At 58.1% G+C, this 230,686-nt stretch carries 205 protein-coding genes and 1 pseudogene (1 of these 206 cut by a window edge); 91 read left to right on the forward strand and 115 right to left on the reverse strand.

Features of this window, described 5'->3' with window-relative positions; genetic code table 11:
* Positions 1-137: 137 nt before the first annotated feature.
* Positions 138-1,193 (forward strand): small ribosomal subunit biogenesis GTPase RsgA, encoded by a 1,056-nt coding sequence (gene rsgA / locus ACJO3M_RS01785; protein ID WP_406999174.1) that lies wholly within the window; start codon positions 138-140, stop codon positions 1,191-1,193.
* Between the two features lie 14 nt (positions 1,194-1,207).
* On the opposite strand, the gene motB is transcribed toward rsgA, so the two are convergent.
* A complete protein-coding gene (gene motB / locus ACJO3M_RS01790) occupies positions 1,208-2,167 on the reverse strand; it encodes a flagellar motor protein MotB (protein ID WP_406999176.1) in 960 nt (319 codons plus the stop codon).
* Positions 2,168-2,196: 29 nt separating this feature from the next.
* Entirely contained in the window at positions 2,197-3,048 is an 852-nt protein-coding gene (gene motA / locus ACJO3M_RS01795; protein WP_406999178.1) for a flagellar motor stator protein MotA, read from the reverse strand.
* Positions 3,049-3,224: 176 nt separating this feature from the next.
* Here motA and asd point away from each other — a divergent pair, with 176 nt between their 5' ends.
* Complete coding sequence (gene asd, locus ACJO3M_RS01800; RefSeq protein ID WP_406999180.1) at positions 3,225-4,082, forward strand: archaetidylserine decarboxylase; 858 nt, start codon at positions 3,225-3,227, stop codon at positions 4,080-4,082.
* Between the two features lie 41 nt (positions 4,083-4,123).
* On the opposite strand, the gene epmA is transcribed toward asd, so the two are convergent.
* Both epmA and efp read right to left on the reverse strand, forming a co-directional pair.
* The gene (epmA, locus tag ACJO3M_RS01805) at positions 4,124-5,098 is read right to left on the reverse strand and encodes an EF-P lysine aminoacylase EpmA (RefSeq protein ID WP_406999182.1); all 975 of its coding nucleotides are present in this window, start codon (positions 5,096-5,098) and stop codon (positions 4,124-4,126) included.
* An 11-nt stretch (positions 5,099-5,109) separates the two neighbouring features.
* Positions 5,110-5,685: an elongation factor P gene (gene efp, locus ACJO3M_RS01810; RefSeq protein WP_406988829.1), complete on the reverse strand. Its 576-nt coding sequence runs from the start codon at positions 5,683-5,685 to the stop codon at positions 5,110-5,112.
* A 45-nt stretch (positions 5,686-5,730) separates the two neighbouring features.
* Between efp and epmB the strand changes: the two genes are divergently transcribed.
* From epmB to ACJO3M_RS01825, 3 genes are all read left to right on the forward strand, one after another.
* Positions 5,731-6,771: an EF-P beta-lysylation protein EpmB gene (gene epmB / locus ACJO3M_RS01815; RefSeq protein WP_406999184.1), complete on the forward strand. Its 1,041-nt coding sequence runs from the start codon at positions 5,731-5,733 to the stop codon at positions 6,769-6,771.
* Positions 6,772-6,882: 111 nt separating this feature from the next.
* On the forward strand, positions 6,883-8,688 hold the full coding sequence (locus ACJO3M_RS01820; protein ID WP_406999186.1) for a cyclic-di-GMP receptor FimW-related protein: 1,806 nt from the start codon (positions 6,883-6,885) through the stop codon (positions 8,686-8,688).
* A 63-nt stretch (positions 8,689-8,751) separates the two neighbouring features.
* Positions 8,752-10,836, forward strand: coding sequence for an EAL domain-containing response regulator (locus tag ACJO3M_RS01825; protein ID WP_406999188.1), 2,085 nt, complete (start codon positions 8,752-8,754; stop codon positions 10,834-10,836).
* 33 nt (positions 10,837-10,869) lie between these two features.
* Here ACJO3M_RS01825 and ACJO3M_RS01830 read toward each other — a convergent pair whose 3' ends face one another.
* The 6 genes from ACJO3M_RS01830 to parC form a co-directional block, all read right to left on the reverse strand.
* Positions 10,870-12,222: a sigma-54-dependent transcriptional regulator gene (locus ACJO3M_RS01830; RefSeq protein ID WP_406999190.1), complete on the reverse strand. Its 1,353-nt coding sequence runs from the start codon at positions 12,220-12,222 to the stop codon at positions 10,870-10,872.
* Positions 12,219-14,033 (reverse strand): sensor histidine kinase, encoded by a 1,815-nt coding sequence (locus ACJO3M_RS01835; protein WP_406999192.1) that lies wholly within the window; start codon positions 14,031-14,033, stop codon positions 12,219-12,221. The genes ACJO3M_RS01830 and ACJO3M_RS01835 overlap by 4 nt, the downstream gene beginning before the upstream one ends.
* A 91-nt stretch (positions 14,034-14,124) precedes the next feature.
* Positions 14,125-16,311 carry a TRAP transporter permease gene (locus ACJO3M_RS01840; RefSeq protein WP_406999194.1) on the reverse strand — a complete coding sequence of 729 codons (2,187 nt, stop codon included), beginning with the start codon at positions 16,309-16,311 and terminating at the stop codon, positions 14,125-14,127.
* Positions 16,312-16,401: 90 nt separating this feature from the next.
* Positions 16,402-17,379: a TAXI family TRAP transporter solute-binding subunit gene (locus ACJO3M_RS01845; protein ID WP_406999195.1), complete on the reverse strand. Its 978-nt coding sequence runs from the start codon at positions 17,377-17,379 to the stop codon at positions 16,402-16,404.
* A 281-nt stretch (positions 17,380-17,660) separates the two neighbouring features.
* Positions 17,661-18,869: a phosphoserine phosphatase SerB gene (gene serB, locus ACJO3M_RS01850; RefSeq protein ID WP_406999197.1), complete on the reverse strand. Its 1,209-nt coding sequence runs from the start codon at positions 18,867-18,869 to the stop codon at positions 17,661-17,663.
* Positions 18,862-21,156 (reverse strand): DNA topoisomerase IV subunit A, encoded by a 2,295-nt coding sequence (gene parC / locus ACJO3M_RS01855; protein ID WP_406999199.1) that lies wholly within the window; start codon positions 21,154-21,156, stop codon positions 18,862-18,864. The genes serB and parC overlap by 8 nt, the downstream gene beginning before the upstream one ends.
* Positions 21,157-21,422: 266 nt before the next feature.
* Between parC and ACJO3M_RS01860 the strand changes: the two genes are divergently transcribed.
* Complete coding sequence (locus ACJO3M_RS01860; RefSeq protein WP_406988815.1) at positions 21,423-21,650, forward strand: hypothetical protein; 228 nt, start codon at positions 21,423-21,425, stop codon at positions 21,648-21,650.
* Between the two features lie 29 nt (positions 21,651-21,679).
* On the opposite strand, the gene ACJO3M_RS01865 is transcribed toward ACJO3M_RS01860, so the two are convergent.
* Both ACJO3M_RS01865 and ACJO3M_RS01870 read right to left on the reverse strand, forming a co-directional pair.
* Positions 21,680-22,264: a YceI family protein gene (locus ACJO3M_RS01865; RefSeq protein WP_406999201.1), complete on the reverse strand. Its 585-nt coding sequence runs from the start codon at positions 22,262-22,264 to the stop codon at positions 21,680-21,682.
* A gap of 64 nt (positions 22,265-22,328) precedes the next feature.
* Positions 22,329-22,880 carry a cytochrome b gene (locus ACJO3M_RS01870; protein WP_406999202.1) on the reverse strand — a complete coding sequence of 184 codons (552 nt, stop codon included), beginning with the start codon at positions 22,878-22,880 and terminating at the stop codon, positions 22,329-22,331.
* A gap of 600 nt (positions 22,881-23,480) precedes the next feature.
* On the opposite strand from ACJO3M_RS01870, the gene ACJO3M_RS01875 reads away from it, so the two are divergent.
* Positions 23,481-24,776 carry an EAL domain-containing protein gene (locus tag ACJO3M_RS01875; protein ID WP_406999204.1) on the forward strand — a complete coding sequence of 432 codons (1,296 nt, stop codon included), beginning with the start codon at positions 23,481-23,483 and terminating at the stop codon, positions 24,774-24,776.
* Here ACJO3M_RS01875 and ACJO3M_RS01880 read toward each other — a convergent pair.
* From ACJO3M_RS01880 to ACJO3M_RS01915, 8 genes are all read right to left on the reverse strand, one after another.
* Complete coding sequence (locus ACJO3M_RS01880) at positions 24,760-26,538, reverse strand: SLC13 family permease (protein WP_406999206.1); 1,779 nt, start codon at positions 26,536-26,538, stop codon at positions 24,760-24,762. The two genes, ACJO3M_RS01875 and ACJO3M_RS01880, sit on opposite strands and share 17 nt — an antisense overlap.
* A gap of 95 nt (positions 26,539-26,633) precedes the next feature.
* Positions 26,634-28,529 (reverse strand): DNA topoisomerase IV subunit B, encoded by a 1,896-nt coding sequence (parE, locus tag ACJO3M_RS01885; RefSeq protein ID WP_406999208.1) that lies wholly within the window; start codon positions 28,527-28,529, stop codon positions 26,634-26,636.
* 144 nt (positions 28,530-28,673) lie between these two features.
* On the reverse strand, positions 28,674-29,168 hold the full coding sequence (locus ACJO3M_RS01890) for a protease complex subunit PrcB family protein (RefSeq protein ID WP_406999210.1): 495 nt from the start codon (positions 29,166-29,168) through the stop codon (positions 28,674-28,676).
* Positions 29,165-31,834, reverse strand: coding sequence for a S8 family serine peptidase (locus ACJO3M_RS01895; protein ID WP_406999212.1), 2,670 nt, complete (start codon positions 31,832-31,834; stop codon positions 29,165-29,167). The genes ACJO3M_RS01890 and ACJO3M_RS01895 overlap by 4 nt, the downstream gene beginning before the upstream one ends.
* 175 nt (positions 31,835-32,009) lie before the next feature.
* Entirely contained in the window at positions 32,010-34,061 is a 2,052-nt protein-coding gene (locus tag ACJO3M_RS01900) for a TRAP transporter large permease subunit (protein ID WP_406999214.1), read from the reverse strand.
* 21 nt (positions 34,062-34,082) lie between these two features.
* On the reverse strand, positions 34,083-35,093 hold the full coding sequence (locus tag ACJO3M_RS01905) for a putative solute-binding protein (protein WP_406999216.1): 1,011 nt from the start codon (positions 35,091-35,093) through the stop codon (positions 34,083-34,085).
* A gap of 63 nt (positions 35,094-35,156) precedes the next feature.
* Entirely contained in the window at positions 35,157-36,218 is a 1,062-nt protein-coding gene (locus ACJO3M_RS01910; RefSeq protein ID WP_406999218.1) for a hypothetical protein, read from the reverse strand.
* A gap of 285 nt (positions 36,219-36,503) precedes the next feature.
* The gene (locus ACJO3M_RS01915; protein WP_406999220.1) at positions 36,504-37,118 is read right to left on the reverse strand and encodes a TetR/AcrR family transcriptional regulator; all 615 of its coding nucleotides are present in this window, start codon (positions 37,116-37,118) and stop codon (positions 36,504-36,506) included.
* Positions 37,119-37,269: 151 nt separating this feature from the next.
* Between ACJO3M_RS01915 and ACJO3M_RS01920 the strand changes: the two genes are divergently transcribed.
* The 8 genes from ACJO3M_RS01920 to ACJO3M_RS01955 all read left to right on the forward strand — a co-directional run bounded on the left by ACJO3M_RS01920 (position 37,270) and on the right by ACJO3M_RS01955 (position 49,045).
* On the forward strand, positions 37,270-39,078 hold the full coding sequence (locus ACJO3M_RS01920; RefSeq protein WP_406999222.1) for an acyclic terpene utilization AtuA family protein: 1,809 nt from the start codon (positions 37,270-37,272) through the stop codon (positions 39,076-39,078).
* Positions 39,075-39,941: an SDR family oxidoreductase gene (locus tag ACJO3M_RS01925; RefSeq protein ID WP_406999224.1), complete on the forward strand. Its 867-nt coding sequence runs from the start codon at positions 39,075-39,077 to the stop codon at positions 39,939-39,941. The genes ACJO3M_RS01920 and ACJO3M_RS01925 overlap by 4 nt, the downstream gene beginning before the upstream one ends.
* A 10-nt stretch (positions 39,942-39,951) precedes the next feature.
* Positions 39,952-41,568, forward strand: a complete 1,617-nt coding sequence (locus ACJO3M_RS01930; protein ID WP_406999226.1) for an acyl-CoA carboxylase subunit beta — start codon at positions 39,952-39,954, stop codon at positions 41,566-41,568.
* 533 nt (positions 41,569-42,101) lie between these two features.
* Entirely contained in the window at positions 42,102-43,262 is a 1,161-nt protein-coding gene (locus ACJO3M_RS01935) for an acyl-CoA dehydrogenase family protein (protein WP_406999228.1), read from the forward strand.
* 55 nt (positions 43,263-43,317) lie between these two features.
* On the forward strand, positions 43,318-44,139 hold the full coding sequence (locus ACJO3M_RS01940) for an enoyl-CoA hydratase/isomerase family protein (RefSeq protein WP_406999230.1): 822 nt from the start codon (positions 43,318-43,320) through the stop codon (positions 44,137-44,139).
* Between the two features lie 199 nt (positions 44,140-44,338).
* On the forward strand, positions 44,339-46,321 hold the full coding sequence (locus tag ACJO3M_RS01945) for an acetyl/propionyl/methylcrotonyl-CoA carboxylase subunit alpha (protein WP_406999232.1): 1,983 nt from the start codon (positions 44,339-44,341) through the stop codon (positions 46,319-46,321).
* Entirely contained in the window at positions 46,318-47,145 is an 828-nt protein-coding gene (locus ACJO3M_RS01950; protein ID WP_406999234.1) for an SDR family oxidoreductase, read from the forward strand. The genes ACJO3M_RS01945 and ACJO3M_RS01950 overlap by 4 nt, the downstream gene beginning before the upstream one ends.
* Positions 47,146-47,215: 70 nt before the next feature.
* On the forward strand, positions 47,216-49,045 hold the full coding sequence (locus tag ACJO3M_RS01955; protein WP_406999236.1) for a long-chain-acyl-CoA synthetase: 1,830 nt from the start codon (positions 47,216-47,218) through the stop codon (positions 49,043-49,045).
* A gap of 398 nt (positions 49,046-49,443) precedes the next feature.
* Here the strand turns inward: ACJO3M_RS01955 and ACJO3M_RS01960 are convergent, their stop codons facing one another.
* The gene (locus ACJO3M_RS01960) at positions 49,444-50,421 is read right to left on the reverse strand and encodes an NADPH:quinone oxidoreductase family protein (RefSeq protein WP_406999238.1); all 978 of its coding nucleotides are present in this window, start codon (positions 50,419-50,421) and stop codon (positions 49,444-49,446) included.
* Between the two features lie 221 nt (positions 50,422-50,642).
* On the opposite strand from ACJO3M_RS01960, the gene ACJO3M_RS01965 reads away from it, so the two are divergent.
* The 5 genes from ACJO3M_RS01965 to ACJO3M_RS01985 all read left to right on the forward strand — a co-directional run bounded on the left by ACJO3M_RS01965 (position 50,643) and on the right by ACJO3M_RS01985 (position 55,316).
* A complete protein-coding gene (locus tag ACJO3M_RS01965) occupies positions 50,643-51,257 on the forward strand; it encodes a trimeric intracellular cation channel family protein (RefSeq protein WP_406999239.1) in 615 nt (204 codons plus the stop codon).
* A 147-nt stretch (positions 51,258-51,404) separates the two neighbouring features.
* Positions 51,405-52,703 (forward strand): NCS2 family permease, encoded by a 1,299-nt coding sequence (locus ACJO3M_RS01970; protein ID WP_406999241.1) that lies wholly within the window; start codon positions 51,405-51,407, stop codon positions 52,701-52,703.
* Between the two features lie 29 nt (positions 52,704-52,732).
* A complete protein-coding gene (locus ACJO3M_RS01975) occupies positions 52,733-53,275 on the forward strand; it encodes an adenine phosphoribosyltransferase (protein ID WP_406999243.1) in 543 nt (180 codons plus the stop codon).
* A gap of 16 nt (positions 53,276-53,291) precedes the next feature.
* Positions 53,292-53,954, forward strand: coding sequence for a fumarylacetoacetate hydrolase family protein (locus ACJO3M_RS01980; RefSeq protein ID WP_406999245.1), 663 nt, complete (start codon positions 53,292-53,294; stop codon positions 53,952-53,954).
* 48 nt (positions 53,955-54,002) lie between these two features.
* A complete protein-coding gene (locus ACJO3M_RS01985) occupies positions 54,003-55,316 on the forward strand; it encodes an ABC1 kinase family protein (RefSeq protein ID WP_406999247.1) in 1,314 nt (437 codons plus the stop codon).
* A 13-nt stretch (positions 55,317-55,329) separates the two neighbouring features.
* Here the strand turns inward: ACJO3M_RS01985 and ACJO3M_RS01990 are convergent, their stop codons facing one another.
* The 4 genes from ACJO3M_RS01990 to ACJO3M_RS02005 all read right to left on the reverse strand — a co-directional run bounded on the left by ACJO3M_RS01990 (position 55,330) and on the right by ACJO3M_RS02005 (position 58,359).
* A complete protein-coding gene (locus ACJO3M_RS01990; protein ID WP_406999248.1) occupies positions 55,330-55,800 on the reverse strand; it encodes a hypothetical protein in 471 nt (156 codons plus the stop codon).
* Between the two features lie 15 nt (positions 55,801-55,815).
* Positions 55,816-56,196: a DUF6152 family protein gene (locus ACJO3M_RS01995; RefSeq protein ID WP_406999250.1), complete on the reverse strand. Its 381-nt coding sequence runs from the start codon at positions 56,194-56,196 to the stop codon at positions 55,816-55,818.
* 82 nt (positions 56,197-56,278) lie between these two features.
* A complete protein-coding gene (locus ACJO3M_RS02000) occupies positions 56,279-56,956 on the reverse strand; it encodes an SIR2 family NAD-dependent protein deacylase (protein WP_406999252.1) in 678 nt (225 codons plus the stop codon).
* Positions 56,956-58,359: a D-2-hydroxyglutarate dehydrogenase gene (locus ACJO3M_RS02005; protein WP_406999254.1), complete on the reverse strand. Its 1,404-nt coding sequence runs from the start codon at positions 58,357-58,359 to the stop codon at positions 56,956-56,958. Before ACJO3M_RS02005 ends, ACJO3M_RS02000 begins: the two co-directional genes overlap by 1 nt.
* Positions 58,360-58,548: 189 nt before the next feature.
* Here ACJO3M_RS02005 and serA point away from each other — a divergent pair, with 189 nt between their 5' ends.
* Complete coding sequence (gene serA / locus ACJO3M_RS02010) at positions 58,549-59,778, forward strand: phosphoglycerate dehydrogenase (protein WP_406999256.1); 1,230 nt, start codon at positions 58,549-58,551, stop codon at positions 59,776-59,778.
* Between the two features lie 81 nt (positions 59,779-59,859).
* Here the strand turns inward: serA and ACJO3M_RS02015 are convergent, their stop codons facing one another.
* Complete coding sequence (locus ACJO3M_RS02015; RefSeq protein WP_406999258.1) at positions 59,860-61,161, reverse strand: S8 family peptidase; 1,302 nt, start codon at positions 61,159-61,161, stop codon at positions 59,860-59,862.
* Between the two features lie 223 nt (positions 61,162-61,384).
* Between ACJO3M_RS02015 and ACJO3M_RS02020 the strand changes: the two genes are divergently transcribed.
* Positions 61,385-61,669 carry a sll1863 family stress response protein gene (locus ACJO3M_RS02020; protein ID WP_406999260.1) on the forward strand — a complete coding sequence of 95 codons (285 nt, stop codon included), beginning with the start codon at positions 61,385-61,387 and terminating at the stop codon, positions 61,667-61,669.
* A gap of 58 nt (positions 61,670-61,727) precedes the next feature.
* On the opposite strand, the gene ACJO3M_RS02025 is transcribed toward ACJO3M_RS02020, so the two are convergent.
* Both ACJO3M_RS02025 and ACJO3M_RS02030 read right to left on the reverse strand, forming a co-directional pair.
* Entirely contained in the window at positions 61,728-62,384 is a 657-nt protein-coding gene (locus ACJO3M_RS02025; RefSeq protein ID WP_406999261.1) for a YiaD family glycine zipper/OmpA-like lipoprotein, read from the reverse strand.
* Positions 62,385-62,408: 24 nt separating this feature from the next.
* Complete coding sequence (locus ACJO3M_RS02030) at positions 62,409-63,428, reverse strand: alpha/beta hydrolase (RefSeq protein ID WP_406999263.1); 1,020 nt, start codon at positions 63,426-63,428, stop codon at positions 62,409-62,411.
* Positions 63,429-63,564: 136 nt separating this feature from the next.
* Here ACJO3M_RS02030 and ACJO3M_RS02035 point away from each other — a divergent pair, with 136 nt between their 5' ends.
* Entirely contained in the window at positions 63,565-64,458 is an 894-nt protein-coding gene (locus ACJO3M_RS02035) for an alpha/beta hydrolase (RefSeq protein ID WP_406999265.1), read from the forward strand.
* On the opposite strand, the gene ACJO3M_RS02040 is transcribed toward ACJO3M_RS02035, so the two are convergent.
* Genes ACJO3M_RS02040 through ACJO3M_RS02055 form a run of 4 tightly spaced genes read right to left on the reverse strand, consistent with a single transcriptional unit; the run spans position 64,436 to position 68,430 of the window.
* Complete coding sequence (locus ACJO3M_RS02040; protein ID WP_406999267.1) at positions 64,436-64,711, reverse strand: GIY-YIG nuclease family protein; 276 nt, start codon at positions 64,709-64,711, stop codon at positions 64,436-64,438. The two genes, ACJO3M_RS02035 and ACJO3M_RS02040, sit on opposite strands and share 23 nt — an antisense overlap.
* Complete coding sequence (locus tag ACJO3M_RS02045) at positions 64,708-65,613, reverse strand: DMT family transporter (protein WP_406999269.1); 906 nt, start codon at positions 65,611-65,613, stop codon at positions 64,708-64,710. Before ACJO3M_RS02045 ends, ACJO3M_RS02040 begins: the two co-directional genes overlap by 4 nt.
* A complete protein-coding gene (locus tag ACJO3M_RS02050) occupies positions 65,610-66,992 on the reverse strand; it encodes a sigma-54-dependent transcriptional regulator (protein WP_406999271.1) in 1,383 nt (460 codons plus the stop codon). Before ACJO3M_RS02050 ends, ACJO3M_RS02045 begins: the two co-directional genes overlap by 4 nt.
* Positions 66,985-68,430 (reverse strand): ATP-binding protein, encoded by a 1,446-nt coding sequence (locus tag ACJO3M_RS02055; protein ID WP_406999273.1) that lies wholly within the window; start codon positions 68,428-68,430, stop codon positions 66,985-66,987. The genes ACJO3M_RS02050 and ACJO3M_RS02055 overlap by 8 nt, the downstream gene beginning before the upstream one ends.
* A gap of 279 nt (positions 68,431-68,709) precedes the next feature.
* Here ACJO3M_RS02055 and ACJO3M_RS02060 point away from each other — a divergent pair, with 279 nt between their 5' ends.
* Together ACJO3M_RS02060 and ACJO3M_RS02065 are read left to right on the forward strand one after the other, a co-directional pair.
* Positions 68,710-69,108 carry a DUF4168 domain-containing protein gene (locus ACJO3M_RS02060; RefSeq protein WP_406999275.1) on the forward strand — a complete coding sequence of 133 codons (399 nt, stop codon included), beginning with the start codon at positions 68,710-68,712 and terminating at the stop codon, positions 69,106-69,108.
* A 150-nt stretch (positions 69,109-69,258) separates the two neighbouring features.
* The gene (locus tag ACJO3M_RS02065) at positions 69,259-70,362 is read left to right on the forward strand and encodes a TRAP transporter substrate-binding protein (RefSeq protein WP_406999277.1); all 1,104 of its coding nucleotides are present in this window, start codon (positions 69,259-69,261) and stop codon (positions 70,360-70,362) included.
* 24 nt (positions 70,363-70,386) lie between these two features.
* Here the strand turns inward: ACJO3M_RS02065 and ACJO3M_RS02070 are convergent, their stop codons facing one another.
* Complete coding sequence (locus ACJO3M_RS02070) at positions 70,387-71,226, reverse strand: 23S rRNA (adenine(2030)-N(6))-methyltransferase RlmJ (RefSeq protein WP_406999279.1); 840 nt, start codon at positions 71,224-71,226, stop codon at positions 70,387-70,389.
* Positions 71,227-71,360: 134 nt separating this feature from the next.
* On the opposite strand from ACJO3M_RS02070, the gene ACJO3M_RS02075 reads away from it, so the two are divergent.
* Together ACJO3M_RS02075 and ACJO3M_RS02080 are read left to right on the forward strand one after the other, a co-directional pair.
* Positions 71,361-72,674 carry an MFS transporter gene (locus tag ACJO3M_RS02075; protein ID WP_406999281.1) on the forward strand — a complete coding sequence of 438 codons (1,314 nt, stop codon included), beginning with the start codon at positions 71,361-71,363 and terminating at the stop codon, positions 72,672-72,674.
* Between the two features lie 163 nt (positions 72,675-72,837).
* Positions 72,838-73,131, forward strand: coding sequence for a DUF6316 family protein (locus tag ACJO3M_RS02080; protein ID WP_406999283.1), 294 nt, complete (start codon positions 72,838-72,840; stop codon positions 73,129-73,131).
* Between the two features lie 208 nt (positions 73,132-73,339).
* On the opposite strand, the gene ACJO3M_RS19245 is transcribed toward ACJO3M_RS02080, so the two are convergent.
* The 7 genes from ACJO3M_RS19245 to ACJO3M_RS02125 all read right to left on the reverse strand — a co-directional run bounded on the left by ACJO3M_RS19245 (position 73,340) and on the right by ACJO3M_RS02125 (position 81,117).
* Entirely contained in the window at positions 73,340-74,410 is a 1,071-nt protein-coding gene (locus tag ACJO3M_RS19245) for a thrombospondin type 3 repeat-containing protein (protein WP_504362673.1), read from the reverse strand.
* A 20-nt stretch (positions 74,411-74,430) separates the two neighbouring features.
* The gene (locus ACJO3M_RS02100) at positions 74,431-75,381 is read right to left on the reverse strand and encodes an OmpA family protein (protein ID WP_406999284.1); all 951 of its coding nucleotides are present in this window, start codon (positions 75,379-75,381) and stop codon (positions 74,431-74,433) included.
* A 527-nt stretch (positions 75,382-75,908) separates the two neighbouring features.
* A complete protein-coding gene (locus ACJO3M_RS02105; RefSeq protein WP_406999286.1) occupies positions 75,909-76,268 on the reverse strand; it encodes a DUF4870 family protein in 360 nt (119 codons plus the stop codon).
* 67 nt (positions 76,269-76,335) lie between these two features.
* Positions 76,336-77,976, reverse strand: coding sequence for a methyl-accepting chemotaxis protein (locus tag ACJO3M_RS02110; RefSeq protein WP_406999288.1), 1,641 nt, complete (start codon positions 77,974-77,976; stop codon positions 76,336-76,338).
* A gap of 217 nt (positions 77,977-78,193) precedes the next feature.
* A complete protein-coding gene (locus ACJO3M_RS02115; RefSeq protein WP_406999290.1) occupies positions 78,194-80,230 on the reverse strand; it encodes a PhoX family protein in 2,037 nt (678 codons plus the stop codon).
* Positions 80,231-80,424: 194 nt separating this feature from the next.
* The gene (locus tag ACJO3M_RS02120) at positions 80,425-80,724 is read right to left on the reverse strand and encodes a hypothetical protein (protein ID WP_406999292.1); all 300 of its coding nucleotides are present in this window, start codon (positions 80,722-80,724) and stop codon (positions 80,425-80,427) included.
* Positions 80,725-80,853: 129 nt separating this feature from the next.
* A complete protein-coding gene (locus tag ACJO3M_RS02125; protein WP_406999293.1) occupies positions 80,854-81,117 on the reverse strand; it encodes a hypothetical protein in 264 nt (87 codons plus the stop codon).
* Between the two features lie 249 nt (positions 81,118-81,366).
* Between ACJO3M_RS02125 and ACJO3M_RS02130 the strand changes: the two genes are divergently transcribed.
* The gene (locus tag ACJO3M_RS02130; RefSeq protein ID WP_406999696.1) at positions 81,367-82,593 is read left to right on the forward strand and encodes an alkane 1-monooxygenase; all 1,227 of its coding nucleotides are present in this window, start codon (positions 81,367-81,369) and stop codon (positions 82,591-82,593) included.
* 171 nt (positions 82,594-82,764) lie between these two features.
* On the opposite strand, the gene ACJO3M_RS02135 is transcribed toward ACJO3M_RS02130, so the two are convergent.
* Positions 82,765-83,544, reverse strand: a complete 780-nt coding sequence (locus ACJO3M_RS02135) for a crotonase/enoyl-CoA hydratase family protein (RefSeq protein ID WP_406999295.1) — start codon at positions 83,542-83,544, stop codon at positions 82,765-82,767.
* A gap of 300 nt (positions 83,545-83,844) precedes the next feature.
* Positions 83,845-85,647 carry an acyl-CoA dehydrogenase gene (locus tag ACJO3M_RS02140; protein WP_406999296.1) on the reverse strand — a complete coding sequence of 601 codons (1,803 nt, stop codon included), beginning with the start codon at positions 85,645-85,647 and terminating at the stop codon, positions 83,845-83,847.
* A gap of 258 nt (positions 85,648-85,905) precedes the next feature.
* On the opposite strand from ACJO3M_RS02140, the gene ACJO3M_RS02145 reads away from it, so the two are divergent.
* Together ACJO3M_RS02145 and ACJO3M_RS02150 are read left to right on the forward strand one after the other, a co-directional pair.
* Positions 85,906-86,901, forward strand: coding sequence for a GlxA family transcriptional regulator (locus ACJO3M_RS02145; protein WP_406999298.1), 996 nt, complete (start codon positions 85,906-85,908; stop codon positions 86,899-86,901).
* A 111-nt stretch (positions 86,902-87,012) separates the two neighbouring features.
* Positions 87,013-87,177 carry a hypothetical protein gene (locus tag ACJO3M_RS02150; RefSeq protein ID WP_406999300.1) on the forward strand — a complete coding sequence of 55 codons (165 nt, stop codon included), beginning with the start codon at positions 87,013-87,015 and terminating at the stop codon, positions 87,175-87,177.
* A 20-nt stretch (positions 87,178-87,197) separates the two neighbouring features.
* Here the strand turns inward: ACJO3M_RS02150 and ACJO3M_RS02155 are convergent, their stop codons facing one another.
* Both ACJO3M_RS02155 and ACJO3M_RS02160 read right to left on the reverse strand, forming a co-directional pair.
* Positions 87,198-88,217, reverse strand: coding sequence for a CNNM domain-containing protein (locus ACJO3M_RS02155; RefSeq protein ID WP_406999302.1), 1,020 nt, complete (start codon positions 88,215-88,217; stop codon positions 87,198-87,200).
* A gap of 7 nt (positions 88,218-88,224) precedes the next feature.
* A complete protein-coding gene (locus ACJO3M_RS02160; RefSeq protein ID WP_406999304.1) occupies positions 88,225-90,279 on the reverse strand; it encodes an FAD-dependent oxidoreductase in 2,055 nt (684 codons plus the stop codon).
* A 454-nt stretch (positions 90,280-90,733) separates the two neighbouring features.
* On the opposite strand from ACJO3M_RS02160, the gene ACJO3M_RS02165 reads away from it, so the two are divergent.
* The 8 genes from ACJO3M_RS02165 (at position 90,734) to ACJO3M_RS02200 (ending at position 98,715) form a co-directional block, all read left to right on the forward strand.
* Positions 90,734-93,535 carry a monovalent cation/H+ antiporter subunit A gene (locus ACJO3M_RS02165; RefSeq protein WP_406999306.1) on the forward strand — a complete coding sequence of 934 codons (2,802 nt, stop codon included), beginning with the start codon at positions 90,734-90,736 and terminating at the stop codon, positions 93,533-93,535.
* Positions 93,535-93,903 carry a Na+/H+ antiporter subunit C gene (locus ACJO3M_RS02170; protein ID WP_406999308.1) on the forward strand — a complete coding sequence of 123 codons (369 nt, stop codon included), beginning with the start codon at positions 93,535-93,537 and terminating at the stop codon, positions 93,901-93,903. The genes ACJO3M_RS02165 and ACJO3M_RS02170 overlap by 1 nt, the downstream gene beginning before the upstream one ends.
* Positions 93,900-95,417, forward strand: coding sequence for a monovalent cation/H+ antiporter subunit D (locus ACJO3M_RS02175; RefSeq protein ID WP_406999310.1), 1,518 nt, complete (start codon positions 93,900-93,902; stop codon positions 95,415-95,417). The genes ACJO3M_RS02170 and ACJO3M_RS02175 overlap by 4 nt, the downstream gene beginning before the upstream one ends.
* Complete coding sequence (locus tag ACJO3M_RS02180; RefSeq protein ID WP_406999312.1) at positions 95,417-95,905, forward strand: Na+/H+ antiporter subunit E; 489 nt, start codon at positions 95,417-95,419, stop codon at positions 95,903-95,905. The genes ACJO3M_RS02175 and ACJO3M_RS02180 overlap by 1 nt, the downstream gene beginning before the upstream one ends.
* Positions 95,902-96,171 carry a K+/H+ antiporter subunit F gene (locus ACJO3M_RS02185; RefSeq protein WP_406999314.1) on the forward strand — a complete coding sequence of 90 codons (270 nt, stop codon included), beginning with the start codon at positions 95,902-95,904 and terminating at the stop codon, positions 96,169-96,171. Before ACJO3M_RS02180 ends, ACJO3M_RS02185 begins: the two co-directional genes overlap by 4 nt.
* A gap of 39 nt (positions 96,172-96,210) precedes the next feature.
* Positions 96,211-96,543, forward strand: coding sequence for a Na+/H+ antiporter subunit G (locus ACJO3M_RS02190; RefSeq protein ID WP_406999316.1), 333 nt, complete (start codon positions 96,211-96,213; stop codon positions 96,541-96,543).
* An 82-nt stretch (positions 96,544-96,625) separates the two neighbouring features.
* Positions 96,626-96,907 carry a pyrimidine/purine nucleoside phosphorylase gene (gene ppnP, locus ACJO3M_RS02195; protein WP_012136445.1) on the forward strand — a complete coding sequence of 94 codons (282 nt, stop codon included), beginning with the start codon at positions 96,626-96,628 and terminating at the stop codon, positions 96,905-96,907.
* 164 nt (positions 96,908-97,071) lie between these two features.
* Positions 97,072-98,715 carry a fatty acid--CoA ligase gene (locus tag ACJO3M_RS02200; RefSeq protein WP_406999318.1) on the forward strand — a complete coding sequence of 548 codons (1,644 nt, stop codon included), beginning with the start codon at positions 97,072-97,074 and terminating at the stop codon, positions 98,713-98,715.
* 54 nt (positions 98,716-98,769) lie between these two features.
* On the opposite strand, the gene ACJO3M_RS02205 is transcribed toward ACJO3M_RS02200, so the two are convergent.
* The 6 genes from ACJO3M_RS02205 to ACJO3M_RS02230 form a co-directional block, all read right to left on the reverse strand.
* Entirely contained in the window at positions 98,770-100,023 is a 1,254-nt protein-coding gene (locus ACJO3M_RS02205; protein ID WP_406999320.1) for a D-amino acid dehydrogenase, read from the reverse strand.
* A gap of 90 nt (positions 100,024-100,113) precedes the next feature.
* Positions 100,114-100,470, reverse strand: coding sequence for a translation initiation factor Sui1 (locus ACJO3M_RS02210; RefSeq protein WP_406986915.1), 357 nt, complete (start codon positions 100,468-100,470; stop codon positions 100,114-100,116).
* A gap of 34 nt (positions 100,471-100,504) precedes the next feature.
* On the reverse strand, positions 100,505-101,041 hold the full coding sequence (locus ACJO3M_RS02215; RefSeq protein ID WP_406999322.1) for a DUF4136 domain-containing protein: 537 nt from the start codon (positions 101,039-101,041) through the stop codon (positions 100,505-100,507).
* A gap of 72 nt (positions 101,042-101,113) precedes the next feature.
* Positions 101,114-101,719, reverse strand: a complete 606-nt coding sequence (locus tag ACJO3M_RS02220) for a YigZ family protein (protein ID WP_406999324.1) — start codon at positions 101,717-101,719, stop codon at positions 101,114-101,116.
* Complete coding sequence (locus ACJO3M_RS02225) at positions 101,719-103,041, reverse strand: sensor histidine kinase (RefSeq protein WP_406999326.1); 1,323 nt, start codon at positions 103,039-103,041, stop codon at positions 101,719-101,721. The genes ACJO3M_RS02220 and ACJO3M_RS02225 overlap by 1 nt, the downstream gene beginning before the upstream one ends.
* Entirely contained in the window at positions 103,038-103,724 is a 687-nt protein-coding gene (locus ACJO3M_RS02230) for a response regulator transcription factor (protein ID WP_406986925.1), read from the reverse strand. Before ACJO3M_RS02230 ends, ACJO3M_RS02225 begins: the two co-directional genes overlap by 4 nt.
* A 188-nt stretch (positions 103,725-103,912) precedes the next feature.
* Here ACJO3M_RS02230 and ACJO3M_RS02235 point away from each other — a divergent pair, with 188 nt between their 5' ends.
* From ACJO3M_RS02235 to ACJO3M_RS02245, 3 genes are all read left to right on the forward strand, one after another.
* Positions 103,913-104,308, forward strand: coding sequence for a hypothetical protein (locus tag ACJO3M_RS02235; RefSeq protein WP_406999328.1), 396 nt, complete (start codon positions 103,913-103,915; stop codon positions 104,306-104,308).
* Positions 104,309-104,364: 56 nt separating this feature from the next.
* A complete protein-coding gene (locus ACJO3M_RS02240; RefSeq protein WP_406999330.1) occupies positions 104,365-105,522 on the forward strand; it encodes a GNAT family N-acetyltransferase in 1,158 nt (385 codons plus the stop codon).
* Positions 105,523-105,608: 86 nt separating this feature from the next.
* A complete protein-coding gene (locus ACJO3M_RS02245; RefSeq protein ID WP_406999332.1) occupies positions 105,609-106,274 on the forward strand; it encodes a DUF485 domain-containing protein in 666 nt (221 codons plus the stop codon).
* Here ACJO3M_RS02245 and ACJO3M_RS02250 read toward each other — a convergent pair.
* The 3 genes from ACJO3M_RS02250 to ACJO3M_RS02260 are packed head-to-tail and all read right to left on the reverse strand — an operon-like array spanning position 106,261 to position 108,450.
* Positions 106,261-107,613, reverse strand: a complete 1,353-nt coding sequence (locus ACJO3M_RS02250) for a nicotinate phosphoribosyltransferase (protein ID WP_406999333.1) — start codon at positions 107,611-107,613, stop codon at positions 106,261-106,263. The genes ACJO3M_RS02245 and ACJO3M_RS02250 overlap by 14 nt on opposite strands.
* Positions 107,614-107,635: 22 nt before the next feature.
* Entirely contained in the window at positions 107,636-108,187 is a 552-nt protein-coding gene (locus ACJO3M_RS02255) for an isochorismatase family protein (protein WP_406999335.1), read from the reverse strand.
* Positions 108,188-108,234: 47 nt separating this feature from the next.
* Positions 108,235-108,450 carry a dodecin gene (locus ACJO3M_RS02260; RefSeq protein ID WP_406999337.1) on the reverse strand — a complete coding sequence of 72 codons (216 nt, stop codon included), beginning with the start codon at positions 108,448-108,450 and terminating at the stop codon, positions 108,235-108,237.
* 112 nt (positions 108,451-108,562) lie between these two features.
* On the opposite strand from ACJO3M_RS02260, the gene ACJO3M_RS02265 reads away from it, so the two are divergent.
* Entirely contained in the window at positions 108,563-109,333 is a 771-nt protein-coding gene (locus tag ACJO3M_RS02265; RefSeq protein ID WP_406999339.1) for a DUF3750 domain-containing protein, read from the forward strand.
* 27 nt (positions 109,334-109,360) lie between these two features.
* Here ACJO3M_RS02265 and ACJO3M_RS02270 read toward each other — a convergent pair whose 3' ends face one another.
* Genes ACJO3M_RS02270 through ACJO3M_RS02280 form a run of 3 tightly spaced genes read right to left on the reverse strand, consistent with a single transcriptional unit; the run spans position 109,361 to position 111,013 of the window.
* The gene (locus tag ACJO3M_RS02270; RefSeq protein ID WP_406986944.1) at positions 109,361-109,672 is read right to left on the reverse strand and encodes an AzlD family protein; all 312 of its coding nucleotides are present in this window, start codon (positions 109,670-109,672) and stop codon (positions 109,361-109,363) included.
* Positions 109,669-110,412 (reverse strand): AzlC family ABC transporter permease, encoded by a 744-nt coding sequence (locus ACJO3M_RS02275; RefSeq protein WP_406999340.1) that lies wholly within the window; start codon positions 110,410-110,412, stop codon positions 109,669-109,671. Before ACJO3M_RS02275 ends, ACJO3M_RS02270 begins: the two co-directional genes overlap by 4 nt.
* A 58-nt stretch (positions 110,413-110,470) precedes the next feature.
* Positions 110,471-111,013 carry a hypothetical protein gene (locus ACJO3M_RS02280; protein WP_406999342.1) on the reverse strand — a complete coding sequence of 181 codons (543 nt, stop codon included), beginning with the start codon at positions 111,011-111,013 and terminating at the stop codon, positions 110,471-110,473.
* Between the two features lie 603 nt (positions 111,014-111,616).
* Between ACJO3M_RS02280 and ACJO3M_RS02285 the strand changes: the two genes are divergently transcribed.
* From ACJO3M_RS02285 to ACJO3M_RS02295, 3 genes are all read left to right on the forward strand, one after another.
* Positions 111,617-112,717, forward strand: a complete 1,101-nt coding sequence (locus ACJO3M_RS02285) for a Glu/Leu/Phe/Val family dehydrogenase (protein ID WP_406999344.1) — start codon at positions 111,617-111,619, stop codon at positions 112,715-112,717.
* Between the two features lie 85 nt (positions 112,718-112,802).
* Positions 112,803-114,215 carry a sodium-dependent transporter gene (locus ACJO3M_RS02290; RefSeq protein WP_406999346.1) on the forward strand — a complete coding sequence of 471 codons (1,413 nt, stop codon included), beginning with the start codon at positions 112,803-112,805 and terminating at the stop codon, positions 114,213-114,215.
* Positions 114,216-114,378: 163 nt separating this feature from the next.
* Entirely contained in the window at positions 114,379-115,206 is an 828-nt protein-coding gene (locus ACJO3M_RS02295) for a metal-dependent hydrolase (protein WP_406999348.1), read from the forward strand.
* 9 nt (positions 115,207-115,215) lie between these two features.
* On the opposite strand, the gene ACJO3M_RS02300 is transcribed toward ACJO3M_RS02295, so the two are convergent.
* The 3 genes from ACJO3M_RS02300 to ACJO3M_RS02310 all read right to left on the reverse strand — a co-directional run bounded on the left by ACJO3M_RS02300 (position 115,216) and on the right by ACJO3M_RS02310 (position 118,363).
* The gene (locus tag ACJO3M_RS02300) at positions 115,216-116,046 is read right to left on the reverse strand and encodes an NAD-dependent protein deacetylase (RefSeq protein ID WP_406999350.1); all 831 of its coding nucleotides are present in this window, start codon (positions 116,044-116,046) and stop codon (positions 115,216-115,218) included.
* Positions 116,006-116,596 carry a DUF1415 domain-containing protein gene (locus ACJO3M_RS02305; protein WP_406999352.1) on the reverse strand — a complete coding sequence of 197 codons (591 nt, stop codon included), beginning with the start codon at positions 116,594-116,596 and terminating at the stop codon, positions 116,006-116,008. Before ACJO3M_RS02305 ends, ACJO3M_RS02300 begins: the two co-directional genes overlap by 41 nt.
* 180 nt (positions 116,597-116,776) lie before the next feature.
* Positions 116,777-118,363 (reverse strand): ABC-F family ATPase, encoded by a 1,587-nt coding sequence (locus ACJO3M_RS02310; RefSeq protein WP_406999353.1) that lies wholly within the window; start codon positions 118,361-118,363, stop codon positions 116,777-116,779.
* Positions 118,364-118,546: 183 nt separating this feature from the next.
* Between ACJO3M_RS02310 and ACJO3M_RS02315 the strand changes: the two genes are divergently transcribed.
* Together ACJO3M_RS02315 and ACJO3M_RS02320 are read left to right on the forward strand one after the other, a co-directional pair.
* Positions 118,547-118,825, forward strand: a complete 279-nt coding sequence (locus ACJO3M_RS02315; RefSeq protein ID WP_012136473.1) for a peptidylprolyl isomerase — start codon at positions 118,547-118,549, stop codon at positions 118,823-118,825.
* Positions 118,825-119,775 (forward strand): VanZ family protein, encoded by a 951-nt coding sequence (locus ACJO3M_RS02320; RefSeq protein WP_406999355.1) that lies wholly within the window; start codon positions 118,825-118,827, stop codon positions 119,773-119,775. The genes ACJO3M_RS02315 and ACJO3M_RS02320 overlap by 1 nt, the downstream gene beginning before the upstream one ends.
* On the opposite strand, the gene ACJO3M_RS02325 is transcribed toward ACJO3M_RS02320, so the two are convergent.
* Both ACJO3M_RS02325 and ACJO3M_RS02330 read right to left on the reverse strand, forming a co-directional pair.
* Positions 119,748-120,950, reverse strand: coding sequence for a M24 family metallopeptidase (locus tag ACJO3M_RS02325; protein WP_406999357.1), 1,203 nt, complete (start codon positions 120,948-120,950; stop codon positions 119,748-119,750). The two genes, ACJO3M_RS02320 and ACJO3M_RS02325, sit on opposite strands and share 28 nt — an antisense overlap.
* A 76-nt stretch (positions 120,951-121,026) precedes the next feature.
* Positions 121,027-121,761 carry a DUF2059 domain-containing protein gene (locus tag ACJO3M_RS02330; protein WP_406999698.1) on the reverse strand — a complete coding sequence of 245 codons (735 nt, stop codon included), beginning with the start codon at positions 121,759-121,761 and terminating at the stop codon, positions 121,027-121,029.
* 214 nt (positions 121,762-121,975) lie between these two features.
* On the opposite strand from ACJO3M_RS02330, the gene ACJO3M_RS02335 reads away from it, so the two are divergent.
* The gene (locus tag ACJO3M_RS02335; RefSeq protein ID WP_406999359.1) at positions 121,976-122,659 is read left to right on the forward strand and encodes a transglycosylase SLT domain-containing protein; all 684 of its coding nucleotides are present in this window, start codon (positions 121,976-121,978) and stop codon (positions 122,657-122,659) included.
* A 96-nt stretch (positions 122,660-122,755) separates the two neighbouring features.
* Here ACJO3M_RS02335 and ACJO3M_RS02340 read toward each other — a convergent pair whose 3' ends face one another.
* Both ACJO3M_RS02340 and ACJO3M_RS02345 read right to left on the reverse strand, forming a co-directional pair.
* Positions 122,756-123,655: a LysR family transcriptional regulator gene (locus tag ACJO3M_RS02340; protein ID WP_406999361.1), complete on the reverse strand. Its 900-nt coding sequence runs from the start codon at positions 123,653-123,655 to the stop codon at positions 122,756-122,758.
* Between the two features lie 444 nt (positions 123,656-124,099).
* On the reverse strand, positions 124,100-125,782 hold the full coding sequence (locus ACJO3M_RS02345) for an AMP-binding protein (protein WP_406999362.1): 1,683 nt from the start codon (positions 125,780-125,782) through the stop codon (positions 124,100-124,102).
* Positions 125,783-126,104: 322 nt separating this feature from the next.
* On the opposite strand from ACJO3M_RS02345, the gene ACJO3M_RS02350 reads away from it, so the two are divergent.
* Together ACJO3M_RS02350 and ACJO3M_RS02355 are read left to right on the forward strand one after the other, a co-directional pair.
* Positions 126,105-127,019: a glutathione S-transferase family protein gene (locus tag ACJO3M_RS02350; RefSeq protein WP_406999364.1), complete on the forward strand. Its 915-nt coding sequence runs from the start codon at positions 126,105-126,107 to the stop codon at positions 127,017-127,019.
* A 127-nt stretch (positions 127,020-127,146) separates the two neighbouring features.
* On the forward strand, positions 127,147-127,425 hold the full coding sequence (locus ACJO3M_RS02355) for a YebG family protein (RefSeq protein WP_406986968.1): 279 nt from the start codon (positions 127,147-127,149) through the stop codon (positions 127,423-127,425).
* Between the two features lie 35 nt (positions 127,426-127,460).
* Here the strand turns inward: ACJO3M_RS02355 and ACJO3M_RS02360 are convergent, their stop codons facing one another.
* On the reverse strand, positions 127,461-127,889 hold the full coding sequence (locus tag ACJO3M_RS02360; RefSeq protein ID WP_406999366.1) for an Lrp/AsnC family transcriptional regulator: 429 nt from the start codon (positions 127,887-127,889) through the stop codon (positions 127,461-127,463).
* A gap of 141 nt (positions 127,890-128,030) precedes the next feature.
* On the opposite strand from ACJO3M_RS02360, the gene astA reads away from it, so the two are divergent.
* Together astA and ACJO3M_RS02370 are read left to right on the forward strand one after the other, a co-directional pair.
* On the forward strand, positions 128,031-129,098 hold the full coding sequence (gene astA / locus ACJO3M_RS02365; RefSeq protein WP_406999368.1) for an arginine N-succinyltransferase: 1,068 nt from the start codon (positions 128,031-128,033) through the stop codon (positions 129,096-129,098).
* Positions 129,088-129,891, forward strand: coding sequence for a DUF1338 domain-containing protein (locus ACJO3M_RS02370; protein WP_406999370.1), 804 nt, complete (start codon positions 129,088-129,090; stop codon positions 129,889-129,891). Before astA ends, ACJO3M_RS02370 begins: the two co-directional genes overlap by 11 nt.
* Positions 129,892-129,897: 6 nt before the next feature.
* Here ACJO3M_RS02370 and ACJO3M_RS02375 read toward each other — a convergent pair whose 3' ends face one another.
* Positions 129,898-130,563, reverse strand: a complete 666-nt coding sequence (locus tag ACJO3M_RS02375) for a protein-L-isoaspartate(D-aspartate) O-methyltransferase (RefSeq protein ID WP_406999372.1) — start codon at positions 130,561-130,563, stop codon at positions 129,898-129,900.
* A 190-nt stretch (positions 130,564-130,753) separates the two neighbouring features.
* Here ACJO3M_RS02375 and ACJO3M_RS02380 point away from each other — a divergent pair, with 190 nt between their 5' ends.
* A complete protein-coding gene (locus tag ACJO3M_RS02380; RefSeq protein WP_406999374.1) occupies positions 130,754-131,419 on the forward strand; it encodes an AbiTii domain-containing protein in 666 nt (221 codons plus the stop codon).
* A 50-nt stretch (positions 131,420-131,469) separates the two neighbouring features.
* On the opposite strand, the gene ACJO3M_RS02385 is transcribed toward ACJO3M_RS02380, so the two are convergent.
* Positions 131,470-131,664: a hypothetical protein gene (locus tag ACJO3M_RS02385; RefSeq protein WP_406999376.1), complete on the reverse strand. Its 195-nt coding sequence runs from the start codon at positions 131,662-131,664 to the stop codon at positions 131,470-131,472.
* 86 nt (positions 131,665-131,750) lie between these two features.
* On the opposite strand from ACJO3M_RS02385, the gene ACJO3M_RS02390 reads away from it, so the two are divergent.
* A complete protein-coding gene (locus tag ACJO3M_RS02390; RefSeq protein ID WP_406999378.1) occupies positions 131,751-133,409 on the forward strand; it encodes a L,D-transpeptidase family protein in 1,659 nt (552 codons plus the stop codon).
* Here ACJO3M_RS02390 and ACJO3M_RS02395 read toward each other — a convergent pair.
* Both ACJO3M_RS02395 and mtgA read right to left on the reverse strand, forming a co-directional pair.
* Positions 133,406-134,287 (reverse strand): chemotaxis protein, encoded by an 882-nt coding sequence (locus tag ACJO3M_RS02395; RefSeq protein ID WP_406999380.1) that lies wholly within the window; start codon positions 134,285-134,287, stop codon positions 133,406-133,408. The genes ACJO3M_RS02390 and ACJO3M_RS02395 overlap by 4 nt on opposite strands.
* A 189-nt stretch (positions 134,288-134,476) precedes the next feature.
* Positions 134,477-135,172, reverse strand: a complete 696-nt coding sequence (gene mtgA, locus ACJO3M_RS02400; protein WP_406999382.1) for a monofunctional biosynthetic peptidoglycan transglycosylase — start codon at positions 135,170-135,172, stop codon at positions 134,477-134,479.
* Between the two features lie 142 nt (positions 135,173-135,314).
* Between mtgA and ACJO3M_RS02405 the strand changes: the two genes are divergently transcribed.
* The gene (locus ACJO3M_RS02405) at positions 135,315-135,827 is read left to right on the forward strand and encodes a DUF2244 domain-containing protein (protein WP_406999384.1); all 513 of its coding nucleotides are present in this window, start codon (positions 135,315-135,317) and stop codon (positions 135,825-135,827) included.
* A gap of 18 nt (positions 135,828-135,845) precedes the next feature.
* On the opposite strand, the gene ACJO3M_RS02410 is transcribed toward ACJO3M_RS02405, so the two are convergent.
* Both ACJO3M_RS02410 and ACJO3M_RS02415 read right to left on the reverse strand, forming a co-directional pair.
* Positions 135,846-136,085, reverse strand: coding sequence for a TIGR02647 family protein (locus ACJO3M_RS02410; protein ID WP_406999386.1), 240 nt, complete (start codon positions 136,083-136,085; stop codon positions 135,846-135,848).
* A gap of 117 nt (positions 136,086-136,202) precedes the next feature.
* Entirely contained in the window at positions 136,203-136,997 is a 795-nt protein-coding gene (locus tag ACJO3M_RS02415; protein WP_406999388.1) for a substrate-binding periplasmic protein, read from the reverse strand.
* A gap of 142 nt (positions 136,998-137,139) precedes the next feature.
* Between ACJO3M_RS02415 and ACJO3M_RS02420 the strand changes: the two genes are divergently transcribed.
* Both ACJO3M_RS02420 and ACJO3M_RS02425 read left to right on the forward strand, forming a co-directional pair.
* Positions 137,140-137,418 carry an Rdx family protein gene (locus tag ACJO3M_RS02420; protein WP_406999389.1) on the forward strand — a complete coding sequence of 93 codons (279 nt, stop codon included), beginning with the start codon at positions 137,140-137,142 and terminating at the stop codon, positions 137,416-137,418.
* Positions 137,419-137,506: 88 nt separating this feature from the next.
* Positions 137,507-139,177 (forward strand): GMC family oxidoreductase, encoded by a 1,671-nt coding sequence (locus tag ACJO3M_RS02425; protein WP_406999391.1) that lies wholly within the window; start codon positions 137,507-137,509, stop codon positions 139,175-139,177.
* 34 nt (positions 139,178-139,211) lie between these two features.
* Here the strand turns inward: ACJO3M_RS02425 and ACJO3M_RS02430 are convergent, their stop codons facing one another.
* The gene (locus tag ACJO3M_RS02430; RefSeq protein ID WP_406999393.1) at positions 139,212-139,892 is read right to left on the reverse strand and encodes an NAD-dependent epimerase/dehydratase family protein; all 681 of its coding nucleotides are present in this window, start codon (positions 139,890-139,892) and stop codon (positions 139,212-139,214) included.
* An 85-nt stretch (positions 139,893-139,977) separates the two neighbouring features.
* On the opposite strand from ACJO3M_RS02430, the gene ACJO3M_RS02435 reads away from it, so the two are divergent.
* Complete coding sequence (locus ACJO3M_RS02435) at positions 139,978-140,460, forward strand: DUF4112 domain-containing protein (RefSeq protein ID WP_406986989.1); 483 nt, start codon at positions 139,978-139,980, stop codon at positions 140,458-140,460.
* Here ACJO3M_RS02435 and ACJO3M_RS02440 read toward each other — a convergent pair.
* Both ACJO3M_RS02440 and ACJO3M_RS02445 read right to left on the reverse strand, forming a co-directional pair.
* The gene (locus ACJO3M_RS02440) at positions 140,452-141,333 is read right to left on the reverse strand and encodes a diacylglycerol/lipid kinase family protein (protein WP_406999395.1); all 882 of its coding nucleotides are present in this window, start codon (positions 141,331-141,333) and stop codon (positions 140,452-140,454) included. The genes ACJO3M_RS02435 and ACJO3M_RS02440 overlap by 9 nt on opposite strands.
* Positions 141,334-141,455: 122 nt before the next feature.
* Positions 141,456-142,358: a DMT family transporter gene (locus ACJO3M_RS02445; protein ID WP_406999397.1), complete on the reverse strand. Its 903-nt coding sequence runs from the start codon at positions 142,356-142,358 to the stop codon at positions 141,456-141,458.
* Between the two features lie 151 nt (positions 142,359-142,509).
* Here ACJO3M_RS02445 and ACJO3M_RS02450 point away from each other — a divergent pair, with 151 nt between their 5' ends.
* The 3 genes from ACJO3M_RS02450 to ACJO3M_RS02460 all read left to right on the forward strand — a co-directional run bounded on the left by ACJO3M_RS02450 (position 142,510) and on the right by ACJO3M_RS02460 (position 144,614).
* Complete coding sequence (locus tag ACJO3M_RS02450) at positions 142,510-143,211, forward strand: pseudouridine synthase (protein WP_406999399.1); 702 nt, start codon at positions 142,510-142,512, stop codon at positions 143,209-143,211.
* A gap of 142 nt (positions 143,212-143,353) precedes the next feature.
* A complete protein-coding gene (locus ACJO3M_RS02455; protein ID WP_406999401.1) occupies positions 143,354-144,058 on the forward strand; it encodes a lytic transglycosylase domain-containing protein in 705 nt (234 codons plus the stop codon).
* A complete protein-coding gene (locus ACJO3M_RS02460) occupies positions 144,036-144,614 on the forward strand; it encodes a DUF2845 domain-containing protein (protein ID WP_406999402.1) in 579 nt (192 codons plus the stop codon). The genes ACJO3M_RS02455 and ACJO3M_RS02460 overlap by 23 nt, the downstream gene beginning before the upstream one ends.
* A 36-nt stretch (positions 144,615-144,650) precedes the next feature.
* On the opposite strand, the gene ACJO3M_RS02465 is transcribed toward ACJO3M_RS02460, so the two are convergent.
* On the reverse strand, positions 144,651-145,142 hold the full coding sequence (locus ACJO3M_RS02465; RefSeq protein ID WP_406986997.1) for an acyl-CoA thioesterase: 492 nt from the start codon (positions 145,140-145,142) through the stop codon (positions 144,651-144,653).
* 197 nt (positions 145,143-145,339) lie between these two features.
* Here ACJO3M_RS02465 and ACJO3M_RS02470 point away from each other — a divergent pair, with 197 nt between their 5' ends.
* Positions 145,340-145,765, forward strand: coding sequence for a GFA family protein (locus ACJO3M_RS02470; protein ID WP_406999404.1), 426 nt, complete (start codon positions 145,340-145,342; stop codon positions 145,763-145,765).
* Between the two features lie 77 nt (positions 145,766-145,842).
* On the opposite strand, the gene ACJO3M_RS02475 is transcribed toward ACJO3M_RS02470, so the two are convergent.
* From ACJO3M_RS02475 to ACJO3M_RS02490, 4 genes are all read right to left on the reverse strand, one after another.
* Positions 145,843-146,208: a thiol-disulfide oxidoreductase DCC family protein gene (locus ACJO3M_RS02475; protein ID WP_406999406.1), complete on the reverse strand. Its 366-nt coding sequence runs from the start codon at positions 146,206-146,208 to the stop codon at positions 145,843-145,845.
* A gap of 70 nt (positions 146,209-146,278) precedes the next feature.
* Positions 146,279-146,845, reverse strand: coding sequence for an elongation factor P-like protein EfpL (gene efpL / locus ACJO3M_RS02480; protein ID WP_406987000.1), 567 nt, complete (start codon positions 146,843-146,845; stop codon positions 146,279-146,281).
* 145 nt (positions 146,846-146,990) lie between these two features.
* The gene (gene putA, locus ACJO3M_RS02485; RefSeq protein WP_406999408.1) at positions 146,991-150,620 is read right to left on the reverse strand and encodes a bifunctional proline dehydrogenase/L-glutamate gamma-semialdehyde dehydrogenase PutA; all 3,630 of its coding nucleotides are present in this window, start codon (positions 150,618-150,620) and stop codon (positions 146,991-146,993) included.
* Between the two features lie 174 nt (positions 150,621-150,794).
* Complete coding sequence (locus ACJO3M_RS02490) at positions 150,795-154,358, reverse strand: NAD-glutamate dehydrogenase (RefSeq protein WP_406999410.1); 3,564 nt, start codon at positions 154,356-154,358, stop codon at positions 150,795-150,797.
* A gap of 159 nt (positions 154,359-154,517) precedes the next feature.
* Between ACJO3M_RS02490 and ACJO3M_RS02495 the strand changes: the two genes are divergently transcribed.
* Positions 154,518-154,970 carry an Lrp/AsnC family transcriptional regulator gene (locus ACJO3M_RS02495; protein WP_406999411.1) on the forward strand — a complete coding sequence of 151 codons (453 nt, stop codon included), beginning with the start codon at positions 154,518-154,520 and terminating at the stop codon, positions 154,968-154,970.
* 23 nt (positions 154,971-154,993) lie between these two features.
* On the opposite strand, the gene ACJO3M_RS02500 is transcribed toward ACJO3M_RS02495, so the two are convergent.
* Entirely contained in the window at positions 154,994-155,629 is a 636-nt protein-coding gene (locus ACJO3M_RS02500; RefSeq protein ID WP_406999413.1) for a DUF1326 domain-containing protein, read from the reverse strand.
* 231 nt (positions 155,630-155,860) lie between these two features.
* On the opposite strand from ACJO3M_RS02500, the gene ACJO3M_RS02505 reads away from it, so the two are divergent.
* Positions 155,861-156,448 (forward strand): LysE family translocator, encoded by a 588-nt coding sequence (locus ACJO3M_RS02505; protein ID WP_406999700.1) that lies wholly within the window; start codon positions 155,861-155,863, stop codon positions 156,446-156,448.
* Positions 156,449-156,466: 18 nt separating this feature from the next.
* Here ACJO3M_RS02505 and ACJO3M_RS02510 read toward each other — a convergent pair.
* From ACJO3M_RS02510 to ACJO3M_RS02525, 4 genes and pseudogenes are all read right to left on the reverse strand, one after another.
* A pseudogene (locus ACJO3M_RS02510) lies at positions 156,467-157,282 on the reverse strand (AraC family transcriptional regulator); the annotation flags it as partial.
* A gap of 52 nt (positions 157,283-157,334) precedes the next feature.
* Complete coding sequence (locus tag ACJO3M_RS02515; protein WP_406999415.1) at positions 157,335-157,643, reverse strand: hypothetical protein; 309 nt, start codon at positions 157,641-157,643, stop codon at positions 157,335-157,337.
* A gap of 139 nt (positions 157,644-157,782) precedes the next feature.
* Complete coding sequence (locus ACJO3M_RS02520; RefSeq protein ID WP_406999417.1) at positions 157,783-158,901, reverse strand: ABC transporter substrate-binding protein; 1,119 nt, start codon at positions 158,899-158,901, stop codon at positions 157,783-157,785.
* Positions 158,888-160,618, reverse strand: a complete 1,731-nt coding sequence (locus tag ACJO3M_RS02525) for a chloride channel protein (RefSeq protein WP_406987025.1) — start codon at positions 160,616-160,618, stop codon at positions 158,888-158,890. Before ACJO3M_RS02525 ends, ACJO3M_RS02520 begins: the two co-directional genes overlap by 14 nt.
* A gap of 70 nt (positions 160,619-160,688) precedes the next feature.
* Here ACJO3M_RS02525 and ACJO3M_RS02530 point away from each other — a divergent pair, with 70 nt between their 5' ends.
* Positions 160,689-163,328 carry a GcvT family protein gene (locus ACJO3M_RS02530; RefSeq protein ID WP_406999418.1) on the forward strand — a complete coding sequence of 880 codons (2,640 nt, stop codon included), beginning with the start codon at positions 160,689-160,691 and terminating at the stop codon, positions 163,326-163,328.
* Positions 163,329-163,355: 27 nt separating this feature from the next.
* Here the strand turns inward: ACJO3M_RS02530 and ACJO3M_RS02535 are convergent, their stop codons facing one another.
* Positions 163,356-164,738 carry an L-serine ammonia-lyase gene (locus ACJO3M_RS02535; protein ID WP_406999420.1) on the reverse strand — a complete coding sequence of 461 codons (1,383 nt, stop codon included), beginning with the start codon at positions 164,736-164,738 and terminating at the stop codon, positions 163,356-163,358.
* 249 nt (positions 164,739-164,987) lie between these two features.
* On the opposite strand from ACJO3M_RS02535, the gene gbdR reads away from it, so the two are divergent.
* The 6 genes from gbdR to ACJO3M_RS02565 are packed head-to-tail and all read left to right on the forward strand — an operon-like array spanning position 164,988 to position 172,247.
* Positions 164,988-166,154: a choline metabolism transcriptional regulator GbdR gene (gbdR, locus tag ACJO3M_RS02540; RefSeq protein ID WP_406999422.1), complete on the forward strand. Its 1,167-nt coding sequence runs from the start codon at positions 164,988-164,990 to the stop codon at positions 166,152-166,154.
* Positions 166,155-166,194: 40 nt separating this feature from the next.
* Complete coding sequence (locus tag ACJO3M_RS02545) at positions 166,195-166,731, forward strand: formate dehydrogenase subunit gamma (RefSeq protein WP_406999424.1); 537 nt, start codon at positions 166,195-166,197, stop codon at positions 166,729-166,731.
* The gene (locus ACJO3M_RS02550) at positions 166,728-168,305 is read left to right on the forward strand and encodes a formate dehydrogenase beta subunit (RefSeq protein ID WP_406999426.1); all 1,578 of its coding nucleotides are present in this window, start codon (positions 166,728-166,730) and stop codon (positions 168,303-168,305) included. The genes ACJO3M_RS02545 and ACJO3M_RS02550 overlap by 4 nt, the downstream gene beginning before the upstream one ends.
* Before the next feature lie 2 nt (positions 168,306-168,307).
* The gene (fdhF, locus tag ACJO3M_RS02555) at positions 168,308-171,178 is read left to right on the forward strand and encodes a formate dehydrogenase subunit alpha (RefSeq protein WP_406999428.1); all 2,871 of its coding nucleotides are present in this window, start codon (positions 168,308-168,310) and stop codon (positions 171,176-171,178) included.
* Positions 171,178-172,011 (forward strand): formate dehydrogenase accessory sulfurtransferase FdhD, encoded by an 834-nt coding sequence (fdhD, locus tag ACJO3M_RS02560; protein WP_406999430.1) that lies wholly within the window; start codon positions 171,178-171,180, stop codon positions 172,009-172,011. Before fdhF ends, fdhD begins: the two co-directional genes overlap by 1 nt.
* On the forward strand, positions 172,008-172,247 hold the full coding sequence (locus tag ACJO3M_RS02565) for a formate dehydrogenase subunit delta (RefSeq protein ID WP_406999432.1): 240 nt from the start codon (positions 172,008-172,010) through the stop codon (positions 172,245-172,247). Before fdhD ends, ACJO3M_RS02565 begins: the two co-directional genes overlap by 4 nt.
* Here ACJO3M_RS02565 and ACJO3M_RS02570 read toward each other — a convergent pair.
* The 4 genes from ACJO3M_RS02570 to ACJO3M_RS02585 all read right to left on the reverse strand — a co-directional run bounded on the left by ACJO3M_RS02570 (position 172,231) and on the right by ACJO3M_RS02585 (position 178,780).
* Complete coding sequence (locus ACJO3M_RS02570; RefSeq protein WP_504362674.1) at positions 172,231-173,964, reverse strand: formate--tetrahydrofolate ligase; 1,734 nt, start codon at positions 173,962-173,964, stop codon at positions 172,231-172,233. The two genes, ACJO3M_RS02565 and ACJO3M_RS02570, sit on opposite strands and share 17 nt — an antisense overlap.
* Before the next feature lie 77 nt (positions 173,965-174,041).
* The gene (locus ACJO3M_RS02575) at positions 174,042-174,992 is read right to left on the reverse strand and encodes a methylenetetrahydrofolate reductase (RefSeq protein WP_406999434.1); all 951 of its coding nucleotides are present in this window, start codon (positions 174,990-174,992) and stop codon (positions 174,042-174,044) included.
* Between the two features lie 37 nt (positions 174,993-175,029).
* Complete coding sequence (locus ACJO3M_RS02580; RefSeq protein WP_406999436.1) at positions 175,030-176,391, reverse strand: glycine cleavage T C-terminal barrel domain-containing protein; 1,362 nt, start codon at positions 176,389-176,391, stop codon at positions 175,030-175,032.
* Positions 176,392-176,584: 193 nt separating this feature from the next.
* On the reverse strand, positions 176,585-178,780 hold the full coding sequence (locus ACJO3M_RS02585) for a LamG-like jellyroll fold domain-containing protein (RefSeq protein WP_406999438.1): 2,196 nt from the start codon (positions 178,778-178,780) through the stop codon (positions 176,585-176,587).
* Positions 178,781-179,058: 278 nt separating this feature from the next.
* Here ACJO3M_RS02585 and ACJO3M_RS02590 point away from each other — a divergent pair, with 278 nt between their 5' ends.
* From ACJO3M_RS02590 to ACJO3M_RS02600, 3 genes are all read left to right on the forward strand, one after another.
* Complete coding sequence (locus tag ACJO3M_RS02590; RefSeq protein WP_406999440.1) at positions 179,059-180,846, forward strand: DUF4153 domain-containing protein; 1,788 nt, start codon at positions 179,059-179,061, stop codon at positions 180,844-180,846.
* A 94-nt stretch (positions 180,847-180,940) separates the two neighbouring features.
* Positions 180,941-181,396, forward strand: coding sequence for an aminoacyl-tRNA deacylase (locus tag ACJO3M_RS02595; protein WP_406999442.1), 456 nt, complete (start codon positions 180,941-180,943; stop codon positions 181,394-181,396).
* A gap of 208 nt (positions 181,397-181,604) precedes the next feature.
* On the forward strand, positions 181,605-182,204 hold the full coding sequence (locus tag ACJO3M_RS02600) for a hypothetical protein (RefSeq protein ID WP_406999444.1): 600 nt from the start codon (positions 181,605-181,607) through the stop codon (positions 182,202-182,204).
* Positions 182,205-182,274: 70 nt separating this feature from the next.
* On the opposite strand, the gene ACJO3M_RS02605 is transcribed toward ACJO3M_RS02600, so the two are convergent.
* Entirely contained in the window at positions 182,275-182,802 is a 528-nt protein-coding gene (locus ACJO3M_RS02605) for a shikimate kinase (protein WP_406999446.1), read from the reverse strand.
* A 69-nt stretch (positions 182,803-182,871) separates the two neighbouring features.
* Between ACJO3M_RS02605 and ACJO3M_RS02610 the strand changes: the two genes are divergently transcribed.
* Positions 182,872-184,350: a hypothetical protein gene (locus ACJO3M_RS02610; RefSeq protein WP_406999448.1), complete on the forward strand. Its 1,479-nt coding sequence runs from the start codon at positions 182,872-182,874 to the stop codon at positions 184,348-184,350.
* Positions 184,351-184,470: 120 nt separating this feature from the next.
* Here the strand turns inward: ACJO3M_RS02610 and ACJO3M_RS02615 are convergent, their stop codons facing one another.
* From ACJO3M_RS02615 to ACJO3M_RS02625, 3 genes are read right to left on the reverse strand one after another with little or no spacing between them, the layout of a single operon-like run.
* Complete coding sequence (locus tag ACJO3M_RS02615; protein WP_406999450.1) at positions 184,471-187,050, reverse strand: DUF2339 domain-containing protein; 2,580 nt, start codon at positions 187,048-187,050, stop codon at positions 184,471-184,473.
* Between the two features lie 14 nt (positions 187,051-187,064).
* Positions 187,065-187,448 (reverse strand): DUF2750 domain-containing protein, encoded by a 384-nt coding sequence (locus tag ACJO3M_RS02620; protein WP_406999452.1) that lies wholly within the window; start codon positions 187,446-187,448, stop codon positions 187,065-187,067.
* On the reverse strand, positions 187,438-188,028 hold the full coding sequence (locus tag ACJO3M_RS02625) for a TetR/AcrR family transcriptional regulator (protein ID WP_406999454.1): 591 nt from the start codon (positions 188,026-188,028) through the stop codon (positions 187,438-187,440). The genes ACJO3M_RS02620 and ACJO3M_RS02625 overlap by 11 nt, the downstream gene beginning before the upstream one ends.
* 109 nt (positions 188,029-188,137) lie before the next feature.
* On the opposite strand from ACJO3M_RS02625, the gene ACJO3M_RS02630 reads away from it, so the two are divergent.
* Positions 188,138-188,641 (forward strand): HPP family protein, encoded by a 504-nt coding sequence (locus ACJO3M_RS02630; RefSeq protein ID WP_406999455.1) that lies wholly within the window; start codon positions 188,138-188,140, stop codon positions 188,639-188,641.
* A gap of 10 nt (positions 188,642-188,651) precedes the next feature.
* Here ACJO3M_RS02630 and ACJO3M_RS02635 read toward each other — a convergent pair whose 3' ends face one another.
* The 4 genes from ACJO3M_RS02635 to ACJO3M_RS02650 all read right to left on the reverse strand — a co-directional run bounded on the left by ACJO3M_RS02635 (position 188,652) and on the right by ACJO3M_RS02650 (position 191,183).
* Complete coding sequence (locus ACJO3M_RS02635; RefSeq protein ID WP_406999457.1) at positions 188,652-188,984, reverse strand: TfoX/Sxy family protein; 333 nt, start codon at positions 188,982-188,984, stop codon at positions 188,652-188,654.
* Entirely contained in the window at positions 188,981-189,787 is an 807-nt protein-coding gene (locus ACJO3M_RS02640) for an SDR family oxidoreductase (RefSeq protein WP_406999459.1), read from the reverse strand. Before ACJO3M_RS02640 ends, ACJO3M_RS02635 begins: the two co-directional genes overlap by 4 nt.
* A 19-nt stretch (positions 189,788-189,806) precedes the next feature.
* Entirely contained in the window at positions 189,807-190,190 is a 384-nt protein-coding gene (locus ACJO3M_RS02645) for a hypothetical protein (RefSeq protein ID WP_406999461.1), read from the reverse strand.
* 93 nt (positions 190,191-190,283) lie between these two features.
* Entirely contained in the window at positions 190,284-191,183 is a 900-nt protein-coding gene (locus ACJO3M_RS02650) for a fatty acid desaturase family protein (RefSeq protein ID WP_406999463.1), read from the reverse strand.
* Positions 191,184-191,333: 150 nt separating this feature from the next.
* On the opposite strand from ACJO3M_RS02650, the gene ACJO3M_RS02655 reads away from it, so the two are divergent.
* On the forward strand, positions 191,334-192,359 hold the full coding sequence (locus tag ACJO3M_RS02655) for an AraC family transcriptional regulator (protein WP_406999465.1): 1,026 nt from the start codon (positions 191,334-191,336) through the stop codon (positions 192,357-192,359).
* Positions 192,360-192,398: 39 nt separating this feature from the next.
* Complete coding sequence (locus ACJO3M_RS02660) at positions 192,399-193,262, forward strand: DUF72 domain-containing protein (protein ID WP_406999467.1); 864 nt, start codon at positions 192,399-192,401, stop codon at positions 193,260-193,262.
* Between the two features lie 25 nt (positions 193,263-193,287).
* On the opposite strand, the gene ACJO3M_RS02665 is transcribed toward ACJO3M_RS02660, so the two are convergent.
* Genes ACJO3M_RS02665 through ACJO3M_RS02675 form a run of 3 tightly spaced genes read right to left on the reverse strand, consistent with a single transcriptional unit; the run spans position 193,288 to position 199,442 of the window.
* Positions 193,288-195,387 carry a WD40/YVTN/BNR-like repeat-containing protein gene (locus tag ACJO3M_RS02665; protein ID WP_406999468.1) on the reverse strand — a complete coding sequence of 700 codons (2,100 nt, stop codon included), beginning with the start codon at positions 195,385-195,387 and terminating at the stop codon, positions 193,288-193,290.
* Positions 195,388-195,410: 23 nt separating this feature from the next.
* Positions 195,411-197,042 (reverse strand): toxin-antitoxin system YwqK family antitoxin, encoded by a 1,632-nt coding sequence (locus ACJO3M_RS02670; protein WP_406999470.1) that lies wholly within the window; start codon positions 197,040-197,042, stop codon positions 195,411-195,413.
* 30 nt (positions 197,043-197,072) lie between these two features.
* Entirely contained in the window at positions 197,073-199,442 is a 2,370-nt protein-coding gene (locus ACJO3M_RS02675) for a hypothetical protein (RefSeq protein WP_406999472.1), read from the reverse strand.
* A gap of 201 nt (positions 199,443-199,643) precedes the next feature.
* Here ACJO3M_RS02675 and ACJO3M_RS02680 point away from each other — a divergent pair, with 201 nt between their 5' ends.
* Positions 199,644-200,387 carry a substrate-binding periplasmic protein gene (locus tag ACJO3M_RS02680; protein ID WP_406999474.1) on the forward strand — a complete coding sequence of 248 codons (744 nt, stop codon included), beginning with the start codon at positions 199,644-199,646 and terminating at the stop codon, positions 200,385-200,387.
* Here the strand turns inward: ACJO3M_RS02680 and ACJO3M_RS02685 are convergent.
* Complete coding sequence (locus ACJO3M_RS02685; RefSeq protein WP_406999476.1) at positions 200,362-200,904, reverse strand: Crp/Fnr family transcriptional regulator; 543 nt, start codon at positions 200,902-200,904, stop codon at positions 200,362-200,364. The genes ACJO3M_RS02680 and ACJO3M_RS02685 overlap by 26 nt on opposite strands.
* A 287-nt stretch (positions 200,905-201,191) precedes the next feature.
* On the opposite strand from ACJO3M_RS02685, the gene ACJO3M_RS02690 reads away from it, so the two are divergent.
* On the forward strand, positions 201,192-203,243 hold the full coding sequence (locus tag ACJO3M_RS02690; protein ID WP_406999478.1) for a M60 family metallopeptidase: 2,052 nt from the start codon (positions 201,192-201,194) through the stop codon (positions 203,241-203,243).
* A 13-nt stretch (positions 203,244-203,256) separates the two neighbouring features.
* On the opposite strand, the gene ACJO3M_RS02695 is transcribed toward ACJO3M_RS02690, so the two are convergent.
* On the reverse strand, positions 203,257-203,580 hold the full coding sequence (locus tag ACJO3M_RS02695) for a hypothetical protein (RefSeq protein ID WP_406999480.1): 324 nt from the start codon (positions 203,578-203,580) through the stop codon (positions 203,257-203,259).
* A 49-nt stretch (positions 203,581-203,629) separates the two neighbouring features.
* Positions 203,630-205,336 (reverse strand): BamA/TamA family outer membrane protein, encoded by a 1,707-nt coding sequence (locus ACJO3M_RS02700; RefSeq protein ID WP_406999482.1) that lies wholly within the window; start codon positions 205,334-205,336, stop codon positions 203,630-203,632.
* A 125-nt stretch (positions 205,337-205,461) separates the two neighbouring features.
* On the opposite strand from ACJO3M_RS02700, the gene ACJO3M_RS02705 reads away from it, so the two are divergent.
* Positions 205,462-206,121 (forward strand): DUF2238 domain-containing protein, encoded by a 660-nt coding sequence (locus tag ACJO3M_RS02705; protein WP_406999484.1) that lies wholly within the window; start codon positions 205,462-205,464, stop codon positions 206,119-206,121.
* A 45-nt stretch (positions 206,122-206,166) separates the two neighbouring features.
* Positions 206,167-206,736: an NnrU family protein gene (locus tag ACJO3M_RS02710; protein ID WP_406999485.1), complete on the forward strand. Its 570-nt coding sequence runs from the start codon at positions 206,167-206,169 to the stop codon at positions 206,734-206,736.
* Positions 206,737-206,788: 52 nt separating this feature from the next.
* Here the strand turns inward: ACJO3M_RS02710 and glsB are convergent, their stop codons facing one another.
* The 6 genes from glsB to ACJO3M_RS02740 form a co-directional block, all read right to left on the reverse strand.
* The gene (glsB, locus tag ACJO3M_RS02715; RefSeq protein ID WP_406999704.1) at positions 206,789-207,682 is read right to left on the reverse strand and encodes a glutaminase B; all 894 of its coding nucleotides are present in this window, start codon (positions 207,680-207,682) and stop codon (positions 206,789-206,791) included.
* A 77-nt stretch (positions 207,683-207,759) separates the two neighbouring features.
* Positions 207,760-209,229, reverse strand: a complete 1,470-nt coding sequence (locus ACJO3M_RS02720) for an alanine/glycine:cation symporter family protein (RefSeq protein ID WP_406999487.1) — start codon at positions 209,227-209,229, stop codon at positions 207,760-207,762.
* Positions 209,230-209,516: 287 nt separating this feature from the next.
* On the reverse strand, positions 209,517-210,926 hold the full coding sequence (locus ACJO3M_RS02725) for a sigma-54-dependent transcriptional regulator (protein ID WP_406999489.1): 1,410 nt from the start codon (positions 210,924-210,926) through the stop codon (positions 209,517-209,519).
* Between the two features lie 31 nt (positions 210,927-210,957).
* Positions 210,958-212,697: a transporter substrate-binding domain-containing protein gene (locus ACJO3M_RS02730; protein WP_406999491.1), complete on the reverse strand. Its 1,740-nt coding sequence runs from the start codon at positions 212,695-212,697 to the stop codon at positions 210,958-210,960.
* 223 nt (positions 212,698-212,920) lie between these two features.
* Positions 212,921-213,355, reverse strand: coding sequence for a PaaI family thioesterase (locus ACJO3M_RS02735; protein WP_406987089.1), 435 nt, complete (start codon positions 213,353-213,355; stop codon positions 212,921-212,923).
* 41 nt (positions 213,356-213,396) lie between these two features.
* Complete coding sequence (locus ACJO3M_RS02740; protein ID WP_406999493.1) at positions 213,397-214,245, reverse strand: metal-dependent hydrolase; 849 nt, start codon at positions 214,243-214,245, stop codon at positions 213,397-213,399.
* A 163-nt stretch (positions 214,246-214,408) separates the two neighbouring features.
* Between ACJO3M_RS02740 and ACJO3M_RS02745 the strand changes: the two genes are divergently transcribed.
* Entirely contained in the window at positions 214,409-214,906 is a 498-nt protein-coding gene (locus ACJO3M_RS02745; RefSeq protein ID WP_406999495.1) for a winged helix-turn-helix transcriptional regulator, read from the forward strand.
* Between the two features lie 47 nt (positions 214,907-214,953).
* Here the strand turns inward: ACJO3M_RS02745 and ACJO3M_RS02750 are convergent, their stop codons facing one another.
* Both ACJO3M_RS02750 and ACJO3M_RS02755 read right to left on the reverse strand, forming a co-directional pair.
* Positions 214,954-215,580 (reverse strand): NAD(P)H-dependent oxidoreductase, encoded by a 627-nt coding sequence (locus ACJO3M_RS02750; RefSeq protein ID WP_406999497.1) that lies wholly within the window; start codon positions 215,578-215,580, stop codon positions 214,954-214,956.
* 131 nt (positions 215,581-215,711) lie between these two features.
* A complete protein-coding gene (locus ACJO3M_RS02755) occupies positions 215,712-216,608 on the reverse strand; it encodes a LysR family transcriptional regulator (protein ID WP_406999499.1) in 897 nt (298 codons plus the stop codon).
* Positions 216,609-216,730: 122 nt separating this feature from the next.
* Between ACJO3M_RS02755 and ACJO3M_RS02760 the strand changes: the two genes are divergently transcribed.
* Complete coding sequence (locus ACJO3M_RS02760; protein WP_406999501.1) at positions 216,731-217,639, forward strand: DMT family transporter; 909 nt, start codon at positions 216,731-216,733, stop codon at positions 217,637-217,639.
* Between the two features lie 41 nt (positions 217,640-217,680).
* Here the strand turns inward: ACJO3M_RS02760 and ACJO3M_RS02765 are convergent, their stop codons facing one another.
* The 3 genes from ACJO3M_RS02765 to ACJO3M_RS02775 all read right to left on the reverse strand — a co-directional run bounded on the left by ACJO3M_RS02765 (position 217,681) and on the right by ACJO3M_RS02775 (position 220,082).
* Positions 217,681-218,574 (reverse strand): sigma-70 family RNA polymerase sigma factor, encoded by an 894-nt coding sequence (locus tag ACJO3M_RS02765; protein WP_406999503.1) that lies wholly within the window; start codon positions 218,572-218,574, stop codon positions 217,681-217,683.
* A 25-nt stretch (positions 218,575-218,599) separates the two neighbouring features.
* Positions 218,600-219,052 carry a carboxymuconolactone decarboxylase family protein gene (locus ACJO3M_RS02770; protein WP_406999504.1) on the reverse strand — a complete coding sequence of 151 codons (453 nt, stop codon included), beginning with the start codon at positions 219,050-219,052 and terminating at the stop codon, positions 218,600-218,602.
* Positions 219,053-219,176: 124 nt separating this feature from the next.
* Positions 219,177-220,082 (reverse strand): hypothetical protein, encoded by a 906-nt coding sequence (locus tag ACJO3M_RS02775; RefSeq protein WP_406999506.1) that lies wholly within the window; start codon positions 220,080-220,082, stop codon positions 219,177-219,179.
* Positions 220,083-220,415: 333 nt separating this feature from the next.
* Here ACJO3M_RS02775 and ACJO3M_RS02780 point away from each other — a divergent pair, with 333 nt between their 5' ends.
* From ACJO3M_RS02780 to ACJO3M_RS02795, 4 genes are all read left to right on the forward strand, one after another.
* The gene (locus ACJO3M_RS02780) at positions 220,416-221,765 is read left to right on the forward strand and encodes a hypothetical protein (RefSeq protein WP_406999508.1); all 1,350 of its coding nucleotides are present in this window, start codon (positions 220,416-220,418) and stop codon (positions 221,763-221,765) included.
* 257 nt (positions 221,766-222,022) lie between these two features.
* Positions 222,023-222,886, forward strand: a complete 864-nt coding sequence (locus tag ACJO3M_RS02785) for a transporter (RefSeq protein WP_406999510.1) — start codon at positions 222,023-222,025, stop codon at positions 222,884-222,886.
* Between the two features lie 60 nt (positions 222,887-222,946).
* Positions 222,947-224,659, forward strand: coding sequence for a long-chain fatty acid--CoA ligase (locus ACJO3M_RS02790; protein WP_406999706.1), 1,713 nt, complete (start codon positions 222,947-222,949; stop codon positions 224,657-224,659).
* Positions 224,656-226,473 carry an alpha/beta hydrolase family protein gene (locus ACJO3M_RS02795; protein ID WP_406999511.1) on the forward strand — a complete coding sequence of 606 codons (1,818 nt, stop codon included), beginning with the start codon at positions 224,656-224,658 and terminating at the stop codon, positions 226,471-226,473. The genes ACJO3M_RS02790 and ACJO3M_RS02795 overlap by 4 nt, the downstream gene beginning before the upstream one ends.
* A gap of 85 nt (positions 226,474-226,558) precedes the next feature.
* Here ACJO3M_RS02795 and ACJO3M_RS02800 read toward each other — a convergent pair whose 3' ends face one another.
* On the reverse strand, positions 226,559-227,122 hold the full coding sequence (locus ACJO3M_RS02800; protein WP_406999513.1) for a TetR/AcrR family transcriptional regulator: 564 nt from the start codon (positions 227,120-227,122) through the stop codon (positions 226,559-226,561).
* 245 nt (positions 227,123-227,367) lie between these two features.
* Between ACJO3M_RS02800 and ACJO3M_RS02805 the strand changes: the two genes are divergently transcribed.
* The 3 genes from ACJO3M_RS02805 (at position 227,368) to ACJO3M_RS02815 (ending at position 229,929) form a co-directional block, all read left to right on the forward strand.
* Positions 227,368-228,195, forward strand: coding sequence for a helix-turn-helix transcriptional regulator (locus ACJO3M_RS02805; protein ID WP_406999515.1), 828 nt, complete (start codon positions 227,368-227,370; stop codon positions 228,193-228,195).
* A gap of 79 nt (positions 228,196-228,274) precedes the next feature.
* Entirely contained in the window at positions 228,275-229,018 is a 744-nt protein-coding gene (locus tag ACJO3M_RS02810) for a maleate cis-trans isomerase family protein (RefSeq protein ID WP_406999517.1), read from the forward strand.
* A gap of 20 nt (positions 229,019-229,038) precedes the next feature.
* Entirely contained in the window at positions 229,039-229,929 is an 891-nt protein-coding gene (locus ACJO3M_RS02815) for a haloalkane dehalogenase (protein WP_406999708.1), read from the forward strand.
* 8 nt (positions 229,930-229,937) lie between these two features.
* Here ACJO3M_RS02815 and ACJO3M_RS02820 read toward each other — a convergent pair whose 3' ends face one another.
* On the reverse strand, positions 229,938-230,686 hold the 3' portion of the coding sequence (locus ACJO3M_RS02820; protein ID WP_406999519.1) for a mechanosensitive ion channel family protein. The gene runs 364 nt beyond the window's last position; the window shows 749 of its 1,113 coding nt (coding positions 365-1,113); the start codon falls outside the window, past its right edge; the stop codon is at positions 229,938-229,940.

The raw sequence follows: 230,686 nt of genomic DNA on the forward strand, positions 1-230,686 counted from the left end.
AGCGTGGCACCCGCCAGTGCCCGTAAAGTCAGATAAATTCTCAGAGGTTGATGCCAATCGTGCGGGCTGCGATCCTCAGGTTAGCGTATGATGTCACAGCAAATACCACCCTTCATCAAGAATCCAGAAATTACTTCATGGCAAAACGGCGACTGAACAAACAGCAGCAATGGCGCATCAAGAAAATCCAGGCGGAACGGACGGCGCGGGTTTCCCGTAAGGAGAAAGCCATTGAGGAGCTGACCGAAGCCGGCGAGCTGGGTGCAGAACAACAGGGGCTAATCATTGCCCACTACGGTCAGCAGCTGGATGTGGAAGCGCTGGAAGGCGAACACCAGGGTCAGGTGGTGCGCTGCTTTGTGCGCGCCAACATCGACAGCCTGGTGACCGGCGACAAAGTTATCTGGCGACCGGGCAAGAGCGAAACCGGTGTCATTGTCGCCCGCTGTGATCGCACCAATCTGCTGCAACGCCCGGACAACTTCGGGGCGTTGAAGCCGGTGGCGGCGAATATCGATCATATTATTCTGGTGATCGCGTCGGAGCCAGAACCCCATGACAACCTGATTGACCGGTATCTGGTGGCTGCCGAGAGCACCGACATCCCGGTGGTTATCCTGCTGAACAAGACTGACCTGCTGACCGATCAGAATCGACAGGGTGTTGATGAATTGTTGGGTCGCTACGAAGCGCTGGGTTACCAGGTGGTGCGCACTTCCGCCACGGCGTCCGGCAGTACGCCGTCACCGCAGGTGGAAGACCTGGTCAGGAACCAGACCAGCGTGTTTGTGGGCCAGTCTGGTGTAGGCAAGTCATCGATTATCCAGACTTTGCTACCGGAGGAATCACTGAGGGTCGGGGCACTGTCGGAGAGTACTGGCAAGGGCACCCATACCACCACTACCGCCAAGCTGTTCCACCTTGCCATCGGAGGGGATCTGATTGATTCTCCGGGCATCCGGGAATTCGGGCTGTGGCATATGACGCCCCAGGAAATCGAATACGGATTCCGGGAAATCCGCGACCTGATCGGCCACTGCCGTTTTCGCAACTGCCGTCATCTGGGGGATCCCGGTTGCGCCATTGATGCAGCTGCAGAAGAAGGACGCATCAGCTATCCGCGACTGAAGAGTTTCCATCGCATCCTCAAGGACATGGCGGAGCAGCAGTCGCGGGGCCTCAAGCTCGACTGAGCAAGGCCGGGCAGTTACCAGTTGAGCTCGCCCTCGGCGGGCTCTTCCTGCTCTCGCATCCAGTCGCCCTGCTCCAGGTTTTCCATTGCCTCTTCCTGCTCCGCCTCTGTCGGTCGGGTCAGATCAATCAACGGTTCATCGCCGCGCCCAGCATTGCTCTGGATACCTGCTGCGGCTTTCTTGTTGAGGACGATGATCGATATGCGGCGATTCACCGGCGCCGTGGCGTCATCTTTGTCGAAAAGGACCGAGTCACTCAGGCCGACGACCCTGGCAATCTGGCGGGCGCCTACACCGCCGGCAACCAACGCCCGACGTGCGGTATTGGCGCGATCGGCGGACAGCTCCCAGTTGGTATAGCCCGGACGTCCGTTGAAGGGCGTGGCATCGGTATGACCGGTGATGCTCAGCTTGTTACTCACCGCACCCAACGGTTTGGCCAGTTCAAACAGAATATCCTGGGAATAGTACTTCAGCTCCGCCCGGCCACTGTCGAACATCGGGCGCTGGGAACGATCCACGATCTGGATCCGCAGCCCTTCGCTGGTAATATCGATCAGCAACTGGTCCTTGAACTCCTGCAGCGTCTCGCTCTCCTCGATGCGCTCCTGGAGTTCCTGGAACAGCTCTTCCATTTGTCGCTGTTCAAGGGTTTCCGCCAGCTCTTCCACCACCTGGTCTTCGATCTGGATATCACTCCTTTCGATATCCCGGGTACTCTCATTAACGACCGAAGCACTGCCTTCCAGGTCGACCGGGTTCGGTGAGCCACCCTCGGTAAAACCAACCGGGTCCTTGAAGTAACCTTCTACCGCCCGTTTTTGCTCGGGAGAGGCGGTGGCCGTTAGCCATAACACGAGGAAAAACGCCATCATCGCAGTCGCAAAGTCTGCGAAGGCAACTTTCCAGGAACCACCATGGTGGCCGCCCGCTACCTTTTTCTTGCGTTTTACGATGATCGGTTGTTCTTCCACAAACCTGCTCCAACAGCCCCTGAATAACCTTACTTCGACCGGACGTGGTCGTTAAGCTCCTGAAACTCGGGGCGCTTGTCCGTTGGCAGCGCCTTGCGGCCAAATTCGATGGCCATCTGCGGTGCCTGGCCGGAAACCGTTGCCACCACCGAGGCCTTTACGCACTCATAGGCCTTCAGCTCGTACTTGGCGGCGTGCTCCAGGGCGATGGAGGTGGGGCCAACAAAGCCGTAACCCATCCAGATGCCAAGAAAGGTGCCCACCAGCGCGGCGGCCACACTCAGGCCGATTTTTTCGGGGCCTTCGGTGAGGAAATTCATGGTAATAACAATACCGAGCACCGCAGCAACAATCCCCAGCCCGGGCAACGCATCGGCAATCTTGTTCAACGCGTGGGCCGGTTCTTCCAGTTCGTGCTGACGGCTGTCGATCTCGTTTTCCATCATGCCTTCGAGTTCGTGGGTCGCCATGTTGCCGGAACTGATGATGCGCAGGTAATCGGTGATGAACGCCAGCAATTGCTTCGACTTCATAATGGCCGGGTAGCGGGAGAAAATCTGGCTGGATTCGGGATTATCGATGTCTTCCTCGATGGCCATCACCCCCTGCTTCCGTGACTTGTCAAAGATGTCGTACAACAGGCTCAACAGGTCGACGTAGAACGCCTTGTTGTATGGCGAACCGGTCAACAGCCGCATTATCCCCTGAAACACTTCTTTCACAGTGTGCATCGGGTTGGCGATGACAAAGGAGCCGACCGCTGCGCCACCAATGATCAATACCTCGGTGGGCTGCCACAGCACCATCAGGTTACCGCCGTGCAGGACATACCCGCCGAGAACACTCGCAATTACAATGACCGCACCGATAATGAGCAACATGGGAAGAAAAAACGCCTTATGTAATAGTTATCGGAAATTTGTGTTCGCAATCGCACTGCCAGAACAGAGGTGATAATAGCAAGGGCCGATGCGAACCGCGAAGCTGTGAAACAATTTCTATACACGCCGCCGTATTTGGTAAACTTCGCGCCTTCGAGCGCAAAGGATCCCGTTTAATGTTCAACAAGTTCTTCGTTTTGAGCCAGTACATAACTCCCCAGTTGGCTATTTCCAGGCTGGCAGGTCGTTTGGCGGACAATGACCGCACCCCGGCGCTCAAGAACCGCGTTGTTCGCTGGTTTATCGGCCGCTATGGCGTAAACATGAGCGAAGCAGTGGAATCGGACCCGGAAGCCTATCCAAGCTTTAACGCCTTTTTCACCCGCGCCCTGAAGCCCGGGTTACGCCCGGTCGACAGCCGGGACTCCGCGCTGATCAGTCCGGTGGACGGCGCCATCAGCCAGCTCGGACACGTCACCGGTGACCGCGTATTTCAGGCCAAAGGCCAGTCTTTCAGCCTGACGGAATTGCTCGGAGGCGATGAACAACGGGCGGCAGACTTCGCGGAAGGTGAATTCGCCACCATCTACCTAGCCCCCAAGGACTACCACCGGATACACATGCCCCTGGCGGGCAAGCTGCGGGAAATGGTGTACGTCCCAGGCAAGCTGTTTTCCGTTAACCCGGTCACCGCCGAGAACGTGCCTAACCTGTTTGCCCGGAACGAGCGCGTTGCCTGCATTTTCGATACCGACGCGGGCCCGATGGCGATGGTGCTGGTGGGGGCCATGATTGTTGGCAGCGTTGAAACCATCTGGGGCGGCGTTGTTGCGCCCGGCACCGGCCAGGTTACGTCCACCCGTTACGACGATGGCCAGACGGACATCCGCTTTGAAAAAGGCGAGGAGATGGGCCGTTTCCGCCTGGGATCCACGGTTGTGCTGGTGATGCCGAAAGGTTCCGTAGCATGGAATGAGGACGAAGTTCCCGGAAAAACAGTCAGGATGGGGCAAGCCTTCGGTACCCTGGCCTGAAGGCGCGACCATTCAGCGCCCCTGCAAGCGGTCTGGGGCGCTCAGGCACGTTCGGATGGAAAGGCAAGCACATCAGCAATATCACTGGTTCCCAGCTTCAGCATAAGCAATCGGTCGAGCCCCAGGGCGACGCCGGCACACTCGGGGATCCCCGCCTCCATGGCATGCAGCAGGGCTGAATCCACTGCCATTTCAGGCTTTCCGGACTGACGCCGGATCCGGTTGTCGGCCGCAAATCGCCTGCTCTGTTCGGCCGGATCGGTCAGCTCCCAGTAACCATTACACAACTCGACGCCCTGGACATACAGTTCAAAGCGGTGGGCCTGCCGGACTCCATCGCGCTCGCTGACCCTGGCCAGCGCCGCCTGAGATTCGGGATAGCCAGTGATGAATACCGGTCCGTAGTCCGCCAGGGCCGGCTCCACCAGATAGCTCATCATCAGATCGAGGCAACCATCACGCCCCAGAGCCATCGCCTGTTCCGACTCCAGCCATTGCTCGCAGCAACCCGCCAACTCCCGGTCAGACGCCAGGAAAGGGTCCAGGCCGGCAAACCGGCGAAACGCTTCACCATAATCCATCATCTCCGGCGGCTTGCACTCCAGCCAGCCGGCCACCAGGTCACTGACTTCCGCCATCAGGTCACCGTCGGTAAACCCGGGCCGGTACCACTCCAGCATGGAAAATTCCGGATTATGACGGCGCCCGCGCTCCCCGTCCCTGAACACTCTGGAAACCTGAAAAATGGGGCCAGAACCGGCTGCCAGCAGGCGCTTCATGTGATATTCCGGGGAGGTCTGAAGCCAGCCACCGGCAACACCGCCGGCCACGGCCGTGGTATTGGCGGAAATACCGTCCAGATTGGGATCCGTTACTCCACAACGACCCAGTACCGGTGTTTCCACTTCCAGCACCCCCCTTTGCGCAAAAAAGCCGCGCACCCAGGCTAGCTGGTCTGCGCGGCTTTTCAGGGCGCTTAGTGAAGCCGAAGGCTGCCACTCTAACGCTCGGCTCATAACAATGGCCTTCAGCTGCTCTTGACGCGGCTGACGTACTCGCCGGAGCGGGTATCCACTTTCAACACCTCACCAATGGTGATGAACAACGGCACGTTGACCACGGCGCCGGTGGACAGGGTAGCCGGCTTGGACCCACCCTGGGCGGTATCGCCTTTCATGCCGGGGTCGGTGTCTACCACTTCCAGCTCGACAAAGTTGGGTGGCGAAACGGAGAGCGGTGCGCCGTTATAAAGGGTGACCGTATACACATCCTGCTCTTTCAGCCATTTCACCGTATCCCCGACCGCCTTGGCATCGGCAGGATACTGCTCAAAGGAACCGTCGGTGAGCATGAAATGCCAGAATTCGCCGTCGGTGTACAGGTACTCCATGTCCTGGTCCATGACATCAGCCGATTCCAGGCTTTCGCCGGACTTGAAGGTACGTTCCCACACCCGGTTGCTCATCAGATTACGGAGTTTTACCCGGTTAAAGGCCTGGCCTTTACCCGGCTTTACGAATTCGTTCTCAAGAATCACGCAGGGGTCGCCATCCAGCAAAACCTTAAGACCGCCGCGAAATTCATTGGTAGAATATGAAGCCATGAAATGTTCACCCGAAAAGATGCGATTAAAAATTCAAGGGTCGCTATGATACAGCGAACCCCCACCCGTATAGAAGCCCGCCTGGCCGATAACGACTCCCGCAGCTGGCAACAGCTGCTGTCGGAGTCCGTGACCACGCCGGATCAGTTGCTCCGGCGCCTGGATCTGGACCCCGGGCAATGGCTGGCCGGCGCTGAGCGTGGCCACCGGCTGTTCCCCGTCAGAGTGCCGGAACCCTACCTGAACAGGATGGCACGGGGAAATCCCCGGGATCCGCTGCTACGCCAGGTACTGCCGCTGGCGATGGAAGACGAGCCCGCTGACGGTTATGTATCCGATCCGCTGCAGGAGTCCGACGCGCAAGAAACCACCGGGCTGATCCGCAAGTACCGCAGCAGGGCTCTGCTGATGGTGACCGGCCAATGCGCTATTAACTGCCGTTACTGTTTCCGTCGGCATTTCCCCTATGATGAACATCGTATGTCAGCGGCCGACCGGGACCATGTCATTGACACGCTGGCGCGAGACTCGCAACTCAACGAAGTCATTTTCAGTGGCGGTGATCCTCTGGCCGTCAATGACCGGCTGCTGTCCGCCTGGGTGGAGGCGATCAGCACCATACCCCACATCCGGCGGTTACGGATCCACACCCGGTTACCGGTGGTGATCCCGCAGCGGGTTTGTGACTCACTGCTGTCCTGGCTGTCAAAGACCCGCCTGCAAACGGTCATGGTACTTCACGTAAACCACCCGGCGGAGCTGGACAATCAGACTCGCCAGGCCCTTGGCTACCTGCGGGCGGCGGGCGTCACGCTGCTCAACCAGAGCGTCATTCTCAGAGGCGTCAACGACAGCGCGGACACCCTGGCAGAACTCAGCGAACGGCTTTTTGATGCAGGCGTGCTACCCTACTACCTTCACGCTTTTGATCCCGTGGCTGGCGCCCATCATTTTGACGTCAGTGACGAGCAGGCAAGAGAGATTGTGCGTACCCTGCTGGCGACACTGCCTGGTTTCCTGGTGCCCAGACTGGTGCGTGAGATTCCGGGCAAAGCGGGAAAAACGCCGATTGACCTGTTCGCGTGATCTGTTTGGCAAAGTTGGCCTGAATTCACTTGTGAAAGTTTGTCAACTCGTGAATTTCTCGCTTTTTGTTAAGCCTTTGCTATTTTACAGTTCAAAAAACGGCACTAACTAATGGAAGGCATAATCCTGAAACCCGATCTCCGTGTTCCCGAGCAGAAAACGGCGAGCCTCTCGTTCTGCGAGACGTCGCCGAAAGCTTTCCGGGACTGGGCGAACCAGTTGCCGATGGCCAATATTGGTGAAGCTTCGCGTCAGCTTTACCACGCCATCATCGAACTGAACCACCTTTTCATCGCACCTCAGCAGCGCTTGCAGTTCCTTGAAATGATCCGCCCGAAAATTCATTTCGTGTGCACGGAACTGTCACGCCACTACCTCGGGCTGTCTGTTGCACTGCCCGAAAAACAACGCAAGATCGCCAACCTGTCCCAGGCCCTGCAATTACACTCCGCCAGCGGTTACAAACTGTGCGTACTGGAGTTCCTCGACAACGGAAGCCTGGACAAGAATCGCAAAGCGGTTGCCACGTCGGTTCACCGCGCAATATCCGAACTGTCTGCCACCATCGTGCGCGCCCACCAGCTGTACTGCCCGAGCCCTGCACACAGCTGGCTGGAATGCCATCGCCTGTTCCGCTTCGCCTATCGCAACAGGCTTGCTGGCATCAGCATTGACGATGACACCCTGAGCCATCGCCTCAACAGCACCGTTGAGGATTGCTATAAGCGCATCCTTCTGCTCGGGTGTGCACGCCCAAACCAGCTGCGACAGAATGAGTTGCAGCACACATACGAACTGTTCGAAACCTGGACCCGGCACGTCGTCTGCGATCCTCACCCCGGCGAGGAAAGTCTGTTCGCGGTCAACATGGAGAAGGATACGCCTCCGGTCTATCGCAGCCTTCTGGAGCACGGCCCCGATGGGGACACCTTTGGGTTCGACACCCGCGAGTTATCGCGAATGCTGTCAGAAACATTAGGCGCGAGAGGGTCCCGCGGTCAGGGCAACAATGACCTCCAGCTTCCCCCCAGAGTCAATGAAACACTGCTGCAGCATCTGAGCCAGGCGCTGGGCATCCTCGCCAAACGCAACTTCAATCGCATCTCCAGCCAGGGCAAGCTGGAGGTCTGCGTCGGGCTGACTGCCGCGCATTACTTTGTCTCGGGCGAAAAACCGTTTAACGAGTTCATCAAGGGCAATGACAACGGCCAGCACGATGAGGAAAACCTGTTCATCCGCTCTGCCCGCCAGAAACAGGATGTCTGGGCCAGCGCCCACGATGCCGGCCCCGTGGACGATGTCCCCCGCTCGGCGGACACCCCCATCAACTACCGTGGCGCTTCCGCCAGGGCACCGCTGGCGGAAACCGGCAAGAATCGGCCTCAATCCCACCAGGCGCTGCTGGTCAATGCCAGTCCCGGCGGATATTGCATTGCCTGGGAAAGCAACGTTCCCCCTGCCCTGCAAACCGGTGAGGTTCTCGGGGTACGGGAACATTCCAGCCATCCCTGGAGCATTGCGGTGGTCCGCTGGATTCGCCAGGTCAAGCACAAAGGCACCCAGATCGGTATTGAACTACTGGCGCCCAGCGCCGCTCCCTGCGGTGTCCGGCTCATCCAGAAAGTGGGAGCCAGCAGTGAATACCTGCGGGGACTGCTGCTGCCAGAGATCAGTGTCGTCAATCAGGCCGCAACGCTGATCATTCCCAGGCTGCCGTTCCAGTCCGGCAGCCGTATCACACTGCTCCACGACGGCCGTGAAGACCCTGGCCAGCTGTCGCGGAAACTGTCTGCCACCGGCAGCATCAGTCAGTTTGAGCTCAAACTCCAGAATTCCGAGGCTCTCAGCGTCGGCACGCCCACTCCCACGTCGGGCACCAATGAGGATGAATTTGACTCTCTGTGGCCCTCCCTGTAGCTTCAGCATCGGTGCCGACCACGGGGGAGGCAATGCCCATGCGTATCACGAGACGTCTGACGAATGCAGAAAAAGAACGCCACCGTACACCTTCTGATTCTTGATCCCTCACAGAACGATGCAGAATCTCTGGTCAGCCTGCTGAGGAACTCCGGAAAAGCCACCAGGGCTCACCGCATCACTTCCGAGGAAGACCTCGAAGAAGCCCTTAAAAATGGCAACTGGGACCTGTTACTGGCCCGGGATATCGAACAGGAATTCGGCGCTGACGACGCACTGGCGATGATTCGTCGTATGGACAAGGATATTCCATTTATCCTGTTAAGCGGCGAGTATGACCGGGACCGGACCGTATCAGTCATGCGTGCGGGCGCTCAGGACACTGTGCCGTTTCAGTACACCGATCAACTGGTTCTCGTGGTGAACCGGGAACTGGCAGCCCTGGATGATCGTAGACGCCGTCGCGTCCTGGAGTCACACCTGCGGGAAGCCGAACAGCGGTGCCAGTTATTGCTGGAGAGCTCAAAGGATGCCATCGCCTATATCAACGATGGCATGCACATCTACGCCAATCAGTCCTATATGGAATTTCTCGGCTACGACGACATCGACGAGCTGATCTGCATACCCGTGCTCGACACCCTGATCCCCGAAAGCCAGGACCGGTACAAGGAATTCATGAAATCTTTCGCCGAGAGCGGTAAAGATGGCATGACCATGACCTGCGTCGCCCGTCGCAGCGATGACAACGAGCTCAACGTGGTCATGTCGGTGTCAGCCGCCACATACGATGGCGAAGCCTGCACCCAGATCGTATTGCAGCCAGAACACAGTGACGCTGAGCTTGAGGAGAAACTGCGTCAGATCAGCAGCCAGGATCTGCTGACCGGACTCTATAACCGGCAATACCTGATGGACGCACTCGGTCAGGCGGTTGCCAACGCCGGCAAGAACAACGAAACCGGCGCCCTGGCCTACATTGCCCTGGATAATTTCATGAGCCTGAAGAGCCAGGTTGGTATTGCGGGCGCTGACCTGCTACTGGGCGACCTTGCCAACATGCTCCGCGAACACGCTCCCGAGAAGGCAACTCTGGCCCGTATGAGCGACGATGCCTTCTGTTTCCTGTGTCAACCCGGCGATGAAAAAGCACTGGCAAACCAATGTGAAGCACTGTGCAAAACCATCGAAGACCACCTGTTCGACATCAATGGCCGCACCGTCCAGCTGACGCTCAGCATTGGCGTGGCAGCGATCACCGAGAATTCGCCGAAAGCGCCGGACGTTCTTGGCCGGGCCCACACGGCCTCTGCCGAGCTCAGGAAAAAGGAGGGCCACGCCCACGGCAACGGTGTATTGGTATACAACCCGGCTGATTACGAGGCCCTTGATGACAACAACTCGGCGGAAGCCATCCAGAAAGCCCTGGACGAAAACCGCTTCCGTCTGCTGTTCCAGCCCATCATCAACCTCCGGGGTGATGGCGAAGAACACTACGAAGCCTTTGTACGGATGCTGGACAAGGACGGCGAGGAAGTCTCCCCGTATGGTTTCCTGCCACCGGTCGGCCCTACCGACATGTCCATCAAGATTGACCGATGGGTCATCCTGCAGACCATCAAGCAACTGGCCAGTCATCGCTCCCGGGGTCATGATACCCGCCTGTTCCTGAACATCACGGCGGAAACCCTGGAAGACAAGACTTTCACCTCCTGGCTGAGCGTTGCCCTCAAGGCTGCCAGGCTGCCGGGCGACTCGCTGATTTTCCAGATTCGCGAAGGGGACGCCAACAATTACATGAAACAGGCCAAGGAATTCTCCAGGGCCATTCATGAACTGCACTGCAAGATTTCCATTTGCCAGTTCGGCTGCGCCCTCAATCCGTTCAATACACTGAAGCACATCAATGTGGATTACGTGAAAATTGACGGCTCTTTCACCGAGGAAATCCAGAAAAGCGATGAAGCCAAGGAAAAGGTCAAGGAAATGGTCAAGAGCCTGCAAAGCTCCGGCAAACTGACGATTATTCCACTGGTGGAAAATGCCGGGGTTCTGGCAACGCTCTGGCAGGCCGGAGTGAACTATATCCAGGGCTACTACCTGCAGGCGCCGGTGCCGGAAATGAACTATGACTTCGGGGATCACTGATCCCCACCGGAACCCTTTTTCATGGCAGCAAGGTCAGTCCTTGAACTGCGCCTTGTCCAGCCCATGTTTTCTCATCTTGTCGTAAAGCGTTTTACGGGCAATGCCAAGCTGAACCATGGTGTCCTTTATACTGCCCTGGCAGGCATTCAGCGCACTAATAATGGCCGAGCGCTCGAACCCCTCCATCATCTCAGACAGGGTCTGGCGGCCTGGCACATTCGCGGTCGCGGATGGGTCGTTTTCCTCCAGCGCCATCGGCCCCAGCAGCACATAGCGTTCCGCCAGATTCCGTAACTCCCGGACATTGCCCGGCCAGGAGTGCTGCATCAGCCGCGCTGCCTGGCTGGCATCCAGGGGGATGCTCTCACGGTCATAGCGGGCTGCTGCGATTAATACGAAGTGATGAAACAGCAGCGGGATATCTTCCTTGCGCTCACGCAATGGCGGAATATCCACCTTCACCACGTTTAACCGGTAATACAGATCGGCACGAAATTCCCCCTCGTCGCTGAGGGCCTTCAGGTCGGCCTTGGTGGCTGCGATGATTCGAACATCCACCTCCTGCACCTGGTTGCTGCCCAGACGTTCAACGCGTTGTTCCTCGAGCACTCGCAGCAACTTCACCTGAAGCGCCATGGGCATGCTTTCCAGCTCGTCCAGAAACAGGGTGCCCTTGTGGGCGTATTCAATTTTGCCAATGCGGCGTTTGTCCGCACCGGTAAAAGCCCCGGCCTCGTGGCCGAAAAGCTCGCTTTCGATCAGGTGCTCCGGCACCGCGCCACAGTTGATAGCCACGAAATTGTGGGTGCTGCGAGGGCTGCTCTCGTGGATGTACCGTGCCAGCGCGTCCTTACCGGAACCGGTTTCGCCGTGCAGGAGAATATTGGCGGAGATATCCAGGATCGGATCAATGGTCGCCACCACCTTTTGCATACTCGGAGAGTCCCCCAGAATCCGGGGCCCGGGCCGTGCCAGGTGCTTTAACTGGGCTTTCAGACGGCGGTTTTCCAGAGCCAGGTGACGCTTCTCCAGCGCATGGCGGAGCAGCTCAACAAGCTCGTCATGGTCAAACGGCTTCTCGATGAAGTCATAGGCGCCGCGCTGCATGGCGGTTACCGCTGTGCTGATGTCGCCCTGTCCTGTGAGGATGATCACCGGAATCGCCTCATCCACAGCCCTTACCCGATCAAGCATTTCCAGGCCATCCATGCCCGGCATGTTGTAGTCACACAGCACAATGCCGTCATACTCGGGTGTTATTTTCTCAAGACCTGATGGAGCATCCTCAAAACAGGCCACCGGCAAGTCTTCCAGCGTCAGGGTCTGAGCGATGGCCTGGCGTATATGCGGGTCGTCGTCCACAAAGATTACTGATGCGTCTGTCATTCCGTGGTCTCCCGCTTCTTCAGGGTTAACACAAATTCCGCACCCAGGCCGTCAATCCGGTTACGTCCTGTCAGGCTTCCGCCCAGCGCATCCACGATCTGGCGTGATATCGACAGCCCAAGTCCAAGGCCCTGCTTCACCGATTTGGTGGTAAAAAAGGGTTCGAACACCTGCTCGGTATTACCCGGCAGGCCGGAGCCATTATCACGCACGATGCAGCACCAGTTCTGGTCGCTCTCCGTGATATAGACGGTGATTTCCGGAGTCTCCCGCCCCTCCGCGGCCTGAACCGCGTTGGCCAGCAGGTTCACCATCACCTGTTCGATCCGGATCAGGTCACCGTGGCACTGTACCGGTTCCGGCGGCCGCTGCCAGCGAATCCGGGTGCTTGAACTGTTTTGCTGCGCAGCAATAATCTTAAGGGCCGCATCCACGGCCAGCCGGAAATCAACTATCGCCGGCGGCCCTTCCGACTTACGGGCAAACACCTTGAACTGCCGGGTGAGCTCCGCCATTTTGTCACACAGGCAGACAATTTCGCGCAGATTGGCGTCCACCATCTCGCCAGCGCCCATCTCGAGGAAGCGGCGACTGTTGCGGGCATACGTCTGAATAGCTGTCAGCGGCTGGTTCATCTCGTGGTTAAGTCCGGCCGACATCTGCCCCAGAACGGCCAGCTTGGCCGCCTGAATCAGCTCCTGCTGAGTCTCTCGAAGCTCATTCTGGGTGCGTTCACGTTCGCGGACCTCTTCCAGCAATTGCTGATTCGAACGCTCCAGATCCGCCGTTCGCTCCGCAACACTGCGCTCCAGTTGCTCGCCACGAAACGCCAGTTCCGCCTCACGGCGATATCGCTCGCGCACGTACAGCCAGGTCAGCAGACCTCCAAGAAACAGGCCCATCCCGGCTGCAACAAACCCGAGACGGGTCCAGAGCACGGGCCGGGTACTCACCATCACTTGCAAGGTCCAGTCGAGCCTCGGCAGCGGCGTCCTGACACTCAGGTACTCCCGTGCATCGCCGTCTTCCATAATCCGGATTTTGCCAGACCGTTCGGACAATCCCGAGGGCTTTTCCAGCACTTTAAAATTGATAGGCCTCAATTCCCGCCCCGGATAACGCCGGCGGGAGGCCTCGCCGGGCGCGGCCGATTCCGGGCTGTTGAAATCGCGGTACAACCACTTGGACTTGCTGGCCAGAAAACTGATACCGGCCTGATCCAGCACTACCATCTCGGTTTCCCGTAACGAAGCAGGCCGGTGCCACTGGGACTCCAACTCCTGCACCAGCACCTTGACTGCAATAACCCCCAGCATGTTGCCACGATCATTACGAACGGGATGGGAAAAGTACAGGCCGCGAACACCAGACATGGAACCCAGCGCAAAGTAGATCGCCGACTCCCCGGTTTCCATAGCATCAGTGAAGTAGGGCCGAAAATGATAGCTCTGGCCCACAAAACTGTCTTCCTGACGGTAGTTGCTGGCCGCGATGGTCAGCCCGGCTGTATCCATCAAATACACGTCGGAGCTGCCGACAATGGTGGCCATCCTCTGCATTTCTTCATTGGCCTGAAGAATGATCCGTGCGTCCTCGGGAGAGCTCAGGGCTTCTTCCATCAACGGATGCTCAGCCATCAACTCGGGGATGGGCAGATAGCGATTCAGCTCGTTGGCAACAAGCTGACGGTAGCGAAAGGATTCTTCCAGGCTTTCCTGTTCCACCTGTCGATAACCGAACCAGCCACCCAGCGTCCAGGAGACCAGAAGCGTGAGGCCGAAAGTGAGGACAACGCCAATCCGGTAGGACATACAACCCGGTTCCTGAGAAAACTGCTAGCGTAGCGTTCGGAATCGGGCAGGACAACCGCGCATTCGCACAATCGCCCTACCCTGCACCGGATCAGACCGCCACGGGCGTCATACGTTGCCGGCGTTGGCGCTGAACCAGGAACGATATCACCGCCAGGGCAACGCCAGCCATATCTGTCCACAGACCGCCTTCAATCATCAGCAGCGCCGACACAATCAGCATGATGCGAACCATCCATGGGGCACCGACCTTGCCGAACCAGCCCAGCACGCCACCAGACAACAGGTACACCCCAAAGGTTGCGGTCACCAGGGCACGGGCGATATCGAACCACGGCGCATCCATCAACAACGCACCGTTGTAGAAGAACATGAACGGGACAATGAACGCTGCAATACCGATCCGGAACGAGGCTACCGAGGTTTCCATGGCATTGGCCCCGGAAATACCGGCCGCTGCATAGGATGCCAGGGCAACCGGCGGCGTTATGGCCGACACCACGGCAAAGTAGAACACAAAGAAGTGCGCCGTCAGCGGTTCAATCCCCAACTGCACGAGGCCCGGCGCCACCACCGATGCGGCCACCGCATAGGCGGCCGTGGTCGGCATCCCCATACCCAGCAGGATGGAAATGAACATGGCGAAAATCAGCGCCAGCAGCTGACTGGCCTCGGCCACATCCAGCAGCAGTACCGAGAAACGCGCCCCGACACCGGTGAGTGAGATGACACCCACAATGATACCGGCAGCCGCACACACCACGATAATCTGGATAGCCATCATTGAGGCGATATCCAGGGCCCGCAGAACCGCACGAATCCCCATCTTGTGCGGAGAGAACCAGCTCACTACCGCCGCCGAGACGGTCGCCAGCGTGCCGGCACGAATCACCGAATAACCCTGGAACAGGGCATAGATCAGAATAATGATGGGAATGAACAGGTACACCTGCTTGATCAGCTTGCGAAGCTTGGGCAGCTCATCCTCACGCATACCACGCATACCCAGTTTCGCCGCCTCGAAATCCACCATAAAGTAGACCGATGCGAAATACAGGACCGCGGGTATGATCGCCGCAATAGCGATTTCGGTATAGGGAATACCGGTGATTTCCGCCATGATGAAGGCGCCCGCCCCCATGATCGGTGGCATGATCTGCCCCCCGGTGGACGCCGCAGCCTCAACCGCGCCAGCGGATTTCTTGGAGTAGCCCACCTTTTTCATCAGCGGAATGGTCAGCGAACCGGTGGAGACCACGTTACCGGCACTGGTGCCGTTAATCATGCCCATCAGGCCGGAGGCAAAGATTGCCACCTTGGCCGGCCCGCCGCGGGAACGACCGGCCGCCGCGAAGGCGAAGTTGACAAAGTAATCCCCTACCTTCGACGCCTGCAGGAAGGCAGCAAAGACGATGAACAAAATAATGTACGTTGAAGAGACCGCCGTGGTGGGCCCCAGAATACCGGCATCGGTATACACCTGGCTGAAGAACCGCTGCACCGATAACCCGGGATAGCCGAGGAAGCCAGGCAGGTAAGGACCAACGAAGACATACACCAGGAAAACCAGGCCAATAACCACCAGCGCCATGCCGGCGACCCGGCGGGTCAGTTCCATGATCAGCGCGGTGCCCGCTACGGCGGCGAAGGAAATGCCTACAGGCGCAAACGACGTGCCGGTGGTCATGCGCATGGTGGAGTTGTAAACCACCAGGAAATAGGCCGCGACGGCAACCGAGCAGACAATCAGCACCAGATCAGGCACGCTGAAACGCGACCGTTCACGCTGATGGAACCAGCTCAGTACAATACCAATGCCTGAGGCCGCCAGCAGTGGCCAGCCAAAATGCCAGGCCTCCAGATCGGGCGGAATCCGCATAGTGCCGCTGGCCATCATTTGGCTGAAGGAAAACGTCTGGTAAAGCGCATACAGCGCCGGCAACAGCGCAACGCCACCAAACCAGGTGGTCCATTTGTTCCGCGCGCCGCCCTCTTCACGGGACACAAACCGGGCACCAGCGTACAGTATAAAGCCCAACACAAGGGCGCCGGCCACGTGAACAATGCGGTAACTCCAAGTTTCCAGAGGGGCAATGTTCAGGGAGTAGAGATGGAATGACGAATAGGCGATCGTCAGCAAGGTAACGAATTTCAGCAACCCGCCTTCAAACAACCGGCGATTGGCCTCAACCGGTTCCTCGTCAACATCGTGGGCAAGAATATGGTCGTCGTCCGGCAGCGCCGGGGTCGGATCTTTGTGGGAGTGTTCGGTGGTCATGATAAACCCTGCCTACAGGAAAACTGGGCCGGCATTAAGCCGGCCGGCCGACGGGGGGCCCAACCGGGGCCCCCTGACACACAACGAGCGTTACTTGATCTGGCTTTCAGGAATCTCGTAACCGTTTTCGTTGAACCAGCGAGCTGCGCCCGGATGCCAGGGCAGAACGGTGTTCTTGGTGTAGTTTTTCGGGACAGACGTACGGGCCGCCTTGTGGATGGACATCATCTTGTCGTTGTTCGCCATGGTCAGCTTGGTGATCTCATACACCATGCTTTCGGGAACGTCACAGCTGGCAATGGCAAAGTTCCACATGGATACCACACGGGAATCTTCTTCCAGTGACTGGTAAGTACTAGCCGGAATAATGAACTCGGATACCGGGTAGTTTTCGGTGATCTTCTCGGCTTCCGAATCAGTCATGCCGATGATGTTCACGTCGGTCTGAACCTCCAACTGGCTGACAGCCGGGATTGGAATACCCGCAGCGAAGGCAACGACATCGATCAGGCCATCCTGCAACTGGGTGCCCAGATCCGACCAGCTACCGTTGCGGCGCTCGAAATCCACGCCCAGGGTTTCCATCATGCGCGGGAAATAGGTATCAGACGTGGAGCCTGCAGGCCCGAAACCGATGGTAGCGCCATCTGGAATGTCGGCAATCGAGGTAATGCCAGAGTCAGAAAGGGCAGTAACAGAGAACGGCGTCTCGTACATCGGGAAAATGGCGCACACGTTGTCCATCTTCACACCCGGTGCCAGGGGGCTGTTGCCATCCAGGGACTCCTGGGCGGGGCCCATGGTGGTCAAACCAAACTGCAGGTTGCCGGTGTGCACCAGCGCCATGTTCTGCATCGGGCCTCCGGTGATCTCGGCACCACCGGAAATACCCAGGTTCTCGGCGACAAAGTTGGCCCATCCAGAACCGTACGCAAAGTAGGTTCCTCCCTGGCTTGCGGTACCAACCGTGAAGTTGTCGGGCCACTCGGACCGGTCCTGGGCAATAACTGGACTGGTGACAGTGAAAGTGGAGGCGAATGCCAACGCAATTACGGCTTGGGTTTTCATAGAGGTTACTCCCGTCTCATTGTGTTTGTTGTGTGCTTATTGAAGCGCGACAGGCTTCGGTGAAGGGAGTAGAGAGCAAGGAGCAGACCAGTTTCTAAAATTGCTTTTAAAACAGGGGCTTTTTCAATGAAATCGAATTGCAGAGCCTGGAAATGGGTCAACTTCCACCCAAAAAAATAATGGCAATGGGTGGGAATCGGCCAACCAATCGAGGAAGTTTTGGTGGTTACCCGTACACAGCGGAGAGACCGATGGATGGAAGTCCACCCATCGGTCCGCGATCAATGCTCTTCGTTTTCCCGATAGCCAATCAGGTAGAGAATGGCATCTAGTCCCAGGGTGGAAATGGAATGCCGGGCCGACTCCTTGACCACAGGTTTGGCGCGGAAGGCGACGCCCAGGCCGGCCTGACTGAGCATGGGCAGATCGTTGGCGCCATCACCCACGGCGATCACCTGCTCACGGGAAATGTGCTCCCGCTCGGCAATCTCCAGCAGCAGTTCAGCCTTGCGCTTACCGTCGACGATCTGACCGGACACACGACCGGTTACCTTGCCGTTCTCGATTTCCAGCTCATTGGCATGGATATAATCGATACCCAGCTTGCTCTGCAAATGACGGGCAAAGTAGGTGAAGCCGCCGGACAGGATCGCGGTGCGATAGCCCAGGGACTTGAGACGACTGATCAGGTGCTCCGCGCCCTCGGTCAGCCGCAGGCGGCTGGCAATACCCTCAAGCACCGATTCGTCCAGTCCCTTGAGCAACGCCAGGCGCTCGGCAAAACTCTGACTGAAGTCCAGTTCACCCTGCATCGCGCGCTCTGTGATCTCCGCCACCTGATCGCCGACGCCGGCTTCAAGGGCCAGCTCGTCAATGACCTCGGCCTCAATCAGTGTGGAGTCCATATCGAACACCACCAGACGCCGGTTGCGGCGGAAAATCGAATCCTCCTGGAACGCGATATCCACATTCATTTCACCGGCAATATGCAGGAAGTCTGCCCGCAGCTGCTCCAGGTCCGACGGTGTTCCCCGCACGGAGAATTCCACGCAGGCAATCCGGTTCTCGGTCGGATTCAGGGAAGGCCGCGCCGACAGGCGGGTGATATTGTCAATGTTCAGGCCATGCCGGGCGGTGATGGCCGATACCCGGGCAATCTGCTCAGCCTTGATATCCCGGGACAGCAACGTGACGATGTAGCAGGCCCGGTTCCTGGCCGCCGCCCAGGTCTGGTAGTCCTCCTCCGTGATCGGCGCGAAACGCACCTGCAGGTCCAGGGCATGCAGGCGGAACAACAGATCACGAATCACCGGAGACGACTTGGAGGCATCGGGAATCTCAATGAGAATCCCCCACGTCAGGTGATCGTGGATCACCGCCTGGCCGATATCCAGGATACGAACATCATACTGCCCCATAATCCCGGTGATTTCCGAGGTGAGACCAGGCTTGTCACGCCCGGAGACATTAATCAGGACCAGTTCACTCACTGTCGGAGAACTCCTCTTCCACGCCATTGCCATCGGCCGACGTCACTTCAATGGAATCCACACGCTGCAGACCCCGCGGTAATTTGTGGCCACGACGGCCGCGCTCACCGAAGTAATGCTCGAGATCGCTGAACTGTAGCCCCATCTTGCGCTTTCCGGCCCGGATCTCGAGAGTATCATCCTCCGCGAACACCGCCACCGCAACGACGTACTCCTCGCGGTTCTGCACCCTCGCGGACGGAATACTGATGATCTTGTTACCCTTGCCCTTGGCGAGCTCCGGCAGTTCGTTCAGCGGGAAGACCAGCATCCGCCCTTCATTGGAAATCGCACCGAGAAACAGTGGCTTGTCGGTCGCGGGCACCACTACCGGAGGCATGATCTTCGCGCCCTTGGGAACGGTAACCACCGCCTTGCCATTGCGGTTCTTGCTGATCATGTCTTCCAGGGAGGTCACAAACCCGTAACCTCCGTCGGTGACCAGCAGGACCTTGCGGGCCGGCTCGCCCATCAGCAGTCCGGAAAAAGTCGCCCCGGATGGCGGGTTGATGCGCCCGGTCAGGGGTTCACCCTGGCCGCGAGCGGAAGGCAGGTTGTGAGCCATCAGGGCATAGGCCCGCCCGGTGGAGTCCAGGAACAACGCCTGCTGGTTCTGCCGGCCCTTGGCCGCCATGGCAAACCGGTCACCGGATTTGTAGTTCAGCCCCTCCGGCTCAATGTCGTGACCCTTGGCAGCCCTTACCCAGCCTTTTTCGGAGAGCACCACAGTGACCGGATCGTTGGAAACCAGATCGACCTCGCTGAAGGCTTTCGCCTCCTCACGCTCGACAATGGGCGACCGCCGGTCATCGCCATAGGTTTCGGCATCCGCCTGCAACTCGGCCTTGATCAGTTCACGCAGACGATCCTCGGAGCCCAGGATAGCCTGCAGCTCATCCCGTTCCGCGGACAGCTCGTCCTGCTCACCGCGGATCTTCATTTCCTCGAGCTTGGCCAGATGCCGCAGTTTCAGTTCGAGGATGGCTTCCGCCTGCTCCGCCGACAGCCCGAACCGGGACATCAGCTCAGCCTTGGGCTTGTCTTCGGTGCGGATAATTTCAATGACTTCGTCGATGTTCAGGTAAGCGATCAACAGGCCTTCAAGGAGGTGCAGTCGCGCCAGAACCTTGTCGAGGCGATGCTGGAGGCGACGGGTGACCGTGGTGCGGCGGAAACTCAGCCACTCGGTCAGCATGGTCTTCAGGCCCTTGACTGCGGGACGGCCGTCGTTGCCAATGACATTGATGTTTACCCGGTAGGTTTTTTCCAGGTCGGTGCTGGCGAACAGGTGGGCCATCAGCCCTTCCAGGTCAACCCGGTTGGAGCGCGGTACAATCACCAGGCGAGTCGGGTTTTCATGGTCCGATTCATCCCGCAGGTCCGCCACCATAGGCAGTTTTTTCGTCTGCATCTGCTGGGCAATCTGTTCCAGCACCCGCGACCCGGACACGTGGTGGGGCAGATCGGTCACCACGATCTCACCACTTTCGCGGATCCAGCGTGCCCGCATCCGCAAGGAACCGCGACCGGTCTCGTACATCTGGCGGATGTCTTTTCTCGGGGTAATGATCTCGGCCTCGGTCGGGAAATCCGGCCCCTTGACGTGTTCACACAGGTCATCAACCGTGGACTCGGGCTGATCCAGCAAGCGAATACAGGCCGCTGTCACTTCCCTGACGTTGTGGGGCGGGATGTCGGTGGCCATACCCACCGCAATCCCGGTGGTGCCGTTAAGCAACACATGAGGCAGCCGCGCCGGCAGCACCGAGGGTTCTTCCATGGTGCCGTCGAAATTGGGCACCCAGTCAACTGTGCCCTGCCCCAGCTCACTCAGCAGTACATCAGCAAACGGCGCCAGGCGGGATTCGGTGTAACGCATGGCGGCGAAGGACTTGGGGTCATCCGGGGAACCCCAGTTGCCCTGACCATCCACCAACGGGTAACGGTAGGAGAATGGCTGGGCCATCAATACCATCGCCTCATAACAGGCGCTGTCGCCGTGGGGATGGAATTTACCCAGCACATCACCCACGGTGCGGGCAGACTTTTTATACTTGGAGGTGGATTTGAGACCGAGCTCGGACATGGCGTATACGATTCGCCGCTGAACCGGTTTTAGACCGTCCCCGACGTTTGGAAGCGCACGATCAAGAATGACGTACATGGAATAGTCGAGATAGGCCTTTTCCGTGTAGTCCCTCAGTGAAACCCGCTCAAAGCCTTCATCCGTTGTCTGGAACTCTGGCATGGATGCCTCTTTTACCTGTTGTGAATTCTACTGACTCGTCTGCCCTTGACCGGATCTGTCCGGTTCGAGTTTGAGGGCACATTATATGGACGCGGGCAGCGATACACCAACAACCACAACGCAATATATCCACGGCCACAGGATCGGGAAGGTATGAACGCCGGTTTCCAATAGCGGAATTCCCGCATGGAGACTGTGTAATGGTGGCCGTATGCTCGCCTGCAGTGAGTAGATGACCGTTTTCACCTTTGAGCAAGCGGAACACTATGAAACCGAATATGAAAGCCTGTGGGCAGGCCATGGTGACCGCCATGGTCAATGCGGTGCTCGCCCTGGCACTGATGTTACTGGTCGAGTTTGCCATCAGCGGCACGCTTCACATGGCAGAGCCCTATCTGTGGGCAGGGCTGTTGATCTGGCTGGTTATCTTTGTTGCCCAGTTCTGGAGGCAGCGCCATCTGTGCCGCTGCGGGGAAGAGAGGAACGCGGGCTGACGCAACGCCAGCCCTCGCAGATACCACGATTACTGACGGATACCTTCCACCGAAATTTCGATTTCAACCGTTTCAGACGCTTTACCAAGATCCATGGGAATACCGAAATCGGACAGCTTCAGCTCGGTTTCAGCCTCAAAGCCCATGCGATAACCACCCCAGGGGTCTTCACCATGGCCCAGCAGTTCCGTATCCAGGGTAATTTCCTTTGTCACGCCGCGCAGGGTCAGGTCACCGATAATATCGGCCTCATTGCCATCATCGTCCATAACCACACGCTTGCTCTTGAAGGTAGCCTGCGGATACTCATCCACGTAGAGGAAATCCTCGCTGCGCAGGTGCTTGTCACGTTCTGCATGATTGGAATCGACGCTGGCAGGGTCGATGGTCACCTCAACAGAGCTGTTCTCGGGGTTCTCGGCATCAAAGACAAACTGCCCGTCAAAATCGTTAAAGCGGCCATACAGCCAGCTGTAGCCAAGGTGCGAAATCTTGAACGTTACGAACTGGTGGTTCCCCTTGGTGTCAAAGGCGTATGTGCCACTGTGCTCTGACGCTTGGGCGCCTGCAATCATGGACATGGAAACGGCTGAAGCCAGCAATACTTTTCTCATAGTGATCTCCTGTGTGAAAAAGCCCGATAGAGGCCAAAGATAATTTACATACCGGAGGCGGCACTCAGTGGCCAACCCCCAACATACGGCGCAAGGTATTGTCCTTGTCCATAATGTGATGCTTGATCGCGGCCAGGGCGTGGACACCCGCCAGGACTACGATGGCCCATGTACTCCAGTAGTGGACATCGCCGGCTACATCTTCCATTCCCTTTACCTGGCCAGTCACGGAAGGCACTTCAAACCAGTTGAACACACTGATCGACGACCCATCGGCGGTGGAAATGAGATAACCGCTCACCATGGCTACAAACAACAGGATGTAGAGCAGTCCGTGGGCAAGGTGGGCAGATATGACTTCCCAGCGGGTATGGCTGGGCAATGGGCGGGGAACCGGATTAGCGAGCCGCCAGACGACCCGGAACAGGACAACGATAAACAACAGGATCCCGATACTCCGGTGAATATCCGGCGCCTGGCGATACCACTCATCGTAGTAGGACAGACCGACCATGTAATAGCCCAACCCAAACAGCCCGAACACGGCAAGGGCTACCAGCCAATGCACAATAATACTGACAACGCCAAACTGGCTGGACGAATTGCGGACTTGCATGGTCTGGATATACCCCACTCCCTGATGAATCGAAATTCCTGAACACAGTCTAAGAACCAGCCACTTTAAAGCCAACCCAAATGTTTTGTACGCCAACGTCAGATTTTCTGACCGAGATCCAGGCTCAAAGTTTCCGGCCACCCCGAATTAGCCAGACGGGACACCACGAGCGGGCAGTCAGAACTATGCCTTTGGTCTGATACGGGTTTTACGGATTGTTGATAACCTGAACTAAGATAGACTCAGTACATACTTAACCACCCCCCTGGCATACCCGCCGGGTGACTGACTGAACAAGAGGCATGAACATGGAACTTGAATTCGACGAAAACGTAGTCGTACCGAGCAATAACTGATCCCCTGGCGGTCCACCCATGGCCGCCGGATCCCCCTTTTTTCCAGAATGACAAAACGCCCGATCAGGCCCGATTTTCCGTTTTTTCCATTAATCAGTGGCAAAACCACGGTGTTTTTGGCAACCTTCCCGTCATCACAGGGCCAACCTCTCAGTTTGTGACCAGGCACCTGTAATCTGTATTTACAGTTCGGTCAGCTGATGTACAGCGACCGATGCATTCGTCTATAGATTCAGTACAGCCTATGTCGCGATCCCTTCCTGAAAAGCTGGCAGCGCCGGATGTAGATTTGCTGTCCCCCATGCTCAACAAGGAAGGTGACTCATGGACAGCGGACTATCAGGGACTGACCCTGAAAACCGCACTGCAGCCTATTTACAGTATTTCCCATAAACGGGTGGTGGGTTATGAAGCCCTGATCCGGGCCTTTGATACGGACAACGCCGCCGTACTGCCAACACACCTGTTCCAGCTGCCCACGTCCAACGCCGAAAACCTGTTACTCGACAGGCTCTGCCGATATCTCCATATCCGCAACTACACCGGCTTTCATGACCAGCTCAACTGGCTGTTCCTGAATGTTTCACCACAGGTGGTCACCAGCGGCACTCAGGCTGATTCCTTCTTCGGGCAGTTACTGAAAAAAACCGGCCTGCCCCCGCACCGCATCGTGATTGAAATTGTGGAACAGCCAACGGACGATGCCGACAGGCTCCGGGAAACGGTGGCGTACTACAAAAAACTTGGTTGCCTCACCGCCATTGATGACTTTGGCGCCGGCCATTCAAACTTTGAGCGTATCTGGAACCTGTCTCCGGACATCGTGAAACTGGATCGCAAACTGCTGACACGGGCCACCGAAGACGACAAGGCGCGGCAAATCCTCAACGGTATTGTTTCCCTTTTGCACCAGTCCGGCTGCCTGGTACTGCTGGAGGGCGTGGAAACAAGAGATCAGGCTCTGATGGCCATTGATGCCGGCGTGGATTTTGTGCAGGGTTACTACTTCAGGAGGCCGAGCATTCTGCTGGAGGAGATTTCAACCAGAGCAGCGGACATTGACCGACTGCTCAGCGAGTACAAAAGCCAGAGCCTGGTCACCAGTGACCCTACCCACCAGTTGATTCACTACTTCTCCGACGACTTCCGCGAGGCCATCGCCAGGCTGAACAAGGGTGTCGGAATGCAACAAGCCTGCCTGCGGCTGCTTGATCACCCGGCCGTTTCCCGGTGCTACCTGGTGGATGACAAGGGCGTCCAGATCGAGGACACCCTGATATCCGAAACCACGGCACGCAGCCTGGATCCACGGTTCCGCCCGCTGGAAAGCACCACCAGTGCAGACTGGTATCGCCAGCAGTATTTGCGACAGGCTCTGGCGCAACCGGAGAACCTCCAGGCAACCACCCCCTATCTCTGCATCACGGGTGCCTATATGTGCGTCACGCTGTCTCTGGGCTATTACTACCGGGGGGAATTGAGGGTACTGTGCTGCGACCTGATCGCCAATTCAACCCGCGGCATCAGCCAATCGGACTGATGCCGTATACCAGGCCGATGACCGCTACGGTCAGCAGGCCGATGAATACATTCATCGGCAGCCCAACTTTCACGAAGTCCATAAAACGGTAACCACCGGGGCCAAACACCATCATGTTGGTCTGATACCCCAGGGGCGTGGCAAAACTGGCCGACGCCGCCATCATCACAGCAATCACAAACGGTTCTGCGGGAACGCCCAGTACGCCGGTCATCGACAGGACCACCGGAATCACCAGAACCGCTGCAGCATTATTGGTAATAACCTCGGTCAGCACCGACACGGTGAAATACACCAGGAAGATGGTCAGCAAGGGATGGCCATTGCTCAGCCCGAGGATACCCTCGGCCATATATCCGGCCGCTCCGGTCTGTTCCAGTGCCGCGCCGAGGGCGAAGGCTGCCGCAATGGTCAGCACCACCGGAACGTCCACGGCTTTCTGGGCCTGACCAACAGAACAGCAACCGCTGAGAATCATCAGGGCGGCGCCCATCAGGGCGGCATTCAACATACTCAACACACCAAAGGCCGCAGATCCGACCAGCACCAGCAGGATGCCCCAGGACAGCCAGGCCCGGTCATGTCTTGGGGTCTCGGTTTCAAGGTCATTGATCAGCAGGAAGTCCTTGTTGTAGCGCTGCCGGGTCACAAAGGCCGGGCGGGCTTCAAGCAACAGCACGTCTCCGGGTTTCAGGCGGATGTTGCCCAGGTTCCCCGATACCCGCTCACCGCCCCGGGCAACCGCCAGCACCACCGCACCGTAACGGTCACGGAAGCGGGCGTCGCGGATGGTCAGGCCCAGCACCTCGGACTGCGGTGACAGCGCCGCTTCCACCAGACGACGCTCTGCCCGGTCCTTGCTCAGGCTCGGCTCATCATCGTGTACCGAGGGCACAATACCGTTAATTCGCAACAGGTCTGAAATCGCCTGGGTATCCCCGGCAAACACCAGCCGGTCCCCGCCCTGAAGCCGCTCCTCGGACGGCACGGCGGTCACCACGCTGCCATCGCGCTCGATCTCGACCAGGTACAACCGCTCCAGCTCCCGTAGGCCTGCCTCGCCGACACTCTTGCCCACCAGGGGCCCGTCGAAAGCCACCGCCACCTCCAGGGTAAACTCCCGCATGGAACCAAACTTCTGCTGGTCCTTGCGATCCGGCAACACGCGGGGCAATACCAGGAGCATCACCGCCACACCGATCGCCGCGACCGGCAGGCCGACGGCGGTGATGGAGAAAATCGAGAAGCCCTCTTCTCCCGTCAGCTGCTGGTACTGGCCGTTCACCACCAGGTTGGTGCTGGTGCCGATGAGTGTCAGGGTGCCGCCGAGAATCGCCGAATAGCTCAGGGGAATCATCAGCTTGGATGGGGAGATTCCAATCTTGCGGGACCAGGCGTGAACCGCCGGGATCATCGTCGCCACAACCGGCGTGTTGTTGAGGAAGCCACTGAGAAGGGATACCGGCAATGCGATGCGCGCCTGTGCGGAGCGGACGCTTTTGGGGGAACGCAGAAGGTAATGGACCACCAGGTCCACACCGCCGGAATGATGAATGCCGGCGGCCACCACAAACATGGCAACCACCGTAATAAGGCCGCTGTTACTGAACCCTGCCAGAGCCTGGTCGGCTGTCACCACGCCACTGGCACTCAGCACGACAAGCACTCCCATCATCACCAGATGGGGGCCGAACCGTCCTACACTCATGAGCACCAGCGCCACGCCCGCCAGGCTCAACGCAAACCAGCCCTGCCAGTCCATAGATCCTGCTTCCCAAAGTTAAAGGGAGCAGGATAACGACTTTATGGAAGACTGAGAAAGAATAAAGGATGCTGTTTAAAGCACTATTAGCAATATCAGACCGCAATGTCCGCCATGTTGCCGTAGGTTTCCAGCCAGGAACGCCTGTCCGACGCGCGCTTCTTGCCCAGCAGCATATCCATGCGGGAGTCGGTATCGTCACCGTCTTCAATGGTAAGCATCACCAAGCGACGGGTGTCCGGCGCCATGGTGGTTTCCCTGAGCTGGAGCGGGTTCATCTCACCCAGACCCTTGAAGCGGGTGACCGAGATTTTGCCTCGACGGTTCTCCGCTGCCAGCCGGTCGAGGATGCCCTGCTTCTCGTGCTCGTCCAGGGCATAAAAAGTTTCCTTGCCCAGATCCACCCGGTACAACGGAGGCATGGCCACAAACACGTGCCCCGCGCTTACCAGCGGGCGGAAGTGTTTGACGAACAGGGCGCACAGCAAGGTCGCGATATGCAGCCCATCGGAATCCGCGTCAGCAAGGATACAGATCTTGTTGTACCGCAGGCCCGCCAGATCGTCGGAACCGGGATCCACGCCGATGGCCACGGCAATGTCATGGACTTCCTGGGACGCCAGGATTTCACCTGAGTCCACTTCCCAGGTATTCAGGATTTTACCCCGCAGCGGCATCACCGCCTGGAATTCCCGGTCACGGGCCTGCTTGGCGGAACCACCTGCGGAATCACCCTCAACCAGGAACAGCTCTGACCGGTTGGTATCACTGCCGGAACAGTCCGCGAGCTTGCCCGGCAAGGCCGGACCCGAAGTCACTTTTTTACGGGCAACCTTTTTCGAGGCCCGCAGGCGACGCTGGGCGTTGTTGATAAACAGTTCGGCCAGGATCTCCGCCACATCGGTATGCTGGTTCAGCCACAGGCTGAACGCGTCCTTGACCACCCCGGAAATGAATGCGGCCGCTTCCCTGGAAGACAGGCGCTCCTTGGTCTGCCCGGAGAACTGCGGCTCCTGCATCTTGAATGACAATACATAGGCGCAACGCTCCCAGATATCCTCCGGAGACAGTTTGACGCCACGGGGCAACAAGTTGCGGAACTCACAGAACTCCCGCATGGCTTCCAGCAGGCCGGTACGCAACCCATTGACATGGGTACCGCCCTGGGCGGTCGGAATCAGGTTCACGTAGCTTTCCATCACGGCTTCGCCACCTTCCGGCAACCACTGGATCGCCCAGTCCACGGCTTCCTTGTTACCGGAAAAACTGCCGGTAAACGGCTCCAGCGGAACCGCTTCGATGTCCGCAAGGGCGGTGCGCAGATAGTCCCGCAGCCCTTCCTCATAACACCATTCGTCTTTCTCGCCGGTCTTTTCCTGTACGAACGTCACCGTCAGACCCGGGCACAACACCGCCTTGGCCCTGAGGTTATGACGCAGGCGACTGACCGAGAAGTTGGGGCTGTCGAAATAGCTGGCATCCGGAGTGAACTTGAGACGCGTGCCAGTGTTGCGCTTGCCGACCGTATCAATGACTTCCAGCTCGGAGACCTTGTCACCGTTGGCAAAGCTCATACGGTGTAATTGGCCGCCACGCTTGATCGTCACTTCCAGGTGGGTAGAGAGGGCATTCACCACGGACACCCCTACCCCGTGCAGACCACCGGAAAAGTTGTAGTTGCCCTGGGAAAACTTGCCGCCAGCATGCAGCCGCGTGAGGATCAGCTCAACCCCCGACAACCCCTCTTCCTTGTGGAGGTCCACCGGCATGCCACGACCATCATCCTCGACGCTCAGGGAGCCATCGGCGTACAGCACCACATCAATCCGGCGGGCGTGACCGGCCAGCGCCTCGTCCACACTGTTGTCGATCACTTCCTGCGCCAGATGGTTGGGACGACTGGTGTCGGTGTACATTCCCGGGCGCTTGCGGACGGGATCCAGACCACTCAGGACTTCAATAGCGTCGGCGTTATACTGTTGCTGGCTCATAGGCAGGAAGAGACTCCGCGGATTTGTTATCAAACTGGCCCATAGCTTAGGGATTCACGGAGAAAGATCAACGGTTGTTTTGTGCCCCGATGACAAACCCGGCGCAGGCGTACTCCGGGCAGCATCGTCAGGGGCGACGGGGAACTAGCGTTTGCGGGTCAACGTCTCCATCCCCCTCCCAGACACCTGCAAACGGTCCCAGGCATCCGGAGTGACGGCGATGACCGCACAAGGCGTTGTCAGTGCCTGGGTCACCATGGCTCCAGCGGAAGGCTGCCGGACGTTAACTGCAAGCTCCAGGACATCATCGTTGATAGCAGACGAATCAAGGGTAACCCCGTAACCGCCCGTCGGCTTCTGCCCCAGCCCAACCAGCACCAGATGCTCCCGTTCAAAGTCCACATTGGCCAGGGCATCCAGCGCCAGATTCTGGGCAGGCAAACGGGATAACCGCTCCAACTGGTCGTAACGTTCTACATAGACCACCCCGGGCGCGGTCAATCCGCAATGGTCTGACTGGGTCACCTGTCGGGCCAGAGGCGCCCCTTCTGATGTTTCAGAACGACTGACAGTAGCGGCACACCCCGCAAACAGCAGGACGCTTACCACGAAACCAACTCTGGCATAACGTAACTTCAACGATCTGTCTCCACTTGACGTACGGGCTCATCCTGATCACCTGAATCAGTTTTCAGGCGGTACCCCTCGAAACCGTATCGGGGCATGCCCATGGCGGCAATGGTGGGGCGCCTGAAACTGGTAGTCAGTGTGACACCGGCGAGGGGCTCACCGCCAATGACGATTTTTTCAGGCAGACCGTTGACCGGATACTCGGCGCAGGCTTCGCCGTTTTCGCAGATCAGTCCGTTGTTGTCCATGTCGGTGCCCGCCACCAGGAAGTACTCTCCGGGCGCCACATCATCGAATGCAAACTGATACTGACCTTCTGCCACGTTAACGACGGTCTGTGCAATGGTTTCCCGATCGTCATCGGTGCTGACCAGCAGGACATAGTGGCGCCCTGCGTCCAGATCTTCCGGTGAACCGCCAAACTGCAGGGTCACCGGGATGGTCAGGGGCCTCTCAGCGGCCCCTTCGGAGCTGCTGTAATCAATCACAATCTCAGCACTGTATGACTGAGACTGATCCAGTCCTGCGGTATCTACCGACACGATGACCGGCTCGGATGCATTCACTGGCACGGGTGGCTCTTCCAGGCCCACACTCAGCCAGGACGCTGACTCAGTCACGTTATCTATTGTGATATTCGCATCGGAGGGGTACTTGGCGAAGGTAAATTCCTGCTGATTGATCACTCCATTAAACTGCAGGCTTGAGGGCCTTGCCGCCAGGATGGTTGAAGTGTTCCCGTCGAGAGCAGCGTCCACCGATTTCAGGGCATCAATCATACCTGCGCCATATTCCGTCTGATTGGGCGGGGGATTGGTCAGTTGGCCGCCGACCAGGAACGTAAAGAAACGATCCGGTGTCATGGTCGCATCCACGGACTTCATCAGGGCATAGACTCCGGCCACATGGGGAGCCGCCATGGAAGTACCCTGAAGGCCGGCGTACCCGGGCACAAAGTTCCCCCCGTCATCCGTACCCCAGGTACTGATAATGACATCCGCCACACCATCCTGATTGGCATCCCGGCTGGCATCACCGCCAGGAGCCACCAGATCCACGGAGGGGCCAATGTTGGAATAGGACGAGCGCTCACCGGCGCCATCGACCGCCCCGACACCGACAACATTGTCAAAAGCCGCCGGATAGGTGGCCTCATCCGTGCCCTGGTTTCCGGCCGCCGCAACCACCAGTTTACCGGCGTCCGTCGCGCTATTGATCGCCGCCTCCAGGCTCTGGCTCGGCCCCAGCCCCCCAAGGCTGAGGTTAATCACATCGATTTCGCTGCGGGTTGCTGCCCAGTTGATGGCATCGATCAGATCCGCCCCATTACCTTCGCCACCTTCACCAAGTACCCGAACCGGCAAAATACGCGACAGGGGGGCCACGCCAATCACACCATCGATGTTATCCACGGCACCGGCGATACCGGCCACATGAGTGCCATGAAAGCTGCTGCTCTGAGCTTTGCCGTCGCCGGGATCGGCCGGATTGGTATCCCGACCGTCGGGATCCCCCCACCGACTATCGATATCCAGTTCGGCGGACACGTAATCCATAATCTGGCCCGTGACAATATCCACATTGGCGTCAATATCAGGATGCCAGTCACCGCTGGCTGACGGTGTGTCTCGAAACAGGCCGGTATCCATGACCGCAATGCCGACGCCCTGCCCTCCTTCGGGGGCCGCCTGCCAGGCCAGGGGCAACTGGATCAACGGATAGTTCCATTGCCGGGGATACAGATCGTCATCATCCGGATTGATCTGTTGTGCCGTGTAGATGTAATTGGGCTCGGCAACCTCCACATCCGCGCGCTCACCCAATTGCCGAATCCAGCTCAGGGTTTCCCTCCGCTTGCTGCCAGGAGTTTGAGCCGACAGCGCGGCAACCGCTTGCCCCTCGTTCCGGCGAACCCGCCATGAATGCCCCCCCAGATGACGCGCCTCGTTCGCAGACATCGCCTGGGCTATGGCAAGTCCACCCTGCCCCGACACGGCTTCGGGCTTGAAGGTAACAATCGCTTCATCTACCAGAAAATCCGGTTCGGCATAACGGGTATTCATCACACTGGTGGAACTCCCACTCGCCAGGGTCAGTACATACCGGAACGGAGCACCGCCAGACGTGCTCAACTCGATGAAATAAGCGCCCTCTTCAAAACCAGCACCCAGCACTGTGGATATCGGGAGAGAACCCGTAGATTCACTGAGGGTAAAAACCGTCTGGCCACTATCCGCATCAATTACCTTCATCGAACGTTGAGGTGGCAAGGTGCCGAGAGGGAAATACGAGGCTGGTGACTCGAAGACCTGAAAATTGATTCGATCCCCTTCAGAGAGTTCAGCAGCGTAAATATCGTTACGATCTGAAAAATACTCAAAATCATCCGCGGTATTGGTGTTATAGGTTCCACGAGACGAGCTCAGGTAACCGCCCACCACGGCGGTATTGGGAAGCGCCTGGGATGTATTTCTGGAACCGTTATCCCCGGCCAGGCCCACCCGGATATCGTCTGCGGTATCCAGATCAACCCTTGTGCGGCTCTCCAGTGATATCACACCAGATATATCGGGTGCCGCCTCGTCGGAGGAACTACCGCCGCCACCGCCACCGCCACAACCGGATAACAGTCCAGCCAGGAGTAAACCACCGATTCCCAAACGCTCTGTCGCCATCTGCACCCACCAGACTCCTGTCATTGATACGTGTTTCGTATTAAAGCATACAACACAGTGTCGCCAGTTATCTGACGATTTCTGTTGCCATTACGTTCCCAAGCGAAACCCGGATGCAAAAAAACCGCCGGCAGGTTACCCCACCGGCGGTTTCTGATGCATAACTACACCCACTTTACAGGGCGTAGAACAACATCGGCACGAAGGCTGAAATCAGCAGCGTCGGCACCATGACCGCCAGGGGCAGCAACAGGCGCTCGTAACGGTGCCAGAACGAGCCTGTACGTTCCGCAGCCAACACTTCCGTTTCACCCACCACCTGACGGGTCAACAGATGGTTCAGTGCTACCGGCGGACTGAGATAACCCAGCTCGAACGCCACCAGGCAGACAATCCAGAAGTGCAGCGGATCAATACCCAACTGAATGGCTGGCTGAGCAATGGTTGCCGACACCAGGACGACCGCGCCGAATGGATCCATCACCATACCAATGACCGTAAGCATGATCACAATCACCAGCATGGCTATCCACGGACTTGTGAGGTCTTCCGGGAACAGGGCGTGAACAATGTCAGACCGTTCCAGAATCCCCCCCAGACAGATGGAGAAACCGATCAGTGCCAACAGCGCACCAATATGAACCGCGGCATCACTGGCCGCTGCGGTGCTACGGCTCCAGAACGCCTGGGATCGACTTTCTCCATCGTTCCGGCTGTCCTTGCCGGCGTCCAGATAGACCAGAGCCAGGATCACCAGCGGCATGATCATTGGGGCACTGTACTCATTGAAGCCCAGTCCCAGAATGATCCAGATGGCCAGAATCACGCCGATAGCCACTGCGGCATAAGGTACCAGTGGCCGGAATTGCTTCAGCGCTTCCCGGAAGGCACCCGGTGCAGGACGTGGTTTCCAGTTGCCCTGAGTCTTGCACACAATGATAGAGAACAGCGTGGCTGACATCATGAACACCCAGAAGCCCCAGCCATACATCTCGGTCGTTGTGACTTCCTTGTTCAGGGCAGCGACCACAACAATCAGCAGGCAAGGGTTCAACACCACACCCAGGCTTCCTGACATGGCAGTCGTTGCCAGAGACAGCTGACGACCGGCGCCGGCGCGCCGCAGTTCATCGTAGACCACACCACCAACAGCGAGAATGAAGATACCGGACGCCCCGGTAAACGCTGTGGGGAATGCCGTGGCAAAGATCATCACAGACGCCAGCATGGGCGCAGGCAACTGGAACGGCTTGATGATGTTCAGCAACAACTCAGGTATGCGCGTCTGCTTCAGCGCCATACCCACCAACACGTACAGACCGATGTTGATGAACATGGACGACAGATTGGTCATCATGCCGAAGTAGATGGCAAGACCCGAAGAATAACCGTCCACGAAGAAGAAGTAGCTCATCGCGATCAGGGCCATGGCGCAATACAACGGCAGCACCAGGCCAGAGGACGCTTTCAGGCTCCCCGCTTTCATTCGCTCCGGGACATTGATAAAGCGCGCCAGGTTAATCACCATGAACAGCCCGAATACAGCGGCCCAGGCATTCTGAAGCAAGATATTGTCTTCCGTCCCCGGCGAGGTTTCCAAGTTCCCGACGTAAGAGAGCAGGGAGAAAACCATGAGGCCATTAACGACCAGCTGCACACCCTGACTCAAACGCCATTCCGCCCGGTTGCGAGGCAGCCTCAACGCAATGTGATCGGCATCCAGAGCGGATATCGCGGCCGCCATCGCAAACATTGCGATAAACAGGAACTTGGTCAGCTCAATGTTTTCCAGCAGGAATGAGGCGAAGCCCTGCTCCACGGTTTTAAACACCGACAAAGCCGCCGTAGCATGTTTCTGGTTCTCCGCGTACATCTCGTACTTCTCTTCGCAGAGCGCCAGATTCCGCTCCAGGGACTCCCGGATGGAGGCTGCGTTCGGCGGGGAACTGAACAAGTCGTCCGGATCAGGCTCGTAGGCATCAATCCGCTTCTGGACTTCGGCCTCAACATCCATCGTTCTGTTACACGTGGGTTCGGTCGCGTCCGGATTCAGCAGATAGTAGTTCGGCCAGGTCTGTTCCCCTACCCAGAGCATTCTGGAGTGGAGGGAATTGCCCATGCCGAGGAGTAGTGTGAAAAGCAGGAGCAGCAAGAGGATGACCCCGTGCAAACGATGCACGGGGTAAAGGGTCTTGACGCCTGCTGTCGAAAGCGCTTGCCAGTTCATGAAGGATCTGCCTTGAAGTTATTATTCGCGATCGCTTGCGGTGCATTCGGACGCAGACGGGTTGCTAGAGCAGCGAATCTTGCTGAGCAGGCTCATCATCTTGGGATGGTAAACCTTCTCTGCGCCATGGCTGCCGTCACGAAGCTGGAGACGGTTTTCGCGGAACATTTCCTGGTAACCCTGGATGTCTTTTTCAGGGATGCGAATCCACTTCTCCTCGGGAATGGCTTGTTCCTGGCTGCGAATCAGGTCCATGGCCTGACCGTACATACCCCAGGCCACTTCACGGGATTTTTGGGCTGTTTCATCATCCAGAACACCGTCACGGGCAATGATCTGAATGGTTAGCTGGGCCAGCGGGTAGTCAACGATGCCGCCGTTTTCCCCAATACCTTTGTACAGTTCAAGCGCCTCATACGCGAAGGCGGGTGCGTATGCAGTATCAACGGAACCGTTATTGAACTTGCCGGCAAAGTTGGTGATGTCAGAAGGAACAACGGTCGCTTTAACGTGGTTAACCATGTGGATGGCGTCTTTCTGGTAATCCAGGGTCGCCATACGCTTGCCCGCCAGCTCACCTGCGGTATCAATGCTGCGATCATTCACAAACAGGTACCCGGCACCGGCAGGCACAATGCCCAGCACTTCATAGCCCTTCGACTCCATCAGTGGGGCGGCCTTGGGGGTTGCCAGGGTTGCCAGCGCGGTCTTCAGATCACCGTAATCCGGAATGGCGCCAACAGCACTGATACTACCGGTAAACCTGTTGAATGGGCGGGTACGGAGGTCCGTGGCCGCAACTGCATCGCACTGGCCGGAGTTAAAGTCACCTACCGCGACGCCTTCATCGGTGTAGGGACGAAGTTCGAAATCCACGCCGTGGGCTTTCATCTCGAGGGCGTAGTCCTCGACCATGTTATACATGTCACCGTTGGCGCCGATAACATCAAACACGCACATCTCGATCGGTTCGGCTGCGGCAAACGGTGAAGCAGCGACGAGTGACAAGGCAGCAAGGGATTTACGGATCATAACTGACCTCCGGGTCATTCTTGTGTTTGTAAGGGTCTTCGTTGGCTGAAGCTGGATGCCGGCTTACAGCAGGTCATCCAGGTTCATGGTTTCAACTTCTTCATCTCTTTCCGGACTCATCTTGCCGAAGTGGCGACGGGGGGTCCGGTAACCGTACTCGGCTGTCCAGTGCTTGTCGGAAGAGAACTGGATAACGTCACGGGCGACTTCATCCAACAACCGATAGTCATCGCTGACCTCAATGGTGTTGTCTGCCTCTGCGAAACGTGCGATCAGATCTTCCAGAACTTCCGGCTTACCAAAAGTTTCCGCGGCCACGGCTTCCAGCGCCATGGAGATCCGGAAACCAGCTTCGACGGAAAGCCTGGAGCTGTTTTCCAGAACTTCCCACGGGTCCGGAGACAGCGCCGGCCGGGTATCCGGCAGCAGCAGCCAAACCAGACTGCGAATGGCGTTCGGCGTTCCACCCCACTTTTCATTATCCAGGCAGGTTGCAGCGCGTTCAGCCTGGGGCGCAATATTGCGGGGCACACCCGCCATGGCGCCAGAGTTGGCATCGTTGACAATCGCCTGCAGACCGGTCAGAAGTCCAACCATGAATGTCAGTTCGTCCTGGTCTTCAAACAGGAACGGACACTCCAGCTCTTCCGCAGCGGGATCAAAATCATAGGCGGCCATGGCACGCTGGAACGCGATGTAACGGCGCTTTGCGGTTTCCGCGTTCAGGCGTTTCGCCCGCTCACGGGCATCCTTCGCCGCAGGCACATTGCCGGCGTAATCCTCACGCAGGTATTCCAGCTCGGCTTCCCATGCCTGGTATTCCGAACAGTTACCCGCCAGCAGCATCAGCAGGGAACCGGTACTGTCCGGTGCGGACGTGACCCGGGAAAACGAATACAACAAGGGATCAATGCCTTCACCCAGGGCGCAGGCCATTTCCGGGTCAGACATCTGCAGTACGTAAGGAGTTGCTTCTCCTTCCGAGTAGCTGGAGAGCACCACGCCTGTGGTGGAATAGATCGGGTTCGCCGAGCAGCCGGCCAGTAAGGCCAGAGCGGCCAGAATCATCAGCTTGTTGCGCATGGCGACCATGCGCCCAAGGGATTTAACCAGTGAAGAGATCATAATTCGCCCTGTGTTCTACGTTGTTTTTATAAGTCCGGGGTGACTCGTAACCACCCCGTGTATCTTCATCGATATGAAGAATGCGGTGAATCTTGTCAGACAAAAATGGCTCGAATGCCGATTTGGTTATGCCGATCAGGCCAATGGCCCGCACTGAAAGAAAGAATATGAAATTATTTTGATAAAAAACAAGGAGTTTGAAAAACACCCTGTTCGAGTACATTTGTACCACCGACAGAAGTTCTGCTGAAAGTTCTACAGAGAGTTCTGGCGAACGGTTCGTTTTTATTCCGCCAACCCCATCATCGCGACGACCTGATCGGTCAATCCATCCAGGCTCATGCCACCATCCGGCCGATACCAGGTCACCGTCCAGCTTAGAGCGCCGGTCAGCATCCGGCGCACCACAAACGGATCGGCCTTCAGCTGCCCTTCACCGTTTATGGCCCCCAGTACATCGAGCCATAACTGTTCATAGATGTCCCGGAGCTCCAACACTTCCGCCCGGGCCCCTTCGGAGAGGCTGCGCCACTCAAATACCAACACGGCCATGGCCTCGCCAGTCTGGCCATTGATGGACTCCAGTTCGGCGCGAATAAGGGCGCGAAGTTTGCCGCGATGGGTTCTCTCTGCCTCCATGGCGGCCTGCATCAGCGCGGTATTGAGACGAATGGTTTCCACCATCACCGCTTTGAGAATGTCCTCTTTGGTGCGGAAATGATGAAACAGACTGCCAGACTGGATACCGACCGCGGCCGCCAGGTCCCTCACTGTCGTGCGCTCATAGCCTTTGTCACGGAACAGCCGGGCGGCCTCCCGCAAAAGCCGGCCGCGGGCCCCAGCAGGGTCAGAAACCAGGTTTTCAGCAATAAGGGAACGGAGGATGGCGTCTTGGGTCACAGGCTTTTCCAGCTACAGAAACAATTTCGTCATTCTACCCGCAATTCTCCTGTTTACAAACCAAGCGCTTGCTTGGTATTGTCATTTTTATCATTGGAGAACCCCGTCGGGTCTCGTCACCCGAACGGCCACAAAGAACAAGGCAAACACCATGGCAGATTCCCCGAAAGCCGTTCGCATCGGCTGCTCCGCCGCCTTCTGGGGCGACACTGAGACTGCAGCGGCCCAACTGGTCCGAAAAGGCAACATCGATTACCTGGTGGCGGACTACCTGGCCGAAATCACCATGTCCATCATGGCCGGCCAGAAGATGAAGGATCCCTCCCAGGGCTATGCGCGGGACTTCGTCCAGACGGTCATGGCGCCACTTCTGGGTGATATCAAAGAGAAAGGCATCCGGGTGCTGGCCAACGCCGGCGGCGTCAATCCCGTGGCCTGCCGCGATGCCCTGCAGGCGTTGTGCGAAAAAGCCGGCGTGGAACTGAGGATTGCGCTGGTGCTGGGCGATGACCTGCTGATGAAGAAGAAACAGCTGGCGGAGACCGGCATCACCGAAATGACCACCGGCCAGCCCATGCCGCCAATGATGGTCAGCCTCAACGCCTATCTGGGCGCACCCGGGTTGGTGGCGGCCCTGGAACAGGGAGCCGACATTGTAATCACTGGACGCGTGGCGGACAGCGCTCTGGTACTGGCACCGCTGGTACACGAATTCGGCTGGAACTGGAGCGACTACGACAAACTTGCCCAGGGCAGCCTCGCCGGCCACCTGCTTGAATGCGGAGCACAGTCCACCGGTGGCAACTTTACCGACTGGCACGAAGTGGCCGACGGTTACGCCGACATGGGCTTCCCCATTGCCGAAGTCAGCGCCAATAGCGATTTCCTGATCACCAAGCCCGAAGGCACCGGAGGCAAAGTCAGCCGTGGTACCGTGGCTGAACAGCTGGTGTATGAAATTGGCGATCCCCGCGCTTACCTGCTCCCGGATGTGACCTGCGACTTCACCGGTGTGGAACTGACCGAGACCGGCACCGATCAGGTCACGGTACGCGGCGCCCGTGGGTTGCCACCTACGGACAGCTACAAGGTATCGGGAACCTGGCCGGATGGCTTCAAATGCACGGTGACCTTCCTGCTCGCCGGCATTGACGCAAAAGCCAAGGCGCAGACTGTCGCCGATGCCATTCTGGCCAAAACCTCCCGCATGTTCAGCGAACGCGGTCTGCCGGATTACACCGAAACCAGCGTTGAATTGCTGGGCACGGAAGCCACCTATGGCGCCCACGGCCAGCGACAGGATTGCCGGGAAGTGGTGGTCAAAATCAGTACCGCTCACCCCAAGAAAGAAGCACTGGTGCTCTTCTCCCGCGAAATCGCCCAGGCGGCCACGGGCATGGCACCCGGCATTACCGGCATTGTCGGCGGCCGTCCGACTGTGTGGCCAAAGATCCGCCTTTACTCCTGCCTGGCGCCAAAATCCGAACTGGCAGTAACCGTTGATCTGGCGGGTGACAACCACACGGTAGACGTCAACACCGAAGGCGGCTTCGACCCGGCCCAGCTCACCGAATCGTCCGCACATCCTGATCTGCCGGACACCGACACCACTGTACCCCTGATCGACCTGGCCTGGGCCCGCAGCGGTGACAAGGGCGACCACAGCAATATCGGCGTGATAGCCCGCCACCCGGACTTCGTGCCCTTTATCGAAGCGGCGCTGAGCGAATCCGCCGTGGCCGACTGGATGGCCCATACTCTGAATCCCGAAACCGGCAAAGTGACCCGCTGGGCCCTGCCCGGTTTTCATGCTTTCAACTTCCTGCTGGAACACAGCCTTGGCGGCGGCGGCGTCGCCAGCCTGCGTATTGACCCGCAAGGCAAGGCCTTCGCACAGCAATTACTGGAATTCCCTGTGCCCGTTACCCGGGCCGTTCTGGAAAAAGGACAACGCTCATGAGTTATCAATCCATCTTTCACCCGGACCTGTTCAAGGGCCAGACCTATATTGTGACTGGCGGTGGCTCCGGCATCGGTCGCTGCACCGCCCATGAGCTGGCCGCCCTTGGCGCCCGTGTCGCGCTGGTAGGCCGCAAGGCCGAAAAGGTTGAAGCGGTGAAAGGCGAGATTACCGAGGACGGCGGCATCGCCACCGCCCACGTCTGCGATATCCGCGAGGAAGAGTCCGTTAAAACCACGGTGGCCGAGATTCTCGAAGAACACGGCGGACTCAATGGCGTGGTCAACAACGCAGGCGGCCAGTTCCCCTCCCCGCTCGCCGGCATTAACCAGAAAGGCTGGGAAACCGTGGTACGCACAAACCTCACCGGCGGCTTCCTGATGGCCCGCGAGGCCTACACCCAGGCGCTGTCCAAAACCGGTGGCGCCATCGTCAACATCGTTGCCGACATGTGGGGCGGCATGCCCGGCATGGGCCACTCCGGCGCCGCCCGGGCCGGCATGGTGAACTTCACCCAGACCGCCGCAGTGGAATGGGGCACCTCCGGGGTGCGTGTGAACGCTGTCGCCCCGGGCTGGATTGCCTCCAGCGGCATGGACAACTACCCGGAACACATGAAGCAGTGGATTCGCAGCCTGGGCGATAACGTGCCCCTCAAGCGCATGGGCACCGAGGCCGAAGTAAGCGCCGCTATCTGCTTCCTGCTGAGCCCCGGCGCGGCTTTCGTCAGCGGCGATTGCCTGCGAATCGACGGCGCCGCGTCCCAGGGTGGCCGGGTATGGCCGTTCCCGAAGGCGAAGAACAACGAACCGTTTAACGGCTTCCATCGGGCCACCACCCCCAAAGTGCTGGGCGAAGACTGAGGAGTAAGCAATGCAGGTCATTGAATCCACCGTCAGCCCGCAATCGGACGACTTCCGTGCTAACAGCGAAGCCATGGAAGCCCACATCACTACGTTCCGGGATGTGGAACAAAAGGTTCTGGATCTGGCGGAAGCGGCTCGGGAAAAATTCACCAAACGGGGCAAACTGCTGCCCCGGGATCGCATCAACCGGTTACTGGACCGGGGCACGCCGTTTCTGGAACTGTGCTCCCTGGCCGGCTACAAGATGCACGATGACAAAGACGGCAGCCTGTCCGGCGGCGGCATCATTGCCGGCATCGGCACCGTCAGCGGCATTCGCTGCCTGGTGGTCGCCAGCAACAGCGCCATCAAGGGCGGTACGATCACCCCAGCGGGTCTGGACAAGACCCTGCGCCTGCAGCAGATCGCCATGGAGAACAAACTGCCGGTGGTGTCCATGTCTGAAAGCGGCGGCGCCAACCTGAACTACGCCACGGACATTTTCGTGCTCGGCGCCCGCGGCTTCGCCAACCAGGCCCGCATGTCCGCCGCCGGCATTCCCCAGGTAACCGTGGTCCATGGCAACGCTACCGCCGGCGGTGCTTATCAGCCGGGCCTGTCTGATTACGTCATCGCCGTGCGCGACCAGGCCAAGATGTTCCTCGCCGGTCCGCCGCTGCTGAAAGCCGCTACCGGTGAAGTGGCCACCGACGAAGAACTGGGCGGTGCGGAAATGCACGCCCAGGTAGCCGGCACCGCCGAATACCTGGCCGAAGACGACGCCGACGGCATCCGCCAAGCCAGAAACATCCTGGAAGCCCTGCCCTGGAACGAACAGTTGCCGCCGCAGCGGGAATTGCAGTGGGAAGACCCGCTGTACCCGGCGGAAGAACTGCTGGGCGTGATCCCGGCGGATTCCAAGAAGCCCTACGATGTTCGCGAAATTCTGGCGCGCATTGCCGATGGCTCGAAGTTCATGGACTTCAAGAATGAGTTCGACGATCAGACGGTCTGCGGCACCATCCGCATCGAAGGTCACTCCGTCGGCATCATCGGCAACAACGGCCCGATTACCCCGGCCGGTTCCGCCAAGGCAGCCCAGTTTATCCAGCTCTGCGATCAGGCGGGCACGCCGTTGCTGTTCTTGCACAACACCACCGGTTTCATGGTGGGCACGCATTCGGAACAGAACGGCATCATCAAACACGGCTCGAAAATGATTCAGGCGGTGGCCAATTGCCGGGTGCCAAAGGTCGCCATTGTGATCGGCGGTTCCTATGGTGCCGGTAACTATGCAATGTGTGGTCGCGGTCTGGACCCGCGTTTCATCTTCGCCTGGCCCAACAGCCGCACAGCCGTCATGGGCCCAGCCCAGGCCGGCAAGGTGATGCGCATCGTGGCGGAGGACAAGCAGCGCCGGGGCGGCATGGAGCCGGATCCGAAGACGCTGGATTTTCTGGAGCAGGCCACGGCCAAGAAACTGGAAGACGGCTCCACTGCCCTGTTCGGCACGGCCCGGCTGTGGGACGACGGCCTGATCGACCCCCGGGATACACGGCGGGTGGTGGCCCTGGTTCTGGATGTGTGCCGGGAGGCTGAGGCAAGGCAGTTGCGGCCTAATACCTTTGGTGTGGCTCGCCTGTGATGGGGGGAGCCCGCCTCTAGGAGATTTAAGTTTGGAGGTGGAACCGGTTGGAAGTGAGTGTCCAAAAACCGCTACGAGCACATCCATGTGCGCTTCTCTCGGGCCATCCTTGGCCCTCGAAATTTTTGGACACTCACTTCCAACCGGTTCTTCTGAGCCAAGCGTTATCGCCGTATTGGAGCATGCTTTTCCAAAGGGCACGACAGAAAAACAAACGTAGGTCGGATTAGCCGCAGGCGTAATCCGACAACCAAAGCCCAACACAATCCGCCGATCTGTCGGATTACGCCTGCGGCTAATCCGACCTACAAAGGCACAAAACTTTCAGCATGCAGCACAGAACTTGAAGACAACGCGGGTGTGTGAAACGCCTTCCAGAAAATTTCGAAGGCCAAGGATGGCCTGAGAGAAGCGCACATGGATGTGCTCGTAGCGGTTTTCTGGAAGGCGTTTCACACACCCGCCACCCAAGCTAACGAACCTGCACCAAAACAAGCAGGCACGAACTCGATCATCAGTAGGAGAACAAAAACATGAAATTCACACCCGAACACAAGGCCCTGAGGAAAACCGTCCGCGATTTCGTCGAGAAAGAGCTCAATCCTCACATCGAAGAATGGGAAGAAGCGGGTGAATACCCCATCCATGAAGTCTTCAAGAAGCTGGGCAACCTTGGCCTGCTGGGCATTCAGAAGCCTGAAGAATATGGCGGCATGGGACTGGATTACAGCTATAACCTGGTGGCGGCGGAAGAGTTCGGTCGCACCCTCTGCGGCGGTGTGCCGCTGTCCATCGGGGTGCAGACTGATATGTGCACCCCCGCTATAGCCCGATTTGGCTCCGATGAGTTGAAACGGGATTTCCTGGCTCCAGCCATCGCGGGGGACATGGTGGGCTGTATCGGCGTCAGCGAGGTGGGTGCCGGCTCAGACGTCGCGGGGCTCAAGACCACCGCGAAGAAAGATGGGGACGATTACATCATCAACGGCTCCAAGATGTGGATCACCAACTCACCCAAGGCCGACTTTATCTGCCTGCTGGCCAACACATCCGACGACAAACCACACAAGAACAAGTCCCTGATTGTGGTTCCCATGAATTCCCCGGGCATCAGTTTCAGCAATCACCTTAACAAGCTGGGGATGCGTTCCACGGAAACGGCCCAGGTGTTCTTCGACGATGTTCGAGTGCCACAACGCAACCGCATTGGCGCGGAAGGCACCGGTTTTATGATGCAGATGATGCAATTCCAGGAAGAGCGCATGTGGGCCGCCGCCAACATGATTCTGGCTCTGGAAGGTTGCATCGATAAAACGATCGAATACTGCCGCGAGCGCAAGACCTTTGGTCAGCCACTGATCGACAACCAGGTGATCCACTTCCGCTTCGCCGAGTTGCAGACTGAGATCGAGGCCCTTCGCGCCCTCACCTATGAAGCCTGCGAACTCCACATCAACGGCAAAGACGCAACGCGCCTGGCTTCCATGGCCAAACTCAAGGCTGGCCGTCTCGGTCGCGAGGTAACCGACAGTTGCCTACAGTACTGGGGCGGCATGGGTTACATGTGGGACAACCCGCTGTCCCGCGCTTACCGGGATGTTCGCCTGGCGTCCATCGGCGGCGGTGCCGACGAAATCATGCTGGGCATCATCTGCAAGATGATGGGAACCCTGCCGGGTAAACGCAAAGACTGACATTTGGTGCCATACCGCGCTGCCGCGCCCCAGACAATATACGTGGAGTCATTTGATGGACCAGCTACCACATTGCGAAACGCTGCTACTGGAAATCCAGGGCCCGACCCTACACGTCACCATCAACCGCCCGGACGTGCGCAACGCCATGAGCCTGCAAATGGTGGCAGAACTGTCGGCGGTATTCGCACAAATCGAAACCGACCTCAGCATACGCGCTGTGGTCATCCGGGGAGCCGGCGGCCACTTCTGCGCCGGCGGTGACATCAAAGACATGGCCGGCGCCCGTGGACAGGACGCCGGTGACGGCGAAGCCGATCCGTTCTACCGCCTGAACCGGGCCTTCGGCCAGATGATCCAGCAGGTGAACGAATCCTCAAAGGTCGTCATCGCCATCACCGAAGGCGCGGTGATGGGCGGCGGATTCGGGCTGGCCTGTGTATCAGACGTAGCCATCGCCGGGCCGACCGCCAAGTTCGGTATGCCGGAAACCTCCCTCGGCGTTATCCCCGCACAGATCGCACCGTTTGTGGTCGAGCGCATCGGCCTGACTCAGGCCCGTCGATTGGCGTTGTTGGGCCTGAGAATTGATGCGGAAGAGGCGTGCACGCTCGGGATTGTTCACCAGGTTGCTGCTTCAGAGGAGCTGATCGACGAATTACTCGGCCAGGCCCTTGAGCGCGTTCGTCACTGCGCACCAAAGGCAACGGCAGAAACGAAGGCGTTGCTCCACCGTGTTGGCCACGAATCCATGAGCGGGTTGCTGGACAGCGCCGCAGAGAAATTTGCCGCAGCCATTCGTGGCGATGAGGGCGCTGAGGGAACAATGGCCTTTATGCAAAAGCGCCCCCCGAAATGGGCAGGCGACGCCGAATGATTCAGCAAACGAAACAAATGTGCTTACTAAGCAAACACGAACAAGGTTAGCGGGAGCGCCTGCGGGCGGGTGGCTTTCCAGAAAATTTCGGAGGCCATGGATGGCCGGAGAGAAGCGCACACGGACGTGCTTGTAGCGGTTTTCTGGAAAGCCACCCGCACGTAGGCGCGGACAGGCACCCAAACAAGAGTACAGTACGATGCTAAAAAAGCTCCTAATAGCCAACCGAGGCGAAATAGCCGTCCGGGTCATCCGCACCACCAAGGCCCTGGGGTACCGGACCGTCGCCATTTACTCCGAGGCCGATGCCCGCGCCCTTCACGTACATGAGGCCGATGAAGCCGTGTGCGTTGGGGCCGCCCAAGTTAGCGCGTCTTACCTGAATGTGGACGCCATCCTCGAAGCCGCCAGGAAAACCGGCGCCGACTGCATCCACCCCGGCTACGGCTTCCTCTCCGAGAACGCCGCCTTCGCCAACGCCTGCAAAGACGGCGGCCTGATCTTCGTTGGGCCGCCAGCGAACGCCATCGAACTCATGGGCAGCAAACGGCGCTCCAAAATCGCCATGCAGGAAGCCGGCGTGCCCGTGGTCCCCGGCTACGAAGGCCCTGTCGAAGGTAACACCGCCAGCGATGACGAACTCATCGGCGCCGCAGGCGACATCGGCTACCCGCTGATGATCAAAGCCTCCGCCGGCGGCGGTGGCCGGGGCATGCGCCTGGTGCAGGAAGAAGCGGAACTGGCGGACAACATCAAACGCGCCCGATCCGAAGCCAAACAGGCCTTCGGCGACGACGAACTCATCCTCGAAAAAGCCGTCATCGAACCCCGCCACGTGGAAATCCAGGTCTTCGCCGACCGCCACGGCAACGCCGTCTACCTCGGCGAACGGGACTGCTCCGTGCAGCGTCGCCACCAGAAAGTCGTGGAAGAAGCCCCCTCACCGTTCGTCACCCCGGAACTGCGCCAGGCCATGGGTGAAGCCGCGGTAAAGGCCGCCCTCGCCTGCGGCTACGAAGGCGCCGGCACCGTCGAATTCCTGGTCGACAAGGACCGAAACTTCTACTTCCTGGAAATGAACACCCGCCTGCAGGTGGAACACCCGGTTACCGAATTGATCACCGGACAGGATCTGGTGGCCTGGCAACTGGCCGTGGCCGAAGGTCAGCCCCTGCCCCTGCAGCAGGACGAAATCCAGCTCAATGGCCACGCCATCGAAGTGCGACTGTACGCGGAAGACCCCGCCCACGATTTCACCCCGCAAACCGGGCCACTGTACGCCTTCGAACCCGCCGAGGGCGAAGGCCTGCGTTTCGACACCGGCGTGCGCTCCGGCGACACCATCACGCCCCACTACGATCCCATGCTGGCCAAAGTCATTGCCTGGGGCCAGAACCGGGACGAAGCACGCCGCCGGCTGATTCGTGCCCTGGAAGACACCACTGTGTTCGGGGTCACCACCAACCGCTACTTCCTCAGCCGCATCATCGCCAACGAGACTTTCGGAGCGGGAGAAGCCACCACCGCCTTCCTGCAACAGGCCTTCCGCGATGATCCGTCACTGGCACCATTTGCCCCGGGTGTCCGCGAACTGGCCCTGGCCGCCTGCGTACTCGACCATGGCATTTCGGGCCAGAGCACCTGGAGCAATGCACCGGCGACCATGACGCCAATGAAGCTGGACACCGGCGAGAAAACCATCGAGCTTCTGGTGCGAAAGGCCGGAAACACAGTGTCTGTCAGCCATGGCGACAGTCATTACCAACTCGTCCTGGAAAGCCTCGGCGATGGCCTGTTATGCATCATCGACAACGGCATACGTCAACGTTGCCAATATCACCGCGAAGGGGATTCCCTATATTTGCAGGCGTTCGGGCAAGCCTGGTCGGTGCGGGACGTTACCCACCAGCCTGCAGCGGGCGCCAACGGCGTTGGCAGCGGCAAGGTCCAGGCCTCCATGGATGGTGCCATCATTGATGTGCTGGTAACGGCGGGTCAGACCGTCCAACAGGGCGAAACTCTGGTTATACTGGAAGCCATGAAGATGGAACATCCGGTCAAGGCGGATCGGGATGGTGTGGTCGGCGAGGTGCTTGTCAGCAACGGCGACCAGGTCAAGCGTAGCCAGCTGCTGGTGAATATTAGCGCTGGCGAGGCGACAGAACAGGAGGCCAGCGCATGAACAGCCTGAACAACCGAACGGTTTTTATCACCGGTGGTAGCCGGGGGATCGGCCGGGCCATTGCCCTGGCCTGCGCCAGACAGGGTGCGAACGTGGTGATCGGGGCCAAGTCCGACACGCCACACCCGAAACTGCCCGGCACCATTCACAGTGTGGCGGAGGAAATTCGTGCCGCCGGCGGACAGGCGCTGCCACTGGTGCTGGATGTGCGGGACGAGAAACTGGTACGCCAGCGTGTGGATGAAGCCGGCGAACATTTTGGCGGCATTGATGTGCTGGTGAACAACGCCGGCGCCATCCGGCTGACCGGGGTGGAAAACCTCAAGGCCAGCCGCTACGACCTGATGCATCAGGTCAACGCCCGCGCGGTGTTCGCCTGCAGCCAGGCGGCATTGCCCTGGCTGAAGGCGTCGGACAACGCTCATATCCTGAGCCTGTCGCCGCCATTGAATCTGGACACCAAATGGTTCGCCCAGTACGGACCCTACACGACAACAAAGTACGCCATGACCATGCTCAGCATGGGGATGGCAGAGGAATTCAACCGTTACGACATTGCCGTCAACTGTCTGTGGCCCAAGACCCTGATTGCCACGGCGGCCATCGAGTATGAAGTGGGTGGCCCCGAGATGATGGCACAGGGCCGCAAACCGGAGATCATGGCCGATGCCGCGGTCAGCATTCTGAACCGCCCGGGCACCAGCATGACCGGCCAGGCGCTGATCGACGAAGACGTCCTCAGGGGCGATGGCGTAACCGATTTCGAACAGTACCGATACGCCGCAGGTGACAAGCCGCTGCTACCGGACCTGTTCCTGGATTAGCCCCGGCGGCGAATGGTGTCCCGGGGCATGAATGACAAAATGACAACTCAAAACCCTTACGGATAACACCATGAGTCAAGACAACGTTTCAGCCCGTGACATCGTCCGCAGCATTCCGGGCATCGTCCGCCGCTTCCCTTCCATCGCCAAGGGCTACTATTACTACTCAGTCAAGAACGAAAATAAAGAACTGACGCTTGGCACCCTGGTGGAGCGGAACGCGGAAAAATACCCGTCCCGCACTGCCATCGCCTACGAAGATCGCAGCGTCACCTGGTCCGAGTTCAACGCCTGGGCGAACCGCATCGCCAACTTCCTGCTGGCCCAGGGACTGGTCAAAGGTGAGTCCATCGCCGTCTTCCTGGAAAATCGCCCGGAAATTCTGGCTGTGGTGGCCGGTGCCGCCAAGATCGGCGTGTCCTGTGCCATGCTCAATACCTCCCAGAAAGGCAAGGTGCTGGAACACAGCGTGAACCTGATCAAGCCGCGCATGGTGGTGGTTGGCGAAGAGCTGGTAGAGCCGTTCGATGCTGTAAAGGATGACCTGCTAACCCGGCATCGTACGCCGTTCCTGTTCCTGGCCGACACCAACACCCTGAACATCTTCGGCGACGCCCCGGAAGGCTACGTCAACATGGCGGAAAAAGTGAGCGCCCACGGCGGCACCAATCCGGTGCTGAGCAACCCGCCGAAAATGGGTGACACAGCGATTTATCTGTTCACCTCCGGCACCACCGGTCTGCCCAAGGCCGCACCCGGTAGCCATCGCAAGTTTGTGAAAGCCTACGGCGGCTTCGGCCTGATGTCCCTGGCCATGGAACCGGACGATGTTCTCTACTGCACGCTGCCGCTGTATCACGGCACCGCATTGCTGGTGTGCTGGGGCTCCGTACTGGCTGGCGGTTCCTCCATCGCCCTGCGCCGCAAATTCTCCGCCAGCGCGTTCTGGGACGATGTGCGGCGATACAACGCCACCACCTTTGGCTATGTCGGTGAACTCTGCCGCTACCTGCTGAACCAGCCCGCCAGCGAGCAGGACCGCAACCACAATCTGACCAAAATGATCGGCAATGGTCTGCGCCCATCAATCTGGAAAGAGTTCAAGCAGCGCTTCGGCATTGAAACCGTGGCGGAACTTTATGCCTCCAGCGAAGGTAACATCGGTTTCTCCAACTTCTTCAACATGGATAACACCGTGGGCTTCTCCACTGCCCCGTACAAACTGGTGAAATTCCACGAAGGCACCCGCGACCCGATCCGCAACGAGAAGGGCTACATGAAGGAGGTTCGCAAGGGCGAGCCGGGCCTGCTGATCGGTGAGATTACCAAGAAATGGTCCTTCGAGGGTTACACCCAGAAAGAAGCCACGGAAAAATCCATCCTCCGCGATGCGTTCAAGAAAGGCGATGCCTGGTTCAACACCGGCGACGTTCTGAAGGAAATTGGCTGCGGCCACCTGCAGTTCGTAGACCGCATGGGCGATACCTTCCGTTGGAAGGGCGAGAACGTGTCCACCACGGAAGTGGAGAACATCATCGACGGCTCCGGCATGGTAGAAGAAGCCATTGTCTACGGTGTGGAAATCCCCAAAACCAACGGCAAGGCCGGTATGGTCACTCTGGTTCCCCACAGCAACGGCAGCGAATTTGATATCAATAAGCTATTCGCATACCTGAAGGAAAACCTGCCCGCTTACGCGATTCCGGTGTTCGTGCGCGTGACCCACGCCATCGAGAAAACCGGTACCTTCAAGTACCGCAAGGTGGACATCCAGAAAGCCGGCTATTCCCTCGGCAAGTCTGGCGAGGAGGTTTATGCCTGGCTGCCTCGTACAGATGGGTATACCAAGCTTGATGAGAAGCTGGTTTCCGAGATTGATGCTGGGAAGGTTAGTTTCTGACTTTGGAGGGGCCTGCTTCTTTGGGCCCTAGCCTGTTTTTTCTGGGGGGGACTGCGCTGGTGGGCGCCCCCTCCCAAAAACCGCTACAAGCACGTCCGTGTGCGCTTCTCTCCGGCCATCCATGGCCTCCGAAATTTTTGGGAGGGGGCGCCCACCAGCGCGTTCGGACATTTCAGTTATGTCCGATAAAATTCAAAAGCGTAGGTACGTAGGCCTGATATATCCGAGAAGTTTACAAGCCGTGTCGGGCAGGCCTTCCCAAAAATCTTGGAGGCNAGGGATGGCCGGAACGAAGCGCACAGGGATGTGCTTGTAGCGGTTTTTGGGAAGGCCTGCCCGACACGGCGTCACCACCACATCAAGCAGGCTACAATAACCGAACTCCCAAGCTGCCGACCCTAGCCGACCTTAAGCACCACCTTCCCGGTAGCACGCCGTTCGGTCAGGGCACCCAGGGCCTTGGCGTAGTCCTCAAACTCGAACACTTCGCTGATCTTCGGATCAATCTTGCCTTCGGCGTAGAGTTTCATCAGCTCCATCATGTTCTGGGCGCTGGCCTCTGGTTCGCGTTGGGTGAAGCTACCCCAGAACACGCCGACCACGGAACAGCCCTTCAGCAACGTCAGGTTCGCCGGGATCTTGGGGATATCGCCGGCGGCGAAGCCGATGATCAGGTGGCGGCCGTTCCAGGCCATGGCACGCAGGGCCTGTTCGGTGAAGTCGCCGCCGACCGGGTCGTAGATTACATCCACGCCTTTGCTATTGGTGAGCTTCTTGACTGCTTCTTTCAGGGGCTCTTCGGTGTAGTTGATCAGCTCATCGGCACCGGCTGCTTTGGCCACCGCCAACTTCTCAGCGGAGCTGGCCGCGGCAATGACGCGGGCGCCCATGGCCTTGCCCAGCTCCACAGTGGCCAGGCCTACACCGCCGCTGGCACCCAGCACCAGCAGGGTTTCACCCGGCTGCAGGTTGGCGCGTTGCTTCAGGGCGTAGTAGGAAGTGCCGTAAACCATGGAGAAGGCGGCAGCCTTTTCGTCGGGCATGGCATCAGGTACCGGCAGCAGGTTCTGTTCCGGCGCCACGATTTCCTCGGCGAAGGCGCCGTAACCGGTCAGGCCGGCGACCCGGTCGCCCGGTTTGAAACGGGTAACCTTCTCGCCCACCTCAATCACTTCACCGGCCATTTCACCACCCGGTGAAAATGGCAGCGACGGTTTTAGCTGGTACTTGTTTTCGATAATGAGGGTATCGGGAAAGTTCAGGCCCGCCGCTTTCACGCGGATTTTCACGCCGTGGCCTTTAACCTCGGGACTCGCGACATCTTCGATCACCAGCTTTTCTGCTGGGCCGTATTCTTTACAGAGGATGGCTTTCATAGTGACTCCATTGTTATTGGGAAAACATCAATGCCGTTTTTAATTCCCATCAAGCTAAACAGAGTCACTCCATGAAGCAAATAAAGATATCTTATCCATCCGCATTAGGGTTATTTATATCCTGTGATTAGCCAGGGATGAATCCAGCATGAATTTAGGCTATCCTTCGCGCACTCAAACCCGGCTGGTTCGCCGCTGTTTCCTGTCTTTCACGGTCTGTTATGTTCGATATCATCTATTTTCTTGAAATGATTGGCGTTGTTGCCTTCGCCATTTCAGGAATGATTGTTGCGCGATCCAAAAATATGGATCCCGTGGGGGTGTTCACCATCGGGTTCATCACGGCACTGGGCGGCGGAACCCTGCGGGATCTGATGATGGATAACCATCCGCTGTACTGGATCAAGCACCAGGAGCAGCCCATCCTCATTCTCGCCATGGCCATTGTGTTCAGTTACTGGCGGCGGGCGGAAAAAATCCGTGAATCACGAATCGTGTTTCCCGACGCCATCGGCCTGGGCATTTTCTCCATTCTTGGCGCCCAGTTGGCGCTTGATCTCGGGCATTCGTGGTTTATTGCGTCCCTGCTCGGCGTGATGACCGGCACCTTCGGTGGCGCACTGCGGGATACCCTGTGTAACGAGGTTCCGTTCATTTTCCGCAAGGATCAGATCTACGCTTCGATCTCATTCGCCGGTTGCTGGCTTTATTTTGTGTGCCAATGGTTCATGGAAAGCGAAACCATTGCCCTGAGTGTGGGCCTGTTGTTTATCGTTATTGTGCGGATGCTGGCTGTTCGGTTTGATATCCGGCTTCAACGCGATCCCCATGGCTGAGGGTAATCCGTAATGATGAACCTCCAATCATCCCTTGGCCTGAGACCTCTCAGCCGGTAAGATTGCCGTTTTTTCACACAATTCAGTGTCATCGACTCTTTTCAAAACCGAAACCCTACCCAGCACTCAGTGAGGCAGACCTCCGTCATGCTTGAGCGATTATTTCAATTAAAGGCCCACGGCACCGATGTCCGTAAAGAGGTGGTGGCCGGCATTACTACCTTCCTGACCATGGCGTACATTATTGTGGTCAACCCGAGCATGCTGGAAGCCGCTGGCATGGATTACGGCGCAGTGTTTGTGGCTACATGCCTGGCTGCGGTGATAGGCACACTGATCATGGGTCTGTGGGCCAACTACCCAATTGCCCTCGCACCGGGTATGGGGCTGAACGCCTTCTTCTCGTTTACCGTGGTGGGCAGCATGGGCTACAGCTGGCAGGTGGCTCTGGGTGCCGTGTTCATTTCCGGTTTCCTGTTTTTCCTGCTGAGCATTCTCAAGGTCCGGGAATGGATCATTAACAGCATTCCGCTCTCCCTGCGCTTCGGCATTTCCGCCGGCATCGGTTTCTTCCTTGCTTTGATCGCCCTCAAGAACGCCGGCATTGTGGTGGATAACCCGGCCACACTGGTGGGTATGGGCGACGTCAAAGGTCCCGAAGCCCTGCTGTTCTTTGGCGGTTTTGCACTGATCTGCGCCCTGGCGTTCCGTCAGGTCACCGGCGCGGTGATGATCGGCATCATCGCAGTCACCGTGATCGCCATGATGCTGGGCATGGTGGAATACAATGGCTTTGCCTCCGCGCCGCCGAGCATGGCGCCCACCTTCATGCAGCTGGACCTTGCCGGTGCCCTCAACGTGGGCATGATCAGCATCATCTTTGCATTCCTGTTCGTGGACCTGTTCGATACATCCGGCACTCTGATTGGCGCAGCCCAACGCGGCGGCCTCCTGGACCAGGACGGCAAGCTGCCCCGCCTTGGCCGTGCACTGATGTCCGACTCCGTCGCGACCATGTCGGGTGCGGCGATGGGCACCTCCACCACGACCAGCTACATCGAATCGACCGCGGGCATCTCCGCCGGCGGTCGCACCGGGCTGACCGCCGTGGTGGTCGCCGCCCTGTTCCTGGCCTGCCTGTTCCTGTCACCCATTGCCAGCGTCATTCCACCCTACGCCACCGCTCCGGCGCTGCTGTTTGTAGCGGTATTGATGACCTCCGGCCTGAAGCTCATTGACTGGGACGATGTCACCGATGCCGCGCCAGCCGTGGTGACCGCGCTGATGATGCCGCTGACCTTTTCCATTGCCAACGGCATTGCACTCGGCTTCATCACCTATGCTGTACTGAAAGCCCTCAGCGGCCGCTGGTCTCACCTGAACGCCAGCGTGGTCATCATCGCTGTTGTTTTTGTACTGAAATTCATGTTCCTGGACGTAGCGTAAGCCGCCTCCAGCGTTTTCCCGGACAATTTATGGATTACTTTTCAGAGAACATCAAAAAAGCCATCCGCACGGTGCCTGACTGGCCCAAGCCTGGCGTGGCCTTCCGTGACATCACCACGGTTCTTCAGGATCGCACGGCCTTTCGCAAGCTGATTGACGCCTTTGTCCATCGTTACCATGGGCAGAACATCGACGCCGTCGCCGCCGTGGATGCCCGCGGCTTCATCATCGGCTCGGCACTGGCCTACGAACTGAACGCCTCACTGGTACTGATTCGCAAGAAAGGCAAACTGCCCTTCGATACCCTGGTGGAAGATTACGAACTGGAATACGGCACCGCGTCCGTGGAACTCCACAAGGATGCCTTCAAGCCCGGCGATAACGTGGTTCTGGTGGACGACCTGATTGCTACTGGCGGCACAATGCTGGCCGCCGCCCGGCTGATTCGCCGTATCGGTGCGGAAATTGTCGAAGTGGCGGCAATGATTGATCTGCCGGATCTTGGCGGCTCCCGCAAGCTGCAGGAAGAGGGATTGCAGGTATATACTGTTTGCTCCTTTGAAGGCGACTAGTAAACAGGAGACGGCCATGCCCGACTATCAACACCACTGGAAGGACGGCACCCCGGTTCACCTACCCCTTGGCAAGATTGTCTGCATTGGCCGCAATTACACGGAACACGCCCGGGAACTGAACAACCCGGTACCCGACGAGCCGCTGCTGTTTATCAAGCCCTCCACGGCTGCGGTCCACATGACCCGCCCACTGGACTTCCCCCGGGACCGGGGGGAAGTTCATTTCGAGACGGAATTGGCGGTCCTTATTGGCCGCCCCCTCACCAACGCCTCCCCCAGCGAGGCAGAAGCCGCGATTCTGGGCTTCGGGCTGGCACTGGATCTGACCCTGCGGGATGTCCAGACCCTGCTGAAAGAGAAGCGCCACCCGTGGGAGCGGGCCAAGGCCTTTGACGGCGCCTGCCCCCTGTCACCCTTCATTGCAGCGGATAAACTCAGGAAAGACCACCTGACGTTTACCCTCGACATTGACGGACAGCGCCAGCAGACTGGCAACACCCGTGACATGCTCAACCCGGTCATCCCCCTGATTGCCCATATGAGCAGCCAGTTCACCCTGATGCCGGGAGACGTGGTGCTGACAGGAACGCCGAGTGGCGTGGGGGCTCTCGCATCCGGACAGATCCTGTCCCTTGAGCTGGAAGACGTGCTGTTTGTCGAAACCCGGGTGATTTAGCGTAAGATTGGTACCAAACTTTTCCGCCGCTCAGGACGTACTCAGTACATGGCTAAAAAACCGGTGACCTCCCGTAGTGGACGATTCTTCAGACTCGCAGGCATGACCGCATCCGTCGCCGGGCAATACGCCGGCCAACGGGCCCGCCGCCTGTTCCGCACCGAGAACGACGAAGGCGCCCAAAGCGAAAGCTACACTCGCATGGCCGACCAGATTGCCGATACGCTGGGAGAGCTGAAAGGCGCGGTAATGAAGGTGGGGCAGATTGCGTCCCAGACCCAGGATTTTCTGCCCAAGGAATTCTCCGACGCCCTCGAACGACTGCAGAAAGAAGCGCCGCCGATGCCATTCGATGTGATCGTCGCGCAAGTGGAATCCGAACTCGGAAAACCGGTGCCGGAGCTGTTTGAATACCTGCAGGAGACTCCCTACGCAGCCGCCTCCATCGGCCAGGTCCACCGGGCTCGCTTGCACGATGGCACCGATGTGATTGTTAAAGTCCAGTACCCCGGCGTGGACGAATCCTGCGACAGCGACCTGAAGCAGTTGCGCCTGGCCCTGAAACTCGGTGGCCTGCTGAAGATGCCGAAAGAACACGTAGACCAGCTGTTCGGTGAAATCCGTGTCCGCCTGAAGGAAGAACTGGACTACGAGAACGAAGCCCGCAACCTGGAAGAGTTCCGCGAGTTTCACGCCAAGGATGACTGGATCATTATTCCCCGGGTGTTTGCAAGCCACTCCTCAAGACGTGTGCTGACCATGGAGCTGGTGGAGGGCGATCATATCAACGCCATCACCCCCGTGAAGTACAGCCAAGAGACCATCAACCTGATCGGCCACCGCATCTTCACCATGATGGCGGACCAGCTGTTCCGCTTTCAGTGTATCCATGGTGACCCCCACGCGGGCAATTTTGCCTACCGACCCGACGGCTCCATCATCCTGTATGACTTTGGCTGTGTGAAGAAACTGAAGCCGGAGATTGTCGAGGCCTACCGCAAGGCACTGGTGTCTGCACTGGACGAAGATTACGCGGCACTGGACCACCACCTGATCGCCCTGGGCGCACGGGTGGAATCACAACCGGCGGTGGACGAGGCCTACTACGCCATGTGGCGGGACATTCTCATCGTGCCCTTCAATCAGAGCGAGCCCTACGATTTTGCGGAATCCGACATCCACAAGCAGGTAGCCGCCAAGACCACCACGGTGTTCAAGTATCTGGATTATTTCAAACCGCCGGTGGAAAGCATCTTCATCGACCGGATGATCGCCGGGCATTACTGGATGCTGAAGAGGTTAGGGGTGCAGGCGGCGTTTCGCGACGAACTGGAGAAGTATCTGCAGCAGACCTCGGGCTGACAAGCCATAGCGATCAGAAGTACCCCACAAGACGGCCAAGCAGCAGCACAAGGCACCAGCCAACCAGCGAAATCAGGGCGCAGACTTTCAGTCCGCCAGGCGGCGGCCGATCAGCCGCCTCCGGCAGCGGATACCGGGCCATAACCAATGCAACGTTGGCCAGAGACAGCAGGAGAACAGTCAGTTTACCCAGGAACCAGCTGGAAGCGAGGTATTCAGGAGCGCGGGTCAGGAACAGCAGAAATCCGGTGACTACCGCCAAGGCCAGCCCGGCGGCAACAGTTGTTCTCAGAACACGCCAGAACGGCAGCAGTGGCAGCTTCGGCCACAGACCAAGTATCCTCAGATCCAGGGGAACGACGCCGCCCACCACCAGGGCGATACCCAGCACGTGCCCGGCATTGACCAGCGGGTACAGCCATACGGAATCCCGTAATCCCTCGGCCAGAGCGGTCTGCTCCAGGAATAGCGCGACCTCCTGCATACCCTGCCCTGGCGCTCAGGAGGGACGACCGGGATAGAGGTTGTACTCCTTGCCATCAATGACAATGCGTTCGGCCTTGACCAACCGCTCCCCTTCCCGTGCGGACCGATGGCCGTGAACCGTCAGCACCTGGCCGTCAGACAACAACTCATCCGTGAGGCCGACTCGTTCATTGCGCCAGGGCTGCCCCACTTCAATCACCCACTCCTGGCCTTCAACATCCAGTGTGACTTCGCCATGAGGATTACCCAGGCGCTTCCCGGTCACTGTACCGGTAATTTCAAACTCTTCATCGGTCGCCCAGCCCCAGCCGTGATGGGCAGCGGCCATGGCCGAACCAAGAACAAGAAGTGCGAACAGCGGGATCGAAACAATAGCGCGGTAGTTGTGCAACATGACCTGCCTCCTGCATCGGACTTTTACTTGAGACTAGCTCAAGACCCGAAACTGAGACAGGCCGTCAATCCGGAGGTTCAGTCTACCGCAGGCCGGCAACCCATTCGGCCATCCCCTCACACGCCCCCTTGCGGATTACCCGGGCCCTGGAGACGGAAGCCGGCTCACCCGGATCGATGACGGTGATGGGTACATCAAAATCGGTTTCGTAAACCAGGCCAGCGGCAGGATAGACCTGCAGGGAGGTGCCGACAATCAACAGGTGATCGGCGGTGCGAACCACCTCGGCCGCCTTCTCCAGCATCGGTACTTCCTCGCCAAACCAGACGATATGGGGTCTGAGCTGGGCGCCCTCGTCACAGGTATCACCGGGGCTGATATCCCGGTAACCGATGTCATACACCAGCTCCGGAAAGCGGGAGCTGCGGGCCTTGGTTAATTCACCGTGCAGGTGGATCACACTGGAGGAGCCACCGCGTTCGTGAAGATCGTCCACATTCTGCGTGACCACCGTGACGCGGTAGCGCTCTTCAAGCTCCGCCAACAGCCGGTGCGCTTCATTAGGCTCGGCTGACTGAAGCTGGCGACGGCGCTCATTGTAGAACCGCAGCACCAGCTCCTGGTTGCGTTCAAAGGCTTCCGGGGTGGCCACATCGTACACACTGTGCTGCTCCCACAGCCCACCGTTGTCACGGAAGGTGGAGAGTCCGCTTTCGGCGCTGATGCCAGCGCCGGTCAGTACGACGATATGATCCTGCATCAGTCGAAAATCTTGCCCGGGTTGATGATGCCGTTGGGGTCGAAGACCTGCTTGATACCCTTGAGGTAGGCGATCTCCGCTTCACTGCGGGTGTAATGCAGGTAGGGTTTCTTGGTCATGCCCACACCGTGCTCGGCGGAGACACTGCCCTGGTATCGCTCGACAATCTCGAATACCCACTTGTTGACCTGCTGGCATTTCTCGAAGAAATCCTCCTTTGCCATGTCTTCCGGCTTAAGGATATTCAGGTGCAGGTTGCCATCGCCGATGTGGCCGAACCAGATGATTTCGAAGTCCGGGTAATGCTCGTTCACCACGGCGTCGATTTCCTGCAGGAAGCCAGGCACTTTGGACACCACCACGGAAATGTCGTTCTTGTAGGGCGTGCGCGGCGCGATGGATTCGGAGATGCGCTCCCGCAGCTGCCACAGGTTGTTGGCCTGGGTTTCGCTCTGGCTGATCACGCCATCCAGTACCCAGCCGTTTTCCACGCACTGCTCGAACAGGGTCATGGCGTCATCCATCACCTGGTCGGATACCGCTTCGAACTCCAGCAAGGCGTAATACGGGGCTTCGGTTTCGAACGGCGCCTGCACCTGGCCGTGGGCCAGCACGTGCCCCATGGCTTCGTGGGAGAAGAACTCGTAGGCGGTCAGGTCGATCTGCTTCTGGAAGGTCTGCAGCACATCCATGGTGTTGGTCAGGTCGTTCAGACCCAACACCAGAACCGTCAGATTATCCGGCTTTCGGGAGAGCTTCATGGTGGCTTCGGTGATAAAGCCCAGTGTGCCCTCGGCACCGATAAACAGATGACGCAAGTCGTAACCGGTGTTGTTCTTTGCCAGGTCCTTGTTCAGGTCCAGGATATCCCCCTTGCCGGTCACGACCTTGAGGCCGGCCACCCAGTCCCGGCTCATACCGTAGCGGATCACCTTGATGCCACCGGCGTTGGTGGACAGGTTGCCACCCAGCTGGCTGGAGCCGGCGGAGGCGAAGTCCACCGGGTAATACAGGCCATTTTCTTCCGCGAATGTCTGCAGCTGCTCGGTCACAACACCCGCCTGACAGCGCACAGTGCGGTCACTGGCACTGAAATCCAGAATCTGGTTCATGTTATCGAACGCCACCACCACTTCACCGTTGGCGGCAACCGCGCCCGCGCTCAGGCCGGTACGGCCACCGGACGGCACCAGTGCCACCTGGTTGTCATTGGCGAAGGTCACCAGTGCCTGCACCTGCTCCGTTGTTTTTGGCAGCACGATGGCCAGCGGCTTGGGCGGATAGATTTTGGTCCAGTCCTTGCCGTAGTTTTCCAGGTCTGCCGGATCGGTCAACACTTTACCGGGGGCATCCCCTGCGGCAATCAGCTCTCTCAGCGAAGCGATAATCTGTTCGGAATTCATGAAGCTATCAGTCTCGTAAGGGTTGGACGGCGGGCCTGTATTCAGCGAATCACGGGGCAATTGATTCAGGCGATCCGACGCGCTGTGAAAATCTGCGTTTATGGTATCATACCGCCCCTGTTCTGTGAGCCAGCCCGACGATCCTGGCTCCAGGTCATTTCACGTGACGAAAGGTTCGGAAGCAAGCCCATGTCAAATACGTCTCTCGAAAAGAGCAAAATCCGGATCCTGCTGCTGGAAGGCGTGCATCAATCTGCTATTGATACCCTGAATGCCGCAGGCTACACCAACATCGAGTACCTGACTCACTCGCTGGCCGAGGAAGACCTGATTGAGAAGATTGCCGACGCGCACTTCGTCGGGATTCGCTCGCGCACCCAGCTGACCGAGAAAGTATTTGATGCCGCCCAAAAACTGGTGGCAGTGGGTTGTTTCTGTATCGGCACTAACCAGGTGAACCTGCAGGCGGCTACCCGCCGGGGTATCGCCGTATTCAACGCCCCCTTCTCCAACACCCGCAGCGTGGCCGAGCTGGTGCTGGCCCAGGCTATCCTGCTGCTGCGTGGCGTGCCCGAGAAAAGCGCCAAGGCTCATCGTGGTGAATGGCTGAAATCCGCCAAGAACAGCTACGAGATTCGTGGCAAGAAGCTGGGCATCATCGGCTATGGCAACATCGGCACCCAGTTCAGTGTGCTGGCCGAAGGCCTGGGCATGGACGTGTACTTCTACGATGTGGTCTCCAAGCTGTCGATCGGTAACGCCACTCAGGTAGGTACGCTGCAAGAGCTGCTGAACATCTCTGATGTGGTCAGCCTGCACGTGCCGGAAACCCAATCAACCAGGTACATGTTCAAAGCTGAGCAGTTCGCCCAGATGAAGCCGGGCTCGATCCTGATGAATGCCTCACGGGGTACCGTGGTGGATATTGACGCTCTGGCCGATGCCCTCGGAAGCGGCAAACTCCTTGGCGCCGCCATTGACGTTTTCCCGGTTGAGCCCAAGTCCAACGACGAGGAATTTGTCTCTCCGCTGAGGGAATTCGATAACGTGATCCTGACGCCGCACGTTGGTGGCTCCACCATCGAGGCCCAGGAAAACATCGGTCGCGAAGTGGCGGAAAAACTGGCCATGTACAGCGACAACGGCACGTCTGTGTCTTCCGTGAACTTCCCGGAAGTGGCCCTGCCCTCACACCCGAACCAGCACCGTCTGCTGCACATTCACGAGAACGTGCCGGGCGTGATGTCCGAAATCAACCAGGTGTTTTCGGAGAACGGCATCAACGTCTGCGGCCAGTATCTGCAAACCAAGGAAGACATTGGCTACGTAGTGATCGATGTCGACAAGGAGTACGGTGAGCTGGCGCTGGAGAAGCTGATCCACGTCAAAGGCACCATTCGCTGCCGCGTTCTGTTCTGATCAGATCGGCAGAAAGCCTACAAAAAACGGGAGCCCCAGGGCTCCCGTTTTTTATTCCGCCAGCATAAAGCTCAATAGCAATTATTGAGGTACGCGCAGCAGCAAGTTGGGCGAACTCGCCTTGATACCACTCAGCACATTTGCCGTCGTCATCTCCAGAATGGCGGCCCCCACCTGATCCGGGCTCAAGCCACCCTGATCACCCAGAACCAGCGCCGCCACACCGGCGACATGGGGCGAAGCCATTGACGTGCCGCTGATGGTGTTGGTCTCGGTATCGGTCTGGTACCAGGCCGCCGTGATGTCGGATCCAGGGGCAAACAGATCTACGCACTCACCGTGGTTGGAGAAGGACGAACGCTGATCCTCACGGGTAGTGCTGCCCACCGTAAGGGCGGCCTCCACACGGTTGGGGGAACCGGAGCAGGCATCGGCATCGCTGTTACCGGCGGCAACAACAAAGGTCACACCTTTGGCGATGGCGCCTTTCACCGCAAAGTCCAGAGCGTCTGAATCGCCACCTCCGAGAGACATATTGGCAATCGCAGGCGCCTGATGGTTTTCAGCGACCCAGTCCACACCTGCAATCACATCGGCATTCGAACCGGCGCCGGAGCAATCCAGCACCCGTACCGCTGCAACTGAGGCGGCCTTGGCGACCCCATATTGAGACCCCGCTGCGGTGCTGGCCACATGGGTGCCATGGCCGTTACAGTCGGTGGTATCAGTTGGATCGGTTTCTCCGCCAAGATTCAGCAGGGGGCCAAGCAACGGCAAACCTCCCACGCCCAGTAGGCCAGCGTCATTGACCGCGAAATTACGCCCCTCAATCACACGCCCGGTAAATTCCACATGGCTGTCCCGCAGGCCGGTATCGATAATATACACATTGGCGCCCGCCCCGGCAGACGCGGGGTAACGGTAGAGTTCATCCAGCGGCAGTACCTGCTGATCAATCCTGTCCAGCCCCCAGGTTGCGCCTTGCTGAACGTCGGTGTTGGCGGCAACAATACGATCCGGCTCCACGGCCAGCACTCCCGGCAGGGATGACAGCAGGCCGGCCTGCCCATCGGTCAGCGTTACCGCGGCCCCGGTCATGGCGGTGCTATACAGATGAAGGATCTCTCCGCCTCCTACAGCCAGCAACAGGGACTCGACCCCCGCCTGCAGATCCGCCAACCCGAGAAGGTCGGGCAAATCCGGATTGAGGGTGACGATGTAGCGACCTGGCAATACGTCGCCGGGCTGCAATGCCTGTTGCCCGGTTTCATCGCTGGATTCGCCAGTGAACCCGAGGCCGCCCAGCAGGCTCCCGTGGATTGCGGGTGCGGTAGCGGCCAGGGCGACACCAAGACAGGCGGCAGGCAATATTCGGCTGATCATAGGGTTCGTTCCTTCACTTATCATTATTAATGTTTTTGAGCGTGACAATCTGTCACAACCCACACCCTGACCAACATGGCATCGAGGGCCAAAACGTGACGAAGTTAACGTTATTTAACCGGCTATTTTTTGATTAACACTTGAGAAACGGCCAATAACGTCCATGGTTAATAGGGAAAGCGTTTGTTCAAGCCGCACGCACAACCATAGACAGGAGTAAACCATGTCACTGAAGGATTCTCTGCTGACCAAGCTGGAAACCCAGACAGAGCGTTGGAGCAAACAGATCGACAGTCTCAGGGCAGACGCCGAACACAAGATGGCAAAAGCCAAAGACGACCAGGCAGAGGCTGAGATTCAGAAGGAGTTCTCCGAGAAGGTACAGCAACTGGAAGACCGCATTGAGGATGCCCGCAAGAAACTGGGTGAGGTACGGGATTCCGGCGAAGACCGGCTTCAGGATCTCAAAGACCGCATTGATGAATGGCTACCCAGCAATACCAACTAACCACAAAAAAGCCCCGGAGCAATAAAGCGCCGGGGCTTTTTTATAACCGCACCAAACCTTACTGCATTGGCACCAGTGTCAGCTCGACCCGACGGTTCTGCTCCCGCCCGGAAGCGGTGTCATTGGACGCAATGGGATAACGCGGGCCATAGCCCACTGCCCGGGTACGCCTGGGCTCAATACCCTGGTTGAGCAGAAAGTCCCGCACGGAGCCGGCACGGCGCTCACTCAACAGCTGGTTGTAGTTCTGTGCACCGGTGCTGTCAGTATGGCCGTCGATCTGGATGATGGTTTTGTCGAACTCCTTCAGAACCAGGCCAACGGACTCCAGAGTGTTGCTGAAGGAGGGCTTGATGGTGGATTGGTCGGTATCGAAAGTAATGTTGCCTGGCATAACCAGCTCAATCTCATCACCATTACGTACGACCCGAACACCGGACCCTTCCAGCTTGCGGCGAAGCTCGGCTTCCTGCTTGTCCATGTAGTAACCGATACCGCCTCCAACGGCAGCGCCACTGGCGGCGCCAATCAAAGCCCCCTTGCCACGGTCACTGCTGCTTGACGTTGCAGCGCCCACAGCGGCGCCACCGATGGCGCCAATAATGCTTCCCTTGGTTGCACTGGAGGTTTTTTCTTCCCCGGTATACGGGTCATAGGTCATACAGCCACCCAAACCAACGGTGGCAACGGCAAAAGCGAGAACAGTTTTCTTCACAGCTTACTCCTGGCTTTTTTATCCCTAGCAGGCCTCAGACAGAGTACCCGCACGGTCGTTTGAGAAGGTATCAATAATAGTATTGAATACCGTCGATTGCAGATCCTGAGCTTCGTTCACCAAATGATGACGACCATCCGGGATACGAAGTTCCTCCACTGGGGAAAATTTATTACGGATAATCCGCAAATTATGCTGCCAATCGACGGTCAGGTCTTTTTCACCCTGAACCACCGTAACCGGAAAATTCACCGGCCTGGCAGACTCAATGTGGGGCACCCAGCTCCTAAGAGCCGATACCCAGTCCACATGAACCGCCCGCGCCTGGAGCGGATCGTGCTCTTTCAGGAATTGCAGGAATCGCGTATTACCGCTGTTCTCCGCAAACACCCGCCGCCAACGGGTCAGGAACGGCTTTGCCAGACTGTGCAGCACCTTTGCACCGAGCCACCCCACGGGCCTGATCAGCGGCGCCAGCAACACAACCTGACGAAAATCCGACGTTTGCTGGCTGTGCCGGCCGGACAACAGGTAGTCGATCAGAATGGCTCCGCCGGTGCTTTGCCCGACCGCATACCACGGCTCCCTCACTTTACCTTTAACATCGGCAATCACTTCCGACAGCACGGCCTGGTATTCCAGGAAACTGCCGATCGCCGCCGGGGTCCCGCTGGACAAACCGTGCCCGGGCTGATCATAGGTCAGGACATCGAACCCTGCCCCCAGGCAACGGTCGATCAGCTGGCTATACAACCCGACATGGTCAAAGTACCCATGAAGGATAAACACCGTCCCTTTGGACCGACCACTGTCCGGTAGCCGGAAATAATGCACCATAACCTGGTGCTTGCCGGCGCTCACATAACCTTGATGGTAGCTGACCTCCGGATGCTCTACCCAGAGATCCAGGCCATAAAAGCGGCAATAGGCCACCATCTCATCCCCCAGTTCCCGGGGGGCAGACGGGTCAAACGGCTCAAGCCTGTCCAGCAGTGAGCCGCGATTCCAGTCAGGAATTTCTATGGTATCTGTTTTCCAGTACACGTAGAGTTACACGCTTGTCATTTGAAATGAGTGAAGATGGCCCAGGTGACCCTTGTTCGTTTCAGCTTCCGTCACTAGGTTAGCACACCACCGTAACATCACGGACAGAACCTGTTTCTTTTCCACGGAGTCAGCCATGCTGCAGAACCTGCTTGAATCCGGCCTGAGGCAAACCATGCAACGCATGATTCGCCCCCTGCTACACCCGGCAGTGCCGATCCCTCTCCAGCGCAAGGTTATTGCCCAGGCTTATCGCAGTTCCATACCGCCCAGAGGGTGTAAGTTCGACTCAATCACCGTTAACGGCATCCGGGCGGTCAGAACCCGGCATGGCGCCACCAAGGAGGGGGTTATCCTGTATCTCCATGGCGGCGGCTATATCATCGGCTCCCCTGACACTCACCGGGGCATCACCGGCCACCTGGCCAGGGCCAGCGGCCAAACCATCATTGCCCCGGATTACCGGCTGGCGCCGGAGCATCCGTTCCCGGCCGCCCTGGATGATGCCGAGGCAGTGTATGACGGTTTGTTAAAGGAAGGCCATGCCCCTGCGTCCATCGCCATAGCCGGCGACTCTGCCGGAGGCGGCCTGACCATCGCCCTCGCCATGCGGCTCCGCGACAAGGGCCGCCCGCTACCAGCGTCACTGACGGTTTTCTCGCCCTGGGTCGACCTGACACACCAGCAGTTGTATTCACCGGAGCGCGAGCCGGTCCTGCAACCGCGCTGGATTGAGAAGGCTGCCACCGCCTATTGTGGGCAGCAACCAAGAACCACCCCCCTGATTTCTCCCATACACGGTGACCTTGATGGCTTGCCGCCGTTGCTGATTCAGGTCGGAAGCGAGGAAATTCTGCTGAACGATGCCCGGCAGTTATCAGAGCTGGCGAGCAGACAGGGCGTCGAAACCACGCTGGAAATCTATAACAGCCTCTGGCATGTGTTTCAGGTCCACGCCGGTCAACTGGAACGTGCAACCAACGCTTTGACGACTGCGGCGGCGCACATCAATCGCTACCGGGCAGACTGATCTCGCCCCGCACCAGCGCCTCCTTGCGGGTACGGGGCCACTGCTTGAGATGCCACTCCAGCCGGGAGGCGACACTGCGATCCTCCGCCTCGGCGGTAAACACCAGCTCAAGCGGTCCCTTTCCCCGAAGGCTCCTCGCGCCTTTCGGCGCCCCGGCCTGATGCTCGGCGAAACGCCGCCCGACATCCGTGGTTATACCGGTATAAAGCGCTCCCCTGGCGGTCCTCACCATATAAATGTACCAACGGCTCATCCGCTCGCCACCTGTGACATGCGCTTTCTGACCTTGCGTTGCTGAACCCAGAGCCCGGCCACAATCAGTACCAGTCCGACATAGGTGGAAGGCAGGATCACTTCGCCCAGGATCAGGGAGATGAACACCAGGGACAGGAAGGGTGAAATAAAGATCAGGTTGCTGACCCGCGATGTGTTCTCCGCCTTCTTCATGGCGTAGGACCACAACACAAAGGCAATTCCCATCTCGAACACCCCGACGTACACCGCTGCCACAACCGCCGTTCCCGGCACGATGTCGTAGCCGTCGGTGAAGCCGCAGATCACCGCGATCACCGGCAGCCCGCACAGGAAGTTGAGAAACAGCCCCACCACCGGGTCACGGGTATCACGGGTGGCAATAATCCAGTACGACGCCCAGATCACAGTACTGGCAATGGCCAGCCCGACGCCGAGTGGATCTGAGAAAGTCAGTGACAACACATCGCCGCGGGTGGCGATGACCACCACCCCGGCATAACAGATGAGGCCGGCAATAATATCCTGCCGGCGCAGTCGCTGGCCCAGAAAAGGCACCGACATGTAGGCCAGCACCAGGGCCCAGGTGTAGTTCAGCGGCTGGGCTTCCTGGGCGGGTAAACGGTCAAAGGCGCCGAACAAGACAAAATAATAAATGCACGGGTTGATCAGCCCCATGCCCATGGATTGCAGGTATTGCTTACGGCTCAGTGAAAACACCAGATGCCAGCGCTTCTGCACCAACAGGATAATGGCCATCACCACCACCGATGCGGAGCAGGCAATCACCAGCATCTGTACCGGAGACAACTCACGCAGGGACAACTTGAACGCGGTCGCCACAGTGGACCAGAGCAGGACCGTCGCCAAGCCGTACAACATTGCCTGTTTCTGACTGGTCATTCTTTTTCCCCTGTGCCGGCATCCAGCCAGCGATAAAGAGTCCTTCGATTCACTCCCAGGATCTGGGCGGCCCGGCGCTTGTTACCGCCCACGGCACGGATGACGTCGCTGACGTAATTCTGCTGGAGGGTTTCAAGGGTCGGCCAATCTGCCAGATTATCCCGATTGAGTCGAGCAGGCGTGGCAGGAGATTCAGCCTGGCGCTTGCGTATTCTGGCAGGCAGGTGTTCCGGCTGGATCACATCACCGTCGCAAAAGGTCACCGCACGCTCAATGGCGCTGCCTAGCTCTCTTACGTTACCGGGGAACGGGTAGTCCATCAGGGTGCGGGACGTCACCTCGCTGAGGCGCATGAACCCGCGTTCATGACGCAGCGCCGCTTCCCGGAGAAAATGCATGGCCAGGATGTCGACGTCATCCCCTCTGTCCCGCAGTGGCGGAACCACCAACGCCAGGGTCTCCAGCCGGTAATACAGATCCTCACGGAAAGAGCCTTCCTCGACCGCTTTCAGAAGGTCCACATGGGTCGCGGCAATAATGCGTACATCCACCGTTTCTTCCTGATCGGCACCCACCGGCTTGATGGTCCCTTCCTGCAACACCCGTAATAGCTTTGCCTGCAATGCCAGAGGCATTTCCCCGATTTCGTCCAGCAACAGGGTGCCCCCGTCTGCTTCCGCAAACAGTCCTTTGCGGGCCTGCCTTGCCCCGGTAAAGGCACCCGCTTCGTGACCAAAGAATTCGCTTTCCATCAGCTCATGAGGGATACCGGCGCAGTTGACCGGCAGAAATGGCTTTGCCTGGCGTTCACTTTCCTGGTGAATGGCACGGGCGACCAGTTCCTTGCCGGTGCCACTCTCGCCATTGATCAGCACCGCGGCATGACTGCGGGCGACCTGTCGGATTTCCGTGCGCAGCCTTCTCATGGCCGCACTCTCGCCGACCAGGCCCAGGGAGGCATCGTCGCTGCTCCTGGATTTGTACCGGGCCAGCTCACTGGTGATTTCGGCCTGGGCCAGCAGACGGCGGATTTTCAGTCGCAGGTGGTCGGTCGACAGCGGCTTAGTCAGGAAATCATCAGCACCCGCCTTGAGCGCATCCACCGCCTGATCCACCGTGCCAAAGGCAGTGATGATGATAAAGGGCACCGAATGACCTGCAGCCTGAAGCTCTCTGAGAATCGATAACCCATCCTCATCAGGCAGACGCAGGTCGGAAACAATCAGATCGGGCTCGGTTTCCAGGGCTTTCTGCTGCCCCTCACGGGCAGTGGCTGCCACTTCAACCCGATAGCCATCCAGTTCCAGTTCTTCCGCCAGCAACAAACGGAGGCTGGCATCATCCTCAACCAGCAGGATGGCAGGCTGTCTGTCATTCATATGCAGGTACCCCCGGCCAGAACAGACTCATACGACAGCCACCCAGGGGACTTTCGCCAACCTCGGCGTAACCCCCATGCTCCTTGAGGACGCTGCCCACCACTGCGAGCCCCAGGCCTGTACCCTCTCCCGCCGGACGGGTGCTGTAGAAGGGTTCGAAAACACGCTCCCGGACCTCCGGGGCAATCCCCTCGCCGTCATCATCAACGCGGACTTCCCATAAACCGTCGCCCTGCAACAGAGACACTTCAACACGACTGCTGCTGGCCTGGCAGGCGTTGCGGACGACATTGACACAGGCAAGCTCGAGGCGGGTCGGTTCAGCCTTGATCCCGGCCAGCTGATTCAGACCATGGGTCACGACCGTTTTTGCAGAACATTTGGGATCATCAGAAATGCGATCCGTCACTTCACGCAGAGCCGCCGCCAGATCCGTATCTCTTCGTGAATCCGGGACATGACGAAAACAATCCAGTAACTGCTGGATAATCAGCGTCATACGTTCCACCTGGTGTTCAATGTCGTCCAGGTGTCGACCCTGCCCTTCCGGCAAGCCGGTACGGCGCAGTATATTTGCCCGGCCCTGGATCACATTCAGGGGCGCCCCCAGCTCGTGTGCCACGCCGCCGGCAACACGACCGATCATGGCCACCTTTTCCTGGTACTCCAGTTGTTCCGCCAGCTCCCTCTCCCGGACGACCCGTTCACTGATCTCAGCTTCCGCAGCAGCCATCCGCTCGCCCATATCCTTAAGCCCCTCATGAATCTGCCTGAGTTCACGGGGACCGCCCGGCAGCGCATCCACTCGCCAGTGGCCCGGCGCCATGGAATACATGATCTCCAGCAACCGGCTGACATGACGCCCCACCGCGCCGTAATGCCCGAGCACTACCACGAAAATGACGATAAGCGACAGCGACGACCAGATGACTATCGCCCACAAACGACTGGATGCGACCAGCTCATGAAAATCACTGCGCTTGCGGGTAATCTGCAACAACCCCTGGATACGACCGTCCCCGGCCACCAGCGGTGTAAACTGAGAGAACACCGACTCACCATCCACCCGGCGAAACGCGCCGCCCAGTTCACCACTTGAGATGACCTGCTCGGCACTTTCACTGCTGGCAACGTCACTGTCTGCCACACCGAGACTGGCGATCTGTTTGCCCTCCTCGTCAAACACCGAGGCGCCGTACACCCGACCAATCCGGAAGATGGACTCCAGGGACTCTCCCATCACGATCTCATCCCCCTCCGACATTGCCCGGGAAAGGGGGCCACTGACCGCCCGGGCCACAAGTTCGAGGTCTTCCCTCAACCGATCATTCAGGTTGCGCTCAACAGCACTCAAGCCCAGGTATATCGCCAGCCCGCTGAATACCATCAGCGGCACCACCAGGCTCAATACCAGGGTCAGGCGCAGGGAACGAAACATTCTTCCTGCATTCAGGACAGGCCGTTGCATGAGGCGCGCTCCGACAAAATGTCACACCTTTTTGCCACATGTGGCATTTCGCCACAACCGTTATTACATGAAGTTAACCCCAGATAAAGCGTAGGTCTTTGTTTTTATTGACTTTATTATCAACGCAAAACCTGGCACACACCTTGATTGCATAGTGGGTACGAACACAAACGTACCGAAACAGACTTGTTTCGAACCAATGGCTGCCTCCAATGAGTGGCGCCCAAATGCAGAGAAAGGAGTAACGCTATGAACAAACTTCTCACTTCACTGACCGTATCCATGGCCCTGCTTGCAGCCGGTCCCGCCCTGGCCCAGCAAAGCCAGCAGCAGAACCCGGCCCAGACCGGCCAGGAAGGCTACAGCGATCCGGCGGCTGCGGGCACCCAGAACACCAACTACAATGATGCCGAACTGAAGAAGTTCGTCGAAGCTCAAGGCGGCATCAACGATATCCGTGACGAGTACATGGAGAAAATCGAAAACGCAGATTCCCAGGAAAAGGCCCAGGAGCTGCAGATGGAAGCCAACGATGAAATGGTATCCGTCATCGAAGACTCTGGTCTGGATATCCCGACCTACAACGCGATTGCGACCGCGTATAACAGCGAGCCGAAGGTACGCAACCGCGTTGACGCCCTGATGTAATCGCTCCCCCTGCGATCAACGTCAGCGCAAAGCCCCGCCCAGCGGGGCTTTTTTTTTGCTCCGGCATCCGGGCCAACCACGCCGACTGTTATCTTGTGGTACCTTGTGACAGGAAGTTTCGGACCAGAAAACGTCATTGGAGACATAGACATGCCATCATTTTGCCCCCGGCTTAGCCTGTTGCTCGCAACAGCCCTGACCGTTCTATTGGGCTGCTCCGACCCCCAACAGGACAACAAGCAAGAGGCGACAGGGGCTGATAATGGCGTTCCCGAGTATCCTGTAACCTGGCGGTTTGCGCTGGAGGAAATTGAAGGCAGTGTTCAGCACCTCTACGCCAATGAACTCAAGCAACGGATCGAAAGTATTTCCGACGGCAACATCGAGCTGGACATATTCCCCTATGGTTCCCTGGGCACTTCAGCACAGTTGACGGAACTGACCCAGGACGGCTCGGTTCACCTTGCCTTCGCGTCCCCCGGCCACCTGGCCGATACCATCCCGGAAGTGGGCGTGTTCACCCTGCATTATGTGCTGTCTGACGACAGCGAGGTCAATCGCAGGCTTCTGGCCAGCGACCAGCTCCTGACACTGTTCAGCGAACCCTATGCCGAACGCAACATGAAATTGCTGGGATTTGTACCGGAAGGCTGGATGGTATGGACCGCCAACAAGCCCCTGCGCAGCCCGGAAGATTTTGGCGGGTTCAAGATACGCACCATGACGTCCAGGATCTCCGCGGAAACCTACAGGGCCTACGGCGCTGACCCTCACCCTACCCCTTACTCCCAGGTCTACAACGACCTTCAACTACAGCGTATTGACGGTCAGACCAATCCGGTATTCGCCATTGAAGAGATGGGCTTCTACGAGGTTCAAAGCACACTGACGTTTGCCCGCCCGGCCCAGTTCATTGCCTCGGTGGTTTCCAATCGGGAATGGTACGAAGCCCTGCCCGATGATCAGCAGCAATGGCTGGATGACGCTCTGGCCGACGTTGCCCCGCTGATTTACCGTAAACAGGCGGAACTGAACGAATCCAGACTGCAGCAGATTACCGAGGATCGTGACATCTCACTGGTAAGACTGAGCGAGGAAGAACGCGAGCGCTTCCGCAAAGCCAGCCTCGGAGTCAGGGACACCTACATCGAGAATGCGGGCGAACGTGGAGCAAAAATTCTCAACACCATGCTGGAACTGATTTCATCATGGGAGCAGGAGCTGGGCAGGTCAGACCCTGGCGACCGGGACTGATTCTTACAACAGAAAAGGCGCGGCCTATTCCGGCACCAGCCAGTCCATGGTGGCAGATACGTTCAGACACTCCTCACCCGAAACCTCGGCCAGCATCGCCGCGAGACGCTCATCAAAGCCCCAGGGCGGATTCACCACCAGCATGCCTGACCCGGTCATCCCCTTGTCCGGGGGGCACTTCAAATGGATCTCGCTGCTGAGAACCCGGGTGACCGGCCCGTTCACAACCGCCTGTTTGAGCGTCTGTTCCAGCCCCGATGTCAGTATCGGATACCAGACAAGATAGACGCCGTGGCGACATTTGCGCCAGGCCCGCACGAGCGTATCCGCCACCGCGCCATAGTCCGACTTGACCTCATAGGAAGGATCGATCAGCACCAGCAGGCGTGGTAACGGCGGCGGCAACTGGCGCAACAGGCCACTCAGGCCGTCCTCACGAAACACCCGGACTTTGTCGCGCCCTGCCCAGTCCGCCAGGTGCCGGCCTTCGGTCGGGTGAAGTTCGAAGGTGGTCAACGAGTCCTGAGGGCGCCGGAAACGCCGGAACCATTCCGGTGAACCCGGGTATTGGTCCAGTGCTGATCCGCCCTGATTAATATCCGCCAGGACATTGACCAGCGGCTGCCAATCTTCCCCCAGGGAAGACGGACCCGCCGCCCACAATTTCCGGATACCCTGCTCCGCCTCTGCCGTTTTCTGTGAACGCTCGCTACGCAGATCATACAACGCACTGCCGGCGTGAGTGTCGAAACAGGCGATACCAGCCGGCTTGGCCTGCAACATCCGCAAGGCCAGCGCCTGGGCGCCGTGTTTCTGGACATCGGCAAAGTTGCCGGCATGGAAACCGTGGAGATAGCTGAGCATGAAACATCCTGTGGCGGTCTGACGTCGTATGATCGCATTAGGCCCTAAGATCAAAACGGGAGCAAGCCGGCTGGGGCCCTTGCGCCAGCCCTGCTATCATTCCCAACGGGTTCCGGTTTCCAGAGGAGGCGCACTTGTCAGCGAAGTCCAGTCATGCAGCAGAACAACTCTACGCCCTGATCGCCAACGAGGAGGATGCCAGGGTCTGTAAGGACATTCCTGACGAAGCCTGCCGCGAAGTCCCTCGCAATTTCTTCCTGATACTGGCCAGCAATGTGCTGACCAAGCTCGGTGATTTGCTGATCAGCCCCAAAACCGTTCTCGCCTGGCTACTCAGTTCGATAGGCGCACCAGCCCTGGTCGCCTGGCTGGTGCCCATCCGGGAATCCGGATCCATGGTGCCACAAATGGTCATAGCGGCCTGGGTACGGCGCAAACCCGTGAGAAAGTGGTTCTGGACGCTGGGCAGTTTTGGCCAGGCTATCAGTGTCGTGGCCATGGCTGCCAGTATCTGGTTTTTCGAAGGGTATGCCGCCGGTGGTGGCTTGATCGCGGCGCTGGTGGCCTTTTCCCTGGCACGGGGTTTCTGCTCGGTCTCCATGAAGGATGTGCAGGGAAAATGCATTCCAAAAACCCGGCGCGGCCGCCTCTCGGGCCTTGCCACAACCATCGGCGGCTCAGCCACCGTCGTGCTGACGGCGCTGCTGTTCTGGGATCGTGGTGACCCGGGAATTGTCTTCTATACACTTTTGCTTCTGCTCGCTGCCGGGCTCTGGGTCATTGCCGGACTACTGTTCGCGAACATCCAGGAGCACCAGGGGGAAACCGGCGGTGGCGGCAATGCCATGACGGAAGCGCTGAAGCGCCTGTCACTGCTGCGGGACGACGCTCCCTTCCGCCATTTTGTCATCACCCGTGCATTATTGCTGTGTTCCGCACTGGCCTCTCCCTATTTCGTGGTTCTGGCCCAAAAGGAAGCGGACAGCGATTGGCTGCTGGGCGTGTTCCTTCTGGCCAGCAGCCTGGCGAGTTCCGTAAGCGCCAGTTTCTGGGGCTGGATGGCGGATACATCCAGCCGGCGGGTAATGATTCGCGGCGCAGCGATCGCCAGCGCAACTTGCCTGCTGGTTGGCGTTATTGCCTTGCTCGCCGGAGAGCGAGCCGGAAGCGTCTGGTTCTACCCGATTGCCTTTTTCATCCTGAGCATCGCCCATGCCGGCGTGCGCCTTGGCCGGAAAACCTATCTGGTTGACATGGCGGGAGGTAACAAACGAACGGACTACACCGCTGTCAGCAACACCGTCATCGGTGTACTGCTGCTTGTAACAGGTGGATTCACAGCACTCATATCCATGGTCTCAGACGTCGCGGTAATCCTGACACTGGGATTCATGGGGTTGGCGGGAGCCGTCAGCGCACTACGCCTGAAAGAAGTCACCGGCGATTGACCGACAACACTGTGATACGCGTCACAACAATCAATGCGTTCAAATGAACAATCCGTATCATTTAGCCAGCAGTGGTAGGTCTATACTCTGCGGGGAAGCAGAACAACATGGATGTGTTGTTTCGTGCAGTAGTTCTGAAGTAAATATCCATTGAGGATTGAACATGCGAGACCCGAAAATTCCTTCGAGCCACACCAATCGACTGGTTCGCACCGCATTCGGCTGGTACGCCCTCACGCGCGAGCAATCCGATCTGGGCCCGTTCAACAGCGAGCAGGAAGCCTCTGACGCCCTGAGCCGCCATATTCACGTCTATAAGGGCGTAAACACCCGTAACGACCGCGACGGCAAGCCGCATTCCGGAATCTCACTCCATGATTCCGCAAACTGCCAGAAATCCAATTGCGCCCTGTGTGCCGAAGCGTACATTCTGCGCCAGGGCATGATTGCTTCGTGACAACGGATCACTGCCGAACGGCTGAGGGCGAGCAGGAGATGCTCGTTCCTCGTCATCGGCGGTACCGGGTCCTCACTGCCATTCTTGTCTTTGCTGCCGGTCTGACCGCTGTTCATTGGTTAAGTCCGTTATAAGATTGCAAGATAGAAAAAACCCGCAAATCCTGCGGGTTTTTTCTGGCACTTCCTATTCCTGCCTTATTAGCATGTCATAGTGCGTTCTCACTCGCGCAGATCGCAATAACCCCCAACTGGGTCACCACGTTAATACCGCCCACACCAACAGTCACCTCGTTGAAATCTTCCGTGGTATCAAACACAAGGAAGCCCGCATCACCATCATTCAACTGACCGAGAAGATCCAGGTTCGCAAGGCTCGTGTCGGTGAATGTTTCCTGCTCCGTGCCATTCAAGCCGGTAGTCACCGTGATGGAGCCAAGTAAATCCAGACTCAGAAGCTGATCAGGGTCAACTACCGCCACGCCCAATCTATTGGGCCCTTCATAGATCTCGCCATTATCAACAGCATCAAGATCAACGGTGCCCACAAGGTTCAGCGGCACATTGATGGTCGCAGAGTTAAGGAAATTACTGTCAACAACATTCTCGGGATTATCAACGCAACCATTCAGGCACAGGAGTGAAGTATCTCCGGTAGCAATCGCATCGGGCGACTGGAAAGGCTTGAACGGCGCACTTTCCGCGGTCCCACATGAGTACGCAGTATCCGGATCACTGTCCGCAACGGGGTCACAGGCATCACCGATCCCGTCACCATCCGTATCAGTCTGACTACTGTTGGACGTGTCCGGGCAGTTATCTTCACTATCGGGAACACCATCGCCATCACGATCGCTTGTGTCCTCACACGCGTCGCCTACGCCATCACCGTCGCTGTCTTCCTGACCAGGATTGAAGGTGTTGGGACAGTTATCATCAACATCCTTTATCCCGTCACCATCGGTGTCCGCATCAGCCGCAGTGCAGTTCGGATCGGGGTTGCGAGGACAGGCATCAAAAGAGTTGTCGACGCCATCACCATCAATATCCGCATCGCAGGCATCACCAATACCATCACCATCCATATCTTCCTGACCGGGGTTGGGTTCCAGAGGGCAGTTGTCATCAACATTCACAACACCGTCGCCATCTTCGTCCAACTGCTCGACATCACCACCAACAGCTCCATCCGATCCGCTACTGTCGGACTTACAACCCGCCAGAGCCAGCACTGCCGTTATCAGTAAAGCCAGGTACCAATTAAATCTTGTCATTTTCATGGTGTTACTCCTCTTACCGCTCAGCGGGAAAGCACATTGAATTCAACGCGACGATTCCGCTCTCGCCCTTCTTCGGTATCGTTACTGCGAACCGGTTGGGTTTCGCCATAACCGGTGGCAGTCATCTGGTCCGGGGAAACACCCAGATCAATCAGATAATTGCGAACCGAATCCGCCCTTCTCTGAGAGAGTTCACGGTTGTATTCTTCCGCCCCCACGCTATCGGTGTGACCGGCCAGTTCCACTTCCAGGTCGGGCTGACCTTTCAGGGCATCGGCGGTGCGGACCAGCAGATCCCGGGCATTGGCCGTCAGACGGTCGGAATTGAAATCAAAGGTGACGCCCAGAAGAACCACGGATTGCTCCCGGTCGGTCTTGACGCACCCCACCGAATCCACTTCCAGGCCTTCCAGCGTATTCGGGCACTGGTCGACACCATCAACCACGCCATCGCCATCGGAATCGGCAAAGTCTTTCTCAACCACCACTTCACGCTCAACAACCGTTGTCTTCTCGACAATTTGTTTGCGAGTGGCGCCGATGGGGACTGTAAGGCCCAGACTGAACTGGATGTCGGACAGACCATCATCAAAGGAGTCATAGAAATAACGGGCGTCACCGCGGATACGGAGCCCGGATTGTGTCAAGGGAGAAGTCATGAGGCCCAGCCCGACATTGGCAAAGCCGCCGAACTCACTCGAGGAATTGTTGGCAACGTCATTTCGGGAAACACCGCCGCCAATCAGGCCGTAGGGCGTAAATTCCTTGTCGCCAAAGAAACGATAGCTGATATCAGCGCCCAGACCCTGCTGGTAGTAATCCGTGAATCCGGACTCGCCGGTTTCAATGACACCCGCAAAGCCCTGAGGCTCCACCCACCAGTGTTTGTCCAACCGAATACCATAGATCACCCGAACGGCAGAACCGTACTCGTCAGTGCGGTCGCTGTCCGGCTCAATATAGACACCCATGACCGAAAACTCACGGGTATGCTGGACACTATCTGTAGCCTTTGCGATTTCGGGCACCAGCGTCACAAGCAAGCTTGCGGCCAACAACGAAGGTATTTGTATCGGCTTCCTCATTCCAAACGCTCTCCCTTATTGTCATTACGGTAGCCACCATGTGAGTAAACCCACACGCTAACTGCCCAGAGTATAGGACAAATATTGGAGAGAATTGGCCTGGCTGCCGCTTACAAAAAGAAACAGATGCCATGACACTTTTGGGTGACAACGAAAGAACTAGAGGGAACTCAAAAGAATGATCAGGAATGAGAGAAGTATGATTCTACATACACAATTGAAAATAAAAGATTTTTTAATTTGCTATGGGAGATGAAACAAGACGGGTGTTACCGTCGGGGAAACAGGCCGGCAAAAACCCGTCCATATATGAGGTTTGATCGCGACCGTTTTTTGGCAGAAAAAAATCTAAAAAAACAAAGAAATTTTAATTGTTCAAGAGCATAGATCACATATTTGTTATCTTTAGTAACTTATGGTGCCTTACCATCATTCAATGCCAGCGCCCCTTTTACGATCCGGTAAATAAACCAGATCGCGATGCCGAGCCAAAAAAACCAGCCAATGATCAGGGGAGCGGTCAGCGTACCGATTACCAACCACAACAGCCCGATCCAGAAGGTGCGGATCTGCCATCGAAAATGCGGCTCTATCCAGGTGCCTGTTACGTCATCCATCTTGACGTAATTGATGATCACTCCAACCAGCGGCGTTATACCGGCGAAAAAGAACAGGCCCTGGAGGATGTATACGACGACAGCCAGGTTCCGGGCGGGGTCGGATCGGCGGGCGTCGGGATCAGAATCAGCGGGAATGAATTCTGGCTCGGTCACAGGTTACTCCGGTCAATACAATGACTGGAGTCTACCATAAGGCGCCTGGCACGGAAGGAATCGCACCTCAGTGATTGTCCGGACGGTACCCAACCCGGAAACCGCCCCAATGGCGACCATTCACAAATACCGGCACCGACAGGTCGTGCATGATTTCTCCGGTATCCCGCCGATAGGTCTGCAGCAACATGTCTTCGGTGTGATTGCCACAGCGCGCGCCGGTACGGTCATTGAACAACCGCTTACTACGGCTTTTCACCAGGTCCACATCGGGGTCGCCGGTCGGGGCATGGGCAAAATTCCGGTTATGGGTGGGCACGTACCCATCCGGTGCGGCGGCAATGGCAAACACCACGGCGTTGTGTGAATCCTTGACGGGCTCCTGTGCCGACGGCAGGTGCTGATCGGTAAACTGGTCAAAGGCACTGGAATATTTCTGTGGCCGGGTATTGGGAATCGGGTTGCGGGTTTTGTCGAACAGCGCCCCCTCCGTGATTCTGCCGTCACGGATAGCCTGCTCGAACAGCTGCCCGATGCGGTCCGCCCCCTCCCTTGCCTGCTGGTAAAAGAAGCGGTGATAGCTGGCATCACTGTTGAGGGCAAACGCAGCGTTTGCCTTCTCCGCCAGCTCCATCAGGGTAGCGGCCTGCTCCGCCAGCGACTCCACGCTGCTGTCGCTTTCGGAAATCTGATCACGCACCGTGCCGATAGCAGTAAACACCTTCTCCAGGCTCTGTTCGTTGTTCTGATCACTCTCAGCGATGCGGGCAACCTGTTGCTGCAAGTGATCCGACTGGTCGCGGATCTGATCCAGTTGTTCTCCCACACTCTCTACGGACGTCAGCCCTGCTTCCACACTCCGAGCCAGGTCCTCGATACGAGACACAATCAATGTGGTGTCTGTGCGGATTTCCTCCAGCGTCTCCGCGACCTCGCCTGTTGCCTGCGCTGTCCGACCGGCCAGTTGCCGTACTTCGTCGGCAACGACTGCAAAACCACGACCCTGATCCCCCGCCCGGGCTGCCTCAATTGCGGCATTCAGCGCCAGCAGGTTGGTCTGTTCGGCGATACCCTGAATGGTGGTGGTTACACCCTGAATACGGTTGGATTTTTCATTCAGTTCCTGGATCAGCCGTAGGTTCTCAGCGGATTGCTGATGGACCACCCTGACGCTTTCGATAGCGCCGGTCAGTGACTGGCGGCCTTCGGCACTGATCTGGCTCGCCTGCTGTGCCATCGTGGCGGCGTCGGCGGCCTGGCGGGATGACTCCCGCACCGTTTCAGTGATCTGACCGGTGTAATCCGCCATTTGGGCAGTTTCTTCCACCTGGCGGTCCAGGCGAAGCTTGAGCTGGTCTGCGGCGTATGAAACCTGGGCGGCGGAAATGGCATTCCTGTCAGCGCTGCCAGAGAGTGTTTCCACCAGCGCACGGCCAACCCTGGCATCAGACACCAATTGGCCACACTGGTCCGCGATGGGGTTACCGTCCGACAATTGACCGGAGTTCAGTTCCTTCAGCCCCCGCTCGACAGGCTCCAGCACACGAAGTACCAGATAGCCGGTAGCAACCACCAGCCCGACGAGAATTCCGACAAGCAGGGAGATGGCATCCAGGCCAGTCACGGGTGCCGCCAGCACACCAATGATTGCAACAACAACCGCAAATATCGCCCCTTTCCAAGCCACTGGCCGCAAAAGTAATCCCATGCCAACCTCGATGATGTCATTACTGATTTAGAATTGTTATTGAGGGTCATTCCGGAGCTTACTGAATTGGGCTGGGTTGTGATCTCATACTTTAGTTCATTCTGTCGCTGTTTGACGGCGGAGGTTTCCAGAACTTAAGAAGGGCAACTAAAAGAACGGGCCGCCCCGGTCGGGGCGGCCCGTTCTGACTGACTTTCAGATTTTGCGACTGCGCGGATCAGGCGCCAACCACCCCGCCATCGTCCCGGGTCACGATGACTGTTGCGTCCCGGGGACGCGGTTCATCCGCGTTGGGCCAATTGCCCTGGGGGTGCTGGATGTTAACAAACATGGTCTTGCCGTCCGGTGTAGTAACAACCCCGGTCACTTCACAGTTGACAGGGCCTACGAAGAACCGGCGAATATCCCGGGTCTGCGGATCGGCGGCCAGCATCATGTTGTTGAGGTATGGCTCGCTCCAGCTTCCGTCTGTCTGAATCCACAGCCGGCCGTTGTAGTCGAACCACAGGCCGTCCGGACTGTTGAAGATGTTGGTGTTATCCAGGGTCACAACCGCTTCACCATCAACGACCGTTTCCGTGCCCTGCTCACCGGCAAATACGAAAATATCCCACTCAAAGGCCGTTGCGGCGTGATCGCTTCCGGCCTCCATCCAGCGGATGATGTGGCCGGTACTGTTCTCAACCACCGGGTTGGCGGCGTTGACGTCATCATACCCATCCTTGCCCCGGTTGCTGTTGTTGGTCAGCGTGAAATAGACCTCACCGGTTCCCGGATCCACAGCACCCCATTCCGGGCGGTCCATCGTGGTTGCACCCGCAATGTCCGCCGCCAGGCGGGTATTGAGCAAAACGTCCTGCTGGCTCTCAAAGCCATCAAAAGCAATATCGCCCACGTTGGTGCCCACCGCAGCAGCCACTTTCGCTGCGAACGCCTCATCGTCCAGTGAGAGGGGCAGCCAGTCTCCGGAACCGTCATCGTTAAAGCGCGCTACGTAGAGCGTGCCTTCGTCCAGGAGATAACCACCGGCAGTTGCCGCGTAGTAGGGTTGCGCGGAAACAAACTTGTAGATGTATTCGAAACGGGAATCATCACCGGAATAACACACCACCGGCTCCCCTTCCCTGGCGGGGGCGAAAATGACGCCCTCATGGCCAAAACGTCCCAGTGCTGTCCGCTTTTGTGGTTTGCTTTCCGGCGTGAACGGATCAATCTCCATCATGAACCCGTAGGTGTTGGCTTCATTGCGGTAGTCGAGATCGGCAGAAGCCTCCTTGGTCGACACATCAAACCGCAGATACTGGTCCTCTGCGCTGTCAGCCAGCTCCCAGTCGTACCGTGATGACGATCCCACACCATGACGAACCTGCTCACGCGGTTGGCTTGCATCACTGCTGGCAAAATAACCGTGCCAGTTTTCTTCCGCCGTCAGATAGGTGCCCCAGGGTGTTGGCCCCATGGAGCAGTTGTTCAATGTGCCCCGGGTCTCGGTTCCCGTGGGACTGTATTTGGTGAAGAGTTTCTCATAACCACGCAGTGGTCCGCGGATATCCATCGGAGTGCCACCGGTAACCCGGCGGTTGAAAGGGCTGCCATGGACGACTTCCCACTCACCATCCGTGGATTGCTTGATATGGATAACGGACACGCCGTGGGCGGCAACCTCTTTGCGAACCTCGTCTGCCGGTCGGGTGCCGTCACCATTGGTCGTGGCCCCGGACGGGTGCAACGCTGACTGGTTGATGTACTCATGGTTCATCACCAGCAAGCCTTCCGTAGAGCTGTTGCCCCCGGCTTTCTGATCAATCGGGAAGAAGTGCATGCCATCGTGGTGCATGCCCACCTGGTTTTCCTGGTCAGCCCCGGTGTTGGTTCCATCCGGGAGGTAAGCCGGGTAGCTCCCGGTCAACGGCGTTCCCCACGGCACAAAGGCCGTCGCTGTGTAGCCCTCGGGCACTACCACCCGGTTCTGATCGGAAACGGCGACCGCCTTGAAACCAAGCTCTGTTGTAGCCTCAACGCCGCCGGAACCCCCATCCAGGTTGTCATTGTCATCGTCGCTGTCATCATCAGAACAGCCGACCAGCCCCATGCCCATCAAACTGGTCAGTGCGGCACCTACTGTGCCCTTCATCAGGGTGCGGCGCTCCATTCGCGACGCCAACACGGACGTAAACGATGTGTTGCCGGAATGATTGACCACCGGTTCGTAATTCGGATCCAGATAGTTGGGATCAAGGTCTTGCTTGGCCATGAATGCCTCTCTAATCAGGTTATTAGGTGTGTAATGATCAGAGGACAGTGTCAGCTCAATAAATGACAGGCTGTGGACAATAAGAAGTCAGTCTCTTTACCGTTTTTTGACACCCCATTTCAGTCGTCCATACACAAAAAAACCCGCTCCATTATCATGGAGCGGGTTTTCTCTGAACTGCGGTCAGCCGCTACTTACTTTTCGTCTTCAGTAACTTCATCGTAGCCTTCTTCCATGGCGTCGCCAGCGTCGTCGGCTGCCTCGCCAATTTCATCAGCCGCGTCTTCTGCACCTTCCTGCATTTCACCCATGGCGCTCTCGTCCTGACCGGTCATCTCTTCAGCGCCTTCCTCAATTGAATCACCGGCATCGTCCATCATCTCACCGGCGTTGTCGGCGGCCTCATCAAAATCGGCACCCTCGTCTTCCTGACTGCAAGCTGCAAGACCCAGCGTCATAATCAGAGCCAATGCACTCAAAGTTAGCTTGTTCATACCATGTCCTTTCGTTGGCGAATGTAAACAACGGAGACGAGTGTAGGGCCGCCGCTGCATGGGAGGCAATTACCGGGGGATTACTCTTTTGTTAGCTCATACAGCCAGTTAACCAGACTTGAGGGAATATCAGCCAATTCCGCTGGATATTTCCACGCCATCCACCATGACCACATGATCCAGCCGAAGCATCTGCCCCCTGCCGATCAGTACGAATTCCCGACCCGCCCGGCTGAACAGGTCACGGATAACATCGTGGACTATCTGGACCTGACCGGCATCGTCCCGATAGACGATTTCCAGAAGCCGCGCGGACGATAGATGCTCCCGCAGAAACTGGTGAACAGACCAGTGGACCGATGGCGGTGCGCTGGAGAGATTTCCCGAGGCCATAGTTGACGCTTCCCTGTGAGTCGTGACCGTTGCCTTGTCAGTGTGGTCCATAAACCATTGCTTTGCCAATTTCACGATGACCTGTTTCTGACCCATTGTGATAAAGATTACTGTTGCATTGATAGATTGTCCGACATAAAGTGAAATCACATCCTGATGACTGGAGCCCCGACAATGAATACAAAAACCCGTGACAAACTGGATTGCCAGACAGCTGATGCAACCGTCAATGTCAGTGCGAATGAGGAAATGCCCTCCTCCAACAAGGCGGGGCAGGACTGGAAGGACCCCAAACGCTACCTGTGGCTGATGGGGCCGGCACTGCCGGGGATCGGTCTGGCTGCCCTGGCGGGGTATGCCATCGCACCGAAAAAACTCCGGGCCCTGGCCTGGACCGGCCCGGCACTGGTTCACGGCATCATTCCCGCATTGGACCGGGCCGTAGGCGAGGACAAGAGCAACCCGCCGGAGTCGGCGGTGAAGACCCTGGAGCAGGACAAGTATTACGACCGGATCGTGAAGGCTTTTATTCCAACCCAATACGCCATGACGTTCATGGGCGCCTGGCTGGCAAGCCGCAAGAAAACGCCGCTGGCGGATCGGATTGGCATTACCCTGACGGTTGGCGCTGTAAACGGTATTGGCATCAACACGGCCCATGAGCTGGGGCACAAGTCCAATAAGCTGAACAAGCTGATGGCCATGGCGGCGCTGGCGCCAACCGGTTACACCCACTTTGTGGTGGAGCACAACTTTGGCCACCATAAACGCGTGGCAACACCCGAGGACCCGGCCAGCAGCCGTATGGGCGAGAGTTTCTGGAAGTTCCTGCCGCGCACGGTGGTGGGCGGTATCAAGTCTGCCGTGAAGATCGAGAAGGCGCGCCTGGCACGTAAGGGCAAGGGCTTCTGGAGTCTGGACAATGAGCTGCTGCAGGGCTGGGCGATGAGTGCCGGGCTCTTCGGTGCCACTACTCTGGTATGCGGGCCCCGCGCCATTCCGTTCCTGGCGGCACAGGCGGCCTACGGCGCCAGTCTGCTGGAAACGGTGAACTATGTGGAGCACTACGGCCTGCTGCGTCAGAAAGATGCCAAGGGCAAGTACGAACGCACCCAGCCGTCCCACAGCTGGAACAGCAATCACATTGTGACCAACCTGTTCCTGTATCAGCTACAGCGCCATTCGGATCACCATGCGCATCCGACCCGCAGCTTCCAGGCATTGCGTCACTTTGAGGATGCGCCACAATTGCCGGGCGGTTATGCGTCCATGCTGGTGCCAGCCTATTTGCCATCCCAGTGGTACGAGATGATGGATAAGCGGGTGATTGAGCACTACGAGGGGGATCTGGACAAGATCAACTGGGATCCTGACCGCAAGGCGGAGCTGATGGCCAAGTATGCCGATTATGCAGCTGAGGTGGCTGCCAAGGCCAAGGCCCGGAAAGAGTCTTCTGCTTCAGAGGAGGCCGCCTAGAAACCCAGCCCTGGTGCATGCGGCCATCAGGGAGCATCTTTCCGAAACACGCCCGCAAGTACGTCCATGTAGGGCTCGGCTGTGGCCATCCCTGGCCACAGACGGTTTCGGAAAGACGCTCCCTGCTGTCCGCTCGGACTTGGTTGCCAGCCGCCCGCTCAGAGTCCGGAGTTACCTTCCTTTGAAAACCGCATCCCTTCTTTCCAGGAAAGACTGGATTCCTTCTTTTACATCCTCACTGGCCATGACCGGCCGGAGATCCGGGAACAACCGTTGCTTCGCGGCCTCCTGCCCTTCACTGACAGCGATTTTTGATGACTTCAGGCTGCCCTGAACACCCAGCGGCGCGGCTTTTGAAATTTTCTCAGCAATCTCCATGGCCACATTGAACTGCTCGCCCGGCTCCACCAATTCCTGAATCAGCCCCCACTGGAAAGCCTGCTCGGCGGTCCATTCGTCGCCGGTGAGCAGGTAGCGCTGGGCATTGCCCCAGCCGATTTCCCGCTGCAGGCGAATGGTCGCGCCACCGCAGGCGAAGATGCCGCGTTTGACTTCCAACTGTGCGAAGCGGGTGCCTTTGGCGGCTACGCGGATGTCGGTGTTGAGCATCATTTCGACACCACAGGTGAAACAGATGCCCTGGGCGGCGAAAACAACCGGTTTGGTGAGGCCTTCGCCGGTGACGTGGAAGGGGTCGAGTTCGCCCTCCCCCGGTTCAATGCCCGTGCCGTCGGCAAATACACCCGCCCAGTCGTCCAGTTGCAGGCCGCTGGTGAAGTGGTCACCTTCGGCGTACATCAGACCGACCCTCAGGTCCGGGTCGTTTTCCAACTGGTGATAGGCCGCCGCGATTTCGTGGTACATCGCCCGATTCATGGCGTTCATTTTTTCCGGGCGGTTCAGACCGATTAACAGGATGTGGCCCCGTTTTTCCACGTGTACCAGTGACATTTGATGTGCCCTCAACTTTGGGAACCTAGCCTGCTTGCTGCGGGGTGGCACGGTCAACGGGGTGGTCGTTCCGGGACACGCCCACAAGTACGTCCCTGTAGGCTCGTTTCGGGCCGTCCATGGCCCTCAACGGTCCCGTAACGACCACCCCGTCGCCCGTGCGCCATACTTCCGCAATATATCCGGCAACAGGCTCGGGAAATGGAATTCTGATCATTCCAGACTCTGGTTGACCAACTTGCGGAACTTTCCATTGCGCTAACTCCAGGACTCTCAGGCCTGGAGTATGGAAGCATCAGGTCAGAACCACTCGGACTTCATGTTCAGACAAGTATCGTCCTGATTACGGAGCAGAACCAGATCCTGCGCCACTGTCGGCAACTCCCAGTGGAAGAAGTACTGGGCGGCCTGGAGTTTGCCCTGGTAGAAGTTGCGCTCATCGTCACTGTTGGCGGACGCCAGGGCATTGGCGGCGGCGTTGGCCTGGCGGAGCCACATCCAGGCGACAATGATGTGGCCGAACAGGTGCAGGTAGCAGGCAGCGTTGGCCAGTGGTTTGTCTACGTCGCCACCCATCAGGGATTTGCCCAAGTCCTGGGTGACTTTGACTGCCTGCTGCAGGGTTTCGCTGAGTGACAGCGCCCATTGCTGGCAGCGATCCGTAGTTGCCGCCTCGAGATCCACCTGCATTTCCTGCATCAGCAGTTGCAGGCCGTGGCTCTGATCCTGCCAGATTTTGCGGCCCAGCAGGTCCAGGGCCTGAATGCCATTGGTGCCTTCGTGGATGGGGTTCAGGCGGTTATCTCGCCAGCACTGCTCCACCGGATATTCCCGGGTGTAGCCAGCACCGCCGTAGACCTGGATCGCCAGATCGTTGGCCTTGGGGCCGTATTCGGAGGGCCAGGCCTTGATGACCGGGGTAAGCAGGTCGAGCAGCTTGCCGGCTTCCTGACGCTTCTGTTCGTCAGGATGGGTATGCTGGTCATCCATCAGGCGAGCGCCGTACAGGCACAGGGCCAGGCCGCCTTCGCTGTAGGCCTTCTGGGCCAGGAGCATGCGCCGTACGTCGGCGTGATCAATGATCGGCACCTGGGGGGATTCCGGGTTTTTCTCGCTGGCTTTGCGGCCCTGGAGGCGGTCTTTGGCGTATTCCAGGCTGTGCATGTAGCCGCGATAGCCGACCACAGCCGCACCAAAGCCTACTCCGACTCGCGCTTCGTTCATCATCTGGAACATGTATTTCAGGCCCTGATGAGGCTCGCCAACCAGATAACCGTGGCAAGGAGCGTCATCACCGAAGCTCAAGGCGGTGGATGTGGTGCCACGGTAGCCGAGCTTGTGAATCAGGCCGGCGAGGTTGACGCCGTTGCGTTCGGTGGGATTCCCCTCTTCGTCCACCAGGAACTTGGGCACGATGAACAGGGAGATGCCTTTCACGCCGGCAGGAGCACCTTTGATTTTCGCCAGCACCATGTGAACGATGTTCTCGGTGATGGACTGCTCGCCTCCGGAGATGTAGATCTTGGCGCCTTTGATCAGGTAGTGGCCATCGTCCGTGGGGGTCGCGGAAGTGCGAATATCCGCCAGGGATGAGCCAGCGTGGGGTTCCGTGAGGGCCATGGTGCCGGTATAGCGGCCGGAGAGCATGTGCGGCAGGAAGGTGGTTTTCTGCTGCTCGTTGCCAAAGACGCGGACGAGGTTGGCGGCGGCGGTAGTCAGGAACGGGTAGCCTGCGGTGCCGGGGTTGGCGGCGGTGAAGAAGCCGTTGCAGGCGGCCATGACGGATTCCGGCAGTTGCATTCCGCCCAGGTCATAGTCGTAACGGCCGGCGATAAAGCCCGCTTCGGCGTAAGCGTCGAAGGCTTCCTTGACCTGGGGCAGCATCTCTACCTCACCGTTGACGAATTTGGGTTCGTCCTTGTCGGCAGCGCTGTTATGGGTCGCAAACTTTTCCCGGGCCATTTTGTCGGCGGTTTCGATGACGGCATCGAAGGTGTCGCGACTGTGTTCGCTGAAGCGCTCGCGGGTGGTGAGGCTGTCGGTATCGAGGACTTCGTAGAGTTGGAACGCCAGGTCGCGGCGGTCGATCAGGGTGTCGGTCATTCTGGGTCTCCTGTTTGTTGCTGACAGCCTCTCATACCTCTGTTTTTCTGGGAACCGGCATTTATGACATAATCTTGGTCAATATCGCCAATCTCATGACCGACCCTGGATTCATTCGGTGCCCGGCGGCCGGCCACCAGCGGGGAATATCCTCCCGGGACACGCTGTAAATACTTCCCTGTACGCTTGAGTGCAGCATCCCTGCTGCACACAGTCCCGGGAGGATATTCCCCGCTGGCGCCCTACATTGGAGTTGGTATGCGAACTGTTTCTGTTATCGGGTTTGATGGGGCGCTTGCCAGCGCCATTACCGGCGTCATTGATCTGTTTCGACTTGCCGGGGTGACCTGGGCGCGGATTAACAGGGAGACGCCTGAACCGCAATTTACTACCCGTTTGCTAACAAAAGACGGGGCGCCCTGTCGCTGCATAAACGGCCTGACGATTCTGCCCGATGGGGCGTGGAACGACGGTCAGTCTTCTGATGACGGTACTGATCTGGTCATCATCCCAACTATTGGCGGACCGATAGAGCGGGTGTTGGCGGAAAATCCGGAGCTGATTGAGTGGCTTGCCGGGTTTCAGTCGTCGGATTCGGGACAGGTGCAGGTGGCCAGCAACTGTACGGGCGCTTTCATGCTGGCAGAGGCCGGGGTGTTGGACGGGCGGCAGGCGACGACCCATTGGGGGTTCAGCAATCAGTTTCGTCAGCGGTACCCGGCGGTGGATCTGCATCCCGACAAGCTGATCACGGTGGATGGGGAAGTTGCCTGTGCCGGCGGCGGGATGGCCTGGTGGGACCTGGGGGTTTATCTGGTGGAGCGGTATGCCGGGGCGCAGGTGGCGCGGGAGTTGGCGAAGGCGTTTGTGATTGATGCCGGGCGTACGAGTCAGGCGCCTTATGGAGCGCTGCAGGCCCGGCGGTATCATTCGGATGCGGCGATCCTGAAATTGCAGGATTGGCTGGACGAGCATTATGGTCAGCCGGTGACTCTGCAATTCCTTGCCACCCAATGCGGTCTGACGGAACGTTCGCTGATTCGACGGTTCAGGGCGGCAACTGGCGACACCCCGACCAGCTACCTTCAGATTCTCAGGATCGAGGCGGCACGACAACACCTGGAAAGTTCACGAATATCGGTGGAAGAGGTGACCCGCCAGGTGGGCTACGAGGACGTGAGTTCCTTCAGCCGGTTATTTCGCAAACACACCGGTCTGACACCCGGGACCTATCGCTCAAGATTTGCACGTTAATTCGACTGAAAGGCCCTCCTGGCCCGGGTTATGCATCGGTATTGAGTGTGGGCCATTCCGTGCCACTGAACGTAAAGAATATTGACGGGTGTAAAAATGGGGAGGTTCGCCATGAACGCACCGATCAGACAAAGCCAGGCAGACATTCTGAGCAAGCTGTACGACATGAAACAAAAGCAACTCGCTCAGGCCTGTCAGCAGGGACACAGCTTGCGTTGTCAGGTACTTGAAGCGGAGGCGGAAGCCATTTTCAATGCTCTGAAAGCCATCCGGTAACCGGATAGCCCACCGACACATCAGGAGCTGTACTTTTTCAGGCGTCGGCTCCATCGTTGCTTCGCATAGCGGCGAAGATTAGAGACATTATCGGTTTCGTCCACGATTTCGGTGCCCAAAAGTGTCTCTAATATGTCCTCCAGCGTCACTATTCCGAGCCAGGTGCCCAATTCGTCATAGACCACGGCCAGGTGTTGCCGCTCCCGTAACATGTCCGAAAACACCAGTTCGATGTTCGTGTTGCCCTTAACTTTTTTAACGGTTCTCAGGCTCTTCTGGAGGTCTGCATCGTCAGGCAGGGTGATCAGGTCGGAACGGTGAAGGTAGCCTAACGTCTCGCCATCCTCGTCGATCACCGGATAGCGGGAAAAGGGCCCTGACTTCACTTTTTCCCGGAACTGCTCAATGGTGGTGTCCGGTGAGATGAACTTGCACACTGTGCGCGGGGTCATCACGGAGCTGACTTTGATCTCATGGAATCGCAGCACGTTCTGGATCATCCGCCGCTCGTCTTCATCCAGCGCCTGCTGGTCCCTGCCGATCTCCGCCAGGGCACTGATTTCCGCCCGGACATCCGTCTCCGGCTCACCGGAGGCAATACGGCGGGTGATCTGTTTCGACAGCCAGATAAACGGCAACAGGCATTTCATCAGGACGCCAAGGATTGCCGGCAGCTTCGGCGCCAATCCCTGCCAGTACTTGGCGCCAATGGTCTTGGGAATGATTTCCGAAAAAATGAGGATTGCCAGGGTCATAACGCCAGAGGCCAACCCCAGCCATGCCTCGCCAAACACCACCGCCACTTGCGCGCCCACACCAGTGGCACCAACGGTATGGGCGATGGTATTAAGTGTCAGAATTGCCGACAGGGGGTCATCAATGTCGTCCTTGAGCTTCCTCAATCGGGCAAACAGCTCGGGGTTGTCCTGTTTGATGGATGCAATGTAGCTCGGCGTAATGGAAAGCAGCGCTGCCTCCAGGATCGAACAGAGGAAAGAGAACCCGATGGACAGAACCGCGAATGCGATCAGAAGTATCATGAATGCCTCAAATACCCGCCGCCACTTCGGTACCCTGGCGGATGGCCCGCTTCGCATCCAGTTCTTCGGCAACGTCGGCGCCGCCAATCAAGTGGGCTTTTACGCCGGCACCGGCCAATTGATCAAATAGTTCACGGTAGGATTCCTGACCGGCGCATATGATCACATTATCGACACTCAGCACTTTGCTTTCCTTTACCTGGCCGTCTTTATCCCTGATGGATATGTGCAGGCCCTCGTCGTCGATGCGGTCGTAACTGCATCCCCGCAGCATGTCTACGTCGCGGTGTTTAAGGCTGTTGCGGTGCACCCAGCCTGAGGTTTTACCCAGACCACCGCCAACCTTGCCGGTTTTGCGCTGCATCAGGTAGATCTTGCGCGGCGACGGTGTGGGCTTACGTTCCGCCAATCCGCCCGGCCCTTCAAATTCCGGGTTAACACCCCACTCTGCCTGCCAATCCGCCACGCTGACCTGCTCGCCCTCCGGGTGATGGCCAAAATCGTGGGTCAGAAATTCGCTGACATCGAAGCCGATACCGCCCGCACCAATCACCGCAACACTTTCGCCAACCGGTTTGTTGTGGCGCAGGACGTCGAGATAACCCAGCACCTTGGGGTGATCGATACCCTCGATGTTCGGTGTCCGTGGCTTAACGCCAGTGGCAATAATGACATCGTCAAAACCCTGTTCGGCCAGCTCGGCGGCTCCGACGCGGGTATTGAGTTTCAGGTCAATCTCCAGCAGTTCGATCTGGCGCTGGTAGTATCGCAGGGTCTCGTAAAACTCTTCCTTGCCAGGAATGCGTTTGGCGTAGTTGAACTGACCACCGATTTTATCGTCGGCCTCGAACAGCGTCACCCGATGGCCACGCCTGGCGGCCGTTGTGGCTGCCGCCAGGCCCGCCGGCCCGGCTCCGACCACCGCGACGCGGCGAACCACGGGCGCTACCGTCAATACCAGTTCGGTTTCATGGCAGGCCCTGGGATTCACCAGGCAGGAGGCGCGCTTAGCCTTGAATACATGATCAAGGCAGGCCTGGTTACAGGCAATGCAGGTATTGATCTCGTCGGCACGGTTCTGCTCGGCCTTGCGCACGAATTCGCTGTCCGCCAACAGCGGGCGGGCCATGGAAACCATATCCGCCTTGCCGGCGGCGAGGATTTCTTCGCCTTTCTCCGGAGTATTGATGCGGTTGGTGGTACAGACCGGAATGTTCACTTCACCGTAAAACTTGGCCGTTACGTCGGCAAAACCGCCGCGGGGTACGGAAGTCACGATAGTGGGCACCCGGGCCTCGTGCCAGCCAATGCCAGTGTTAATAATGGTGGCGCCCGCTTTTTCGATGGCCTTGCCCAGGGTCACGATCTGATCCCAGGTCTGACCGCCTTCCACCAGGTCCAGCATGGAAAGGCGATAGATGATGATAAATTCGGGTCCGACCGCCTCACGCATGCGGCGAACGATTTCCACCGGCAGGCGCATGCGATTCTCGTATGGGCCGCCCCACTTGTCCGTGCGTTTGTTGGTGCGCTCACACAGGAACTGGTTGATAAAATAGCCTTCAGAACCCATCACCTCAACGCCGTCATAGCCGCCGAGCTTCGCCAGTTTCGCGGCATTGACGAAATCGTTGATATGACGCTCCACGCCTTTGGTGGACAGGGCGCGGGCCTTGAACGGGCTGATCGGCGCCTTGGTGGCGGATGCGGACACAATCAGCGGCTGATAACCGTAACGGCCAGCGTGGAGCAACTGCAGGCAGATTTTACCGCCCGCTTCATGGACAGCCCCGGTAACGTGCCGGTGCAGCAACGCGGTGGCGCGGTTGTTCATGGTTGAAGACAAAGGCGCCAACTGGCCCGCCAGGTTCGGTGAATACCCCCCGGTGACCATCAGCCCAACGCCCCCTTCAGCCCGCTCGGCAAAATAGCGGGCAAACTTGTGGATGTTCCAGAACCGGTCTTCAAGTCCGGTATGCATGGAACCCATCAGCACCCGGTTCCTGAGTTCGGTAAAACCCAGATCAAGAGGCTTCAGGAGGTTTGAATAGGCTGCGGTCATAGTGGCTCTCTCAGATTCTCTGATCAGAAAGGGCCATGTTAGCACAGGGCTCCGGGCCCGATGTATGACACAAAACCCGTCCCGGAGGCATTGTTCAGCCAAGCCCCGATGCCCCTCCCGTAACTGCCAATAGTTTTGATTAATCGCAAGCCGACTTGACCTCTGGGGCCTGCCACGTATCATCGGTCCTCGTATCTGACTAACGGAGCACTTATGACCGCCAGGTCCAACGTGTTACACCAACCCGGTTTTCGCCCGGTCACTGCCGATTCGCAGAGACACCGGGGCAGGTTGCCGTACTTTCCAGACCCACCCCGTTTGCTCTGATTCCCCCGCCACAGCCGTTATTGTCAGCGGCATGCACCAATTGGTGCACAATGGCAGGTCGGGAACTAGACTCAGGCACTGACTGCATCTCCATCCATGAAAGAGAAAAACCAATAACGAGGTTGCGATGTCGCTACCGCTGGTCGTTTTACTGCCCTTTATAGGGGCGTTGGCAGCACCTTTGTTTGCTCAGGGAGGCCGCACGGCAATTGCCATTGCCTCGTCGGTTCCCGCTATTGTCGCTTTGGCGGCACTGTACCCGCATTGGTCAACCATTGCCGATGGCGGCATCGTCCTTCACAGCTATGAATGGCTGCCGGCACTGGGCTTTTCATTCAGTTTCCGTCTGGATGGGCTGTCTTTACTGTTTGCCCTGCTGATTCTTGTTATCGGCCTGCTGATCATTCTCTATTCCCGCTATTACCTGAAGGCCAAAGAGAATGTCGGGAAATTCTACTCGATGCTTTTGTGCTTCATGGGCTCCATGCTCGGCATCGTGCTATCCAGCAACCTGCTGCTGATGCTCGTGTTCTGGGAACTGACCAGCCTGACGTCGTTCCTGCTGATCAGTTTCTGGAATCATAAGCAGGACGCCCGCCGGGGCGCCCGTATGGCCCTTGCCGTCACTGGCGGCGGCGGTCTTGCTCTGATGGCCGGCATTCTGATCATCGGCAATATCGTTGGCAGTTTCGAGCTGGACGCGGTGTTGGCCGCCGGCGACCAGATCAAGGCACACAGCCTGTACCCGATTGCCCTCACCCTGGTGCTGCTGGGCGCATTCACCAAGTCCGCCCAGTTTCCGTTCCACTTCTGGCTGCCCCATGCCATGCAGGCGCCCACGCCGGTATCGGCCTACCTTCATTCGGCAACCATGGTCAAGGCCGGCATTTTCCTGATGGCCCGCCTCTACCCGGCACTGGCGGGTACCGAGCAGTGGTTCTATATGGTGAGCTTCACCGGTATGGCCACCCTGTTGATCGGCGCCTACGTGGCCATGTTCAAGCACGACCTGAAAGGGCTGCTGGCCCATTCCACCGTCAGCCATCTTGGCCTGATCACCCTGCTGTTCGGCATGGGCACCCAACTGGCTGCCGTAGCAGCGGTATTCCACGTCATTAACCATGCCATCTTCAAGGCATCCCTGTTCATGGCGGCGGGCATCATCGACCATGAAACCGGCACCCGGGACATGCGCCGCATTAACGGCCTCTGGCGTTACATGCCCCACACCGCCACCCTGGCGATGGTCGCGGCCTCATCCATGGCTGGCGTGCCCCTGCTCAATGGTTTCCTGAGTAAGGAGATGTTCTTTGCGGAATCCCTGCAACTGAATCTGCCGGGCTTCTGGGCCTGGGTGCCTCCGCTGGTTGCCACCCTTGCGGGCATTTTCGCCGTCGCCTACTCGGCACGCTTTATCCACGATGTATTCTTCAATGGTAAGCCGGTGGATCTGCCCGTGTATCCGCCCCATGAGCCGCCGCGCTACATGAAGATTCCGGTGGAAATTCTGGTCTTTGCCTGCATCATGGTGGGGGTGTTCCCGGCAATATCCGTCGGCCCGCTGCTTTATGCCGCTGCTTCAGCCACCCTGGGCGGCAATGTACCGGAGTACCACCTGACCATCGCCCACGGGTTCAACCTGCCTCTGATGATGAGCTTCGCCGCATTCATCGGTGGCCTGCTCATGTACAGCCAGCGTCAGCGTTTCTTCGATTTTCACGCCCGCTTCCGGGAAATTGACGAAAAGGCCGTCTTCGAGGCGGCGATTTCCCGAGTGGTCGCGGCAGCCCACCGACTCACCAGCTGGATCGAAAATGGCTCGCTGCAACGCTATGCCCTGCTTCTGGTGCTCAGCGTGGTTGCTGTTGCCATCGTACCGCTGTCCAGTCTGGGCTTTTTCGTGGGTGAGAACGGACTGGCTCCGATCGACTGGCCAACCCTCATAGGTATGGGCGTGCTGATCCTTTGCGCACTGGGCACAGCGGTGTTCCACCGTGAACGCTTCTATGCCCTGGTATTGCTGAGCGTGGTGGGCCTGCTGGTATCGCTGGGTTTTGCCCGTTTCTCCGCACCCGACCTCGCCATGACCCAGCTGTCTGTTGAGGTTGTCACCATCGTGTTGCTGATGCTGGCGTTGTTCTACATGCCATCCTGGACGCCAATGGAAAGCTCTACCGGCCGCCGGGTTCGTGATATCGTAATTGCGCTCGCCGCAGGCACCGGTATGACCCTGGTGACCCTGGCGATGCTGACCCAGCCTTTCACGTCCATTTCCGACTACTTTCTCGAGAACAGCAAACCCGGCGGTGGCGGCACCAACGTGGTGAACGTAATCCTTGTGGACTTCCGGGGCTTCGATACCCTCGGGGAAATCACGGTACTGGCGATTGCCGCACTGGGGATCTACGCGATGCTCAAGAACACCGCGCTGACGCCGCCCCCGGGCGATGGACAGGGACATCCCTGGACCCGTGATGCCTACCCGCTGATGCTGCGCCAGATCGCAAGGCCCATGCTGCCGATGGCGCTGATGGTGTCCGCCTACATCTTCCTGCGCGGGCACAACATGCCGGGCGGCGGCTTCATTGCCGGCCTGATCACCGCAGTGGCACTGATTCTCCAGTACATCGCCAGCGGCATGATCTGGACTCAGGACCGCGTGCCATTCCGCTACCACAACGTCATAGGCCTGGGACTGTTTTTTGCCGCTATAGCCGGCGCTGCCAGCTATGCATTTGGCTACCCGTTCCTCACCAGCACGTTTGATTACATAAGCTGGCCGATCGTTGGCAAGTTCGAGGTGGCCTCCGCCCTGGTCTTCGACCTCGGGGTCTATCTCACGGTCATCGGAGCCACGCTCCTGGCACTGGTCAGTATTGGCCGCCTGTCACCCCATTCCGCCATTAAAAGCAAGAAGGAGAGCGCATAATGGAGCTGGCATTTGCTCTGGTCATAGGCGCGCTGACCGCGTCTGGCGTGTACCTTTTACTGCGGGCCCGCACCTTTCCCGTGGTAGTGGGTCTGACGCTGCTTTCCTACGGCGTCAACCTGTTCCTGTTCTCTTCCGGTCGGCTGGTGACCGGGGGCCAACCCATTATTGGAAGCAATAACAGCTATGCCGATCCGCTGCCCCAGGCACTGGTCCTGACGGCGATCGTCATCGGCTTTGCCATGACCGCATTTGTTGTGGTGCTGGCGCTGCGCAACCTGGCCGACAACGAAGACGACCATGTCGACGGATACCAGACCGAGGCCAATGCCGAATCAGAGGAAACAGTGGAGGTAACCAGTAAATGAACCATTGGCTTACCGCCCCCATTCTGATTCCGCTGCTGGGCGGGATACTTCAGGTATTTATGGGGTATGCCCCGATCAGCCTGCGCCGCACCCTGGCGATAACCACAACGGTCCTCATTCTGGCGGCCTCCGTGGTGCTGCTGGTTCTCGCCGACGATGGCAGCTATCGCGCCTACGCGTTCGGCAACTGGGAGCCCCCTTTCGGCATTGTCCTGGTACTGGACCGCCTGGCAGCCCTGATGCTGCTGCTGACATCCATCCTCGCGCTGTTCTGCCATATCTATTCCATTGGCGGCGCGGATGAAGGGAATCGTCAGTTTCATGCGCTGTTCCTGTTCCAGCTGCTGGGCCTGAATATCGCGTTTCTTACCGGCGATCTGTTCAACCTGTTCGTCGCGTTCGAGGTTCTGCTTATCGCCTCCTACGGACTTCTGATGCACGGTGGCGGAACCGCGCGTACCGTGCCTGGCCTGCATTACGTGGTGCTGAACCTTGCGGGCTCCGCCGTGTTCCTGATCAGTGTGGGCATGATCTACAGCGTCACCGGCACCCTGAACATGGCGGACCTAGCAGTGAAGGTATCCCAGGTCAGCGAGGAAAACCTGCACCTCGTCAGGGCCGGCGGCATGATGCTTCTGGTGGTATTTGGCCTGAAGGCGGCCATTCTGCCGCTGTGTTTCTGGTTGCCCAAAGCCTATGCCAAGGCTACGGCACCAGTAGCGGCCCTCTTCGCCGTCATGACGAAAGTGGGCATTTACGCCATTCTGCGCGTCTATTCGCTGATTTTCGGCGATCAGGCCGGAGATCTAGCGGGCCTGGGCATGGACTGGCTGTTCCCGCTGGCCCTGATCACCCTGGCCATGGGGGTCATTGGCGCCCTGGGTTCAGAAAACCTCAAGACCCTCATCGCCTGGCAGGTCATTATTTCAGTGGGAACACTGTTGGCAGCGATGTCCCTGGGATCCGTGGAGGGTACCTCAGCTGCGTTGTTCTATCTGCTTAACACCACCTGGGTGGTTGGCGGCCTTTTCCTGGTGGTCGATCTGATCAGCCGCCAGCGTGGCACCGCTGGCGACCGGATTGTCACTGCCCCCAGAATGCGGAACCGCACCTTTCTCAGCGCGCTGTTCCTGACTGGTGCCGTCGCGGCAGCCGGGCTGCCTCCCCTGAGCGGTTTCTTTGCCAAGCTGATGATATTGCAGGCCGCCACCCCGGGACCTGAAATGGCCTGGCTGTGGTCCGCCGTGCTGATCGGTGGCTTTTGCACCCTCATCGCTTACAGTCGGGCCGGCAGCATTGTGTTCTGGCGAAACGTCGATGGCCATATTGAGGACCCGGGCAAACTCAGCGGCGCCGTGTCGGTGTCGGCCGGAGCACTGATAGCCCTGAGCGTGGTGATCGTTGCCCTTGCCGGGCCGATCACCCGCTATACTGACGCCACTGCCGCACAGCTGCATAACAGCGAGGCATACATCCAAATCCTCGGGACACCCATGGTGGGGGAGGATAACTAATGCTTGATCGCCTGAATTTTCCCCAACCCTGGTTAAGCCTGACTCTGTTTCTGACATGGCAACTGCTGAGCGACGGTATTTCCGGCGCCAGTGTTGTAATGGGTCTGATTCTGTCCTGGCTGATCCCGCAGTTGACCCAGGGGTTTTGGCCCGAACGCCCGGTGTTCATCAAATTCTGGCGCATGCCGGCTTACCTGCTCAGGATGCTGCTGGATATCGTAACCGCCAGCATTACAGTGGCACGGCTGATCCTCAGTGGCCGCCAACCGAAACCGGTATTTGTGTGTTATCCGCTGGATCTGGAAAACCCGCTGGCTATCTCCATCCTTGCCAGCACCATTTCCCTGACCCCCGGCACCGTCAGTTCAGACATCAGCGATGACCAGAAAATACTGCTGATTCACACCCTGGACGCGGACAACGAACAGGACGTTATCGATGCCATCAAAAATCGCTATGAAAAGCCTCTGATGGAGATGTTCCAATGATCACAGTTGCCCTCCACATCACCATTGCCATGGTTGTGCTCGCAGCTCTGCTCAACGTTTACCGCCTGATCAAGGGGCCAGATGCCCCTGACCGGGTGTTGGCACTGGACACCCTTTACATCAACGCCATTGCCCTGATCATCCTGCTGGGGATCACGCTCGGGACGCGCATGTACCTGGAATCCGCGCTTCTGATCGCTGTTATGGGCTTCGTTGGCACGGTTGCCATGGCGAAGTACCTGAAAAGGGGCAGTGTCATTGAATAAGTTACCGGACGTATTGAAAGCATACGGAGGAGACAGGCCATGAGCCCGCTTATCGAATACACGATCGCGGCCCTGCTGCTGATCGGGGGATTCTTCACTCTGGTCGGCGCCATCGGCCTCGCCCGACTGCCGGATTTTTTCACCCGGTTACACGGCCCCACCAAGGCCACCACACTCGGAGTCGGGGCCATTATGCTGGCATCCGTGGCCTATTTCAGCGCCAACGGCGAAGGTATCGGTCTCACCGAGATTCTGATTACCGTCTTCCTGTTCATGACCGCGCCAGTGAGCGCCAACATCCTGGCCAAGTCAGCCATGCACATTGGCGTGGACGTAATGGAGGGCACCACGGGCAACCCCTGGGAACAGTAAAGCGAACTGCAAAAAAATGTCATTGGATGGAAAACAAATTGCCGTATAGTAGGCCCCCACTTTTAATCAAGGAGCCATACCCATGCTGAACGTGAACGAATACTTTGACGGCAAGGCGAAATCCATCTCCTTCCAGACCTCCACCCTACCGGCCACTGTTGGTGTGATCAGCCCGGGCGAGTATGAGTTTGGCACCAGCAAGAAAGAAACCATGACGGTGATCAGCGGTGCTTTGACCGTTCTGCTGCCGGGCATGGAAGAATGGATGACCTACGGTTCCGGGGAAAGTTTCGATGTTGCCGGCCAGGCAAGCTTCAAAGCGAAAACCGATATCGATACAGCCTACCTCTGCACCTACGAATAGGCCAGACCGGCGCCCATAAATTGCAGAGCGGAACAGAATTCCTGTAACACCTGATTCGTTCTGCAATTTTTATGCATTCCAAGGTTCCCGTTTCCGCCAAAGTGTGTCAGATTTACTCCTGTTTCTCGCTATAACATCAACAACCGAGAAAGAGGTAAAAAGTAATGGCACAAACCCGCATTCTTCCACCAGCGGACAACGCCCACCAGTACCCCCTTCTGATCAAGCAATTGTTGCTCTCTGGCCCCAGGTACTCCCCTGACCAGGAAATCGTTTACGCCAACCGCAGCAAGTACACCTATACCGACCTCGTTGAGCGTATCCATCGCCTGGCCAATGCTCTCACTGATGCTGGCGTGAAACCCGGAGACACAGTAGCGGTGATGGACTGGGACACTCCGCGTTACCTCGAGTGTTTCTTTGCAGTTCCGATGATTGGAGCAGTACTGCACACCATCAATGTGCGCCTTTCACCCGAGCAGATCGTCTATACCATGAATCACGCCGAAGACGATGTGGTGCTGGTGCACGATGACTTCCTGCCCATTGTTGAAGGCGTCAAGGATGAGATTAAAACCGTAAAAAGTTACATCCAGCTCACCGACGACAACGAAGCAAAGTCCACCAGTCTCGATGCCGCTGGCGAGTACGAGGCTCTGCTGGCCAGGGCCGGAACCGAATTCGACTTCCCGGATTTTGATGAAAACAGCATCGCGACTACCTTCTACACCACAGGCACGACCGGCAATCCCAAGGGCGTTTTCTTCAGTCACCGTCAATTGGTGCTGCACACCCTGGCAATGACCGGGTCTCTCTCGGCCTACGATGAGATCCCACTACTGCGCTCCTCATCGGTCTATATGCCGGTCACCCCAATGTTTCACGTCCATGCCTGGGGCGTCCCCTACGCCGCCACCATGTTGGGCATCAAGCAGGTTTACCCGGGGCGCTATGAACCGGAACTGCTGGTGGACCTGCTCAAGGAACACAAGGTCTCGTTCTCCCACTGTGTGCCGACCATCATGCAGATGATGATGGGCACCGAGTCCATCAAGACCGCCGACCTGAGCAACTGGCACGTGTTGATCGGCGGCAGCGCCCTGACCAAGGGTCTGTGCGATGCCGGCGCCAAGCTTGGCATTCGCATGTACACCGGCTACGGCATGTCGGAAACCTGCCCGCTGCTGAGCGTTACCCACATGAAGCCCGAGGATCTGGAGCTGCCACTGGAGCAACAGACCGCCAAGCGGGTCAAAACCGGTATCGCGGTGCCCATGACCCAACTGGAAATTGTGGATCCGTCCGGCAACCCGGTCGCCCATGATGGAGAAGCCAAGGGCGAAGTGGTCGCACGCGCACCCTGGCTGACCCAGAGCTATTTCAAGGAACCGGAGAAAGGCGAGGAACTTTGGGAAGGTGGCTGGCTCCACACCGGCGACGTGGCGTCGATTGAACCGGACAACACCCTGGTGATCAAGGACCGAATCAAGGACGTGATCAAGACCGGCGGTGAATGGCTGTCATCCCTGGATCTGGAAAACCTGATCAGCCAGCATCCGTCCGTAGATGGCGCTGCCGTTGTAGGTGTTCCCGATGAGAAATGGGGCGAACGCCCACACGCACTGGTTACCCTGAAGCCGGGCGAGAAAGCCACCCTTGAGGACATCCAGAACCACTTGAAACAGTTCGTCGACACCGGCGAAATCAACAAGTGGGCTATTCCCTCGCACATCGATTTTGTCGAGGATATCCCCAAGACCAGTGTCGGAAAAATCAACAAGAAGCTGATTCGCGATCAGTTGCAGTAATACCACCATGTGATAACCAGAACGGCCCCGGAGATGAACCCGGGGCCGTTCTGGTTACAGCCCACAGAAAGTGAAATCCACCTCGGGCTTACGCCCGCCGATGATGTCTGCAATCGCCGCCGCGGAACCACAGGAATGGGTCCATCCCAGGGTGCCATGCCCGGTATTCAGGAAGAGATTGCCAAAGTGGCTTTTCCCGATATAGGGCACGTTTGACGGAGTCGCAGGCCGCAGCCCTGCCCAGAATTCGGCCTGGTCCCAGTGGGCAGCATCCGGCATGACTTCCGCCGTGCGCCGGACGATTATTCGACAGCGGGTGAAATCGAGATTCCGGCTGTAGCCACTCAGTTCAGCGGTTCCGGCCACACGAATCCGGTCACCTAGGCGAGAGTACACCAGCTTGTACTCATCGTCGGTCAGGCTCACCTTGAACGCCGCTTCTTCGTTCTTGACCGGTACGGTGATGGAGTAGCCCTTGGCGGGATAGATATTCAGGAACAGGCCCAACTGCCGGGCCAATACCGCGCTGAAACTGCCCAGGCTCAGGACATAGGCGTCGGCACGCAACATTTCATGGTGCCCTTCCTTCAGGGTCTGGACCCCGAGAATCCTGTCACGGGTATGGTCGAAGCCCAGAATTTCCGTGCCATAGAGAAACTTCACACCCGCTTCCTCGGCTTTTCGCGCGAGGCCCTGGGTGAACTTTCTGGCGTCCCCGGACTCATCTTCAGAGGTGTAGGTTGCTCCGGCAATCCGGTCGCGAATCGGAGCCAGGGCTGGCTCCAGCTCAACCGCACGGGCGGGATCAATCACCTGACGGTCACAGCCCAGGTCACGCATCAACCGGGCAGGCTCCAATGCAGAATCAAATTCCTTTGGATTGGTGTAGAAGTGCAATATGCCCTTCTCCAACTGGTCATATTCAATCCCGGTTTCCTTACGCACGGCCTGCAAGTGGTTACGACTGTAGGTGCCCAGGTTAACGATTTGCCGGAGGTTATGGGCCGCCCTGGCGGACGTGCATTGCATCAGGAATGACAGCCCCCAGCGCCACTGGGCAGGGTCGAGGCTCGGACGAAACAGCAGGGGGGCATCCGGTTGAGTCAACCACCTCAATATATTGAGCGGTGCCGACGGATTGGCCCACGGCTGCGCATGGGACACTGAAATCTGCCCACCATTGGCATAACTGGTTTCAAGGCCGGCTTTGCTCTGGCGATCAACCACGGTGACCTCATGGCCCTGCTTGCGCAAAAACCAGGCAGTGGTTACGCCGACAACACCTGCACCCAACACCAGTATGTGCATTCTCATCCTCCGGTAAGCGATTGTCCCGTCACGGGCCGTTGAAAAGCAGACCTATTCTAGCGTCTGAAGGCAGGTTTGCGTGTTATACCATTAGCCACCGGCACGTTTTACGGTCCAGCCCTTGGCCTGGAGTAACGGGACGAGGATGTCCCGTTGATCACCCTGAATTTCCACCACGCCGTCTTTCACCGTGCCGCCGGTTCCGCACTTGGCCTTGAGCACTTTGGCGAAGGCCTTGAGCTCCTTGTCATCCATGGGGATGCCGGTCACCAGCGTTACGCCCTTGCCTTTGCGGCCCTTGGTTTCACGGCTGACCCGAACGATACCGTCCCCCGCGGGACGGGAGGGCTGACCACAGGTACATTCTTCGACGGGGTTGCGGCAACCGGGGCACATGCGCCCCTGCTCGGTTGAAAACACCAACCCACCCGAGGATTTCGACTTCATCTTTTCTCCGTTGTCGTTGGCAAGTAACAGGCCTCTATTCCAGCCCCGGAGGATACTTGGAAAACATTTCGGCCACCACTTCGTCGATCAGCTTGCGGCGATACTCCGGAGACTGATCTTCATTCAGGTAGCGCCGGCTGGCAGCGCGCCAGACCACTTGTTGCGTACGGGTGTCCGCCAGCTCGATCACAAGCTTGCCTTCCTGGACCTCCCGTACCGGCGGTGCGGATGCAAGCCCCCAACCAAAGCGGCCATGTCCGAACCCCAGACCAAACCCCATGCCGTAACTTTCGAGCCGCTCTTCTTCCACGATCTCCCAGGCCACCAGCAGATCGGCTTCATCCGCTCCCACCTTTTTCATGGCCTTGCGATTCAGCTCACGCTCCACCGCATTGCGAATGCGGCTGCCATCCAGTGACACCACGGACTGGCCTTCGCCACGCTCATCCGCGAACGCCCAGGACGAATAGTTCCCGAATACGGCACCGGAATCATAATCCGTCACTACATTACTGGCACAGCCGGCCAGCGCCAACATCAGAAACGATGCGATGATCACTCGAATAGCCATAGCGAACCTCCTTACGGTTGCTTTTCAGGTAGTATACGGACACGTGACGTTCAGAGATGTAACAACCGTTCCCTACCTTTCGAAACGGTAATCCAGCTTCTGGGCATCGCAGAAGCCTCCGAATTGCTCAACATGATCCATCGGCACGGACACCCGGGCGATGACCATCGAACCATACTCTATGGACTCCACCGAGGCGCCATTGGTTTCACACCAGTGTCGCAACGGCTGTTCGTCGGCGAAGCCCATGGTCACAGAGGCCGTATCCATGGACCGCTGAACCACGCGATCCACTGCAGACAGAACACTCTCAGCCGCCCCCGCATACGCCCTGACCAACCCGCCAGCCCCCAGCTTTATGCCGCCGAAATAACGAACCACCATCACCAGGACATCCCCCATATCCTTGTGTTGAATGACATTGAGGATTGGCTTTCCGGCGGTACCGGACGGTTCGCCATCGTCATTCATCGCCGCCTCAGCGGCTGATCCCGGCCTACCAATCTGGTAGGCCCAGCAAATATGGCGGGCATCGGGATGGTCCTTGTGGGCCTGATCCAGCCACACCTTCACCTCATCACGGCTGGCCACCGGAGCGACCCGCGCAATGAATCGACTTTTCTTTATCTCCGTTTCCCGCTCAAGATATCCCGCGGGAACGGGGTAATCCTTGCTCATCAGAGGATGTCCGTAAAAATGGGCAGACTGACGGTAACCCTGAGACCACCCGAAGTGCCGTTTTCCGCCCGGATAGCGCCATCATGAGCCGAAACAATGTCCCGCGCGATGGCCAGCCCGAGCCCCCACCCTTTGCCGCCACGGGACTTGTCTGCCCGGTAGAATGGCTCAAACAGGTGGGGCAGCATGTCCGGGGCCACGCCCGGCCCCTCGTCTTCAATGGCAATCACCAGGCTGCCGTCTACCTTGTCCACACCAATGTGAATGGCATGGCCAGGGCCGGTGTGGTCCAGCGCATTCTGGACAATGTTATCAAACGCTCGCTGCAACAATCCCTGATCGCCGAGAACCGACACCTTGCGACATTCGGGGCGGACCATCAGTTGGCAGTCCACCCCCTGGTGTTCGGCGTAATCGGCGGCGTCCTGAAGCACGTTATTGATAATAACAACCGGCTGAACCGCTTCGCGGGGAATGTCAGCGCCTTCCTCGGTTACCCGGTAGAGCGTCAGGATCTGTGAGGTCATTGCTTCCAGCCGTTCATTCTGCCGCAGGATGCTGGCCATCAGGTCGTCGTCAATACCGCCCTCACTGGCAAGTTCAATAGCGATACGCTGGCGCGTCAGAGGCGTTCTCAAATCGTGGGAAATATCCCGTAACAGGTGCTTCTGCCGTTCCAGCAAACTGCACAACTGCTCGGTCATTGCGTTAAACGCAGCGGCGAGCTGGCCCACTTCGTCCCGGCGGCCGGCAATCCGCTCACTGACCCGCAATTGAGTGTTCCCACCGGCAATATCCCGGGCGGTGGTTTCCATGTGTTTGAGTGGGCGGGACACCAGCCGTGCAATCCACCAGCAAGCCAGGGTAATCAGCACAAACGCCAGGACCATTTCCAATACCCGGAAGAACCTCGGGTCAATCCAGCCATCGCCGTCCATTCGCGGCCAGGCCACCAGACGATACTTCTCAGTGACATCAATCAGCGCCGGTCGCTGGCGATGCCAGCCGGACTGCATACGTTCACGGATAGAGGATGGCAACCGGCCATCATGCTTGTCATTCTCAATCAGGATCAGATGCAACTCCAGTCGCTCACCCTGGCCCTTCAGGAACCGCCAGGCTGCTCCGCGCCCTTCATCTTCACGCACCTTAATCGCCTCGAATGCCAGCTCCCGCAAACCCACCTGGCGTTCGATGGCGGCCCTTTCCCGATCCATCAGCGCACGGGTGGCCACGTTGCTGATCAGCAAGGTAATCGCCATCGCCAGCCAGATGGACAGGAAAATACGCCAGAACAGGGGGAACATCAGGCGCCGTTTCATACCGGTACCCGATAGCTGTAACCAAGACCGCGCACTGTCTCGATCCGGGGGGGATCATCATTTCCCAGCTTCTTGCGCAGATTACTGATGTGCATGTCGAGAGTCCGGTCATGAGCTTCCAGGCGCCGCCCCAGCGCCCACTGCATCAGGTCAGTTTTGCGTACCACACTGCCGGCATGGGCCAGCAATACCTGCAACACCTCATACTCGGTGGCGGTGAGTTCCAGAGGGTTGTCGTTCTGGTAAATACGGCGGTGAGACGGCTCCACCCTGAGATCACCGTAGGTCCTGGCGGCATCCATTTCCACCGACTGGTCCCAGGCAATCCGACGCAGTAGCGCTTGCAGGCGGGCAACCAGTTCCCTGGGATTGCAGGGCTTGGGAATGTAGTCATCGGCGCCAACCTCAAACCCGACAATACGGTCGGTTTCATCGCCCCGAGCGGTCAGCAGTATGACCGGAAGGTGGGTATCCGCCCGCAGGGATCGCAGCACGTCGAGACCGCTGATATCCGGGAGCATAATGTCCAGCACAACAATGTCACAGTTCTGCCCCCGGGCCAGCGACAGGCCATCGTTGCCGTTTTCCGCTTCCCGCACACTGAACCCCTGGTTGGTCAGATAGCGCGCCAGCAACTGCCTCAGCTCATCGTCGTCTTCTACCAGTAATACCCTGTTCTGCATGGACATCCTCCCGATTAACCGCGTTCAGTCTAACACGTTGCCTGTCGGTGTCTTTTTCCCCGCTTTTTCCTTTGCACAACCTTTACACCACCCTGACACCGGATGACAGAGTTCTCCGCTAGCATTAATCCCATCCACAACGGTACTGCTTACCGGCAGCACCACAACCAGAAATGAGGAACGAAACCATGATGAAACATCGCACTTCCCTTTTTATGGCAAGCGCATTGCTGTCCGCTGCCATGCTCACCAGCAGCCCGCTGGCGATGGCCGGCAAGCACGGTGACAGGGACGAAGGCCACCACGGCAAACACAACAAAGCCGAGATGTGCCAACAACTGCGCGAGGGCACCGGCAAGTTCAGCCCGGAAAAGCGTCAGGAGCGGATGGAGGAACGCCAGGCGAAGATGGAAGAGCGCCGCGCCGACATGGCGGATCGCCTTGAACTGACGGAGGAACAGCGGGAAACCTGGGACGAGATCCATCAGGAAAACATGGAGAAACGCGCCCACAAGATGGAAAGGTGGGAGAAAAAGATGAAAGAACGCTGTGAGGAAAAAGCCGAAAACAACAGCGACCAGTGATCAGGCACCGGGTTCTGGCGTATGGTATCGGGTAACACCAAGGAGTACCCCAGACCATGTCCGAACCCGGTTTCCCGTTTCCAAGCGTACGTGTTTGCCAGTCGATCCATGATATTCCCGAAGCTGACTGGAACGCCCTCTGCCCCGGCACCTACCCGTTTCTGAAACATGGGTTCCTGAGGGCACTGGAGGATACCGGCTGTACCACCACATCAACCGGCTGGACCCCGTCACACCTGACGTTCTGGCAGCAGGACCGGCTGGTTGGCGTGGCTCCGGCCTGGCTGAAAACCCACTCCATGGGCGAATACGTCTTTGACTGGGCCTGGGCCGACGCCTACCAGCGGTACGGGGAAGCCTACTACCCCAAACTGCTGATTGCCGTGCCCTTTACCCCCTGCCAGGGCCCCCGGTTGCTGTTGAGCGACGCGTTCAGGGCGAGCCTGTCACCGGACAGGCTTCATCGGATGCTGAATGATGTCAGCACAACCCTTGGCGCTCACTCCTGGCACCTGCTGTTTCCGGATGCCAGCGACCAGCGCCTGCTCGCACAACCGGACAGTCTCCATCGTCTGGGTTGCCAGTTCCACTGGCACAATCGGGGTTACCATTGCTTCGATGATTTTCTGGGCGAGCTGACCTCCCGCAAACGCAAATCCATCCGCAAGGAGCGCCGGCAAGTTTCGGAGTCTGGGATAACCTTCCGGCGATATTCAGGCACCGATATGCCTGATCATGTCCTCCGGGCCTTTTATGTGTTCTATCAGGCGACCTATTTCAAGCGCGGGCAACGACCGTACCTGAATGAACGGTTTTTCCGGCAACTGCTCTCGGAAATGCCGGATCAGTGCCACATCATCATGGCGCAGAAAGGGGACGCCATGATCGCGGGCGCTCTTTTCCTCAACGGCAACGACACGCTCTTTGGCCGTTACTGGGGCAGCCTGGAAGAATACGACTTCCTGCATTTCGAAACCTGTTACTACCAGGGAATTGATCTGGCCATTGAGCTGGGCCTGTCCGTTTTCGATGCCGGCGCCCAGGGGGAGCACAAACTGATCCGGGGTTTCGAGCCGGTGATAACCCATTCCTGGCACGGCATCCACCATCCGGGCTTCCGCGATGCCATCCATCGTTTCACACTGGAAGAGGCGGATCACGTGCAACAGTACTTTGACGATGCCTGCGCCGCACTACCCTTCAGGCAAGAGTAGTACCTATACTGTCTTGTAATAACCCGAGCCACGAATTCCTGATACTTTCGGGTTACCACTCTCAGGGATTCGAACCGAGGCCACCCATGGACACGGATCAGCTACTCAGCCTCATCGGTAACAACAGCGTTGCATTTGTACTCTCCGCAGCTGCATTGATCGTGGCTGTGCTGACAATGCTGTACGTTGCGAAAAGCAGGCACCGGCAGGACTTTCTGGATGACCAGCTCAAGAAACGGACAGAAACCCTGTGGCGGGACATGGACGAGTTGCGCATCAGCCATTTCCATGGCACCGCGACGCCCTCACCCGGGCCGGGTCAGGGCGTTTTGGAATCCGATCAGTTTGCGGCGGAGAAATCTGCTTATGAAGTGATCTGGCCGCAGATCTGGCTGCTTCACGATCGCCTGGGCATGTTCCTTCGTTCGGTCGAATCCGGGGAACCGGCAGGGGAACTACGCCTGGAAGCCCGGAATGCTGCCCTGGAGGCACGCAGCGCACTCAACCGGAACCGGCCGTTCTGCCATGAGGACGTCGACGATCTGGTGACCAAAATCATCGATACTGACATCAAGGCTCACCTGGCTGCCTGTCAGTACATGGACCTGCTGAAAGACTCAGCCACCTCCAACACTACGCACGAACGCAATGTCCAACGGGAAAAATTCCATTTACTCTACGATGGCGAAGCAAGAGATATGATCAATCAACTCGTTACCACCATTCGCGGACGCATCCTCAGGAAGAGCTGAGGCCTCGCTGCATCCGCCTCAGGGTATCGGCCTGGAGAGCTTTCAGGTAGCGGCTGATGATAACCGGAAAGCGCCCCGCTGGGGCCAGTTCCCGAAGCTCCGGCGGCAGGGCGCGAATGGCAGCCATTGCGTAATGGGCCTGATCATCCGGGGAATGGATGGCATCCAGCAACACCACTCCGTGTTTCATCACCGGGCTCAATAAGGGCTCCCCGTCGAACACCTCCTCTCGCCCGCCGATCACATCCCCCCTCATCTGGCCGTCGGGGGCATGCTGGCGGAACACCTGCTTTGCTCCGGGCAGTGACTGTTTACCTGAGGAATTTTTCATTCGTGGCTGGCCGGCGTACTCGGTCAGCTTGTAAGCCAGTTCCAGAGCCGGTGCGTCATTCGAGACACCTATAGCCGTTCCCACGCCAAAACCATCGATGGGGGCGTCAGCCGCAGTCAGCCGGGCAATTTCATATTCATCCAGTCCCCCGCTGGCCATGATGCGAATGTCTTCAAGACCGGCTTCGTCCAGTATTGCGCGGCAATCCCGCGACTCTGCAACCAGATCGCCCGAATCCAGGCGAATGGCGCTGACACGGGCTTCAGGATCCTGCTTCAGCCACTCGGCAATGCGCCGGACCGCTCTCCGGGTGTCGTAGGTGTCCACCAGCAACGTGGTGCCCGGATACAGCCGTGCGTATACCCTGAAGGCGTCCATTTCATCGGAATAGGCCTGAACAAAACTGTGAGCCATGGTGCCACTGACCGTCAGGCCGAAATCAAGGCCCGCCAGCACATTGCTGGTTCCCGCCAGCCCGGCGAGACGAAACGCCCGGGCGCTTCTGTGGGCCGCATCCATGCCATGCATTCGCCGCATACCAAAATCAACCACCGGGCGATCACCGGCGGCAAGCTTCACCCGCACCGCCTTGGACGCCAGCACCGTTTCCAGGTGAACGTAGTTCATCACCAGGCTTTCAAGGATCTGGGCTTCGGCAATGGGCGCCTCGATTTCCAGCAGCGGCTCCTGGGGGAACAGCGGCGTTCCCTCCGGTACCGCCCGGATATGACCGCTGAAACGAAACTTGCCGAGCCACTCAAGAAACCCGGGCTGGAAACGATCAAGGCTCTCCAGGCGCTTGATATGCTCGCGGGAAAACTTCAACGTCTCGATGACCGTGGCGACCTGCTGCTGACCGCAGGCCAGCATAAAGTTCCGGCTTTCCGGCAGTTCCCGGAAAAACAGACTGAATACCGCCGTATCGTGCATACCTTCAGCCCAATAAGCCTGGGCCATGGCCAGCTCATAGAGATCCACAAGTAGTGCAAGATCTTTCTCATGCACCATGTTGTCAGGCTCCTGCATCCTGTCAGTGTTGCAAAGACACACCCTGTCCTGTCAGTTCGTCCAGAACTGCCGACGCGTTGTCGCTGTCTACCGCATAGGTACCATCGACGATCAGATTAACACTGAACCCCAGTTGAACGGCATCCATCACCGACGCCCGCACACACACATCCAGCGCCAGGCCAGCCACATAAAGGGATCCATACCCATGCCGGCGCAAATAGCTGTCGAGCTGAGTACCATCAAACGCCGAGTAGGCATCGGTATCAAACGCTGTGCCCTTGCTGACCCGTACCGCATCGGATGGCAACTTCATGGCGGGGTGAAAGGCCGCACCCTCGCTGTCCTGCACGCAATGCACAGGCCAGGGGCCGCCCCGCTCAACGAAGCTGACATGGTCAACAGGATGCCAGTCACGACTGGCGATAATTGCCCAGCCCTCGCTCCGGGCCTTGCTGATCCATTCATTCACGACCGGGAAGATCGCGTCACTCTGAGGTACCGCCAGGCTGCCGCCTTCACAGAAATCATTCTGGATATCAACGAGCAGCAGGGCGCATTTATCGGAAGACATAATGCCACCCCCTGTGTACCAGTATGGGCCTACGGGCCCGGTAAGCATCAGCTGTCCGCGATACGGAAGCCGATCTTCATCACCACCTGATAATGCCCGACCTTGTTACCCTCAATATGGCCACGGGTCTCAAGGACCTCAAACCACTCCATATTGCGAACGCTCTTGCCACATTCAGTCAGCGCATTCTCGATGGCGTCCTCAATACTTTTTGTCGAAGAACCCACGATTTCCACTTTCTTGTAAACATGATGGTCTGACATGCCGCCCCCCAACGAATATACTCACTGTTACTTCTGAGCCTAGAAGACGGGACTGAACCGGGCAAACCGTGAAACAGTATTATTATCACTGCCCCGAATCCGGACACCTGAAATGAGACGACTGTTCAAGTTCACCGCCTGGTCTTTTGCCGCCCTTTTTCTGCTCCTGATCGGACCGCTGCTAGTGGCAACCAGCGGCTCCCTGCATAGTGCGGAGAGCTGGCAGACTGCTTCCCGGGATAGCGCAGGCATCGCCCCGCTGCCCGGGGAGACCGAAGAGGCTATCGTGCATGTATACGGTGCCAGAGCCTGGAGCTGGCGCGGGTATTTCTCGGTACACACCTGGATCAGCACCAAGGAGGCGGGGGCGGATCATTACCAGGTTCACGAGGTGACCGGATGGCGCCGCTACGTGGTCAGCTCCCGGCCCGGCGATCCCGACAGGCACTGGTACGGCGCCCGGCCCGAGTTATATGCAGATATTCGTGGCGAGGAGGCGGAACAACTGATTCCCGCCATTTATGATGCGGTCGCGTCCTATCCCTACCCGACGGAGTACGAAGCCTGGCCCGGCCCCAACAGCAACACCTTTGTCGCCTGGGTGATCCGGAACGTACCCGGCCTGGACGTCGCCCTGCCCAGCCACGCCATTGGCAAGGACTATCTGGGCGACCGTGTGGTTGCCGCAGTTCCGGGAGGGGTAGGCTATCAGTTTTCACTGGGGGGTTACTTTGGCGTTCTCGCGGGGGTCCGGGAGGGACTGGAGCTGAACATCATGGGCCTGTCCCTGGGAATAAACCCGCTGGGACTGGGTATCAAATTGCCCGGTATTGGCGAGCTGGGCCTGCGCAATACCAATCCGATGCCGGCGGACAATCCCTGACCGCAACACGGCCGGACGCAGTGTTCACTACATCAGGTAGCGCACGACCCCCGCTGCGGCAATGCCCGCTGCTATGGCGGGCAACGGCTTGCGCAGGGCAAGCATGAGGACTGCGGTGACCGTCAGCGCGGCAACGGCTCCGGCATCACCACTGAACGCCATGGGAACGATGATGGCAATCAGTACCGAACTGGCCATGGTATTGATAAAGCTCTCGATCCGCGGACTGATCCGAACGAAGGACATAACGAACACCCCGCCGAAACGGGTGGCCAGGGTCACCACCGTCATGATCGCAATCAGTGCAAGGACGCCGGCAGTGGTAGTTTCAATGGTCATTGGGCGGCCTCCTCTGCCTCAGCGGGTGCTTCCACGTCTTTCGGTTCCAGCCAGAAGAAACCGATGGCACCCCCGGCGAGCGCGCCCACCACAACGTGGGTATTGGCTGGCAGCCATCGCCACGCCGCCAGCGAAGCCACAGCGGCAACCGTCCAGGCCACCAGCACCCGGGGAGATTTCCGTCCGCCCAGGGCCATCGCCAGCAGGAAACAGCCGAGCACCATATCAAGTCCCAGACTCTTCGGGTTCTGCAGCAACCCGCCAAAATAGACACCCAGCCAGGTGCCCACGATCCACGCCAGCCAGAGCACCAGACCACCACCCAGGATGACTTCCAGATTGCGTTTGCCGTTCTGATAGTCCTGGGCTGACACCGCCCAGTTAGCATCGGTCAGGAGTAACAGGAGCCCGTAGCGCTTGCCGGGTGAGATATCCTTCAGCATCGGATACAGCGATGCGCCCATCAGCAGGTGGCGGGAGTTTATTGCGAACACCACCACTATCAGGGGCAGCACTGACACTTCCCCACCCCACATATCGATTGCGGCAAACTGGGAGGCGCCGGCAAATACGGTGGCACTCATCAGGATCGCTTCCAGCGGCGGCAGGCCTTTCTGGGTGGCAGCCAAACCAAAGGCAGCACCAAAGGCCACCACGAACAGGGAGATGGGGAGAAGACGGAAGAACTCCAGTCGCACCTTGTGCGGCTGGAGCTTATAAGAATAGGAAGCGACAGACATCAGAGGAAACTAAGGCAGTTTCCCCAGGCAGCGTATAGGTAAATACCGAATCGCTCGCTTAATGAACCACATGAATCTTGCCGTCGCCCGCCGCCAGCGGGTTATTAACACTGCTGCTCTCGCCCTGCAGTTCCGCTTCCGGGTGATTCAGCGCCATCAACTCTTCCATTTGCGCAACATGGGCTTTGGGCACATCCACCATGACCAGGTAGCGCCCGGCCTCAATATCACCATGGAACTTGCGAATCCGGTAGTTCTCGGTGCCAATACCCCCGAAACCACCGAGCCAGCCACCGGCGACGACGGCAAACACGCCCATGGCCACATAGGCGGATACCGGCCAGCCGAGACCGCCCCAAACAGCCAGGGGAACCACAAAAAACAGGGCAAAGAGTGCGCCAATCAACAGCCCCCGTTCGACAAACCTCGGCAGATCGGTCTTGTCCAGGACACTGGCTGAGTGCAGCCGGTGAGTATACAAGCCGGCCTCATCCTTGCTGACGATATGGAATCGCCAATCTGTAATCCCGCGCTCGTGAAGGTCATCGGAAATGCTCTGAACGCTGTCAATCGAGTCCACCAGATAGAAAAGCCGTTTCATAACTCCTCCTTCACTGCTCACAAACAGGATGGCGTGACATAACCTGATTATAAAACAACCAGCCCTGACCCCATCGGCCTGTTAAAACCGATTTACGATAACCAGACGGACTATATGGCAAATTCCTCTAACAGGGATTTTTGCCCACAACACAAAACCTTGTGACTTCCCAGTCATGAAAATATGCATTTCACAACATTTATTCGTTGACGTTTACGTTAGAAGTAACTAGTTTATTTGCGGTCCGGCCCCAAAAGGGTTCTCAATCGGGAAATACGGACGCTTGAAATCAGAACGCCGGCCACAAGCCGGTCGACAAGAACAAGACATCCACTCAAGTCGCAATCCGGCCAGGTGGAAGAGGATTTCAACATGCTCAACTCCGCACCTTTAGCGGACGAACCTCTCCTGCATGCACAGCCAGAACCCTCCCGGGTTTCCGGCAACGATCCCTATGCCATTCCGCCTATCACCGTGGACCGCGATGCCCCCGGACACAACTCAGCATCAACAAATTGCCCGTACTGCTGTCTAACCCATAACAAAACCGTTGTCGCAGGCCCCAAAAGGGTAGCGGCTGCTTTCTATGAGAGGTGAAACGCCATGAACGTATTCAGCCATCCCGAGTTCGATAACCACGAACACCTGTCCTTTTTCTGCGATCCGGAAACCGGACTGAAAGCCATTGTCGCCATTCACAACACCTCCCGTGGCCCCGCTCTCGGGGGTTGCCGTATGTTTCCCTATGCTTCCGACGAAGAGGCCCTGAGAGATGTTTTGCGTCTGTCAAAGGGGATGACCTACAAGTCCGCGCTTGCCAACCTGGACCTGGGCGGAGGCAAGTCCGTCATCATCGGCGATCCGCGCAAAGACAAGACCGAAGCGCTGATGGAAGCCATGGGTCGACACCTGGAAAGCCTGGGCGGCCAATACATCGCGGCCGAGGATTCCGGCACCAGCGTACCCGATCTGAAGGTGATGAGCAGACACACCCGCCATGTGTCCGGCATTGCCGAGCACACCGGCTTCGATGGCAAACCCAGCAACGGCGATCCCTCGCCCGCCACCGCCTACGGCACATTTATTGGCCTCAAGGCTGCGGTGAGGCACAAGCTGGGCCGCTCCGACCTTGCCGGCCTGAAAGTGGCGATCCAGGGCATCGGAAACGTGGGTTACCGACTGGCCCGGCACCTGAAAGAGGCCGGCGCCGATCTGTGGGTCTACGACATCCACGCGGACAACATGCAACGAGCCATTGATGAACTGGGCGCGAAACCCGCCACTGCGGAGGACATTCTGTTCCTGCCCGTGGATGTAGTTGCCCCCTGCGCCATGGGTGCGGTGCTGAACGATGACAGCATCCCGCAAATCAAGGCCACCATCGTGGCCGGCGCAGCCAATAACCTACTGGAGCGCCCGGATCACGATCAGGCCCTGTTGGACCGCGGCATTCTCTATGCCCCGGATTTCGCCATCAACGCCGGTGGCATCATTGATGTGTCCTACGAGCGAATCGGCGCTCCCCCCGAGAAGGTCCGTGCCCACGTAGATACCATTGGCGACACGCTGAACGAGATCTTTACCCGTTCTGACCGCAGCGGCAGGCCCACCGGGGCCATTGCCAACGAACTGGCGGAAGAGCGGTTCCGCAAACACACTGCCCGCGTCAATGCGATGTCGGAGCAATTGGCCCATGCCGGGTAATACACCGGGGCCACGTCTGTGAGGCCGCGAATTATTCGCGGCCTTTGCTTCCCCAACAAAAACAAGTACCAAGCAGGAGACAGCTATGTCTGTATCACAATCCGGGTCTGCCACCCATTCCGGTGAGCTGGAAGGCTCCAACGCCAAGCGCGGACTCTGGTCATCGCGCCTTGCCTTTATTCTCGCCGCCACCGGTTCCGCCGTCGGCCTCGGTAACATCTGGAAGTTCCCCTACGTAACGGGTGAAAACGGCGGCGGCGCCTTCGTTCTGGTTTACCTGCTCTGTATCGCCATTGTCGGCATCCCCATCATGATGGCTGAAGTCATGATCGGTCGTCGCGGTGGCCACAGTCCGGTTAACAGTCTGCGCGCGATTACCCAACGGGACGGGCTGAAACCCGCCTGGAAGCTGGTGGGCGCTGTGGGTGTCCTGGCAGGCTTCCTGATTCTCTCGTTCTATTCCGTGATTGGCGGCTGGGCCATTTCCTACGTCGGTACCACCGCCAGCGGCCAGCTCGCAGGGCAATCCGCCGACGCCGTCGGTGCCATTTTCTCCGGACTGCTCAGCAATCCGACCACCCTGCTGGCATGGCACACCCTTTTCATGGCGCTGGTCATGTTTGTGGTCGCGCGGGGTGTGCGCTCCGGACTGGAGCGGGCCGTCAGTATCCTGATGCCCGCGCTGTTCCTCTTGCTGCTAATTGTTGTGGGCTACGCCATGACCACCGGGCACTTCGGCCAGGCTGCCGCCTTCCTGTTCCAGCCGGATTTCTCCAAACTGACCACGTCCGGCATTCTGGTTGCCCTCGGGCACGCCTTCTTCACCCTGAGCCTGGGTATGGCGGTGATGATGGCCTACGGCTCCTACCTGCCCAAGAACATCTCAATCGCCAAGACCTCCATCACCGTCTCGGTGATCGACACCGGCGTGGCCCTGCTTGCTGGACTGGCCATCTTCCCGATCGTCTTCGCCAATGGCCTTGAACCGGGCGCCGGCCCCGGCCTGATCTTCCAGACCCTGCCGCTGGCCTTCGGCCAGATGCCCATGGGCTCGCTGTTTGGCACCCTGTTCTTCGTGCTGCTGATTTTCGCCGCCTGGACCTCGGGTATTTCCCTGCTGGAACCCATTGTAGAATGGCTGGAAGAGCAGAAGAGCATGAACCGCACGGTCAGCACCCTGACTGCCGGCATCGTCTGCTGGGCGCTGGGGATCGCCTCGATCCTGTCCCTGAACCTCTGGGCCGACTTCGCCCCCCTCGGCTTTGTGCCGATGCTGGAAGGCAAGACCATCTTCGACCTGCTGGACTTCTTCACCGCCAACATCCTGCTGCCGCTGGGCGGATTGCTGGTTGCCCTTTTCGCGGGCTGGGTAATGTCACGCCAGGCCATGGAGAAAGAACTGTCACTGTCACCGGCTATGTTCAACCTGTGGTTCGTGACCGTCCGTTTTGTTACCCCGGTCGCGGTCGGCGTGGTGTTTATCTACAACCTGCTGTAACCCCACCAGGAGGCGGCATCTGCCGCCTCCTTCCCTCTCCGTCACTGCGCTCTCTTTGCCCCTTTCCATCTCTGACCGCATTCTGTCCCTTTATAACCGGACGAAGCGCTGGCTGTCCCAGTACAGTTGACCATGTAGGACAATGAATCAGAGAGGTCACACTATGACTGCAGTAACCGCATCGTTTCCCGTACGCCGCCAGGACTTCGGTTTTGAGGAAGTGCCACGGCACTGGGTCGACAGTGACCCATTCATGACGCACCTGTTCAACGCCCTGTCCGCCCTGTTTCCGGATGGTGAACGTTTCTTCGTGGACAGTGTTCGCGCGGTACGTGATCAGATCAATGACCCGCAGCTGCAGAAAGACATTGGCGCTTTCATTGGACAGGAAGCCATGCACGCAAAAGAGCACGGTCACTTCAATGAGGGTGCGATTGAGCAGGGTTTTGACATCAAGAAGCTGGAACGCTGGACCCGCGGTTTCCTGTCAGCGAAGAACCTGCCGCTGCTGAATAACAAACGGGTTCACCTGGCCGCAACCGTAGCTCTGGAGCATTTTACCGGCATCCTGTCCGCCCAGTTGCTCAAGCGCGAGGATATGGTCAATGCCATCGACCCTTCCATGAGAACGCTGTGGGCGTGGCACTGTATTGAAGAGAACGAGCATAAGGCCGTTGCCTTCGACACCTACGAGACGCTGTATGGCAAAGGCGTGGTGGATTACGCCATCCGCATGGGCACCATGGCCCTGATCACCACCCTGATCATGGTGGCGATTCACTCCTTCATCGTGGAGCTGATGCGCGAAGACAAGCAACTGCTGAACCTGCGCTCCTGGGCCAAGGGCCTGAACCGCGTCTGGGGTCCGAAGGGTATGTTCACCGCGATCATTCCCGAGTACCTGGACTACTTCAAGCCCAACTTCCACCCCTGGCAGCACGACACCAACTTCCTGCTGCGGAAGTGGCGCAAGCAGCTCGGTTACGACTGAGCCAGCCTTTTACAGCCGGTCGAGCGAGGCCCTCAGGGTCTCGCCGATTCCGGCATCAAGCTTCAACGCCACCATTTCATCAGCTCGAGTACGGCCACGCGTCAACGCTGCAATAGGCTTGCCCCACTCCCTGGCATAACGGCAGAAACGGAACCCGGAATACACCATCAGGGACGAACCAATCACCAGCAGACCGTCACTGGCCCTGAGAGTATCCAGCGCCGTCGTCACCCGCTCCTTCGGCACGAAATCCCCGAAGAACACCACATCCGGCTTGAGAATCCCGTCGCACTCGGGACAATTCGCCAGACGAAACTCCGAAAAATCCACCTCCAGATCCGCATCCCCGTCGGGGGCCGTTTCCGCAGTAAAGTGACGGAAGCCCGGATTCAGATCGGCACAGCGATCGTGCACCTCATCCCGGCCACAGCGATACCCACACCCCATACAGACCACCTGATCCGCACGACCATGCAGATCATTGACGGCCCGCGTACCCGCCCGCTGATGCAGACGATCCACGTTCTGGGTCACCACCAGGGTGCTGTGGTTAAGCAGTTCAAGATCAGAAATATAATGATGAGCAGGATTGGGACGAGCATTACGAATCACCGGCCAGCCAATCAGACTGCGCCCCCAGTAGCGACGACGCACATCCACACTGGCCATAAACTCTTGATGCTGAACCGGTTGCTTACGCTTCCAGGCCCCCTCGTGATCGCGATAATCAGGAATCCCGGAATCCGTACTGACCCCCGCCCCGGTGAGAATCATCAGGCGGGGATAACGATGGATGAACTCAGCCAGTTGCCGGCCGGCCACCTCCGGATTCTCCATCATCACCCTCCTTACGGAAACAGGCGGCCAGCAGAGACCGCATCTTCTCGACACCCAGTTCTTCTACCCGCTGAATATTACGCTCCGGAATCTGCTCCGGATCGGGATACCCCTCAATCGCCCGCTCAAGACTCTCCTCCCGCAACAGATGCAGCATAGGGAACGGCGATCGATTGGTGTAATTCTCAGCGTCATCCGGCTGGGTGCCACCGAACTGATATTCCGGGTGGAAACTGGCAACCTGGTAAACCCCTTCCAGCTCCAGATAGACCAACAACCCATCTGCCGCGTCCAGGAATTCATTGTAAAGCGCAAAGTCCTGCAGCACACCCGGGTGAATCAACAAGGTCGTTTCAACGTCCGGTTCGTCCTCCAGACGCTGAAGCTCGGCATGCAGCGCCTGCAGAAGTTCGTCCTCGGTCTCCGCATCCGACACCACAAACCGAACCCGGTCCCTGACCAGCTCCCGCTTGGCAAACGGACACAGATTAAGGCCGACAACAACGTCTTCGACCCATTTGCGGGTCGTATCAATAATCTCAGCCTCAACCACGCTCATTTCCCCAGTTTGTTCGAAGGCCACTCACAGGTATGAGCGGACGGGTGGGTAGGCCTTTCCAAAACTGTGCGGAGCCATGGATGGCGGAGCCCAAGCGTCACACGGATGTGCCGAAGGAGCGTGTTTTGGAAAGGCCTACCCACCCGTCCGCCACCACCCATAGTCTAAACAGAATCAGAGGTAACCCTGACTCCGAAGGTAATCATCATAACTACCACTGAAGTCAGTAATGCCATCAGACTTCAACTCAATAATCCGCGTAGCCAGCGAAGAAACAAACTCCCGATCATGGCTGACAAACACCAACGTCCCAGGATAATTCTCCAGCGCCAGATTCAACGCCTCAATGGACTCCATATCCAAATGGTTCGTCGGCTCATCCATCAGCATCACATTCGGCTTCTGCAGAATCAGCTTACCAAACAGCATACGCCCCTGCTCACCACCGGAAATCACACTGACCATCTTGCCAATATCATCTCCCGAAAACAGCATCCGCCCCAACGTACCGCGAACCAACTGCTCGCCGCCCGTGGTCCACTGAGCCATCCAGTCGGTCAGATTCATATCCTCAGCGAAGTCGGCCGAGTGATCCTGGGCGTAATAGCCCACCTGGGCGCTGTCGGTCCACTTAACGTCACCACTGTCCGGCGCCAGAGCACCCGCCATACACTGCATCAGCGTCGTTTTACCGATACCATTAGGACCGATAATAGCCACCCGCTCCCCCGCTTCGATCTTCAGGTTGAGCTTGTCAAACAGCGGTTCGGCATCAAACCCCTTAGTCAGATCGTTGAGCGTTACCGCCTGGCGATGCAATTTTTTGGTCTGCTCGAAACGGATAAACGGACTCACACGGCTGGACGGCTTCACCTCCTCCAGCTGGATCTTGTCGATCTGACGGGCGCGGGACGTCGCCTGCTTGGCCTTGGAAGCGTTGGCAGAAAAGCGGCTGACAAACTGCTGCAGCTCGGCAATCTGCGCCTTCTTCTTGGCATTATCCGCCATCATACGCTCGCGAGCCTGGGTCGCGGCGGTCATATACTCGTCATAATTGCCCGGGAACAGACGCAGTTCACCGTAGTCCAGGTCCGCCATATGAGTGCAGACGCTGTTAAGGAAGTGACGGTCGTGGGAGATGATGACCATGGTGCTGTTACGGGCCACCAGGATGTTCTCCAGCCAGCGGATGGTGTTGATGTCCAGATGGTTAGTCGGCTCATCCAGCAGCAACACGTCTGGATCCGAGAACAACGCCTGGGCCAGCAGTACCCGCAACTTCCAACCCGGCGCCAGCGCACTCATCGGCCCCTCGTGCTGATTCAGGGGGATATCCAGGCCCAGCAACAGCTCACCGGCGCGGGATTCAGCCGTGTAGCCGTCCATCTCGGCGAACTGCACCTCCAGGTCCGCCACGGCCATGCCGTCTTCTTCACTCATTTCCGGCAGCGAGTAGATGCGATCACGTTCTTTCTTGACGTTCCACAGCTCCTCGTGTCCCATGATCACGGTGTCCATCACCGAACAGCTTTCATAGGCAAACTGATCCTGGCGCAGCTTGCCCAGACGGATATTCGGCTCCAGCATAACCTGCCCCGCGGACGGCTCCAGATCACCACCGAGAATTTTCATGAACGTGGACTTGCCGCAGCCATTGGCGCCAATCAGACCGTAGCGGTTGCCATTGCCGAACTTGACGGATACGTTTTCAAACAGGGGTTTTGCCCCGAATTGCATGGTGATATTAGCGGTGGAAATCAAGAAACAGACCTGTCTAAGTAGGAGCCGGACGAGCCGGCAGAGAAAAACGGGCATTGTACAGGTTTGGCGAGCCAACCGTGAGACAGAAGAAACACGGATAAAAAGCACTTGCCTCAGGACCGCCGGGCGGGCAGCATTCCTACCCTGAAGTACACATTCATTGAAACCAACAGGACAACACCCATGACACAGGCAACCGCGCGCCACATCCTGGTAGACAGCGAAGCGAAATGCGAAGAACTGAAAAAAGCCATCGAAGGTGGCCAGGATTTCGCTGAAGTCGCGAAGCAGCACTCTTCCTGCCCGTCCGGTCGCAACGGCGGTGACCTGGGCTCCTTCGGCCCGGGCCAGATGGTTCCGGAGTTCGACAAGGCGGTATTCAACAGCGACCTGAACACCGTGATCGGCCCCATCAAGACCCAGTTTGGTTACCATCTTCTGGAAGTGACCAGCCGGAGCTGATGAGTACCGAATCTCTGCCATGGAACGCCCACAAGGGCCAGCGACTGAGGTTGCTGGCCCTTGTGGGCGCTCTGGTGATAGCCCCGCTGTTTTTCACCGGTGGTCCGGACTGGTCTTCCGGCCCCCTGCACAAGTCCGTATGGAACCTGGGGCACATTGTGTTTTTCGGACTTCTGACCTACGCCATCCATCCCTGGAGGCGGCTCAGTGGCGGGCGACTGTGGCTGGCAACCACCACCGTTGTGCTGGCGGTCGGCCTCGTCATTGAGTTTCTGCAGTCCGGTCTGGGACGCCAGGACGACTGGCACGATGTGTGGCGAAACCTGGTCGGCGCCTGGCTGATCCTGGCCTTTCGGCCTGTTCTGGACCCTTCCACAAAGCTCCACCTCCGCCAGCGAATGCTGGCAGCGATCGCCGCGGTACTGGTGATTTTCGAACTGGGATTAACCGGCATTGTCGCCACTCAGCAATTCCGGATCAGCCAGCAGTTGCCGATGCTTTACGATTTCAGCCATACCGACCCCACCCCCTTCTGGAGAGGGAACCTTACTCCATCGGACCACCATGGGGACATCAACGGACAAAGCCTGAAAATCTCTCTCAGCACCCGGCTCTATTCCGGCGTCACCCTGGATAACCTGCCGGTCGACTGGCGTGATTACGAACAACTGACCGTGGCACTGTTTAACCCGGATGAGACAGTGCTTCCGCTAACTCTGAGAGTGAACGACGTCGAGCATGAAAGGGGCGCCAACATTTACAGCGACCGCTACAACACGCGGTTGACGCTGGAACCAGGGTTCAACAGCTACACGCTGAATCTGTCAGACATCAGGAATGCGCCGCGTAACCGGACCATGAACATGGACGACATCCGCAGACTGGGCCTGTTCGCCACCAGCCTGCCTGCACCACGAACCCTCTACCTGCTGGATCTGCGGCTGGAGTGAGCCAGCGTCCAGGGATTGCGGGTCAGGCATTCGGTGCCCTTGTCCGTAACCAGAATCGTCTCGCTGCAGCCAATGCCCCATTGCCCCGGAACTCTCAGACAGATGGGCAGGTGGAAGACCATGCCTGGCTGGAACGCGGATGACTGGCCACGAGCGATGAATCCCGAGCCTTCGACCCAGGAAGGCGGGAACTGTGCGCCGACCGTGTATCCAAAAACACCCGAGAAGAACACCTCTTCTGCCAGTGGCTCCAGGGCTTTCTCGGCGGCCTGGGCGGCGGAATCGAAAGTGGCTCCCGGCCTGATGGCGTTGAGCAGGGCATCCACCACGCGGCGGCATCCGTCAAACACCATCTGCATCTGGCGGGTGGGGTCTCCCACCACCACGGTTCGCATCATAGGTGCGGTGTAACGTTGCCAGGCGGCGCCGAATTCCAGAAACACAACATCTCCGGCTCCCACGGGGCGGCGCTTGTGGTTAGTGTGAATCACCCCACTTCGGGAACCCACTGTGACAATGGGCTGCATACTCATGAATTCACTGCCAGCGGACAACAGGGCTTCCGCCCCGATTGCGGCAATGTCATTGTCAGTCATTCCGGGCCGGATCGCTGAAACAGCCGCTTCCAACCCGATCGCCGTGATTCCGGCACTTTCCCGCAGGTACTCCAGCTCAGCGACAGACTTCACCTTGCGGATTTTTTTCAACAGTGACCCACTGTCCACGAAACGGACATCCGGCAACCGCGCCCGAATCCCCTCAATGACGCCATGACGCAGGGAACCGTGCCAGAAATCAACGCCGACCCGGTCCTCATAGCCGGTCAACGCATCGATCAGTGGTATCAGGACCTCACCGATCCCTTCCCAACGATACCCCACCACGCGCGATACCCTCGTGGTTACCATGGCCGGCCCCATCTCAATGGACGGCACCTGCAGCAGCAGATCGGAAGGAGTAACAACCAGAGCAACATGCACCGACACTTCAAAGGTGCTGTAGCCAGTGAGGTAGAAGATATCAGCAGGATCTGTCATCAACAGCGCACTGATATCTTCTTCCGACATGCGGGTGCGTACCCGGGCCAGCCGCTGCTCGAACTCATCAGGCGAAAACGGACATTCTTCACCTCTGGCGGTACCGGATAGCACTTTCTGGTACGCATTAAAGTCCATCTGGGCACTCCTCAAACATAGCCCTCTATCTTGAGGGTGGACCCATATGATGAGTTATTCAACTATCCACGCACGATCAACTGGCAGGGCTGAGCATTCTCACCATTTGGCTGCCGATGGACTCAATGGGATCGGTAATCGCCTGCTGGATACTGTTGGTCACTACCCGTGAAAACTGCGATCCCGCGTCACTTTCCAGAAACTGGATGTACAGGTCCAGTTCGGCGGCGCTGATATCCCGGTAGGTGAACAGATAGCTGTCATAGACCTGTTGGCTTACCATGCCCTCAAGCATGCCACGCTGGCCTTCAATCTGACGCTGGATCTGATCAAAAGAAGCGCCATTGTCGCCCTTGAACGCAGCCAATGCCGACGCCAGCCCCAGCTGCACGGCGATGGAGGTATCCACCGCACTCTCCGTCGCCCGGGATGCCTTGTCAAACCGATCAAACATCCCCGCCCGCTCACTGCCCCGGAACTGACGATTCAGCTCCGGGGCCCTGGCCTGTATCTCCGCCCAGGCTTCCGGCCGCGAGGCCGCTACTTCCGCTTCCGCAATCTTTTTCGCCACGGGAGTGTCGTACCATTCCATGACCGACTGCAACTGCTGGTCGTTGAGCGATGCTTCCAGGTCGGAGACAATCTGCGCCTGGATTTCCGCCGCGTTATAACTACCACTGACCACCTGGCCGATGGAATCGGCGACAAAGGGCGGTACCCGGCCGCTTTGTTTGAGTCCCTGCCGTATCCCCTGGCTCATCATCGCCGGGTACTGGGCAACAATGTCGTCAATGGGTGAAGCCTCCAACACGGTTTCCGCGGAAGGGGCTGCGTGGGCGGCAGTGCCCCACAGCAAAACGATGAATACTAAAACGGGTTTAATTTGGGAAAACGCTTTCATGGCCTATCATCCGGAAAGATTGATGGGCGGTTTATGCCATGACGAACTTGCCGCCTGCAAGCCAAAAAGGGGGGAGTTTGATGACAAATTGGTATGGTGACAGGAGGCCGTGGTTCTCCAGCCCATGAGTAAGCGCAAAAAACGTCTTAATGTCTGGAAGTCGCGGCTCAGGTGGTTCGGGCTGCCAACCCTCGGACTGGTTGTCGCCATCTGGGCAACCCTGCGATTCAGTCTACTCGCCCCCAGCCCGCCACTGCGGCAGGACAATGTCTGCGAGATCTTCCGAGAACATCCGGTCTGGTACGACTATGCAAAAGCCTCGCAAGAGAAGTGGGGCACGCCAATCGCTACCCAGATGGCGTTTGTGTACTACGAGTCCTCATTCCGCAGCCACGCCAGGCCGCCGAGAACCCGGCTCTGGGGCTTCATTCCCTGGAGCCGGCCCACAACCGCCTACGGTTATGCCCAGGCACTGGATCCAGCGTGGGGAGAGTATCTGGAAGCCAACGGGGACGGCCTGTTTGTGGTGCGAACCCACATGGAACACGCGCTGGATTTTGTCGGCTGGTACAACTACCTGACCAACCGGAAGCTGGGCGTGTCGTTCTACAGCCCGCAGAAGCTGTATCTGGCCTATCATGAAGGCAGAACCGGCTACGCACGCCGGAGTTACGATGCCAAACCCGAGGTGGTCGACCTGGCATCCCGGGTGCAAACCCGGGCTTTCCGCTACGACAACCAGCTCAAGGCCTGTGAGCAGGAGTTCCAGTGCTGGCGCTGGTACCAGTTCTGGCCATTCTGTGGCTAGACATTTGTCGGGTTACGCTTCGCTAACCCGACCTACGCGGGAGTTCGAGATCCTATTTGTAGGTCGGATTAGCGAAGCGTAATCCGACAACCAGACTCAAAACGTGCTGCTGATTTCGATCACCGACTCCAGGGACTGGAGGCGGTCCACCAGATACTCCATCACGATACGAACCCGCGCCATTTGCTGGGTGTCCTGGTGAACGTGAAGCCACAGGTCCACACTCTCACCTTCCAGAGGATCGGACAGACGCCGCAGCTCCCGGGTGCTTTCCCCCAGGTAGCAGGGCAATACCGCTAGACCGGCGCCGGCCCTGGCCAGGGCATGCATGGACTGCAGGCTGTTGCAGCGTATAACCGATGACACATTCTTCAGGTGCTTGCGATACCAGCGACCGGTCGCCAGATGGCTGAAGGTCTCATCGGGAACAATCCAGACACACCCCTCCGGCTGGTTTTCAACATCCATATTACGATTGCGCCGGCAGTAGCGTGCCGAGCCGTAGACGGCTGACTCAACGGCAGCAATTCGCTCACCCTCAAGCGTGGCCTGGGGTTTGTTTTCCGGGCGCAGGGTCAGGTCCGCTTCCCGGTGACTGAGATTGGCCACATCGTTGTCCGTGAGAACTTCCAGCTCAATGTCCGGGAACTCACGCACCAGTTCCGCGAGAATCGGGCTCAGCAGCTCGTTCATCATCAGGTCTTCAGCGGCCAGACGCACCTTACCCACTGGTGCCGAGTCCTGCCCCACCAGCTTACGTTCGAGATTTTCCATCTCGGTGGACAGCCTTGCAGCTTCCCGGAACGCTGTTTCCCCCACCGGCGTGAGCTGCAAACCGTCCCGGTTGCGTTCAAAAAATTGCACACCCAGCGACTCTTCCATCTGATCAAGTCGTCTTAAAACAGTGGTTTGGTGCACACCCAGTATTTCTCCGGCTTTGGCGAGCGTTCCACCTAATGCCAGCGCGTGTATGTATCGAAGATAGTCCCAGTCCATAGTTACTGCATATTTGCAACGTGAGTACGGATTTTAACGTATTCCAACTGCAAAAAAGAGTCCTTAGAATTAAGTGTAAATTAAAGGTAGATCGCTAATTAACCCACCAGAGAAAAAGGAGGAAGGCGCTATGACTCAAAAGCATATCGCAACCGTTCAACCCCTGCCGTCCAGTATCCTCCACAACAGTGCTGAGGTCAGGCGCCAATATACCCGTGCTGCAGCAAAGCAGGCGGTTCAGTTGATTAGCAGGAAGATGCGCATTATGGGCAGGAAAGCTCAGACTGCAACTCCGGACTTGCCGCAGATGGTTCAGGGCGGCCACTAACACAGGCCGGCAATGGCCAGTGAGTTCGAAGTGAAGTAAACAGGGATGTAGAGAAAGGAATTCTAAAACACCGGTGGCAACGCAAACGCGGGCCACCGGTGTTTTGCGTTAAGGGGTCAGAATTCCCAGACCACCTTGGCCTTCTGGCCGAACCACTCATCCATTTTCCGGGTGTAGTAATTCTCGATCACGTTGCGCTTGATCTTCATGGTGGGTGTGAGCATGCCGTTTTCCATGGTCCACGGCTCTTTCACCACCACCACAAACGCCAGCTTTTCGTGGCCCTCGCATTGCGCGTTCACCGCATCCAGCTCATGCGCCAGCTCCTGTTCCAGTTCGGCACGGCTGCCGCCGGTTTCCAGCTCCTCTCTCGCCTCGTCCGACAGCAGTACCATCAGGCAGGGTTGCGGCTGGTTGGCACCAGCGACACACACCACTTCGGCCTTCGGGTGATTGAAACGGTTTTCGATCGGCACGGGCACCACGTACTTGCCCTTTGAAGTCTTGAACAGATCTTTCACCCGCCCGGTAATGCGGAGACAACCGTCACTATCGATTTCCCCCATGTCACCGGTTTTCAGGAAGCCGTCATCGGTGATGTCTTCCCGGGTTTTCTCCTCGTTCTTGTAGTAACCCAGCATCTGCCCGGGGCTCTTGACCTCGACTTCACCGCCGTCACCAAGACGGTGCTCCACACCCGGGTTGGCCATACCAACGGTGCCCACTTTCGCCTGCCCGGGTCGGTTGGCATGGGAATACCCGAAGTTCTCCGACATGCCGTAGACCTCCAGCAACTCCAGGCCCAGGCTGCGGTACCAGGCAATAATTTCCGCTGACAGAGGAGCCGCACCGGTCAGTGCGGCACGGCAGTGATCCAGCCCCAGTTGTTTGAGAACCTTCTTTTTCACGATGCCGTTGAGAATCGGGATATTGAATAACAGTTTCTGCTTTTTCGGTGGCAGCTTGGCATTGACGCCCAGGTAGAACTTCATCCACAAACGCGGCACTGAGAAGAACAACGTCGGGCGTGCACGCTGCAGGTCTTCCTGGAAGGTATCCAGTGAGTTGGCGAAATACAGATGAAAACCGTAATACAGCGACTGGGTTTCAACTGCGGCCCGCTCCGCGACGTGAGCCAGCGGCAGGTAGGACAGCATTCGTTCGTCCGAGGTCACCGGGAATAGCTGCTGCAGGCCGTCAGCCACCGATATCATAGTGCGGAAACTGTGCATGACACCTTTCGGGCGCCCTGTGCTACCTGAGGTATAGACGATGGTGGCGAGGTCGTCGGGGTTGGGCAGAATCGGCTCCGCCGGCTCACACTCGGCAATAATCTCAAGCCACTTTGGTGTGTCATCCCGCGGCGACAGTGGCAGGGAAATGATGGGCAACGCCTCGGGAATATGCCCCTTGATATCGTTCCAGCCGTCGGCGGTGCCATCGAGTTTGCCAAGGAACAGCAGTTTTGCCTCACTGTGCTCCAGAACGTAGGCGGCGGTATCACCATTCAACGTCGGGTAAAGGGGGACCGAAACATGCCCCGCCGCCCAGATAGCCAGGTCCGACAGGATCCAGTGGGCGCTGTTCTTGCCCAGGATGGCGATATTACTACGCTCGGGCAGTTCCAGACTGTCCAGGTGCGCGGCCATCCGAGACACCTGGTCAGCGGCCTCTTTCCAGGTGATGTCTTCCACCCGACCATCGGGAAACGGTTGTGTGAGGTAAACGTTATCGGGTGTGTGTCTTGCCCAGTGGTACAGGCAATGGAGTGATGTCTGTTTATCTGTATCTACAGCCATGAACGGCTCCTTGTTGTTATTGTATAAGCGCCAGTAATTATTCTGTTTCCACTGCATACTACCGGTATTTCAGCTTTCCTCAATAGCCGGACGTGCCTCCGTAACTGACTGATTCGTACTTTGTTCCACTTCCCACATTTCATTCGTGACACTCCGTCATAATGGTCTACATTGAAGGGCTGTGCGTATACCACGGGTCACTGCAGGAGAAGCCCATGAAAACAACAAGTCGCTCGCCTCTGATTTTCCCGGCCTGGGGGCTTATTCTGATAGGCTCTGCTGCATTCATTTACTGCGCGTCCGCGGGGTTATTAACAACTTGATGCAAGAACTCGTTCTCTACCATTACGCCATGTCTCCGTTTTCGGAGAAAATTCGCGTCATGCTTGGCTATGCCGGTCTGGGCTGGCAATCAGTCACCGTAAAGGAAATGCCTCCCCGACCTGCCCTTGAGGCCATTGCCGGTGGTTACCGCAAAATCCCCGTCGCCCAGAACGGCGCCGATGTGTTCTGTGACAGTCGCAGCGTGGCGGCTGAAATCGCCCGCCTGAGCGGCCGCAATGAACTGATTCTGGAACAACAGCCCGCTGAGGTTCAGGCGTTCGTCCGGGAGACCGATCTTGAAACCTTCCTGGCCTGTGTCATCGCAGCCAGCGACGGGCGCATGCTGAAAAAGCTGATCAAAGATACCTCCCTGCTGAATGCGTTCCGATTCCTCAAGGACCGCATCAACATGGGGCGCAAATCCAGGGTCAAGGCTCTCAGGGGGCCGCAGGCAAAAGCCCACGTGCTTGCCCACATGGCAACCATGGAATCCATGCTGGAACAGGACTTCCTGTTTGGCGAGTCCCCCTGTATTGCCGACTTCTCCGCGTATCACGGGCTCTGGTTTGTGTGCGACCTGGCGGGAAAACCCTGGCTCAGGGACTTTCCCCGGGTTCAAGGCTGGATGGAGCGCATGAAAGGCTTTGGCCATGGCCAACCGGCTGAGATTACAGAGGATCAGGCGCTGGACATCGCCAGAAACGCCGTGCCCCGGGAACTGGACAACCAGTCCCACCACCAGCAGACCGGGCAGGCCGTCGATGTGGCGCCGGATGACTACGGCCGCGAGCCCGTCAGGGGCACACTGGTATTCGGCGATGCGGACACCCTCATCCTGCAACGCGAGCACCCACGTACCGGTAAGGTTCACGTCCACTTCCCGGCTCGAGGATTCACCATTACCACGGTGTGACTCCCTGCCCGCCTCTCAACCAGAACACTGTATACACATACAGTCTCCGTGTTGTACACTCACGCCATAAAGCGTAGCAACCACCCCACACCCGATCCTGCGGTGTGGGGGCCCAATGGAGAGATTCATGGCGGTACAAGCACTGTATTACTCGGAAAGGGATGGACTGGAGATGGCGTTGAAACACCCGGATACCCTGCTGTTCTCATCCAAGGCGGAAGCCGATGCCAGAGACAAGGTACTGGAGCTCGCCGAGGAGATCACCCAGTTCCTGCAGGCCCGGGTCGAAGGTCTGGATGAAAACCTGGCGGAAAAGGCGGCATTGGCCATCGCCGAAGAAAAGGACCTGTTTGGCAAGGCCCTGAAGAAGCCGGCCCTGCTGAACCAGAGCACCCTGCCGGAATAAAGCCGGACGACGCGCCCAGGGACGGGCACTCGCCGCTAGCGCCGGAACCTGGTTTCCAGCACCACCGCCGAATTGGTCCGCTCCACCCCTTCCAGATTACCAATCTCATCCAGCACTGCACTCAACTCTTCCAGAGACTGGGCCTGAACAATGGCTATCAGGTCATACTCTCCGCTCACCGAGAACAGCTGCGACACCTGGCTGATGCTATCCAGCGAGGCATTGGTTCGGGCTGTGAGCTTCTGGTAGACCTTGATGGACACGTGGGCCTCAACCTGATTAGCGGCATGGGCATCTCCCAGTTGCACGGAGTATCCCTTGATCACCCCGTTACTCTCCAGCCGGCCAAGCCGATTCTGTACCGTGGATCGCGACAAGTGGAGCGCACGCGCCAGGTCCGAAATACTCATTCGCGCGTTCTGGCGCAACAGCAACAGCAGCTTCTGATCTTGCTTGCTTAGCATATTGTCAACTTACTTAGTCATTTTGACTCATCTTTTCATTATTTCGATCATTTCGCCACTACAAATTACCGCTTACCCCTTACATACTGACCCGCAAGAAAACACGACAAAAGAACCACCAGCCGACTGCGGGGACTGCCGATGATTATCCGCCCAATTCAGTACAGGGATCTGCCAGCGCTGCAGGAGATTGCACGGGAATCCGGCCCCGGATTCACCTCACTGGTTGACGACCGGACCTATCTGGAAAGCAAGATTCGACACGCCATCGACAGTTTCGGACGCGACATCCAGCGGCCGGGCAACGAGCACTACCTGTTTGTTCTGGAGGACGAAAAAACCGGTGATATCATGGGCACCACCGGTATCGAAGCCTCTGCCGGGCATGAACGCCCCCTTTGCCACTTCAGACGGGAAACCGGGAATCTTATCCGCTGTAGCCACTATACGGGCTGCAGCGAAATCTGCAGTCTGTACCTGCGCCCCAGATACCGGCAGGCGAACGCCGGCAAGCTGCTGTCAAAGGTGCGCTTCCTGTTCATGGCACAGAACCCCCAGCGGTTTTCCTCCACCATCATTGCCGAGATGCGGGGCGTCTCCGATGCCGGTGGCCAGTCCCCTTTCTGGAACTGGCTGAAAACCCGTGCCGGCGACCTGGATTTTGCCACCGTCACCCGGCTGGCCGGGACCGGAACGCCCGAGTTCATGGATACCATACTGCCGGCTGGTCCGCTTTCCGTAACCGACATTCCACCGGAAGCGCAGCGGGTCATCGGACAGGTTCATGAACAGACGCGACCGGCACTGAAGATGCTGGAAGCCGAGGGGTTCCGCCATACCGGATTTGTCGATCTGTTTGATGCCGGCCCCACGGTTGAAGCGGAACTGTGCGACATCATCAGCATCAAACTCTCCAACCAGTGTCAGGTTCAGGTGGTGGACGACAGCATGACCGCGATTACCCGACATCAGCCTGGCAACCGCAACCAGGCTATGCTGATTACCAATACGGAGACGGCGGATTTCCGAGCCACGGTCACTGAAGCAGCGACCTGGCTCCCCCATCACAACCTGCTCACTGTGCCGGAATCCCTGGCGCGAGAGTTGGGCCTGGTGGACGGCGGCATGACCCGCTTCCTGCCACTGGCGCAGGCCGCAGCAAGAACCGAATTCCACTCCCGGGCACCGGAGGTCAAATATGCACACTGATCGCAATAAACTGTTTCAGCACCTGTGGGACAACTACCGCGAGGTAACCCCCTCAGCCGAGAAAATTCACCGGATTCTCGGGGCTGCGGAAGGTCAGCGCATCGTGAATGACCACATCGCCCTGCGCACGTTCAACCTTGCACCCGTAGGTCTTGAGGCGCTGGCCGAACATTTCACGTCGCTCGGATACCACCAGGGCGGCGAGTACCATTTCGAAGCCAAGAAACTCTATGCCCGACACTATGAGCACCCGGATCCTGTCGCCCCCAAGGTTTTCATATCGGAACTTCTGACCGAACAGTGCTCCCCGGAATTGCAGACCATCGCCAGCGAGCTGGTGGCGCAGATTAACCCTGAGGATGTACAGGCGGACAACTTTCTCTACTCCGGACGGCACTGGGACATTGAGCATGCCACCTATGAAACTCTACTGCAGGAAAGCGAATATGCGGCCTGGTTGGCCGCCTGGGGGTTCCGGGCCAATCATTTCACCGTAAGCATCAACCAGCTTAACCAGTACCAGACGGTGGCGGAGATCAACCAGTTGCTCAAAGACAACGGCTACCGGGTCAACGATTCCGGCGGGGAGATCAAGGGCTCGCCGCAGGAACTGCTGGAGCAGTCCTCCACCATGGCGGACCGGGTTCCGGTACGGTTTTCCGACGGAACGGCGACCATACCCAGCTGTTTCTATGAATTTGCCCTGCGCTACCCCGAAGCCAGCGGCAAACTCTACCCCGGGTTTGTGGCGGCTTCAGCGGACAAGATCTTTGAAAGCACCAACGCGGGTTGACGGTTGTCAGCCGGGCTCCTCCGGCCAGCCCGCGGCGCCCAGAAGCGGGACAAAGCGCACGCCACCCAGACTCTCCCGTTCGTATCCGGTTGCCGATATCCGGGTAAGACGAACCAGGTCCTGGCTGGTGTGCTCTCCACCCACGGGCATAACCAGCCGGCCACCCACAGCCAACTGATCGGTCAGGGCAGGCGGAATGGATGGTCCACCGGCGGCAACAACGATGCCATCAAACGGGGCCACCTCCGGCCACCCCAGCGTGCCATCGCCACAGCGTACCTGAACGTTGCCAAACGCCTCGTTGCGCAACACCGCCCGGGCACGCTCCGCCAACGCCGGCAAGCGCTCAATGCCAAAGACCTCCCCGGCGATGCAGGCCAGCACCGCGGCGCAATAGCCGGATCCGGTACCGATATCCAGTACTTTTTCCCCACCCTGCAATGCCAGCGCCTCGATCATCAGCGCCACTACGTACGGTTGGGATATTGTCTGTCCTTCACCAATGGCCAGGGGACCGTCCTCATAGGCGAGGTGCTGTATGCCATCAGGCACGAATCGCTCCCGCCGTACACGGCGCATGGCGGCCAGAACCAGCAGTGAGGCAATCCCCCGCCCCTCAATCTGGCGTTCAACCATCGCTAGCCTGAGCGCATTGAAATCGGGCTTTTTCATCATCCCCCCCTGATTTCACTCCATGGGTCGCAGCCACCTTACTTTAGGTAACAAAACACCTACGTTTAACAATGGACGTCGAGCATTCGCCTGACTACTTTTTCAACCATAGCCTTCGATAGACCTCGCAGGCCACCAACAAAAACAACAAGGCAGTTGCCATGCTGCCGTGTGAGACAGGAGATCGGGAATGTCCGAACCGGTGAACCATCTGGAGGAACGAACGCGGGATGCCAATGAGCTCCTGGAAGCAATAATGCCTTCCGCCATCACTCTGGCAATGATGCTCAGGCACCGCAAAATGGCGACCTGGCTGCGCACCGAATTTGAGGGCTACAGTGACAGCACACAGGCACCTCCATACCGACGGGGTCTCCCCGGTCACATCGTTGCCCGCTCCCCCCAGTACGGCTGGATTCCCGCCCCGGTGGATGACAAACAGAAACTGGACTACGGCCATCTTGACCTGACGGATGGCATCAAGGCCCTGGAGAAAATCTGCCTGAACTGCAAAAAAGGCAACGGCAACCGGGTCCTGTTACCGCCGGACGACATGGCGGACCTGCAATCCCGGATCAATCTGAGTGCTGAACTGGCCATCAACGTCAGCCGTGATACCTACTCAGGGGTCCTGAAAGCCGTTCGGGCCGCCATTTATCTGTGGACCCAGGAACTGATGGCAAAGGGTGTTGGCGGCGAGCACAACTCCTTCAGCGCCGAGGAACGCAGCAAAGTGGCCACACTGGATGAGCCCGAACAGTTCTGGCGTCGCGCGATGTCCGAGTTGGACAACCTGCCCATTCCGGACACCAGGGAGGTTGGCTTTTTCGAACGCGTCTTCGGGCGCACCGGGTGATCTGACCAGGAGCGCCCCGGCTGGTCTTCTGTCGGGGCTCGCATCCCACTTCAGTATGTGACACGGTGTCGATCAAAGATCTCCTGGATTTCCCGCTCCTCCCCCGAGGGAATCAACACTTTGATCACCTGGTTTTCCTTATCCAGGTAGACCGACTCTCTGGGCAATCCCGTTGCCAGTAAATCCTCTTCGGTGTTCCTCGCCTGATCAATATCCTCGTAATGTCCGTTCACTGTCTTGTTCATTGGGCACACCTCCTTTTTAACCGCCCATTTTAAGTCTAGGATTAACAGCAGGACTGTTCAATTTTTGCCCGCTCTGGAGAGAAAGGATGTCCTCAGGATTTACGGTTGTACGAGGGATACTCATGCTGGTGCTGTGTCTGTGGTCCCTGAGCAGTCTGGCAAACGATGCCATCCGCGAGCGTGTGCAAGCCATCCACCAGGGATTTCCGGTCAGTGCGCTGGGAGAGCCACTACTGGCAATGGATACCCTGTCGGCATTCTACCGCCACAGGGGCTATGCCCTGGCATGGACCCGGGACGAGGATCGGGAAGCCTTACTCAGAACCATCAGAGAGTCAGCGCGCCACGGCCTGACACCCGCCGACTACCATTACAACCTGCTCGCCAGCTTTGCAGCACAGCCCCCTGACGACCTGGATCCCGAGTCCAGAGCGGACCTGGACATGCTGTTGACTGACAGCCTGCTGCTGCTTGCCTCTCACCTGCTGGATGGCAAGGTGAACCGGGAAACACTGGAGGCGGAGTGGACAGCCAACCGTCACGGTCGCCGCCTGGACGAGGTGGTTGCCCGGGCCCTGGAAAATCAAACCATCGGTACCCTGCTTCGTTACCTGGCTCCTTCCCAGCGTGACTACCAGCAACTGCTGGAAGCACGGACATTCCTGCAATCCCTGCTCACCGTTCCCTGGAAACCGGTTGCCGGAGGCCCAACCATTCGCCCCGGCATGACCGACGACCGGCTGCCAACCATCCGTCAGCGCCTGGCTGCCCTGGGGGACTTCATGCCCACCGAATCACTGGAAGATCAGGTCATTGAGCGCCACTACGATGACAGACTAATGTCAGCGGTGATGAGATTCCAGGCCCGCCATGGGCTGGATACAGACGGATTGATCGGCCCGCAGACGCTTGCGGCCTTTAACATCACCCCGCAACAGAAGCTGACCCAGCTTGATGCCAACCTGGAACGCTGGCGATGGTTACCCGATGAGCTTGGGGAAACCCATGTCATCGTGAACATTGCCGGGTTCGAGCTACGCATGGTGAAAGATGGCACGGAGGTCCTGAACACCCGGGTGATCGTCGGGCGACCATACCGGCAAACACCGGTCTTCCGCGATCAGATCCGCTACCTGGTGTTCAACCCGACCTGGACGGTTCCCCGCACGATCATGATCGAAGACCAGTTGCCCATCATACGGCGGAACCCGGACTACCTGCGCACGATGGACTTCACCGTCTACCGCGGCTGGGGCGCGGACCGGGAATGGGTTGACCCTGAAACCATCGACTGGTGGCTGCTTTCAGAGAACCATTTCCCGTTTCAGCTTGTACAGGAGCCAGGGCCCCGCAACGCGCTGGGACAGGTCAAGTTCATGTTCCCGAACCAGTTCGACATATACCTGCACGATACCCCCGCCCGGGCACTCTTTACCCGCAGCGAACGCACGTTCAGCTCGGGCTGCATTCGCGTCGAAGACCCATTCCGGCTTGCCAGCCTGCTGCTGGAGGAGGAAAACGGCTGGACCCGGGAGCATGTCGACAAACTGGTCAGTTCCCGGCAACTGACCACGGTCTATCTCAAACAACCAGTGCCTGTGTATCTGGAGTACTGGACTACCTGGGTCGACAGTGACGGCACCCTGCAGTTTCGCAACGACGTCTACGAGCGCAACCCACGGCTGATCTCAAGACTGACGACAACGTCGCCGACCCTGTCACCGGACCAGGCCAGTTCGGATTAGTGTTCAGAACCACGCAGCATTGCCTGCATCAACTCGTTCGCATCAAACTTGGTCAATGCCTCATTGGCGCCAACCTGATTGGCATAACTGAGGCTCATTTCGCTGTTCAGGGAAGTGTGCAGAATAATGTAAGGCTGTTTGAGCGACGTGTTATCCCGGATATTGAAGGCCAGCTCGTAGCCGTCCAGCCCCGGCATTTCAATATCACTCACCAGGATATCCACGGGCTGATCGACAGCAGCCGCCTGCAGCATAATGTCCAGGGCGCTCTGGCCGTTGCTGGTCACCTCATAGGAAATGCCCTTGCTGTCCAGTACATCGGAAAGCTGTTTGCGGGCCACCTGGGAGTCGTCCACCAACAGGATCCGCTGCGCGCGCAGGGTTTCACTCTCCACATCCGTCAAGGCTGCGGCATCGGTATTGACGGCAGAAGGGTAAACCTTGGAAAGTAGCAGCTCGACATCCAGCAACTGAATCAGTTCACCCTCCAGATCCAGCAGTCCCGTAACAAATGCCTGGTCACCCAGGGCGGTCGGTGGTGACTGAACCTGTTTCCAGTCAGCCTCAATAATCTTGTTGACGCTGCGCACCACAAAACCGATTTCCTGACGCTGGATATCCGTCACAATAATAGAGCTGACCTTCTGCTCCTCCGCACTCAATGGCCGCCCGCCCACGGCCGCCGCCATATCAATCACCGGTACCGCAGCACCACGAAATGACATAGTGCCAAGCACCGCGGAATGGCTATGCGGCAACCGGGTCAGCCGGGCAAACGGCAGTATTTCGCGGATTTTCAGTGTCCCGATGGCGAAAGGCTTTTGTCCTGTCAGGCTGAACAGCAGCAGTTTCTGGGAATGGGCGGTTTGTCTGGACATAACGGGCGCGAATCCTTTGGCAAGGTAACGATAGCAACACTGTAACAAAGCCGGTCCGGGGGAAGGTACTGGTGTGTCCCCGTTCGTGAGCACAGCTCATCCGGACGGTCAGATTGCCATATTCCCACCAAAAGAGTGTATCGATTTCGTTACACCTGCTCCTGTGCCGACCACCTGCCTGTTAGCGGGTTACATTTCCCGCAGATACCCCGGTCCCGACAGCTGATGCATCTGCCTCTCCACCCAGCCTGCACGCTCCCATACATACGCGGAGGGATTGCCCGCACTCAGCACTTTCGGGTTGGGCAGCACTGCGGCAAGCCTCGCCGCCTGGGATGGCGAGAGATAGCGGGCGCTGATACCGAAATACGCCTGGCTGGCCGCCTCGACGCCGTATATTCCCGGACCGAACTCAGCAACGTTGAGATAGACCTCCAGAATCCGCTGTTTTGACCAAAGGGCTTCGAGCCCCAGCGCCAGTCCCGCCTCAAGGGCCTTGCGGATAAAGCTCCGGCCATTCCAGAGAAACAGGTTCTTGGCTGTTTGCTGGGTTATGGTGCTGGCGCCCCGCAGGCCGTCACCCGCCCGGTATTCCGCCAGGGCCTTGCGGATCGCGGCGAAATCCACCCCCCAATGGTCGGGAAAACGCTGATCCTCACTCGCGACGACCGCCAGGGGCATCCACCTGGAGATGCTGTCGTAGTCGATCCACTGCTGATGGACTTTGTTGTCGGGATGGCTGATGCCATAGGCCAGCATGAAAGCCGTGGTGGGTGGATTGATAAACCTGAACAGCAACAGGACAGCCACCAACAGCACCAGCAATCCGGCAAATCCCCGGACGAGGAACCGGACAATGCGCCGCGGGAAAGTTTTGTTCGCCAAATGGAAACTCCGATGTACACGCAACTATGCTAAGGGTAGACAGTATGTCGTGGTTCTCGTCCCATTTGAATTACGGCTCCGTCAGGCAACGGTAACCATCGATACCGGCCATTCTGGCGTATACGGTTGCGGGGTAAGGCCGATGGTAGAACACCTAGAATCCGAAGAAGGCGTCAGGTTGCTACTGACACCCAACCAGTCACTGACCTGGCAGGGTAATGTCCGCGTGTGGGCAGCCCTCTTCACCCTGTCACTGGTTATCGCAACAGGCATGGCGCTGGCGGGCGCCTGGGTGGTGATGCCCTTTGCCGGCATTGAACTGGTGGCCCTGGCTGCCGGCATCTACTACACCGCCAGGGCCTGTCAGCTGCGGGAAGTTCTGTCCATCTCCCCCGGCAATCTGACTCTGGAAAGGGGCCGGCGCACAAAACAGGCAGAATGGACAATACCCCGTCGCTATGCCCGCATTCGCGCCGACATGCCACAACACCCGTTTACACCCCCCAAGCTGTTTCTCTGCTATCGGGAACAGAACATACCCCTGGGCGCTTTCCTCAACGTGGAGGATACCCAGATTTTGCTGCGTATCCTCGAAGGAAAGGGGGTGAGCATTGATCGCAGGGCACCGGAACCAGACATCGGGTTCTGGTATTGACTCCCTATCGATCCGAAATCACGGGCTGGACAGAATGGACTGGAGCTTCTGGGTCAACTCCACCGCTTCACTGCCGAGATTGGTCAGATAACCACCATCCTGCTGGGTGATCAACCCCTTCTGGTGCAGCCGTTCGGCGGCTTTCACGATGTCCTCAGGCGCGGAATGCTGGTGTACCTTGATGCCTTCCTGGGTTGAGGAAGAATCGAACTGCGTGAGCAAATTCAGTTCAGCAAGATGATCAGGGGAAAAAGCCATGGACGATCCTCGTAAGATATTGAAGCTACCCTACTAGTTCTATACGAGGATCACCGAATCTACAAAACATTTTTGCACAAAGTACGGAAGCCCCGGTTTCCACCAGCCTCGCCAGCATCACTCCACTTGCGGCTGGTACTGACGGATCAGGTGATCAAGCTCCCCCGCCTCACGCGCCTGGTCAAGAGCCGCCTGCAGGGCTGCCACTATCGCAGGTGACGTTTCGTTACTCATCGCCAGGTACATGGGCGTTTCACGGAAGACCAGGACGGGTTTCAGGCCATTGATACCGTGTTCCTCTTCCGCAACCAGCGGACCGACAAGTCCGTCGGTTACCCACAGATCAGCCTCGCCCAGCTCCAGCCGGCGGGGGTTAACATTCCCGGAGACACTCATGATCACCTCAAATCCCTGGCTGATCAGATAATTAGACATCACATCGCCCTTGTAGCCGGCAATGCGATAGTTTGCGGCATCCTCCAGGGAATCCAGCGTGATATCCGACCCCGGCGCAGCGAACAACGTCCACTTGATCGGTGCCAACGGCCCTACCCATTGGAACTGGTCTTCACGCTTATCGGTTCGTGCGGTACAGAACAACCCGTGATTTTCACGTCCCTGGATCCAATTGTAGGCATAGCTCCAGTCCCGCATTTTCATCACGTACTCATAGTCCACCCGGGCAAGCATGGCCTTCACCATTTCAGCGCAAATACCGGTAATCTCGTCTTCGCTGTGGGCGTAGCCTTTGCCGGATATCGCCTGATTGTATGGCGGATAGTTTTCCGTAAAGATGTAAAGGCGCTCGGCAGCACTTGTGCCCGTACTCAGGATGACGGCACTGAGCACAACAAAGCCAGGTACGGTGCCTTTCAGCATCCTTGCGATGAGTGTGGTGATCAGGGTAGACATACTCGTGTCCTTATCGGCGATTCTGATAATGTTGTTGGAGTCTGTTGGCCGATGCCTATGATTACCGTTCAGCCCATAAAAGTCTGTGACAAAACGTATCTATGCAAAAGCAAACTAAATCCCGAAAACATTGTGGAGAGTCATGACCAATCGCGTTGATATTCACTACTGCACAGGCTGCCGCTGGCTGATGCGGTCGGCCTGGATGGCCCAGGAACTGCTGACTACCTTTGAAGGCGAACTGGATGAGCTGACACTGCACCCCGGTTCCGGTGGCATTTTCGAGATCTGGGTAAACGGTAAGCAAATCTGGTCGCGGGAGCAACAGGGAGGCTTCCCGGAGATCAAGCAGCTCAAGCAACTGGTCCGGGATGAAATCAATCCGCAACGGGATCTCGGTCACTCCGACAAAAAAGCCTGAGGAATTAGTCTAAGCCAGGGTGTAATTGGCCGCGATATACGCTACAAAAACCAGTGACCATTACAACAAAAATACCTGGTTATACGGCATGAACGACAGCACACAACCAGCTCCAGAACACTTCGACTACATCATTGTGGGTGCCGGCACCGCCGGTTGCCTGCTTGCCAATCGCCTTAGCGCCAACCCGGACTACCGGATACTGCTGATCGAAGCCGGCGGGCGGGATAACTACCACTGGATTCATATCCCCGTGGGTTATCTCTACTGCATTGATAACCCCCGCACCGACTGGCGCTTCAGAACCGAGCCATCACCCGGCCTTAACGGCCGCTCGCTGATCTATCCGCGAGGCAAGACCCTCGGCGGCTGCTCCAGCATCAACGGCATGCTCTATATCCGTGGCCAGCGCCGCGACTACAATCACTGGGCGGACATGACCGGAGACGACGCCTGGCGCTGGGACAACTGCCTGCCGGACTTCATGCGTCACGAAGATCATTACCGGCTCGATACCGGCGGAGATGCCGACGATCACCACGCCCGGTTCCACGGCCATGGCGGTGAGTGGCGAGTAGAACATCAGCGACTGAAATGGCAGGTGCTGGAGGATTTCGCCGAGGCCGCCGTGCAGGCCGGCATTCCCCGCACCCGGGATTTCAACCGTGGCGACAATGAGGGCGTCGACTATTTCGAGGTAAACCAGCGCGCCGGCTGGCGCTGGAACACTTCCAAGGCATTTCTTCGAAGTGCCGCCAAACGACCAAACCTCACGGTATGGCACTCAACCCAGGTCCTTGGCCTGACAATGGAAACCGGCACGAGAGGCCAGCCACGATGCTCCGGTGTTCGTATTGCCCGACCAGCAAAGGGTGAAACCATCGCGATGGCGTCGAAAGAAGTCATCCTTTCCGCAGGCTCCATTGGCTCACCGCAACTGTTACAACTCTCCGGCATTGGCCCGGCGGAGCTGCTCAGCCAGCACAATATTCCGGTGGTCGCGGACTTGCCCGGTGTTGGTGAAAACCTGCAGGACCACCTGCAGATTCGCTCGGTCTACAAGGTCCATGGCGCCAACACACTCAACACCATGGCCGGATCCCTGATCGGCAAGGCGAAAATCGGTCTTGAGTACCTGCTCAAACGCTCCGGCCCCATGAGCATGGCGCCGTCCCAACTGTGCGCCTTCACCCGCAGCTCCGATGCCTACGATTACGCCAACATCCAGTACCACGTACAACCGCTGAGCCTGGATGCCTTCGGTCAGCCACTGCACGATTTCCCGGCCATCACTGCCAGCGTGTGCAACCTGAATCCAACCAGCCGGGGCACGGTGCGCATTCGCAGCCGCGATCCCCGTGAAGCGCCGGCCATCGCCCCCAACTACCTGAGCACGCCGGAAGACCACAAGGTAGCCGCCGATTCGTTGCGGGTCACCCGCCGCATCGCCGAACAACCGGCCTTTGCCAGGTACCAGCCGGAAGAATACAAACCCGGCATGCAGTACCAGACCGACGACGAACTGGCACGCCTGGCCGGAGACATCGGCACCACCATCTTCCATCCCGTGGGCACAACCCGCATGGGCCGGGCCGATGACGACATGGCGGTGGTGGATTCCCATCTGCGGGTTCGCGGGGTCGACGGTTTGCGGGTAGTGGATGCCGGTGTCATGCCCACCATTACCAGTGGCAACACCAACTCACCCACACTGATGATCGCGGAGAAAGCCGCCGCCTGGATACTGGCCGGCAAATAAGCCTGCCAGCAAGGAGAAGGGTTCGGAGAAGGCTCTATTCTGCCAGGGCAACGATGTCCGGATACTCATGAATCCGGACCGCGCCCTCGCCATCCGAGGTCAATGACAGCCCACAGACCTCGTTCACCATAGCTCGGGCAACGGTATCAGCCTCAATGCCACGGTACTTTTCCAGCGGCCCGAACAGTGCCCGGTTAATCAGGGGCATGGCTTTCATGCCCAGGGCCTCGGCGGTACGGTGTTCCTTGCGATCCCCGAGCAACAGGCTGGGGCGATAGATCGACAGCAAAGGGTAGCCAAGACCGCTGACACTGTCTTCCAGCTCTCCTTTTACGCGATTATAGAACACCGTCGAGGATGACGAAGACGCAATCGCGGACATCAGCACAAACGCCCGTGCACCCTGGGAGCGCCCGAGCTCCGCCGCTTTCAGGGGATAGTTGTAATCCACTTTACGAAACGCCTGCTGGGAACCGGCTTTGCGGATAGTGGTGCCGAGACAACAGACAATAACGTCGGTCTTAAACAGATCCGCGTGGTCATCCAGCCGGTCAAAATCCACCTCCCACTGCATCAGTTTCGGATGCTGCCTGTCGGCTGCCCGCCGCACGGGCATCACCACAGAGGTCACCTCATCCCTCGCCAGCAACCCGTCCACCACCTTGCCGCCGGTGAGACCTGTTGCACCCAAAACCGTAACCGTGATCGCTGTCATTTTCCGCAGTCCTCGCATCCATCTTTGCAGAAGGCTAACATTCTACCTCACTCCACACTCAAGAATTTTCGAGGATTAACCTGACATGCCCAACCGGGAAACCACCACCGGCCATTCCGACCTGAAAGCCAGACAGCAGGCAACGCTTGTCCGCCTCGACAAGTTTTCCCGGATCACCGACACCGCCATCCGGATTCCGTTTACCCGGATCCGTCTCGGCCTCGATCCCATTATCGGCCTGCTGCCCGTAGTGGGTGACCTCATCGGCCTGGTGCTGTCGCTGTATGTTCTGGTGGAAGCGCAGCGGGCCGGCGCCAGCAAACGCGTCAAGGCGCATATGGTCAAGAACATGCTGATTGAAACGTTCGGTGGCATGGTGCCTGTGGTGGGGGATGCTTTTGATATCGTCTACAAAGCAAACACCCGCAATACACGCCTGTTGCGGGAGTATCTGGAACAGGAGCTGAACACGGAACCGCAACCCCGCTTTCCCTGGATGCAACTGGTTTTCCTGGTCATCCTTCTGGCCGTGCTGACGGGACTGGTGGCACCGTTGATTCTAGGATGACGGCGCGGCAGCCACTACGGTAGCGCCAATCACTGACAAGCATTGCGCCCGGCACACCACGTTCAGCGGTGTTTTCCCGGCAATATCCCCATCCGCGGTCACCGTCTTGGGTTGACGGGTAGTCACACGGCAACGCTGCCCCTTGAGGTGGATCACCGTGCTGGTACGCCGGGGGGACTGCCGGTTCAGCTGCAGCAGAACAAAGCTCAGCAGCAGTTGTAGCAGCGGGCGGGGTTTCACCGCGATCACATCCAGGCGCCCGCTGTTGGCTGAAGCATCCGGAACCTCATTGCCACCCCCAAAAAAAGCACCATTAGCTATCGCAACAGACAACCAGCGGCCACGGACATATCCGTTGTCACATCGAATTTCTGCATGAAACCCGCGTTGTTCCCTCAGTTTTCGCAACAGCTCCACGCCATAGCTGAACCGGCCCCACAGTTTCTTCCGGGAGTCGTCAGACTGGCAAACCGGCACCGTCCCCAGGCCGATATGCGCCACATTCAGAAACAGCTGCTCATTGAATTCTGCGACATCAACACGCTGGCTTTCACCTTTGCGAATGAGGGCGCACAGAGCATCCGGCGCCTCCGGCAAGTCCAGATTGCGGGCAAAATCGTTGGCGGTGCCGGATGGCAGCACCGCCAGCGTGGCGTCATGCTCCAGGCACAGCCGGGCGCCCATATTCACCGAACCATCCCCGCCGGCTACCATGACCACATCCCCGGGCTGCACCTGCCTGGTCCAGTCGTCATGCTCAAAGTCACAACAGGTCGGATCGTGAATACCGGCGTCCGCCAGTTGCACCAACCAGAAATCACGACCCCGCTGGCCATCGCCGGCCCTGGGATTTGCCACCAGCCAATAGGTCATTCGATTGCTCCCTGCCAGAGGTTGCTATACCCCACCGGTTTTCCGTATGAAGCCCTATCAAAAGATAACCCGGAGCGCCTGTGTGCGCCGCAATTCCAGGTTACGGTTTGGATAACCGGTCCTTATCGCCGGGACCGTGCTCCCGATCGCTGGGTAACCACCAGAGCCACCCCGGTGATGGAGATGGCGCCACCTGCCATGGCCAGCAGGCCCAGCCGCTCGTCAAACAGCCAGAAGGCCTCCAGCGCGGTCACCGGCGGCACCAGGTAAAACAGGCTGGCCACCTGTGAGGCCGCGCCCTGGCGGATCAGCCACATCAGCAACAGGATGGCGCCGATGGATACACCAAACACCAGCCAGGCCATGGATAGCTGCAACTGAAGCGCCCATTCCACCTCCCGGGTTTCCAGCGTGAAAGCCCCTACGGCAAAAAACACCGCCGCAGCGCTGTACTGGATAAGCGTGCCCGCCACCAGGTCCGCCTGAGTGCCGTTGCGTTTCTGGTACACCGTTCCCAGGGATATCCCCGCCAGGGAGAACCCGGCCCAGACCAGCGTCCATAACGGGAAATCCGAGGTAGTGCCCTCACCACCGACAAACTTCTCCAGCAACACCAGCGTGACGCCAACGAGCCCGAAGGCAAGCCCCAGCCATTGCCGCCCTGAAACACCTTCTTTCAGAACAATCACTGCTGCGGCCGCCGTAACCAGCGGCTGCAGCCCGACAATCAGAGACACAATGCCCGACGGCATACCACCCTGAATGGCGTAATACACACCACCCAGATAACAGCCGTGGACCAGCAGCCCGGTAACTGCCAGATGCCCCGCAGCCCGCCATCCCGGCCAGCGTGTTTTCATCAGCCAGGCAAGCCCCGCCAACAGCACCAGAGTGAACAGCATGCGGATCAACAGCAGCGTGAACGGCTCCGCATACGGCAGGCCATACTTGGCCCCGATGAATCCGGTACTCCACAACCAGACAAACAGCGCGGGCACCAGAAAGGTAAAGAAAACTGAACGCATGACGATTCACCCAGGCAAAGGATTCCAGAATACAGCCACTTTAAAAGTTAGCAGCCAATCAATACAGATACAGGTAACGGGCTTTACCACCATCACAGTCATGAATTCATGACCCTGTCCTGCCCCGGGCCAACCCGTTATCATTCACGCCATGAAACTTTCGCGAATCCTAAGCAACCAGAACGGCGTCAGCCGCAAGCAGGCCAATGCTTTGATTGCCGCCGGCCGTGCTACGGTGAATGCCGAAGTATGTACCGACGCCTCTCTGGATGTGGACCGATTCGCCACCGTCGCCGTTGATGACAATATCATCCAGCAAGGCTCACAGGCCCGCTACCTGATGCTGAACAAACCCGCCGGGTACCTGAGTGCCACCGAGGACGACGTCCACCCCACGGTACTGGACCTGATTGCCCCGGACCTGCGGGCCGGCCTGCATATCGCGGGGCGCCTGGACCGGGCCACCACCGGCCTGCTGATACTGACCAACGACGGTACCTGGTCCCGGGAACTGACTGAACCCCGGATCAGGATTCCCAAGGTATACCGGGTGACCACTGCACACCCCATATCTCCGGAAACCGAGGAACGCTTTGCCGAGGGCATCTGGTTTGAATACGAACAACTGACAACCTCACCTGCACACATTGAACAGATGGATGCCACCAACGCCCGACTGACCATTTACGAAGGGCGCTATCATCAGGTGAAAAGAATGTTCCATGCCGTGGGTAACCGGGTGACCTCCCTGCACCGGGAGCGGATGGGGGCCATAGCTCTCGACGGGAAACTTCAACCGGGAGAGTACCGCGCATTGAATCAGCAAGAAACTCAGTCGATCCCCTGCAGATAAGGTTAGCTGTGCAAATACAATGACTGGAGACACCATCACATTTGCGAATATCGACACTTATCGTTACGTTTCTTCCGTGCCACAACGACGTATACTGACGGTTATCAGACAGTTGTCCGTTCAGGTTTCTCATGAGTTCACAATGACGAGCAGTAATCTTCTCTGCCCACCATTACTGGTAACCCTATTGTTGGCCCTATTGTCCCAACCAGTCGTTGGTGGCAGCGTGAAACGCATAGTTCACCCCGACGGCACGGTGGAATACACTAATGTTAAGGGTGGTGAACAACGACGCGCTTCCAGTAAGAATGAGGTGGTCTATCGGTATCAGGATAAAAATGGCGTGGTCGCCTACAGCGGCAACCGGCCGGCAGGGGCGGATTTTGATGTCATTCGCTTCCACTGCTATGCCTGCAACCCCAATTCGAAGGTGAACTGGCAGACCACGCCGCTTTACCGCGAGCCTTACCGTGATGAGATCCAGGCGGCTGCGCGGCAGTTCCAGATAGATCCGGCACTGGTTCGCGCCGTCATTCATGCTGAATCCGCCTTCAACGCCGGTGCAGTGTCCCCCAAGGGCGCCCAGGGACTGATGCAGTTAATGCCGGCCACGGCCAGGGATCTGGCGGTCAGTAACGCCATGAACGCCGCCGAAAATATCCGAGGCGGGGTCAACTACCTGGCGCAGATGCTGAAACGTTTCGACGGTGATACCAGACTGGCCACCGCAGCATACAATGCCGGCCCCGGCGCTGTAGGTCGCCATGGCGGCATCCCGCCGTACGCGGAAACCCGCGCCTACGTTGAACGAGTAGGTATTCTCCATGAACGTTACGCTCGCAACTAAGATCATTGCCGCTCTCGCCTTATTGCTGGCCATCAGCCCGGCCAGCGCCTCGTTTCGCTGCGGCAATGCCCTGGTCAGCCAGGGCGACTGGACCATTGAAGTGGAAGAACGCTGCGGCCAGCCGGATTACATTGCACAATATCCCCAGGCTGTCGTGCCAGGGCTGGGAGTCGTGCAAACCGAAGAGCACTGGTACTACAACCGCGGCCCCCAGAGTTTCATTCGTCGATTGGTTTTCCGGAACGGCAAGCTCCGCCGGGAAGACAGCCTGGGTTATGGTTTTCACCCGGATAATGCCGGCCCCTGCACTACCGGCGCCCTGCAGGAAGGAATCAGCGAATTCGAAGTGATGGCCCGCTGTGGCGACCCATTGTCCAGACAGGTGACCTGGCAGGTCGTGACTCCCCACCGTGCCGGCTCCGGTCTGGCCGCGGAGAGCTACCCCGTGCCCGTCGAGGAATGGTTATACGAACTGAGCAACACGCAATTCCGCCGGGTGATCACTCTGCGCAACGGCCGGGTGATTGATGTGGAGTCCACCAAAAAACCCCATTAACCAACCGTCGCCAATACCGCGGCCGATGCACACCGGTCAGCGACTGGAAAGCTTCTCCCGGGTCTGCAGGCGTCCTTTGCGTCGGATTTCGGCATTATCGAACCGACGCTGCTGTTCATCGGTTTCAGGAATAACCTGCGGCACATCCACCGGTTTGCCCTCTTCATCCAGCGCCACGAAGGTGAAAAACGCAGACAGAATATGCCGCACGTCCCCGGTATAGCTGTTCTCAGCCTCAACTCTGGCGCCGATCTCCATGGACGACCCCCAGCTTCGGTTCAGGGCCAGGCTGAACAACAGAGTGTCGTTCCCCTTCGCGGGCGCCCGGAAGTGAATGGAGTCCACCGCGGCGGTCACACAGACATGGGCCGAATGGCGCTCCGCCACGACCAATGCCAGGCGATCGCACTTGGCCATGATCATTCCGCCGAACACTGTGTTGTGGGAGTTCATGTCGTTGGGAAACACTTTATAGACATGCTTTTCAATGGCGGATGCGGAAACGGGTTTGGAGTCGGTACTGGGCATGATTCCCTCCTGTGTGGACCAAGTTGCCAAGCGTACTGAAACGCTCCCGTAGATAACAGCGCTAATTGGCAATGGGCCGATATCGGCACTTTCGAAGTATTTACATCAACCGAACGCCTCTGGGATATTAACTTTAACCCCATTGATAACGGCATGTATGGGAGTGCTCCGTATCCAGGTAACTGAGGGAGAACGTCATGAACCAGCATCAAGGCAGCTGTTTCTGTGGTGAAGTGAAATTTCAGGTCAGCGGTGAGCCCGCAGCCATGGGCTATTGTCACTGCGATTCCTGCCGGCGATGGTCAGCAGGCCCGGTGAACGCCTTTTCCCTGTGGCCACCCACCAACTTCGAAGTACTGGCCGGCGAGGATCAGATTGGTACCTTCCACCTAACGGAGCAGAGCTACCGCAAGTGGTGCAAGAAATGCGGCGGACATGTCTTTACCGACCACCCGGCCATGAACCTGGTGGACGTATACGTGGCCAATCTGCCGGACCTGGAGTTCAAACCGGCGCTGCACGTGCACTACCAGGAATCCGTATTACCCATCCGTGATGGCCTGCCCAAGATGAAGGACGTGCCGGCTGAGATGGGCGGCTCGGGCGAGACCCTGCCCGAGTAACCATTACCCCGGACCAGGCATCCCGGTCCGGGGCATCCATGCCCGGCAAATGCGGAACCCAGCACAGACGTCATCAACTATTGGCTGGTGCTGAGGCGCTTGGCCACCCATCGATGATACAGCCACGCGAGGGTGGGCCGAACTACCGGCAAGCCAATCAACCACGCCAGGGGCTTCAGTACGGGCACACGTGACATCAGCAGGATATAGGCATCCATTTCCCGGTGTACCCTGCCCCGGTCGTCCTTGACGTGCAGCTCCCTGAGGGCCTTGTCGGGATCGATACCCTCCTGGCGCAACTCATCGTCACGCCCGGTAATGTCCAGCCACTCAACGGATTCCCCGGTCTTGCCCGCCAGCTTTTCGTACCAGCGGCGGTCCTTGATGCAGGCAGGACAGGAGCCATCATAGAAAACCACCAGTTTGCCGGCAGCGGTTGTCATAGTCGCCTCCTTCAGGAAACTTGGCGCTACACCTATTATCAGTTCCGGATGGCGGTTCTATCAAATCAGATTAAGCTCGTCCCAGGAACCTGCGCTCCTCCACATTCACCTTGATTCTGTCGCCGGTGGAAATGTGTTCGGGCACCTGGATCACCAGCCCGGTCGACAATGTCGCTGGTTTGGTCCTCGCCGTTGCCGAACCGCCCTTGACTGAAGGATCGGTTTCCAGAATCTCCAGGTCCACCGTCGGCGGCAGATCCAGCGCGACTGGGGCGTCGCTCACCAGGATCACCATCAGTCCCTGGGTGTCCTCGCTGATAAACAGCAGTTCTTCGGCGATGGACTCGCGGTTCAGGCTGTACTGCGTGAAGTCTTCGCTGTCCATGAAGACGAATTCATCGCCATCGGAATAGGAAAAGGTCGCCGGTCTGCGAACCAGGTCGGCCAGGTTCAGCATGTCCGAGTCCTTGAAGGTCTCGTCGATCTTGTTTCCATTGACCACATCGTACATCCGCATGCGGTACAGGCTGCCACCGGCACGCCCCTGGGGAACGGAGCGCTCGATGTCCTTTACGAAATAGGCCCTGCCTTCATACTCGACGGCTGAATTTTTCTTGATTTCACTGGCTTTTGGCATGTCTTCGGATTCCGGAACAATAAATGGGAAAACAAAGCTGCTGATATACCACGATGTCGGGCGACATGCGATAACGATCGGTGTGGTCGGTCAGGAAATGTGAGCCGCCCCTTCCCTGGGACGACTCACTATTGGCGGGGGTCGTTTACTCGGAGGCAGCGATCAGACTGGCGTTACCACCGGCAGCGGTGGTATCCACGCAAAGGTGGCGCTCAATCACGAACCGCTGGTCCAGGGTATGTTCCGTGATCAACGGCAACAGCGCGCCGTCACGTTTCGCCAGTGCCTGGCGATATTCCCCCAGCAGGGACTGTTCGGCACAGCTCACCACCGCCTGGAAACCACGTGCCATCGCCAGCGCCTCGGGTTCCAGCAGTCCTTCAGCAGCGACGATAGGCAGACCGGCCTCGGCGGCACGGTTTACGGTGTCGTTCACGCCAGGTGCGATCACAACCACTTTATTGCCCTGCGACAACGCCATCGTGGCCTGCTCCAATGCGGTTTGCTTGTCCGGGCCGAGACACAGAACAATGCCACGGGCGTGATTGGACAGACGGTTAAGCTCGCCGGTTGGGCCTGGCAACTCTTCGGCATGGGCATCCAGCGGCTCTGGAACTTCCCCGAAGATCGGCTTCATTGCCTCGATCCGGGCCTCCGGGGCCGTCGCTTTCATGTCACGCAGATTGCCAATCAGCCCTTCAAGCTTCTTGATATCAACTGGCTTGGCGCCAGCGTCCGCCGGGCGCTCAACCGTTGCCCCTTTCAGGAAGCGACGCACGTACTGCGGACCACCCGCCTTGGGACCGGTCCCGGACAGGCCTTCACCACCAAACGGCTGGGAGCCGACGATGGCACCAATCTGGTTGCGGTTGACGTAGGTGTTGCCCACCTTGATCCGGCTTGAGATCCGTTCAACGCGGCGGTCAACCCGACTGTGAACACCGAACGTCAGGCCATAGCCCTTGGCGTTAATGTCATCCACCACCTTGTCGATATCTTTCGCGGCAAAGGTAGCCACATGCAGCACCGGACCAAAGATCTCTTCTTCCATCTCCTCGATACCGCTGACCTTGAGTACCGCCGGCGAAACGAACAGCCCCTTGTCGGGAACCGGGAGTTTCTTGAGCAGCTGGCCATTGCGCTCGAACTTGTCGCAATGATCAACGATTTTCTTGCGGGCGTTTTCATCGATGACCGGGCCCACATCCGTGGACAGCAACCAGGGATCGCCAATGCCCAGTTCCTCCATGGCGCCGTAAAGCATCTCCAGCAGGTTATCGGCGATGTCTTTCTGCACGTAGAGCATGCGCAAGGCCGAACAACGCTGGCCCGCGCTCTGGAAGGAGGAGGCCAGCACATCCCGCACCACCTGCTCCGGCAGCGCAGTGGAGTCTACGATCATGGCGTTAAGGCCGCCGGTTTCCGCCACCAGCGGAGCATCCGGAGCCATCGTTTCCGTCATCATCTTGTTGATGCTCTGGGCCGTTGCCGTGGAGCCGGTAAAGCACACGCCGGCCACCCGCGAATCGGCGGTCAGCGCGGCCCCGACGGTCGCGCCCGTGCCGGGCAGCAACTGAATGACATCGTGGGGTATACCGGCTTCATGCATCAGTTCCACCGCCCGCGCCGCCAGCAGAGACGTCTGCTCTGCAGGCTTGGCAACCACGGTGTTACCCGCTGCGAGGTTGGCCAGAATCTGGCCGGTGAAGATGGCCAGCGGGAAGTTCCACGGCGAGATACAGCACATCACGCCACGGGCATCACCGCTGCCCTTGTAGCGGACGGCCTCATTGGCGTAATACTGGGCGAAGTCCACCGCTTCGCGAATCTCGGCAACCGCGTCCAACAGGGATTTGCCGGCCTCACGGGTGGTCAGCGCGAACAGCTCGTACGCATGCTCTTCATATAGATCACCCACCTTGCGTACTAATGCAGCCCGCTCTTCAACGGGTGTTTCGGACCAGCTACTGAATCCTGCTGCAGCAGCGGTAATAGCCGTGTCCACGTCCGCATCGGAAGCCTGGGTTACATGCCCGACCAGATCGTCCGGATTGGCCGGATTGCGCACAACCTGGACCTCGGTACCGGCGACCTCGCCGGCAATCACCGGACCTGCTTTCCAACGGTGATCCAGGTAAGCGTCACGCCCTTTGTCGATTTCAGCGACAGTCACCGGATCAGTAATGTCCCAACCCTTGGAGTTGCGGCGGTGTTCCCCGAACAGCTTGAACGGATGCACAATCGCCTTACTGGAAATGTTGCTGCCCATTTCCTCCACGCTGAGGATCGGATCCTTGGCGATTTCTTCCGGCGTGATGCGGGTATCGACAATCTGGTTCACAAACGAACTGTTGGCACCATTCTCCAATAGACGGCGGACCAGATAGGCCAGCAGATCTTTGTGGGGGCCGACCGGCGCATAGATGCGACACGGAACACCGCTCACTTTCAGCACCTCGTCGTGCAGGGATTCGCCCATGCCGTGCAGGCGCTGGAATTCGTAGCTATCCACGCCTTTGACCTTTGCCAGTTCAAGTATCGAGGATACCGAGTGGGCGTTATGGGTCGCGAACTGCGGGTAAATCCGATCGGCCATGTTCAGCAATTTGGTGGCGCAGGAGACGAAAGACACATCGCTGCACGCCTTACGGGTGAAGACCGGGAAGCCGTTCAGGCCCATCACCTGGGCCCGCTTGATTTCCGCGTCCCAGTAAGCGCCCTTGACCAGGCGAACCATGAAACGGCGATCGTATTTCTCGGCCAGCCCGTAGAGCCAGTCCAGCGTAAACGCCGCACGCTTGCCGTAGGCCTGCACCACTACGCCGAAACCGTCCCAACCGGCCAGCTCAGGGTCAGACACCAGCGCTTCGATCACATCCAGGGACAGATCCAGGCGATCCTGCTCCTCGGCATCAATATTAAAGCCCATGTTGGCCGCGGCAGCCTTCCGCACCAGAATGCGGGCGCGGGGCAGCAACTCGTCCATGACCCGCTCCTTGTTACCGTACTCGTAACGGGCCAGCAGCGCGGAGAGTTTGACAGAAATCCCCGGATTCTTGCGCACATCGCCTTCGCAGGCTTTGGCGATGCTGTCTATGGCGTTGGAATAGGCATCGAAATAGCGCTTGGCGTCATCATCGGTGCGGGCCGCTTCACCAAGCATGTCGTAGGAATAGGTGTAGCCCCTGGCCATATACTCTTTGGCTTCGTCCTGAGCTTCATCGATGTCACGACCCAGGACAAACTGGCGGCCCATTTCCTTCATCGCCTGGCCGGCCACGGTGCGAATCACCGGCTCACCGAAACGCTTGAGCAGCTTGCGCAGAGTGTCGCCCACGGTGTGGCGCTCGGAATCCCTGAGCAGGTTGCTGGTCATCAGCAGGGCGACCGTGGCGGTATTGATCAGCGGTGAGGACGCCTTGCCGATATGGGCGCCCCAGGCGCCGGAGGTAACCTTGTCTTCAATGAGCTCATGGATGGTCATGTTGTCCGGCACGCGCAGCAACGCTTCCGCCAGACACATCAGGGCAACGCCCTCTTTGGTGGTAAGACCGTATTCCGCCAGGAATTTTTCCATGATGGTGGACTTGGCGTTCTTGCGGACCCCGCGCACCAGGTCGGCGGCGCGGGCGGAGATAGCGTCCCGCTCCGCCTGGGACAACTGAGCACCAGCAATCAACTCACGAATCACCTGGTATTCGTCAGCCAGGTAGTAGTCACGAATGGCCTGCCTGCTATCGATAAGTGCGGGAGTCACTGACTGCTGCGATCTCATAGTTGTACCCTCTTAGTTGTTTATCTGCCTCGCATTCTACCGGGATCAACAAAGTCTGTTTCTCTGTTAAAACCGTGCCGGCATGATATTTTGTCTTTTTTGTTATCTGTATTTTTATTAATTTACCATCGAACAATTAATATTTAGACAGAACGCCCAAACCAACCCCGACCGTCAGGCTTTGGAAGCCAGTTCCCGAAGCACACCGTGAGCGACCGAGAAAACCGCGCAATCAATCTCGTTGGCGGCCTGCATATCCCCCAGCATCCGTTTCCAGCGCCCCAACAAAGGCTGCTTGTCCTCACGCCAGACCTCCAGCAACTGCTCCGGCGAGCGCTCCCCGACAGCATCTTCGGTCTCTGCGGAAAACACACTGGATGTAAGATCCCGCAGTTTCTGATCAAGCTCATCCCGGTAATGTATCGTTGCCAACACCTGCCAATGACCATTGGCCCGGAACATACGCATCTGCCGGTCCAGCCAGGTCAGGTTCAGGCTTTCGCCCAACCGGAAGTACACCCATGCCACGGACTCCAGGTCCTGATCCAGCTGACGGGATATCTCGATCATATCCATCAGCCAATACCGGCTCTCGGCGGAAGCGCAATAGGCTGCAAGATGCTCCGGCACCTCTTCCCTATGGTACTCCTCATAACGTTCCTGCCAACGGCTTTCCGGGATCACCGTGGCCAACTGTTCCCGCGACGCCAACACCTCCGCCAGGGGCTCCTGATAGCGGCCCACGCAGTTGTCAGGATCCAGTCCATGCCAGCGATTCTGCAGTAACCAGCGGGTACTCCGCGTCACCAGGCGAATGACATCCGCGAACATCTCGGCCTGGATCTGTGCGCTGACTTTACCGTCCATTGCTTCAATACTAGACCATTTGGCATCTACGCCATGGATGCGCAGGGAGATCAGGTAGGCAGCAGCCAGACGACCACAATCGACACCGGTCGCAGTACGAATCTTGTCTACCCAGGTAATACCCATGCGATTGACGATGTCATTGGCAATCTGGGTTGCAGAGATCTCGGCACGCAGCGGATGCGCGTGTATGGCTTCGGGAAAAGCCTCCAGCAACGACGCCGGAAAGGCGGAATGGAGTGCACTGGCAAAGCGGTCGTCGTGCACAATGGGGGCGGTGATCAGCGCCTGCTTGAGCTCGATCTTGGCAAAAGAAACAAGCACAGAAAGCTCCGGCCGGGTAAACCCGGCCGCACGCTCACGCCGGGCCTGGAGCTCTTCATCGTCGGGCAGGAATTCGAGTGCCCGGTCCAGCCTGCCTTCAGCCTCCAGACGCCGCATCAGGCGCTCATATTCGTCTGTCGAGGCCACAACACCACTCTGGGCCAGGCTCAACGCCATGGCCTGCCGGTAGTTATTTCTCAGCACCAGGTCAGCCACCTCAGGCGTCATGGCCCGCAGCATCCGGTTGCGTTCGTCCAGGGTGAGCCGCCCCTGCTGGATCAGATCGTTGAGCAGGATCTTGATATTGACCTCATGGTCCGAGCAATCAACCCCACCGGCATTATCGATAAAGTCGCTGTTAGCTGCACCGCCAGCGCGGGCAAAACCGATTCGGGCAAGCTGGGTCACCCCAAGGTTGCCACCCTCACCCAACACCTTGCAGCGCAGCTCGTCGCAGTTGATCCTTAACCCGTCATTGGATTTATCACCCACGTCTTCGTGGGACTCTTCCCTGGCCTTCACGTAGGTGCCGATACCCCCATTCCACAGCATGTCCACCGGAGCCCTGAGCAGGGCGCTGATCAACTCATTGGGGGATAACCGGGTGGCCTCCAGGTTGAGGGCGGCGCGCACCTGCGGTGACAGCGGAATCGATTTCATGGAGCGTGGAAACACACCGCCGCCTTCACTGATCAGCTGGGTGTCGTAGTCGGCCCAGGTCGATCCGGGCAGCTTGAACAGGCGCTGGCGTTCGGAAAAGGAAGCGCTGGCGTCCGGCTCCGGGTCGATGAAAATATGCTGGTGGTTGAACGCACCTACCAGGCGAATACGGTCAGACAACAGCATGCCGTTACCAAAAACGTCGCCGGCCATATCCCCGATGCCAACCACGGTAAACTCGTCGTTCTGGGTATCCAGACCCTGCTCCAGAAAATGGCGTTTCACCGATTCCCAGGCACCGCGTGCGGTAATCCCCATCTTCTTGTGGTCGTAGCCCTCGCTACCACCGGAGGCAAAGGCATCGCCCAGCCAGAACCCGTATTCCTGCGACAACCGGTTGGCGATGTCGGAAAAGGTCGCGGTGCCTTTATCGGCGGCGACCACCAGGTAAGTATCGTCGTCATCATGGCGAACCACATCGACCGGAGGGACAACCACGCCACCTTCCAGATTGTCCGTCAGATCCAGCAGCCCCCGGATAAAGGTCTGGTAGCAGGCAATACCTTCCGCCCGCAGATCCTCCCGGGAACCGTCTCGCGGCGGCTGCTTGACGATAAAGCCACCTTTGGCGCCAACCGGCACGATGACCGAATTCTTGACCTGCTGGGCCTTGACCAGTCCCAGGATCTCGGTGCGGTAATCCTCCACCCGATCCGACCAGCGCAGACCGCCCCTGGCGACCGGACCCGCCCGGAGATGAACACCTTCCACCCGCGGTGAATACACAAACACCTCAAAGCGCGGGCAGGGTTTGGGGATATCGGGAATCGCACCCGAGTCGAGCTTGAATGACAGATAGCCCTTGGTCTGGCCACCTTGCTGGCGCTGATAGTAGTTGGTTCTCAACGTTGCCTTGATCAGCACATAGAAACGTCTGAGGATACGGTCATCGTCCAGACTCTCCACCGCTTCCAGGGCGCCAAGGATATCGTTCTCAATTCGCCCGGCCATCACTTCCCGGGTCTCCGCCGGGATGTCCGGATCAAAACGCGCGTTGAAGTAGACCACAAGCATTGACGTAATGTTCAGGTGACGCGCCAGGGTGTCGGCAATAAACGGTTGGCTGAAGCCAAAACGTATCTGCTTGATATACCGGGAATACGCCCTCAGCAGCGCCACTTCGCGCCACCCCAGTCCTGCGGCCATGATGAGCTGGTTGAAGTCGTCATTTTCCGCAAAGCCATTCCAGATTTCACGGAATGCCTCCTGCAACAGTGGCTTGGCCTTTTCCAGGTCGGCGTCACGGCAACGGGAATGGCACTCCACAGTAAAGTCACTGACGCCGAAATGTTCCCCGTCCCGCCGCTGAACCCGATACGGATGCTCACCCAGCACCCGCATTCCCAGATTCTCCAGGATAGGGATGACGTCCGAGAGAATAACCGGGTTGCCCTGACTGTAGAGCTTGAAGTTGAGCTCTCCGTCGGACGATGGCTGTTGATCGGTTGATCGCCTTCTCTCAGCTGATGGCGTTTTCCCCGCTGACGGCTCTGCAAGCTGGTAAAACCGCATGGGGACATCGGAACTGACGGCGATGGACTGGATCTGGTGAATGTCGCCAATGGCTTCCGCCACAGGGAAACGTGCCCGATAAGCCGAAGGAAAACCGCCACTGAACATCTGTGCACACAGGCCGCCGGAGGCCTCGCCAAGCGATTCGACCAACTGTGCGTGCAGATCATCATCCCAGGACTGGGACTCGGTCATCATCTTCGCAACGATTTCTCGCAGATTCCTCGTGCCCTGGGGATCCGACTCCTGATCCTGAAGGGCCTCAGCGAGTTGTTCCAGCAAGGTTTGTTGTTGTGAAGGGCGGGACTGTGGCATGGAGCGTCTCCGGGTACATTCAACTGGGTATATGGAATGGACGAAGTTCCAGTATACTCAAGTCCCGGAAGTCTCTTTGACCATATAGTTTTAAAATACAGGTATTTTTATTATATTTGGCTCCTTATATAGCCGTTCATCCAGCCAGGAAATAAAGTTATGGTCGAATTGGACAGAATCGATCACGCCATCATTCGTGAACTTCAGAAACACGCCCGAATCACCGTCACCGAGCTTGCCTCACGGGTAGGGCTATCAAAAACGCCCTGCCAGGTTCGCATGCGTCGCCTGGAAGAACAGGGTTACATCACCGGCTATACCGCATTGGTCAACCAGACCAAACTCGGCCAGAGCCATGTCGCCTTCGCGCAGGTCACACTGCACGACACCAGCAGCCAGTCACTGACTGCATTCAATAACGCAGTGAAGCAGATTTCCGCTGTGGAGCAATGCCATATGATCGCCGGTAATTTTGACTACCTGTTGAAGGTGCGCACGCGAAACATGGCGGAGTACCGGCAGGTATTGGGGGAACAGATCTCCGCCCTGCCACACGTGCTGCAGACCAGCACCTTTGTGGTGATGGAGAACATCAAGGATGCAGGGCTGTAGGCCGAAGCCTCTGCCCCGATCCATTACCGATGAACGCCTCCCGGGCCAATATCCAGATGAGCCAGGTGGCAATGGCTGGCATTCAACTCCAGAGGGATGCCAGCGTGGGCACTGGTGCGACCACTGGCCACTTCGGCCACGGCATACTCAAATCCATCAGGTAAATCGATACGTGCCTGGTGTTCCTCACCTGAAATCGGATTGAGTATGGGTTCCCCGGAAGCATCAATCATGTCCGCCACCCGGACGCTGGCACGACGGCGCTCAACGTCACAGTCCACCTGAATCGGACAGAACACCGGGTCGTGCATTTTCGTCAATGTACTGGCAAACACGTTGAAGAACGTGGCCCCGGGTTCGGATGTCTCACCAGACAGGATCGACATGAGCGCCTCGCGCTGCTCAGGTGTCGCCCGCTCATCAACAAAAGCCTGTCCCTGCCCATTGCCCTCGTGAATGGCTCCGGGCCACTGCAGAGTCATGGCAAAAGACAAACCATCCAGACGGGTATCGCCAAAAAAACCTTCCTCAATTCTCACCGCAGCAAACGCCTTGCAGTCCCCTTGAGTCGGCCGGCCCATGAACTGGCAAGGACAGCCCACCTCACAGTTACAGTTTACGAACTCCAATCCCTTAATGCGCCAATCAACCTTGTTCATCTCCGTCACTCCTGTCAGCAACGCAGTGTGTGTGGATAACAGGGTAGTTCAGATCAGGGGATAGTATTAGACGATTACGTATCCAGAATCGGCCGGATATAATCCTCAGCATTACCCGGCCTGGTCAGCGTCAATGTTTATCGGGACAGCACAATTTTGTGCAATACCAGGGATCCTCCCCCCGTCAAACTCCTTACAAACCAACCAAAGAGTAAGGAGCTGCCCGTGACCCTGTCCCTGATTTTGCCCATGTCCGCCTTTGCCCTGGCCGCCTCGATATCCCCGGGGCCGGTCAACCTTGTGTGCCTGAGCAGCGGTACACGCTACCACCTGCACAGGGGGTTGTGGTTCGTTACCGGTGCGACGCTGGGGTTCATTGCCCTCTTCCTGGCCATCGGGCTCGGACTGCATTCCGCACTTTCCTGGATTCCGGGATTTGAACGCCTGCTGACCTGGGCCGGTATCGCGTTTCTGCTTTATCTGAGCTACCGATTGGCCATGGATGACGGAACCATCACCAATGAAACACCCGCCAAAGCGCCCGGTTTCTGGACCGGAGCCCTCATGCAGTGGCTCAACCCCAAGGCGTGGCTGGCTTCTGCTTCTGGTATCGGGGCATACACATCCGGTGGTGACCTGATTCAACTGACGATCTTTGCCGCCCTGTATCTACCGATCTGCTGGCTGTCGCTGTCTACCTGGGTGCTGACCGGGCGCTTCCTCCGGCAACACATCCATCGCCCCCAGCTGCTGCAAACCGTCAATCGCACCCTCGCCGCCCTGCTCGCAGCGAGTTGCCTGTACCTGATTCTCGATTAGCGGTCGACCGTACTGTCCCGGAGTGGCAGCAACCAGGCGCTTGAACACCCGCTGGAAGTGAGGCTGATCAAAGAACCCGGCCGCCAGGGCTGCATCGGCGATTGGTGCGCCTTGCTTCAGAGCGCGCTGCCCAAGCTGGATGCGGCGATTGATCTGATAGGCATGAGGCGTCATGCCGTAGTGTTTGCGAAACACTTTCACCAGGTGTGAGGGAGATAACGCCACACGCTCAGCCATCCACTCAAGGGACAACTCATCCGCACAATGATCATCCAGATACCGGGCAAGTTCCCGGACCGGACCTGGTGCCGGTGGGAATGGCCGATCAGACTTCAGGGACTGGGCCGAAACCGACACCATCACCTCCGACAGAAAAGCTTCCGCCGTGTCTCGTTTTTGCTGTATCGGCATCTGTTCATTCAACAGGCAGTCCGCCAGAGCCCGAAACCCGGAAAACAACGGTTCCGACCGGCTTACATCGCAATCCAGATCCTGCCAGACCGGCTCATCAATCAGCCCCAGACGAAACCGAAGCCTGGCCAGCCAGTTGGCATCCACATACAGCATCAGGTAGGCCCATGGCTGATTTTCAATGGGATTGCAGTTGTGTACCCATTCCGGGTTCATGAATACCAGTGATCCGGCACTGACGCGATATCGCCGATCCACATAGACAAACGTACTCTGCCCGGCCGTAATGGCGCCCATCGACCACTGGGTGTGGGTATGAGGCGCATAACACACCTTGCGGCCATCCTCGACGACCCGAAGCTCGATATGGGGCAGTCGACTGTCTCGCCAGAATATCGGTTGGGGGGTGGATGAGTTACTCATACCGTTACTCGCCTCCGTCTTTTGGGCAGAGCATAGCACCACTTCCGGAGACTTACCCGACTGGCTGGCAGCCACGAACCGCTAGCGCAACATTGGCGCTGGCCTTGATCTGATCGTAGTAACTCTCGGCGGAACTGACGCCTTTTTGAGCCATGGAACCGGCGGTCGGGTTCACCAGGGCCGCCAACTCCTGCAACGACTGGGCGGACTGCTTATCCTGCTGATAAGTATCAAAGGCCTGATAAATTTCACTGCAGGTCACACCGTCGCCATCAGTGGCGGCGGACGTCATGTAGCCGGATGTCTGGCAACCGGCCAAAGCGGTTGTCAGGAAAAGTGGAAACAAAAAAACCTTCTTCAATGGATACTCCTCAAGATTATCGAAAGCGGGGTGGCGTTTTACCCCAACCCCATCGCGCGGGCAACATCAATACACGCCAAAGTCAGCGCCTCGGTTCCCACTGCGCGGCGTTTCCCAAAGACAAACCGATCACGATGGATCAACGTGAATCCGACGAAAGCGCCTCATCATTTCGTTGCAGCCACTTATGGAACCACTCCTCGCGCAACCGGACCGTCTGAGAATACCAACGGTGGTCCCGGATAACGGCATTATCCATGTGTTCCGGTGCTGTTGGCATGTGAGGAAGCATCGGCACCCGGGTCTCCACGTGAAGCCCGACTCGCTGGCGCGCCGAACGCCGCGCGGGACCATAGCTGATCCGGTTCGCCTGGGCGGCCAGATTCTCAGTGCGGGTAGCAAATCCGATAAATTGCTCCGCCATGGCCACCTGATCCGTGCCTTTGGGAATCGCCCAACTGTTAAAGCCAATCAGTTGTCCGTCCCAGATCACCGAAATCGGCGCTCCCTCCCTTACTTGTGCATCGAAAAACCGCCCGTTATACCCCGTTGCCATGGCCACCTTGCCGCTGGTGAGCAACTCCACGGATTCGTCACCGCCGGTCCACCAGACAATCTCATCGCGGATTTCGTCCAGGCGCCGGAAAGCCAGCTCCAGCCCGCGCCGGGTGCTGAGCAAGTCATAGAGCTGCTCTCTCGGCACCGACAACGACAGCAATGCCCACTCGAGCATACCCACCGGCGCCCGCCGTAATGCGCGCTTGCCAGGAAAGGTTTCCAGGTCAAAGAAATCTGCCACCGTGCGAGGCTTGACGCCCGGGAAAGCACGATCGTCATAGGCAATCACGGTGGAGAACACAATCTGGGTGATAAAACAGGGATCAATGGCGCCGGCCATGAAATCTTCTTCCGGCGGTGTACCGTCAGGAGCCGGTGCCAGAATAGCCGGGGAAATGGGCTCCAGTAGCCCTTCGTCACAGGCGGCACTGGCATCAGACTGGATCATGTCGATCACGTCCCATTCCACCTCTCCGCTGGCCAGATGATCGCGAAGCACCTGCAGGCCGCCATTATAGACCACCGTGCGCACCTCGATACCCGTCTGTTCGGTAAACGGCTCAAAATAGGCTGCCCTCTGGCTCGCCTCATAGGCACCGCCCCAGGTGGCCACCGTCAGCACACGGTCCTCCGCAGCCAACAGCCCCGGCAGTACCAGCACAACGCCCTTCAGCCATGTCCACTTACTAGGCCGCTTCATTTTCTTCCTCGCGCAGGTCGTGGACAATTTCCAGGTAGGCGCGGATCACCGCTTCCTCGGGCACCACGCCAATCAGGCGGCCATCGTCACCGATCAGCGGCACGGCTTCCCCCAGGAATCCCCGCAGCATCTCCATGGATTGCCAGACCGTGGTGTCATCACCGAACTGCGTCGCCCCGGCCACTATCATGGCATCCAGCGGCGCATCCGCCCGGCCATTGACCAGCTTCTGCAGCCGCACTACACCCCGGAACTTGCCCTCACGAGTGAGCACCATGGCCTCGGCCCGGTCATCGTCCACCAGGCGCTGGCGCACGGTTCCCAGGTTTTCATCCACGTAAGCCGTGGTGTAGACCTGGCTGCAATAATCGCGGACCGGATGGGTCTCCAGGATCGCCTTGTCCCGCCCCAGGGAGAGATCAAAACCGCGGGCCCGGAGTTGAAGGTCAAACAGCGAACGCCCTATCACCCGGTAGGAAATAAGGTTCGAGAACACCACGGCAACCATGGCGGCAATGGTCAGGTCATAACTGCGGGTCAGCTCGAACACAATCAGTATGGTGGTCAGGGGTGCCCCAATAACGGAACTGGCCAGCGCCATCATGCCGCAGATGGCATACACCTCCAGCCCTGAATAAGGCAGTGGCAGCAGGTACGGCAGGACAAGGCCGTAGAAGGCGCCGAACAGAATCCCCACCAGCAAGGCGGGGCTGAATACGCCGCCGACAAATCCAAAGCCGATACACAGTGCCGTCAGCACCAGCTTGGCGACAATAATCAGCGCCAGCTCGCCAATACCGAAGGCGCCTTCAATGGTGGCGAACCGCAGGGTTTCCTGACCGATCCCCAATACCTCGGGAATCCACAGTGCGACCAGGCCCAGCACCAGTCCTGCCGATGCCGGCTTCAACCACTGCGGCACCGGAAACCGACGGGCAGCGGCGGTACTGGCTCGCAACAGCCACATGAAACCACAGGCCAGCCCGGCACTCAGTACCCCTTCCAGCGCGAAAAACACAAACTCATAACTGTGTTCCACATGGCCGAAACTCACCAGGAACAGCGCCGGCCGGTCGAAGATCACGTTGGCAAAGATATAGCCGGTCGCGGATGCCACGGTGACCGGCGCGAACGCCCGCAGGGAATAATGACGCAGAATCACTTCGTGGGCGAAAACCAGGCCTGCAATAGGTGCATTGAATGCCGTGGCAATGGCCGCTGCCACACCACAGGCGATGGCGATGGAACGCTGGTGACGGAGGTTGAGTTTAAGATGGCCGGCGAGATTACCGAACATGGCGCCCAGGTAAACCAGGGGGCCGTACTGACCCACGGAGGCGCCACTACCAAGGGAGACCAGAGCCGCCAGGGTCGACGCCAATCCACTGCGAAAACCGGGCCCCGATCGATTGGTCTGCGCCGCCAGGATGGCATCCGGTGGCGCCAGGGCTCGTCGTTCCTTTACAAACCAGCGAACAATCAGCCCAACGATCAGTCCGCCGGACGCCGGTACCGCAATAGTGGCGGCCACCACCAGAAGGTGCCGGTCCTCGGCCTGGATACGGGCATAAGGCGACACCAGCAGATAATCATTCAGCAGCAGGACCGCCTCAACGAAGGCAATGGCCGCCAGTGACGCCACGGCGCCCACGGCAACAGCCACCACTGTCACCATGGTGACCTGATACACCGTCTGCCGAACGTCCAGTCTGTCCATGATCCCAGTGCCGTTTTTGGACTTCTGTATGTCGTATTTAATGTAGCAACCTCCCGGAATCGGGGCCACATTGAAGCAAAGCCGTGTCTGGATCGACTGGCGGCAGTTCTGGTATTCCTGGTTGGAAGGGGTAATCGATATGGCACAACTACCGAAAAGCGCAAAAGTCGTGATTATCGGGCAAGGGGGGATTGTTGGCGCCTCGGTGGCCCACCATCTGATCGAACGGGGATGGGACAACATCGTCGGGCTGGAGAAGTCCGCCATTCCCACCGACATCGGTTCCACGTCCCACGCCTCGGATTTCTGCTTCACCACGTCCCACGACAAGCTCAACGTCTACACCACCAAGTACAGCCAGGCGTTTTATGAGAAGCGCGGTAACTACGAGAGATGCGGCGGCATGGAAGTGGCACGCATTGATGACGACGAGCGCATGGACGAACTGCGCCGCAAGGTAGGTTCGGGCAAAGCTTTTGGCACCAACGTCAGCATGATTTCACCGAAAGAGGCCAAGGAGCTGTTCCCGCTGGTGAATGAAAACTGCATCCAGGGCGCCATGTGGGACCCGGATGCCGGGCTGGTGGTACCCCGGTCCCAGAAAGTGGCCGGGGATCTGGTGGAAGAGGCGGTTGCCACCGGCAAACTGCAGGCTTTCCCCTACACACCGGCGATCCGCATTGATGTCCAGGACGGCCAGGTACGCGGCGTGGAAACCCACAAAGGCTACATAGAAACGGAATACGTGGTGCTCTCCATAGGCATTTGGGGGCCATTAATGGCCAACACCGCTTCCTCCCCCCTGCCGTTGATGCCATTGGAACACCCGCTGCTGTTCTTCGGCCCCTACGAGGCACTGAAGGGCACCGGCAAACAGATCGTCTACCCGCTGTTCCGTGACCAGGGTAACTCCGCTTACGTGCGGGACACCGGAGACCCGACCACACCTGAGGGTGGTCACATGGAGTGGGGTTACTATGAGGCGGAAAACCCCCGGCTGGTGTACCCCGGTGCTATCGCCGAGCCCAAAGATGCACGGATGTCTCCATCCATGCGGGATCTGTCGCTGGATCAGGTCATGGATGCCTATGAAAAAGCCATCGAGATGACCCCGATTCTGGGCGAACTGGGCTGGGAAGAGAAACACTCCTTCAACGGTCTGCTATCGGTCACACCGGATGGCGGCTCACTGATGGGGGAATCTCCGGAGGTGCGTAACCTGTGGTTTGGTGAAGCGGTCTGGGTCAAGGATGGCCCGGGCGCCGGCAAGGTTCTGGCGGACTGGATGACCGATGGTCGACCGGAGATGGATCCCCACAGCATCGATATCGCCCGGCACTACCCGCTGCAGAAAACACCAGACTATGTGTACAACCGCTGCTATGAAACCGCGAAGAAGATCTACAACCCGGCGGTCCATCCCCGGGAACCCTACCTGACCGGGCGCCAGATGCGTACCAGCCCCTTCTATCTGCGGGAAGTGGAACTGGGCGGCTATTTCATGGAAGCGGCCGGATGGGAACGGGCCCATGGCTACGCCGCCAACGAAGCAACTCTGCTGGAAAAGTTCCGGGACCGGATACCGGTGCGGGAACACGAATGGGACGCCCGGCATTTCTGGGAAGTCTCCAACGCCGAGCAACTGGAGATGAGTGAATCCGTGGGCATGATCAACCTGTCCCACTTCGCCATCTTCGACATCTCCGGCGATGATGCCGAGGCCCTGCTGGAATACCTTTCCGTGGCCAAGGTGGGAGGCACCACGCCCCACGGAAAAGGCGTATACACTCACTTCCTTGATGACCGGGGCGGCATCCGCTCCGACCTTACCATCATTCGCCGGGGCGATAACGACTACCGGGTTATCTGTGGCGGTGACACCGGCCACCGGGACTATTGCTGGATCACACGAATGGCCCGGTCAAAAGGCCTGGACAATGTTCGCGTTCAGGACCGCACCGATGAGCTTGCCACCCTGGGACTGTGGGGACCCAAAGCGCGGGAGACCCTGGCAAAACTGGTCAGCAACCCGGACGAACTGTCCCACGAGAACTTCCCCTTTGCCACCGCAAGGGAACTGAACGTCCAGGGCGTGCCAGTCTGGGCGTTCCGGATTTCCTATGTGGGAGAGCAGGGCTGGGAGCTCTATTTCCCATTCAGCTATGGCCTGAAGATCTGGGACCTGCTCTACGACGCTGGCGTCACCCCCGTTGGCATCGAAACTTACGCCAACACCCGCCGGCTGGAGAAGAGCCTGCGCCTGCAGAACGTGGATCTGGAGGTGGAATACAACCTGTACGAGGCCGGGCTGGCACGCCCCAAAGTCAAGGAAGCGGACTTCCACGGCAAGGCTGCCTACCAGGAGCAACGGGCCCTGCCACAGCAGGCCGCCTACCTGTGCACCATGACCATGCTGGAGCACCGTGATGCCAACGGCGTCCTACGCTACCCGGTGGGTCAGTGGCCGATCCTGGACCCGCAAACCGGCGAGGTGCTGATCGATAGCCACGGCCGTCGGTCCTACAACACCAGCGTGGTCTGGGGCCCTTCAGTAGGTAAGATCATCCTGCTGGGTTACATTCCCGCCGACTATGCCCAGGAAGGCCGGGAACTCACCCTGGAATACTTCCAGGAGCACTACCCTGTGCGGATTGAAGCGGTGGGCTATCGGGCGCTGTTTGATCCCGACAATGAGCGGGTGAAATCCTGAGGGAGCAACTGATACAAAACCCGGCGGTCAGCATTCAATGATGTTGACCGCCAGCCCGCCTCTGGCGGTTTCCTTGTACTTGTCCAGCATATCGCGGCCGGTCTCGCGCATGGTCACCAGCACCTTGTCCAGCGATACGTAGTGCTTGCCATCACCACGCAGAGCCATAATCGCGGCATCAATGGCTTTCACCGACGCCATGGCATTGCGCTCGATACAGGGTATCTGCACCAGGCCGCCAATCGGGTCACAGGTCATGCCCAGGTGATGCTCCATACCAATTTCCGCGGCATTCTCCACCTGTTCCGGTGAACCACCGGTCGCGGCAGCAAGTCCGGCAGCGGCCATGGCACAGGCAGAACCGACTTCTCCCTGGCACCCTACCTCGGCGCCGGAAATAGAGGCGTTTTCCTTGAACAGGGCGCCGATGGCTCCCGCCGTCAGCATGAACCGGACGACACCGTCGTCACTCGCCTGTGGGCAAAACTCCACATAGTAGTGCAGCACCGCCGGGATAATGCCGGCGGCTCCGTTGGTGGGAGCGGTCACAATCCGGCCACCGGCGGCGTTCTCCTCATTGACCGCCAGAGCGTATAGGTTCACCCAGTCCAGGGCGCTGAGAGAAGGCGAGATCAGATCCACCCGCTCCTTGTCCATCAGCGACCGGTAAAGCGCCGCAGCCCGCCGCCGAACCTTCAGGCCGCCCGGCAACTCGCCCTCGTGTCGGATACCGTTCTGAACGCAGGCACGCATTACCTGCCAGAGCTCAAGAATACCGTCACGGATCTGCTCTGGTGTGCGCCAGGCCTGCTCGTTGGCAAACATGATATCGGCGATGGTCATGTCGTGTTCCCGGCACAGTGCCAGCAGCTCCCGGCCACTGCTGAAAGGATAAGGCAGCCGGGTCGTATCCTCCCGGATTGTCAGCGTGCCGCCCGCATTGCCATCAACGACAAAACCGCCACCCACCGAGTAATAGGTTTTCTCGAGCAGGCTCCGGCCCAGTTCGTCAAAGGCTATGCAGATCATGCCATTGGGATGCCCGGGAAGGGATTTCCGGCGGAAATAGACCAGATCCGTCTTTTCGCGGAACCTCACGGGCCATCGCCCGGCCAGGGCCAGCGTCCCGCAGTGGCGGATACGGTCGAGGCGGTCCGGCATGGTGTCCGGATCGATACCGTCCGGCCGTTCGCCCTCCAGGCCCATCAAAACAGCGGGGCCAGTGCCGTGCCCCTTGCCGGTCGCTCCAAGTGATCCGTACAGGGAGACTTTCAGGCGCCGGACCAACGGTGTCAGCTGTTCGTTCTCCAGAACGCCGACAAACCGACGCGCCGCCTCCATGGGCCCGACTGTGTGGGAACTCGACGGGCCAATCCCCGTCTTGAACAACTCAAACAGACTGATTGCCAATGGACGGACTCCTGCCGTTGTACCTCCCTGAACAGTAACGCCGCCCACCTTTCTCCGCCTGCTTGCAGGCGACACTGGAAGGCTGATTTACGACAGATCGCCAGCCCGGTCAAAATGCAAAAAACGTCGCATATGGAACATTCGGGGGCGGCCGATGTCGGTTGTGGACCATTCACCACCCAAGCCCCACTTTAAAATGAAATTAAGCCGGAACTGATCATTAATTGCACGATCCAAAGGCAACAACTAATGTTCAGGTTGAGGCGGGGAGAATACACCGTGGCCACAGATACAGATTCGCACACAGCCAAGCCAGTTCAAACGCCCTACCGCGTTGGCTTCCTGCTAATCGATAACTTTACCCTGATCGCGTTGGCTACAGCTGTTGAGCCCCTGAGAATGGCCAACCAGTTGGCCGGCACCGAACTGTATTCCTGGAAGCTGCTGACGGCGGAAGGCGAAGCCGCCCGGGCCAGTGACGGCATCACCATGTTGCCGGATGGGTCCATACGTGAAGAGCATGATTTCGATCTGGTTATCGTGGTCGCCGGCGTGGATGTCACCCGCAGCTTCTCGCCCAAGGAAGTCAGCTGGCTGAAACAACTGTCCCGCCGGCACGTGTTGCTGGGGGCCGTGTGTACCGGCGCCTATGTCCTCGCCAGTGCCGGGTTGTTGGATGGTTATTCCTGCAGCGCCCACTGGGAATGCCTGGAAGCCATTCAGGAACGATTCCCCCGGGTACAGACCAACAACCACCTGTTTACCGTTCAGCGCGAGCGCATTACCTGTACCGGCGGCACCGTGCCCATGCATATGATGCTCAGTTTCCTGGCCCGCAGGCATGGCCAGGAACTCAGCAATGCAGTGTCCCACATGTTTGTCTGTGACCGGGTACGTGAAGAGCAGGAGCAACAGCCCATGCCGATGCTTCCCAAGCTGGCCTGCGCACAGCCCAAACTGGCCGAAGCCGCGCAGCTGATGGAAGCCAACATCGAAGAGCCCATCGAATTGCAGGAACTGGCCGACCTGGCCGGGATCTCCCGCCGCCAGCTCGAAAGACTCTTCCTGAAACACCTGGGCTGCACCCCCTCACGTTACTACCTGCGGATTCGACTCAACCGGGCCCGCCGACTGCTGAAACAGACATCCTGCTCCATCGTGGAAATTGCATCGATGTGCGGGTTTGTCTCCGCGACCCATTTCAGCCGCTGCTACCGAAAAGTCATGGGGCGTGCCCCGAAGCATGAACGAATGGAGGTTGCTACCCCGGAAACCACCAACGGTGTCTTAACCGACACCATGCAGAGCCTGCCATCGTCATCGATGCTGGCCCTGCACCGTGCCCGAGTCGAGCCGACTTACGGCATTTTCAGCCCGAAGAATCCGCCACCAAGATCATCCGGGACCATGAACTGACCTTTCCCATGGTCGCTGTCCAGGCAGCGGGAGGCGTCGAATGCAGGAACCGAACTTCAATGATCAGGATGACCGGATCGCTCAACTGATCGAGCAGCACCAGCACCTGCCAGGCGCGCTTCTGCCATTACTGCATGCCGTGCAACAAGCCTTCGGTTATATCCCCCCTACCACTGTGCCCGCCATTGCCGAGGCACTGGCGCTCAGCAGGGCCGAGGTACACGGGGTCATCAGTTTCTATCATGGCTTCCGTTCGCAACCCTGCGGTCGCAACGTCCTTCAGGTTTGTTGTGCGGAGGCGTGCCAGGCCCGGGGCAGCCGGCAACTGGTCGACCATACCCGGCAACAGCTGGGGGTGGATTTTCACCAGACCACGGCGGATGGCGAGATCACCCTGGAGCCGGTGTATTGCCTGGGTAATTGCGCCACTGGCCCCAGCGTCCGCATTGGCGACCGGATTCTGGGCCGGGTGGATCCGGCTGCCATGGATCGCTTGCTGGACGAATTGACGCGAGTGCCCCTGCGATTCCAGCCCCCGGCCCCCGAGACCGGTGACACGAAGCGGGGTGCCCAATGACCCACGTCTATGTGCCCCGAGACACCACCGCCCTGTCACTTGGCGCCGATGCCGTAGCGGATCGACTCGAGCAGGAAATCCAGCACCGAAACCTGTCCGCCCAACTGGTGCGTAACGGCTCCCGTGGCCTGTTCTGGCTGGAACCGCTGATAGAGGTGGACACTCCCCGTGGTCGTGTCGCCTATGGGCCAGCAACGCCAGATGACATTCCCGCACTGCTGGACCAGGGGATGCTCGAAGGTAGCGAAAACCATCCCCTTTGCCAGGGCAACACGGAAGCCATTCCCTATCTTCAGCGCCAGCAACGTCTAACCTTCTCCCGCGTCGGAATCACCGACCCGCTCTCAATCACCGACTATCGGAACCATGACGGGTTCCGCGGGCTGGAACGGGCACTGACATTGACGCCGGAACAGATCGTCGACGAAGTAGAGCTCTCAGGTTTGCGCGGCCGGGGCGGCGCGGCCTTTCCCGCCGGACGAAAATGGCGCACGGTTCTGGAGGCAAATCCGGAACAGCCGGGTCACCCCTGGAGTGGCCACAAATTCATTGTCTGCAATGCCGATGAGGGCGATTCCGGCACCTTCGCCGACCGGCTGCTGATGGAAGGCGATCCCTATGTGCTGATTGAAGGCATGGTGATTGCCGGACTGGCCGTGGGCGCCGATACCGGGTTTATCTACCTGCGCTCGGAATACCCGAATGCCCATCAGATTCTCACCGAAGCCATCGCCCGGGCAGAAGCCGAAGGCTATCTTGGCACCAACCTGCTGGGCAGTGGCCGGATCTTTCACCTGTATATCCGCCTGGGTGCCGAAGCCTACATCTGCGGCGAGGAAACCGCCATGCTCGACAGCCTGGAAGGCAAGCGGGGCATAGTGCGCGCCAAACCACCACTGCCGGCCCATCACGGCGCCTTCGGGCAGCCCACGGTGGTCAACAACGTACTGACCCTGGCCGCCGTGCCGTACATCCTGGCTGAAGGCGGACAGGCCTATGCCGATTACGGCATGGGCCGTTCCCGGGGAACCCAGCCCTTCCAACTGGCGGGCAACCTGGCCCGGGGCGGGCTGGTGGAACTGGCGTTTGGCGTCACCTTGCGCAGCCTGCTGTACGATTTTGGCGGCGGCACCGAGTCGGGTCACCCGTTAAGGGCGGTTCAGGTCGGCGGACCACTCGGCGCCTACCTGCCGGAGAGTCACTGGGATACGCCAATGGATTACGAGGCAATGGCCGATGCCGGCGGCATGGTCGGCCACGGCGGTATCGTTGCCTTTGATGACAGCGTGGACATGGCACAGCAGGCCCGCTTCGCCATGGAGTTCTGCCGGGTGGAATCCTGCGGCAAATGCACACCTTGCCGCATCGGCGCGGTGCGCGGCGTGGAAGTGATCGACCGCATCATCGCCAACCAGGACCGCACCGATAACCTGGCCCTGCTGCAGGATCTCTGCGACACCATGGAAATGGGTTCACTCTGCGCCATGGGCGGCATGACCCCCAACCCGGTACGCAGCGCGCTGCAATATTTCCCGGACGATTTTGCCCGACCAATGGGCAAGGAGGGAGGCTGACCATGCTGCAATATTACGATCCCGCACAAGTAGCCGACATTGATCTTGGCACTCCGCCAGTCATTTCAGACACCGAGGTACAGCTGACCATCGATGGCGTCACGGTTACCGTGCCCGCCGGCACTTCGGTGATGCGGGCGGCGGCGCTGATCGAGCACCGTATTCCCAAACTCTGCGCCAGCGATAACCTGGAAGCCTTCGGTTCCTGCCGCCTGTGCATGGTGGCCATCGAGGGCCGGCGAGGCTACCCCGCCGCCTGCACCACGCCAGTGGAAGACGGCATGGAAGTCCAGACCCAGACACCGGAACTGGCCCGCCTGCGCCGTAACGTGATGGAACTGTATATCTCCGACCATCCCCTGGACTGCCTGACCTGCTCCGCCAACGGCAACTGCGAGTTGCAGGACATGGCCGGCGCGGTGGGGTTGCGGGAGGTTCGATACGGCTACGCCGGCGACAACCACCTGGACGCACAAACAGATACGTCCAATCCGTATTTCAGCTTTGATCCCAGCAAGTGCATTGTCTGTTCCCGCTGTGTCCGGGCCTGCGAGGAAGTCCAGGGCACCTTTGCATTGACCATCCAGGGGCGTGGTTTCGATTCCACCGTGGCCGCCAGCCAGGATGATCCCTTTGTCGATTCCGAATGCGTCTCCTGCGGCGCCTGTGTCCAGGCCTGCCCCACTGCGACCCTGATGGAAAACAGCGTCATCGAGATCGGCCAGCCCGATCGCAGTGTAGTGACCACCTGCGCCTACTGCGGTGTAGGTTGCTCGTTCCGGGCCGAGATGAAAGGCAACGAACTGGTGCGCATGGTGCCCCACAAGAATGGCCACGCCAACCACGGCCACTCCTGCGTTAAAGGCCGCTTTGCCTTTGGCTACGCCACCCACCCGGACCGCATTACCACCCCGATGATCCGCGACAGCATCCACGAACCCTGGCGCGCCGTGGACTGGGACGAGGCCATCGGCTTCGCCGCCAGCCGCCTGCGGGATATCCAGGCCCGCCATGGCCGTGACAGTATTGGGGGCATTACCTCATCCCGCTGCACCAACGAGGAAACCTATCTGGTGCAGAAACTGGTGCGCACGGCCTTCGGCAACAACAACACCGACACCTGCGCCCGGGTCTGCCACTCCCCCACCGGTTATGGCCTGAAAATGACCCTGGGCGAGTCTGCCGGCACCCAGACCTTTGATTCGGTGATGCACGCCGATGTAATCCTGGTGATCGGTGCCAACCCCACCGACGCCCATCCGGTGTTTGCCTCCCAGTTGCGCCGCCGCCTGCGTCAGGGCGCCAGGCTGATCGTCGCCGATCCCCGCTCCATTGATCTGCTGAGAACGGTCCATGCTGACGAGGGGCTTCACCTACCATTGCGACCCGGCACCAATGTGGCACTGATCAATGCCCTGGCCCATGTGGTGGTCACCGAGGGCCTGGAAGATCAGGACTTCATCAAACGACGCTGCGAGCCCGATACCTACGCTGCATGGCGGGCCTTCATCACCGATCCGCGACATGCCCCGGAAGCAACCGAATCAGTCACCGGCGTACCCGCCGAGCAGGTACGGGAAGCAGCGCGACTCTTCGGCAAAGCCGGCAATGCCGCCATCTACTACGGCCTGGGGGTCTCCGAACACAGCCAGGGTTCTACCATGGTCATGGGCATTGCCAACCTGGCCATGGCCACCGGCAACCTTGGCCGGGAAGGCGTCGGCGTGAATCCCCTGCGTGGTCAGAACAACGTCCAGGGCTCCTGTGACATGGGCTCCTTCCCCCACGAGCTGCCAGGCTACCAACACGTTGCGGTGGACGAGCTGCGCGAGCCTTTTGAACAGGCCTGGGGCGTCACCATCGGCCGCGAGGCGGGGCTGCGCATTCCCAACATGCTGGATGCGGCGGTGGATGGCAGTTTCAAGGGGCTGTACGTGCAGGGCGAAGACATCGCCCAGTCCGACCCCAACACCCGTCACGTGGAGCATGCGCTGGAGTCACTGGAATGCCTTATCGTCCAGGACCTGTTCCTCAACGAGACCGCCAAGTTCGCCCATGTGCTGCTGCCGGGCTCCTCCTTCCTGGAGAAGGACGGCACCTTCACCAACGCCGAGCGACGGATCAACCGGGTACGCCAGGTGATACCGCCGCTGGCAGGCAAAGCTGACTGGGAAGTCACCCAGGACCTGTCCAATGCCCTGGGCTACCCCATGAACTACAACCACCCCAGTGAAATCATGGACGAAATCGCCCAACTCACGCCGACGTTCCGGGGTGTCAGTTTCGAGAAAATCGACCGCCTCGGCAGCATCCAGTGGCCCTGCAACGACGATTTCCCGGAAGGCACCCCGATCATGCATGTGGCGGAGTTTCCCATTGGCCTCGGGCGGTTCATGCAGACCGACTACGTGCCCACGGACGAGAAGTCCAACAGCCGCTTCCCGTTGCTGCTGACCACCGGGCGCATTCTCAGCCAGTACAACGTGGGCGCCCAGACCCGGCGCACCCAGAACAGCTTCTGGCACCAGGAGGACGTTCTGGACATTCACCCCCAGGATGCGGAGGACCGGGGCATCGCCGACGGCGACTGGACCGGCATCACCAGCCGTGCGGGCAACACCGTATTGCGGGCGCGCACCAGCACCAGGGTTCAGCCCGGCGTGGTCTACACCACCTTTCACCACCCGGTCAGTGGCGCCAACGTGATCACCACGGACAATTCCGACTGGGCCACCAACTGCCCGGAATACAAGGTGACTGCGGTTCAGGTCGAAAAGGTGCACCAGCCGTCCAACTGGCAGAAACGTCACCAGGCTGACGACCGGGAACAGCGGGGCTATCTGGCCGGGACTGCACCGGTCCGGGAGCCATGATGGCGGCACCAAAGCGGGATGAATTGGCCGGTAACGGCTACCAGCCGGTAACCATTCGGGTGCGGGAGCGCCAGGATGACCGCTGGGTACAGCGGACCGTCCCCGACTCGGTATCCCAGGAATGCCCCGTGGCACTGGTGTACAACGGCGTCTCCCATGCGGTGATGATGGCCACCCCCACCGACCTGGAAGACTTTGCCCTGGGGTTCAGCCTGTCCGAGCGCATTGTCACTGAACCAGCCCAGATATTCGAGACCGAGATTGTCGATCACGGCGAACAGGGCATCGAACTGCAGATGCATATCCACGGCGCCTGCGCCAACGCCCTCAAGCTGGCGCAGCGTAACCTGATCGGCCCTACCGGCTGCGGCCTGTGTGGCAAGGTCACCCTGGAGCAGATCCGCCAGCCGTTACCCACACGACAGTCCAGGCCACTGCCCGGTCCTGAACAGGTGCAGACCGCCCTCACCGGCCTCGACCAGCACCAGCGTCTGCAACAACTGACCGGCACCATGCACGCCGCGTGCTGGTGTGACAGCGAAGGGCGAATCCAGTTGTTACGGGAGGATGTCGGGCGGCACAACGCTCTGGACAAGCTGGTTGGCGCTCTCAGGCGTGCGGGCCATGATCGGTGCGATGGTTTTGCCCTGGTGTCCAGCCGTGGAAGCTATGAAATGGTGGCCAAGGCGGCGGAAGCGGATCTCGGCACCCTGGTGACCGTATCCGGCGTAACCGCCATGGCGATCCGCGACGCCCGGCAGGCCGGGCTCAACCTCATCGGATTTGCCCGCCGAGGCCGTCAAGTGATCTATACCTCGGGAGACAGCGCATGACTAAGGAATCTACCACTCACCTGGTGAAGATGATCAACCAGATTGCCGCCAACTGTCCCTTTCAGGGGGACCCGGCGGCGGTCACCGAGGCAACCACTAACCATATCCACAAGTTCTGGGCCCATTCCATGAAGGAGGATATTGTTGCCTATCTGGAGTCCGGTGGCGAAGGTCTGAGCCCTGCGGCCGTGGAGGCCATCAGGGCTCTGGATGCTGACCTCAGGCCAACCCGGTAACCTGCTCGTTCTCATCCAGCGAAATATCCAGCGCCGCCGGACGGCGCGGAAGGCCAGGCATGGTCATGATGTCGCCACAGACGGCCACAACAAATCCGGCGCCGGCAGACAGGCGCACTTCCCGCACCGGCAGCACATGACCGCTTGGGGCACCCCGTAACGACGGATCCGCCGAGAAGCTGTACTGGGTTTTGGCAATGCACACTGGCAGGTGGCCGAAGCCCAGTTGCTCGTACTCTTCAAGCTGACGCTTCGCCGCCGGTGCGAAATCGACACTGGCCGCATCATAGATCCGGGTAGCGACAGTCTCGATTTTCTCCGTCAGGGGGATGTCGTCTTCGTATAGCAGCTGCACCTCCGGTGTGCCTTCGTCCATCTGGTCCAGTACCGCCTGGGCCAGATCCGTCGCTCCTTCTCCTCCCATCGCCCAATGGGTAGCCGTCACCGCACGTACACCCCATTCGGCACTGATGGACTGGATCAGGGCGAGCTCTTCGTCACTGTCCGTTGGAAAGCGATTGATACAGACCACCGGCACCAACCCGAACCGCCGCAGGTTACGGATATGTCGTTCCAGATTCACCGCGCCGGCTCTCAGCGCTTGCAGATCCGGAGTTGCAAGGTCCTTGCGGGGCACACCACCCTGCATCTTCAGGGCGCGCACGGTGCATACCAGTACTGCTGCGTCCGGACGCAGGCCGGTCTGGCGGCACTTGATGTCAATAAACTTCTCTGCGCCCAGGTCGGCGCCGAAGCCCGCCTCGGTGACCACCACATCATTCAGCGCCAGCGCCGCGCGGGTAGCGGTCACCGAATTGCAGCCATGGGCGATGTTGGCGAACGGGCCGCCATGGATGAACACCGGATTGTGCTCCAGACTCTGCACCAGGTTAGGTAGCAACGCCTCCTTTAACAGCACCGTCAATGCCCCTTCCACGCCCAGGTCCCGCGCCGTGACCGGCGACATATCCGGACGCCGGCCGACAATGATATTGCCCAGACGCTGGCGCAGGTCGGGCAGACCATCCGCCAGGCAGAGTATCGCCATGATTTCCGAAGCCACGGTGATATCGAACCCGGTTTCCCGCGGCGTGCCATGGGCTGCGCCGCCCAGGCCACTCACCATGTAACGCAGGGACCGGTCGGTCAGGTCCATCACCCGCCGCCAATAGACATGGCGAGGGTCCAGGCCAACCTCGTTGCCCCAGTGCATGTGATTGTCCAGGATCGATGCCAGCAGGTTGTGGGCGGTGGTAATGGCATGGAAGTCGCCGTTGAAGTGCAGGTTGATGTCCTCCATGGGGATCACCTGGGCGCGGCCGCCGCCCGCAGCCCCGCCCTTCATCCCGAAGCAGGGTCCCAGGGAGGGTTCCCGCAGGCACACAGAGGAGCGCACGCCCAGACAATTAAGTCCATCGTTCAGCCCCACGCTGGTGGTGGTCTTGCCCTCGCCGGCGGGGGTGGGCGTAATGGCCGTCACCATCACCAGCTTGCCCCGGGCCGCCCGTGAGGAGGTATCCACATGGGCCATGTTCAGCTTGGCCTTATAGTGGCCGAAAGGGATCAGGCTGTCGGCCGGCAGGCCCAGACGCTGCTGGGCAAGGAGCAGGATGGACTGCGGCTGTACGGAGCGGGCAATCTCGATATCGGGGGTGCCCGGCGGCAGCCTCTCCGGGGTCGGGATGGTTTTATTGTACTCACTGTATTGAAGACCCACGTTTCTCTCCCCCTATATTGGCTGAAGCTCTCCCCCTATGTTGGCTGAGGCTCTTCCCCTACATCCGTTACCACGTATCACACACTGTCGGACACGGGGTCAGACAGGCTGCCCCGAGCCTCGTCGGGCTCTTCGTTCTCATCGGTCTCGCCATACTCACGTATCCACCGGGCAGACCGTTGCAGCCCCCCAAACGGAAACAGGTGTATGCCCGCAAGCCGGGTGTCCGGGAAATCCTGTCGGTGACGCGCCAGGGCGTGCACCAGGCCGTCGGGGGTCCAGGACCGCAACAGGCGGGCGCTGCCAGGCTTACGCCACATCGTCCGCGCGGATACCCCCACGCCGCATTGCGCAGCATAAGCAATCAATGTCTTCAGGTTGGTGGGGCCGGCCACCCCCATATAGACCGGCACTTCCGGCAGGATATCTCCCACGGCCTGCAACCAGCCGGTATAGCGCTCTGCCTCGAAGGCGAACTGGGTCACCACCCACAACCGGGTGCCGGTGACCCTGGCGTAATCGCGCTTGAGCGACAGAGCCCGGGCCAGACTGTCCGGCCCGGCGACGGGGTGTCCATCCGGGTGGCCGGCAACTCCGATGTGCAGGAATTGCTGTTGCTCTAACAGGCCGGATTCCAGCAAAGCCAGGGTGTCCGGGAACGGGCCAGCGACCGAATCACTGTCACCAGCAATCAACATCAGGCGGTCAACTCCGATATCTCTTAGCTGCCCCAGCCAGTCACGCAACTGGTCGCGACTTTCGACCAACCGCGCGGGCAGATGAGGCACCGGCAGCATGCCCTCGTCAATCAGCCGCTGACAGGCAGGCAATGTCTCACTGAACTGACCGTGGGGCAGGAAAGGGACGTAAACCCAGGTGCCGACGGGGAACAGCTCCGTCAGGGAGTCTGTTTCCAGAATCTGACGGGGCGTCGCCTCGATCGTCGCAGCGCGGACCAACTCCCGCACCAGCGCAATGGTCCGGGGATCTTCCGCTTTTTCTGTCTGCCGTTGGTATGCCAGCTTCATGTTTCTGTCACCTCATTCAACCGATACCCGTGAATTGTCAATCCGCGAAATCAATCCCCTTGGCCCTGGCACGTTCCCGGGCATTGGGATTGACCGATGGCCGGAAGGGCACTTCCACCACTTCCGCTTCCACCTCGGTTGAGCCGTCTGCTGCGGCATACTCCACGGGTAGGTGCACGGTGAGCCGGGTGCCAATGTCGCGCAGGTCAAACGGTACGTAGGCCAGTGCGATGTTGGTTTCCAGTTCCGGGGAGTACCAGGGCGAAGTGACATAGCCTTCGGGCTCACCGCCATCAGGACCACTGATCAGCCAGAAATCATTGGCGTAGTCAGTCACCTTGCCACCGCCGAAGCGGATACCCACCATGATGTGGCTGAACGGCGGATGACCGGCGTCGAGCTGCTCGCGAACTTTCTCAAGCTTCTGCTTGCCGATGTAGTCCGCGTCCTTGTTGCGCGGTACCTGGTAGGCCAGGTTGCACTGGAACGGCAGGGTTTCCTGGTCTACATCCTGCCCCCAGGAAAGAATGCCTGCGGCAATCCGGCGATGGTGTGCCGGGGCAATCACCCGCAAGTTGTGGGGTTCGCCAGCAGACAGCACGGTATACCAGAGATCCTCGGCGTACTTGGTGGCTTCCTTGAGGTAGATCTCGTAGCCTTTTTCGCCGGTGAAACCGGTCTGGGAAATGATCACGTCGTGGCCGGCAACCTGACCCTCCATCAGCCCGTAGTATGGAATTTCCTTCACCGCTTCACCGAACAGATCGGCCATGAGCGCTTCGGACTTGGGCCCCTGGATCTGGACGGGCGCCACATCGATTTCCGCGATACTGACATTGAACCCCATGCCGATGTTCACGCCGCGCAGCCAGAACTCCAGGTCGCTGTCTGACAGTGAGAACCAGAATTCATCCTCGGCCACCCGCAGCAAAACCGGATCGTTCAGGATGCCGCCGTCCTCGTTGCACAGGATGACGTACTTGCCCCGCATGGGTTTGATTTTAGTGGCGTCCCGGGTGATGACGTAGTTGACGAACCGCTCCGCATCCGGGCCCTTGACCTGGATCTGGCGCTCGACCGCCACGTTCCACATGGTGACGTCGTGGATCAGGGACTCGTATTCCACCATGGCGCCGCCGTCCTCCGGACGGACATAGCCGCGGGGATGATACATACGGTTGTACACAGTGGCCCGCCAGCAGCCGGCTTCATACGCCAGGTGCCAGTACGGGGATTTGCGAACCCGGGTGGAAATCAGCATTTCCACCGGCGTGGGGCCGGACTGGCGCAGGTTGATCGGCACCTTGCGGTCCGACTGGTCGACGCTTCCGGGCTGACGTGCAGCGCTGGCTCGTTGCTGTGGATGATCCAACAAAGCCTTCTCAAAATTAACCGCCATGGCTATCTCCCCTTTTCTCGGGTTTTCGATAGTTTTAATGTGACGGTGTTTGGTGGGCAGAGGATGGACCAATACGACACGTAAACGTCCAAAAACGGCAGGCAAGCCGTGCGGGTTGCGGTAACACCGGGTGCGGATTGGAGCAAGCCCCGTCCGTTACCGCCTGAACCAAACAGGGCTTGACGGCGACGGCCTATTCGGCAGCCAGCGCCGCGATTTGTGCGGCACTCAAGGCACCGCTATAAATCCGGAAGTCGTCTATTTTCCCGTCCAGGAAGGCGTCGTTCCCATACTGGGAATCTCCCAGCCAGTTCTGTGTGGACACGCCCAAGCGGAACGGAGCCAGTACCATATTGTCGTTACGGCCAACCTCGCCGCCATTCAGGTAGAGAATGCCGGTCGTTCCGGACAAGGTCACAGCCACATGTGCCCATTCACCGACAGGGGCAGGGTTCCCACAGATTTTCTGGTCGGCATGGTAGCTGATCCTGGTAATGAAAAAGCACATCTGGTTGTCACGATCGCGGGGCACCAGGGCCATATAACGCTGGGTGCCAAATCCGAAATCGAACAATCTCGCCATGTCGGTTGTCCCGTCGATGTATACCCAACTGGTGACGCTGAAGTCCGCCAGCTCGGAAACGATTCCCTCTGGCAGGCTCACGTAGTCGTCGGCGCCATCCAGGGATATTGCATTACCGAGCTTGCCCGGCACCAGTTCGGGGCCATTGTTGGGCGTGGCGACGACGGTGTCGTCAACGGAGCTGGCAAACCCGCCGTCCTCCGCCGCATCGAATGGGAAATGCACCATGAGTTTGGGCCCCACCCGCACAGTAACGGTATTGGAGGCCGCGCTCTCGCCCTCGGAAGAAATCGCGGTTACCTGGTAATAGTAATCCTCGCCTTTCGAGACATCGGTATCGGTGTAGGTCAGGAATTCCTCTGCCCCACGTGTGGCAATCGTGGCATACACCGCATCCGGAGCACTGGCGCGCTTGAGCCGGTAGCTCTCGGCGCCAGCAGCGCCCCACCAGGACAGCTCCACCGTACCGCCGCTCAGATTCCCGGTTAACCCCCTGGGAGCGCCGCCCAGGGCAGCAGGTTCCAGCGTCTCGGTCAGGGTTCCCCACCCCAGCTCATCGCCGCCCCAACTGCTTCTTTCCGGCCGTTGTCGTGCCGCCATTTTTTCCGTCCAGGGCGCTGCCATGCCCAGCCGGTTGACGTAGTGGTTGTAGATCAACTCCCAGGCCGGCCGGCTATGACCACGCTGCTTGTCGGAAACTGTCCATTGAGGAACGTGCATGACACTTCCGCAGTTCGGTCCATAGGGCGTGTAGGGAACTTCCTCAAGCAGGTTGTAGCGGGCGATGTATTCCGACGCGGCAAGCAACCGGTGGTTCCAGTACTCAAAGACATCCTCACCCTGGTTCCAGGCCATTTTGGCGATAGCCCCGTAGAGCGCGACACCCAGGGTGGTGTGCCCCTGATCGCGGCCGCTTTCCTGATATTGCCCCATGTTGCCGGCGTGAAGATGGAACACCAGGTTGTCGAGCGCGCCGTTGCCCTCACCGGTGTACAGGTAGTCCATTGCTTCCTGGTAGATGTCCGGCCGGTCGGCGAAGACGCCAATGGCCTGTATGCCAGCAATATTGGCCAGGTCCCAGTTAGCCCAATAGTTGGAAATACAGGCATCGTTGTGCTCCCGCAGGAAGCGTCGACTCAGGGGGTAGAACACCGTCACCAGCATATCCTGGAACTGCTTGATATCCGCTTCGGCCCAGCCATCATAGGTACGCATGATTTCCGCGACATTGGCAAACTCGTAGCCATACAGGCCAGCGGCCAGATAGCGACCTTGATCACCCGTGATGGTTTTCAGGGTGGATGACCAGGCATTCAGGTAGTCCACGGCCAGGTCGCCGTAGCGATCGTCTCTGGATATCTTCCAGCGCAGCGCCAGGGCATAGGAGAAGCGGATCTCGGCAACGAGGCGGCCGAAATTCTGGCCGTCGCCGCCACGAATCACGGTTTCAAGGGGCGCCGGTGTCTTGCCAAGCTGGGAAATACCGTCGGTAACCAGATCGTTCCAGGCGCTTGCCCAGGGCTCTTCTTCGTTCTGTACTTTCTCCCGAATACGGGCAAAGTCCGCTTCCGCGTGCAGCAAACCCGGGTGATTGAATTGCCGAACCTCATTTCCGGCCAAACCGGTTTCGTCCACCTCCGGTTCGGCCTCGGTGGCGTCTGTGCCGGTGTTGCCTACGAGGTCTTCAACGGACGCGTCCTCTCTACATCCGGCAAGGCTTGCAGCCAGGGCTACAACAAACACCATAATCAGAAATACGGAGCGACACCCGATGCTCCGTAAGAACGCCTGCAAATCCTTTATCATCACAATTCACTCACTGTGGCTTATCCCGTGGGATTTGATAATCCAGACCAGTGGTGGGGTTTGCCCAGCCGCTGGAACGAAAAAAGCCGAGTATAGGAGGAAGACGAAACGGCTGTTCCTTTTGTGCGACCATCGGCTATGTGCCAACCTGAAATATTGTGATACGCATCTACTTTTGCGATCTTGATGGCCAGCAGTGCCCCTGCCAGGCCAGGCCGATTTCCCTTATCATCAAGCGCTTGGTACGGCTGTAACATTCCTCCAACAAGGCAGATCCTATGGAAGCCCATGACAACTCCCGTCTGGACACCGTCAGCCGCTATGGCTTGATCATACTGGCAGTGGTGCAGGGCTTCGCCCTGTATCTGTTACACCTGTCCATCGACCACGGGGCATGGCCCGCGACTGATCCACGGTGGCTGATGGCCTTTTACGCACTGGCGGGCGGATTGCCGGTGTTCTTCTATCTCGGCCTGGAACGGATGATGGAACGTCGCAATGCATGGGCGGCTGCCACGATTGGGCCTCTCCTGTTCGGGCTGGGCTGGCATCTGGGGTGGCTCAGGTGGGGAGCTGGCCTGGAACTGCCGGACCGGCCGTACTTTACATTCATCTTCTTCGTCAGCGTCGGGATATCGCTGTTTATACTGGCGTTATACTTCCGCATCTGGTGTATCAACCGCGCGCCCCGTTTCGACTATCGCCAGTTGCTGGAACACTCCTGGCAGCATGCCCTGACTCTCGCCCTGCTCGGACTTTTCCTTGGGACATTCTGGCTATTACTGGTCCTGTGGGGCGCGCTTTTTGACGTCATCGGCATCTCTTTTTTCGAGGAATTGTTTGAGGAACCCATCTTCCTCTACCCCGCCAGCGCGTTTGTCGGCGGTTGGGGCCTGGTGCTGATCCGCGAACGCATCCGCCTGGTTGCCACCGTGCAGTCCATGTGCGAAGTGCTGATCAAAGCCCTGCTGCCCCTGGCCGCACTGATTGGCATACTGTTCCTGGGGGCGTTGCCATTCACTGGCGTGGCCAGGATCTGGGAAACCGGTCATGCCGCCCTGCTGATGATGTCCCTCGCGATCGTGCTGTTGTTCTTCTTCAACTCGGTGCTGAGCGAGAACCCGGAGCATCCACCTTACCCGAGGTGGATGCACGGCCTGGTGATATTCGGCGTGTTCCTGCTCCCTCTCAATTCGCTGTTGGCAGCCTGGGCGCTGGGGTTGCGTATCGAGCAATACGGCCTGACCGTCGACCGCCTCTGGGCGGCTACCATCCAACTGCTGATCGCCGGCTTCACCTTCAGCTATTCCGTGTTGATCCTGATGAAGCGCGCCCGGGCCCTGGGGGCCATCCAGAGCGCCAACAAGGTGCTGGCGTTTGTGGTCGCCGGGGTACTGATCCTGGTGAACACCCCCGCCGCCGACATGCGGGCCTGGGCTGCCGAAAGCCAGGCCAACCGGCTGTTGAATGGTGAGGTCGAGGCGGACGCATTTGACTACAACTACCTGCGCTTCAAGCTGGGCGCTTACGGGGTCATGGAGTTAAGAAAGCTGCAGGACTCGGAGTTTGCCAAGCAGAATCCGTTGGTCGCCGATCGCATCGACGCCGTGCTTAAGCAGGACAAACGTTGGCAACACAAGCCCGTGGTGGACAGGAACGATCGCCAGGCGGTGGCGGACATGTTCATGGTCATACCCCGGGAAACAGCCATACCGGAGCCGCTGCTCGACATACTGACAAACGACAACGAGTACTGCCTGAGCTCCCCCAAACAATGCCAATTGGTCAGGACGCCATCCCGCGACGGTGAAGTCTACTGGTTGCTGTTCACAAACCGGTACGGCTCTTACATATCGGGAACTGCCTACAGTGATGACTCAGGGACCATGAAAGCCATCGGACGCGTATCCAGCCCCGGCTGCCATGAGTCCAACGAAGCGCGGCTCAACGAGAACACGAAACTGGCACCGGTGGAAAGCCCGTTTGTGGCGTTCACTGACGGCCAGTGCTTTTACCTCATTCAACCAGGTATCGACTATTTCAGGGGGTTGACGGGCCAGCCGTAAGCTCCGTTCGTAATCCGACAGCGACCGGATCACGTGCTAAACTGGTAGATGTACACATCATGGAACTTTCACTGAGGTGAAGGAGGATACCGCCATGATTAACCAGAAACTTCGGGAATTTCTCGACAGCAATGCAGTGAACTACCGAACGGAGGCCCACGAGCCCACCGTTGACGCTTCGCGAACCGCACAGGCCGCCCATGTACGGGGCCGCGAATTCGCCAAGACAGTGATTGTCAAAGCAGACGGCCGCCTGTTCATGACCGTTCTGCCGTCTACAGACCGCGTACACGTAGACGAGCTGAAACAGGCGCTGGGCGCCAGGGAGCTGGAACTGGCAGATGAGGCTGATATCAATGCCGCCTTCCCCGACTGTGAGGTCGGTGCCATGCCGCCTTTCGGCAACCTGTACAACATGGACGTCTTCGTCAGTGAGCATCTGCGGGAGGACGAGCACATCGTCTTCAACGCCGGTAGCCACAGCGAAGTCATGCGGATGAGCTACCAGGATTACGATCGCCTGGTTCACCCACAAGTGCTTCATTTCTAGGGAGTACAGGGCCGGTGCAGCAACCCGAGCCGGCCCTTATTTCAGCGCCCCCGGGGCTGGGGCGTTGGCTCGCAGGTTCACTCCCTTGTCCCGTCCTTTATCCGCCCTGATGTCAGGTTTCTTTACAGGTTTTGCGACGGAATAGCATGACATGTCGCTGGTTCGTGCTCTTAGAAGGGTTGGTCCATTAATTGCTGCATCTTGAAGAATGGAACTCAGCATCACATCGAGAGGGATTACCATGAAAGGGCTCATGCTGCTCGCAGCCCTGTTTCTATCCATGTCAGCCAATGCCACGCTGATTAGCTATTCATACGATAACACTATCGCAAACCCGCAAGGTTCCCACAGCGCGGTTGGGATATTTACAGTAGACGATCAGAATCGCGGCCTGGTCTCGGCCACGTTTGAGAGTGAACCGGCATCCTTCGAGTGGGAAGGATTTGCGCCGCTGCTGCACGACCAACCCGTTTCGGACGAAGGCGGCTTGTTTGAGAACGGCTTTGAGCCATTTGTTTCCGGTGACTTTGAGTTCTTCCTGTTTTTGGACCTCTTCTTCCTGGAAGCCGGCCAGGATATCTTCCACAACCTTGATAAAACAGCGCCTTTTGAGGGAGCCGGTGTCACAGTTCTAAGCACCGGTGAGACCTACTATCTGACCGGAGGCCTTACCAAGCTCCAAACAATAGACATTCCCGAACCCTCAACCCTGGCCTTGCTGGGCCCTGTACTGATTAGCCTAGTGCTTTCAGGGCTTTTAAAGGGTGGTGCTCAACAGGATGAAGGAACAACCCCGGCTTCCAAATGATCAATGATGCTGGGTGGAACGGCGGTTATTATCGGCGCGATTCTCATTGCGATGGTTGCCGTTGTTGGCATCATAAGGGAACCCGTGTTTTGAAGGCCTCGACCACCGCCTCGCACACCTCATCCTGATCCCGCCCGACACCGGAAACCGTGATATCCGCGTGACGGCTATAAAGTTCAAAACGTTCCTCGAACAGCTCTTCCAGCGACTGGTCCGGTCGACGTGAGATACCGCGCAGGCTGAAATCCCCCAAACGCTGGATGACCAGCTCCAGTGGAATATCCAGGAACACCGCCACGCCATTGTTCTTGAGGTGCTTCATCGCCTTCGAACTGTAAACAGCACTGCCCCCCGTGGAAATCACGTGCCTTTCCACATCCAGACTGAGCAACACCTCTTCCTCAACCGCCCGCAACGCCTGGTAGCCCTCGCTATCCACGATGTCCTGTAGCGTGCAACCGGCGTGTTGCTGGATAAGCAGGTCGGTGTCCACGAAACCGAGTCCGAGGCGCTTGGCCAACAGAACACCTACGGTGCTTTTACCGCTACCCGGCATGCCAGTCATGATGATGTTTGCGGTGGGTGATCTGGTATTCATATCTTCTCCTGAAACTTCCACACGGCCCCCGTGTCAATAGCGCTAGAGCTCCCCGAGGCAGCCAGGCAAATGCTCAAATTCCACAGGTCGCACCCGGCGCCAACCTGTAACCTCGTGACCCTGATGCTCATGGCCTGGGCACTGAGTGGCTGTGCCAGCCAGTCAGCGAAGCCGCCGTTAGCACCCCTGACCAGCGAAGCCTGCACCACGGCCTGGCAGGATGTCGAGCGGCAACTGCAACAGGCCGGCATTCAGGATGCCCAGGATAATCCGATTCCCGGCTACCCCTACCTACGGGTTAACAGGACGCTGGCCGATTTTGACCTCGCCGCCCTTACGCCTGAAGAACGCCATGACTGGTTGTATCATGCACTATACAACGGAGATCGGGCGTTGCGTGTCCGACTCGCTCGGTTGAAAAAACGTCATATGCTCGATCCCGGCTGGCTGATGCACTGCGCCAAACAACAGGTAACTGCGCTGGCGTCCGATTCGCACCAGTGGGCCGACCTTGTGTCCAAGGTGAAGGTACCCGACGCCTATCTGGACTGGCGCCGCACCATTGGCGCCTATCCTCTGATGCGGCCATTGCTGGCTTACCAGGTCCGTAGACTCCAGGCGTCACAGGAGGCGCAGTTTGGCACGCAGACTGACAATCAAGGGGCCCGACAGTACTCGCCAGAACCACCGGAACCCGATCCGACACTTATCACGTCCGTTCTGAGCCATGAACACTCCCGGGACCGTCTTGGGTTACCGGTGTTTTCAACGGAAGAGTCCGGAAAACTGCTGGCGTACCATGCCCCCCATCTGATCATGGCCAGTGACAAACCCTATGACCGGCCAGGAACGCCCCTGTGGAATGACAGCCAGTGGGTGGTAGAACCGCCCGCCCGGGCGTATACGCTGATCACCCGGGTTCGCTGGCAGAACCGATGGCTGCCACAGCTGGTCTACGTATTCTGGTTCGATGAACGTCCCAAGCCCCACCCGCTGGATATCTACGGCGGTCGGTTGGATGGGCTTATCTGGCGCGTCACGCTGGATGAGAACGGGCAGGTCCTGATGTATGACAGTGTCCACCCATGTGGCTGCTATCACCAATGGTACCCCCTGTCGGATCGCCTCCAGCTCAAGGCCGACGCGGTGGGGGACGAAATCATGACCCTGCTGCCTCTCGAAGCGCCAGACAACCAACAGGCCATGTCCCGCCCCATTGTGTACCTGGCCAGTGGTACCCATTACGTTGCCAATGTGAGTTTTTCGGCGCCACCGGACCCGATAACAGAGTCGACACCCTACGAACTGATTCACTATGACCGGCTCCGGGCGTTACCGGACAATACGGGCATGCACCGCAGTCTGTTCCTGCCCAACGGCCTGATCGCCGGCACAGAACGCCTGGAGCGATTTCTGCTCTGGGGCACCGGTGTACTCTCCCCCGGAGCCATGCGCCAATGGGGCCACCATGCCACCGCATTTATCGGCAAGCGCCATTTCGATGATCCGGATCTGCTCAACCGCTACTTCGAGCCGGTATTAAAATAAGTTGCCCACAGAATCTGTGGATAACTGTGTTAGCAACACAAGGATAGGTGCCCCAAAGCGCTTTGGAACGGGCGTTTCAGAAATATGACCGTAAATTGACCGCTTAATACTTCCCGCCCCCTAACTACGCTCTGGAGCCCCCTGAGCTTTTCGGTAGAGCCAGGCCAATCCCAATAATGCAAGCCCCAATCCCATAAAGGCAGCCACCCGCCACAAGCCTTGCAGACCGGCCATATCGATCAGGAAGATCTTGGCAATGACCAGCCCCAGCAAGGCCATACCGGCTTTGTACAGCACTGTATTATTACGCCCGGTGGCGTAGATGATTGCAGCGATGGCATACAGCATGCCCACAACGGAGTATGTATAAAGTTCGCCCTCGGTGATCCCGAACGATAGCCGCATATCACTGCCCTGCCAGAGTTGCCGGATTTCCAGGGCTGTGAATAACAGAAAGCTGCCAGCGGCCACGCAAAGCGACCAGAACCTGGGGACAAGTTCCGGGAACCGGCTGGCAACCACTGCCAGCAGCACCGGCCCACCGTAGGCAGGCAGCAGGATATTGAAGATCGCTGTATCGCCAATGGCACTGCCGCTCCACCAGGGATTGTGCACAGTGACCAGCGAGAGATAGCTCAGGCTGGCAAGGGCTAGCAGAATCCATGAGAACAGCCGGTAGAGCCAGGCCAGGGATTCACTGGCTTTCGCGCGAACGATATAAGTCAGGCTGAGCGCGCCCCAGAGCAGCGTGTTGATCGTCGCTTCGGTGAAGCTGTACTCATGGGCAAAGATGTCGCCGTCGTAGAGCCAGTAACGCATTTCCGAGCCCAGGAACAACACCAGAAGGTGTAATGTCGCCCCTTCCAGCCAGGGGCGGATGCTGTGATTCCGGTTCGCAATCCAGGTGGCCACCGCCGCGCACAGTGTTGCGCCGCCGTAGGTCCACAGTGACCAATGCAAACTGGCATCGTAACTTTGCAGCCACGGATTGAAGGTCAGCCGCGCGACCACCAGGGCCAGCGCTATCTTGAGCAGCAGGTACAGCTCAGGCATGTCATAGCGGCGCGCCAGCCAGGTGAGACTGATGAACTGAACGGACAGGGCCAGCGTGAGTGAGGCTTCACGGAAGACCATCACCGCCGCCAGCGAGTAACTGACATGGGCCGCCAGGATGGCCCAGACCACCCCGCTGCGATAGCGCTCACGGCTTTCCATCAGCCAGGCGAGAACGCCGTACAAACCGCCGAGCAACAGCGTGAACACCGCCCAAAGGGAGGAAGTGCCGTAACCATGCAGCAGCAACCAGCCCAGGATCAGCCACACCAGCGGTGAGAGCATCGTGAGCGACGCCCACCGGCGACGGTCAGGATCACGCACCCAGTGCCACAGGCCGAGCCCCAGGGTCAGTATCGCTGCGGCAATCAGGTAGGCGAGGAAACCACCCTGATGCTCCACGGGCATCTGCACCAGATACACACGGTCTGCCACCTCACGAACCATATAAGCCAGCCAACCGGCAGCGCTGGCCAGCACTGCCGCCCAGGGCAGATACCAGTACACCCCGCGACTCTGGGGCGCCAGTGCCGCAGCCGGCAGAATCAGCAGCCAACTCCACAACAGCGGATTGTCAGCGGCCTGATCAGCGATCGACAATCCCCAGATCGCCAGCAATGCGAGAAGGGCTTCCCACAGGCGTGGCGCCCCCGCCTTCTGGTGTCCCGGCATGACAGCAAAGATCACGAACAGCCCTGCAAGATACCAGGCAGTCGGCACTCCCACTGGCGCAGCGGACAACGTGACCAGCCACCACAACAACGCACCGGCCAGCGTGGAGTACCACAGCCAGTCCCGATAAACGTAGCGCATTAACATCAGCGAACTGAGGGTGATCAGGAAGCTGTACGACAGCACAAAGGCCAGACTGCCATCCTCACCGCCAATCAGCAGAGGCACAAGATAGGCACCGCTCAACCCCATGATGGCCAGCAACGGGCCATGAACCAGAGCAAGCGCCATGGTGCCGAGGGAGACCACCGCAAGCCCTACCAACCCAATCAATGGGCTGATCAACTCATAGTGGTGAACGCCGGCAAGCAACGCGGCATACAGGGTAATGCTGCCGCCCCCTGCCAACGCTGCAAATACCTGATCCGCGCCCCGGTTGCGGCGACGCAGAAACTCCGCGCCCGCATGCAGGGCAAGACCAGTGAACAGGGCGAGCAGCAGTTGTTGTACCGGGCCGATCAGCCCGGCATTGATGGAATGGCTGACCATGAAGATCCCGGCCAGACCCACACTCAGGCCACCAAGCCAGACCATCCAGTTTTCTTTCAGGGCAGCGGTAATGCGGGAAACACGGTCTGGTTCCGGTCGTTCACTGCGCACCACCGGCTGCGCAGGCTCGATCCAATCACTCGACGCGGAATCGGTGGCTGCTGCGACATCTTGCGGTGGCGAAGCCTGTTCAACGGGTGCAGGTTCTGCAGATTCATCATGTTGCGAGGCCGACGCGTCATACTCACGAGCCATCTGGCGCTTCAGATGGGCAACTTCCTCTCGTAAACCCGACACCTCCCGCCCCAGGGATTCAATGCGGGCAGATTGCGAACTACGTTGTCGAAAGGCCAGAAACCCAAGAACTGAGCCGACAGGAACAAGCAAAACAATGCCGGCAACCAGAATGATGAATAATGCTTCCATGCCCCGTTCCCTCGCTAAAAACTCGACAGCTCATCCTGCAGGTCGCGCTTCAGTTCTTCCGGCTCCGTTATCCACAGGGTTCCGTCCAGGCCAGGAAACACCCCAACATCCAGGCCGTCTTTCGTTAAACCCGGCACCCATTTTTTGAAGAAATCCGGCAGGGAAATACTTTTCGGGGTGAGATCCTCGGAATCTTTGCCATACTCCGCCGCGAACGCCTCGCTGGGCCAGACCGGCAGGTGCTCCACGTTGCCATCGTCAGACACGATTTTCAGGAAGCGATTCTCCGCATTCACCAGAATCCAGATCTCGCGCTCTTCGATCACCTCACTCAGGAAGTAGTCGTATCGCTCTTCACCGTCTAGTTCGAGAATACTCTTTAATTCATCATTGTTCATGGATCGACTCGCTGTTGGGCTTTTCAAGTGGTTCGTATGGGAGGTCGATATACCGACAAAGCCCTCTCCATACTTCATTTATACTGTCGAAAGTGCGGAAAATGCTCGCATTGATGATCATGCCATCGAGAGTCACCTGGAAAAAACGTGCGACGCTCGCGGCATTGTCTACCCCCATCGCCAGGAAGATATCTTCCAACATCCTGGCGACCCACTGTTTGTGCTCTTGAGAGATCGCAAGCAGCTCGGAAGACTCATGGTATTCCCCTGTCGCGCGGATAAACATGCAGCCGAAGAAGTCCAGCGAGAAGAACCAGCGGGCGTGCCAGTTGAATACTTCCCTGAGCTTCAGAGGCGCATCGGGAACCAGGGCAATGGCCTCCTCCAGAGATTCCTTGAATTGGCAATGTCGGAGTTTTAGTACCTCTTCAATCAACGTGTCCTTGTTCTTGAAATGCTTATAGAGCGTCATTTTCGAGACATTGGCCACGTCACGAATGGTATCCACCCCCACCGCCTGATAGCCGTGTTCGTTGAAGAGATGAAGGGCCGTGTAAAGGATATCCTCCCGCTTGCTCATATCTGCATCCTATCAATACCACAACGCACTAAGTCTGAATTTGGTTGACCACTGGCTTCAACTACCATAGTGTACAGACCGGTCTGTACACTATGGTAAGGAGATATCCATGCTTCACAAGTTCAAGGGCCCAGGCACCGCTCCTGCCCGCCCCGATTCGCTGCAAATCCTAACAGGGTTGGTAGGAGGTGTCGCCGGAATTGGTGCCACGGCTTACCTTTCCCAGTTGGCAGGCGTTCCATTGCTGATGGCTCCCTTCGGCGCAACATGCGTATTGCTGTTCGCTGCTCCAGGCGCACCGCTGGCCCAGCCACGCAATGTGATCGGCGGCCACCTGATTGCCACCCTCGTTGGTCTGGCAATAATGAATATAGCCGGGGCTGGTGCATGGCAGATGGCCGCGGGGGTCGGAATAGCCATCGCTCTGATGCAGTTTTTCCGAGCGGTGCACCCGCCAGCGGGCGCAAATCCAATTGTCGTGTTAACTGCAGGGATTCAGGACTGGGGATTCCTGTGGACGCCGGTGCTCCTTGGATCCGTCATCCTGGTTTTGCTTGCCCTCGTGATCAATAACGTTGGTCAGCAGAAGCAATGGCCACAGTACTGGGTATAAGTGTGAGCAGTTAGGGATGCCCCTTTCGCGCCCGCAAGGCGGCCTCATATGAGCGACGGGCCCAGGTAGCCGCCTGTTCCGGGTCTTCCATGACATCGTCCGGGGCAAGGTAGTAAGACATTTTGACGGCCTTGCCGCCCTTGTCGTACTCGAATGGCCCCAGGCCCTCGCGCTCGAAGTCGCCCACGTTCTCCCGATCGGCTTTCAGGTAAAGGGCGTCATCGGCCACCAGCGCGAACATCAGGCCGTCATGGTAGATGCCGTAGCCACCAAACATCTTGCGAATGGTAATGGGGCCGAAGTATTGGAAAACTTCGTGGAGGTGATCGGTGTATTCGCTCATCCGCTTTTCCGGTTCCGCATCCTGATAATCCGGAACAGCGCATTCGGTGAGATCCGCTTGATCCAGAGTGCAGCCATTTCTTTGCCCTTGCCGACCGGGATCTCCCGTTTCCTCGCTTTAAGGCCCTTGAATATCACATCGGCGCATTCGTTCACATCCATACCACCGGCGATATCCTCATCTTCCTGACCAAAGGCCTTGCCATCACCGGCCAGCGCATTGCGGGAGATATCCGTCCGGATAAACCCAGGGGTAATCGTTGAAACGTGAATGCCCTGACCTTCCACTTCCGCCCGCAAGGCGTCAAAGAAGCCCATGACGGCGTGCTTGGCGGCACAATACCCCGTACGCTGAGGCACGCCCACCTTGCCAGCCACGCTGGCCGTCACAGCCAGGTGCCCGCTACCACGCTCCAGCATGTGAGGCAGTACCGCTTTGGTCAGCGCGATCTGGCCCATCACGTCCACATCCATCAACTTCTGATAGACCGACATATCGGTATCTTTGCAGAGCGAACGCTGGGACACGCCGGCATTATTAACCAGAAGATCAATGCCCCCAAAGGTATCGAGCACGCGCTGAACCGCCCCCGACAAACCTTCCCAGTCCGTCACATCCAGCGGCAATACCAACACCTGATCAGCCTCAAGGCCGGCCTCACGGCATCGCTCTGCAACCCGCTCCAGCTGACTTTCCCGCCGGGCAGAGAGCACAAGACGTGCACCATCCCGGGCAAACCGGACAGCCAATGCTTCACCAATGCCCGAGGATGCTCCTGTAATCCAGATGGTTTGAGTCGGCATAAATAGTCCTCTTTTATTGTTATTGCGAAGGGTCAATGAGTCCGGAACGCGGCACCAGACAATTCATCATGGTGATCGACACATCCCGAAAAACCGCGTCGGAAGCGATCACCCCCGGGAACGCGTCGTAGATCTCGCGCCGACATGTGGAGGTTCTGGATTCGCCGCGCTCAACGCATTCAGAATACGCTGCGCTCCCCTTCCTCCCACCAGAGGGCTCTTCGCAAAATGCCGGGATCTGAGTCACCACCCAGTCAACAACCTCGCTGCGCTCCGCCCGGTTGGCAGCCAGATTTGTGAAACGGGCGGAATTAACGGGATCTGGCTTGTCGCGGAACTGTTCCCATACGACGAAAGCCAGCGCGGCTGAAACCAGTATGACGGTCGCTTTGGGGAACTGCATAGAAAGGTTTCCAGTTTGATGACATGAGTCCCGGATCATAAGGGTCTTCCGCCCCCGAGCCAAGCCAGAGTACCCGGGACTCAGTTTTCCCCGTCAGTGATGCTCAGTCCCGGCCTCCACCGGTCGGCGGCTGAAAATGCCCACAATAGGTGTGCCATGGGCACGCAATATCGGTTCGATATCACGATGCAAGGCGTGGTACCGGTAAAAAGGCACGCGTGGGAACAGGTGATGAATGGAGTGCAGGTTCTGGCCGAGCCAGAACCACTCCAGCGGCTTCATCCACGTCGGCATGATCAGGCTGTTTGTGTTGCGATAGCGTTTCGCATCCTGATAGGGAATGTGTGGACGATAGGCAAACCAGTACGCCGTGAAGAAGCCGCCGAGCAGGTAGCCCAACAGGATAACGCTGAGGGTCCCGGGCTGATCCACCACCACAACAAAGGCCAGCCGCCAGCCCAAAGAAACCAGCACTTCCAGCCAATAGATGGCGCGATCTTTAAACGATGCCGTACCCCAGTGCTGCTTGACGAAAAAGCTGTTCTGAACCCAGAGAAATTTGATCACTGTCACCACTGCGGGGATCAAGCCCTTTCCCATCCCGCTGACAATATAATCCGGGTCCTTGTCCGGCTGATTGGTGTATCGATGATGAGTGAAGTGCTCAACCCGGTGCGATGCGTAAGGGATCGCAATCAACGGCGCCACCAGGTAGCCACAGAGATCGTTCAGCCACTTCAACTGCTCCTGCCCACCATGGATATTGCCATGCACCGCCTCATGCAAGGGCGTGTAGGACATGTAGGTCAGGGCCCCGAGAACAGGCAAAGCCACCCAGGCTGGTATCACCCCAAAAGCAAACAGCGCCAGATTCAGTACAAATCCGACAAATACGGCGGCTACCAGAACGACCGTGGGCCAGGACACATGCCCCATATAGCGTTTGGCGGATGCAATCGCCTGTTTATTGAGTACGGCAAGATCCTGTGACATTGAAAACCTCCGGATTGGACGTGGGTACGAATGCCAGTCTAATCAGGGCCAGAACAGCCAGACAGGACCGCAATGGCCATTCGGGAGGCATTTATGGCCACGGCGTCAGATTACTGTCCAAGAAGAGAGTGCCGGGGTAGACTTTCCACCATGTCGAACTTTGAAAACACATTGCATCCCGTCGCGATCAGCCAGGTGATGATCAACTTTGCCGCCAGCCGAGGGGTGGATCGCGATACCTGCCTGTTAGGCACAGGCATTAGCGACCAGGACCTGCTGGATGGCGAGGCGCTGATTACCCGGGATCAGGAAATGCGCCTGATCGAGAATCTGATACTTGCCCTGCCTGAGACGCCCGCGCTGGGTTTCCAGCTTGGCCTGCAATACAGCCTTGCGACCTTCGGCATATGGGGTTTCGCCATGCGCACCAGCCGGACCCTGCGGGAAGCGATCGCACGAGCCATGCGGTACCTGCCTCTGAGTACCGCCTATTGCAGAATATCGAGAATCGATGAAGGCAACTGTTTCGGGGTCGCGATGGACGCGCAACCCATTCCCCATCATCTGCGCCCGTTTCTCCTGGAGCGAGATCTTGCCACAGGCCTCAATCTCCTGAAGGAGCTCAGCCTGTCCAGTGTCGACATTGTTGCCCTGGAGTTTCAGGGAGCTCCGCCGGAGCATGCCCAGCGCATCGGACAATTGTGTGGCATCACGCCGACATACCACAGTGCAAGAAACGCCATTGTGGTCCACAGCGATGTTGCCGATCAGCCGCTGTCCACTTACGACTCGCACCTTGTCCGCATGCTGGACGACCAGTGTCGCCGGCGCCTGGAACGTTTGCAGACCAGCGGCCTGGCGGGTCAGGTGCGTCAGAAACTGCATGGCCCGCTGGGCCTGGTCGCCTCACTGGACGAAATTGCCCAGGCACTGGCTCTGTCACCACGCAGCCTGCGCCGTAAACTGGACCAGGAAGGCACCAGCTTCCGCATCCTGGTGGAAGACGAGCGCCGGCAAATCGCCCTGCAATTTCTCGATGGCAGCGACATGAAACTGGAAGAACTGGCCATCCATCTCGGATACACCGATACCGCCAGCTTTACCCGAGCGTTCCGGCGCTGGATGGGTTGTTCTCCGGGAGAGTATCGCCAGACCCAACGCCTTGATAGACTCTGAAACCACTGGAAAGACTCATACACATCCATCGATCGGGCCATGACACAACCCTACTTTCTCGGCTGCCCGCAGTGGCAACACCCTGCCTGGAACTCAAAACTGCCACCCGGCCGAAGCCCTCTCGAGCGCTACAGCAAGGTGTTCAACTGCGTCGAGGGCAACACCACGTTTTACGCCACCCCCAGCCAGGAACAATGTCGGCAATGGCGGGCTCAGGTTCCCGGAGACTTCCGCTTCCTGTTCAAGTTCCCGCGCTGGATTACCCACGACCGGCTGCTCGCTGGGCCCGGTTCTGAGGTACGGGACTTTCTGGACATCCTCACGCCACTGAACGACGTACTTGGCCCCTTTCTCGTTCAGCTTCCGGCATCGTTTGGTCCCGAACACCTGGACAATCTGTGGAGATTCACAGACGCCTTACCCGCGCCGCTCACCTGCACAGTTGAAGTTCGCCACCACGCCTTCTTCAGCAAGGGAGAGGCCGAGAAGACACTCAATCGCGGCCTGCGGGAGCGCGACATCGCCCGTGTATGTTTTGATGGCCGCGCTCTCTTTGCAGCGGAACCGGACAATGAGGTTATCCGGGATGCCCAGCGGAAAAAGCCCAGGGTCCCGGTTCATCTGCTCCCTGTCGAAGCACCCCCGGTAGTCCGCTATATAGGCCATCCGGACCTTCAGGCCAACCGCCCCTTCCTGGCGCCCTGGGTAGAGCGAGTGAGCACCTGGATTGAAGAAGGGAAGCAACCGTTTGTCTTTATGCACATGCCGGACAATAGCGATGCCCTGCCCCTGGCCCAGCTTTGGAATGAACTGTTAAGCAAGCGGATGCCGGGGCTGGAGGCCCTGCGACTTGGCGAAGAGCTGCCGCAGCTGGGACTCTGGAGCACACCGCCCCACCCTTAGCGGCGCTGCCGCCGGCAAGCCGAACTCAAAAGTTCTGATCCTGGTCTGCAACGCTTGGGGCAGTCGTCAGCCGGTATGCGTGAACTTCCAGATCTCCTGGTCCCCACGCCAGACCACTTCCACTTAGCCACTCATCAACCTCTGCCTGTAACGCCACGGCGATGTTACTGCTGCCCGGCGCTCCATACACAATAGCCAGAGTTTTCACACAAGAGTAATCAGCCCACTCGCCATACTCACTGCGTTGGTAGCCAGAAGGCGCGTCAGCAGTAAACCACTTCCAATGCGCATTTTTGGCCATTGCACGGCTCCCCTTAGCCTGCTCTGCCACTGTGAGAGTCTTCACCACCCCATCGAGGGTGGTGAGCTTTTGCTCCAGTTCGGGTGTCCGGGCTGCCACTTCCTGTTCCTCGCAGCCGTAGGCCTGTTCACCTCGGGTAACGGTGTAGAGAAAGTCCTCTCGGCCATGGAACTCATTGGCTTCCGAGGCCGGGGTATCAGCGCTGCCCTCCTCGGGAGTTGCATCAACCACCTGCTCCAGACGCTGGCTCCATAGCCCCTGCACACTGAAGCTACGCTCCTCCCCGGGCTGTGCAAACAAGCCTGTTGCCAACTGAGGCAGGGCGTTTCCACTCTCGCCCTCCCCGCTCTGCGGTTGAGTCACGAAGAACGATGTCGTGGCCAGGCCCGGGCCCACCAGGCCACCGTCAAGACCCGCCTGTTTTACTCGACGGACCAGAGCCATCCGTTCCGCGTCGTCGTATTCATCGTCAGTCATGTCTACCGGGAATCGCAGCGTTCTACCGGCCCCACTCTGCATCTTTTGGATGTAGACTCCCGGTGACCACAGAGAATACACCTGAAGCCCGGCTTCTCCTTCCTCCAGGCTCTTGATTTCCGTGCGGATGTCTTGATAGACCCCGGTGGTGAAAACCCCATGGGAAGCCTCGCGATGCTCAGCCGGGGCCAGGGTTGCTCTCACCCATTGTTTGATACGTGGCTCGTTATCGGAATAGTAGGAACGCCGCTCATTGTTCCATGCCAACAGCTGTCGGGTGAGCCAGCCGTCCAGCCTCTGCTGTACCCTCTTTCGGCCCGTGGCACCGTACTCGTCGCCCTCAAACCGGTAATCCATGCCGTCAGACCAACCGAGACCCTGTTCACCTGCAACCACCAGGTTGCCATCAGCGCGTTCGTGAACCGCCAGAATGGTTCCGTGGGCCTGGGCTGAGTCAAGATGGAATTGCTCACCCGACGGCGTCCGCTTCACCACGACGCCGCTGCCGCCGCCTAGCACCACGCTTCCATCAGTCAGGACCCGACCAGCAAAATACGGCGCTTTACTGACCGACTTGACCTGCTGCCAGTTGGCCCCGGCATCGGCGCTCTCATAGATCTGTCCGCCCTCACCATACACCAGCCATTTGTCGCCGCCAGAGAGTATAAGGATACCGTTCAGGGATCTGTAGCTAACCTGACCCAACGCTTCCCAATCATCTCCGTCATCGCCCTGACGATAGACATTGCCTTCGGACGACACCACCAGCGCCCGGCCTGCGGGTGTTACCGCCACTGCGTTCAGGTCCGACGGACGATAACGGTTGGGCAGAGTCTGCCGGGACCAGGTCTCGCCGCCATCGCTGGTAACGATAAGAAACCCGTCCGCTCCCACAATGTAACCATGGCCTTCGGAACCAAATGCGACATCCAGCGCGACAAAATCCGGACTTTCCAGGCCGCCCGGAGGCCGTTGCTGCCAGTTGAGACCTGCATCGTCACTGAACAGTACGGTACCGCGATGACCCACCGCCCAAAGCTCTTTCCCAGAAGCAGCGCTGACTGCCGTCAGCAACCCGCTTACCCCGCTGTCAACACTCTGCCAACTTTCCCCGGCATCGCTGGAACGCCATATCTGGCCAGACTCGCCCACCGCGATCAGGGTGTCACCAACGGCGGCAATATCCAGAAAGATGTGTCGCTGACCACTCCCTGAAGGCCACCCCGCTGCCTCATCCGTGATCACCGGAGCGGTATCATTCAGAAAGCCGTTCGCTTTCACCCACCACATACCCGACGCCAGCAGGAGGACGACAAGGGCCACAGTCAATATTCGAGAAACAGTCATTAAGTCCTTCCCTGAACGATAAATTAACGCAGGAAGGAGGGCTGCTGCCCCCCGCCCGCTGAATCCAGACTGATGTTCGCTACCTCTTCGCCGTGGCGGTAAGTCACCTTGCGGACAACCTGCCCGTCATAGCCGGTTTCGATCCATTCTCCGTGACGCTCACCGGCCTGATAGGATTCCTTCGCAGTCATTCGGCCGTCTTCCGTGAAGTGATAGTGAACGCCTTCGGGTTTGCCATTGATGTACTGGCCACGATGCAGCACCCGCCCATCGTCCGTGGTTTTGAGATAATCCCCATGGGGTTCTCCATGACGGTACTCAGCGACCTCCCGATGGCCCAGGTAACCCTGCATATTGGCGGGGCCATGGAGCTTGCCGTCACGGTAGTTGGAGAACTCAATGCGCTCACCCAAGACATCATAACTCTCCTGAAGACCATGCAACTCACCGGCCTTGTACCGCCGGGCAACGCGAGACCCATCCGCAGCGGTTTCCACCCAAAGGCCCGTTTTCAGACCGTTCTCGTAGGTGCCTTCCTTGCGAGCGCCATTGTCGGAGACTGTCAGGTGGGGGCCGTGTTTCTTGCCATCCCGGTAATGCTCTCGAATCGTACCGCTCCATCCGGATGTCAGCGCCAGGCCCTGCCTACCGTTCTCGTCGCTTTCCAAACGCTCGGTGAGCTGACCGTCAGCGCTGTAGACTTCCCGAAGCCGATAGTCGCCCTGCTCCTGTTCCCGGAAAGCGAGTTTTCCATTGTCATGAAAACGCTTTTCCGTACGCTCGGTTACCTGCCCGGAATCATCCAGAACCCGGTGGATATGACGTTTTTTGCCGCCGTCCTCCCGGTAATACACATCGTCGCCCTCCGGTTTTCCCCGGTGATTACTGGCCACATAGGTACGTCGCACCTGACCATTGCTGTGGTAGTCAGTTTGCGGCCCGCGCTGGTATCCCTGTTCGTAGCGGTGATCCGTCAGTTGTACACCGTCCCGGAACGTACGCATGACCCCGTGTCGTTTTCCTTCCTGGTAGTGTTCCAGTCTCGTCAGCCGGCCCTGGGCATCAAACCAGCTCTGCTCCCCATGCCGCTGACCGTGCGTATAGTTACGCAGGGACACCAGCTCACCGTCTTCGTACTCCGAAAAGGTGTCGTGATACTTGAAGTGAAGAATGGTGAATTCCTTCACCAGGCGGCCTTCGGCATCGAAGTCCCGATAGGTGCCGTCGGCCAGCCCCCCGCCGATATACTCGCGCTGGCTTTTCAGTTGGCCGTTAGGGTGGTATTCCGTAAAGGTGCCGTGCTTGACCGGGTACAGGTTTCCGCAGTCACAAACTTCGTCACGCGTGACGTAGTGGCCACTGGCTTTTTCCGTGCCATCCTCGAACCACTCCCGGAAGTCGCCTAGCAGCTCCTGCTGGTACCACTCAGGGTGGTGAGTGGTACCCTCAAGCTTCATGGCACCGGAGGCATAGTATATTTTGAGCCGGAAGAGCTCTCCGTCCGGCTCCAGGGGCAGGTCGTAATACGCACTCTTCCGGTGTGAGAGGTTGTCCGGGTCGTAATAGGCGCCGTCACTGTTCAGCCATACCCGCTGGGCGGACTGGACTGAAGTGGCGACAAACAGAAGCAGAAATAGCAGTACAACGTGTTTCATGGTCTCATCCTGGACGTTCGGCCCGTATCCTTACGGCAATGGCGGAAACTCGATATCAATCTGGCGGGATTCCTTCCCGGCCAGAACCGGAAAGGTCACTTCCTCAACTTTTCCCCAGAACCGGATCCGGCGGGAATCCGGCGCTGCCTCTTCACCCTGGTACTGGTCCATCCGCGACAGGATCACCAGCGGTTGCTGGTCACCATTGCGGCCAATCAGCGGGTATTGCTCACCAAAGTACGAACCGGATCGCATCGCCTGTACCCGATCTATATCGTTGTACAGCTGCTCACTGATTTCGATGGTGAACGGATCCACTCTTTGCAGGAACTCGCTGTCATCCACCGGCTCGGTACGCACGTCAATCCGCGTCAGACACTGGGCCTGCAGTGACACCTGCATGTCGTAGAAGAAACGGACGCCGTGATCTGTAGACAGAACCTTCTCGCTGTGGCCATAACCTCCTGCTGATTTCAGGGAAAGGGGGCGACCCTGGTGCTCAAGCGGCGAAAGCAGCCTGACACTGCAGCGATTGTCCCCCTGGTCCGGCATCTGCACGCTCAGGCGGTTGTTCCCCGCGCCCTCGGCTGAAACGCTGTCCATGTCTATTTCGGCGAACTCGAAGGTGGGCACTTTGTATTTATCCAGCACCCGGGTACCCACTACCGGCCCCCCCTTCAGAGTTTTCCCCGCACTTTGCACCGAGAGCACCTCCCGGTGAGGCTTCATTGGCAGAACATGGATCATAAGAGAGCTGATCGGTTCGCGCGTTCTCACTTCAATAATGCGGTCGCTCCCCACCCACTCGTCACCAAGCGGGTGCAGCTCTGGCCGAATGAAGCGGGTAAACGCCATAAAATCGGAATCTCGGTCGGTTGCTTCAAGAAAATCCGAGCGCAACGGCTCCAGCACAGAGATGCTTCGGCGGTATCCAAAATGGGTGATGGGCTCTCCATCGCTCCCCTGGGGCAACGCCGAGATTTGACTCCAGCGACCAAACGCTCCGTCGTCGGCGTGCGTCAGTTTTACCCTGGCCTGCTCGTTAGTCCAGTCCAGTACCTCCGCCTGATATACGCCTGCATCACCAGCAATCACGCCCCCTGACCGATCGATCTCAAACGACACCAGTTCCCCGGGCACCGATAGGGCCAGATCGAGCTCAAGGCGATCAATAGCCTCCAGCTCCTGTGCGGACAACTGGCCCACCTGAAACGGATTCCGATCCCGGGGCTCCTCCGTACCCAGCCCAGCCAGGGCCCCCGGGCGGAATCGCGGATTGACTTCGATGCCAGGCTTTATGGGGTTGTCGTCCTGATCCCACAAGCTCACTCCGTGCAATGACGTAAGCTCAACAAAGCTGTCCATCATAACCTCTTGAGACAACTGCAGGCCGCTGTCCCGGCCGCCTGGACCCGGCGGAAACCAAAGCATGGTGTCTTGCAATCGTGCCAGTCGCTCATCCAGGGCATCAGTAACAAATGGCGGCACCATATAACGACGCATGTCGGGGTCGTCCAGATCGACCGGGAATCCATTCAGAGCATTGATGGCCCAGCCTTCCAGCACCTGATCCGTCACCTTCATCGGATGACCCTGCTGGTACATACTCAGATAGGAGGTAACCTCATAGGTCCGGTCTCCATGGGACTGGCTCTGCCTGACCAACAGCCGGCCCTGCAAAGGCCAACCGGTGGCCCGCTCGAACACCAGGAAGCCGAGGCTACCGGGCTCTTCGTCAGCAACACCAGACTCCCTGAGAGTCACGGTAATCCGCTCCGGTGACAGTGCCACCACCTCATAATGCATGGCCGGCAGCTCAACAGCGCCACCTTCCAGCGGCTCAGACTGCCAGCTTAATCCCTTGCGCAAGGTTCCAGTCGGGAACTCCGGCTGGTACAGGCCCGCCAGCCCCATGGCTTTCCCCAGCTCACCGATGGCTTCGGGAGCGGAATCGGAGAGCTCCGAAAATGCGTCCATATCCGCGAACGAAAATTCCTGTAACTGGCCACGTTCGTCCACCACCTCATTGAGACCGGCACGCATCAATCGGGCGATCAGGTTCTCCTGCTCATCATCGGGATTAATGTCGTCGGTATCGAAAAGCACGCGTCGCCCATTGCCCATCAGCGCATGCACAACCGACGTGTTCAGCGACGCAGCACCATCATCCACTTTTTCTACGCGTGTATTAAGCACGTTTGAAATGGTCAGGGTCTCGGCACGGGCGTACCGGCCGCCTTTCTGGGGCTCAAGGTGAGTTTCGGAGGAAATAACGAAAGTGCGAGAGGTGCCCGGCTCCGGACTGAATGTCAGGCGCTCCTGGGAGAGCCAGACCAATACCCCTGCAGACACTGCAGCAAAAACAATACAACCAAAGCCAATCGCAACCTTGCGAGACATGCTAATCGCCCCTCCGTGGACAAACTGCCAGATTCTTGAGAGCAGCATTGTAGCGTCTACGCCCTGCTTTTCAATGACCCGTCTGATTGTCACTGTGTTGTGAAAATGTAAAGAAGAAGATTCCGGCATGTCATGTTGGGTCCGCGTTCAATATCATACCGCGCTCCCAAAATACCGTAACCAGACAAGTGGAGTGGGTTCATGAAAGGAAAAGTCGGGCTTGTAATGGCCCTGTTGATGATGGCAGGTTGCGCTACTGCTACCGAGGAACTGCGGATCTATACTGAACAGTATCCTCCTTACAACATGACCACCAACGGCCAGCCGTTTGCCCACTCGAAAAAAGACATAACCGGCCTCTGTACTGACGTGCTGAAGGCACTGGTGGAACAGGCCAACCTGGAATACAGCATCAAACTCCGGGATCTCAGTTATGGTCTTAACCGCACCGAACGCCACCCGGACCACGGCATCTATTGCGTATCCAAAACAGAGGATCGTGAGCCGTCATTCAACTGGGTGGGCCCGCTGTCGTCCATCAAGTGGACGTTGTTTGCCGAGCCGGGATCGTCGATCGAGCTGAAGAATCTGGAAGACGCCCGGGAGTACCGGATCGGTGGCTATAAAGGCGATGTCATGACCGGCTACCTGACAGACAAGGGCTTCAACGTGTCTGCCATCAGTAATAATGGCCTTAACGCTCGCCGTCTGGTTCAGGATCAGATTGATCTGTGGGTAGCGGACGGCCTGGCAGGCCCGTACCTGGCCGCTGATGCCTCAGACGTGACCGATCTCGAACCAGTCCTGGTCTTCCGCGAAACCCCCATGTACCTCGCGGTTCACAAAGACACCGATCCTGAGATTCTGCGCGCCCTGAATGAAAGCTATCAACAACTGGTTGAATCCGGGGAAAAGGATACTATTTCTCAGTCTTACGGCTTGTAACAGAGCCGGGCGACGACGAATAGGCCGCATGCAGCTGATTGTCCTGCTCAGCCAATACGGTAGCCATGCTTATGATTGCCCGCGCCATGCCGCGACCCAGATTTAACAGGATAACGCCGAAAGCTTCCGGGTCGCGCTGGTGCAGTTCTATGAACTGAGCGCAGCTGATCTCAAGCACGACCGAGTCCACATCCGCCGTCGTGCTGGCAGGGCGGTCCCTGAGGGCGATCATTGGCACGAAGCCCATGTCGTCGCCCGTTTCATGGCTGCGCGCGAGTGTCCAACCGCCATCATGCCTCGGCATGAAGGTATTAACCCTGCCGCTCAAAACAATATAGAAGGATTCGCTACGCTCACCGGCGCTATAAAGACGTTCTCCGGCGTCGAGCGCAATCACCCGCCCGCCTTGCATCAGACGCAGTATCACCTGGTCAGGAAGAGCGCCTAAAGTGGAAAGTTCACGAAAATAGGCGGGGCCCTGCGCCTGCCAGAATTCCAGGGCATCGATCTCATTCATGCGGCTGCCACTCGGTGTTTCTGGTTCCCTGCTCTTCTGAGTATAGCCTATCGTCCCAGCCCAAACAGGGCTCCGCCGCCCCCGAGATGTTCCCGGAACTCCCTGTTAGTGAGGCAAATGCGAACTGCCACTAACAAACCGAATGTTACAGTTCGTAACCATCGAACTGTGAAGACATTCCCTACCTGGCTCGCACATTCCGGGCACAATCTTGGTCCCCCTTGGCGCAAGGGGTCATCAGGGAGTTTTTCAAAATATTCCTGGCAAAGAACCAACAAGGAAAGGTCATGCAGTCCCCTACCGAACGTGCTTTATCCCAACCTCAGAGCGCTCTTACCCTGATTCTCACCTCCAGCCTTCTGCTGGCTGGCTGCCTGGACAGTGGCAGTGGTGACAACAAAAACGACTCATCCCATGGCACATCTCCGCCGGCGACCTCAACACCGCAGACGACAAGCTCACCGACACTGGACGAACAGCTGCGCAGCGCCAGTCCCTGGCAAGCCATACCGATTCCGGAACCAAACGAGCTGACGACGCCGGATGTCATGGACCTGGAAGACCAGGAAGCCATCCTTGTGGAAGCAAGGCCGGGCCAGTGCCTGTCGAGTCGCAACGACCCGCCAGTACCCGGTAGTACCGTTACCCTCGCAACCTGCAATGGCTCTGCGCGGCAGCAGATATTGCGCGTGGATAAGCTACTCAGCTTGGGCGGGCTTTGTATAAGCGCCCGAACCAATAAACAACCCATATTGGAAGCCTGTACAGCGGGCAAGGCCAGCCAGCAGTTTGAACTCAAGCCGGACGGGGCCATGGGCCTGGTTGGTTCCAACCAGGTGTTTGATGTGACCGGTGACCAGCGTATTGTCACCTGGGCCGCCCACGGCGGGCACAATCAGCGCTTCAGCTTTCTGAGCGACGTTCAAGACAAGGTAGACAGCTACCCGGTAACCGTCGACTTCCCCATCACCGACAGCACCCAAGCGACCCAACAGGCTGAACTGGATGCGCTCAATGCCATGCAGCCACCAGCGCCCCAACTGTATGACCGCAGTGACTTGCTGCATCTATTTGCCGGCGATGTGCCCACCGATGCCGAGCGGGTTGCCATACGCTTTCCCGTGGACCGTCGCTTCGACAATGGAAGCGTGCAGGGCTGGAGCGCGCAACTGAAAAACTGGACTTTCAGCCGCACCTACGCTGCGCCGGGAGAGATTGTCCGCATTCACGTCGAAGATGATAAAGCACAGGCCGAGGGCCTTTTCGCCATTATCAACGTACGTACAGACAACCTCCGCCTCGGACATGGCAACAGCGATGACGAGCTCAAGCGCCCCGGCAGCCTGAGCCTGCGGGTCGCGCTCCAGGCTGGGGACAATTATGTCCGCAATCCCTATGGCGGCAGCATCGTGATCGAGTCTACCGGCAACGATGAACATACTTCCTGGGTCCAGGTTCTCGGCGGCATCCGCCAGCCCTTTTTTGACCTGACGAGCCAGGATCACGAGGACTGGCTGGAAGCTCGCCACCACCCCGCACCCTTTGCCATATTACAGGCCCCGCAAATTGCTATAGGCCTGTACGACCGCGAGCGCTGGGAAGCCATAGACCAACCTGTTGAACTGATGCAGAACTACGAGACGGTAATGGAACTGAGCCGCCACATCACAGGTTTCGACCGTGACGGCACCGGCGTTCACCGCTGGCCGGATGGCCGCCAGTTTCTGGTCCAGGATGTGGAAATCAGCGCCGGATTCGCCCATGCGGGCTTTCCCATCATGGCGCAGCCCGGATTCCGCATCGATCGGCTGTCGGACAGCGTCTTCAGCTGGGGCGTGGCGCACGAAATTGGCCACAATTACCAGCATCAGTGCCTTTCATCCTACCGCTATGGCGTAGAGTCCACAGTCAACCTCTGGAGCAACTACGTTGAAGAGCAGGTGGGACTGCCCGCGCGCATTGAAAGCGATAACCGATACGACAGTGCCATCAGCCGTCTCAACGACGTCAGTGGCTTTAATGATTTCGATGTGTGGGAGAAACTGATTTTTCAGATGCAGATGATCTATGGCTTGCCTGGTCACTGGGACAACTACCGTAACGCCCTGCGACAATTGCGCGAACTCCCCGGGGACCGTCGCAACCAGATCTGCAACAGCGAGCAGGCTCAGTGGGATATCTGGTACGAAGTGATGAGCGAAGTCAGCGGCTATGACCTGACAGACCACTTTAACACCTGGCAGGTCCCCATCAGTCCGGAAGCCATTGGGAGAGTCGAGGCCCTGAGCCTCCCCAATCCGCCGACGGACCTGTCGCAAGTCCGCGGCAGGCCCTATTGAAACGTGCTTCCACTCAACCGAAGTAATCCTGCATCCAGTCAAACAGCGTGCCCACATCCATATCGGACAGGGGCACCTGTTTGAAATCGTTGCCAACCTCATCATCCATAGTCACAAACTGGTAGAGCACCATACCGGGTTGTCCATCGTGCAGGATGAGTGTGATGCGGCGGCGGGTGCGCAGGCAGTCGATGGTCATGACATCGGCGGGGATACCGGAATCCCGCATGCCGCGGCGCACTTCCACCACCGGGTTAATGTGCTGGTGAGTGGCCTGGATTCGGGCATGGGCATCGCTGGCCATGTCGGACAGGGTTTTCAATGGCTCTTCTGACATTGGCCGAGTGTCTCCTCTTGCTGGCTCGCAATATGAAGGGCGTATTCTGCTAGAAGCGTGCCCTGCCCCGCAACAGCACCTGCATGTCGTCGATGCTGTCGTCCCCATCCAGCGGAAAAGCAAAATCCAGGTGCAGCATCCTCTGCACCTCAATCCGGCTCGACGCCAGCCGCAGCCCAAAACCCACGTCTTTCAGCACGCCTTCATCCGGACCGTTGTTCCGGCCGTCACTGAACCAGGCTCGCCCTATGTCCGTGAACAGAACGCCGCCAAGACGAAACAGTTTGAAAGGATGCCAGTCCGGGAAGTAGCGCCGCTCGATCGTCCAGAGCGCCCGCCGGTTACCCTGCTGGTACTCGCTCGGATAACCGCGCAGGCCGGTATCACCGCCGATCAGTAGCTGCTGGTCCACGGTCAGGTTGTGGGCAGCAGTAAAAGACAGATTGGTGTACCAGCTGTTCCAGCGCACCGAACCACCATGGAAGTATTCCACACTGAGTGTCCCCAACAGGTTCTCGACCCGGCTCTCATCGAATCGCCAGGTGCCACTCTGGCTGAACCCGTAGCTGGCGTAATTGGTATCGGTGGTCAGAAGCGCGTCGCGAAAATCCATATTCAGTACGGCGCGGTCCTCGGTGGCACCGAGCCCGGGGGAGGAATACCCCAGTTCCGTGCGCCACACAAAACCGTCCCGCACGTCCTCCACCCGCTGTAGTCGGGTCAGATTCGTCATTTCCCGGAACCGGTTCTCGCGGTAGTCAAAGCCAATCCACGGGTAGCTCACCGTTCGATCTTCCGGTAACACGTCAAGGTTGGGCTCATCCGGCAGACGTTCGAAATCCAGTGCTTCATAGCGGTAGCCGGCCAGCAGCCTCACCTGGCGATCATTGCGCTCCGCCAGCCGCCATCCCACATCGACACTGACGTAGTCGCGGCTGCGGCGGTAATCCGCAATGTCTTCCGCACCCACAAAGCGGGACTCCTCGCGCACATCGTCCACGCCACTCAGTCCAACACGCCAGTTCGCCTGCTCGCTGTAGAACGGGCGTTCCAGGTAGGCACTGCGACCACGGCCATCGCTTCGTCTATCGTAGGCAAATCCACTCTGCCAGTGGGAACCGAAGACGTTCGGATCATCAAAATACACACTGGTTTCGGTGCGGTCGGAATCCCTCGTGTAGGACACCCCCACGCTTTTTCCGGACCCCAGAAAATTCGGGTCCGACAGCCCGGTGTTGGTCGTGTTGTCGCCGCCGGACCGCGAAGCCCCAACGGTGGGCAGCAGCGTCCAGGTGTCCCGCACCAGAACACTCACCTCTACCTCATTGCCGCACACATGGGTCACACCGACCCATGCAGCCGTCAGGTACTCGCGTTGACGGAGGATGCGTTCGGACTCGGCGATCAGGTCCGGTTGGTAGACATCACTTTCTTCGAATACCAACTGGGCGCGTAAAGCAGACTCCCAGGTGGGCGTATTGAGTGCGTTCAGCATCCGGTAGAGAACATTGTCCTGTTCCGGATCACTGACATCGAAAATCGGGCGGCGAACAACACGAATCCGACCAATGCGGGCCCCCTCCGGAATCACCAGGTCACTCTGCCGCGCCAGCTGGTCCCGGGGCTGATCAAGATCAATCGCCTCCGGCTGAACTTCGCTGGCAACACAGTTTTCTGTAGGGGGCTGGGCCCCGGCAGACAGGCTGAGAAGAGATATCCAATAAACCAGCAGGGGGCGACACATTCTAAGCATCATCCAACTATAGCGCCTGTTCCGGCCTGCGTCAGTGACAAGGCATGCCTTGAACTTATAGACATCGGCGTTATCAACTGTTCCAGGTATGTTAGGGTAAATGCTTTGATTTCTGGAACGTCCGGCCCATGCGCATCCGAATCACCCACCAAAGAATCACCATTGCACTGCAGCTGATTCTGCTGGCAGAGACAGTCTTCGCCATATGGGGCCAACGCTGGTTTACCGCGTTCCTGACCGCCATGATCATCGCGATCACGTTCTTTCCGGTGCTATTTGAACGTCGGTTCCGCATACACATCCCGCCAGAACTTCAACTCGCAGCTATCGGGTTCGTGTTCGCCTCCCTGTTCCTGGGCGAGATACGCGATTACTACACCCGATTCTGGTGGTGGGATATGGCATTACATACCCTGTCCGGCTTTTTGCTTGGCATTCTCGGCTTTCTGCTTGTACACATAATGAACGAGACTGAGAAAATCCAGGTCCACATGAAGCCTGGTTTTGTGGCCTTTTTCGCGTTCATGTTCGCCTTGGGCGTGGGTGCGCTGTGGGAAATAGTCGAATTCACCATGGATTCCGTGTTCGGCATGAACATGCAAAAGCCCATGCTGGGTGACCCATCCGGGCTGACGGATACCATGTGGGACCTGATCGTCGATGCCCTGGGCGCTCTGGTAATTTCGGTACTGGGCTGGCGCTACCTCAAGAATCCCGGTGCGCGATCATTCCTGGAACGCTGGATCGACGCGTTCATTGAGCGCAATCCCCGGTTCTTCAGGCCGTGAAGGCACAACGGCCCCGGTCAACAAAACAACAAGGAGCTAACGAAAATGACCACACTGATCGTAGGTTTGGTTCTGTTTCTCGGTCTGCACTCGCTGTCCATCGTCAACGAGCCGCTGCGTAATCGCCTGCATGCCTCCCTGGGCGAAGCCACGTTCAAGGGGCTCTTCTCGCTGGCCTCCCTGATCGGTCTGGTGCTGATCATCTGGGGCTATGGGGCCGCCCGCCTGGATCCGACGGTGGTCTACATGCCACCGGGCTGGCTCCGGCATCTGGCCATGCTACTTCTGATTCCGGTTTTTCCGCTGCTGTTCGCCACCTATTTCCCGGGTAAGATCAAGGCAAAACTGGGGCACCCGATGCTGGTGGCGGTCAAACTCTGGGCGCTGGCTCACCTGCTGGCCAACGGAATGCTTCATGACCTGTTACTGTTCGGCTCCTTCCTGGCATGGGCCGTGGTCGACCGGATCTCCCTGAAACGCAGAGCCCAGCGGCCCATTGCCACACTCCCGGCCAGCAAGGCGAATGACGCCATTGCCATTGTCGGCGGCCTTGCAGTGTATGTGGTGACGGTGTTCTGGGCTCACCAGTGGCTCTTTGGTGTGGCGCCGGTCTGATAAACACGTTCCTGCATCCTGATCAGTGGCGTTGGGTTGAGGTGAGCAGTATTTAAAGACTGTCCGACAGCAGCTCCAACGCATACTGGGCCGCCACCGAATTGCCGTTATCGTCGAGCGCCGGCGACCAGACACAAACGGAGAAGCGGCCCGGCACGATCGCCACGATGCCGCCACCGACGCCACTCTTGGCCGGTAGACCGACACGGTAGGCAAACTCACCAGCAGCATCGTACATACCGGAGGTAAACAGTAGAGAATTGATTCTGCGTGCCAGTTCCGGTGCCACGAATTGCTCGTCCGCCTGTCGCGAATATCCCTCTGCGGCCAGGTAGTTCAGCGCCACCGCCAGATCAACGCAACTCATGTTTAGCGAACAGCAGGCGAAATAAGCGTGGAGCACATCATCAACCTCGTTATGGATGTTGCCGAACGCTTTCGTCAAATAGGCCACCGCGGCATTCCGCGAACGGTGTTCCCATTCCGAGGCCAGAACACTCCGATCGATCAGGATGGACGAATTGCCAGACAGACGCCGCGCCACATCCTGGATGACCTGCGCCGGCGTCGCGAAGGCGCTGACCAATGAGTCGGCAACGACGATTGCACCGGCGTTGATGAATGGATTTCGCGGCTTGCCCCGTTCCGCCTCAAGCTGCGTCAGGGAGTTGAACGGCATGCCCGAAGGATTGAGCCCGACCCGCTCCCAGAGTGCGTTGCCGATGGCGCGTAGCGACAGAGTCAGCAGAAACACCTTCGATATACTCTGGACCGAAAATGACTCCCGGGCATCGCCAGCCGCGTAAACGCGGCCGTCGTTGGTGCAAATCGCAATACCGAAGCGATTTGCATCCTGCTTTGACAGCGCCGGAATATAGCTCGCAACCTGCCCTTGGCCGAGCCGGGTACGCGCCTGTTGGTGAATACCTTCCAGCCACTCCTGCATGTTTTCAGGTCCGTCAATCGTCGATGATTTGCCCAGGCGCGAAGCCATCCTCACGCCCGGAAATTGCGCCAACAGATTCACCGCGTAGCTGCAATGCTTTCAGCAACGAACGGGGCAGCCCTTTGTCGGTCTTCAGGTTCGATCTTCCAGGCTGCGGCGTCGATATCGAGATCGGCAAAGTTGGCGGCATCGAAAACCGGTTGCTTGATACCGGCTTCTACCTGGTCATCGAAATCACGCAGGATCCTCAGTCCTGGCTGCATCAGCATGATCAACGCAAGCAGGTTCGCCAGTGCCAGCAAGCCCATCGTCACGTCTGCAAACCCGAATACGGTTCCCAGGTCGGTAGTTGCACCCCAGCCACACAGGCCGATAACGGCGATGCGGAAAACGTTGAACAGCGTGCGATTCTCTTCGCTAAAGAAGTTGAGGCTGTTCTCGCCCAGGTAGTAGTTGTAAAGAATGGTGCTGAAACCGAAAAGCAGCAGCGCAATGCTGACGAATTCGCGGCCCCACTCACCCACATGACTGGCCAGCGACATCTGGGTAAGCGCCACCCCGCCGATATCGCTGCCCTGGGTCGGGTCGTAGGCGGTGCCCATGAGAATGATTAACGCGGTACAGGTACACAATACAAGGGTATCAATGAACACCGAGAGCGCCTGCACCCCACCCTGGTTTACCGGGTGCGGTACATAGGCCACGGCGGCGACGTTCGGCGCACTGCCCAGTCCCGCTTCGTTGGAAAACAGCCCCCGCTTCACACCCATCAGTATGGCAGCGCCAATACCACCACCGACCGCAGGCTCCAGGCCGAAGGCGCTCTTGACGATCAGCGCCAGCATCGTAGGCACCTGATCGAGATTCATTGCCAGTACGACCACCGCGATCGCCAGGTAACCAAATGCCATGACCGGCACCAGTACTTCAGCCGTCCGGGCAATCCGTTTGACGCCACCAAAGATGATCACCCCGACGGTGATCGCCATCGCGATGCCGGTGTAAAGCACGGGAACACCGAAGGCATCCTCGAATGACGTAGCGATGGAGTATGACTGCAGCGCAGTGAAGCCGAAGCCAAAGGTCACTAGCAGCAGGATTGAATAGACCACCGCCAGCCAGTTCCACTTCTGCCCCAGCCCGCGTGAGATGTAATAAGCCGGGCCGCCACGAAAGGTGCCATCAGGTTCGGCCTTCTTGTAGGCCTGCGAGAGAGTACACTCCAGGAAGCTGGTCGCCATGCCCATCAGGCCGACGACCCACATCCAGAATATGGCACCGGGCCCACCGAGGGTGATGGCGACCGCAACGCCGGCGATATTGCCGCCGCCGACGCGACCGGCGACAGACAGCAGCAACGCCTGGAACGAGCTCAGGTGGCCTTGCTTGTCACGACTGAACACTTGGCCTGTGCCAAAAATTCGAAACATTCGGCCGAAGTAACGAAACTGTACGAAGCGCGATGCGACGGTAAAACCGATACCGACCGCGATCAGCATTGCGATAAGGACATAGCCCCATAGGATGTCGTTGAATAGTTCCAGCATCGGGAACCTCCACGTTTGTTGTTGTGAGTGTGCGGCACCCCTCTAACGACGGTGCCGCCACAGATAGAGCAAGCACTGCGCCAGGCTCGAAGAACTTCCTTAAGCCCTTGTTAAAAAAGAATAAAAAACGGAGATGAGCGGAAGTCGCTTACGTGGAAGGGGTATAACCTGAAGGGGCAAAAATCGACGCAGGCAAACATCAATCTTTAATTATCAATTAGTTACTAATGTTTCGCGAGGTTATAGCAGATCGAAAGGTTATAGGGGTTCAGCCTTCACCATGGCGATCAGGACTGCTGCTTTTTTATTCGTTTGCTCAACGCCGGCTGGGAGATGCCCAACAGCCGCGAGGCAATGGACTGGTTACCCTCGGCACGCCTCATCGCCTCCTGAACCAGCAAATCTGCCACATCACTCAGCGCCGGCAACGGCTCATCAGCAACGAAAACAGAGCGGCGCTCGACGGGCGCGCAAGGGGCTTCCGAATCATTAAAATCAATGGCTCGCTTGAAAACACTCATCGACAACATGCGGGAACGGTGAACGCTCACGGCGTCATACACCATCGCCCGCAACTCCCGCACGTTGCCGGGAAAGGCGTAGTTGGACAGAAGCACCGGCAGTTCACCTGGAACAGCCGGCTTGGTTTTACCCATCTCCTCGGCAGCCTTGGCAAGAAAGTGCTCCAGCAACAACGGGATATCCTGCTTGCGATGCCTTAACGGAGGTATCTGCACATGGTGGGTACGCAGGCGGTAGTATAGATCCTTGCGAAACTCGCCCGCGGCCTGCTTCTTTGCCAGGTCCTGATGGGTTGCAACCAGCACCCTGGCCCGCAGCTGTTTCGGACGGTCGCTACCGAGGGGATAGTATTCCCCCTCCTGCAGCAGCCGCAGCAGCTTGACCTGGGAGGCCATACTGAGATCGCCAATCTCGTCGAGGAACAGCGTCCCTTCCGCTGCCTGCTCGATCATCCCGGCACGCGCACTGTCGGCACCGGTAAACGCACCACGCTGGTGGCCGAACAGGGTGTCCGCGAACATGTTGTCATCGAGCCCGGCGACATTGACACAGACCAGCGATCCCGGGCGTTCGCTCAGGGTATGTGTCGCGCGGGCGATCAGTTCCTTGCCGGTCCCGCTTTCGCCGCAGACCAGGATCGGCTCGCGGCTCACCGCCACCGACTCCAGGTACTGGAACACTGAACGCATACCCTTATCACCAGTGATAATAGGCGCGAAAGCCTCGGGGTAATCCAGCGTGTCATTGAGGACATGTCGGCGCAGGGCCTGGTTTTCCTGCCGCAACTCCTGCAGCCGGATAGCCCGCTTGATACCCTCGATCAACCGGTCCTGCTCGTCGGTTTTGACGAAATAGTCGAAAGCGCCGAGCTTGATACAATTGACGGCTGTTTCCACCTGGTTCAGCCCACTGATGACGATCACACCCACATCCGGGTGCTCCTCGACAATCTGGTGCAACAGCTTTTCGCCACCAATGTGCGGCATGGTCAGATCAAGCGTCACAAGGCCGATATTTTCCCGAGCCAGTATACCCATCACGTCGCGGCTGTCCTGACAACGGTGAATATTGGTGATACCACCGCCGCGTTCCAGTGCAATCCCGAGACTTCGCAGAAACGAGGGCTCGTCGTCTACCAGCAACACACCAAACGTGGGGTACAGGTTCTTCGTCATCGAACGTGGCTCCAGTCGCATCTGAGGATATTCACGGGGTTGTGTCGGAACTTTCAGGCTGCAGTGCCGGCAGAGACAGTCGAACGGTGGTTCCCTCTCCTGCTTTGGAATCGAAGGTCAGTCGCCCCTGATGTTCGTGCACAATACCGGCCGACACCGAAAGCCCGAGACCGGTGCCACCACTCTCGCGTTTGGTGGTAAAAAACGGATCGGTCAGACGGTTCATGACGTCGGGGGCCATACCACAGCCCTGATCCCTGACCTCCAGCAATACCTGGGGCTGCCCCATTTTATCAGTATCGGTATAGGTTCTTAGAAATATACCCTGCTGCGGATTTTCCAGCGCCTGGCAGGCATTCACGATAAGGTTGATCACCACCTGCTCGATCCGCTGGGCATTGCCCCTCACTGCCGGCAGATCCGCACCGTAGTTAACCTCAAAATGACATGTCGCTTTGCGGATTGAATTGTCCACCAGCCGGATTGCGGTCACAACGATGGCGTTGAAATCCGGGATCTCGGTCAGGTCCGTACTGCCGTCGCGGGAGAAGTCCTTCAGGTCGCCAACAATTCGTTTGATGCGTTGGCTGCCTTCCAGCATTTCGTCAAGCATAAGGGGAATCTCATCCCGCATACGCGAGTACTCAAGCCCTCCGAGCATGAAATCTCCATGCTCGCGATAGTGAGCATCAAGTATGTCCAGGCAATCTGCATAGGCGTCCTGTAGCACCGGCAGGTTCAGCAGCAGGAGGCTGCTTGGGTTGTTGATCTCATGAGCGACACCCGAGACCAGCACACCCAGTGACGTCATCTTGTCGGCCTGGATCAACTGCTGTTGATGTTCGCGCAGAGACCTGGAACGGCTGTCCACTTCCCGCTGTAATGTCCGGTTCCAGATCACAATACTGCCCAGGATCAACAGCAGTGTGCCGGACACGGCCGCGCCGACCTGACCGATCAGCTTCCATGGAATGCCGCCATCCTCTTTAAGCGGCCCCAGCCATTCGTCGTAGATCTCCTGATAACGGCCCGTATTCTTGAGAATCGCCACCCCCTCGGAAAACTGGGCCAGCAGATCGGACTGCCCCTTCCTGACAGCATATCCATACGACAACGAGAAGGGTCTCGCCACCGGCACGATGTTGGTCAGGCCCAATTGCTGTGTCAGGTAGAGCGCCGGCAGATTGGCAACCAGCGCATAATCCCCCTTCCCCGAGGCCAGCAAGCGTAGTGCGTCGGCGTGGGTGTCGACAGGAAGCAGCCTGGCGCCGACCTGATGCTCAATCAGGTAATCCTCCATGATGTCGCCACGCTGTACGATGACTTCTTTTCCCTTAAGGCCGCTCACATCGACAACCGGATCGCCACGCCGGGCAAAGATTGATTGATGCACAATCGCATGGGGTGGCGAGAAGTCGAAGACCTTGGCGCGCTCATCGGAATACGACATCCCCTGAAGCACATCGATCTCGCCATCGACAAACCTTTTGCGCATCTCGGACCACTCGCCCAGCTCGAATTTGACGTTGATGCCCATGACCTCGGCAATCGCCCGGGTCAGCTCAACATTGTAGCCAGCGGGCTCGCCGTTCTCGTCGATAAACTCATAGGGAGGATGATAGTGGTCTCCGCCCACAATGATCTGCTGCTTGCTGCGCTCAAGCGGGGCTGCCTCAATCGACAACGAGGTCACTACACACAACAGCAGTGACAACAGCTGAAGCCAACGAATGGCGGCCTGGTCCGTTGAGAAAAACTGCACTCGTTTCATTGTCTGCTTCAGCCCAGTGGAAGATAAAAGGCGCCAGATGGGCAAGATTTCGTTTCAGCCTTGTCCGGTAATCATCGCCTGTATGCCTGCCTGTTTTATGGAGACAGACGGAAACGCAGACTAGCACCCGTCCGGGCTCTCGGAAAGATACTGTACGCAATGGAAAGCGAAGGAGTCGGCAACGGTTGCCCCGGGAGCAGACTCCCGGGGCCTTGTATATGACTTACCGAACAATCATATTGGTTGCTGTCGCGTGGGCATACAGCTTACCTGCTTCATCGCGGAGGTAGCCCTCAGAAATCACCAGCGAACGACCGGCGTTGATGACTTTTCCCTCAGCAATCATGTTGGTGTTGAACGGAATGGGCCGGCACATCTTGATATTCAGGTCGGTTGTACCGTAGCCCTCCCCCGCCTGCAGCACCGTGTGGGTCGCACACCCGGTGACAGAGTCCAGAACCGTTGCGGCAAAGCCACCATGCACCCCGCCCAACGGGTTGGTATGGCTGGCATCCGCCGTGGCAATAAACACAACGCGACCATGCTCCACCTCAGAAGGTTTCATCGGGATGGTCTTGGCGATTCCGGGCGTAGGAAATAAGCCCTCGGCAAATGCCTGCATGATTTCGAGGCCGGTCATCTCTTTTGGATCAATCATCTTTCGATACTCCTTCATTCAATTACGTTCAATGGTCATGCTCAGTGGGCCGCTTTAGCGGCCTCGCCGCCCAGACCAATCATTTCCCTGGTTCGCGCAACCAGATCGGATTCATCCACATCGTTCGGGTGAAAATCCGTCCGGTAGTAATCCAGAAACTGAGGGATGAATATTTTGTAGTGCTGCTGGGCAAAAGCAGCGAACCTGCGCCAGGATTTAAGATTGAACAGCTGGCCATCACGCTTCATCAGCACAATGTGATACACCGTCGACATGGTCGTGATCAGTGCAAGGCTCAGCGTGAAAATGGCAACCCGCGGCAGGTAGGCAGCGAGCCCTTCACCGTAAAGGTACTGGTACAGATCGTAGGCGACCGCCTTGTGTTCAGTCTCCTCAATGCTGTGCCACAACCACAGATTACGAATGGTCTGGTCGTTCATCAGGGTGTGGGTGCTTCTCATCATGGTGGTCACCAGCACGGCGGTGTAATGCTCCAGACCCACCGTTATCAGCAAGTTCCATTTTTCAGGAAACAGGGATTCTATCCCCTTCAGGATAATACCGGTGACGCGCTCCAGAGACTCCGGATCCAGGTCATACTGCTGAGCACTGACATGAAACGCATGATGTTCCTTGGAGTGCATCGCCTCCTGGCCGATAAAAGCGCCAATATCCCGATCCAGTTGCTTGTTGGCTTTCGCCAGGGGCCGCAGTGCACGCACTGAACGTACAAAGTAAGACTCGCCTTCTGGGAAGAGCGTGGATAGCCCGGTGAAATAGTGTGTAAGGGATGGCTCGTTATCACACCAGTACTTTGGCATGTCGTCGAACTCATAATCCATGCGTCGCACCGGGAACGAAGTAGAAGCTTGGTTGTTGGCTGTAGGCATAACGGATGTCCTCATTGCGTTCTAAAATGGAACTCACCGTCACAAACCTATCCTGTGGTACTATTCCAGTCCATACCTTTTTAGAACGTGCATAGCAGTTGTCCCAATCTGAACGACGCCATCACTGACGAGACTGTCCTGAGACAGCGAGGGGGAAATCAGCATGAAATGGCATGAACTTGGAGAAAAAAGCTGCCCGGTCGCGCGCAGCCTGTCTATTCTGGGTGATCGCTGGACGCTACTGATTATCCGTAATGCATTCCTGCGCACCTGCCGATTCGAAGACTTTCAGAAACAGCTCGGCATCACCCGCCATCTGCTTTCGGATCGTCTCAATCGGCTGGTGGAGAAAAAGGTCTTTAAGAAGGTTCTGTACCAGGAAGCCCCAAAACGTTATGAGTACAAACTGACCGAAGCGGGGCTGGCGCTTTACCCGGTCATGCTGGCGCTTACCAAGTGGGGGAACACCTGGATGAACGAAGACGGCAGCCATCCGCAGCTGGAGTATGTCCACAAACCCTGCGGCCATAAAACCAGCCCGGAGTTACGCTGTACGGAGTGCGGCGAAGAAATCCACCCCAGAGACATGATGCCGATGCTGGACGGCGTGCAAGATAACGCAGATCTTCCCCTCGCCACCCCAGATTTCCAGGGTGGCTGAGTTCGATAGCACATAAGACGCTCCGGTCTGATCTGGCGGATCATCGGTCACATCCGGATCACCACATCATCATAGTCAAACCGCACCTTCGCCAGCCCGGCGCTTTTATCGTTGGGGCTCCGATGTCCCAAGGCCACAATCGCTGAGGCTTCAAGGCCCTGCTCTGTTAACCCCAGAACCTGGTCATAGGCCCCGTGATCGAAGCCTGTCATGGGGCAGCTATCGATCTTCAGCACTGCCGCTGCGGTCAGCAATGTCCCCAGCGCGATATAGGCTTGCTGATGCGCCCATTCCCTTTTCTGTGCCGGCGACTTGGAGGCCAGGGCCTGCTTCATGTGCTCGGCATAGCCGGAGACATCGTCGTAGGGAACGTCCCTGACCTCCATCAACTGCTTCACGTAACGATCCACGGTTTGGTCGCCGATGACCGTATCAGCGGCAAATACGATCAGATGGGAGCAGTCCAACACCTTTTGTTGCCCAAACGAAAACGGCAACAGATCCTTCCGCACGGCTTGGGATTCAATCACGATCATTTTGTAGGGCTGTAAACCATAGGAGGAAGCACTTTTCCGTGCCGCATCGACCAGTGTTCCAACAACCTGATTGCTCAGCTTATCGGACGAAAATTCACGGACGGCATAGCGCCAATCCAGAGCTGCATGTATATCCATTAGCCATCTCCTCCGTTTGTTGAAGGGGTACAGAGATCCGTTGGAGTGGCCACTCTATGAAATTGCATAGGTCTGTTAAACGGACAAAATAGAACTACATAATTTCCTTAAAGGAAATAATTGGTGCAACCCTACTCCCAATAGGGTTTGTCACCGAGATGTTGATCGAGATGATCCAGCAACATTCTGACTTTCACCGGCTGTTTGCGCCCTGGCGGGAAAAGCGCGAATACGGTGTACCCGTTCGGTGGAAAATCCTGGAGCAGGGGAACCAGCGACCCACTCTCTATATCCTGCTGCACCAGGAAGCGCGGCAGCAACCCCACTCCGATCCCCCGCAGCAGGCTTTGGCGGATCGCCAGGCTACTGTCGATTCGTAGATTACCGTTCACGGTGACTTCCTCGCCACCCAGCTCCCAGATTCTGGGGCGGTCGTGAAGGGTAAACATCAGGCAGTTATGTCGGGCGAGATCGGCGGGCGACCGGATCTCTGGCGCCCGTTCCAGATACTGCGGCGAGGCACACACGATGTTCCTGGATTTCCTGAGCGGCCTGGCCAGCAGGCTCGAATCCGAGAGCGCACTGCGCACCCGAATCGCAATATCAACGCCCTGCTCTACCAGATCGACCATGCGATCACTGAGCTGCAGATCAATGTCAATGTCCGGGTAGCGGCTCAGGAAGCTGTCGATGGCTTCGGTGATGTGGGTCAGACCAAACGACATGGGCACATTGATCCGGATCGTTCCCCGGGGCTCCGCCTGAATCCCCCTGACCTCCAGCTCGGCATCTTCCAATTCGTCCAGCAGGGCCTGGGTTCGTTTCAGGAAGACCAGGCCGGCATCGGTGAGATTCATCCGGCGCGTGGTCCGGTTGATCAACCGGGTGTCGATGTCCTGCTCCAGGAAGGCAATGTGCTTGCTGACCGTCGCAGCAGTAATGTCCAGATCATCCGCCGCCCTGGTGAAACTGCCCAGTTCCGCGACGCGTCGAAAAATCCTCATGGCAACTAGCTTGTCGGTGGCCACCTCAACTCCTGTATTTTTTCTGATTTGGAATGAGTGTTATTCAGATCTCTCCAATTATCAATCGAATCCATTCCAGCAAACTAATGCTCAGACATTACACACTCACACGCAGGAGCAGATCGATGATGATGGCCTTGAAGCAACACCTGACGTTCCCTCCCCTCACTGTGGTCTGGGGCCTGTTAGTGGCCAATGGCTTTCTCATTGCACTGATGCTGGCCCTGGCGAAAACGGCAACCGCGCAAGGCGTACCGGCCATCACCTATGCCTTCTGGCAAACGCTCATTGCCGGTTCGGTTCTTCTGTTGTGTTCCGCGAAGCCCAGAGCGATGTTCGAAAGACGGCTGACGACCTACTTCCTCATCAGTGGCCTGACCGGAATTGCAATCCCCAACGCCACCGCCTTCTACCTGGTCACCAAGCTGGGTTCCGGCTTCACCGGCATCATGTATGCCCTGCCGCCGATATTCACTTTCCTGATTGCGACAACCATGGGCCTGGAAAAACGCAGCTGGGCGAAGCTCACCGGCCTGTCGGTCGCAGTTCTCGCCTGCGCCTGGATTGTTCTGCAGCGCCATTCAGAGATGCCCCAGGCGAATGTCCTGTGGTTCGCCCTGGGCCTGCTCATCCCGGCCATGCTGTCGATCGGCAATGTCTATCGCTCCGTAGCCTGGCCCGGCGACACAAAACCGATGACACTGGCTGCCGGCACTCTGCTCGCCTCCGCAGCCTCACTTGGCCTGTTCGCTCAGGCAATCGGAACACCGCTGGTCTCGAACGACTTCGGCCATCAGTTCCTGGGGGTCATCATCTTGCAGGGGCTGTTAACTGCTCTAACTTACTTCTGCGCCTTCGAACTCCAGAAACGCTCCAACCCGGTTTTCTACAGCCAGCTCGGCGCCGTGGCGGCCGTGTTCGGATTAATCATCGGCGTGGTGTGGTTCAACGAACAGTACTCATTGAGCATCTGGCTTGGCGCGTTGATAGTGATCGTTGGCCTGAAGATGAGCAATCGCGTGTCGGGCAGATAATGGCAATTTTAAGGAAGAGCCCCCTGGCAGACTCGGTATTCCTAGACAGGTTGCTCCGGCAGACAATCAGACAGGTGCCGCAATTTGTCCGGATTACGCACGACATACACCGCCTGGATTCGACCATTCGCCACATCCAGAGTCATGACCTGGGGCAGCCCATCCTTTTCGATGGTTAACCACCCCGGTCGTCCATTCACGATAACGGGGCTGGCCCAACGCGGGTTTGGCGATGTCGACTTGCGGGCAAGCCCTTCAAAGAACCGGCTGATCTTATCGGCGCCGAAGATCACACGCCGTGCTGCAACCCTCTTACCACCACCATCGGTATGCAGAGTGGCGTTCTCGCTCAGCAACGCTTTCAACGTTGTAACGTCGCCACTTTGGGCTGCGTCAAAAAATCGATCAGTCAGTTGGCCGTGCTCGCCAGGCGTTACCTGATAGCGCGGTCGCGCGGCCTGCACCCTTTTCCGGGCCCGGCTTGCGAGTTGACGACAGCTTGCTTCAGTGCGTTCCAGACTGACGGCGACCTGACCGAAATCCAGCCCGAACACATCGTGCAGCAGGAACGCAGCACGTTCCAATGGCGACAGACGCTCCAGCGCCAGCATCAGGGCGAAGGACACGTCACTGGCCAGGGCTTCAGCGTCCGCCGAAGTATCCGGAGCCTCCAGAAGAGGCTCCGGCAACCAGGGGCCAACATAGATTTCCCGTTGCCGGTGAGCGGCCCGGAGGCGATCAAGGCACAGCCGGCTGGTGACAGTCGTCAGGTAAGCCCGCACGTCAGCGACTGACAGGTGGTCAGCATCGTGCCAGCGCAGGTATGCATCCTGCACGACATCCTCCGCCTCAGTCACCGACCCCAGCATGCGGTACGCGACGCCGGTCAGGTAACGGCGCCAGTGGTCAAACTGGCGGGCCGGCTGTTCCGTCATGGCCTTAGGCTCCTGGCAAAGTTAGTCATGAATCACAGTCGTTCGGATGGACCGCACGAAACCCCACACTGATCCGGTTCCAGACATTAATCGCGCCGATCAGCAGCGTCAGGTCGACGAACTCCTTCTCGGTAAAATGCGCAAGGCCCTGTTCGTAATCCTGGGTCGGGGCTCCGGTGTCTGGCAAGTTGGTCAACGCCTCGGTCCAGGCCAACGCAGCCCGTTCACGTGGCGTATAGAGCCTGGACTCACGCCATGCAGACAACAGGTAGAGCCGTGCTTCGCTCTCACCCGCCGCGCGGGCATCGCTGGTGTGCATGTGCAGGCAATAGGCGCAGCCATTGATCTGGGATGCCCGTGTTTTTACCAGGTGGATCAGGCTGTGCTCCAGCCCACAATCGCGAACGTACGCCTCCAGTCCGGTCATTGCCGCGATGGCGTCCGGGCCGGCCTTATAAGCGTTCAGGCGAATTTCCATTGTCTTACTCCTCTGTGGTGGGTGGAATGATATCCACGGATAGTTTCACAGAGGTAGACGAATCAGCCCCGGCGTTTGTGACATACCGGGGCGTATTTTCTATGACAGGCAAGCGGTGGAGGCTTTAGGCAGGAACCGTACTTTCCGCTGACTCGTCACTTTGCGGTGGGGTCTTTGTCAGCAGAACATCACGAAATGAGAAATAGTAGGCGCCACCAAGTACCGAGCCCCAGACCAGCGAGGTCAATAGCGCCAATACCCCCATAACAATCGTGGAAACGCTGGAAACCCCGATAGCAAACACCGGGACTAGCACCAGATTCATGAACACAACGGCATTCACCGCAAAAAAGAACAACACAAAGAGGTTCTTGAAGCTCGCCCGAAAGCTGTTACCCATCGCTTCCAGCACCCCCTGTCGTGAAACAACCACAAGCGGAATCACATAACAGAAAAGTGCCGCATACACTGCCAGCACGGCAAACCCGCCAACAGCTGTGAAGATCATCATGATCACCGCACCCTGTGGGTTAAATCCACCATTCGTAAAGCCGCCCATACGGGATGAACCAAACATCGAGCCTGAAAACCCGGTGACTTCCATGATCATGTAAACAACAAACCCCAGTACCAGGGTGGCCAGCGCCATCGCGATCATCATCAGAAAGAGTGAAAGAATGGTGTGGCCATTGAACCCTGAAAAAACGTCTAAAAACCGAGGGCGCTTCTCAGCCGCGCCATGAAACACGACCATAATCCCGGCGTTCAGAACAAGACTCACCCAAATGCCGACAACCACAGCCAGCGCAATTGCCACAAAACCACCCCGGGAAACCAGCTCCATAGCACCGAACTGGATCAAGGTCGTTACCACCAGCACGAGAAAGTACGCCGACAGAATCACGGCCCAATTCTCGCGGAGCAAACGGATGGATCCCGAAATCCAGTTAAGGGGCGGGCCAGCCTTTACCTTGCGGGGGGCGGCGGAAGGCGGTTGGGAGGAATAAGATTCAGACTGCGCATTCGACATTGGACGTCCTTGATTTTGCTTTCCATGAATTGTGACCACCCAGGTGGTCGATACGAAACCCGGGACCGTAACAAAACATGCCGCCGGTCAGTGCCCTACATCGCCCTCACCTCTTGTGAGACATTGACCATCCAGTCTCTCTGGCTCAGTACCCGAACATAACTTGCTCAAAGGCCAAACCCGAATAGAGACCGCCCCGCCTTCTCAACAAACGCCAATATTCGCGAAAGCGACAGCGCGACAACCCGAATAGAGCCTCCACAAGGGGATTGCTAGTGTGATCGGTCACCACGACATCTACCGAAAACCTGACGAAATCATACGGAGCATGCTATGACCCAACCCGAGAAACCTGGATGGAGGTGGGGGATATTCACGTTTCGCCTGCCGTTTCTTCACACCCGATTTTACTGGCCGGAGGCATTCCAGGGCTTATTCGTTGCAGCCGCAACCGGCATGGCACTGGTCCCCCTGATGACTGCCTTCTTCGGACTTAGCTTCGAAGAGGCCATCGCCATTTCGATGATCCATATGATGCTTCTGACATCCGCACTGATCGTCTTTGGTGAGCCTTACGCACCCGGCTGGATCACACCCGCCCTGCCCCTGGTTCTGGCATTCGTCCTTGATAGCTACGATGAACCAAGCCAGCGTTGGCAGGCCATGACGGCAATATCACTCAATTTTGCCCTACTCTTGTTCGCTCTTGGCATCAGCGGGTTGGGGAAACGCTTTGTGCTCTGGCTGCCAGATACCCTGAAGGCGGGCATCGTTCTGGGCGCCGCTATTGCAGCCCTGAAGCGGGTCTTTATCGATGACGCAGACCGTTTCCTGCTCCAACAGCCTGTAGCCACTACCCTGGCGTGTGCCGTATGCCTGGTTTTTGCGTTTTCCCTTCCAATGCAACGCCTGAAAGAACGATCCCGCCTCATCGCTCTGATCGGCTCCCTGGGGTTGCTGCCAGGATTCATCATAGCCGCTACCGTAGGGCCGCTGGTTGGTGAAGTGATTTACAACATTGAGTGGGGAGTGATGATCCCGCCGGTTTCGGAGGCCTGGAACAAAGTATCACCGTTCGCAATTGGCTGGCCTTCCCTGGCCATGTTCATTGAAGGTATGCCGCTGGCACTGATTACTTACGTCATTCTCTTCGGCGACCTTGTCACTGGCAATGAAGTCATCAAGGAGGGGTTGCGGGATCGCAATGACGAGCATATCGACATTAATCCGACCAGGTCGCATTTGTCGATTGCGCTTCGGAACGGCATCATGGCACTCTCGGCTCCCTTCTTCCCTACCCAGGGGGCCTTATGGACCGGAGTACATGTCATCATCATGCAGCGTTGGAAGCAGGGGCATCGTTCCATGGGAAGCTTGCACGACGGCCTGATCTCCTACTATCTGATGGGCATACCCCTGCTGTTTATTTTTCTGCCATTGCTAACCGGACTCAAGCCGTTGCTGGGTGTTGCGCTGTCGCTCACTCTGATCCTGACAGGGTTTGCCTGCGCCTACATCGCCATGTCTATTCCCAAAACCAACGCTTCCAGAGGAACCGTACTGCTGGTTGGTACGGCACTGGCATTCTTCGAACCCTGGGTCGGTCTGTTATTCGGTATCGCTGCCACCATGTTACTGGTTGGCTGGGACCGCGATGTCGGAGCATTGCCTCAAGAAAGCTAATCCACTGACTTACTCTGGTCCCATTTTTTTGGCCTCCCGAGCCTTTCGGGACCAGGGTCCCTCCAAAAACCTGAATAGAGTTCTATCCCAGCTTCAGAATGCGCACTACCACGCCTGCCAAGTGCATTCGTTTACCCGAATAGAGAGGAATCAGTTGCTTCCATAGCATTCCTGTAGGGGGTAACCAATGCCCCCGGAACCACAACAACACAACCTTGCAGGTTTACCTGCCCCCAACAATAACAAGGAGTCGAACCATGTTACGCAGTACTGTGACCGCCTGCCTTCTGGCAGCACTCTATTCTTCCCAGGCAAACGCTTTGCAGCCAAGGGACTACCTCCCGCGACCGGATGGCGTATCTGCCATGCAGTTTCTGTACACCAGCACATCAGCCAACTCATTTTATGTGGATGGTGAGAAGGCGGGCGACAACCTGAACCTGGAACAGGATATCGGGGTGTTCCTGCCAGTCCACTATTCCACCTTCATGTCCATGCCCACGATCTTCGAGGCGGTCATTCCTTTTGGCCGTGTAAGCATTGATGGGGCGGATGTTGGCAACAATGCCTTATCCACCTCAGGACTGGCTGACCCCACTTTCCTGGCTGGAATCTGGCCGGTCAGCGACAATGAATCTCAATCCTGGTGGGCAGTAGCCGGCTGGCTGACTGCACCCCTGGGTGATTACGACAACGACCAGCCTCTCAACCTGGGCCGTAACCAGTGGTCGTTCAAAGCGCAGACCGGACTGGCCAAGGGCTTCGGAAAACTCATTGTAGAAGTAATCCCGTCAGTAGAGGTCTTCAGCAACAATACCGATTTTTCCTCCGCAAGCATTACCTTGAAACGCGACCCTCTATACGCGGTAGAAACCCACTTCAGTTATGACCTGACTCCCTCCGTGCTGGTTTCTCTCGATCACTTTTACCTGAAAGGCGGCGAGTCCGAAGCAAGCAACACCATCGTCGAAAATGAGCTTGAGACTCATGCATTGCAGCTGACCACACGTCTCGCAATGGCTGCAAATCAATTCCTGAGCCTTCAGTACAAAAAAGACATCAGTGTGGAGAACGGCTCGAAGACCAACACCTTCAGCGCCCAGTTCACTTTCGGCTTTTAACGTTATCAGCGTGAAATAGAAACAGACATTCAATCGCCTGGAAGTGAGGTCTGGATTCTCATCCGACACAGAGAGTCCAGATTATCCCGGAGCATCTCTACAACGAGGTCAACAATGTTAGGCAGCATGATGGACGTACCGATGAACGTCATACAAATCATCGAAAGAGCGAGCCGCCATCACGGAAGCACAGAAATTGTCAGTGCGCGGTCACACGGTGAGGAAGCGCACCGTTATACCTATGCCGAGGCGTATCAGCGAGTCTGTCAACTTGGCAAGGCTCTTCGAGCACTCGGGCTGGAGCCCGGAGACCGTGTCGGCACTCTGGCCTGGAACAGCCACGCACATCTGGAGGTCTATTACGCCACGGCCGGCCTGGGGCTGGTTTGCCACACACTGAACCCCAGGTTTTCAGCTGTCGACCTGGAATGGATTATCAACCACGCAGAAGACCAGGTGCTGATTGTCGATATCGACTTCCTGCCCTTGGTCAAAGATCTGCTTCCCAAGCTTGAAACAATCAGGCAGGTCATCGTAATGGATAGCCAACTGGCCCCGGCCGCCGACAGAATTCCCGATGCCTTGGACTACGAGGCATTACTGGCCACTGAATCTTCATCCAGTCCGGACTGGGCCACCGTGGATGAACACCAGCCCTGCGGTCTTTGCTACACTTCAGGCACCACGGGCATGCCAAAGGGTGTCACTTACACCCATCGCTCCACTACGCTGCACGCCTACGCCAGCTCACTTCCGGACAGCTTTGCACTGTCGGCACAAGATGCCGTCATGCCGATTGTGCCAATGTTTCATGTCAATGCCTGGGGGCTTCCATACAGCCTCCCGTTGGTCGGTGCCAAGATCGTTTTACCTGGCAGAGCTCTGGATGGTGAAAGCCTGTTTCAACTGATGGAGGCAGAGCAAGTCACCATGGCGGCCGGTGTGCCTACCGTCTGGCTCGGTATCCTTGAACACCTGAACCAGAAGAGCCGAACTTTCTCCTCACTCAAACGCACGGTGATCGGCGGTTCTGCAGCGCCGGAATCGATGATTCGGACGATTGAAAGCACCCACAAAGTCAGTGTCGTACATGCCTGGGGAATGACCGAGATCAGCCCGACCGGTGCAGTGAATACTCCGACCAGAGCCTTGCGGCAGACGGATGAAGAACTCTCCCTCAGCTTGAAAAAGAAACAGGGCAGGGCCATCCCGGGTATCGACATTCGTATCGAAAAGGCAGATGGCACAACTCTGCCCTGGGATGGCAGCTCGCCCGGCCATTTACTGGTTCGCGGCCCTTGGGTCGTGCAGCAATATACTGGTGGCGTCGTTGGCGCCAGATCAGACGGCTGGTTCGACACTGGCGACATTGCCACAGTGGATACTCAGGGATTCATACATATCGTTGATCGAAGTAAAGATGTGATCAAATCGGGCGGAGAATGGATCAGTTCGATTGCCCTGGAAAGCACCGCTTGCGAGCACCCTGGTGTTTTCGAAGCGGCGGTCATTGGCCTGCCCCACCCCAAATGGATGGAAAGGCCGCTACTCATCTGCGTACCGCACCCCAACAGTTCACTTTCACCCCGGGAACTACGCGATTTCCTGGCAGAGCGCCTGCCGAAATGGTGGCTGCCAGACGCCATCGAGCTGGTGGATAGCTTACCCCATGGCGCCACTGGAAAACTGCTTAAAACCGAGCTCCGCCAACAGTTCTCCCACTATTCACTGGCACCAGCTGACAATGAACGCACCGCAGGGGGTGTTTTATGAGTGATATTTTCTCCAACCATTTGCTCACGTCCAGGCACGCCCTGATCCTGGGGCTGCTTCTGGCAGTCCTTGGTAGCATATCGGCTTCGCTGATTCAGTCAGACCTGGGTGATGTGGAGGTAACAGACATCACTATCGCCGCACACAACGGCGAAACCATAAGCGCACTCATGTACCTGCCACCCAATGCCACGGAAAAAACGCCAGCACCGGCGGTCATAAACGTCCACGGTTACGTCAATCAGAAGGAGGTCATGTCCAACTTCAGCATTGAGTTCGCCCGCCGGGGCTATGTGGTGATCGCAATGGACATGTCTGGTCACGGTGGAACCGGCGTTATTGAAAACGACGGTTCCAGAGGTGTGAGCGATGTACTCAAGTACGCTCACACCCTGCCATTCGTAGACTCCAACCATATCGGGCTGGTTGGCCATTCCATGGGAGGATGGTCGTCAGTGACCGCTGCGGTTAATCACCCAGAACTGGTGAGAACGCTTATTGTAGCGGGCTCCGCCCAGGGCGGTCACGAAGTCGAGTTTATGTTAGGCGCACCCACCGTCTCGGATGATGCGAACTTCAATTTCGGGGTGGAATTCGGCAAATACGATGAGTTCGTGGCAATAAACTACTTTGATCAGGAACGCGCCGTTGATTTCGTGGAGAGCCATTGGCTGATGGCCCCTTTCGGAGCCAGCGAACCCGTCATTCTGGACCGAGTCTACGGCGATTTTGCCAGCGGTACCGGTCGCATGGCAACGCAATCGCCGGAGACCCACGCAGGTGTTCACCAATCCTCCGTCGCAATTGCAAACGTTCTGAAGATGATGAACCTGTCGTCCCCCGCTCCCGTGGATCGCGATGAATCAAACCAGATCTGGCCCTACAAGGAGGTGGCAACCTCCATCGCCTACCTGGGGTTGCTGCTCTTCATGTTCGGCCTTGTTGCCCAGCTTTTCAGAACGTCGATGTTCCAGAAGCTGGTGCAGCCAATGCCGACTACCCAGCCGATGCATCCGACGTTGTACCTTGGATTTGCCGGGCTGATCATCGCTGCGGTAGCTTTGCTGATGGTTCCCCTGCAAATGACGGCCATGCACGTGTTCGGCGCCAATAGTCTGTTTCCAATGCTATTCGCCAATACCTCAATCCTATTTTTTGGCACCGTTCAGCTCATATTCCTGGCCCTGTTCGTGGCCTATCGCGTGATCCGACGCTCAGAGTCTTCGAACTTTTGGGTAACTCACGGCCTTTCAACTAACTCCGCAACTACAGAATTTGACTGGCGCTATATCGGCAGGGCCTTCGGTCTGTCATTCCTTGTCGTTGCTGCTGGTTACCTTCTGGTTGCTACGGTATACCAGGCCCTGAATGTCGATATGCGCTGGTGGATGCTGTTGATCCGACCGATGGAGCCCCATCGCTTCCTCTCTGCCCTCATCTACCTGATCCCGTTCACCGCTATTTTCCTGGTTAACGGACTCCTTGCGTTTGGATGGCTTCGGCTGCGGGATTTTGGTGGTGGCATCCAGACCAGTGTTATCTGGAGCAGCGCGTTATTTTTCGTGAATGCTTCCGGTATAGCCATCATCATTGGTATCCAGATGTTCTCGCTGTACACGTACGGTAAGCCCTATTTTGGCGAGGTTGGGTATGACACGTTAATGGTTATTCTCGGCAACGGTTTCATTCCACTACTGGCAGTGACGAGCATTGTATCCACGCTCTGCTTCCGTAAAACCGGAAATATCTACACCGGCGCCTTCCTCAGTGGCATGCTGGCCACCTGGATGATTGCCTGCTACCAACCCTATTGAGCACTAAGCTACGCTCTCAAAAGAAAAGGCCGGGACATAGCTCCCGGCCTTTCTATGACAATCACCCCCTTTCAAACCAACTTAATTATCTTCCCTGTTGAAAATAGGCTTTAGCCAAAACCAGGAGTTCGTCCTTGAGGTTATGGTCAAAGAAGTCCTGATCAAGAACAATGGAGCGATGAACGAGAGACTCCACAACACACTCGATGACATAAAGCATCTGACGTGTTCGTTCCCGTGGCAGACTCTCACCGCTGCTATCAAGAGCGGCTTCCAACAGATTAATGATGGAATGGGACACCCGCTTGTAATGGCGAGGTTTGCTGACACGTCCGATATGTTCCAGCAATACACGTTGCAGCTGTATATGGGATGCATAGGAGTGATGGGTCGCTTCAATAAACACTTCCATGACCCGGTACGCCCCCTGCCCCCTCACGTTAGCGAGATGCTGCGCAATATGACGGAGCATTTGGTCGCAATGGCTTTTCACCAGGCTGGCAACAAGGGAGTCCTTATTGGGAAAGTACTCGTACAGTGAGCCCACGCTCACCCCCGCAAGTTCCGCAATGCGGGTGGTACTGGTTTTCTCGAATCCATCCCGGGCAAACAGGATGGCCGCAGCCTCCAGAATGGAGTCTACCGTCATGATCGCGCGATTCTGCCGCGGAACGCGGCGCGGCCGGGTTTCCTGGCTTATCTGACAGAAGGCCATAGAGGTAACCTCATTTACCAGTGTTGTTGTGTAGTCTCTTCACTGGTGATTCTATGGCCATGCATATATCCAGAGATTGTACATTCTGAGGTTGTCCCGCCGAGAGAAAGAGGTAGGATGAAAAAGGTAGCCTCCCGAACCTTCGTTTCAGGTGGCATCAGACAATGGGACAACAATAAATGCATACCTATTGCAGAAATCTGAAATCGGCCTACATGTACCCGTGGGCGAAACGAACTCTCTTTATTGGCCCACTGCTTTCGCCTGTGACGGTTGCCTATGGAGCGGCAACGCTCATTGTCAGCCTGGGCGACAAATTGCATCTGTCTGATGGCTCTACCCACCATCACGCAATGGCTTTTTTGTTGCCTCCAGGGAAGACATTCTGCATTGATGCGAAGAATAACCCTGTCGCTATTTGTCACCTGGATGTACTGGGCCAGGATTTCGCCGGATTTGTGCGCGAGTATCAACAACTGTCAAAAGAATCCGAGTTTGCACTGCACGAGGAAGACGATTACCGAGATGTTTTCAGCAGCCTTTACAGAACCTCCCCGGATTCCACCGATGCCTATGAGAAGGTGGACAACCTGCTGCGGATAAAACTCGGCCCCCCGCCGGTGAACACATTAACGGATGTACGCATTGCACGGCTGGTTGCTTACGTTAAGGAAAATTTTCAGGAGAATCTTTCCATAGAAAATCTGGCAAATGTCGCGGGTGTTTCCGTGCCCCATCTGGTCGACATATTCAAGGAAACAACGGGAATAACCCTGCGCAGGTTTCGTATGTGGCATCGCATGTATGAATCCGTGCTCTCCGTTGGCCAGGGAGAAAAGCTTACAGACGTCGCCCAACATGCAGGCTTCTTTGATGCCTCTCACTTCACCCGAACCTTCGCTTCTATGTGGGGACTGCCTCCCAGTAAATTGTTCAGTGGTGATATCAGCGCAGGTGTCATACTGCCTTCACGCGACCATTCCGAAGCACCAGCAAACCACCATTGACGACTCGTCTTCGGATCAACCAGGGTCGAGAGGAAGATAAATCGGTCCAGTGTTTCGCGCTTAAAACAAGGAGCGACACATGAGCCATACATTACCCCCAGCCAGACTCGGGTTCCTGTATCCAGGCCATGCGGCGGAAGATGACTATCCTCTGATGGGCGCCATGGTAGAGCCACCTGCCCAGGTCACCCTGATCCACACCGGGTTTCTCGAAGACGCCCACACCGTTGAAGCACTCAGTGAAATGGGCAGTATCGAACGCCTGTCAAAAGGCGCGGAAGCCCTTGCCGGCTCGCAGATTGAGTCGGTTATGTGGACCTCCACCAGTGCCAGTTTCGTGCTCGGCCTGGATGGCATCAGCAAACAGATCGACGCCCTGGAAAAAATGCTCTGTGTACCCGCTTCCACAACAGCAATGGCGTTTGCCCGGGCGGTCAAAGCCATTGGCGCAAAAACGGTGGCCATTGCCGCCACCTATCCGGAAGACGTCGCGCAACGATTCTGCCGGTTCCTCAATCACTTCGATATCAACGTGGTTCACCATGCGAGCCGTGGCATTGTGACCGCAGCCGAAGTTGGTACCCTAGGCAAAGAAGAAGTGGTCAACTTCGCACTGGAGAACACCCGTCAGGACGCTGACGTACTGCTTATTCCTGACACCGCTCTCCACTCTGCCGCCTGGCTGACCGATCTGGAAAACGCTACGGGCAAACCCGTGCTGACTGCGAATCAGGTCAGTTTCTGGGAGGCCCTGCGTTTATGTGGGAAACTGACACCCCAGTCCGGACTGGGCAGACTGTTCGAGGAAGTTCCCACACAATAATGAACAACAAGGCAAAGGTTATGGATTTCGTAAGAACCCCGGATGCACGCTTTGATCGACTGCTCGACTACCCCTTTGACCCACATTATGTGGAGCTAGACGGCCTGCGGATGCACTACGTGGATGAGGGGTCGGACGAAGCCAATCCGATTCTCATGATGCACGGGGAACCTTCCTGGTCCTACCTCTATCGCCACATGATTCCCGTGTGTGCAGCGGCCGGCCATCGGGTGATTGCTCCGGACCTCATCGGCTTCGGCAAGTCCGACAAACCCACGTCCATCGATGACTACAGTTATCAACGGCATATGGAGTGGATGCAGCTGTTCATTGATAAGCTCGAGCTGAACAACATTACACTGGTATGCCAGGACTGGGGCTCCCTGCTCGGCTTGCGACTTGCGGCAGAAAACCCTGACCGCTTCCGCGCCATTGTGGTCGGCAACGGGATGCTGCCCACCGGTGACCAGAAAGCACCAGCGGCGTTTAAGATCTGGAAAAACTTCGCGCTACACAGCCCATGGTTCCCGGTTGGCCGGATCATCAATGCGGGCTCGTTCCGAAAACTGGGCCCGGATGAACTGCGAGCCTACGATGCGCCCTTTCCGAGCAAGAAATACAAAGCAGGAACGCGGGCCTTTCCGCGCCTGGTGCCGATGCATCCGAACGACCCGGCCAGTGAAGCCAATCGTAAAGCGTGGAGCGTCCTGGAGCGCTGGGAGAAACCCTTCCTGACCACCTTCAGCAACGGCGACCCGATTACCCGCGGTGGCGACGCGTACATGCAAAAGCGGATTCCAGGCGCACAAGATCAGCCCCACGTCACCCTCAAAGGCGGTCACTTCCTGCAGGAAGATTCACCGGTGCCCTTTGCCCGGGCGATCAACAATCTGCTTGCTACGTTAGCCTGAAATCACGATCAATTCTCATCAACCAGTCGAGCCCTCAAACGAGGCAACTGGGCTGGGTAGTGTTCCTGGATAAACGTAACCAGCCCCTCACGAACAGCACACCTCAGGTCCCAGTTATTGCTGGAACTTGAGGCGCTCATCAGAAACCGTACCTGCATGGCCTGGTCACTGGTGTCCGTGACCTGCACCGTCGCTAATTTACCGTCCCAAAGATCCGATTTACCCAACAAACGGTTGAACTCCTGTCGAAGCGGCTCAACCGGCATGGTGTAATCCACCCACACAAACACCGTACCGAGCAAGTCGGAACTGTTTCTGGACCAGTTCTGGAACGGGTTCTCAATGAACCATTGTAACGGGACGACCAGCCGGCGCAGGTCCCAGACCCGTAACACGACATAAGTGGCAGTCACCTCCTCCACCCAGCACCACTCGCCCTGCACATACAGCACATCGTCGATACGGAATGGCTGAGTGAGTGCAATCTGCATCCCGGCCAGCAGGTTGCTCAGCACCGGGCGGGCTGCGAACCCGAGAATAAGGCCGCCAACACCGGCGGAGGCAAGCAGGCTCGCCCCCATATGCTGAACCGACTCAAAGGTCATCAGGGCCGCGCCCAAACCAATAATCACAATGAGAATGTTCAGGGCCCGGACCAGGAATCGGGTCTGGGTTTCAACCTTGCGCGCCCGCTTCCACTGCCCCTCAAGCGCCGGGTTCAGCACGACTATGACGTCACCAATGGAGGAAGTCAGCC

Origin of the sequence: Marinobacter alkalisoli (assembly GCF_045449795.1) — a bacterium.
In the GTDB taxonomy this organism is placed as follows: Bacteria; Pseudomonadota; Gammaproteobacteria; order Pseudomonadales; family Oleiphilaceae; genus Marinobacter.

Coding starts and splice junctions, on each gene's coding strand:
- epmB (WP_406999184.1), top strand. CDS start 5,731: ATGATACAGCGAACCCCCACCCGTATAGAAGCCCGCCTGGCCGATAAC.
- ACJO3M_RS02750 (WP_406999497.1), bottom strand. CDS start 215,580: ATGGATATACATGCAGCTCTGGATTGGCGCTATGCCGTCCGTGAATTT.
- ACJO3M_RS02360 (WP_406999366.1), bottom strand. CDS start 127,889: ATGCTAAGCAAGCAAGATCAGAAGCTGCTGTTGCTGTTGCGCCAGAAC.
- ACJO3M_RS02160 (WP_406999304.1), bottom strand. CDS start 90,279: ATGACCGCAGCCTATTCAAACCTCCTGAAGCCTCTTGATCTGGGTTTT.
- ACJO3M_RS01935 (WP_406999228.1), top strand. CDS start 42,102: ATGAAATTCACACCCGAACACAAGGCCCTGAGGAAAACCGTCCGCGAT.
- ACJO3M_RS01860 (WP_406988815.1), top strand. CDS start 21,423: ATGAAACCGAATATGAAAGCCTGTGGGCAGGCCATGGTGACCGCCATG.
- ACJO3M_RS02155 (WP_406999302.1), bottom strand. CDS start 88,217: ATGATACTTCTGATCGCATTCGCGGTTCTGTCCATCGGGTTCTCTTTC.
- ACJO3M_RS02385 (WP_406999376.1), bottom strand. CDS start 131,664: ATGAACAAGACAGTGAACGGACATTACGAGGATATTGATCAGGCGAGG.
- ACJO3M_RS02605 (WP_406999446.1), bottom strand. CDS start 182,802: ATGAATACCAGATCACCCACCGCAAACATCATCATGACTGGCATGCCG.
- ACJO3M_RS02490 (WP_406999410.1), bottom strand. CDS start 154,358: ATGCCACAGTCCCGCCCTTCACAACAACAAACCTTGCTGGAACAACTC.
- efp (WP_406988829.1), bottom strand. CDS start 5,685: ATGGCTTCATATTCTACCAATGAATTTCGCGGCGGTCTTAAGGTTTTG.
- ACJO3M_RS02710 (WP_406999485.1), top strand. CDS start 206,167: ATGACCACACTGATCGTAGGTTTGGTTCTGTTTCTCGGTCTGCACTCG.
- ACJO3M_RS01945 (WP_406999232.1), top strand. CDS start 44,339: ATGCTAAAAAAGCTCCTAATAGCCAACCGAGGCGAAATAGCCGTCCGG.
- ACJO3M_RS02050 (WP_406999271.1), bottom strand. CDS start 66,992: ATGAATGACAGACAGCCTGCCATCCTGCTGGTTGAGGATGATGCCAGC.
- ACJO3M_RS01820 (WP_406999186.1), top strand. CDS start 6,883: ATGGAAGGCATAATCCTGAAACCCGATCTCCGTGTTCCCGAGCAGAAA.
- ACJO3M_RS02220 (WP_406999324.1), bottom strand. CDS start 101,719: ATGAGCAAGGATTACCCCGTTCCCGCGGGATATCTTGAGCGGGAAACG.
- ACJO3M_RS02410 (WP_406999386.1), bottom strand. CDS start 136,085: ATGGCTTTTTCCCCTGATCATCTTGCTGAACTGAATTTGCTCACGCAG.
- ACJO3M_RS02015 (WP_406999258.1), bottom strand. CDS start 61,161: ATGATCAGCCGAATATTGCCTGCCGCCTGTCTTGGTGTCGCCCTGGCC.
- ACJO3M_RS02660 (WP_406999467.1), top strand. CDS start 192,399: ATGACACAACCCTACTTTCTCGGCTGCCCGCAGTGGCAACACCCTGCC.
- ACJO3M_RS01840 (WP_406999194.1), bottom strand. CDS start 16,311: ATGACCACCGAACACTCCCACAAAGATCCGACCCCGGCGCTGCCGGAC.
- ACJO3M_RS02405 (WP_406999384.1), top strand. CDS start 135,315: ATGGTAGAACACCTAGAATCCGAAGAAGGCGTCAGGTTGCTACTGACA.
- ACJO3M_RS02345 (WP_406999362.1), bottom strand. CDS start 125,782: ATGGCTGTAGATACAGATAAACAGACATCACTCCATTGCCTGTACCAC.
- ACJO3M_RS02805 (WP_406999515.1), top strand. CDS start 227,368: ATGCATACCTATTGCAGAAATCTGAAATCGGCCTACATGTACCCGTGG.
- ACJO3M_RS02765 (WP_406999503.1), bottom strand. CDS start 218,574: ATGACGGAACAGCCGGCCCGCCAGTTTGACCACTGGCGCCGTTACCTG.
- ACJO3M_RS01835 (WP_406999192.1), bottom strand. CDS start 14,033: ATGTCCTACCGGATTGGCGTTGTCCTCACTTTCGGCCTCACGCTTCTG.
- ACJO3M_RS02520 (WP_406999417.1), bottom strand. CDS start 158,901: ATGAAGCGGCCTAGTAAGTGGACATGGCTGAAGGGCGTTGTGCTGGTA.
- ACJO3M_RS02800 (WP_406999513.1), bottom strand. CDS start 227,122: ATGACGGTAGACTCCATTCTGGAGGCTGCGGCCATCCTGTTTGCCCGG.
- ACJO3M_RS02595 (WP_406999442.1), top strand. CDS start 180,941: ATGATTAACCAGAAACTTCGGGAATTTCTCGACAGCAATGCAGTGAAC.
- motA (WP_406999178.1), bottom strand. CDS start 3,048: ATGTTGCTCATTATCGGTGCGGTCATTGTAATTGCGAGTGTTCTCGGC.
- ACJO3M_RS02255 (WP_406999335.1), bottom strand. CDS start 108,187: ATGTCTTCCGATAAATGCGCCCTGCTGCTCGTTGATATCCAGAATGAT.
- ACJO3M_RS02730 (WP_406999491.1), bottom strand. CDS start 212,697: ATGAAACGAGTGCAGTTTTTCTCAACGGACCAGGCCGCCATTCGTTGG.
- ACJO3M_RS02465 (WP_406986997.1), bottom strand. CDS start 145,142: ATGCCCAGTACCGACTCCAAACCCGTTTCCGCATCCGCCATTGAAAAG.
- parC (WP_406999199.1), bottom strand. CDS start 21,156: ATGCCAGAGTTCCAGACAACGGATGAAGGCTTTGAGCGGGTTTCACTG.
- ACJO3M_RS02395 (WP_406999380.1), bottom strand. CDS start 134,287: ATGTCCAGACAAACCGCCCATTCCCAGAAACTGCTGCTGTTCAGCCTG.
- ACJO3M_RS02420 (WP_406999389.1), top strand. CDS start 137,140: ATGACCAATCGCGTTGATATTCACTACTGCACAGGCTGCCGCTGGCTG.
- efpL (WP_406987000.1), bottom strand. CDS start 146,845: ATGCCAAAAGCCAGTGAAATCAAGAAAAATTCAGCCGTCGAGTATGAA.
- ACJO3M_RS02230 (WP_406986925.1), bottom strand. CDS start 103,724: ATGCAGAACAGGGTATTACTGGTAGAAGACGACGATGAGCTGAGGCAG.
- ACJO3M_RS02055 (WP_406999273.1), bottom strand. CDS start 68,430: ATGTTTCGTTCCCTGCGCCTGACCCTGGTATTGAGCCTGGTGGTGCCG.
- ACJO3M_RS02040 (WP_406999267.1), bottom strand. CDS start 64,711: ATGAGCCGTTGGTACATTTATATGGTGAGGACCGCCAGGGGAGCGCTT.
- ACJO3M_RS02340 (WP_406999361.1), bottom strand. CDS start 123,655: ATGGACTGGGACTATCTTCGATACATACACGCGCTGGCATTAGGTGGA.
- ACJO3M_RS02640 (WP_406999459.1), bottom strand. CDS start 189,787: ATGCCGACTCAAACCATCTGGATTACAGGAGCATCCTCGGGCATTGGT.
- gbdR (WP_406999422.1), top strand. CDS start 164,988: ATGTTCAGGTTGAGGCGGGGAGAATACACCGTGGCCACAGATACAGAT.
- ACJO3M_RS02690 (WP_406999478.1), top strand. CDS start 201,192: ATGCAGTCCCCTACCGAACGTGCTTTATCCCAACCTCAGAGCGCTCTT.
- ACJO3M_RS02440 (WP_406999395.1), bottom strand. CDS start 141,333: ATGACCTATTGGCTGGTGGCAAATCCCAGGGCCGGCGATGGCCAGCGG.
- ACJO3M_RS02170 (WP_406999308.1), top strand. CDS start 93,535: ATGGAGCTGGCATTTGCTCTGGTCATAGGCGCGCTGACCGCGTCTGGC.
- ACJO3M_RS02435 (WP_406986989.1), top strand. CDS start 139,978: ATGCCCAACCGGGAAACCACCACCGGCCATTCCGACCTGAAAGCCAGA.
- ACJO3M_RS02425 (WP_406999391.1), top strand. CDS start 137,507: ATGAACGACAGCACACAACCAGCTCCAGAACACTTCGACTACATCATT.
- ACJO3M_RS02120 (WP_406999292.1), bottom strand. CDS start 80,724: ATGAACAAGCTAACTTTGAGTGCATTGGCTCTGATTATGACGCTGGGT.
- glsB (WP_406999704.1), bottom strand. CDS start 207,682: ATGCAGGAGTGGCTGGAAGGTATTCACCAACAGGCGCGTACCCGGCTC.
- ACJO3M_RS02675 (WP_406999472.1), bottom strand. CDS start 199,442: ATGTCTCGCAAGGTTGCGATTGGCTTTGGTTGTATTGTTTTTGCTGCA.
- ACJO3M_RS02810 (WP_406999517.1), top strand. CDS start 228,275: ATGAGCCATACATTACCCCCAGCCAGACTCGGGTTCCTGTATCCAGGC.
- ACJO3M_RS02770 (WP_406999504.1), bottom strand. CDS start 219,052: ATGGAAATTCGCCTGAACGCTTATAAGGCCGGCCCGGACGCCATCGCG.
- ACJO3M_RS02280 (WP_406999342.1), bottom strand. CDS start 111,013: ATGAAACGGCTTTTCTATCTGGTGGACTCGATTGACAGCGTTCAGAGC.
- rsgA (WP_406999174.1), top strand. CDS start 138: ATGGCAAAACGGCGACTGAACAAACAGCAGCAATGGCGCATCAAGAAA.
- ACJO3M_RS02720 (WP_406999487.1), bottom strand. CDS start 209,229: ATGCTGGAACTATTCAACGACATCCTATGGGGCTATGTCCTTATCGCA.
- ACJO3M_RS02135 (WP_406999295.1), bottom strand. CDS start 83,544: ATGTCACTGGTACACGTGGAAAAACGGGGCCACATCCTGTTAATCGGT.
- ACJO3M_RS01875 (WP_406999204.1), top strand. CDS start 23,481: ATGTCGCGATCCCTTCCTGAAAAGCTGGCAGCGCCGGATGTAGATTTG.
- epmA (WP_406999182.1), bottom strand. CDS start 5,098: ATGAGCCGAGCGTTAGAGTGGCAGCCTTCGGCTTCACTAAGCGCCCTG.
- ACJO3M_RS01905 (WP_406999216.1), bottom strand. CDS start 35,093: ATGATCCGTAAATCCCTTGCTGCCTTGTCACTCGTCGCTGCTTCACCG.
- ACJO3M_RS02070 (WP_406999279.1), bottom strand. CDS start 71,226: ATGCTCAGCTATCTCCACGGTTTCCATGCCGGCAACTTTGCCGATGTC.
- ACJO3M_RS02775 (WP_406999506.1), bottom strand. CDS start 220,082: ATGTCGAATGCGCAGTCTGAATCTTATTCCTCCCAACCGCCTTCCGCC.
- ACJO3M_RS02655 (WP_406999465.1), top strand. CDS start 191,334: ATGTCGAACTTTGAAAACACATTGCATCCCGTCGCGATCAGCCAGGTG.
- ACJO3M_RS02630 (WP_406999455.1), top strand. CDS start 188,138: ATGCTTCACAAGTTCAAGGGCCCAGGCACCGCTCCTGCCCGCCCCGAT.
- putA (WP_406999408.1), bottom strand. CDS start 150,620: ATGAGATCGCAGCAGTCAGTGACTCCCGCACTTATCGATAGCAGGCAG.
- ACJO3M_RS02725 (WP_406999489.1), bottom strand. CDS start 210,926: ATGACGAAGAACCTGTACCCCACGTTTGGTGTGTTGCTGGTAGACGAC.
- ACJO3M_RS02240 (WP_406999330.1), top strand. CDS start 104,365: ATGTCCGAACCCGGTTTCCCGTTTCCAAGCGTACGTGTTTGCCAGTCG.
- serA (WP_406999256.1), top strand. CDS start 58,549: ATGTCAAATACGTCTCTCGAAAAGAGCAAAATCCGGATCCTGCTGCTG.
- ACJO3M_RS02390 (WP_406999378.1), top strand. CDS start 131,751: ATGTCCTCAGGATTTACGGTTGTACGAGGGATACTCATGCTGGTGCTG.
- asd (WP_406999180.1), top strand. CDS start 3,225: ATGTTCAACAAGTTCTTCGTTTTGAGCCAGTACATAACTCCCCAGTTG.
- ACJO3M_RS02470 (WP_406999404.1), top strand. CDS start 145,340: ATGAACCAGCATCAAGGCAGCTGTTTCTGTGGTGAAGTGAAATTTCAG.
- ACJO3M_RS02760 (WP_406999501.1), top strand. CDS start 216,731: ATGATGATGGCCTTGAAGCAACACCTGACGTTCCCTCCCCTCACTGTG.
- ACJO3M_RS01865 (WP_406999201.1), bottom strand. CDS start 22,264: ATGAGAAAAGTATTGCTGGCTTCAGCCGTTTCCATGTCCATGATTGCA.
- ACJO3M_RS02300 (WP_406999350.1), bottom strand. CDS start 116,046: ATGATGGAGAATCCGGAGGTGGCCGGCCGGCAACTGGCTGAGTTCATC.
- ACJO3M_RS02785 (WP_406999510.1), top strand. CDS start 222,023: ATGTTACGCAGTACTGTGACCGCCTGCCTTCTGGCAGCACTCTATTCT.
- ACJO3M_RS02610 (WP_406999448.1), top strand. CDS start 182,872: ATGCTCAAATTCCACAGGTCGCACCCGGCGCCAACCTGTAACCTCGTG.
- ACJO3M_RS02295 (WP_406999348.1), top strand. CDS start 114,379: ATGACTGCAGTAACCGCATCGTTTCCCGTACGCCGCCAGGACTTCGGT.
- ACJO3M_RS01970 (WP_406999241.1), top strand. CDS start 51,405: ATGCTTGAGCGATTATTTCAATTAAAGGCCCACGGCACCGATGTCCGT.
- ACJO3M_RS02615 (WP_406999450.1), bottom strand. CDS start 187,050: ATGGAAGCATTATTCATCATTCTGGTTGCCGGCATTGTTTTGCTTGTT.
- ACJO3M_RS02370 (WP_406999370.1), top strand. CDS start 129,088: ATGCACACTGATCGCAATAAACTGTTTCAGCACCTGTGGGACAACTAC.
- ACJO3M_RS02700 (WP_406999482.1), bottom strand. CDS start 205,336: ATGATGCTTAGAATGTGTCGCCCCCTGCTGGTTTATTGGATATCTCTT.
- ACJO3M_RS02545 (WP_406999424.1), top strand. CDS start 166,195: ATGCAGGAACCGAACTTCAATGATCAGGATGACCGGATCGCTCAACTG.
- ACJO3M_RS02745 (WP_406999495.1), top strand. CDS start 214,409: ATGAAATGGCATGAACTTGGAGAAAAAAGCTGCCCGGTCGCGCGCAGC.
- ACJO3M_RS01980 (WP_406999245.1), top strand. CDS start 53,292: ATGCCCGACTATCAACACCACTGGAAGGACGGCACCCCGGTTCACCTA.
- ACJO3M_RS02670 (WP_406999470.1), bottom strand. CDS start 197,042: ATGAAACACGTTGTACTGCTATTTCTGCTTCTGTTTGTCGCCACTTCA.
- ACJO3M_RS02150 (WP_406999300.1), top strand. CDS start 87,013: ATGAACGCACCGATCAGACAAAGCCAGGCAGACATTCTGAGCAAGCTG.
- ACJO3M_RS02645 (WP_406999461.1), bottom strand. CDS start 190,190: ATGCAGTTCCCCAAAGCGACCGTCATACTGGTTTCAGCCGCGCTGGCT.
- ACJO3M_RS02375 (WP_406999372.1), bottom strand. CDS start 130,563: ATGAAAAAGCCCGATTTCAATGCGCTCAGGCTAGCGATGGTTGAACGC.
- ACJO3M_RS02475 (WP_406999406.1), bottom strand. CDS start 146,208: ATGACAACCGCTGCCGGCAAACTGGTGGTTTTCTATGATGGCTCCTGT.
- ACJO3M_RS02320 (WP_406999355.1), top strand. CDS start 118,825: ATGAGTACCGAATCTCTGCCATGGAACGCCCACAAGGGCCAGCGACTG.
- ACJO3M_RS02590 (WP_406999440.1), top strand. CDS start 179,059: ATGGAAGCCCATGACAACTCCCGTCTGGACACCGTCAGCCGCTATGGC.
- ACJO3M_RS02035 (WP_406999265.1), top strand. CDS start 63,565: ATGCTGCAGAACCTGCTTGAATCCGGCCTGAGGCAAACCATGCAACGC.
- ACJO3M_RS02430 (WP_406999393.1), bottom strand. CDS start 139,892: ATGACAGCGATCACGGTTACGGTTTTGGGTGCAACAGGTCTCACCGGC.
- ACJO3M_RS01880 (WP_406999206.1), bottom strand. CDS start 26,538: ATGGACTGGCAGGGCTGGTTTGCGTTGAGCCTGGCGGGCGTGGCGCTG.
- ACJO3M_RS01910 (WP_406999218.1), bottom strand. CDS start 36,218: ATGATCTCTTCACTGGTTAAATCCCTTGGGCGCATGGTCGCCATGCGC.
- ACJO3M_RS02270 (WP_406986944.1), bottom strand. CDS start 109,672: ATGACCATTGAAACTACCACTGCCGGCGTCCTTGCACTGATTGCGATC.
- ACJO3M_RS01900 (WP_406999214.1), bottom strand. CDS start 34,061: ATGAACTGGCAAGCGCTTTCGACAGCAGGCGTCAAGACCCTTTACCCC.
- ACJO3M_RS02550 (WP_406999426.1), top strand. CDS start 166,728: ATGACCCACGTCTATGTGCCCCGAGACACCACCGCCCTGTCACTTGGC.
- ACJO3M_RS02125 (WP_406999293.1), bottom strand. CDS start 81,117: ATGGCCTCGGGAAATCTCTCCAGCGCACCGCCATCGGTCCACTGGTCT.
- ACJO3M_RS02020 (WP_406999260.1), top strand. CDS start 61,385: ATGTCACTGAAGGATTCTCTGCTGACCAAGCTGGAAACCCAGACAGAG.
- ACJO3M_RS02145 (WP_406999298.1), top strand. CDS start 85,906: ATGCGAACTGTTTCTGTTATCGGGTTTGATGGGGCGCTTGCCAGCGCC.
- ACJO3M_RS01975 (WP_406999243.1), top strand. CDS start 52,733: ATGGATTACTTTTCAGAGAACATCAAAAAAGCCATCCGCACGGTGCCT.
- ACJO3M_RS01950 (WP_406999234.1), top strand. CDS start 46,318: ATGAACAGCCTGAACAACCGAACGGTTTTTATCACCGGTGGTAGCCGG.
- ACJO3M_RS01985 (WP_406999247.1), top strand. CDS start 54,003: ATGGCTAAAAAACCGGTGACCTCCCGTAGTGGACGATTCTTCAGACTC.
- ACJO3M_RS02695 (WP_406999480.1), bottom strand. CDS start 203,580: ATGTCAGAAGAGCCATTGAAAACCCTGTCCGACATGGCCAGCGATGCC.
- ACJO3M_RS01955 (WP_406999236.1), top strand. CDS start 47,216: ATGAGTCAAGACAACGTTTCAGCCCGTGACATCGTCCGCAGCATTCCG.
- ACJO3M_RS02260 (WP_406999337.1), bottom strand. CDS start 108,450: ATGTCAGACCATCATGTTTACAAGAAAGTGGAAATCGTGGGTTCTTCG.
- ACJO3M_RS02635 (WP_406999457.1), bottom strand. CDS start 188,984: ATGAGCGAATACACCGATCACCTCCACGAAGTTTTCCAATACTTCGGC.
- ACJO3M_RS01965 (WP_406999239.1), top strand. CDS start 50,643: ATGTTCGATATCATCTATTTTCTTGAAATGATTGGCGTTGTTGCCTTC.
- ACJO3M_RS02445 (WP_406999397.1), bottom strand. CDS start 142,358: ATGCGTTCAGTTTTCTTTACCTTTCTGGTGCCCGCGCTGTTTGTCTGG.
- ACJO3M_RS02740 (WP_406999493.1), bottom strand. CDS start 214,245: ATGCCTACAGCCAACAACCAAGCTTCTACTTCGTTCCCGGTGCGACGC.
- ACJO3M_RS01870 (WP_406999202.1), bottom strand. CDS start 22,880: ATGCAAGTCCGCAATTCGTCCAGCCAGTTTGGCGTTGTCAGTATTATT.
- ACJO3M_RS02620 (WP_406999452.1), bottom strand. CDS start 187,448: ATGAACAATGATGAATTAAAGAGTATTCTCGAACTAGACGGTGAAGAG.
- ACJO3M_RS02250 (WP_406999333.1), bottom strand. CDS start 107,613: ATGGTGCATGAGAAAGATCTTGCACTACTTGTGGATCTCTATGAGCTG.
- ACJO3M_RS19245 (WP_504362673.1), bottom strand. CDS start 74,410: ATGAAAATGACAAGATTTAATTGGTACCTGGCTTTACTGATAACGGCA.
- ACJO3M_RS02735 (WP_406987089.1), bottom strand. CDS start 213,355: ATGATTGATCCAAAAGAGATGACCGGCCTCGAAATCATGCAGGCATTT.
- ACJO3M_RS01920 (WP_406999222.1), top strand. CDS start 37,270: ATGGCAGATTCCCCGAAAGCCGTTCGCATCGGCTGCTCCGCCGCCTTC.
- ACJO3M_RS02115 (WP_406999290.1), bottom strand. CDS start 80,230: ATGGCCAAGCAAGACCTTGATCCCAACTATCTGGATCCGAATTACGAA.
- ACJO3M_RS02140 (WP_406999296.1), bottom strand. CDS start 85,647: ATGACCGACACCCTGATCGACCGCCGCGACCTGGCGTTCCAACTCTAC.
- ACJO3M_RS02380 (WP_406999374.1), top strand. CDS start 130,754: ATGTCCGAACCGGTGAACCATCTGGAGGAACGAACGCGGGATGCCAAT.
- ACJO3M_RS02100 (WP_406999284.1), bottom strand. CDS start 75,381: ATGGGTGTCTATATTGAGCCGGACAGCGACCGCACTGACGAGTACGGT.
- ACJO3M_RS02065 (WP_406999277.1), top strand. CDS start 69,259: ATGCCATCATTTTGCCCCCGGCTTAGCCTGTTGCTCGCAACAGCCCTG.
- ACJO3M_RS02450 (WP_406999399.1), top strand. CDS start 142,510: ATGAAACTTTCGCGAATCCTAAGCAACCAGAACGGCGTCAGCCGCAAG.
- ACJO3M_RS02080 (WP_406999283.1), top strand. CDS start 72,838: ATGCGAGACCCGAAAATTCCTTCGAGCCACACCAATCGACTGGTTCGC.
- ACJO3M_RS02565 (WP_406999432.1), top strand. CDS start 172,008: ATGACTAAGGAATCTACCACTCACCTGGTGAAGATGATCAACCAGATT.
- ACJO3M_RS02525 (WP_406987025.1), bottom strand. CDS start 160,618: ATGGACAGACTGGACGTTCGGCAGACGGTGTATCAGGTCACCATGGTG.
- ACJO3M_RS02780 (WP_406999508.1), top strand. CDS start 220,416: ATGACCCAACCCGAGAAACCTGGATGGAGGTGGGGGATATTCACGTTT.
- ACJO3M_RS02500 (WP_406999413.1), bottom strand. CDS start 155,629: ATGAACAAGGTTGATTGGCGCATTAAGGGATTGGAGTTCGTAAACTGT.
- ACJO3M_RS01960 (WP_406999238.1), bottom strand. CDS start 50,421: ATGAAAGCCATCCTCTGTAAAGAATACGGCCCAGCAGAAAAGCTGGTG.
- parE (WP_406999208.1), bottom strand. CDS start 28,529: ATGAGCCAGCAACAGTATAACGCCGACGCTATTGAAGTCCTGAGTGGT.
- ACJO3M_RS02200 (WP_406999318.1), top strand. CDS start 97,072: ATGGCACAAACCCGCATTCTTCCACCAGCGGACAACGCCCACCAGTAC.
- ACJO3M_RS02110 (WP_406999288.1), bottom strand. CDS start 77,976: ATGGGATTACTTTTGCGGCCAGTGGCTTGGAAAGGGGCGATATTTGCG.
- ACJO3M_RS02580 (WP_406999436.1), bottom strand. CDS start 176,391: ATGGCGGTTAATTTTGAGAAGGCTTTGTTGGATCATCCACAGCAACGA.
- ACJO3M_RS02190 (WP_406999316.1), top strand. CDS start 96,211: ATGAGCCCGCTTATCGAATACACGATCGCGGCCCTGCTGCTGATCGGG.
- ACJO3M_RS02225 (WP_406999326.1), bottom strand. CDS start 103,041: ATGAAACGGCGCCTGATGTTCCCCCTGTTCTGGCGTATTTTCCTGTCC.
- ACJO3M_RS02680 (WP_406999474.1), top strand. CDS start 199,644: ATGAAAGGAAAAGTCGGGCTTGTAATGGCCCTGTTGATGATGGCAGGT.
- ACJO3M_RS01825 (WP_406999188.1), top strand. CDS start 8,752: ATGCAGAAAAAGAACGCCACCGTACACCTTCTGATTCTTGATCCCTCA.
- ACJO3M_RS02235 (WP_406999328.1), top strand. CDS start 103,913: ATGATGAAACATCGCACTTCCCTTTTTATGGCAAGCGCATTGCTGTCC.
- ACJO3M_RS02315 (WP_012136473.1), top strand. CDS start 118,547: ATGACACAGGCAACCGCGCGCCACATCCTGGTAGACAGCGAAGCGAAA.
- ACJO3M_RS02210 (WP_406986915.1), bottom strand. CDS start 100,470: ATGAAGTCGAAATCCTCGGGTGGGTTGGTGTTTTCAACCGAGCAGGGG.
- fdhD (WP_406999430.1), top strand. CDS start 171,178: ATGGCGGCACCAAAGCGGGATGAATTGGCCGGTAACGGCTACCAGCCG.
- ACJO3M_RS01845 (WP_406999195.1), bottom strand. CDS start 17,379: ATGAAAACCCAAGCCGTAATTGCGTTGGCATTCGCCTCCACTTTCACT.
- ACJO3M_RS02415 (WP_406999388.1), bottom strand. CDS start 136,997: ATGTCTACCCTGATCACCACACTCATCGCAAGGATGCTGAAAGGCACC.
- ACJO3M_RS02325 (WP_406999357.1), bottom strand. CDS start 120,950: ATGGACTTTAATGCGTACCAGAAAGTGCTATCCGGTACCGCCAGAGGT.
- ACJO3M_RS02245 (WP_406999332.1), top strand. CDS start 105,609: ATGGACACGGATCAGCTACTCAGCCTCATCGGTAACAACAGCGTTGCA.
- ACJO3M_RS02180 (WP_406999312.1), top strand. CDS start 95,417: ATGCTTGATCGCCTGAATTTTCCCCAACCCTGGTTAAGCCTGACTCTG.
- ACJO3M_RS02355 (WP_406986968.1), top strand. CDS start 127,147: ATGGCGGTACAAGCACTGTATTACTCGGAAAGGGATGGACTGGAGATG.
- fdhF (WP_406999428.1), top strand. CDS start 168,308: ATGCTGCAATATTACGATCCCGCACAAGTAGCCGACATTGATCTTGGC.
- ACJO3M_RS01895 (WP_406999212.1), bottom strand. CDS start 31,834: ATGGCGACAGAGCGTTTGGGAATCGGTGGTTTACTCCTGGCTGGACTG.
- ACJO3M_RS01830 (WP_406999190.1), bottom strand. CDS start 12,222: ATGACAGACGCATCAGTAATCTTTGTGGACGACGACCCGCATATACGC.
- ACJO3M_RS02335 (WP_406999359.1), top strand. CDS start 121,976: ATGAGTAAGCGCAAAAAACGTCTTAATGTCTGGAAGTCGCGGCTCAGG.
- ACJO3M_RS02165 (WP_406999306.1), top strand. CDS start 90,734: ATGTCGCTACCGCTGGTCGTTTTACTGCCCTTTATAGGGGCGTTGGCA.
- ACJO3M_RS02455 (WP_406999401.1), top strand. CDS start 143,354: ATGACGAGCAGTAATCTTCTCTGCCCACCATTACTGGTAACCCTATTG.
- ACJO3M_RS01925 (WP_406999224.1), top strand. CDS start 39,075: ATGAGTTATCAATCCATCTTTCACCCGGACCTGTTCAAGGGCCAGACC.
- ACJO3M_RS02005 (WP_406999254.1), bottom strand. CDS start 58,359: ATGAATTCCGAACAGATTATCGCTTCGCTGAGAGAGCTGATTGCCGCA.
- ACJO3M_RS02705 (WP_406999484.1), top strand. CDS start 205,462: ATGCGCATCCGAATCACCCACCAAAGAATCACCATTGCACTGCAGCTG.
- ppnP (WP_012136445.1), top strand. CDS start 96,626: ATGCTGAACGTGAACGAATACTTTGACGGCAAGGCGAAATCCATCTCC.
- ACJO3M_RS02625 (WP_406999454.1), bottom strand. CDS start 188,028: ATGAGCAAGCGGGAGGATATCCTTTACACGGCCCTTCATCTCTTCAAC.
- astA (WP_406999368.1), top strand. CDS start 128,031: ATGATTATCCGCCCAATTCAGTACAGGGATCTGCCAGCGCTGCAGGAG.
- ACJO3M_RS02350 (WP_406999364.1), top strand. CDS start 126,105: ATGCAAGAACTCGTTCTCTACCATTACGCCATGTCTCCGTTTTCGGAG.
- ACJO3M_RS02275 (WP_406999340.1), bottom strand. CDS start 110,412: ATGTCTGTCGCTTCCTATTCTTATAAGCTCCAGCCGCACAAGGTGCGA.
- ACJO3M_RS02045 (WP_406999269.1), bottom strand. CDS start 65,613: ATGACCAGTCAGAAACAGGCAATGTTGTACGGCTTGGCGACGGTCCTG.
- ACJO3M_RS02265 (WP_406999339.1), top strand. CDS start 108,563: ATGAGACGACTGTTCAAGTTCACCGCCTGGTCTTTTGCCGCCCTTTTT.
- ACJO3M_RS01995 (WP_406999250.1), bottom strand. CDS start 56,196: ATGTTGCACAACTACCGCGCTATTGTTTCGATCCCGCTGTTCGCACTT.
- ACJO3M_RS02575 (WP_406999434.1), bottom strand. CDS start 174,992: ATGAAGCTGGCATACCAACGGCAGACAGAAAAAGCGGAAGATCCCCGG.
- ACJO3M_RS02205 (WP_406999320.1), bottom strand. CDS start 100,023: ATGCACATACTGGTGTTGGGTGCAGGTGTTGTCGGCGTAACCACTGCC.
- ACJO3M_RS02815 (WP_406999708.1), top strand. CDS start 229,039: ATGGATTTCGTAAGAACCCCGGATGCACGCTTTGATCGACTGCTCGAC.
- ACJO3M_RS02460 (WP_406999402.1), top strand. CDS start 144,036: ATGAACGTTACGCTCGCAACTAAGATCATTGCCGCTCTCGCCTTATTG.
- ACJO3M_RS02495 (WP_406999411.1), top strand. CDS start 154,518: ATGGTCGAATTGGACAGAATCGATCACGCCATCATTCGTGAACTTCAG.
- ACJO3M_RS01990 (WP_406999248.1), bottom strand. CDS start 55,800: ATGCAGGAGGTCGCGCTATTCCTGGAGCAGACCGCTCTGGCCGAGGGA.
- ACJO3M_RS02215 (WP_406999322.1), bottom strand. CDS start 101,041: ATGGCTATTCGAGTGATCATCGCATCGTTTCTGATGTTGGCGCTGGCC.
- ACJO3M_RS02000 (WP_406999252.1), bottom strand. CDS start 56,956: ATGCAGGATCATATCGTCGTACTGACCGGCGCTGGCATCAGCGCCGAA.
- ACJO3M_RS02290 (WP_406999346.1), top strand. CDS start 112,803: ATGTCTGTATCACAATCCGGGTCTGCCACCCATTCCGGTGAGCTGGAA.
- ACJO3M_RS02650 (WP_406999463.1), bottom strand. CDS start 191,183: ATGTCACAGGATCTTGCCGTACTCAATAAACAGGCGATTGCATCCGCC.
- ACJO3M_RS02185 (WP_406999314.1), top strand. CDS start 95,902: ATGATCACAGTTGCCCTCCACATCACCATTGCCATGGTTGTGCTCGCA.
- ACJO3M_RS02175 (WP_406999310.1), top strand. CDS start 93,900: ATGAACCATTGGCTTACCGCCCCCATTCTGATTCCGCTGCTGGGCGGG.
- ACJO3M_RS02285 (WP_406999344.1), top strand. CDS start 111,617: ATGAACGTATTCAGCCATCCCGAGTTCGATAACCACGAACACCTGTCC.
- ACJO3M_RS02130 (WP_406999696.1), top strand. CDS start 81,367: ATGCCCTCCTCCAACAAGGCGGGGCAGGACTGGAAGGACCCCAAACGC.
- ACJO3M_RS02585 (WP_406999438.1), bottom strand. CDS start 178,780: ATGATAAAGGATTTGCAGGCGTTCTTACGGAGCATCGGGTGTCGCTCC.
- ACJO3M_RS01930 (WP_406999226.1), top strand. CDS start 39,952: ATGCAGGTCATTGAATCCACCGTCAGCCCGCAATCGGACGACTTCCGT.
- ACJO3M_RS02685 (WP_406999476.1), bottom strand. CDS start 200,904: ATGAATGAGATCGATGCCCTGGAATTCTGGCAGGCGCAGGGCCCCGCC.
- ACJO3M_RS01940 (WP_406999230.1), top strand. CDS start 43,318: ATGGACCAGCTACCACATTGCGAAACGCTGCTACTGGAAATCCAGGGC.
- ACJO3M_RS02060 (WP_406999275.1), top strand. CDS start 68,710: ATGAACAAACTTCTCACTTCACTGACCGTATCCATGGCCCTGCTTGCA.
- ACJO3M_RS02665 (WP_406999468.1), bottom strand. CDS start 195,387: ATGACTGTTTCTCGAATATTGACTGTGGCCCTTGTCGTCCTCCTGCTG.
- ACJO3M_RS02600 (WP_406999444.1), top strand. CDS start 181,605: ATGGAACTCAGCATCACATCGAGAGGGATTACCATGAAAGGGCTCATG.
- ACJO3M_RS02795 (WP_406999511.1), top strand. CDS start 224,656: ATGAGTGATATTTTCTCCAACCATTTGCTCACGTCCAGGCACGCCCTG.